We start from the raw sequence: 230,686 nt of genomic DNA, 5'->3' as shown, positions 1-230,686 counted from the left end.
ATGGCGTTCAGGCAAGACGACGCAACGTCTGCTATTTGTGAATTTTTTTGAAGCCTCACATAGCTGCGAATTACGATTCCTAGCAAATACGTCTTGAACTGAACTGACAGTTTTTCACTTACGATAATATCCTCCAGCATTGAGCCAAGTGCTTTGGTGGCTTCTTTTGAGATGTAGTGGCGATCAAAGTGTTCGGCAGAAAGAGTTGAGTGCGGTATTTCCGTATCATCTATTAGTGCACACTGCTCCGCCCAATCTGAGCTGATTTTAACTAGGCGGCAGAGAAGGTAGTGAAAAGGGGTCGGCCATTCTTGGAATGTATCTTCGTCAAATGAGCCTGACATTTGCTTAAGGATTTTGTCGGTGAAATCTCCGAAGTAATGCAACCACATATGGTCTTGTAGTCCCTGATGAATACCTTCATGCACCATAATTTCAAAGAGAGTGATACCTGAGTTGATTGGGCATCGAAACCGTCCCGCCTCCTGGTAGGAGTTCAGCGATTTGTTGAGTTTGTCAGCTAAATTCTTATCTTCGTCCAATCGGCGGAGTACGGAATCACCTATAGCAGCGTCTAGGCCGTTCTTTACTGCTCTACTTGCATCAGTAAAGAAGAAGCGCAGCAGCCGATTGCTATCTGGTAGGTATAGACGGCTTCCACCATTAAGGTTTTGATTGTTTTTCAGCTCGACGTAGAGGCGGCTTCCCGCTGAGTTCAGTAGAGCATCGATGTAATCAGTAATGAAATCGGAGCGTATCGCTTCGTCCGTTTCCAGCAGTTTGAGGCAAAAATGTGGGTGCGCCTGTGCCAAGTGAACAGTCAACTCTGGTGAGGTGACCAGGTTCAACAGAATCTCTCGGGCTTGCTGACTGGCTTGGGTGCGCGCTTCAGATCTAGATTCCAATGCGCGTAGTAAGTGGTGCCACTGTTTGCGCCATGCAGAAAGGGGCTTAGGAGTTTCTCCTCTAAGGAGCGCGGCTAGTTCTTTTTCGATATGGCTTTGGCTTTTGATCCGGCGCAATAACCAAGACTGCTGTTTGGATAGGGAGATGAGTGTGGGCAGTTGGGGCTCAACCATCAGCACTAGCTCGTTGTAGCGCTTCGTGAGGTGCAAGTTTTCGATCAGTTCACGAAAAACGTGTACTCGGCGTCGGGCCAACTGAGGAAAACGTGTTCGCCAAAAGAAGTAGAGTGCTGCGGAGAGCAGCAATAGGTAGACTGCACTGGAGCTGTCAAGTCCCCATTTCCACGGCCCCAGGCTGTAGTACAGTCCAAGGTGGTCTAAGGCCGGCGCAAAGACGAGGTAGTGGACAAGAAGAAACACCGATCCGCCTACGACCCAATCCCATATGGTGATGCAAAACCGGAGTCGGAGTCGGTTGATGGGTGATATGAGCGCCCAAACGGCGGCAATCACGCCCAAAATAGTGAGAAGGCCAGTAGTATCAATATGTGTGGAGGCGGTCATCGGAAATATTTTGCATGTATCAATTGCTGGTTGCGAGCGCACTCAAGTGCAATCCAATTGGTCACTTTGGGGCGATTCTGGATGCTGGACGGAGGTTTCTTACGAGTCATCCACTCTCAGACTTGGCGGATGTGAACCGAGAGGTTGGTCTAGTTATCGCCCGGGAGTGGGTTCAACAGGTGAGCATTTCATAACCTTCTTTACCGTTGAATCGATCTAACGTTGATTGATAAAACCTCATCAGTGTAGCGAGTCAAGATCTGCTTCGCCTATTTATAGCTAAGGTCACTTTTATACATCCAACAACTCCCACCAAAGTTCTCAGGCGGAGCACAACCATTTGAGTAAAAGGTGCAGTGTTAAGATCGGAATTCCGATCTGTAAAGCAGCTTTTACAGTAGTGTGGTGGGAGTGATCGACCGCCGGAGTCAGTTGCCGATAAGCATTCCCATTTAACGCTCCAACCTAACACGCAGTCGGCGTGCACGTTCGCGAAATGCCACTTCTCCACCCTCTAGAATGTCGCAAACCGCTTTGCGGATAGTCGCGTTCTCGAGACCGCCGGACATATATTTTAGTAGAGGCAGCCCACCAGCAGAATGAGGGCCAGCATCCGCAATGATGATCTGATCAGCGTCGGTGTTGATGACGAGATTTGCGTTGTGTGTGACCATGATTACCTGACGTCTGGACTTGGCAGTGATAAACAGCGTTACCAACTCATCAAAAACCGACTTTGGGTCCAAGTTCTCCTCTGGTTGGTCGATTATGAGTGGTCGGTCATCCGCATCGTCGAGCGCCAAATATAGAAGAAGAAGTACGATCCCGCGCGTGCCAGGCGACAGCTTGCGGATGTCGATTCCGTCATAGACGATTTCGTATCGTACCGAGATGTGATCGGTAGCGAAAAGCCAATGTGCCAACTGCCTTAGCCAGCTGCGAAACTCCGTCTGTTGATTCTGGCTATAGGGGGCTTGGATAAGGAGGTCTTCCATATAGCGAGCCAGGAAGTTTGCTATTGCTGCTTGAACATCAGCAGTTGATCCTGTTTCCCAGGCTGGTCGCAAGGTAGTGTTCGCGAGAGCAATTAGTGCACCGCGGCCCTGGAATGGTCCTGACTTTCGCCTGTCGAGAAGGTTCTCTTCTGCAAAAGCTCCCCAGGTGTCGACGTCAACGAGGCGGCGGACTGAGAACCCGAGTTTGCGTAGCGTACCGGTGGATGCAGTTAGGCGCTCCATCAACGGCGCATAGATATCGGCAAGAGAAGTCTGTTCATTAATGATCGCCTGAAACACTCGACCATAGGCTGCGTCGCGCTCGCTTTGCAGTTGCTTACGCCGCTTGGCAGCACCTTGGGCATCAGTTAAGCGTGATTGAAGGCTAAGAAGGGTGGTGTTCTCTTGAGCGATGCGTTTCGACAGGGCTGAGTACTGGCTGCGAATAATGTTGTCAGCGCTGAACAGGGCCTCCAACCGAGTCATTTCCGCGAGGAGCGTATTGAGGGGCAGCTTGGAGATGTCGGCAGTATCTGGAAAGAGCGGAGTGTTAGGATCGCAGTCTGGAGCGGCCGGGCCGGTTAGCGCCGCAATTTGTTGATCAACAGAAGCTATGTAGTTGTCCAAACTGGCGTCAACATCACCTTTATAGATCAGTAGGAAATCCTCCCATTGTTGTTGGGTGAGGCCGCTATGCAGGTGTCGCTCCTTGGCTTGGCGTAGCAGTTCAGGTGCGCTGGTGGTGCGAGTACTTGCGACCTCATCCTGTAGGGCAACGAATGTTCTGCGTTGATTGCTATACGTTTGGATTTTACCGCGCAATGTCTGTACAACTTCGCCGAGTTGATTGTGGCGTGTGGCCTGCGCCTCTGTCCCCTTGACGACAAGCTTGGCAAGATCTTCGTTGTAGCGTTTAATCTGGTCAGTTTTTTGCTTTACTTGTCGAGTTAAGGTTGCCACAGAGGCCTCCTTTTCAAACTCTGTGGCAATGCGGTCAGATAGGTCGGAGATTGCCTTAGTTTCCCGTTCTCGGGCTTGTTGAAAGCGGGCGGTGCGGAAGTCTCTTAGTTCGGCGAAGTCGATTGCGCCATTCCGATCATCCTGCGGATAAGAGTCGAAGATTACACGCTCGATCTCAGTAAGAAGTCCATCAGAGATACCGGTAGATGAACACAGCTCCTCGACGAATTGTTGTGATAAGTAGCGCGCACGGGGAAACGAGAGATGATCGTTTGCGTCGCGGCCATCTAGGAAGCGTGTGGTTGAATGACCTCCACCCCAGGTCAGCGTTGTAGTTGCCGTGCCGAGGAGCGGGCGAGCGCGGACGAGAAATGAAGGACTGATATTTGCGTTTGCGCTCCAAGCGGTTGGGGGGATCGCATCACAACCGGCTGCAATCATGTCGGCAAGAGCCGTTTTTCCTGAACCTCGCGCACCGATGATTGTGACCAATCCTGGATTTAGTGGGATTCCCGGTGTCGTTGCCCAGTTCGCATCTTGAATGGCCACATGAGAGATCACTTGAGAAGGCATGGCCATAGATGGAGGTTCAGTGCCAACATATGCTCGACCTGCTGGATCAATGCAAGCCTGGCGCAGAGTGTCAAATTCGAGACCGCCCTTGACCCAAGAATATCGCTCTTCCACCGGAAGGCCGACAGTTTCTTGCCTGTGAGCATCGCTTCCGTGAAGGCAAGGTTTACAGCCACCATAACGCTCCTTAAGCTGGTCGGGTGTTATTCCTTTGTGTCCAGACCAGAACTGACGTTGTGCAGGACTACTTGAGAAAATGATGTCTGCGAACTTCTCGATTTCCTGGCGTATGGTTGTGTCTGCTGCTTGCCGCAAGCCCGAAGTGCCGTCGCCTGCTGCCCCTGCTACTGCGATAAGTATGTTTTCCTTTGCCCAATCGCTCCCCTGCATCACATGACGGAGTTGACTGAAACTAACTTTAAACTGCGTGGCCCCATGAGAAAGCGCCGCGTTATCATCGAGAATAGTAGTATCTGCTTTCCTTCCCAGTGCGATCAGATCGACACGGGTGCAGTTGAATGTGTCGCCATGCGCATGAAACTGAAGGCGCTGAAGGATACGGTTTAGCTCAGCGACGTGGTTCGGGTCCTCGGGGCTGACTAGGAGGTGTAAGTTGACAAAACCAGACTTGGCTGCAACATCTAGGCGTAGTTCAACATTAGGGAAGATGAGCTGTATATCTGGCAAACGGCCGGTCGTCTTTAGTCTTACCACCTCTTCGTAGGTGTCAGTGAGGTAGTAGTCTGTAACTGCCAGTGCTTCGATTTTCGGCGTTACTGTCTCTAGTTGTTTAAGATAGGAGTCCCAAGGAGAGCTGCCACCGAACTGATTATTGAGAATAGTCCCTGGCGCGTGGATATGCGGTTCCCAGCGACGCCATTCAGAGCCACGACCTATCATTTTCTCATCCTTTTCTATCTTAAACCGGTTTTTATAAACTATTTCTGAGTAATTTACTATGAGTTAATGAAATAAAAACTTTTTAATGCGTTAAAAAATATTCGTGAGTTTTGGGTCAATTGGCAAGCAAAAATAGAAATTGAATTATTCGACAGAAGCGTGGAGGGTTATAGTCTTAAAAGCTTTCATTTTAATTGACTATAGTTTTTCCAAGCTAGTACGGCAGGTTGAATTTACAATAACCACAGAGGGTTATATTTTTTCAATTATGATTTTTTAGAATCTTTACTTTATGTGAATCGAATGCTTTCTAGAAGCCTTGCTAACCTCTAAGGTTTTAGATGGCCTTGGCTACTTAGTGTTAGTGATTAATTAGTTTTACTTCTTCCCACCAAAGATTTTCCCTAATAGCGGGACACGTCCCGAGCTGGCAGCAGTGTTACCCCCATCACTCATCACCCTTTCTATACCACCTGCTACTCTCAAACCAGCCCACGCCATCATCGACGACCAGATGACCGGTAGACCGACATACAACGATAGTAAAATCGTGTTCAGTACCATTCGTTTATAGCCTGCTGGAATCGCTCCTTTGCCGATCATCATGGCTTCTTGAACAAATATATTGCCCAGAGCACCAGGGTACATGGCGTTGATGAGGTGACCGTCGATCCAGGTGGCGATGTACCACATCGATGCCCACATTTTGATGGTTAGAATGGCCATAGCTCCTAAGAACAATACACGGAGACTGAAACCGCTGACCAAAGTGGCCAAGGGAAGAAAAGCGTAGATGCCCATGAGGACCAATGCTTGAATCATGGGTAACGAGGTCACTAATGGCATCCATGCCATGCTGGCCATGAAAGCTGCGCCTCCTACACCAAGCGTGCTACCAGCGCCTGTTATGGTTCGACCTGCGACTGTAGCAGCGTCATAAGGGTTCCCCATCATTTGGTCAAAATCAACAAAGACGGGATTGGCTGCGGTTGATGCTAGCCGAGCCACTTCATCCTTTTGCTTATCGAACGACGTAAAGGTGAGAACGTTCGCCGCTCTGGATGCGAACGCTCGCACACCAGGGCTTCCATCGATCAGCTTTTCTCTCAGCTGATCCTCCCACCATTGCTTGCAGGTTGGGCGTCCAAACTCTGGGTTTACCGCGCCAGTGACTTGTGGATCCACGTCGCTCGATGGGTCGTAGTACTCCGTATCGCGGGAGTAATCGATCGCAAAACCGGTGACCGGAGCACGGCTGCGCATGGAAGCGTAATACCCAGGCTCAGTTCTGAAAAACTGGCTGCCCATCCAATCCACATCGGTAGGCCCATAGTCGGTATTGGATTCTGCCAAGATCGAGGCACCTGATGCACTGATTCTGCTGCGATCGCTGCGCAAATACTGACTGCGTGCCGGGATAAAGCATTCGCTATAGAAGCGTTGCACATCACCGAGCAAGGCGGGGTCTTCGATTGTGGCATTCTTGGCCATATCCTCCAGAACCCGCATATCAGATCCAGAATTATTCATGCCATTGCGAAAGGCATTGTTGATCCCAGAGCTGATGGACATGATGGAATACCACCATAGGGGCACGTTACTCAGCCCGCTGGCCTGGCTCATGCTTCCATCAATAGCATCGCGTAGTGCCGTATCGTAGGTGCTGCCACTGGCTCCAGGCGTTGCCTCTACAGGGTTCGGGTTGTCAATCGAAGGAGGGGGCATGTACGACAAGCGCGCATACGTTAGGCTTGTGATGGGCGATGTGAAAAAGCAAACAGACATCACAAACAGCATGACGATGAGCTGCGTCTGTACGCTTTTGATGACACCCATAACGCCGATGTCTTGCATTCCCCGCTGGCCAGCTTCGCGCCAGGCATTGATGATTACCACCAGAAAAGGGATGACGACCAAGCCGATGCCGGTCACGATCTCGCCAAAGATATTGGCAAACGCCCATCCGTAGAAAGTGGTGAAGAGCTCAAGATAACTGTCTAGTTGCATGGCGTATTCCCCAGCTAAGCCGCAATGAGCGCTGTCACCCAGCGCCAGATGCGGTCAAGGCCAATCGGAATCAAAACTAAGTACAGCGTGGCAAATGCCGCCACCTTCCGGCGGCTGGCCAGCACGGCGTCATATTCGAATCCTTGAACAATATGTCTGGCCTGGAGCCAGCGCACGACGGCTGGCCAGCGCCAAATAATGAGTAGTGCTGCCAGACATTGCGCGATTGCTCCAATATCTCGTACTGACGATGTCCTCTCAAGAAGGCTCAGAAGTCTATGTTCCTGTCCGATAAACGACTGCGCTAGTGCGCCGAGCAGCCCAATGAGCAGGAGAAATCCGGCCAAACCGATGGCGAGCCATATCAGTGCTCGCCACAGCCAGCTGCGTTTTTTGGTGAGAGAGACTTGTGTCATAGTCCAGGCACCCGTCCACCCACTGCTGGGGCAGGATCAACAGGGTTGCCACCCGGTACGTTCAGTGATTGTGTGTCAATGGCGGACTGGGTGTTGATGATCGACAATGCCGTCTGGGACGTCAGATCCTTGCGGATCCGAGCCTCATACATCAAGTCGTCAATGTAGCCACTTAAGCGATCGACCGAAGCCTGGGTGTTTTGGATGGCATCTCCTGCGGCCGTAACCTCCGGTAAGGTCAGACCTGTCATCAACACGCTACGCGCCACCAGTGCTTTATTGATCACCCGGTGCATCGCCATTTCCTGAGCAATGCGGTTCACAGCGATGCTGCGGGTGTCAGGCGGCATTGCTCGTAAGGAGTCAAGCAACTGAGGAGACACGGCAAAGCCAGGAGCTGAGATTTCTGCGAGGTCGGCATAAGTGGCCGAGTTCGATGGGTTGGCCATTGCCTCAAGCTTAGGCTGGACGAAATCGACTTCGGCTTCATATTTGGGCCCCAGGCCGCTGGAGGTCACGACCGTGGTTGGGGCAGGGCAGTGATGTTGCCCGCAGGTATAGACCTTCTGATCCCCAAGGACTTCGGTTGTCCATTGGGCAAGTTCTGCCGGTGATTTAAACGCACGAACCAGGCGAGAGTTTTTCTCGGCAGGTGAGTTACTGTAGTCCGTGGTCTCTGATGCGGTGATTGGTTTGTTGAGGGTAGCGTTATAGCCTGCCACAGAGAGATCTCGCACCGGCTCAATAGGTCGGCCTCCTACACCCCCGGCATTTTGGCCAAAGACCCATGGCACCCCGGCTTTATTGGCCTCTTCATTCTTCTCAATGTCGATTTTTGCCTGGTAAATATCACCTTGCGCGGAGGCCTTGATCTTCCAGCCTTCACCTTTGGCCATCTTGATCCAATCCTCATAGGGGTTCTGCCCCGCTTTGACCATGGCCTCCATCTCTTCGCAGGATTTAAGGCTGGCCCCGAGCAGGAGATCCACCTTTTGCGAATAGTTTTGAAAAATCTGATACAGGCCTGGCTGTGCGCGTTGCAAGACGTACAAGGGGAGGGCAGCGATACCAGATTGAATCGCCCCAGTCACCGTCTGGCCCAGGTTGTTGAGGTTGTTCATGATGTTGGCCCAAGATAGGCCTATATCAAACTTGCCACATGAATAGTTCAGTCGAGCATTTCCTCCAAAGCCTAAGTTGTGAGCGACCTGGCCGCGATAATTTGCAGAGCCGCCGGGCGAGCCGCCTCCCATTCGGTAATACAGCGAAGAGCCGCGTACGGGTTGCGCGTAGGCGTCGGGTATCACGCTCATGGAGGTCAACGCAAGAGCCAGCATCATGGCGGCTGGTTTCAAGCGCAGTGTGAACGGGCATTTTGGTTGTTGCATAGATATTCTCGTCCTTCGCTTAAGGGATGCTGTATAAAAACTCACCACGGATGCGGCAGCAGTCATAGTGGTTCCACATATTCCACATATAGCCATCGGCACCATCGGTTTTGTAATCGCCAAAGCTGGCCAGGCTCATTGAGTCATCTGCACCAAAGGTCATGCAGGACCGCTGAGCGCTCGGATAGATCATCTGCCAGGTAGTGGGCTTGGAGGTGGGGAAGTACTTGTAGCCACTACCGGGTTGCAGACGCTTGTAAATGTGGGGCTGTGCAGATTGCGAGATGATGCTTCCGACACGCGTGGCCAGCACGGCGGAGGCCTTTACTGGGTGTGACTGCACAAGCTCGCCGTTACGTGGGTATATAGGCCCCCAGGTAGTGGAAAGGGGCGAGGTGCTTACTTCCCCTGTACCAGGCACCCATGATTGGGGGTAGAGCATCTCCAGCGGCCAAAACCCTCGCCAGCTCATCGCGTCCATGTCTGACTGAAAATGCAGATTGAACACCGACGCTGAGCCGGGGCAGAACATTTCAGATAGCCCACCGGAGGCACCCAGGCGCTGAGCGATCTGCACCATGTCTCTGATTGGCCCAAGATCTGCACCCACCATATCGACGCCGGACAAGCCAATGGCTTGGGTGCTGACGCTTCCACCAAAGACATTGCCTAAATTTCCAATTGATGAGCTCAGCTCGCCAAGTTTTGCCGGAAATGCAGAGACGGAGGAAATGATGTCTGCTGGTGCATTGGCCATGGCACGGGCTGCTTCGATGAATTCGTTGCCTAGCTGTTGGGGGACTTGCCGCCAAGACTGCGCGATACGAGGCAGTTCTGTGCGAGTAAAGGCCAACAATTCGCTATAGCCCGGAAACTGGAATGAACTGCCAAAGCTGGGGATGTAGCCGCTGGCGATGCTGGCAATCAAGCCTGCGGGGTTGCCAATGGCGTCCGCACTTTTATAGGTAGTCACCTCTGTGCCCTCGCGCAGTGTTCCTGCTGATGCGTCGATCGGGGCGCCGACTACGGCTGATCCCACTGAGGATATAGCTGTCGCCAATGGCTTACCCACCTCAGCCCAAGGGTGAGCCAGAGGATCGTTGTAGGTGCTGATCACGGCATCGGGCACGTAATGTGCAACCCGAACCGACGTCCGGATGAAGCAGCCAATGAGCGGGATGCAAACCAGCCAGACGCAAATGCCTTTGACCTGATAGGACGTGCAACTGGGGAGTGCTGCGACCGTATTGGTGACGACGCCCGCCGTGGTTGTGGCAGCTGTTGCTGGAACAGGCCGCAGTGCGGTTGCCAGCACCAGCAAACTAATCGCAAGCATGTGCCGAAAGCGCAAAGTAGTGATTGACATGAGTGCCTCTTAATTTTGGCTGTCACGCCAGGCCATAAGCGCCTGGTCAACGTCGACATAGCCAAAGACTACATAGCGCTGGTTGATGACCACCGCTGGTAATCGGTCAATCTGATAACGCTGTGCGCGTGCCAGGCCGTTAACGGCACTCGCGACCATGGGTTGGATCATTTGTCGCAAGCGGGCTTCATTGTTGGCAACCCATAGACGTGCTTCTGCTTCGTCTTGTGGCATACCTTCATTCATCTGAGCTTCGAGATTATTCATTGCATCCAAGCGGTAGATGGACAAGGCATAGTGTGGTGAAGTGCTTGGTGTTACCGGCATGGCAGTGTTGGCAAACACCTCTACGGTCATGACGCCTACGTACAGGTCTTGGTCAGGCTGTTGCGCAGTCGCTGGTGTGACGACGGCAAGTAGTGCCGTCAGAACCGCGATGCAAGCCGTGAGATGAGAAACTCCTTTGCTAAGTGAGCGTATCTTGATCATGCGCGACTCCGCGCCAGCTCTTGTGCCACCATTTGAGCAGCCCCCATTTCGTTGATTCCATGCTTTTCCATCAGGCGACGTCGGTGTGCTTTCTCATGGCCCTCAGTCATGGCCAATGCAATCGGGAGAGCTGGAGGGACGTTGCGAAAGAGCATCTGGCCGGTCGCGGAAATCAGAACCCCTTCCGTGTATTTCGGCGGCTCTTTTTGGGCGGATTCCATCATGGCTCGCTGCTCGTTGGTGAGCGACCGAAATCGCACCACTTCTTCAATCTCTGCTTTGTCCATGGTCAGTAGCATCCAGTACTCACACATCGAGAGCACGCGCTCCATAGAGTCGGGAAAGTCTTTCAGGTTTTGTGTGGCAAGCCAGAACCAGGTATTGAATTTGCGCCACATTTTGGTGCCCTTGGCTATCTTGGGGCCAAGCAGCTCATTGGTTGTGATCAAGTGGCCCTCGTCCGTAAGGAACACCATCGGGCGACCAGAGTGTTGGTTCAGCTCGGCACGGGACTGTACTGAGTCGATGAGGCTTGTGTACGCAACAGCCAAGGCATCTTCATAGCCGTCTTGAGTGAGCGTACCCATCTCGACCAGAGTGACGTCTGCATCTGGCCAGTCCTGTCCCTCACGATTGAATAATTTGCCTCGCAGCGCCTGGGTGAAGGTCATCATGGACTGACCCATTTCTTCGGCGCGTGCACGCCGCGCCGGTGACATGGTCTGGTCCTTATTCATGTGCATCAGCTGCAGGGCCACATCTTGTGTCAACGGGTGCTTGGCTCCCCGTTCTTTGCAACTGATCGCGGCCATGATGATGGCGCGTGATACCAAGTACCGGTCGGCTCGACTCATCTGTGCGACTTCGTCCGCTTCACCGCCTGTGATCATCAGGATCGCGGCAATCAGCATCTCGCCCAGCAAGTCTCTTTTATCCAGCTCGTCGTCCTGCTCTTCGTCCTCTTCCCTGGCCTGGAACGTTTCATGAAAAGACACGTCGGCAGTCGACGGCTCATCATCTTGGCCAAGCAGGGCATTGAGCAGTTCGTCATCGGGCAGACCTGCGTTGCTTCGTGCCTGCTGCTCGGCCGCCACAAAACTCTCCATCACTTCACTATCATCTAGTAGTTGGTACGCATGAACGAACGGTGGCAAGGACACTTTTGCACTACTGTTCAGTTCAACTTTGTAGGTCGATAGCCCTCGGTCTTTAAAAAAATCCACCAAAAGACCAAAGGAGTTCCCGGCATCGACAATCACCAGCCGTGGCCGATGAATGGCCATCGTCATCATGGCGATGTAGTTCAAGGTGGCCGATTTACCGGCTCCGGTCGGTCCCAGCACCAGCATATGCGCGTTCTTTTTACGATCGCGTTTGTTGAGCGGATCCACAAACAAGGGTTCCCCGCCGCGATTCCAGAACCACATGCCAGGGTGGGGTGTGCCACGGGCACGGCCATACAGCGGTAAGAGACGCGCAATATGGGAGGCGAAGGTCAGACGGGATCGACGAAGTACCTGGTTATCGAAGGCGGGGTCATAGTTAAACGGCAGAGCACGCATGAATGTGTCCAGCGGGACCAGGTCATGCTGATTGCTGATGAACTTCAGGCCTGATGGGATCAACAGCGCATTAATCGTGTTGATGTTGCTATCGAGTTCATCTGTGCTGGTGGCAGTCGCGTACAGGGTCACCATCATTGGAAACAGGTGGTTGCCCCGAACTATTTCATTCAAAACGTTGGTGCATTCCCGGTAGGTTTCGATGGCCTGCGCCGTCTTAGCGCGTGAGGCATCCCGGATCCGCTCAATTTGTGACTCGACGATGTGTTGAGGCGCAATCGTGATGGAGACCGAGAGCATCGAGCCAGGAGGCAGACGGTCAAACCGTGCAAATCGCTCTTTACCGTTGGCCAGCTCCGCCGTGAAATGACCAATCTCAGGCTGCTTGCGCATATTTTGTAGGGTCAACGCCTTGACGGGTACGCCATCAAACTCAAACAATCCCTGTTCCAGGTTCGAACGGGGCTCATTGATGCTCAATAGCTCTGACAAGTCCCATCCAAAAATGGGCGTATCCTCGTCATCGGTCAACGGGGTGTCGCCGGGATAGGGTAATTCACGCATCATTTGCGTGCCTGGCGCCCAAGGCAGATCACGGTTAAAAAACGGCAGTAGCCACTCATACAGGTCTTTGCCGGTACAGCGGCGAACGGCCACACCGGCCTCGGAAAACGTGGCCATGATGGTGTTGGCCACAGACTCGATTTGCTGCACCGGCGTTTGTGGATCATCGGCTGCGCCGCCAAATCGACGATACAGGCAACAACGAACACGGCGGATTTGCCCGCGCCAGACTTGACCGGTGACAAGCGTATCGGTGAACAGGCCATTGGGTTGCGAGACATTCGACAGGTGAGAGCGCACCTCATCCAATACCGCCTGGGTAAACGGCGAGTTCAGGATCTCCTGGCCCAGGCCATCGTCCTTGTGTTGCTCCAGGATATAGTCGGTAAAAGTGTCATTAAGATGATCCAGGTTACGGTCATCATTGACAAAAAACTGAGCGATCCACGGTGCGCCGTTGACCGATGGCATGGCTTGCAAGGCCTCCTGAATCTTCTGGGCGTGTTCATTCAGAATTTCGATAGGCATGGCCTCGGTCGCAATCGGAGAGAGCTCAAACAGTGCACCGAGCGTATTGCCATCACGCAACACGAAAATGCGCTCATCGGGGGCATAGCTGATATAGGGCAGCATGTCGGTAAACGACGGTGGCCGTAGGGCCATGCGTCGACGATCTGCAACGGTCTGGCCAGGAGACGATGCCTTTGCGGTGACTTGAGGAGCGCGCTTACTGCCTGGTTGCGCTGCACGTTGACGCGTGAATCCGAGCAAGCTGGCCACATTAGCGATCATCTGCGCCTCCCTTTTTCTTGGCGCTGGATTTAGCCTCAAAGTAGTCACCTCGCCACTGCAGCAGATCTTGGGTGACTTCACCAGGTAGCGCATACTGTGTCTGGTCATACATCGGGAAGACGGTCACGTAGCCAGGAACCGGATACTGGCCCTTGGCCAAGTGAGGAAACACCACCATTACCAGGTCAGGGTTGGGCAGCCGAGCGAATCGCTGGTTCATGGAATCAACAGCTGACCAATATCGCTGGGTTAACTCATCACTTGGATTAATCGGTCTAGCCTGAGTGCGCTCACGCATCCGCTCCTGGGGGGTAATGCGCGACTGACGAGTCGCTTCGTTTCGATAATCAGTACCCCGGTAGACGTCCAGCACCGTTGGCGAATCCTTAGTGACCTCATTAAGTGGGGATTCGCGATCCATCATGACGGTGCAACCGCTGAACATGGCGGTGGTGATTAGAGTCAGCGCCAGGCGTTGGACAGTTTTATTCCAGACCATAATGTGCTCCACGAGAAAGCTGCTGCGTCCCTTGCTGGCGGTACACCAGCTTGCGGGCGTTGGGCATCTTGTCAATTTGCAGTTCTTTATCCAGGTGAATAACTATTTGCTTGCCAGCCGGGGTTACAACGGCGTCGAAGCTATTCTTCAAACGGGAGGTCATCCATGCGACGATCTCATTGGTTGCGCCAGAGGCCGCTTGCCCCATGGCGTAGCCACTGCGTGAGCCGGTGATTTGAGAGGTGGTATTGCCCGTGCCCAGATTGTTGGAGACGGTGCGCTGGGCATCGGAGTAAGCTTGTGCGGCGACATCCAGCCCCTTGAGCATGGCCAGGTCGGCCAGATAGGCCGGGGCATTGGTGACGAATTTGCCGGGAATGCAGGGATTGCCGTGTACGTCAGAGATGTAGCCCAGGTCCTGGGTGCTACCGCCGCCATTGACGTTGGCATTCCCCCCGCCTTTGGAGCGCTCAGAGATGGTGCGAACCGTGCCGTCATTAAAGACAAAGGTGACCGAGCGCACTTTTCCTTCTGAGCACGACAGCGCCATATCGCCGATTGCCACACCGGTGACGATCATCCCCTCAATGTCTGCTGGTAATTCAAAGCCATTGGCTGCCAGGTTGTCGCGGCCGACAATCGCTTTAAACTGCATCGGGTCAGTGACACGGCCATCAATGGGCACACGTCCGATGAGACTGGTCATCGATACTGCGCCGACCAGTGTCGAGTTCTCGGGAACAGTAAAGTACGGAATCGGTTCAGGCTTGGCGGCTTGTGGTGCTGACCGTGTTTGTGTGGCGGTGGGCCTGGACACAGGGCCCATGGAGCTATTGGCATAGGCCTGATTGCCACTGGTGCGGACATAGCGCGTAATGGCTGGTCCGTCATTGCCATTGCGGCCCTGCTCGGACTGCGTTACCGCGCTATACCCCATGGGAGGTAAAACACGGTATGGCCCTGATGAGGTAACAGTCGGAGTGGGCGATTCTGTTCCCAGGGAAAATGATTGTTGTGGGACCAGGGGAGTCGTTCGCGTCTGAGCAGCTCGATTGGCTGCTTCGGTCTCAGAGCGGGCCGGTGACAGTTGAAAGGCGCGTGAAAACGTATCGACTGCTTCGGAGCCACGCTTCAAGGTGAGGTTGACTGCGTTTTTGGCGCCCGTCTCGTCGCCGGTTGGGTCGATCGAGTCCGTACGGGGTCCGTCAAGATTGAGCGTGTCGCGTTGCTCTTGTTCGATGCGACGCGAGACCGTGGCATTAGCACCGCCCACGCGCTTATTCTCGGCGATGAGTTGATTGTTCATCTCGATCACGCGTGCCACATCACGCCGCAACTGTTCATTGCTGGCGGTGACGGTGCGTAGGGTTTCGGCGGCGTTGTCGTTGTCCGCTCCTTGCGCGGTAGGCAGTGTGGCACTTTCAGGTGTAGGAATGGAGGTCAATACCGAGTTGGTAGATTCTCCTGAACCCGTAAATTGCCTGTATATCACCACGCTGACTATTAAGACGGCGACACCACCGAGGATGGGGATCAGTTTGTTGCTGGACGTGCTGCTCATGCTGTTGTTCCTTTATTACCGGCAGGCTTCAAATCGGCGCTGGCACACCAGATAAATGGCGGTGGTGTCCGTCTCGGAACCGGCTGGGCCAATTCGACCGTGCTGCGCGGTGGCTGCAATCCATTGGCCGCGCACTTGCTCAAGTGGAATCTCCAAGGGGTTATGTGACCGGTTCTTGATGAGAACGGCTGTCACATAGAGCTGGCCAGAACGCCACTGACCAACGGGGGTGGATACAACATGGACGCCACGTATTAGGTTGGCAATTGGCTCAGCAGTGACTTCGACCTGCTGCACACCTGAGAACGGGGTGGCAAGCCGCTTTGGGGCATAAAGCTGGCGTGCGGCGTAGCGGGTGAGCTGGACCATATCTGTCGGTGCTGATTCCGCCATTTGCTGGCTCAATGTGTGTTCATTGGCCATGCTGGTCGCTTGCGCTGCCGCTTGGGAAGCGGGACCATCACCTCCGATCTCCTCTGAACCAGGCGATGAGGAAGCAACGACAAAAACCTGAAGTTCGCTACGGGCACTGGCTGTTGTGCTGTCGGCAACCAGATCGAAGGGAATTTGCTGCCCAGAGTCAATGAGCTCAGCAATGATTCGCACGGGTGTGAACTGCTGGAGGGCCGTGATGTACATCGTGCGATCAATGACTTCGATTCTGGCAATCTTGGACATATCCGATGGCACATGCAGGGCGGCAGGCGCAGGCAAGGTAATCATGCGTTCGATGCCCACAGGCAGTGGCGCACGTACCGGAGCTCGATTAAACACGGCTCGCTCGACGCCATGCGGTTTGTTTTGTGGCGGTTTGCGGATGGTCGTGCCGCTTTCGTCCTGATTATCCTTGGCCTGTTGAATGGCCGCATCCACAGTGCTCACCACCATAGCTTGGCCACCCATCACATTGACGCCAGGGGTTTGATACTCAGCGTTAGAGGGTGAGGAGCCAAGATTGGGAATCTCTCCCAGATCGGGCGCGTTATTCACTGCTGCGTTTGTTGCAGAACCCACATTGACACTTGAGTTGACGCTGTCAGGGGCTGGAGCAATAAGATCTGCTGGTACGCTCTCCAAGTTTGGCCCCAAGTCTCGCACTTGTGCCTGTGCGTACTGGGCCAGCCCCAAAAGAGCGCAGGCCAGAGCTGTTTTGCGAATGCTAAGAATGGCTTTCATGGATGACAATCTCACTCGCTTTGAGGTTGGACGGGTCGCACCTGGATAGGTGTCGGAGCGGGGTCGGTCACGTTGGTTGCCGGGTCGGTGATCGTGCCGGGCAATGTGGCGGGCACGATTTCTGACTCAGTTGGCAGCTCGGGACTTTGGTTGTTCTTCTGGACTGCGGCGACTTCGTCAGGATTCAGGCGGGCAGGGCGGTTGTTGCCATAGCAGTCAATGGCCAGCTTCCAGGGGTTTTTCTCGGGGTCAACGTCATATCGCACGACACGCATCGGATACCGGATGTAGATGTCTTTGATTTGTTGACCACGAAATGTCTCTTGCAATTGCATGTCGAGCAGTACTGTCCAGGTGTTGGTGCCTTGCGAAATGACTCGTCTGGGTGAAAACCCAAACCCTGGAATCTCCGTCATGATGCGTGTGCGTGAGCGCAACTCACCGGCTCTATCCCGTGTGTTCATGTCGTTCTCTAGCTGAGCGCGGCAAGACGGGGTGATGTAGGCCTGGTAGTAGTAGATTTGCTTGCCGTAGTCCTTGTACCCGTCGGCTTGCCAGCGGTTGACCTGCTGCCAGATGTAGTAGGCAAAGCCATATACATTGACGTCAGGGACCGGCGACTGGCCGTCGGTCACGGTGACGACGTCCCCGCCTTGAATGTTGGGGTGCAGATTGACGTCGATTCGATGCGGTGTGCGGGCAGCAAAGTACATACCCACAGCCCCAAGTGCAGCGACAACTAAAACAAGTGCGCCCAGTCTTTTATTTGTCGCCTGAACAGTGGCCAGGGCGTTTAAATATTTTGAACTCATACGTTGTTGCTCGCTTTATCCGCTATCGGTGTCACACCTTGAGCAGCGCAAGAAGAGGGGATAGCCGTTTCGCCCGTAGAAACAACGTTCTGACGGGACGGTTTAGGGTTGAATGATGTGGACAAGCTAAAGGGCAAGGTCCGGCCCAAGCTCCAATAACCGTTGTGGCGGATGAATTTGGCTTTCACCCACCCACGAGAGGCCATCCAGTGGTGCATAGCCTGGTTGTAATAGCCGTCAGGACGGTTGCGCTTAAGTCCAGCCAGGTATTTAGAGGCAAACCACAAAATGACTAATGGTCCAAATAGCATGATGGCCAAAAGTGTTTGCCAGAAGCCGGTTATGGCCAGCAGTACTAAGCCCAGCAGCAGACACACCACGACGGAGATCAGACCGATGATTTGTGCTTCATCGACCGTCATACCGTTCAGAATGGCTGGTTGAACATTCACGCGATCGGTTATCGGCGTAGCGATGCCCTGGGTAACTTGCTCATCTAGCTGTTCAAGGTGTGGGGCAGAGGGCTTGCGAGCCATATCGACTTTTCCCCTTTACCCGAGCGTGGCGATGGCATACGTGGCCAGTGCGACAAGCGCAATGGCAAGCACACCGCCAGTGATTACGTATTCTTTCAGGTCAGCAATATCAGCCTGGCCACGTGTGTATTGGGTCCACTTTGTGATTGCGCCCATCACGACTTTCAGGAAAAAGTAGCCAACAAAGATCATGGCCAGAATCGTGATGCCCTGTTTCCAGTAAGCACCCATCGCTCCAAGCCAATCGCCGTCAGCAACTTGAGCCCCGTCAATGCCAGATCCCGGTGTGGGCATCGTGGGCAAAGCTGCCATGGCAGGTGACGAAAGTAACGCTACAGCAGGGATCAAAGCGGCTTGCGCGAAGTAACGCTTGGCTTTTTGCCACCCCGCTCGGGGTGCCGCCAACAGAGCGTTCAGTGTGGTCATAGCTAAACTCCGTAAGGTTTGATGTGTTAAGAAGTCCTGTGAGCGTCAAACCAACACCCACAGGATTAAGGACAACAGCACAACTAATTTGACGCAGGCCCAGACCACCTCTTCTTGCTTGAGTTGGTTCTCCCGGTAGTTCTCTAGAGCGGCCATTACCAACCACGCAAAGAACAGAGCCACAGCTGCTACCGTTATGACCGTCAGCACGATCTTCATGGCGTTTGGGTCAACACCCGAGCCCGCTGCAAACGCCTCTCTCATGCTCGAACCCATCTGCGCATTGTTCATGCCCATAAGGAGATCTCCTGAAGCTGCGTCATTGGCGGTAGTCGCCTCGCAGTGGCTCGACCGGACGCGGCTGCATAGGGGCATTAAGGTGTTGTTGAATTCCCCGACGCATCACGTCCAGGTCATTGATCAACCACTCATATCGAAAATTGACTCGTTGAGATGGAGGCGCATCACGAGAGGCCGCGGCCACCATCTGCTGCACGACGGCCAGCTCGTTTTCAATCCGTGCCAGACTTTCGCGCTCACTATCGGCATCTCCAGCCTGAACGGTGGCGCACGCGACGAGCATGAGCGCGGCTACCCAGGCGCGATGAGTCTTACGTTCTGAGAGGCCAGATTGCTGTGGTTTCATTTCTGTCGTTTCTCCAATGTCGTGATGTGAGCGAGAGGCGCTACATATACTTTTTGAGGGAAGCCACTGTGGTGCTGAGCGTTGCAGCGACCAACGCGGTGAAAATCAGAACCATGTAAGCGGGGTTGAAGCCGCCGAAAGGCCAGGTCAAATACAGACCGAAACCTCCAGTCAGTGCCCAGGCGGTGTATCGCTTAGCGTGGTGATAAACGAAGGAGGATTCTCGGCCGCCGCTCCACCGGCGCAAGTCACGCCGTACCAGGCCATCGACCGCACCCACTAGGCACGCAAGAACGAAGGCTGGCAGCGCATAAAGGGCAATCGAAAGTCGAAGAGCTACATCCATGGCGACATACATGGAAAGCACGAGTACCGTGCTGATAAATTGGCTGGCATCAGCGCCAATCGTTTTCAGCCTGGAGGAGAGGCTGTTGCCGTTTGCCTTTATTTCTTGTGCACGACGAAAGGCCTGTTGACGCTGCATGGCGGGGTCATGGCTATTGGCATACCACTGCAAGATTCCGAACTTCTCGTAAGGCCATGAGATATAGCCGAGCATCTTGTTTGAGAAAGCCACTGTATTGGGAATAATCAGGCTCTTCGGGGCAGCCTCGATATAGCTCAGGTCCTGCTCCACGATAGAGCGAGCATGGCCTGTGCCTTGGTCCTTCCAAATCGTATGAATGCCGGCCAGTTCTATGAACAATCCCAGCACACACGCTGAGACAGAGACCATAAGCAAACCCATGACCATCTCAAATGTCATCAAAATGGGGCCGCGAGTGGTGGGCTTAACAGGGCGGCTGGTCGAGTTGGTACTCATCCGTGCCCCCTTGTGATCAGGCCCATCGTGTCAGTGTTTATCGCGCTGTTGCTTTGAGTGTCGTCATCGGGGTCAGGATCCTGCACCGCCAGATCAGTGGCGATCATGCCCGTGCCATCGGCGATTGGCTGGCTATTGAGCCAGTTTTCAGTGAACCAGTCGGTTTCACTGGCCCATTGCTCGGAAGTCCGGTAGCGGGCCTTCATTTGCGCGGCGACGTTTTGCAAAGACTGCGGTACAAATTCGTCGTTTCTTGCATCAGCCAAGGGGATTCGGATCTTGAAGCGTCGATTGCCTTCAAGTAGCGCAAAGGCTTGGCCTTGCGGTAGTTCCAGCACATCGGCTGGTTCAATCATAGGGACCTTGGTTTTGGTCCAGATATCATCGTTGCGACTGATGAAATCGACGCCGGTGCCTTGGGCGGCGGTGTCTGTGACGCCTGACATTGGCGTGAGATGGACCACCTCGACTTCGGGAACCTGGTCCGTCAGCAGCTTGGCCGTAGTGACACTACGCACGCGCAGCATGACCAGGTGATTAAAGTTGTCCAGGATCTGGCCCGCTTTGGCCTTATCTCCGACTTTTGCCTCAATATCAAATGCTGACTGTGTGTACGCGGTGATCCGAAAGCCCGAGCCCCCCAGCTTGTTCACCATGGGCACAAATTCAGGGCCTGCAATCTCATTGACCTCGTCAAAGTGAGCACAAATGGTCGGCAACACGATTTTTCCGTCTGGGGCATGAGGGTCCAGCCCCGTCTTGTAGAGTTTGCCGCCCACGCTGACCAAGTCGGCCAGCATGGAATTACCGACCGCAGAGCTGACCACGGAATCAGAGAGGGCATCTAAGCCTACGTAGACCACGCCTCCCTGCCGGATGACGCTCATCCAGTCGAAGATGGGACGCTTATCGGTTTGGTCGTAATAGTCAGGTGAGATCAGTTTGCCTACTGCGCCGGTGGTCAACTTCTCCAGGAATGGCCCCAAGGACGCGATGATCTTTTCGTAGAAACTACGCTCATAGCTAAAGGCGGCTGCCAGTCCTGCGAGGACCGTATCGTTGATCTTGGCCTCTTTGATGAGCAAAAACATTGCTACAAATTCGGGCTGTCGATCGGCCAAGGCTCTTGGCACCGGCGGCGCGGTTTTGCGATCCTGCAGCGCGAGCTCAAGGCTGGCCAGTCTTACTTCCCAGTCGATCAGACGGCCTTGGCGGGCTTGTTGGCCAAACACCATGCGGGCATAGTCCATGAACAGACCATCAATGCCGGTCACATCTTTGAGCAAGGCTTCATAGGTCGGGACACGACCCAGCGCAACTTGGGCCTGAGCCACAATATTGGTAAAACGCCAGGAGAACTCTTTAAAAGCGGCGGAGTTTCCGCTGCTGGGCAAGGCGTTAGTGGCACGAGTGGCGACTTCGGTGATACGCGAGAAGTTGCCGATGCCGTTGTACCTTGCTGAGATCTCGGGGTAGCCAAGATGGAACATGTAAAACTGGTCCAGGCGGCCTGCACGAGCGCATTCGGCATACATACGCAGCATCAGATCGGCATCCCCCTTGGGATCGATCACGATAGTGACGTGCCCAGCATGAATGTCCTGGGTGGCAAATAACTCCAGCAGCCTGGTCTTGCCCACGCGCGTGGTGCCCATGACCAGCATGTGTCCATTGCGAGAAGATTGGCGAATCTTGACGGGGGCTTCGTCCATGCTGCCCACGCCATGCACGATGGGTGAGCCACCTAAGTCTGGGTGAGGCTGCAATGGGTTGAGCCAATGATCAATGCCCGCAATTCCTGCAATGGCTCGCACAATGGGTTTGACGGGGCCTTTGCCTTGCGCTTGTTCGATGGCTTTTGAACCCAGGCTGCGTAGAGCCAGCTCTTTGCCCGATGGACGCACAAAACGCTTGGCCTGCGGTTGCAAGGCCTCACGTTTACGTTGTGTGTGCGCTTGCGACCACTCGAATCCTTCGCCCAGGTAAAACTCGCCCGGTGCCACGGGAATTTTGGCGGGAGCAATTTTCGTGACTTTGTAGTATTTCAGGTGATGGTGATAACGCTTGATCCGCATCGCCTGCTTAAAGCGGACCCCGCCAAAGTAGCCCGATCCTGCTGCTGCAACGTAGCCCAAAGAAGGGGGCATCATCAGCGCCCAAGGCGCCAGGGCAGCCGTGGCCGTGACGGACCAGGCCGTTGCCGCACTCCAAATTTCGACAGGTGGACGCAGTAACGCTTCCAAGACGGCGTTATTTTTCATGCGCTTCACCTCGTTCAAAACCTTCTGAGAAGATGATCTGTCGCGCTTGACCGTCCAAGCCAATCAGCACGGGATAGACAGTCACATGCGCTGCGGCAAGACGGCTCTGTAACCAGTGGCCGGGATCAGGGACGATTGGCAATGCGTTGGCTTGTCGCTGGATGTCTTTAAAGCGTTTTTCACTGGCTGCGGATACCACAATGACAGTGGCCTGCAGAGAAAGCAGGCGTTCCAAATGGAGCTTGAGCCATTCTTCTGAGCCTTTGTCGTCACCCACAATGGCTAATGTTTGGGTCATCCATTTTGGGTTAAATACTGGAACAGCCGATGGCTTAAGCACGCCAGGTTGTAGCAAGTTCGACGTCAGCGGAAACTGGATGCCGGCACCAACACCAGGTTGGTCTGCACCTGAAATTAAGGCCGAATAATAGGAAACAGCCGGAACCGAATCGTCCAGGACGACCGGTGCAGTCTGAGCGTTGACCGAGCTGGAGATCAGTGTGGTCGCTGCAAAGAAGGCGAGGGCGAGGTTACGGTGCATATCGCCTCCAACCGGTTGAAGTGGCCAGTTCCGACGCATCTAAGCCCAGGTTGGCCAATTTGTTGAATACGCCATGGCTATAGCGATTGCCGCGGCTGATCCGTTCTTGCGTATTTCTGGAGCCTGTGTGATAGAGGGCGACCGCCAGCCGCCAGGAACTGTTGCGGTCAAAGTGTTCACGCAGAATTTGTGCACCTACATCGAGATTGGGGTAGGGATCCAGAGCACGTTCAAAGCTTTGGAGCTTGTCGTTGTGGTAGCCCCAGTTCACCTGCATCGCACCGCAATCCACATTGCGGATACCTCTGACATCTACATACTTGCGCAGGGCCTTGAGGGTGGCCTCATAGGAGCCATAGCGCTTAGCAGCACCTCTGACGCACAGAGTCCAAGGGTAGGGCAGCGTCTGCCGACCAAATTTCATTTGCGACTCTTGCAGTGCCACGCCGTAAAGCAGCCACGGATCAATGTTCCAGCGCTGTCCCGCCCAGTCATAAGCGCGGGGTGGCAATAAGGATGCCGTCACGATCGGCGCACCAGGACGGGTGCGTGTGCGAGGCATCTGACGAACATAGCCGTGGGGGATAGTCGTCTGCTCCTGGGGTGTGATCTTGGGTTCAATGCGCACAGCCGTATCTGACCAATATGGCCACCATTGCGGGTCCAGGCCTTCAGGCTGCGCCAGCTCCGATTGCGCAGGCGCAGCCATTGCCCACGAGCGCGTCATGACGCCACTGGCCGTCAGTGCGGTGAGGGCGCCAAGAAACTGTCGGCGGTGCATGGAGGTCCCCATTACTTCGCAGAGCCCTGTGCTGGCACACTTTGAGTCAGAGGCGTGTAGCCCGGAGCGGGGGTCTCAATGATGGCCGTGCGCGGCACGTTCAAAGTGTCAGCCGCACCTACCGTGGCGGGAACGGGTGGGATTTGACTGAAATTGACAACTGGCTCATTTGGGTAAAGGCGTGCCATCGCTTCGGTGAAAGCACGATTCCATGCCAATGAGCGCTCCACGTCGGCATGAAAGGCTCGGGCGAACATTTCGGCATATTTACGGCGCTCTGCTTCCGAGGTCGCATGAATGCCCAGCGCTTCAATAGGCGAGAGGTTTTCCACCGAGAATGCTTTGCGAGGGCCTTCCAGCAAGGTTTTGGCGCGCAACATTTCTTCGTCGGTTAAGCCCCAAATATTGGCGCGCAGGCGATCTACGGCATCCAGCGCAATCGGATTACGCCCTTGTGCCTGCGTAGCATTGGCGACTTCTTCGGTACGCTGCTGAGCGGTGGCCTGGGTTTGCGAATGCGCCATCGCAGGGAAAAGCAGGGGCAGGCTGATGGCTGCTGCTTTGATTTTCATAAGGCGCGGCATTACTGGCCCTCCACAGTTAATTTGGTGGTTTTTCCGTTTACGAGAAAAGAGGCGCTGCGCTCGGATGCGCTTGCGCTTTGCAGCGTGACGCCGTTGACGGTGTCACCTGGTCGCATTACTAAGGTTTGGTTGTCGCCTGCGCGTGTACTGGCGACGACAACGGAAGGTTTGCCATCCCACATATCGACTGAGACAAGACGAACGCTTGGCTTCGGTGCAGCCTTGGCTCGACGTGTGACCGGCTTTTTAACGGGGGCAGGTTCAACAACTGGCACCACCTCTGGCTCAGGCGCAGGTGTGGACAGAGCTATCAACTGCTCGTTTTGATGCAAGAGCTCATTGAGTAACTGCCTGATTTCGTTGACATCACGTTGCAGGGACGAGATTTGCACCTCGAATGTTGGTGTTTCTTGAGCGGCGTACGAGCCTTGCGATGTTTCAAGGTTCGATGGGAACGTCTCTCCGAGATCAATGGGGATATCTTGGAATTCCGTTGACCCCGCTGTGTTTATCGGTTCCGTTCCCATCGGTATGTCAGATGTTTTCTCTACACTTCCTAATTGACTGCTGGTGGGAGCAGGGGAGGGCTCAGAACCCTTTTCCTCATCCTTAACAGGGGCGACCTGGTCTTCGATTTCAACCAGTGAGGGTTCGGCTGCCGACAAGGCGGCTGTTTGCTCAACCACAGATTGGTTAAACAGGTATTTCCAGCTCAAGAAAAGGACAGCAAAAAGCACCAACGCCAGGATTAGCTTCCACGGATAGCCTGTCTTTTTCTTGAGCGTTGGAGCATCGGTAAGCGCTGCGGATGCCAATGGGGGTGACGTAACGCTGGCCGCTTGCGGTTGATTGTCTTGATCAGCAAAGAAATCGGTGACTGCTTCATTGTTTTGCGTCTCGGTCAGGGGATCCACTACAGACGAAAACACGGGCTCCACGTTCTGTTTTTCAACGCTTGCCGTTGGTTCTTTGCGAGAGAACAAAATTTGCATGAGTGTTCGCAAGACACCTGGCTTGTTTGGGGTAGCGTCCTCCAACTCACGACGGGAGTCATAGTCGTGCTGATCCAGCTTTTCTTGGCGTTCACGCTCAAGCTGCTGGTCTTGCTCCATTCGCTCATGTTCCAAGCGCTCGAGCCGTTCACGCTCTAGCTGCTCGGCTTGCTCCCGGCGGCGAAGATCGTCTTGCTGCTGTTGCCATTGTTGATCTTGTTGGTTCATGGCTGCACCCCGCTGATGCGCTCGGTCAGGGGCAACCACGGCTTTTTAGGGTCTACTGTGACGGGGTAGGTTTGGGCGTGGAGCCAATTCTGTGTCAGTTCGACGCCTGACAGAGTCGGCTGTGCCGCTAGACTGATCCACAGTCTGCGACGGATGGGGTCCTCGTCCCAGCGCCAGGTCTCACCTACGAGTGCATTTAAGACATCACGCACTCGATACGTGCCCAGCGACCGCTGGGACTCTGGAAGGGGTAAGCGAAGAAACTGCGCGGCTTCTAGCGACAGCTTGGAGCGATCAAGCTGCCAGCCAGTCCGTTTGAGGGTGTACTCAATCGCACCATCAATGGTGGCTATGTCTTGACGTGGGTAAGTCAGTGCCACAAACACAGACAGGGGATCAGAAACGCTATGCCCTGGTGTGCTGGCTTGTGTGCTGTATTGTCCTATTCGCACCTGTGTGCCGTTGTCGTAGGTATCCCCGACCTGGGCTTGGGCCTGCAACGCCAAAACAGCCAGTGGCGCGGCAACAGCGAGTCTAGCTGTCCAGCTCATGAAGTACTCCATCCGATTGAGAATGGCGTTCAGTGTTGCAAAGGCCCCCCAAGGTGTCGCTCGTTAACCCTAGGTCACGTAACACGGGGTTTCAGCTTGACGAAAACAGTTATGTGCGTTATCCGCGCGGCCTGCTATATGCGTTTTTGAGCAAGTAAAGAAAGGGTATTCAAGTTAAAATGTTTTGCATTGCACAATACAACTAGAACAAGAATGTGTTGACGGACTGCCGGGGCGTCAATCCGCTACTGGGAAAAGGTTGCTACGGGTCAAGGGCCTTATCCAAAGGGCCGCCGTCCACCTAAAAATCCGGTGGCCGTCGGGAAAGGCTTTACAGGTAGGGGAAAAGGGGGCTTACGGGTTACGCAGCGCTTCACCCAGGGGCTGGGTGAAGCGCTGCAAATGGCCTCGGCCAGCATAGCGGGCTGTGACTTATCAGAACTTAACGTTGCGCGCAAGCGAGAACCCTAGGTTACGTCGCACCCGGTATCGCGTTGAGAGATAGCAAACCGCTTTGTAGAGTGGCCGCTATGACTATCCTCGCCCACACGTACCTAGACGAGCATCCATACCCCGATCCTGGGTTCCCCCATTTTGGGCGTGATGCGCACGACCGTGCTCATGCGATTTATCGCATTGTCGAACACCTGACTGAGCTCGGATTGGCTGAATGGGTCCCCCATTTTTCAGCCTGGCTATCGCGCTATGACGGATTAGAAATTTATGCCGAGGATGAAGATGATCCTCATCTGTGTGTGAGAGAGATTTTGAAGAATCATTGTCAGAACCTGGCGCAAGAAAGCAGCCAGGCCGTAGATCTCGCAGGGCGCAAAGAGAGCATTGTTGACGATATTTTGCAGCAGCCATTTGTCCATTATCGGGCTCACTGGGGCAAAAACATGCTGCCTGATCCTGATTCAATTCAATGGAATCCACTGGAGATGAGCTGGTTCCATTTCCTGCAGCAGGGCGACCCTCAACATCCCACTGAGTCACTGCATATTTTGCTCACATTGCGACATCCTCGTCCGACTCTGGAGACGTTGCGAGCCCATTTGCTTGAACGTTAGAGCATGACTCACCGCCGAACCCCGCCTTGGATCTCGAAGTTCTCCACTTTTATTCCGCGACGCGCCTCCAGTACGACTAAGCCCGCACCGGTTCCGCCACCTCCAAGCCCCCCACCAGTTCCAGTTGCCCAACGTGTAGCAGGGCGGGAGGAAGGGTGGTTGCGTGTTCTTGAGTCTGATGACTTGATCCGTCTACTGAAAGCTCAAAAAGCGGTTCATCAAATGTTCCTGCAGTCTCGCGTAGCAGATCCTGTTTTTAGACGAGATTTCATCCCAGCTATCCGACGATATGCAGAATACGTCCAGCTCATGCCTGCCTCAGAAGCACACCATCACGCCCACGCTGGTGGTTTGTTGGCCCATACGCTGGAGATGGTATTGGCAGCCATGACCTGGCGAAACGCGCATTTTTTACCGACGAATGCTCCCGTTGAGCAGATTGACGCCGAGCGTGATCAGTGGACCTATGTGGTCTTCTACGCGGCACTGCTTCATGACATTGCCAAACCGATGACAGACCTACGGATCTTATGGCGAGGCGGGGCGATGGATGAACCGTTGCGATGGAAACCGCTGGCTGGCTCCTTGTTCGAAGTGGGGCAGGGGCGTCTGGATCTGGAGTATCGGGTCGAGTTTGAGCCAAAAGCCAGCCGGGACTACCAGGCCCATAATCGCCTGGCACTGACCCTGCTTCATCAGATTGCACCAAAATCTGCCTTAACTTTTTTGTCCCAAACGCCTCACGCCTTTGATGCGCTGACTCATTATTTGTCTGGCCACAAGGATGGATTATTGGCTGACATTATCAAACGCGCTGACCAGGCCTCCACCAGCAACGCATTGATGAAGGGCAGTAAGGCTCGTTTTGCGACAGCCAATGCAGTACCGCTGGTGGATTTACTCATGCAAGCGCTCAAAAGCATGTTGCAGTCTGGAACGGAATTGCCGCTCAATCGTACTGGAGCTGCCGGATGGGTGTATGACGGCTCTGTGTGGTTTGTGGCTAAGCGTTTGGCCGATGCCACGCGGGCCTGGATTAAAAAGCATGAGCCTGACGAGTCTGTACCTGGAGAGGCCAAGAACGATAGGCTGTTTGACACATGGCAGGAATATGGAATCTTGCAAGTCAGTCCTCATTCTGGCCAAGCTATTTGGCACGTTGAAATCAACGGGCAAACGCCGGCAACAGAAGAGGGCACAGAAGCCCATCAATATCGACACAGACTAAGTGTGCTGCGCTTTCCACTGTCAAAGCTCTATGATGATCCAAACTTATACCCACCGGCGATGTCCGGAGAGATCCATGTCCGGGCCAAGCGTGGCGATGATGAGTTTGAAACAGAGGCTGATCCAGCTGCGGTTGATTGTGAGCACAGCGCTGACACAACAGTCATTCAAGCCAAAGCTGCTCCAGAACACATTGATGAAGGAATATTGCCGCAAAAGGTGGCCACAACGGCCAAAACTGCTTCAGCTCGTTCCCAAACTGCAGCACCCAAGCGTAATCTCGTACCAGCAATGGAGTTTAGAAAGCCCAAAAATGCGTCAACTGGCGCAGCCAAGCGTCAAACACCGAAAAATGGCGCAACGCAAAGCGGCAACCAGCCCAAACCTGTGCCAGCCTCAAGCAATACTCACCAAACTGCTTCAATTCAGGTATACGACGACGAGACGGTGATTTTGCCAGCCGAACTCGCCGTAGATGGCTTTGATGTTGACGATGATTTTCTGGATGAAGCTGATACAGCATCCAACATTATTCATCGCAGCCCACCGCAAGCGTCGCATAAGCCCACGCCTGTGAACTCAGCGCCGACAGCAACGGTTAGCAGCGCACGCCCAGGCAAAAAATCACATCAACATGAAGCAACAGCCATAGCTGCAGCAAAGGCTAAAAGTGTTGTGCCAGCCTCTGTTGAGCACACACCTGGAGCATTACCAGCCTTACCGACGCCTAAAGCGTCGGTTATTGAGCCAGAGCTTGCTCCAAAGACACAGGCAAAATCTCAACGTATGTTCAGCCAGGCAAGCACCACGCCGGTCGTGTTGACGCCTAGCTTGCCAGAACTGCCGCATGAAGCTCCTGTGAAGGAACCTAGCGAAGCGGCGATGGCGTTTATACAGTGGCTGCAGCAAGGCTTGGCCAGCCGTGAGATTAAGTACAACGAATCTGGGGCCCCCGTGCATTTTGTAGAAGAAGGCATGGCACTGATTTCACCCAAGATTTTCAAGCTCTACGCGGCTCAAACAGGGCCTGAAGAACAGGCCGACGCCATGGGGATGCAGATTCAGCGAGAAGTTATCAAAGCTGGGTGGCATCGGATGCGGCAAATAGAAGGTGGTGGCAAGGTCAACATCTTGCGCTACCAGATCATTGGCAAAGGCAATGTGCCGGTCGCCTCGTTGGCGGCGGTGGTGTTGATGGACCCGGACCGGTTTGTTTTACCCGTGCCGCCCGTCAATCCAGTATTGAAGTTGGATCGTTGAATGAAGGGGATGTTTGACACAGGATAAAGTGCTGTGCTACCGTCCGATCAGTCGTGCAATTCAACGTTTCGACGGGGTTTCGGTTTAGATTACTGTGAGGTGCCTAACTTCACATAATGCAAAAGACTGCTGAACAGGCTCGTTTTCCTCCCTAGAGGACGGCTGGAAAACATCGCATAATGTATATTATGTAAAGTCAATAATAGATAGACTGTAGCCTCATCTCCTTAAGCACCAGTTTTCAGTGCTTTCCAAACCTCTCTCTTCTTCCGGATTATTTTTGCTCTGAAGGTAGTTAAGTCTTCCCTTGCATGGTTATAGTGAGCAGCTATGTAAATCGGAGCAAAGCACCATGGGCCATGTACTACAGTTTGCCGAACGCGATCCCAGCTTGAGTGATGATTTGGCCAAGGCGCAGATTGCAGTTCTGCGTGAAGCCTTGCTGTCCAAGCAGTACGAACGCCTGGATAAGGCAGATCAAACCCTGCTGATTGTGGTCGCAGGTATGGACGGTGTGGGTAAAGGCTCTGCTATCAATACCTTGAACACGTGGCTGGACCCTCGCCATGTGCACACTCTGGCGTTCGGCAAATTAAGTGAAGAAGAAGCCATGCGCCCTTTGATGTGGCGTTATTGGAATAGCTTGCCCGCTCGTGGTCAGACGGGCTTGGTGTTTGGGTCCTGGTATGCGCCTTTAATGAAAGAGCTGGGCCGTAAAGCACCGGATCCGGCCAAGATTGCTTTGTATACCCATCTGATCAATCGTTTTGAAGCGCAGTTGGCCTATCAAGGCGTGCAGGTTCTGAAGCTGTGGTTCCATCTTTCTGCGCAGGCTCAACTGGATCGATGCGCCACCTTGATGTCTGATCCTAGTACTGCCTGGCGTGTCAGCAAGGCTGACCTGAAAGTCCACAAGCAATTCAATCGCTTGCGCAATGCCGCGACGCAAACTATCAATCTGACTCATCGGAATTACGCCCCTTGGGTTGTTATCCCTAGCGCCGATAAAAACCTGCGTGATGTGTCTTTGGCCAAGGTGGTGTTGCAGGCCATGGACAAGCCTATTGTCCCGCGTCAGGTGAAAGAGCCGCATGCCTTCCCGTTTCGCTTGAACGTCCCGACTGCTTCGCTTCATTCCCCTCCTCCTGAAGAATCTGTGCAGGATTACGACGCCGAGCTTTTGCATTGGCAGGGCCGTTTGTCTTGCGCGGCGCGTAGCAAAGCTTTCCGCAAGCACTCTTTGGTGCTGGTGTTTGAGGGGCGGGATGCAGCGGGTAAAGGCGGCACTATTCGCCGTTTGACCGAAGCCCTGGACGTGCGCACTTACGATATCCACCCTATTTCTGCCCCTAATGCTGTGGAACTGGCGCGCCCTTATCTATGGCGTTTCTGGCGCAAACTGCCGCGTCTGGGTGAAATTTCGATTTTTGATCGATCCTGGTATGGCCGTGTGCTGGTGGAGCGAGTGGAAAAATTGATTTCCCGCGCCGCCTGGCATCGTTCTTACGAGGAAATCAACGAATTTGAGGCACAGTTGCTGGCCAACGGTACGGCTGTGATCAAGTTCTGGCTGGATATTGATAAGGACGAGCAGCTCAAACGCTTCAAAGCCCGCGAGGAAACTCCCTTCAAGAATTACAAGATTACGGAAGACGATTGGCGTAACCGGGAGAAATGGACGGCGTATCAACGCGCTGCGGAGGAAATGTTTGCCCAGACCGATACTCACATGGCACCTTGGCATATTGTGCCCAGCAAGGACAAAAAAGCCGCCCGTATTCAGGTTCTGCGTACGGTGGTCCAGACGCTGGAGTCTTTGGATGAGCACATGATCAGCCTGAATGAGCCGGCCTTGTCTGACCAGGTGAGTGAGCAGGTATAAGGATGCAAGTGCTTTGTTACCGACAAGGCTTGACTTCGGTTAGGCGTATTGTCGACTTGCCGTGACGATGAGCCTTATAAATCCTGCCGTGCTGCCAGGCTAAGGATCTTGCGCCAACGTTTGGCTTCTGCAGTATGAGCAGGCTGGATTTCCCAACTTTGCGTTGGGTTACGCAAAGTCAGCGCCAATCCCCTGCCCTGCAGCTCGACCGAATCTATATCCGCAAAAATAAACGCTCGTGTTCCCTGCCCCGTTTGAATCTGACCGCGCTTTTGCAGGGCATCCAGGCGTATTGAACCCTCGGGTAAGGCCAGCTCCAGAATGCGCTGGCCTTGCTGCTTTTTGCCGTGAATGGCCAGATAACGGCGTCGCCATACGAGGAACGGGGCCACCAGAATGGCCGCCGCGATCAGCAGGCTCACGATAGCGGCGATGACCCCGGCACTGGCACTGACCAAGCTAAAGAGCTGCATTCCACCGTACACAAGCGCCGCAATGATCCCCAGGAACAGCAGGACGACGATGATGGGCATGGTGAAAAACTCCTTGTTTTAGCGAGCTTGAACTTTTACGGTAGCCGCGGCTTGGCGGGCGTTTGCACGGGCCGTTTCCAGGTCAAGGTCTGCGGCCAGTGCGACACCCATGCGGCGCTTTTCAAAGCTCTCGGGTTTGCCGAACAGACGGATATCGGTTTGCGGGATGCGCAAGGCTTCGGCCACATTCAGGAAATCCACGTCTTTTGCGTCTACACCGCCGTAGATCACGGCGCTGGCGCCGGGCATACGCAAGGCGGTGTTCACAGGCAGGCCCAAAATGGCGCGCGCATGCAGCTCAAATTCGGACTGCCATTGGGTGGCCATGGTGACCATGCCGGTGTCGTGTGGACGGGGGCTGACTTCACTGAACCAGACCTGATCGCCCTTCACGAACAGCTCGACGCCAAACAAGCCTTGGCCGCCCAGGTTCTGGGTAACGGCTTGGGCAATATCGCGTGCGCTTTGCAGCGCCACGGGACTCATGGGCTGGGGCTGCCAGCTTTCTACGTAGTCGCCATCTACCTGCTTGTGGCCGATGGGATCGCAGAACTGGGTTTCGATCTGGCCGTCTGCGCCTACGGCACGGACAGTCAATAAGGTGATTTCGTAGTCGAAGTCGATAAAGCCTTCAACAATGACGCGGCATTGGCTGACGCGACCACCCGCCATGGCGTAATCCCAGGCTTTGGCAACATCGTCCGGGCCGCTGATCTTGCTTTGACCCTTGCCCGAGCTGCTCATCAAGGGTTTGACTACGCAAGGGTAGCCAATCTTGTCGTCGATAGCGGCTTGCAGTTCTTCCAGTGATTCGCAGAATTGGTAGGGGCTGGTGGGAACACCCAGGGTTTCAGCGGCCAGGCGGCGGATGCCTTCGCGGTCCATGGTCAGGCGAGCGGCACGGGCCGTCGGAATGACGCGTACCTTGCCTTGGGCTTCCAGCTCTTCCAGCACGCCGGTGGCAATGGCTTCAATCTCGGGCACAACCAGGGTAGGCTTTTCTTCTTCGATCAGGGCGCGCAATTGCTCGGCGTCACTCATGGTGATGGTGCGCGAGTGATGGGCGACCTGCTGGCCAGGTGCGTTTTCGTAGCGGTCCACCGCTATGGTTTCTACCCCCAGGCGTTGCAGCGCAATCAGCACTTCTTTGCCCAGCTCTCCCGAGCCCAGGAGCATGATTTTGTCCGACGACGACGATAAAGGGGTGCCCAACAGGCTCATGGCGCGTGCTCCGCTGAAAATGAGAAATTCAAAAGCGGTATTGTAATGCAGGCGACGCCGGGTTTTTTTCAGGCAGGACTGCTTTGTCCGCCCTGCTGGCACACAGGCTTGCAGGGCGGATGTTTTCAAGGCTCTACATCAGTGACCAGGCTACTCCACCATTAGCTGCGCCATCATGCCCAGGTCTTCGTGCTCCAGAATATGGCAGTGGAACATGCGCAGACCCGGCAATTCCTGGCGGAACGCCAAGCGGATTGTTTCATTGGGGCGCAGATTGACCGTATCGCGCCATGCCCGGAACGCCTCCGGTACGGACTGCATCCCGGTTTGGCGTGCCAATACCTGAAACTGTGTTCCGTGCAGATGGAAAGGATGGTCCATATGGGAATCGTTGATCACATCCCAGTACTGCCACTGCCCTGTTGGACAACGCAGGTCGATGCGGTCCATGTCGTAGACCTGATTGTTGATACGGAACATGGAACGCATGGCAGCCATGCCGGGCATCATATCGTTGTCCATGCCTGCCATACCCTGGTGGTTCATCCCGGATGAGTTTGTCATACCAGCGCCGTGCCCAGACTGCATGTCATGGTTCATGGGCATGACTTCGCTGAACACGACTTTTGCGGTACTGGCGGCTGCTGGAATGGCAGGAATTGCGCGTAATTGCTTGGGCAGTTCGATTTCCTGATGGCGGATTGTCAGTGTTCCCAGCGTCAGGGTTTCGGGACTTTCCTGCACCATCATTTTTTGCCGATCGTAATACAGCGCTTGCAAGCTGCTATCCAAATCTTTATCCGCCTGGATAAAGAACTCCACCCGTTCGGCCGGGGCCATCAAAATCGAATCGGTGGCTGCCAAGGGCTGTTCCAATAGGCCCCCATCTGTACCGACTTGAACCAGACGGGCGCCGGGGATATGCAGTTGCAAATAACGGGCAGAACACGAGTTCCACACACGGATGCGTTCTGCCGTGCTGGCCTGGATAAGGGGTTGGCGTTGACCATTCAGCAGCACGAACTGCCCTTCCCTGCCGTTCATCCAGTCTGGACCTGTGTTGGCCGGAATATGGCCATTAATGTCCAGCCGCAGATCGCTAATGGCCCAGTGTTGCTCCGTGTAGTCTTTCAATGGGTCTTTGGGAGAGCGCACAATAATTGTCCCGCCCAACCCGTGGGCAACTTGCTCACCGCTTTTGCCATGAGGGTGTGGGTGATACCAGTACGTACCGGCGCAGCCTTCGGGCAAGGTAAAGCGGTAGTAGCGGCTTTGTCCTGGCATCACCGCGTCTTGTGGGTTGCCGTCCTGATCAGAGGGAACCGGCAAACCGTGCCAGTGGATGGTAGTGGCCTGATCCAGCTGGTTTTCAAACTCGATTTCTACTTGGTCGCCCTCATATAGTTCGATCAGCGGGCCAGGAGCTTGGCCGTTGTAAAGCCAGAGTTCGGTGCTTTTTCCATCTGCCAGAACGCGTTGATGGGCAGCAGCAGTAATTTTGGCCTGGAAAAGTCCGTTTTTCTGACTACTGTTTTTAAGTACAGGTAGAGCTTGCAAATCCTGGCCAGCCGGCATTTTCTCTATGGGCATCAGGCCTTGGCGGGTGCTCATGCCGTGACCGGGCATACCTTCAGACATGGAGCCGTGGTGCCCCATCATGCCCTGCCCCCAGCTTCGCATAGGCAGGCTACTCAAGAGGCTGGCGCCCAAAGTCAGTTTAAAAAAATCGCGTCGTTTCATGGGTTTATCCCTATCAATCATCAATACACACGTACCACCCACGCCTGTTCAGCACAGGCTTCTACAGCTTGGGGCGGCAATTAAGACGAGATGATCAGGACGAGCGCGGAGGTGGCTGGGCGGGGCCAATCAGCCGGGAGACGTAGTTTTGATGCAGGGGAACGGGAGGGAAAACGGGCTGTAATGCCACCGCTTCAGGCGGTGGAGCCTGCGTCGCCAGACAAGCGCAGCAACCACTTTTCATTGGAGTGCTGCAATGGTTGGGAGCACTATGGTGAGATTGCCCCGACGAGGCATGTTGCGCTTGAACAGTGCTGCGATCCGTATTTTGAATCGTAGCGTGTGCGGCAAAGCTGCTACTCACACTCATGCAGGCAAAAAAAACAAGCAGGCCGACTAATAAAAGCCAGCCTATTGTTTTGCGAGATGAAATGGGTGCGCGCAGCATGGGCAAAAGCTTAGCATAAGCCTTCTGGGCATCGTTTGCGCTAAAACAGACCGTTACACGCAGTGGTCTATCCAGGCGATTGAAAGCGCAGCAAATCAGCCTTACGGATGGCTGGCATAGGCAGCTAAATAGATTTTATTATTCAGGATCGTTCTTGATCAGGCGTCGCTTCAACCGTAGGGGGCGTACAGGCTGGCTTTGGGCCTGTGCCAGTTCCTGGCTAAGTCGTTGGGCTGTTTTGCGCGCCTCTTCATTCTCCCGCTCCAGCAAAGCAGCGCGAGTACGCAACATTTGCAATTGCCCCTGCATCTCTTTGGCCAAGCTATGGCTGATATCCATAGCCGCTTGCATCGCGCGGCGCTCGCCCTGCTCTTGCCCCAACTCCTGGCGCAATTTCTGCATTTGATCCTGCTGCTTGTTCAGCTCCTGTTCGTGAGCCTGGCGCTGGGTCTTGTTCGCTTGCTCGGCCTCTTCTATTTGCTGACGCAGTCGCGTTTGAATGGAGCGTTCCTTGTCGATTTCCAATAAAGCACGGCGCTCGTTGGCCTGGGCTCGTTCTTCGGTCAGCTCAATAGCCTTTTGCAGCCGCTCCAAGTCCTGGGTGAATTGCTCACCTTGGCGGCGCAGTTCCTGTTGAACCAATTGTTTTTCGGTTTCCAGCTCGTTTTGACGTTGTTTGGCGTGCAGCAAGTCTTGTTTCAGCGCTGCTTGTACCTGACCGGCTGCCTGTAGTTCTTCTTTCAGCTTTTCTATATGGGCTTGGGCATTTTTCAAGGCGCCCTGTTCTACTTCCAGCGCCTCTTGGGCCTCCAGGGTTTGGGCTTGGACCTGTGCGACGCGTTCATCAGCCTGAGTCTGGTAATGCAGCATCTGCTGCTTCGAGTGCCCCATCGCTTCTTGCCAGATACGGCCCAGCAGCTGCCCCGTCAGGGCTTGTAGCTCTTCGGGCATGTTGGCCACATCCAGCCGAACTCGACTTTTATCCCGCAAATCTTCCCAGAACGTCTGTAGTGCCTGAGCCGGAGCGCTCATGCTGCCTTTGCGCACCAATTGGTACAGCTTGTTGGCCGTAGGTGTGACTCCATAGCGGAAAAACAGGAGCGCAGCCACTTCTTTGTACAAAGTCTGCGTATGGCTGAAGCGATCACGCAATTGGGCAACATCGGCCAGGATTTGCCCTTCGTTTGGCTGGTTTTGCTCCATTTTTCCACCTTTCTCGATAATTTAATTAATAATACAACGTAATATATAAAATTATCAACAATTCGTATTCTGTAATTTGACATTATCTCTATAATGTCAAATATCTAGCCATAAACAGGCTGGATTGCACAGGCACGGGTTTGAAAGCCCTTCCCTGCTCTCTTAACGCCGCCGTTTTTCTGCTTATTCATGGAAATAGCCAACACTTCGCCCTCAACGAATTTGGGATCGGACGATATTGCTCAATTGCTGGCTCGTTTTGACGGGCGGCAAGGGGCCAACCGCTCTATCGGCGGACGTGCACAGATTGAGGCGCAAACAGATATAGAGGCATTGCGAGCCTGGTTGGCGCGCTATGTAGATAGTCCACGCACGTATGCGAACTACCGCAAGGAGGCGGAGCGCCTCTTGTTATGGGCGGTATTGGAGCGTCGCAAGGACTTGTCCTCTCTTAGTCTGGAAGACATCCTGGCCTATCGTTTGTTTCTGGCGGATCCTCAACCCGCTCATCGCTGGGTGGTTCAAGGGCGCTCCCGCCCTGCTCGTCACCATGCGGCATGGCGGCCATTTGCGGGGCCTTTGTCTGAAAGCAGTCGAAATCAGGCGTTATTGATTCTGAACTCTTTATTTGGCTGGCTGGTGCAGGCGGGGTATTTGGCGGGCAATCCTTTGGCCTTGTCTCATCAGGGCCGACGTCAAAAGAAAACCACCGCCCCCCAGCAACGGTACTTGACCCGGTTGCAATGGCGTTGGGTACAGGAGTACATCCAGGCCCTTCCTGAAGATACGCAGAGCGAGTTGCGCTACAAAGCCCGCGTACGTTGGCTCTTTTCTATTCTTTATGGCGGCGCCCTGCGCATTTCCGAACTGGTTCAGGCGCGTATGGCCGATGTTCAGGAACGTGTTGATGCGGGAACGACGGCTCAGTGGTGGCTGCATATCCATGGCAAGGGCGACAAATGGCGTCGTGTGCCTTTAACGCAAGAGCTGTACGGCGAATTGATGCGCTACCGGCAGGCGCATGGGCTGGAAGGACCGCCCCAGGCTTTGGAGCCCTATCCTTTATTAATGTCCGCCGGTGCCAGCGACAAGCATTTGACGCGGGCCATGGCGCATGTTCTGGTCAAACAGGTTTTTCAAGGCAGTGCGGATCGTTTACGGAGTCTGCATCCCGATCAGGAGTCCCAGGCCCGTATTCTGGAGCAGGCCTCGGCTCACTGGCTGCGTCACTCGGCAGGTTCTCACCTGGCTGATCAAGGGGTAGATTTACGTATCATCCGTGACACTTTGGGCCATGAGTCTATCGCTACGACCAATATCTATCTGCATGCGGATGATGATCAGCGTCACCAGGCTCTGGAACAATCCCATAGCCTGGGTTGGAAATAAGGCATCCGCTTCGAGACAAGAAAATCAGACGCAGACAGCCCGCGGCAATGCGGTAGGATACGATTCCTGAGGGGGCTGCGTTCCTGGTGTCAGGTATGCTCCCCGCCCAAGCCTTGCTATAGCTGATTGTTGGAGTACCTATCCCTTATGGACACTTTTAATGTCATGCGCACCTTCCGGCGCATTGTGGAGCTGGGCGGACTTGCCAAAGCCGCGGAGGATCTGGGGATATCCGCAGCGGGTTTGAGCAAGCAACTGCGTACCTTGGAAGCGCATCTGGATACGGTGCTGATCCAGCGCACTACGCGCAGCATGAGCCTGACGGAGACTGGCCGCAGCTACTATGCCGAATGCTGTCGGATACTGGATGAGCTGGACGCTTTGGAGCGCTCGGTCAAACAGCAGTCCCAGCGCGTGACGGGGACCTTGCGCGTGAATGCCCCCTTGTCGTTTGCACTTAGCGTCCTGTCGCCATTGATGACGGATTTTCTGCACAAGTATCCGGAACTGAAGCTGGAACTGGTGATGGAAGACCGGATCGTGGATGCCGTGGCTCATGGTTTTGATGTCTCGGTGCGTTTGCGTAGCAGCCTGGATGATTCCACCCTGATTGCTCGTCGCCTCGCCACCATCGAGCAAAAATTATGCGCCGCCCCCACCTATTTGAAGCAGCATGGGCTGCCTCAGACCTTGCAGGATCTGCGCAATCACAAAATGATCAGCTATAGCCTGGCACATACCCAGGGCCTTGCTTTTGATAGTGATTTCGACAGCAATCCTCAACAGCACACCCCCAGTGGTACGGCTTTGCTGTTTTCAGGTGAGCATAGTCAAGTGAATAACAGCCTGATGCTGCGCGACTTTCTGATTGCGGGTTTGGGTATTGGCGCCCTGCCTTCCTTTCTGGCAGATCCAGCAATTGCTTGCGGGCAGTTGCAACGTGTTTTGCCCGAATTGGTGAATGAGCCCCGCCATATCTACGCCGTATATCCGACCAATCGCCACTTGCAACCCAAGGTCAAAGCCTTCGTGGATTATCTGGCCGACCAACTGCCCCATGCCATGTCCAACGCCCTGTAAACAGACCTTTATGAACTCGAAGTAAAAACTGTCTGCACCGCCACGTGCTTATTCTCCGCTCCGGGGAACGCTATTGTGATGACCATCTTACAAGGACATCACAATGCACGATCAAACACACCCGACCCAGCCGCTTGCCTCCCCCCTGATTATTGATTTCTTCCATGATGCCGTCTGCGGATGGTGTTATGTCATGTCGCCACGCTTGCGGCAAGTTGCCGCCGAACTGGGCATCCAGGTCCGCCACCATACCTTTGTTCTGCAAGACAGCCGCGAGCAGATGCTGCAAGCCTTCGGTTCCATGGAGCGCGCCAAACGTGAAATCCTGGGCCACTGGGCCGGCTGCGCCCAACACGACGATACGCAGTCCATCAATATCGAGGGCATGCGAGCACAGAACTTCAACTATCCCCACGGAATGTTGTCCGCTCGGGCGTGTCAGGCGGCACAGCTACTTTCTGGCGATAACGCCCATTGGGATTACTTCGATGCGGTGCAGCGTGCGCATCTGGCAGAAAGTCGCAATATCGGCGATATGGACACGCTACTGGCGGTCGCCATTGCGCAAGGCTTTGATGGTGAGGCCTTTTTGAATGCTATGGATAGCGATATCGCGCAGCAGCGAGTGCAAGCCGATCGCGCCGAAGCGGTACGGCTAGGGATCCAGTCCATCCCCACTTTATTAGTCTCCTCACGCAAGACTGGCCAAGTGTTGGCCCGTTTGCAGACCCAATCCGTCGAAATGCTCAAAAGCCGTTTGCGCGCTCTGCTGTAAGCGCTGCCCCTCTCTTTCTTATCTACGCTTCATAAAAGGACATCCCATGTCGATTCGTTTTTCTCACCGTCTTCTCGGTTTACTGCTGGTTGGTGCAAGCAGCATGAGCGTCTCTCTGGCTCATTCCACTCACCCAGCGAGCAATCCTTTGCCCCTTAGTGCTCAGGAAGTGGGCATCAGCCCCTGGGGGCCGGACGATGAAATTGGTCGCTTGAACCTGATCACCCCTGCTTCCCGGGCCGCCATCTTGTCCCGTCTGGATGGCAGCAAAGTCTATGATCTGGCAACCGACTACTACCTGGGCATGCCCAGCTGGCAGGACGCGGGAGACCCGCATTATCAGTTCTGGATGACCCATACCCCCCGTGGTACCGCAGTGGATGACCCGATGGGAGTTGGCGATGAGATGAACGCGGTTCGTAGCTACACAGGCACGGCTTTTTCCATGTACAGCCACACGGGCACTCATATCGACGCCCTGAATCATTTCGGGATTCATGGAAAGATCTGGAATGGCTTCAAGGCCGATGAACATCTGGGCGACCGTGGTTGGAAACGGACCGGCATCGAGAAATTCCCGCCCTTGATTGCCCGTGGTGTCTTGATAGATGTGGCCGCCGCCAAAGGCGTAGACATGCTGCCCGACCAATACCGCATCACACGTCAGGACTTGAAGGATGCCCTGGCTCGTCAGAAAACGGTGCTGAAAGAAGGCGATATTGTCCTGATCCGCACGGGCCGCATGAAGCTCTTTAATGATCCCAAAGCCTATATGAACGCGCCACCCGGCATGGGTCTGGATGCTGCTCGCTATCTGGTGGAAGAAGGTGGTGCGATGATTGTGGGTGCGGACAATTTGAGCTTTGAAACCTTCCCGTCCGAGGTGCCTGATGACTATGTCCCCCTGCATACCTATCTATTGGCCCAACAAGGCGCACCGATCATTGAGTTGATTGCCCTGGATGAATTGTCCAAGGACAAGGTCTATGAGTTCGCTTTTATTGGTGGTCCGCTCAAGATCCGGGGCGGTGATGCGGCTCCGCTGCGTCCGGTTGCCATCCCGATTCGCTGATCCACAGGCTTCATAAAGAAACCCGTTTTTTTAGCCCCTGATGCGTTTGCGAATAAGGGCTATCGCGTTTGCCTGCTGTTAGGTGCCGCTCAATATGCTACTGTTGGGTGGGTTTGAATGCGCCGGGCGCCTGTTAAAGAGGCGTCCGGCTTTTCTTTATGGAGTACGTAATGATTTACACCGTTTATCTGTCCGGCGAAATTCACACGGATTGGCGTGAGCAGATTGCTCAAGGTGCAAAGGCCGCTGGATTGGATATTACTTTTACCAGCCCTGTTACCGATCACGATGCCAGCGATGCCGCGGGCGATCACCTGGGACCGGCCAGCGAAGGTTTCTGGCGTGATCACAAATCCTCCAAAATCAATGCCATCCGTACCAGAACCCTGATTGAACAGGCGGATCTGGTCGTGGTGCGTTTTGGAGACAAGTACAAACAGTGGAATGCGGCCTTTGATGCTGGCTTCTGTGCCGCCTTGGGCAAACCGTATGTGACTTTGCATGCCGAAGACATCATCCACCCTTTGAAAGAAGTGGATGCCAGCGCACAAGCCTGGGCGACCACGCCCGAGCAAATTGTCGAGATTCTGCGCTACACGCTGAAAGCCTGACTACCGCTTGCTGCGAACTAAACAGATTGCCCCCGAAGCCTACATGGAATCCAGGCTTCGGGGGCAATGTTTTGCGGATCAAGCAATCGCTATGTGACGGACTGGCATCCGCTCAAATCCGGATGCCAGACTGTCTTACCAGGCGTATCTGATGCCCAGCTGGAAGTTGCTTTCCCGGTACTTCTCGCTACCCATCATGTAGGAAACCCGCCCAAAGGCACTGGTGCTCTTGGACAATTGGGCGTTCAGGCCCAAGGTGGTTGCCATGACATGCTTGGGCATGGGGTCCCCCACGGATTTGTCGTTAAAGGACATATGGGAGATGCGCGGCATGCGCCAGTAGTTCAGCTCCGCAAAAGGAGCCAGCTGCATGCCCTGGCTGCCTTCAATATCTGCCTTGAAGCGCAGACCCACCCGATAAGCCGCCGAGTTCATGTTTTGCTTATGAATCTGCGTCTGGGTTTGTTCATACACATCGCTGGCATTGAAGTTGGACCAGATCACTTGCGCCTGAGGTTGCAGGTAATAGCGGGTTTGACCGGAATCAGACAGCAAGAAACCATAGCCGCCTTCCAAAGAGGCCGACAGGCTGCGCGAGTTGTACTTCTCCTCGGCCAGACCATCGCCCTTGACCTTGTTTCTGAACCAGCCTTGCATCACCCAGCTGTCTACATAGGCCCCGGTTTCCGGCTCGGCGGGCTTTTGTTGCCAGGTGGCGTACAGGCCCAGGTTGTAGCCCTGGACTTTGCCTTCAGCCTTCAAGCGCTCGTTATGAGTCTTGCTCTTGCCATCCGAGTACAAGGCCATCACCCCAAGGCTGAGCTGACTTTGATTGGCATAGGTGTTTTGCCAGACATCCGAACCAAAATGGATCAGGGTATTGTCCATTTTGCGCTGATTGCCGAACTGGTTATCAAAGCGTTCCTGCTTGTGAACCAGACGCGCCCAGGCGGTACGGCCGGGACCACGGGCTTCCTGGCGCTCTTGCCAGCGATGACGCTGGGTAGACAGGGCCATTTGGCGGTTGGAGAAGTAGGCGTCAATTTCAGGGCGATACGCGGTCGGCTCATCCGGTTCCGGGCCAGGACCGGGGCCCGGATCAGGCCCTGGACCTGGATCCGGGTCGGGATCTGGGTCGGGATCAGGATCTGGGTCCGGAATGACCGGGTCACCGGCAATTGAATTCAGATACCAGCTTTCCGCCTCCCCGCCCTTGCCGCCTTTGACCAGATAGTAGTCATACAGACCCGCGACCAGGCTGGGGGTGGAGCTGGCACGATAGCCGGTAGAGCCACTATCCAGGCTGAATGCCGTGGCGGAGGTTGTCGCGGTATTGGTGGCGGTGCCGCTATCTGCCGATACGACCTTGATCCCAACCTTGGTTTGTGCGCCGTCATCCATCTCATCATCAAAGCGCTTGATACGCAGACGAGTGGTGCCAGTGGCTTGGTTGCGCACAATCAGCTGATCCGTGGCCGAGCTATCGTCTTGCAGCTCTGTCCACAGTTCAATCAGGCCGTTATTACCATTCAAGGTATCTACGTTCAGGGTTTGGAAACCCTGTATATCCGCCGGTTTGGCAAAATGCACTTCACTATCATCCAAGCTCAAGGTGTTGACCTGAACATAGTCAGCTGCAGTGGGAACGGTGGCCGGATTGGGATCTTTCTTCAGTTGCCAGATACTGCCCTGGCTAAGCTGCAGATTGGCGATATTGCGTGGATCGCCAGGGTTGGTGGGCGCTGCAATTCTGGCCGCACCCGAGAGCAATGACTGCTTGGCCGTCAGCTCCAGCTCCCCTTGGTTGACCTGATACAGATAATCGCCCTCGATGACGGAACCATTGGAAGCATCAAGCTGCAAATAGGCCTGCTTGCCATAGATTTCCATCCCTACTTGCAGAGCCGTGCCCAAAGGATCTTTGGCTTTTTGCTGTAGTGCCGTGACCTGGCTGTTATTCAAGGTCGCGGTCAGCAAGCTGCTGGCCTTGTCGCCAGTGGTGGACTGGGCATAAATGGCCGAGCGCCCCGCCTGAAGGCTGGAGTCATTCATCTCCAGCGAGGACTTGGCAGTCATCCGCACTGCAAACTGGCCTGCCTCAATGCGAGAGCCTTGATTCAGGGTCAGCGTGGAGTTTTCCTGAATACTGGCGCCTATGCGTATAAAAGGCTCATCTTTCAGGTCTTTCAGCGTAACCGTACTGTCGTTCAAGGTGATGTGGCTGTTGTAGCGGGCATCCAGCCCCAGAACCTTGTCGCTGATCTCCTCGCCCAGCGTTTTCTTGCGGAAGTTCACCATGTCCACGCTGTTCAGGGTGATTTTTCCGCCTAAAAAGGCATTCGCACCTTGAACATCATTGCTGCGAGACGCATTCTTCAGGTTGAAAACTTCAATTTTGCTGCGCTGGGACTGTCCGGTCTGGCCAATTGTGATGGATGCGTCACTGGACGCTGATATCGCCCCGCTATAGTCACTGTTTTGTTCTGACTGGAAGAACATTTCCAGATGATCGACTGTGACTTCGGCATCCCGCCCCGCCATGATGCCGTTCTGGCCGGTGGACTTGGAGTCGGCTGCTTCAATCACCGTGGAGCCGGTGAAATGCACTTTGGACAGGTTCGAGACCCGAACGCCCGAGGTTTTGCTGATGATGGTGGTGTCATTCAAGGAGGCATCCATGCCAGCGCCGCCCAGGAACAGACCAGTACCCGGATCCACGCCCACCTTGACGCCCTTGCTGGTAATTTTCAGCTTGTCAGTGACCAGCTTGGTCTCCGATCCTTGTGAGGAGCTGATCGACATGCCGGTATTGTCAGCGGTAATCGTGACATTGCTTAATTCGATCAGACTTTTACTAGCATAATCACCCCAGAGTATTCCTTCTTGCGCCGTAATTTTGCTGTCTTTCAGCGAAAGTGTGGTTTGTGTGGAACCGCCCTGGCTATTCTGACTACCCTCGCCGTCTATTCCCACACCATTTGTTTGGATGATGTCTAAATACTGACCTTTAAAGACCGTGTCTTTATCTGTAATGACGGCTTGTTGAGACGGCGGCAATTCTCGACCAATCCAGATTGCAGCTGTTTCCGAGCCGGAACCAGTAATTTTCAAGACAGACTTATCGTTTTTTTGCGGTACGCCGTTGGCGTCCGTAATGTCGCTGGTATTGAGCTTGATTTCAGAGCCGCTACGCACGAATACCAGAGGGGCGGTGTCGCCAGCGGTGGTTTTCAAGGTATAGGCTTTGGAGACATAAATTTGAGCTCCTCTTGTTTCTTTATCCAGTTCTATTTTTATTATGCCGGAGTTGTAAATATCGTAAGGATTGCTTCCCGTTAGATCTCCAGAAAGGTGCAACATTGCAGCATTAACGGTGGGTGAAATGGAACTGGCTAATAGCCCCATGGATAGCGCTTGTATCAGTATTGAATAGGTCAATTTGTGCTGAAACCGTGGTTTGCGCATAATCTCTCCCTTTTTTGTTGACAGGTCTTTCTTGCTGGAACTGAAATATGTAAGGCTTGATCGAGATATTTTTTAGAACAATAAAGTTAACATTGAAACTTTTGATAAAAGATCTAATTGTTTTAAATTTAAATAAATGCAACTAAGGGTTTTTGCCTATGGTTGAAAACAGGAATAAAAAGGCTTGCTTTTAAAACAACAGGTTTTAAAGGGCGTCAGTGGCGGTGATCCAGGGGGCGGGGCTGGGTCTGACGCTAGCGGATGAAGAGATTTCTTCCCTGGGGTGAGCCAAGCAAGATGGATTCCTTGCTATCAAGGCTTGAGCCGGAAAATGCACGATACCCATATGCTCGAAATGGTCTGATTTTTAGAATTGGCATAGCCGTGGCTATATTGGTTTGGCCATTGCCCTGGCGGCTGTACCGCTGAACCTGAATGCCGTCTGGATGGGTTTGTTGGGAGCAGCGGCCTTGGCTGGCCTGTTCCTGGGGAGCCTGGTGTCGGGCGTGATTGTGGACCGAGTGGGTCGACGCAAGATTTTTGCATGGGACATGCTGTTTGCCGCCGTGCTCTCGATTGCCCAGTTTTTTGTCACCGAAGCCTGGCAAATGCTCTTGTTGCGCTTTGCGCTGGGGGTGGTGCTGGGCTTTGATTATGTGGTCAGTAAAGCACTGTTGAACGAGCTCTCGCCCGTGCGTTTTCGGGGCCGTTTGTTGAGCATCATGGCCATTGCCTGGGTGGCTGGTTATGCCTGCTCCTATGCGGCCGGATTTTTGCTGCGTGATCTGGGCCCCGATGCCTGGCGCTATATGTTTTCAGCGAGCTTGGCGCATGAAGGAGAGGACTGGAGAAAAATAAGGCCGTGCTTATGATAAGCACGGCCCTGATTTTAGCTCAGCTTCACCCGACGCAAACGCAAGGCATTGCTGACCACAAAGACGCTGGACAAGGCCATGGCGCCTGCGGCAAACATGGGCGAGAGCAAGGTGCCGTTAAAGGGATACAGCACGCCGGCCGCTACCGGAATCAGTGCCACGTTGTAGGCAAAGGCCCAGAACAGGTTTTGACGGATATTGCGCATGGTGGCGTGGGACAAGGCAATCGCGGTGACTACGCCTTGCATATCGCCCGACATCAGGACCACATCGGCGGCTTCAATGGCGATGTCCGTCCCGGTGCCAATCGCAATCCCCACGTCAGCGACGGCCAGAGCGGGGGCGTCGTTAATGCCATCACCGACATAGGCCAGATGCTGATGGCTGTCGCGCAAGGCCTGGACCGCTTGTACCTTGCCTTCAGGCATGACTTCTGCCACCACTTCGTCAATGTTCAGACGGCGGGCAATGGCATTGGCCGTGTGGCGGTTATCACCAGTAATCATGACGACCTTGATGCCACGGGCGTGCAGTTGCTCGATGGCCTGCGGGGTGGTTTCTTTGATGGGGTCAGCTACGGCCAGCAAGGCAATCACTTGCTTGTTACGGGCGGCGTACATGGGGGTTTTGCCGTCCTGGGCCAGGGTCTGGGCTTGCTCGGTAAAGGCAGACAGGTCTGCGCCTAGCTGTGTCATCAAGCGGTCTGCGCCCACATGCCATTGGTCGGCACCAATCTGGGCGGTGACGCCCAAGCCTGTCAGGGATTCAAATTGCTCGGCTTTAGGCAGCGTGATTTGCTTGTCCTTGGCGGCGCTGACGATGGCTTGGGCAATCGGGTGCTCGGAGTAGTTTTCCAGAGCGGCAATGGCAGCCAAAGCCTGATCCTGGTTTTCCCCGGGAGCGCAGACAAAGTCGGTCAGTTCGGGCGCGCCTTTGGTCAGGGTGCCGGTTTTATCCACGGCAACGACTTTCACATCGCGCAGTGCTTGCAGAGAGTCCCCTTTACGGAACAGAACGCCAGCCTGTGCGGCTCGGCCCGTTCCCACCATGATGGAGGTCGGTGTGGCCAGGCCCATGGCGCAGGGGCAAGCAATAATCAGCACAGCGACGGCATTGACCAGTGCAAAGCTCAATGCGGGCGATGGGCCAAAAATCAGCCAGACAATGGCGGTCAAGACAGCCAGTGTCATGACGGCGGGTACAAACCACAGCGTGATTTTGTCGACCACGGCTTGAATAGGCAGCTTGGAGCCTTGGGCCTGCTCAACCATGGAAACAATATTGGCCAGTACGGTGTCCTGCCCCACGGCGGTAGCCTCAAATTCCAGCGAACCTTTTTGGTTCACCGTGCCGCCAATGACTTTATCACCCTGGGATTTGGACACCGCAATGGATTCGCCCGTCACCATGGATTCATCCACATAGCTCTGACCGGCAAGAACATCGCCATCAACCGGGATACGCTCGCCGGGGCGAACCAGCACGACATCGCCCGTATGCAGATCTGCTAAAGGCAGCTCGATTTCCTGACCGTCGCGGCGTACACGAGCGGTAGGTGGCTGCAGGCTGAGCAGGCGTTGAATGGCTTCAGACGTGCGACCTTTGGCGCGCGCTTCCATGACACGGCCCAGCAAAATCAGGGCGACGATGACAGCGGCCGCTTCAAAGTACACATAGACGGATTCGGAAGGCAGCCATTGTGGTGCAAAGGTAGCCACCAGCGAGAAGCTGTAAGCTGCCAGGGTGCCCACAGCGACCAGCGAGTTCATGTCGGGCCCACCACGCAAGAGAACAGGAATCCCTTTGGTGTAGAACTCGCGGCCTGGGAACAGCAAGACCAGCGTGGTCAGTACAAACTGAATCAGCCAGCTGTTTTGTGTACCTATGGTGCTGGCTACCCAATGATGGAAAGCAGGCACCATATGGCCGCCCATTTCCAGAATGAAAACGGGCAAGGCCAGCACCGTCGCCAGCCAGAAACGCTTGCGCAGCGTTTCGTAGGTTTGCTCGGCACGCTCGAACTGGTCATTTGTGACAGCCGCCTCGGCAAGGCTGGCGGGATAGCCGGCTTTGCTTACCGCCTGAATCAGCTCAGGAGCTTTCACACCCTGCGCTACTTGCACATGGGCTTTGGCGGTTGCCAGATTGACCGAGGCTTTTTGTACGCCCGGCACTTTCAGCAAGGCCTTTTCAACCCGGCCCACGCAGGAGGCGCAGGTCATGTCCTGCACGTCCAGCACAATGTCTTGCTGGGAAATTTTGTAACCACCCTTTTCCACTGCCTGCATAATGGCGTCGACCGGGGCGGCACCCTCAAATTCCACGGTGGCCTTGTTGGTGGCCAGATTGACCTGGGCCGACTGCACACCGGGGACTTTGCCAATAATTTTTTCAACCCGACTGACGCAGGAAGCACATGTCATGCCTTCCACATCTAAAGTCAGGCGTGAGCCCTTGTTTGAAGCGCTGCTTGTCATCGAAATCACCCTTCAATGGATCGTCAATGAAGCCACTTTAGGGCTTGACCCGATGGGAAGGTCAACAGCTGATAAAAAAAACGCCTCCGAAGAGGCGTTTCAAGGGGGAACTACGACTAATTAGGGATCAATCAGCAGCTTAGTAAGCAACAAAGGTGCCGTTGTTGTTGTTCCAGTCTTTGGCTTCTGCTGCAACCTGATCACGGCTCAGCTCGGAGCGGGTATCGATACGTGGGTAGTCGCCCATGGAACCCGTGCTAATGTAGCCTTGCTCTTGAGCAGCAGCCAGTTCCTGAACCACTTGCTGACGGCTCAAAGGAGCGTCGGTCGATTCAATTGCTGGGTAGTTCAGGTTTTCGCCGGTAGCGACATTGTTGGTGGCTGCCATGGCAGTGCCGCTCAAAGCGGTAGCACCAAGAATCAGGCTGGCGATAGTTGCGCGTGCGATGTTTTTCATTATTTACTCCAAATCTACGGTGTGTTTTTCGGTGGTTCGCTGTTGTGTTCAGCGAATCGTTAGATGGAGTATGAGCCTTTCTAAGCCTAGTAAAAACCCTTAATATTGCAAACGTATTTCCATTCATGGAACAATTCAAATGAGTACCATTATCGCCGGGCCCCTGCTCAACGACATCGCGATCTTCGTGGAAGTGGCTCGTGCCCGCCACTTTAGCCGTGCTGCCCAAGCCCTGGGAATGCCGGTTTCCACCGTGTCACGCCGTATCCGCGAACTGGAAAAAGAAGTGGGTGTGGCCCTGCTCAAACGCAGCACGCGCAATGTTGATGTGACCGACGCGGGACAAGTGTATTTCGAGCGCTGCCTGGCTGTCGTCGAACAGGCTCGTCTGGCTCATGAACAATTGCTGGATGTGGCTCAGACCCCCAAAGGACGTTTGCGGGTTTCCATGCCTGCCAGTTTCAGCATTGTGCTGATGCCCGCCATTATCCGGGGCTTTAATCAACAGTATCCGGATATTGAGCTGGAGTTTGACCTGACCATACGGCCTATTGATTTGCAGGCCGACAACTACGATTGCGTCATCCGTGTGGGTGCCCAGCCTGACTCCAGCGCGGTGGCCACCATGTTAGGACAGATTCGTCTGGGGCTGTATGCCACCCGCAACTATCTGGACCGCAAGGGGCGACCCAAGCATCCTTCTGAACTGGCAGGTCATACTTGTATTTGTGCCCGCCCCGCCAGCTCGGATCGAGTCTGGTCCTTGCGTGGTCCGAATCAGGAGCGCTATGACGCGATTGTGGAAGGTTCCATTACCGTCAATAACGCCATCATGATGCGCAAACTGGCCGTGCATGACCTGGGTATTACCGCCTCTTCCTTGCTGGAGCGAAAATTGGATCCGGATTGCGCACACCTGGAGCGTGTCTTGCCGGATTGGGAGTTTGCGCCCTTCCCTATTCTGGCTTTGCTCCCCTCGCGTCTGATGCCACAAAAGACGCGCGTGTTCCTTAATTATCTGCGTAGCGAGCTGGATAGATTGATGTCTCAACCCGAACTGGATGTAGCCGCAGCCGGTCAAGCTTATCCGTAAGAAAATAAGCAGTATGCTTATGAATCGGTGTTGCCCAAGGCCTATCTATGCTATTTATAAACGTTTGGTCCTGTGGGGCCAATGCCATGACGGAGGGAAGCGCATGAAAGTAGGACTGCAAAGCTTGCTGGCTGGAATGGTGATGAGCTTGGCCTTGGGGAGTGGCAGTGTGTGGTCACAAACAGTATTGCTGGAAGCGGTAGAGCAAGGCGATAGCGCCAAAGTGCGCGAGATTCTTTCAGAAAAGCGGGCTCGCGCCAGCGTCAGTGTCAGCGACGATCAAGGGCAAAGCCCCTTGTTACGTGCAACGTGGTTGAACCATATTGATATTGCCCGCCAGTTGATACGCGCCGGTGCGGATGTAAATCAGGCCGACTCCATTCACGACAGTCCTTATTTGGTTGCGGGTGCACAAGGTCGTCTGGAAATCCTGCGCATGACTCTGGAAAACGGAGCCGATCTGCGTAGCGTGAACCGTTATGGTGGTACGGCGCTGATTCCAGCGGCTGAGCACGGTTATGTCGATGTCGTGCGCCTTTTACTGGCGGCGGGGGTTGACCCTAACCATGTGAATTACTTGGGCTGGACTGCCTTGCATGAGGCGATTGTGCTCTCTGATGGCGGGCCGGCACACCAGGAAGTGCTGCGTTTGCTGATCAAGGCCGGAGCGGATGTGAACCTGCCGGATCGTCAGGGAGTGCGGCCCTTGAGCCTGGCTCGCCAGCGTAGCCAGACTGAGATGGCCGAGATTCTGGAACAGGCTGGCGCGAATCCTTGAACGTCGCCGACTCGGCGGCTGCATTTTTCTTCTAATCACAACAATAACGATTTTATGTCTTCTACTCAGACTGCCCCGTCGTCGACGGGTGTTCAAGCCAGCCCAGCTTTGTGGCTGGCTTTCGTCATTCTGGTCGGCTTGAACCTGCGCCCTTTTCTGACCTCCAGCGGCACCTTGGCACGACAGGTGGCCCAAGGTTTGAACATGCCCCTGAGCAGCCTGGCCTGGCTGACTTTGCTGCCCATGATGGTGATGGGACTGGGCGCTTTCTGCATGCCCTCCTTGCGGCGCGTTCTGGCACTGCGCCATGTGCTGATTACTTCCCTTCTCTTGCTGTGCCTGGGCTGTGTGCTGCGCTGGTTTGTGCCTAATGGGGCCAGTCTGATTGCAACAGCGCTGATCTGTGGTTTGGGCGTGTCCTTGCTGCAAGCGGGGATGCCCGGTTTGATCAAGGAACAGTTTCCGCGCCATATCGCTCAGGTCACCGGAGTTTACTCCGCGACCTTGATGGGTGGGGGGGCTTTGGGTGCGCAGATTACGCCGTGGGTCAGCTCCTTGACGGATAGCTGGCGTATCGCTCTGGCTTTCTGGGCCTTGCCGATCAGCGTAGCCTTGTGGATTGCCTGGAAAGTGGTGCCGCGTGAAGCTCCGGGTGCGAATTTGTCTCCCCCGTCCCTGTCCTTGCTGGCTCGCCCTCGCACTTGGACCTTGATTGTGTGTTTTGGCCTGATCAATGGCGGCTATGCCTCTTTGGTGACCTGGCTGGCGACGTTCTATCAAGACCGGGGCTGGACGGCTGAAGCCAGCGGTAGCCTGGTGGCGGTCCTGTCGGTGGCACAAGCCATTGCCGCCTTTGGCCTGCCTACCTTGGCGGCCAAGAATAAAGATCGCCGCATGTGGGTATGGCTGGCGTTGGCGTGTCAGGTCGTGGGCTTCCTGGCCTTTGCCTATATTCCCGATATGGCCCCCTATCTCTGGGCGATTATTATCGGCATCGGCTTGGGGGGCTGCTTTTCCTTGCTGCTGTTGGTGGCTCTGGACCACTTTCCGGATGCAGCCCGTGCCGGGACCTTGAGTGCCTTGATGCAAGGCGGTGGCTTTCCGATTGCCGCCCTCTTTCCCATGATCAGCGTGCAGTTGCGTGAAATGAGCAATGGCTTTCAGGCAGGCTGGATGTTGCATGCGGCCATGGCGGTTCTGGTTGCGATTATGGCCTGGAGCTTCCAGCCATTGCAGTACGCTAAAAAGATGAGGCGGGATGACAGTCTTTAAGTTGATCTGATGCTGTAGAAAAAAGCCTGGCTGTTGATGCACCCAGGCTTTTTTATTGCCATGGGATTTCCTAGCTTGGTCGTTGACCCACCAGACACGCATGTCTCCACACATCAAAATGATGGTCGCCGGATTACATGGAAAACCACAGCCCTGGGCAGATGAACAGGCAAGAAAAACGGCCATCCCTGGATGACCGTTTCCCATTGTGTAAACACACTGCTTACTCTTTTGGCGCACCCGCCATGATCCAATCCACCACCGCCTTGATGTCGGCATCAGAAATGGCTGCATTCGCAGGCATGGGCAGCGGTCCATAGACGCCCTTGCTGCCTTGACGGATATGCTGGGCAATGACTTCATCGTTGGCTGGATCGTCCTTGCGCATGTTGGCTATGTCCTTATAGGCGGGACCGACCACTTTTCTGTCTACGGTATGGCAGGACAAACAAGCATTTCTGGTCAGCACATCCTTGACCGAGTCAAAGCTGGCCTCGGCCGCCTGGGCGCTGAAACCGGCACTGAACAGGGCCGTACAGACCAGTATCTGCTTCAAGCTCATGAGGGATATCTCCTAAGAAAAACGGGCTCAAGGAATGATGGGACGAAGGGATGTGGCGCTTGTTTTTTTTCCGCATATAAACGGGGTGATGTGGCATCCACACCGAGATCATACGGTTATGATAGAACAGTCTTTAGCAAATAGCGGTGGGCCTTGATACTGATCAAGCTGGTCTGCGCGCTTATTCTGTAATGTCCTAGTAGAAGTTATTGCTTCATACTTAAACAGTTCACACACTACAAGAGGTCTTCATGCTTAATGTTCTCGTTCCTGTCGATGGGTCTGATGCTTCCACTCGTGCTTTGAAAACCGCCGTGGACATCCTAACGGGCAAACCAGAAGCCACTTTGCACGTGCTGGCTGTTCCTACTCCGATCGTGTCGGGTAACGTCAAACGCTTTTTCTCGGAAGATGTGCTGCAGGCTTACTACCAGGACGAAGGCAGCAATGCGCTCCTGCCTGCCCGTTCCGTGCTGGCCGGTTCTCCCCTGAAAATCAAGGAAAGCATTATTGCCGGTAACGCCGCCCAAACGATTAAAGACTATGTAGAGAAGAACCAGATCGATCACATTGTTATGGGTACGCGCGGCCTGAGCGCCCTGCCCGGCCTGGTTCTGGGTTCGGTCACGACCAAGGTGCTGAGCCTGGTGAATGTGCCAGTAACCTTGATCAAGTAATTGAACTGACTGTTCAGTTTGTGCAGGCCGTCCTTGAGACGGCCTTTTTTATAGTCTTAAACCGAGGATTGGCGTTTTCTTTAGAGCCTGAGGGCATAAGAAAAATCGCCAGTTCGCCACCGGGCAAGATAGGGCTGTGTTTCAATACAGTGATAGTGACTATAAAAGAATTACTTATGTCAGATCCCTCTTTACTCGATCACAATGCCCGCGCCTGGGACAAACAAGCGCAAACAGAAAGCCCCCGGTCCTTACCTGTCAGCAGCGAGCAGGTTGAACAAGCCCGTCGCGGGCAATGGCAAGTGCATTTGCTGCCCTCACCTGTTCCTGCGGATTGGTTAAGTGGTGTTCAAGGCAAATCCGTTCTGTGCCTGGCCAGTGCGGGTGGGCAGCAAGCACCCATTCTGGCCGCTGCCGGTGCCTCGGTAACGGTGTTTGATCTGTCGGCCGGACAACTGGATAAAGACCGTATGGTGGCCGAGCGTGATGGCTTGTCCTTGCAGATCGAACAAGGTGATATGTGCGATTTGTCGCGCTTTGGGCGCCGAGAGTTTTGATCTGATCTTGCACCCGGTCTCTAACCAATACGTGCCTGATATCAGCCTGGTCTGGAAAGAATGCGCTCGTGTTCTGCGTCCGGGTGGGCATTTGCTGTCCAGCTTCTTTAATCCGGCTGTGTTTATTGCAGACCGAGACCCCAGCTACGCTCAGCAAGGCTTGATACGCCCCAAATTCACCGTGCCTTACTCGGATTTGAGCAGCCTGGACACCGAAGCACGGCACGCCAAGCAGGCACGCATGGAGCCTTTGATTTTTGGGCACTCCTTGGCCCAGCAGATTGGCGGGCAGCTGGAAGCGGGTTTGTATCTGGTCGATTACATCGAAGAAATGCACCCCGCCCCACGCTTTGAGATCGAGAAATACCTGCCCAGTTTTATTGCGACGCGCAGTCGCAAACCCGTTTAAAGGTTCAGGACTTGGGCTGAATGCGCAGTAGCTGGCCGTTGCTTTCGTCGGTCAGCACATAAACATCGCCATCCGGCCCGACACGCACATCTCGGATACGCTGCTTCAAGTCTTGCAGCAAGCGCTCTTCACCGACGATGTGGCCATCCTCTTCGTCAAACTCCAGACGAATCAAGGCTCGTTCTTTCAAGGCACCTACAAACAGGCTGTGCTGCCAGTCCGGGACGCGTTCGTTGTTATAGAAAGCCATGCCGCTGATGGCGGGCGAGACTGACCAGTAGTGGAAGGGTTCGGTCAACCCCTCAAGCGGTGTGGAGCTGGCGTTGGGAATGGGTTTGCCGTCATAGCCTTGCCCTTCGGTACGCAAAGGCCAGCCATAGTTGGCACCGGCTTGAATCCGGTTCAGTTCATCGCCGCCTTGCGGGCCATGTTCAGCTACCCACAACTCGTTTGTCCAGGGGTTCCAGGCCATGCCTTGCGGGTTACGGTGGCCGTAGCTCCAGATTTCTGCTCGAGCACCACGTTGACTGCGGAAAGGATTGTCGCGCGGCACAATGCCATCCGGGCGAATACGCACAACTTTACCTTGCAGGTGATCTAGTTGTTGAGCCGTGGCTGGCTGATTGTTCTCGCCCAGGGCGATGTACAGGTCTCGTCCACCCGGATCAAAGGCCATGCGCACACCATAGTGCTGTCCGGTGGACAAGGCGGGTTCCTGACGGAAAATCGGGCGGAAGGCGTCGATACGTTTCAGGTCCGACGACAGCACGCCATAACCGACGGTGGTGGCCGAGTTTTGTTTGTCGCGGCGCTCGGCATAAGCCAGATAAATACGGCGGCTACGGAAAAAATCCGGGGCCAGAGCCACATCCAGCAAACCACCCTGGGATTGCGCATGGATTTTAGGCACACCGGCAATCGGTTCGGATAAACCGTTTTCTTGAGTCCAAACACGCAGGCGGCCTGGCCGTTCGGTAATCAGAATGCCGGCATTATTGGGTAAAAATGCCATGGCCCAAGGGTGTTCCAACCCACTGACCAGGGTCTCGACCGAGATAGCCGGCCCGCTGATGGCAGGAACAGGTTCAGATTGTGCCTGGGCCGATACTGAGGCCGTGGCTACGGCCAGACCCAGCACGGTGGCTGCAAATGCAGAGGACAAACTGAAGGTTTTCTTTATACGCATAAGGCAGTGAAAGGCAGATAGGTGGGATGGAACACTCCCCTACTCTTTCATAGGGACAAATGGCTACGCTGTTTACGTATTCGCCCCATTGAAGGGGCGAATACGCTCAAGCACAAGCGAGGCTGAATTTAGCCTGGGTGGGTCATATCCAGTGGCACAATCCACTGATCGTACTGCTCGTTAGTCAGATAGCCGGATTTCAGGGCGGACTCACGCAGGGTCAGACCTTCCTTGTGGGCTGTCTTGGCGATGTAGGCGGCCTTGTCGTAGCCGATGTGACGGTTCAGGGCGGTGACCAGCATCAGGTTCTGGTCCAGATTGTGCTGGATCTTTTCCATGACAGGCTCCAGACCTTGAGCGCAATGCTCGTCAAAGGCCAGGCATGCGTCGCTGATCAGAGCAATGCTTTCCAGCACATTGTGCACCATCACAGGCTTGTAGACGTTCAGCTGGAAATTGCCTTGGCTGCCAGCAAAGCCCACCGCCGCGTCGTTACCGTAGACCTGTACGGCCACCATGGTCAGCGCCTCGCACTGAGTAGGGTTGACCTTGCCGGGCATGATGGAGGAGCCGGGTTCGTTCTCGGGGATTTGCAGCTCGCCAATCCCGCATCGAGGGCCGCTGGCCAGCCAACGCACGTCGTTGGCCATCTTCATCAAGGCACCGGCCAGGGTACGCAGGGAGGCGGACAGGTTCACCAGCGCGTCGTGAGCCGACAGCGCAAAGAACTTGTTTTCAGCCGCCTGGAATGGCAGGCCTGTGATCTTGGCAATATGGGCTGCTGTGCGTTCGCCAAACTGGGGATGGGCGTTCAGACCCGTACCCACGGCGGTGCCGCCAATCGCCAGTTGGTAGATACCGTCCAGAGCCTTGTCCACGGTTTGCAGGCCGAAATCAATCTGCGCCACCCAGGCACCAATTTCCTGGCCCAGCGTGATGGGCGTGGCATCTTGCAAGTGGGTACGGCCGGTTTTCACAATGCTGTTGAATTGTTTGGCTTTGGCGGCCAGGGTGTCGCGCAACTGGCCTACGTCTTTGCGCAGGCGGCGCTGACATTCCAGACCCACGGCAATGTACATGGCGGTGGGGAAGGTATCGTTGGAGGACTGGCCGCGGTTTACGTGATCATTCGGGTGAACAGGCTTTTTGCTGCCTTTCTCGCCACCAGCCAGTTCAATGGCGCGGTTGGAGATCACCTCGTTCACGTTCATATTGCTTTGTGTGCCAGAACCGGTCTGGAACACCACCAGCGGAAACTCGGTATCCCACTGGCCTGCAATCACTTCATCTGCCGCTTTGACAATCAGCTGGGCCAGTTCATCGGGCAACTCGCCCAGTTCCTGGTTGGCCAGGGCTGTGGATTTTTTCAAGATGCCCAGCGACTCGATCATGCTGCGGCCCCACTGGAAGCGGTCACGGCCAATCGGGAAGTTCTGGATCGAGCGCTGTGTCTGCGCGCCCCAATAGTGGTCGGCGGGAACCTCAATGGTTCCCATGGAATCCTGTTCAATACGTGTCGTACTCATCATGGCTCCTGTAAGAATTCGGAAGACAGTTCAGTTTGAAAATGGGGTGTTCACGGCTGGCGCAAGAAGCGCGCAGCCCACACACAGGCAATATCAAGCATGCGGTTGGAAAACCCCCATTCGTTGTCAAACCAGACCAGCATATTGACCAGCCCGTCCCCATTGGTTCGGGTTTGCGAGCCGTCCACGACTGCAGAGTGTGGATTGTGATTGAAGTCGATCGAGGCATGGGCCTGATCGGAATAGTCCAGAATACCAGGCCATTGCTGCGCCGCTTTCTGGAACAGTTGGTTGATTTCGTCCCGGCTGGTGTCGCGCTCCAGGTTGACCATCAGATCAATGGCGGACACGTTCAAGATAGGAACGCGTATGGATTTGGCCTGAACTTTGCCCTTTAGCTGCGGTAACAAGCGCTCTACGCCGGTCGCCAGCCCCGTGGAGACCGGGATCATGGATTGCAAGGCGGAACGGGTGCGGGCCAGATCGCTGCTGTGGTAGCCGTCGATCATGGGTTGATCGTTCATTACCGAGTGCAGCGTGCTTAAAAAGGCGTGGCGTATGCCGAAAGTCTTATCCAGCTCAGCCAGAACCGGAATGATGGCATTGGTGGTGCAGGAGGCGTTGGAGACAATCCGCTCGTCGCCTTGCAACAGTTCATGGTTAATACCCAGCACAGCGGTGAAATCCACGTCCTGGGCACTATTGCCGGGATTGGACACCAGCACACGCGGGCAACCGGCGTCCAGAAATTGCTGCAGCTGGGCTCGACTGCCAAAGGCACCACTGCATTCGATCAGCATGTCCAGATCCAGCGCCGCCCAGTCTATGGATTTCGGGTCGGTTTCATGCAGCACCCGGATGGCCTTACCCCCCACAATCAGCTCGTGCTCGTTGTGCTCTACCTGTGCCGGAAACACGCCATGGGTCGAATCAAAGCGCGTCAGATACGCCATGGTGGCTATGGTGGCGGGCTCGTTAATGACCACGACATCAAACTCCTGGCCTCGTGGGGGTTCGTAAATGGCACGCAGCAGGCAGCGGCCGATGCGGCCATAGCCATTGATCGCGATGCGGATGGGACGAGGTAGCGGCATGATCAGGAACAATCAGAAAGTAATGGAGAATCCGCCGTCTACAACCACGATATGGCCATTGACATAGGAAGCAGCCGGAGAGGCTAAAAACACAGCAGCAGCGCGGATTTCGTCCGGCTTGGCCCAGCGTCCCAAGGGGTTGCGGCCAACCACTAATGGGCCTTTGACGGGGTCTTGGGCTAATGCCGCATTGCTCTCCGTGGCAAAGGTACCGGGGGCGATGCCATTGCTGGTAATGCCCTGCCCGCCAAATTCTACGGCCAGTGCTCGTACCATGCCGGCCAGACCCTGCTTGGCAACCGGGTAAATGGCATCGCCGGGGCGAGCCAGCGGGCCTGCAATGGAGGTCAGGGTCACAATACGGCCGTGCCGGGTCTGAGCCTTGAGCATGGCTTGGGCCGCGTACTTGGACAGTTTCAGCGTGGCCAGCAGGTCTACATTCAGCAAATGCTCCACATCGTCCCAATCGGCATCCTGCAAGCGGCTACGTAGTCGCACGCCCACATTGTTCACCAGAATATCGGGAGTGCCGACGCGCTGGCACAGGGCTTGATAGGAATCTGGCAAGGAGTCCAGATCGGCCAGATCGTGCTCCCAGGTATCCACCTGGGCACCGCCAGCTTCAAGCTCGTTGGCAAGGGGCAGGAGTTTGCTGGTCTTACGGCCATGCAGAATCACATGGGCGCCATGGGCGGCGTAGGCACGGACGATTTCCAGGCCCAGGCCGGCGGACGAGCCGGTCACTAGAGCACAGCGACCAGCGAGGGAGAAATTGGCTTGGTAGGAGCTTAAATCAGTCATTATTTACAGCGTATGGCGTGCTTGGCCGCGGTGGAAAGCAACAATGTTTTCGATCAACTGGTTTGCCAGAGCCTGCATGGCCTCCTGACTGGCCCAGCCTATATGCGGCGTCAAAATGTAATTGGGTAAGTCTAACAAGCGCATCAGGATATGGTCAGCGGGCGGCGGCTCGGGCGTGCAAACATCAATGCCTGCACCACCCAGCCAGCCCTGGCGCAAGGCGTGCTCCAGTGCCTGATTGTCGATCAACCCGCCACGGGCTGTATTGATCAGCAAGGGACGGCGTGGGGCCATACGCTCAAACTCGGCCATGCCCAGCATGTTCTGTGTTTCAGCAGTCAGGGGGCAATGCAGGGAGAGGACGTCGGCTTGCTCCAGCACTTGCTCAAAGGGCAAGCGGTCATCCGCATTGCTGACGATGGTCTGGCCACGGCGTTGAGCAAAGATGACTTTCATGCCCAGGGCTCGACCCATGGTGGCGACGGCCTGCCCCAAAGAGCCAGAGCCAATCAGTCCTAAGGTGGAGCCTGCCAGATCACGGATGGGATAGTCAAAATAACAGAACTGCTGGGCATCTTGCCAGCGGCCTTCCTTGACGGACTGGCGGTAGACGCAGATATTGCGGCGCAAGGCAAAGATCAGGGCAAAAACGTGCTCCGGAACACTGCGCACGGCGTAGTCGCGGATATTGCTGACAACAATGCCGCGTTCACGGGCGGCATCCAGATCAATATTGTCGCTACCCGTGGCGGCCAATGCGATCATTTTCAAGTTGGGCGCGGCCTGCAAATGCTCGCGGCGTAGAGCCACTTTATTGCTGATGACAATGTCGGCATCGGCAATACGTTCGGCCACTTGATCGGGAGTGGTACGTCCGTAAACTTGCAGTTCATGCTTAAAGGGAACCTGCGGCAGCTCTACGCTGTCTGACAGTGTTTCCCTATCCAGAAAAACGATACGAGTCAAAGAAGTCATGCCTGTCCTTGTCCTTGAGCTGCCCCTGGCATTCTGGCCCTATTTTCAGAGGGTTCTTGCCTTTGCTTGGGACCATCATCCGATATAGTAATGGGATTGATACAGGCTTGTCCCTGGTCTCACCCTCATAACCCTGTTTTATAGGTTATTGCTTATGCTCTTGTCCCTCTTGCTCTCTTTGGGCGCCCACGTCCTGATACCGGATAACGTCGCGAGCACCACCCCCCCACTGTACGACATTCGGGATTTCTTTCAGAATCCCAAGCGTAGCGGTTTCCGGATTTCGGATCAGGGGCGCATGATCGGCTTTATGGAGCCCGTCAAGATCGACGGTCACCCCGCCCGTCAGAATATTTTTGTGCAAGAGTTAAAAGGCAGTGAGCCTGTGGGCGAGGCTCGCCGCGTCACCGCCGAACATCAGCGCGATATTGCCGAGTACTTCTGGAAAGGCGATGAGACCGTTATTTATGCCAAGGACGTGAACGGCGACGAGAACTATCACGTTCTGGCCGTAAACGTGCTGACTGGCAAAGTCACGGACCTGACGCCGCTGGAAGGGGTACGTGCCGGGGTGCAGGACGATTTGCCGGACGACCCGGAGCATATTCTGGTATCGCACAACGGCCGTAATCCGGAAGTGTTCGACGTCTACAAGGTCAATGTCCTGACCGGTGAAAGCACGCTGGCGGCCGAGAACCCCGGTGATGTACTGGGCTGGAGCACAGACCACCAAGGTCGTGTGCGCATGGCGATTTCGATCTCGGGTGTGGATTCCGAACTGCGTTATCGCGACAGCGATTCCGAGCCGTTCCGCAGCATTTTGCAAACGGACTTCCGCACGGAAGTCAGCCCCCTCTTTTTTCATGCCGATAATCAGCGCTTCTACGCCTTGAGCAACCGTGGTCGCGACACCCTGGCCTTGGTCTTGATTGACCCTGCCAAGCCGGATGAAGAAGAAAAAATCTACGAATTACCCGATCACGATCTGATGGGAGCTGGCTATTCTCGCCTGCGTCAGGTGCTGACTTCGGTGGATTACTACACCGACAAACCCGGTCAGCATTTCTTTGACGAGCACAGCGAGAAAATCCACGCCGCCATCGCCCGCCAATTGCCGGGCTACGAGATCAGCATTCAGTCCATCACACGCGATGAAAAGAAAATGATTGTGGCCAGCTACAGCGATCGCAATCCAGGTTCACGCTACCTTTACGATGTGGACAGCAATAGCTTGCACAAACTGGCTGTAATCAACAGCGCCTTGCCTGAAAGCGATATGGCGGTCATGCACCCTATCGAATTTACGGCACGTGACGGCATGAAGATTCACGGCTACCTGAGCCTGCCTTTGGGTGTCCCCAGCCGTAATCTGCCTGTGGTCATCAACCCGCACGGCGGCCCGTGGGCGCGCGATTACTGGGGTTTTAACCCCGAGGTGCAGTTCCTGGCCAACCGTGGCTACGCCGTCTTGCAAATCAACTTCCGTAGTTCGACCGGTTATGGTCGCAAGTTCTGGGAAGCGGGTTTCAAGCAATGGGGCCTGAGCATGCAGGACGACATTACCGATGGCGTTCAGTGGCTGATCGATCAAAAGATTGCTGACCCCAAGCGCATCGCCATTTACGGCGCCAGCTACGGTGGCTATGCGACTTTGGCCGGTATCGTGAAAACCCCGGACTTGTACGCCGCGGCAGTGGACTATGTGGGTGTATCCAACTTGCTGACCTTCATGAATACCATCCCGCCGTACTGGAAGCCCTTGCTGGTGAAAATGCACGCCATGGTAGGTGATCCGGAAAAGGATAAAGAGCTGCTGGAAGCCAACTCCCCCGTTTTGCACGCCGACAAGATCCGTACTCCCTTATTTATCGCCCAGGGCGCACACGACCCACGGGTGAACAAGGCAGAAAGTGACCAGATGGTTGCCGCTTTGAAAGCGCGTGGTGTGGATGTGGAGTACATGGTCAAGGATAACGAAGGCCACGGCTTCCATAACGACGAGAACAAGTTCGAGTTTTACGAGCGTATGGAGCGCTTCCTGGCTCGCCACCTGCAGCCTCGATGATTTTGGAGTGGCGCGACAAGCTCGCGCCATTTTGTTTATCGCACTTTTGGAAAGAGAACTTATGAAACTGTATTACATGACTGGTGCTTGTCCTTTGGTGACCCGCATTGCATTGGAGTGGATAGGCAAGCCGTTTGAATCCCAGCGCGTCAGCCGCGACGAGCTGCAACAAGAAGAATTCCTGAAACTGAACCCCAACGGCGCTGTGCCGGTTCTGGTGGACGGTGATCTGGTCCTGACTCAAAGCATCGCTATTCTGGAGTACCTGAACGAGAAGAACCCGCAAGCCAATTTGATTGGCAGCACCATCGAACAACGCTTTGAAGCCCGCCGTTGGCTGGCCTTCCTGAACGCCGAAATCCACCGCAACGTGGGTGTGGTGTTCGGTACGCATCGCTACGCGGATCAGGAAGCAACCCAGGCTGAAGTCAAAGCCAAGACCGCTGCCCTGCTGACCAAGCAACTGGGAGTGATCGACAAGCACCTGGAAGGCAAAGAAACCTTGTCGGGCTCCTTGTCCGTGGCTGATGCTTACCTGTACGTGGTACTGCGCTGGGCTGCTCTGATGAAGCTGGATCTGTCTGGCATGAAGAACCTGAACGCCTTCTTTGCTCGCATGGAGCAGAACGAAGGTGTGAAGGCGGCACTGCGTGGCGAAGGCTTGTTGAAGGATTAAGTCGTTTCGCAATTAGCGATATAAGCCTTCAGGGGATGTTGTCGTGTTCTACTCCCCTGAAGCGTACGGCAAGCATATCGATAGCTTTTAGTTCTGGTGCGAATGGCCTTGTCCTGATTTGTCACCAGAGTAAAAAAACCTGAATCCAGCAAAAGCTGCGATTCAGGTTTTTTTTCAAGCACGTAAATTAAAGCGGTGTTTTAAATCAATGACGCGCTACCGCTTTAAGGCTGCATTCGCTGGCTGTTTAAGCCCCCAAATAGGCCTTCCGAATATCCGGATTCGCCAGCAGGTTGGCACCGGTATCCTGCATCACGACTTTGCCGGTTTCCAGCACATAGCCACGGTCTGCGACTTGCAGGGCCTTGTTGGCGTTCTGCTCTACAAGAAACACCGTCACGCCTTCATCGCGAATGGTACGGATGATGTCGAAGATCTGCGCGATGATCAGCGGGGCCAGGCCCAGCGTAGGTTCGTCCAGCAGCAGCAAGGACGGTTTGCTCATCAGTGCACGGCCGATGGCCAGCATTTGCTGCTCACCACCTGACATGGTTCCTGCTCGTTGCGCAGAGCGCTCTTTCAGGCGGGGGAACAGTTTGTAGACGTGTTCCTCCCCTTCGTCGATCTCGCTGCGGTTCAGAAAGAAACCACCCATCTTCAGGTTTTCCGATACGGTCAGGTCTGGAAAGACGCGACGGCCTTCGGGAGAGATGGCGATGCCCTTGCGCATGATGCGGTGCGTGTCGGCGTGGGTGATGTCCTCGCCCATGAAGCTGATGCTTCCCGAGCTGGCTCGGGGCGAGCCGCAAACGGTCATGAGCAAGGTGGTTTTGCCAGCGCCGTTCGCGCCAATCAGGGTGACGATCTCGCCCTGATTCACGTCCACGCTAACTTGATCCAGCGCCTGAATAGCGCCGTAATGGGTAGATACGGAGTCCAGCTTCAGCACTTATTCTTCCCCCAGATAGGCTTTGATGACGCGCGGATCATTGCGCACTTCCTCCGGCAGGCCGGTGGCAATGGGTTTGCCATATTCCATAACCAGGATCCGGTCTGATACGCCCATAACCAGGCTCATATCGTGCTCGATCAGCAGGACGGCCACGCCAAATTCGCGGCGCAGTTGGTCGATTAGAGCTTGCAGATCACGTTTCTCTTGGGGATTCAGGCCCGCAGCAGGTTCGTCCAGCATCAGCAAGCGCGGCTGGGTGATCATGCAACGTGCAATTTCCAGGCGGCGCTGGTGGCCGTAGGCCAGGTTGCCCGCTTCACGGTTGGCCAGATCGGTCAGGCCCATGAAGTCCAGCCATGTCACCGCACGCTCTTTAGCTTCCTTTTCGGACTGCTTGTAGCGTGACAGGTTCAGCAGACCGGACAAAAAACCGGCCTTTAGCTGGCTGTGCTGGGCAACCAGCAGGTTCTCCAGTACCGTCAGTTTCTTGAACAGACGCACGTTCTGGAAGGTACGTACCAGGCCTTTTTGTGCCACTTTGTGGCTGGACAGGCCGTGGATGGGCTGGTCTTCCAGGGTGACGGAACCGGAGGTGGGTTTGTAAAAGCCGCCTACGCAGTTAAATACCGTGGTTTTACCGGCACCGTTGGGGCCGATGATGGCAAACACTTCGTCTTTAGCCACATCGAAGCTGACGGAATCCACCGCCAGCAAGCCACCAAAACGCATCGACAGATCTGAGACTCGGAGTAATGGGCTCATGTACGCAACTCCACATGAGGACGTTGCACAGGCAGCAAGCCCTGTGGACGCCAAACCATCATGGCCACCATGACCAGACCAAAAATCAACATCCGATACTCCGCGAACTCTCGGGCCAATTCAGGGACCACTGTTAGCACAATAGCAGCCAGAATGACGCCGATTTGTGAACCCATACCACCCAGCACCACGATGGCCAGGATCAAGGCGGATTCAATAAAGGTGAAGGACTCTGGGTTGACCAGACCCTGACGGGCGGCAAAGAAAGCACCACCAAAACCGGCAAACATGGCGCCCATGGTAAAGGCGGACAGTTTGATGGAAGTGGGGTTCAGACCCAGCGAGCGGCAAGCAATCTCGTCCTCGCGCAGGGCTTCCCAGGCACGGCCAATAGGCATGCGCACCACACGGCTGGAGACCAGCAAGGTGATCAGGGCCAGCGCCAGGGCCATCAAATACAGATACACCACCACGTCCTGGTTGCTGAAGGTCCAGCCCATCAGATCATGGAAGGTGGTCTGCCCTTCTGGCGCACGGCGTGCCATGGGGAAACCGAACACGGTTGGCTTGGGGATACCGGAGATGCCGTCCGGGCCACCGGTCAGGTCATACATATTGATGAGCAAGAGGCGAATGATTTCACCAAAACCCAGGGTGACGATAGCCAGATAGTCGCCACGCAAGCGCAGCACGGGGAAACCCAGCAGGAAGCCGAACAGGGCCGCCATTCCACCCGCTAATGGCAGTGCTTCCCAGAAGCCCCAGCCTGCATAGTGATAGAGCAAGGCGTAAGTGTAGGCACCCACAGCGTAAAAGCCCACAAAACCCAGGTCCAGCAGGCCAGCAAAGCCCACCACGATATTCAGCCCCAGGCCCAGCATGATGTAGATCAGCACCAGGGTGGCAATATCCACCTGGGCACGGCCACCAAAAAAGGGCCAGACCACGGCACAAGCGATCACGATGTACAGCAGGATCTTCTTGTGCTGCATGCTCAGTTTGGGCAGCGTCCAGCGGCTTTCACGTATCTTGGTGCGATTGACGTTAGGACGGATCAGCTGGACCACAAAGACCAGTGCCATACCGATCAGAATGATCTGCCAATCGCTTTCCAGATGGGTGTTCATCCCGGCGCGCACAATTTGCAGGCCAAAGACGGGAGCCACAATAATGCCTGCCAGGACAGCGGCGATAAATGCATTGCTAAAGCGGTTCATCATCAGACTTTCTCCACCTCGGGTTTGCCCAGCAGGCCCGTTGGGCGGAACAGCAGGATAAAGACCAACAGTAAAAAGGCCACGATGTCCTTGTACTGCGACGAAATAAAGGCAGCGGCAAAGGTTTCTGCCAGACCTAGCAGGACACCGCCCAGCATGGCGCCCGGGATGCTGCCAATACCGCCCAGCACGGCTGCCGTAAAGGCCTTGATACCGGCAATAAAGCCGATGAAGGGGTTCAGCTTGCCAATGGCGGTGGCAATCAGCACGCCGCCCACGGCAGCCAGCATGGCGCCGATGACAAAGGTAAAGGAGATGATTTTATTGGTGTCGATACCCAGCAGGTTGGCCATGCGCAAGTCTTGTGAACATGCACGCGAGGCGCGACCCAGACGCGAGTATTTGATGTAGAGGCTGAGCATGATCATCAGCACCACGGTCACGACAATGATCATGACGCGTGAGTAAGGCGCCGTGACGGTAAAGCCGTCTGCGCCCAAGCTGAACTGGAAGGAGCCGGACAGCAAGGTGGGCACTGCCATATCGCGTGCGCCTTGGCCCAGGGCAACCCAGTTCTGCAAGAAAATGGACATACCAATGGCCGAGATCAGCGGGACCAGCCGAGGGCTGCCACGCAGCGGCGCATAGGCAACTTTTTCAATCGCATAGCCGTAAACAGCGGTTACCAGGATGGCAACCAGCAACATGATAAGAATGATCAGCCAGATGGGCAGACCCGAGCCTACGCCAATCGCAGTCAGGGTTACCAGCCCGACATAGGCACCGATCATGTAGATCTCGCCGTGGGCAAAGTTAATCATTCCGATAATGCCATAGACCATTGTGTAGCCGATGGCGATCAGTGCATAAATAGCGCCCAAGGATAATCCATTGAACAGCTGCTGCACGATCTGAGGGAGTAAATCAGACATGCTTGTTTTTTTCCGTTGAGTCCGTCGTTTTGTTCTGAGGCTTTGTGGGCATCCAAAAGCAATGCCCCCGTTCTTCGTAAAGAGCGGGGGCACATAATCCAGTCTTATTTCTCAACTAGATCAAAGTTACCTTCTTTATCCCACTTGAAAACGGCAAATTCGAAATGCTTCAAATCACCCTTGGCGTCGTATTCTACCTTGCCAATGGCGGTATCGAACGCATTTGCGTGCATGTAGTCGGCGCCCTTGGTCGAATCTTCGCCTACCGCGTTGATCGTATCGGCAATAATTTGCACGGCCGCGTAGGCCGGGAAGGTAAAGGCCCCGTTAGGATTGCGCTTGTATTTGCTGAAGTTTTCCATCACATCCTTGTTGGCCGGCATCTTGGTGAAGTCGGTTGGCAAGGTCACCAGCAAACCTTCCACTGCCGGACCGGCAATGGCAACCAGATCGCGGTTGGCAACGCCTTCCGGACCCATGAAGGTGTTGGTCATGCCTTGTTCACGCGCCTGACGCAGCAGCAGGCCCAGCTCGGCATGGTAACCACCGAAATAAATCAGGTCGGGGTTCACGCCCTTGAGCTTGGTGATTACGGCCGAGTAATCACTGTCACCGACGTTAATGCCCTCGTACATGACAATATTCATGTTCTTTTTCTTGAGCGCGTCGCGCACTTGCGTGGCAACGCCGGAGCCGTAAGTCTGCTTGTCGTGCAGGACGGCAATGCTCTTGGGCTTGAGGACGTCAGCAATGTAGTCGGCCGCAAAGGGGCCTTGCTGGTCGTCACGGCCAATGGTGCGGAAAAAGTAATGGGGCTTGATGGTGTCGGTGACCAGAGGCGAGGTCGCACCGGGAGTAATCGCCACAATGCCTTCCTGCTCGTAAATGTTTACGGCAGGCACCGTGGTGCCCGAGCACGCGTGGGCTACGGCGAATTTCGCGCCGGAGTTCACCACACGGTTGGCTGCAGGCACGGCCTGTTTGGGTTCGCACGCATCGTCAATCAGGACGGCTTCCAGCTTTTTGCCTTTGACACCCCCTGCTGCGTTAATCGCGTCAATCGCGGTTAATGCACCGGCCTGGATTTGGTCACCATATTGGGTGGAGGGACCAGTCATGGGTTGAGGGATACCAATTTTGATGGTGTCCGCCGCATAGGCAGTGCCCATGGCCAGTACGGTGGCCAAGGCGGTCAGAGCGGGGGTAAAGCGTCGAGTAAAGGTCATAGCAGCTGTCTCCCGAGGCCGGGGGTTCCCGGCATTGCTTTTTAGAAAGTGCTTATTCTGGGGTCTGGATAGGCATTGTTATGCTCCAGGGGAACCCATTTTGGGGGAGCCGCCTAAAACTTGTCACTTCGTATAAGCCCTAGCGCCCTGCTTATTTATTTTAAAAATAACGACGCATTGTTAACAGGGTGTTTCCAAAACCCGCTCGCATACTAAAAGCCTTATTTATAAAAGAAAAGAGGAGCTCCCTTGAGAACTCCCCTGCTCTTTGTTTTACTGCTTTTTTATTGCGTTATATCAATTTTTGACGATGCTATAGGGAGTAATCCGGGGATCAGGAGAACTCTTGGGCCAGCTCTCCGGCACGCACTTTGGCGGCATTGACTGCTTTTTGGACCAGGGGTGTAAAGCCGCCTTCGTTAAAGATATTCAGGGCGGCTGCCGTAGTACCCCCTTTGGAGGTGACGCGCTCGCGCAAGACCGAGGGTTCTTCCGGCGACAAGGTGGCCAACTGGGTAGCACCGTGCAGCGTTGCCAGGGACAGCTGGCGGGCCTGTTCTGGCGACAAACCTTGCTCGATACCGGCTTTGATCAAAGCTTCGATAAACAAAAACACGTAAGCTGGACCACTGCCTGAAACCGCTGTGACGGCATCAATGGCCGCATCGTTTTCAACCCAGACCACTTCCCCCACGGATTTCAACAATTGCTGCGCAATGGCTTTATCGCTTTCATCCACTTGTTCCAGGGCCATCAGGCCGGTAATGCCACAACCAATAAACGCCGGGGTATTGGGCATACAGCGGATTACACGCTGGTACGGCTGGCCGGGTTCGCCCAGCCATTGGGCCAGAGCGGTTGCCGGAATGCCAGCGGCCACGCTGATCACCAGGGTGTCCTCTTGCAGATAGGGTTTGCAGGCCAGCACGGTTTCTTTCATGACCTGGGGCTTGACGGCAAAAACCCATATACGCTGCTTGGCCAAGGCCGGGCCGGGTTCATGGGTGGTTTGTACTCCCTGCTGGGCCCAGGACTCCAGGGCGGGCGGGTAAATATCAATCGCCAAAACGTCCGAGCCGCCGCAGCGTTTCCCAATTAAACCAGCCGCCAAGGCACTGGCCATATTGCCCGCGCCGATAAACGCCAGCTTAAAAGAGGTATCGTGTGGATTCATCATCGCTCCCATTAAAAATCTGTCCTCTGACACGTTTTCTTAGCGTTTGAGGGTAATTAGTCATTGCTTATATAACGCTGTCATGGATACATTCACGAGAGCGTCATAAACAAGTCATAAGCTTGAGTTTTAAAACCTGCTACACCTTAGCGGCACCTTTTATACAGGAGAAAGCCTGATGCGAACAAAACTATTTGCTCTGTCTCTAGCCGGTCTGATTGCTTCTATCGGCACTGCGCAAGCGGCCACAGAAATTCAGTTCTGGCATTCAATGGAAGGAGCCTTGGGCGAACGGGTTAATGCATTAGTCAAAGACTTTAACGCATCTCAGTCGGACTACCAGGTTAAAGCCTCGTATAAAGGCAACTATGGCGAGTCCATGAACGCCGGTGTCGCCGCTTTCCGTGCTGGTAATGCCCCCGATATTTTGCAAGTATTCGAGGTGGGGACTGCCACCATGATGGCCGCCAAGGGCGCCATTCAGCCAGTGCAGGAAATGTCGGAGAAAGCGGGCAAACCTATCAACCCGGATGACTTTCTGGGTGCGGTTGCCGGATACTACTCCTCCAACGAAGGCAAGCTGATTTCCATGCCCTTTAACAGCTCCACCCCGGTGCTGTACTACAACAAGGACGCTTTCAAGAAAGCTGGCCTGGATGCCGAGAAACCACCCAAGACCTGGCAGGAGCTGCACGAAGCCGCCAAGAAACTGCGTGAGTCCGGCCAAGAGTGTGGCTACACCTCTTCCTGGCCCTCCTGGATCCTGCTGGAGAACTTTGCCGCCTGGCACAACATCCCCTTTGCCAGCGAGAACAACGGCTTTGGTGGCCCCAGCGCTCGTTTGCAACTGGATAACCCGCTGTTCCTGAAGCACATGACTTTCCTGGCAAATATGTCCAAGGATGGTTCCTTCTCCTATGGCGGTCGTGGTGATACGGCCAACGCCCTGTTTACCAGCGGCAAGTGCGGCATGTTTACCGGCTCCAGCGGTAACCGCGCCAACATCATCAAGACCGGCGAATTTGAATTTGGCACCAGCAGCCTGCCCTACTACAGCGATGTACAAGGCGCGCCTCAGAACTCCATTATTGGTGGTGCTTCCCTGTGGGTCTTTGCCAAGAAGTCCGATGATGTCTACAAAGGCGTGACGGAATTCTTCCACTTCATCTCCAGCCCGGAGCAAGCCGCCGCCTGGCACCAGGACACCGGTTATGTACCTGTGACCAAAGCGGGCTTTGAAAAGACCAAGGACTCCGATTTCTACGCCAAGAACGTGGGTGCAGATGTTGCCGTCAAACAGCTGGACGCCAGCACCACCGAGAACTCGCGTGGTATTCGTCTGGGTTCCTTGCCACAGATTCGTGACATCGAAGATGGGGTGATGGAACAGATTTTTGCTGGCAAAGTCACTCCTGAAGAAGGTTTGAAAGCCATGCAAAGCCGTGGCAATGAACTGTTGGAGCGCTTTGAAAAGAGCGTGAAGTAAGCCCGACCCGCCTTGGGCGGGTGGTTTACAATCCAGCGTATGAGTGTGTGCGGACGGTGTCCTGTCTTGGCTTCAAGCCAGCAAGCTGTCACCCTATTGTCCAAGCCACTCATACGCTTTTCGTTTCACTTGAAGTCTGTCCACCCTGATGGTGGCGCTCCCTTCCCATTGCGCTCAAACCTATGGAAAAACGTGTCGTCTTTCGTCATAAGACACTGCCCTATTTGCTACTTGCTCCGCAGCTAGCCATTACTCTGATCTTCTTTTTTCTGCCTGCCGGTCAAGCGCTGTGGCAGGCTTTTCATTTGGAAGATCCCTTTGGCCTGTCTTCGCAGTTTGTAGGCCTGGATAACTTTGCCGAACTGTTCAGTAGTGCGGAATATATGGCCTCGTTCAAGACGACGGCGGTATTTTCGCTTGCCGTGTCGGTGTTGGGGCTGGTCGTGGCTTTGGTGCTGGCCGTGATGGCGAATCGAGTAATACGAGGCGCGCTGCTGTATCGCAGCTTGCTGATCTGGCCTTATGCCGTGGCAACGGCGGTAGCCGGGGTGTTGTGGTTGTTCCTGTTCTCCCCCTCTGTAGGGATTGTGGCCGTGTTCCTGCTGGAGCATGGCATTCAATGGAATCCACGCTTGAATGGCAATGACGCCATGTTGCTGGTGGTGATTGCTTCGGTCTGGAAGCAGATCTCCTACAACTTCCTGTTTTTCCTGGCTGGCCTGCAAGCCATCCCGCGCTCCCTGATTGAAGCGGCAGCCATGGATGGTGCAGGTCCCATGCGCCGTTTCTGGGGCATTGTGTTTCCTTTGCTGGCCCCAACGACCTTCTTCCTGCTGGTCGTGAACATTATTTATGCCTTCTTTGACACCTTCGCCATTATTGACGTGGTCAGTCAGGGCGGGCCGGGTGAAGCCACCTCGATCCTGGTTTACCGGGTCTACAACACGGGTTTCCGTGGCCTGGATATCGGTTCTTCGGCAGCCCAGTCTGTGGTGCTGATGGCGGTGGTTGTGGCGCTGACGGTGATTCAGTTCCGCTATATTGATCGCAAAGTGACGTACAGCTGATGCGCAGCAAGGAACATAGTCATGGTTGAACGACGCCCTATTCTTGATTTTTTCACGCATCTGACCCTGATTCTGGGTGTGATCGTGATTGCCCTGCCCTTGTACATCACCTTTGTAGCTTCCACTCAGACCAGTGCGGAAGTGGCCCGTGCGCCCATGTCGCTCTGGCCGGGCTCGCACATGGTAGAGAACTACATCACCGCTTTGCAGGGTACGGCCACAAACTCCCCACCAGTGGGACGCATGTTGCTGGTCAGCATGGTGATGGCGCTGGGCATCGCGGTTGGCAAGATCATTATTTCCATGCTCTCGGCCTTTGCCGTGGTGTATTTCCGCTTCCCGTTCCGCATGCTGTTTTTCTGGATGATTTTCGTCACCCTGATGCTGCCGGTGGAAGTGCGCATTATGCCCACGTACAAGGTCGTGGCGGACCTGCAGTTGCTGGACAGCTATGGCGGCCTGATCCTGCCCTTGATCGCCTCAGCAACCGCGACCTTCCTGTTTCGTCAGTTCTTTCTGACGGTGCCCGATGAATTGATCGAGGCCGCCCGTATTGATGGTGCCGGCCCGATGCGGTTTTTTAAAGATGTTCTGCTGCCCTTGTCCAAGACCAGCATTGCCGCTTTGTTTGTGATTCAGTTTATCTACGGCTGGAACCAGTATTTGTGGCCGCTGATCATCACCACCAAAGAGGATATGTACCCGATTGTGGTCGGTATCCGGCGCATGATTTCCGGTGGTGACAGCGTGACCGAGTGGAACGTGGTGATGGCAACGGCCCTTTTGGCCATGATCCCGCCTGCCCTGGTGGTGATGCTGATGCAAAAGTGGTTCGTCAAAGGTCTCATCGACTCTGAAAAGTAATTCTCTACAGGCTTTATTGAATGGCTAGCTTACGATTTGAAGGCGTCAAGAAAACCTACCCGAACGGGACCGTCGTTATTCACGGTATTGATGTGGACGTGAAGGATGGCGAGTTCGTGGTGATTGTGGGCCCCTCTGGATGCGGTAAATCGACCTTGATGCGTATGGTGGCGGGTCTGGAATCTGTCACGGCGGGTCAGGTGCTGATTGACGGCAAAGTCGTCAATGATCTGGAACCGGCTGAACGTGACATTGCCATGGTGTTCCAGAACTACGCGCTCTACCCTCATATGTCGGTCTTTGACAATATGGCGTATGGCTTGAAGATCCGTAAGTTTTCCAAGGATGAAATCAAGCAAAGGGTCAATGCCGCCGCTGCGATTTTGGAGTTGGGGGCCCTGCTGGAACGCCGTCCTGGGCAACTTTCGGGTGGCCAGCGCCAGCGTGTTGCGATGGGCCGTGCGATCGTGCGTGAACCCAAGGTGTTCCTGTTTGACGAGCCCCTGTCCAATCTGGATGCCAAGCTGCGAGTGCAGATGCGTCTGGAAATTCAGAAGCTGCATCGCCGCCTGAAAACCACCAGCCTGTATGTGACTCACGATCAAATTGAAGCCATGACCTTGGCCGAGCGCATGATTGTGATGAATCAGGGCATGCCTGAGCAAATCGGGACACCCGCCGAGGTATTCGAAAAACCCGCTTCCGTCTTTGTGGCTACGTTCATTGGCTCACCGCCCATGAACTTGTTGCCAGTAGAGGTGGATGCACAAGGTCAGATCACGCAAGACAATGGCCAGCCTGTGCAGTTTGGCCCGGAAATGGTGCCCGCTGTGGTGCGTGGCCGCAAGATGTTCCTGGGCATACGACCGGAACACATCCAGCTGCATGTGCCCGGTGTGACCACGCAGGTGGAAATGGTGGAAATCCTGGGTTCCGAGCAGTTGCTGCATCTGGGTTGTGGCGACTATCGCATCATCGTGCGCTGCCCGATTGAGCAGACTCGCGAATATCCAATTCAAATTGGCGAGGCGATCCAGATTGGCTACATGCCACCCCACCCTTTGCATTGGTTCGACCGTGATACGGGTTTGCGTATCGAGGCCTGAGCAGCGAGCCTGAAGCAAGGTGCCCCAAGGCGATCCATAATAAAAAACCGGCCCGAAGGCCGGTTTTTTACGAGCAAGAATCAGGATTTACTTGCCGTAAACGGTTTTGGAACCGTCAGCGTGCCAGCTGAAGACGTCAAATTTGAAGTCGTTCAGGTCGCCCTGCTTGTTCCAGCTGATTTGACCGATAGGCGTTTTCACGCTGTTGGCGTGCAGGTAGTCGGCCACTTTGACTGGATCGTCCTCGCCAGCGCCCTTGATGCCTTCGGCAATCGCAATAGTAGCTGCGTATGCGGACAGTTGGAACGCACCGCTAGGATCGCGCTTCTTGTCCTTGAAAGCCTGGACGATGGCCTGGTTGTCCGGATCTTGCGAGAAGTCCGCAGGCAAGGTCAGCAGCATGCCCTCAACGGCCTTGCCGGCAATGGCGTTAATGTCGGGGTTACCCACGCCTTCCGGTCCCATGAAGTGGACTTTTACGCCTTGCTCGGCGGCTTGACGTAGCAACAGGCCCATTTCAGGGTGGTAGCCACCAAAGTACACGAAGTCCACGCCGGTGGATTTCAGCTTGGTGATGACGGCGGAGTAATCGCTGTCGCCCGCGTTAATGCCTTCAAACAGGGCAACTTCGGTACCGGCTTTTTGCAGTTCGGAGCGAACCGAAGCGGCAATACCTTGGCCATAGGATTGTTTGTCGTGCAGGACGGCAACTTTAGTCGGCTTGATCTGTTCCAGGATGAACTTGGCAGCGGCTGGGCCTTGTTGATCGTCGCGACCAATGGTGCGCAGGATCATTTCATAGCCTTTGCCGTCGGTAACAGCAGGTGCTGTTGCCGATGGCGTCACCATCAACACGCCTTCGTTGTTGTAGATATCGGTGGCCGCGATGGTAGCGCCCGAACAAACGTGACCGACAACATAGTGGATCTTGTCATTCACGATACGGTTGGCTGCGACGGGACCTTGCTTGGGTTCGCAGGCATCGTCAACAGTGACCAGTTCGAGCTGTTTGCCCAGAACGCCACCGGCAGCATTGATCTGTTCGATAGCTGTATCGACGCCTTGCTTGACCATATCGCCGTATTGGGTGACCGAGCCTGTGAAAGGACCCGCCAGCGCGATACGGATGTTGTCAGCGTGAGCAGCACCGGACAAGAGCAGACCCGTTGCCAGGCTCATGGCCGCTGCAACAGGAGTGAAACGAATTTTCATAGAAAACACCTCCGTGAATATGCAGGAAAGCATACACCGATAACAGGGCTTTATGCCTGCCTGACGCCTGAATTCAGGGTTTTCTATAGGGGGAATAGGAAAGGCCACCGTTTGGTGGCCTTTTTTTATCGCTATTTGAGGGCGATAAGACCGAAATTACTGCAGCAGGCTACGCAGCATCCATGCATTTTTCTCGTGCACGTCCAGACGCTGGGTCAACAAGTCAGCGGTAGGCTGGTCGTCGGCCGAGTCGGCACGGTCAAAAGCAGTGCGTGCGGTACGAGCCAGGGCTTCGTTACCTTTGACCAGCAGCTCGATCATGGTGGTGGCATCCGGCACGGAAGCGGGCTGGGTGATGGAGGACAGCTTCTGGAATTCGGCATAGGTACCAGGGGCGTAATGACCCAGGGCGCGGATACGCTCGGCGATGTCATCCAGGGCTTGCCACAGTTCGGTGTACTGCGTCATGAACAGCTCATGCAGTGTCTTGAACATGGGGCCGGTGACGTTCCAGTGGAAGTTGTGCGTCATCAGGTACACGGTGTAGGAGTCGGCCAGTACCTTGGACAACTCTTTAACTACAGCAGCACGGTCTGCCGTCGAAATACCGATATCAATTTTCAGAGCGCTGCTGGCGGCGCTGGCAGGAGCAGCGGGTTTGGCGGCGGCAACCGGCTTGGTCGCGGCAGGCTTGCGAGCAGCGGCTGGTTTGGCAGCTGGCTTGGCAGCAGGTTTAGCGGCCGCCTTGGCGGGAGCTTTGGCTGCGGTGGCAGGCTTTTTGGCGACGGCCTTTTTAGCGGTCACTTTTTTGGCGGGGGCCTTGGCGGCTGCCGGTTTTGGTTCAGCCTTTACATCGGCTGCAACTGCGACCTTGGTATCAGTGTTTGGGGCTTCTTCGGCCTTGCTGACCTTGGCGGTTTTACTGACTGCTTTCACGGCTTTTGCCATAGTGGACTCCTGTTGAACAGAGGGCTAAATAGGTACTGAAGCAGAATAACACGCAGTAGGTGTGCGATTTACGCTAGTTCAGGATACGGGAAATTGCTGTTGTATTCGACTTTTAAGTAGTTGACCCCAGCCAAGCCACTTTCCATGATCCCACGGGTCAAGGCGTCAATGGCCGACGTACGTGGAAAACTTTTGCGCCAGACCAAGGCAATGCGACGATCTGGAATGGGTTTTTTGAAGGGGACATAGGCCAGCAGTTCGTTGGCCTGGCCGGGGGCTGTCAGAGAGCTGGCTGGCAGGACAGTCAGACCGATGCCAGTGGCCACCATATGACGGATGGTTTCCAGTGAAGAGCCTTCAAAGGTGCGCTGTATGCCTTCACTGGACGCTGAAAAGCGCGATAGTTCCGGGCAAACATCCAGCACTTGATCGCGGAAACAATGGCCGGCACCCAGCAGCAGCATGGTCTGATCTTTCAGCTGTTCGGGATCAATTTCCTTGCGCTTGGCCCAGGCGTGTTCATGGGGCATGGCCACCACAAAAGGCTCGTCGTACAGCTCGCGGATAACCAAGCCTGTTTCAGGCAAAGGCAGGGCCACAATGGCGCAATCAATCTCACCTTGGCGCAGCAATTCCAGCAGACGCACGGTAAAGTTTTCTTGCAATAAAAGTGGCATTTGCGGGGTCAGCTCGATTTGCTTGGGAACGAGCTTGGGCAGCAGGTACGGCGCCACGGTGTAAATAATGCCAACGCGCAAGGGACCCGCCAAAGGATCGTGGCCCTGGCGGGCAATCTCGCGCAGGTTGGCACCCTCTTCCAGGACTTTCTGTGCCTGGGTGACAATACGCAGCCCGATGGGAGTAATAGCCACTTCGGGCCCGCCACGCTCGAAGATGACCACGCCTAATTCGTCTTCCAACTTCTTGATGGCCACCGACAGCGTCGGTTGGCTCACAAAGCAGGCTTCGGCAGCACGTCCAAAATGACGCTCGCGTGCTACGGCAACGATGTATTTCAGCTCGGTCAATGTCATGACAATTCCTTGTGCAAAACAGCATTAAGACCTTGGGTTAACTACGGAGTAATTCTTCCCGGCCCTTCATCCAGCGCTGTAAATGGTGGTGAGCGTGGTCTGGATAATCACGGCGAAAGGTGCTGGCCAATGTTTGGGCCTGCTCGATCAAATCTTCATCGGACTCCAGGCTGGCAAAACGCAAGCCTGCCTGCCCGGATTGGCGCATGCCCATGAACTCGCCCGGGCCGCGTTGCTCCAGGTCGCGGCGGGCAATTTCAAAGCCATCGGTGGTTTCATACATGGCGCGCAAGCGCAGGCGGGCAATGGCCGACAGCGGTGCCTGATACAGCAAGACGCAGACGGACTGAATCTGCCCCCGCCCTACCCGGCCGCGCAACTGGTGCAGCTGGGCCAGGCCGAAGCGCTCGGCGTGTTCAATAATCATTAAAGAGGCGTTGGGCACGTCAACCCCGACTTCAATGACAGTGGTCGCCACCAGCACGTCCAGATTGCCGCTACGGAACGCTTCCATGACGTCCGCTTTTTCCGTTGAGGACAAGCGGCCATGAATCAGGCCTACTCGCAAGGGGGCCAAGGCTTGTTCCAGAGCCGCATGGGTATCCACGGCGGTTTGCAATTGCAGGGCTTCACTTTCCTCGACCAAGGGGCAGACCCAATAGGCTTGTCTACCTTGGGCAACTTCAGCCCGGACGCGCGCCATGATTTCATCACGACGATTATCGGCGGCCAGCTTTGTAATGATGGGACTGCGACCTGGGGGCAACTCGTCAATCGCGGAGACATCCAGATCCGCGAAAAAAGCCATGGCCAAGGTACGCGGGATAGGTGTGGCACTCATATTGAGCTGATGCGGCAAATAAGCCTGACCTTTCTTGTCTTGCGCATCCCCTTTACGGTTCAGCTCCAGACGCTGGCCAACACCAAAGCGGTGTTGCTCATCCAGAATCACCAATCCTAATTGCTGAAATTGCACATTGTCCTGAATCAGGGCCTGGGTGCCGATGGCCAGTCTGGCCTGTCCGGAGCTGATGGCTTCATAAGCCAAACGTTTGGCCTTGATGCCCAAACTGCCGCTTAACCAGGCCAGCTCGACGCCCAACGGCTCCAGCCAGGCACGCATCTTCAGATAATGCTGCTCGGCCAGAATCTCGGTGGGTGCCATCAGGGCCACCTGAAAACCGCTGGCAATGGCTTGCACGGCGGCAATGGCCGACACAATGGTTTTGCCGCTGCCTACATCTCCCTGCAACAGCCGGTGCATGGGATACGAGCGCTTCATGTCCGCGCTGATTTCCTTGACGCAGCGTTTCTGAGCGGCCGTTAACTTGAAGGGCAACGAAGCCAGCAAGGCTTTAGCCAGATCACTATTACCTTCACGCATAGGCTTGGCACGTTGAGCCTGACGCGCAGCACGAGCCTGTGCCAGGGACAATTGCTGCGCCAGCAATTCATCAAACTTGATGCGGCTCCAGGCCGGATGACCGTGTTCGAACAAATCGTCGTAACTGAGCTCGGGCGGTGGGTAATGCAAAAGCCGGATAGCCTCGTTAAAAGGCATCAGGCCATATTCGCCACGAACTTCTTCAGGTAGGGTGTCGCGCAGGTCTGCATTATCGAGCGCATCGGCAATGGCTTTGCGCAGCTGTACCTGGCTCAAGCCATCGGTAGTGGGATAAACAGGGGTCAAGGCGCGGGCCAGGGGTTGGCCGGCTTTGGTGACTTTGGGGTGCACCATTTCCAGGCCATGAAAGCCCTGGCGCACTTCGCCGCGCACTCGCAGGGGCAAATCCCCTTGCAGCTGCTTGAGCTGGCTGGGATAAAAGTGCAGCCAGCGCAAGGCCAGCTCGCCACTTTCGTCGGCAATACGGGCATGCAGCTGTGAGCGGGGACGAGCCTGGACATCCGTACTAAGAATACGACCTTCAATTTGCGCCATCTTGCCAGGGTAGAGATGGGCGATGGGCTCGACCTGAGTCTCATCCTCGTAGCGCAAAGGAAGATGGACCACGAAGTCGGCAGGCTCTCGTAGGCCGAGCTTTTCAAACTTCTGGTCCAGACTGAGCGCCTTGCGTGGCGCAGCCCGTTTGGCCTGAGGCGCAGGCCGACCTGCGGTCATGGCAATACGTCTTTAGAAATTGAGGATAGCCTCGACCTCGAACTGAGCGCCTTTGGGCAAGCTGGCCACACCGATGGTGGAGCGTGCCGGGAAAGGCTGGGGAATCAGTTCGGCCATGATGGCATTGGCGCTGGCAAAACGGGACAGATCTGTCAAAAACAAAGTCAGTTTGACGATGTCGCTCAGGTTGGCGCCAGCTTCTTTGACCACAGCTTCCAGGTTGGCAAATGCCTGACGTACCTGACCTTCAAAATTTTCAGATACCAGTTCGCCTGTGGCAGGCTCCAGACCGATTTGACCAGACAGAAATACTGTCTTGCCACCCGAAGCAATAATGGCCTGAGAGTATGGGCCTACGGCAGCCGGAGCGGCATCGGTGAAGACAACTTGCTTAGTCATAAGAAACCTCTGATGAGTGTTGTACTATCAGAGTTTAAGCGCCTATAGCTAAAATTAACAGATCTTGGCGTGATTATTTTTCCACGAAGGCGCGTTCAATCACGTAGTCACCGGGTTGGCCTACACCGGGCGACACTTCAAAACCGCGTTTATCGAGCATGGCGCTGATATCGGTCAGCATGGCGGGGCTGCCGCACAACATGGCGCGATCCTGAGCGGGATCCAGTTGAGGAATACCCAAGTCTTCGCACAGCTTGCCGGTCTCGATCAGGTCGGTAATGCGGCCGGTATTGCGGAACTCTTCGCGGGTGACAGTGGGGTAATACAGCAGTTTTTCACGTACCACTTCACCAAAGTATTCGTTCTGCGGCAATTCATTCTGGATGAAATCCGAGTACGCCAGTTCGCTGACAAAACGCACACCGTGAACCAGTACCACCTTTTCAAAACGCTCGTAAGTGTCGGGGTCCTTGATGATGCTCATGAACGGAGCCAGACCGGTGCCAGTGCCAAACAGGAACAGATTGCGGCCTGCGCGCAGGTCGTCAATTACCAGCGTACCAACGGGTTTGCGGCTGACCAGAATGGTGTCGCCTTCTTTCAGATGTTGCAGGCGCGAGGTCAATGGACCGTCCTGTACCTTGATGCTGAGAAATTCCAGATTTTCTTCGTAGTTGGCGCTGGCGATACTGTAAGCGCGCATCAGCGGCTTGCCATCGACTTCCAGACCGATCATTACAAAGTGCCCATTATGAAAACGCAGGGCGGCGTCGCGGGTGGTGGTAAATGAGAACAGGGTGTCGTTCCAGTGGTGGACGCTGAGCACTTGTTCGGTATTGAAAGCTGCCATGTTAGTTGTCGTATAGAGGGGCAACATTGCCCGGATCAGTAAGCAAATATTTGTCCATTGTACCGAGTTCCCCAGGTAAATCCATGCTGATTCACCAATACGATTTGATCGCAATCAGGACTTACCATTAAGTTTCATGAGCCGCCATTCTCCTGCTTTGGCACAGACAGTACGGCGATTTCCAGCCTGGAAACGGGCCCACATTCAAATAGCTCTTGCCTAGTTTCTGCATACGTTTGATAATCATTCACATTTTCTGGCTTACAGCCGGTTATTACGCTATTTACGCCTGTTTTGGAGTGTCGATAATGCGCTTTACTCTTCGTAGCCGTGCCCTGACCCAAGCTTTGCTTCTGTCCGCTATGGGCACTATGTCGATGGCGGCTTTTGCTTCTGGCGAAGTCAACCTCTACACCACTCGCGAACCTGGTCTGATTACTCCCCTGCTTGAAACCTTCAGCAAAGACACAGGCGTGAAGGTCAATACCGTGTTTGTGAAAGATGGCCTGATCGAGCGCGTGAAAACCGAAGGCGACAAGTCCCCTGCCGACATTCTGATGACGGTGGACATCGGTAATCTGCTGGATCTGGTGGAAGCCGGAATTACTCAGCCCGTTGAGTCCGCCACTCTGGACGGCGCCATTCCCGCCAATCTGCGCGGTGCCGACAAACAGTGGTACTCCCTGTCCTTGCGCGATCGCGTGGCCTATGTGGCTAAAGACGTGGATGTGAAGAGCATTCACTACGAAGATTTCGCCGATCCAAAATGGAAAGGCAAGGTGTGTATTCGCTCCGGCCAGCACCCCTACAACACAGCCTTGGTGGCTGCCATGATTGCGCATAACGGTGCAGAAGCGACGGAACAGTGGCTGCGTGGCGTGAAAGACAATCTGGGCCGCAAGGCTGCCGGTGGTGACCGTGACGTAGCGCGCGACATTCTGGGTGGCATTTGTGATGTGGGTATTGCCAACGCCTACTACGTGGGCCGCATGAAAAACTCCGAGCCTGGTAGCGATGCCTACAAATGGGGCGAAGCTATCAATGTGGTGCGTCCAACCTTTGCTGATACCAAGGGCGGTGGCACACACGTGAATATTTCCGGTGCCGCTGTGGCCAAGCACGCTCCTAATAAGGACAACGCTGTCAAACTGCTGGAGTACCTGGTTTCCGAGAAAGCCCAGAGCCTGTATGCCAAGGCCAACTACGAATACCCCGTGCGCGCCGGTGTAGAGCTGGACCCCGTGGTGGCCAGCTTCGGCCCCATGACGATTGATCCTTTGCCATTGACTGAAATCGCCAAACATCGCAAACAAGCCAGCGAGCTGGTAGATAAAGTTGGCTTCGACAACTAAAATCGCCCTACTCTTTTTCTACGACCGCCAGCTTTGAGAAATCAGAGCGGCGGTCGTCGCGCATTTAAGCGCCTGTAATACCTAGCCTTTCATAATGCCCTTTTTTCGTCGTCTGCCCTTTTGGTCCCTGGCTGCTGCTGTGATTGCCCTGATCGTGGCAGCGCCTGTGATTACCCTGCTGACCCACGCCTTAGGCGGCTCGACTGAGCACTGGTCGCATTTATTCCAGTTCGTTCTGCCTCAAGCCATGAGCAATACCTTGCTGCTGCTCCTGGGAGTCGGCGTGTTGGTCAGCTGTCTGGGAGTGGGGTCGGCCTGGCTGATTACGGCCTACGAGTTTCCCGGACGACGGGTCTTGCAATGGGCTTTGTTGCTGCCGCTGGCAGTGCCGACCTATATCGTGGCCTTTGCGTATCTGGATTTGCTGCATCCGATCGGCCCGATTCAGTCTGCCATTCGCTACGTCTTGGGCTATAGCAGCCCGCGTGAATTCCGTTTGCCAGATCTGCGCTCCTTGGGTGGCGCAATTTTTCTGCTGGGTTCGGTGCTCTACCCCTATGTATACCTAAGCACGCGTGCCATGTTTGCTACGCAATCGGCCAGCTTGCTGGAAGCCGCCCGCATTATGGGTGAATCGGGCCGCAGCGTATTTTTCCGGGTCGTGTTGCCTATGGCCCGCCCCGCGATTGCAGTGGGTGTCAGCCTGGCTTTGCTGGAAACCCTGAACGATATTGGTGCTTCCGAGTTTCTGGGCGTGCAGACCCTGACGGTGTCTATTTACACCACCTGGGTGACGCGCTCGGATTTGGCGGGTGCCGCGCAAATTGCTGTTTCCATGCTCTGTCTGGTGGCGGCGCTGATCAGTATCGAGCGTTATGGTCGCCGCCGCCAAGCCTATTCCAGTAATCAGCGTTCCGAACCTATTCGACCTACCCGGTTGAAAGGTTCCGCTGCCTGTATCGCCATTGCTTTGGGTGTGGCGCCCGTGCTGGTGGGCTTTGTGGCCCCATCCCTGTATTTGTTGAATGAGACCATCAAGCATGTGAGCTTGGCAGGTGGTGTCTCGGCGCAATTACTGAGTAGCGCCTGGAACACCTTGTATATCGCAGCTCTGGCCACTATCGCGACCCTATCTTGCGGCTTGGTCGTTGCCTGGGCTGCTCGGGCAGTACGTTCGGGACGCAAACCGCGTCTGGCCCGTTTTCTGGCAGGTGTCAGCAGTCTGGGATACGCCATTCCGGGAACCGTATTGGCGATTGGGCTGTTGACGCCCCTCGTCATGTTTGACTCTTTCTACAATCAAGTCATGTCCTGGTTTGGTGTTTCGGCGACGGGTTTGTTGTTGATGGGTTCAACGCTGGCTTTGGTTTTGGCCTATACCCTGCGCTTTCTGGCGATTTCGGTTGGCGGTATTGAAGCCGGGCTGGCTCGAATCCCGGCATCGCTGGAGCAGGCTTCCCGTTTATTGGGTGAAACCCCGGCGGGGACGCTGAAACGTGTGCACTTGCCCTTGCTGCGCCCCGCCATGGGCGCGGCTGCTTTGCTGATTTTTGTTGATGCCATGAAGGAGCTGCCTGCGACCTTGTTGCTGCGTCCGATGAATTTCGAGACCTTGGCAACCTGGCTGTATGCGGAAGCGGCTCGTGGGACTTATGAGGAAGGCGCGGTTGCCGCCTTGGCCATTGTGCTGGCCGGTTTGATCCCCGTTATTTTATTGGCACGTACTCAATTGATGGCCTCTGGCCCACGCGCATCATGAACGATTTTCTGGATTTGCAGGCGATTACCCTTTCCTACGAAACGTCTGAAGGTTTTCGGCCGGTTGTTGACCAGCTCAGCCTGCATTTGCCCCAAGGGGAAATTGGCTGTCTGCTGGGGGCCTCGGGCTGTGGCAAGACGACGGTTTTGCGGGCCATTGCCGGTTTCGAGCCATTGCGTGCCGGACATATCCTGTTGAATGGTCGTGTCCTGTCGGCAGTGTCTCAGCAAGTGCCGCCGGAAGATCGCCATGTGGGCATGATGTTCCAGGATTACGCCCTCTTTCCTCACCTGACGGTAGAAAAGAACGTGGCCTTTGGTCTGCGCAAATGGGAGAAAGCCCAGCGGCAGGCCCGAGTACTGGAAATGCTGGAACTGGTCGATCTGGCCCGTTTGGCGCAGCGCTATCCGCATGAATTGTCGGGTGGCCAGCAGCAGCGCGTGGCTTTGGCACGCGCCTTGGCTCCCAAGCCATCTCTGCTGTTGCTGGATGAACCGTTTTCCAATCTGGATGTGGATACCCGCGAACGCTTGGCGTTTGAGGTGCGCGACATTCTGAAAAGCGCAGGCATTACCGCGATTCTGGTTACGCACAATCAGGCTGAAGCCTTTGCGATTGCCGATCGTATTGGTGTGATGCAGGCTGGCAAGATCATCCAGTGGGATACGCCTTACAGCCTGCACCATCGTCCGGTGAATGATTTTGTGGCGGATTTCATTCGCCGCGAAGCCATCATGGCGCAACGGGCCCAGGCCTTTTTGCGTGGAGAGCCTGCTGAACTGTAAGCACAGTACCCAGCCATCTCTTGCGGGCTGGGGCTGTACGCGTGTGGCTTCTGGTCTTGTGTACTGCTACGCGCTGATCAGGGATGGCTTGATCAGCATCCATACCGCCATCGCCACCATCATCAGGTTTTCAGTCAGTGAGACAAAGCCCAAGGGCACCTTGCTGTCACCACCTACGCAGGCACATTTCAGTTCGCGCTTGTCGATATAGACAGCCTTGAACACTGACCAGGCACCGATGCCGCCAATAAATAAGGCGATGGGCACAGACAGCCACATCAGGGCACCGGCCAGCATCAACACGCCTGCCAATGCTTCACCAAAGGGGTACAGATAGGCGTAGCGCACCCATCTTTGGGCCAACAGGTCGTAGTTCAGGAACATAGTGGCAAAGCCGTCTACATCTTTGAGCTTCTGCACAGCCAGCAAACACATGGCAATGGCAATAAACCATTCCAGCGCCTGGAGCAGGACAATCTGTCCGAATGCCGCCCAGGAAACAGCTAGCGCCATCAAGCCAGCCATGACAAACAAGGCGATCACGGGCGTGTAGCTGACGGCATCCTTGTCCTTGACCTTCCCACCGAAATACTCGACCAGGTCGTCATAGCCCCCTATGCGCTTCCCATCGAAAAAGGTCTGGGGGGTAGTGCTGACATGATGCTCAGCCTTGAACGCATCGATCTCTTCGCGATTCCTTAGCCAGTGGTCCTCCAGCTCGTAGCCTTTGCGTTTGAGCAGTGCGCGAGCTTTCAGTCCGAAGGGGCAGATATGTTCTGCAGTCACCATGCGGTAAAGCTCGGCGCGTTTGGCGATGTGTGTAGCCATATGCGACTCCTTTGACGTGATGCTGTTTGTCGGAAGCCCTCCCTTGACGCTCATGCAAGCGTTTACCTGACACCCTAAACCAGGTGCCAGGGAGTATGCGTAAGCAGGTGTAGAGATTTAGTAGTGTTAGTGATCAATTGTTCGCATCTGATCGTCTCTCATGCAGGGCTTGGCGGCGGCCCCTCGCATTAAAACGGGCAAGGCAAGCGCGACCAGGGCGGTCAGTAGCAGCAAGACATTCAGGGTTGATAGGGACACGTTCAGCGTACCGAGAAGCAGGGAGGGAACCGCCAAGGCAATAAAGCTGCCTATATGGTTGCTCGTGGTCTGCAAAGCCATGAAACGGCCCCGCCGGGCCTGAGTGGGATAGCTGGCGCTGCAGGCGCTGGCGCATACCAGGCGGCTGTAACTGCCAATCATGAACAAGATCATGAATCCGTAGGCGGTCCCCCACCCCAGGGCCAGCATGATCAAGGACAAGAGCAAGATCAACGTGCCAAGATCAGATATACGGGTCTCGCCCCATTTTTTGATGCCCGTCGCGGACAGGCGGGAGGCGGTCAAGGCGGCGACACCGCCCAACATGAAGATCACAGGCATTTGCTGTGCTTGAGTGTCGTACCGCAGCTCCAAAATGGGGATCAGGACCGGGATCAGTAATAGTGAGCCTGCCTGCGCAATAGCCGGAAGGCTTAGCCAGCGCCAGGCCTCTTTACCCAGAGCCAGTTGTGAGGGTTGCGCTGCAACGAGTTGGTTGGAAGGCAGATAGCGATGAGCAATAGCGGCGGCAAGCAGGCAGAGCACGGCCAGAGTCATCAAGGCGATACGCCAGCCCAGTTCCACGGCGATGAACAAGGTGGCGGGCATTCCAGCGATACTGACCAAGGCAAAGGCGCTGACCACAATGGCAATCGCGTCGGTACGTAGCTCGGCATTCATTCCGTTCAGTAGCAAAGTCATTGCGGCACTCATCAAAAAACCACCTAGCAAACCGGCCCCCAGACGCAGCAAGATAAATAGCCCGAATTCGGAGCTGATGGCCCCCAAAGCGCTTAAGACAGCCAAGAGAATCAGTGCCAGCAGCAGTAAAGGTTTTAGCGCCGCGCGGTGCATCCAGCGTACAGCCAGGACGCCCGATAAAGCGGCGCCGCCCATATAGGCGGAAGCGGCATAACCGGCATAGGTGGCAGGAACATCAAAGTCCACTGCCATCCAGACAAACAAAGGCGTCAAGGCCATGAATTCCAGAGCATGAACAAACTGGATAAAAGACACGGCACGGGCACGTAGCCGGGGACGAAACACTTCAGAATCAGACATGGCGATACGCATAAAGGAAGAGGCCTCTAGCCTAATTCTTCGCGGTTTTGATATGTAGTCTCTATAATTCGAATATTAAATTATCAAAACCGGGATGATTTCATGACTCCCCAGCTGAATTTGAATGCCTTGCGGGTTTTTATCCAGGTAGTTGAAAGTGGCAGTTTTACGGCTGCAGCTCAGGTGCTGGATTTGCCGACCTCCAATGTCAGCCGTTATGTGGCGCAACTGGAGCGGCAGATCGGTCAGCGCTTGCTGGAGCGCAGTTCCCGGCAACTGCGTTTGACCAGTGTGGGCCAGGGCTTGTTTGATACCGTTCAGCCCTGGTGGGGAGCCCTAAAGCAGGCCGAACAGGATTTGCTGGATCAACGCACCCGTTTGTCGGGACGCTTGCGGATTTGTATTCCATCCGAGATGGGTCCGTTTCTACTAGCGGGTGTCCTGGCAGATTTTGCGGCCCAGCATCCGGATCTGGAACTGCATTGTCAAATCAATCTGGAAGGTCCTGGTGTGCTGGCGCAGGATTTTGACCTGGCCTTATTGATGTGTCGGGGTGCTTTGCCAGACAGCAGTCTGGTGGTGCAGGAATTGTGTTCTTTTGATTGCCAGGTCGTGGCGGCACCTGCCTTGATCGAGCAATACGGTATGCCCAGCAGCCTGGAAGAGTTGGAGCAGTTGCCTTGCATTACGACCGATACGGCTTTGGATGGCCAAGCCTGGCAGTTTGTCTTGCCCGATGGTCGCTTTCAAATCTTGAACGTCACCAGTCGCTTTCGTGTGAATAGCGGTTTGTTGGCAGGCGCCGGCGCCGTCAAAGGGCTGGGTTTTGCGATTCTGGGGCGGCAGGGATGTGAGAAAGAGATCGCCCAAGGGCGTCTGATTGCCGTTCCCCTGCCCTTGCCGCCCGCCCCTTTGCGTCTGGTACTGGCGTATACGCATCGACGACATTTGTCGAACTCGGCACGTGCCTTGATCGAGTATCTGAAGGCCCAAGCTGATATCGGCACCTTGCCTGGATTAAACACCCATTAACTTGGGGGCCTTGTAGGGTTTGAGCTTGGGTCGTCGTTGCAGCAACCGATGCTATATCAAGCAATGACGGCTGCTTTGACCATATCAATGTGAGCAATGCCGTCCTCGTCGTAGATCTCGCCCGCAGGCTGAAAACCTAAAGAGCCGTAGAACTTCTGCAAGTGCGCCTGTGCGCCAATGCGTATACCTGCGCCAGGATAGTGGGCTTCCGTAAAGCGGATCGCTTCAGCCACTAGCGCGTAGCCGATTTTCAGGCTACGGAACTTGGCCAAGGTCAGGACACGGCCAATGGAAGGCTCATCATATTTCAGGCCCGGTTCGACAACGCGAGCATAAGCAGCCAGCTCGCCGTCCTTGAGCACGGACAAATGCCAGGAGTCCAGATCCAGGCCGTCCACGTCCTGGTAGGCACACTCCTGCTCCACCACAAATACCGCCTCGCGAGCCTGGATGATTGAGTACATTTCCCGCGTGGACAGATCGTCCAGCCGTTTCCATTGAAAATCCAGGTCCATCTTTGCTTCCATGACGATAAGGTTTGGGTGACTGCGTATGGTAATCGTCCAAGGGCAGAATAAAAAGAGCGGCCCGAAAGCCGCTCTTTTTGATCGTACTGGTCAAAGCCAGTGCCTTCGATCTTACAGGCTGTAGTACATGTCGAATTCGACCGGGTGCGGAACCATACGCAGACGGGTGATTTCGGCTTGTTTCAGCTCGATGAAGGCGTCCAGCATTTCATTGCTGAACACACCGCCACGGGTCAGGAATTCGCGATCTTTGTCCAGGGACTCGATGGCTTGTTCCAGCGACACACAAACGGTTGGGATTTTTGCATCTTCTTCGGGGGGCAGATCGTACAAGTTCTTGTCGGCTGCATCGCCGGGGTGAATCTTGTTCTGCACACCGTCCAGACCGGCCATCATCAAGGCCGAGAAGGCCAGGTATGGGTTGGCCATTGGATCGGGGAAGCGGGCTTCCACACGACGAGCCTTGGGGTTGCTGACGTAAGGAATGCGGATAGAGGCCGAGCGGTTTCGGGCGGAGTACGCCAGTTTCACTGGAGCTTCAAAGTGCGGAACCAGACGCTTGTAGGAGTTGGTCGTGGGGTTGGTGATGGCGTTCAGGGCACGGGCGTGCTTGATGATGCCGCCAATGTAGAACAGCGCGAACTCGGACAGACCGGCGTACTCGTTACCGGCAAACAGGTTCTGGCCGTCTTTCCAGATGGACTGGTGCACGTGCATGCCGGAGCCGTTGTCGCCGACCACGGGCTTGGGCATGAAAGTTGCCGTTTTGCCATAAACGTGAGCCACGTTATGGATGGTGTACTTCATGATCTGGTTCCAGTCTGCGCGCTCGACCAGGGTCGAGAAGCGCGTACCGATTTCCAGCTGACCAGGAGCGGCCACTTCGTGGTGGTGGATTTCAACAGGAACGCCCTGCTGTTCCAGCAGCAAACACATTTCAGCGCGCAGATCGGCAAAGGAGTCTGTAGGCGAAACAGGAACGTAGCCGCCTTTAACGCCAGGACGGTGACCCAGGTTATTGCCATTGAGTTCCAGACCACGCGACCAGGGAGCTTCTTCAGAGCGAATCTTCACGAAGCTGCCCGACATGTCGTCGTTCCAGGTAATACCGTCGAACACGAAGAATTCCGGCTCGGGACCAAAGTACGCGGTATCGCCCAAACCGCTGGAGCGCAGGTAGGCTTCAGCACGCTTGGCCAGCGAACGTGGGTCGCGGTCGTAACCTTTCAGATCGGAAGGCTCGACCACATCGCAGGTCAGAATCAGGGTGGGCTCTTCACGGAACGGGTCCATACGGGCGGTTTTGGCGTCCGGGATGAGCAACATGTCCGAGGCTTCGATTCCTTTCCAGCCAGGCAAGGAAGAGCCGTCAAAGGCGACACCAGACTCAAAGCGATCCTCGTCCACCGCGTGTGCGGGGGTGGTCAAGTGGTGCTCACGGCCCAGGGTATCGGTAAAGCGGAAATCGACAAACGTGATTTCGCGTTCGGCGATGATCTTCAGAACATCTTCGGGGGAGGACATGGTTACTCCAGCGTCAATGACGTTAACAAAAAGTGAGGAGGAGTGGCGCGGATCATTGTGTAACCCACTACGGCAGGTCTTAATTACGTTTATCGGGATTGCCACTGAATCTGATCCAAACAGCGCAATACCGATAAAGTAGTTATGGCATAGGACTTACCAGAAATTAATTGTAGAGCAATTGTGCAGATGCACAATAAAAAATGTCTTAAATAAACAATTAAATGTCAGGAAGCTTCATCAGGAAGGAATGCTTCCTGTAAATCATTTAAGAATCGCCAGCCTAAATCGGTGGTTCGAATACGAACCGGATCGGAAGCCAGCAAACCTTTCTCGATATTGCGCTTGATCACGGGCAGGATGTGCGCAAGGGGCACACCCGTGCGTTCCTGGAAGTACTGGGCAGGTACGCCCTCTTTCAGGCGCAACACGTTCAGCATGAACTCAAAGGGCAGGTCTTTCGGTGTGACACGGGCATTGTGCGCATAGTGGCTACCGTCGCGCTTGATGGCGTTCTGCATCCATTGCGCAGGGCTGCGGGTGGTGGCGGTACGTATAATGCGGTCGTGAAAGGACAGCTTGCCGTGAGCCCCTGGGCCTATGCCGATATAGTCGCCAAATTCCCAGTAATTCAGATTGTGGCGGCTATGGCCACCGCGCTTGCTGTAGGCCGAAATCTCGTACTGGTTCCAGCCGCGGCTGGCGGTCAGCTCGATCAGGCGGTCCTGCATGGCGGCGCTGTCGTCGTCATCCGGCAAGACTGGCGGATACTTGGCAAAGACAGTATTGGGCTCCAGCGTCAGATGGTAGAGCGACAAGTGCTCCGTCTCATAAGACATGGCCTGCAAAATGTCCTGCTCGGATTGTGCTGGGGTCTGGCCTGGCAAGGCATACATGACATCCAGGTTCACGCGATCTACGGCCTTCATGGCGGCTTCAATGGCCTGCCGCGCTTGCTGGCTGTCGTGAATGCGGCCCAGTGCTTTCAGGGCTTCGTCGTTAAAGCTCTGGATACCCAGGGAAATCCGGTTCACGCCACTTTGCGCAAAATCCATGAAGCGCGAGGCTTCCGAGGCTCCGGGATTGGCTTCCAGGGTGATTTCTGCATCAGGCAACAGGTTCAGATGGGAGCGCAGCAAGGCCAGCATGCGGTCCAACGCCTGGGCTGACAGCAGGCTGGGTGTGCCGCCACCGATAAAAACGGAAATTACCTGTCTGCCCCAGACCAGCGGCAGGGTTTGTTCCAGATCGGCCTGCAAGGCGTCCAGATACTCGTTTTCGGGCAGTTCAGCGGGTGCTTCGTGTGAGTTGAAGTCACAGTACGGGCATTTGCGTACGCACCAGGGCACGTGCACGTAGACGGACAAGGGCGGCAGGCTGGGCAGCAGGGTCGCCGGTCCGGAGCCGGGCCGGATGCGCACTTCAGGAGAGAAAACAGTCATGTTTTTACTCGGCGGCCAGACGGGCCAACAAGGCTTGCATGGCTTGTGCCCGGTGGCTGTATTTGTTCTTCAATTCCGGCGAGAGCTGTGCCGCGGTTTGCTTGAATTCGGGCAGATAAAAGTGGGGGTCGTAGCCAAAGCCGTGCTCGCCAGCAGGCTGATCCTGAATTTCCCCTTCCCAGACGCCTTCAATCACGATGGGCCGTGGGTCCTGGGCATGGCGCACATACACCAGAACGGCCACATAACAGGCGCGGCGGTCGCTTTGTCCTTGCAGACGCTGGACCAGCAAGGCGTTATTGGCAGAGTCGGACTTCTCACCGCCCAGTTCGCGGGCGGCAAAGCGCGCGGAGTAGACGCCGGGGGCTTCGTCCAGGGCGCGCACACAGAGGCCGGAGTCATCAGCCAAGGCGGGCAGGCCGCTTAACTGGCTGGCATGACGGGCCTTGGCCAGCGCATTCTCGATAAAAGTGGCAAAGGGTTCCTCGGCCTCGGGAATGTTCAATTGGCCTTGAGGAACCATGCTGATACCGGCCTGGGCCAGGATGGCGGAAAACTCCTTGAGCTTGCCGGCATTGTTGGAGGCCAGCACGACACGCTTGGATTCAGTGTTCATAAGTCGCAGCAGGCGGCAAAGCGCCCTGTTCAGTAAAAATGGCAAGGCGCCGTGCCAGGCAGTGTGTGCTGCATGGGACGGCGTCCCAATAGCGGTTTGTCCCGCTGCCTGGCGGTGTCGCGCAGGGAGCAGGACAGACCCGTTTCATCGTGATCAGCCCTGCAAGGCTTGTTTCTGGGCTTGCATCAGCTCGGCAATGCCCTGCTCGGCCAGATCCAGCAAGCGGTTCAAGGTGGGGCGCGCAAAGGTCTGGCCTTCGGCCGTGCCCTGCACTTCAACCAGATTACCGCTGCCTGTCATGACGATATTCATGTCCACACCGCAGGCAGAGTCTTCCAGATAGTCCAGATCCAGCACAGGGTTGGATTCAAACACACCGACCGAGACGGCCGCCAGTTGATCCAGAATGGGCGAGGCTTGCAGCTTGCCCTGCTCTTGCAGGCTGCGTACGGCCAGGCTGGCTGCAACCCAGGCGCCCGTGATGCTGGCGCAGCGGGTGCCACCGTCGGCTTGCAGAACGTCGCAGTCAATGTGAATGGTGCGCTCACCCAGGGCTTTCAGATCGAAGACGGCGCGCAGGCTGCGGCCGATCAGGCGCTGGATTTCCTGGGTACGGCCATTTTGCTTGCCACGGGCGGCTTCACGGTCCGAGCGCGTGTGCGTGGAACGAGGCAGCATGCCGTATTCCGCCGTGACCCAGCCTTGCTCCTTGCCTTTCAGAAAGGGAGGAACTTTGTCGAGCACGCTGGCATTGCACAGAACATGGGTTTCACCCAGACGGATCAGGACCGAACCCTCGGCGTGACGGGTAAACCCGGTCACCAGTTCGATAGGACGGCATTGTGCAGCAGATCGACCCGAGGGGCGTGCAATCGTAGCGTTTTCAGACAAGGCTGGACTCCGGACAAAATTCAAAACGCCTATTGTACGCCTTGCGGGACGGGCCGTAGCGCAACCCCCATGTCCATCCACTTATCGGCCTGGCAGGTGAAAAGCAGGATCTGATGGCGCTGGGCAGCGTCGTGAATAATGCGCTTCATGGCTCCCAGACGATCGTTGTCACTGTGGACCAGCACGTCATCCAGAATCAGCAAGGTAGGACGGCCTGCCTGTTGCAGCAAATCCGCATAGGCCAGACGGGCAATCAGGCCGATTTGCTCGCGTGCGCCAAAGCTCAGGCCATCAATATCGTCGGCCAGCCCTTGCCCGCTATCGCGCTGCAGCCAGCGTGGGGCCAGATACTCGTCCAGCTCCACCCGTGCCTTGCCCAGAAGCAGGCGCAGATAGTGATTGATGTGCTTTTGTAGAGGCTCGTGCAATTGCTGGGTCAAGGCGTTGCGCTGTTCTCGCAGGACAGACAACAAAAGGCGCAGGGCTGCGACACGGCGCTCGTAAGTGGCACAACGGCGCTGGCAGTCGTGCAGACGTAGCGAGGTCTGGTCGATTTGTTCTTCCAGGCCTTGCGCACCGTGGGTTTCCAGCTTGGTTTGCACCAGCTGGGCGGCCAGACGGGCCTCGTTATAGCTTTGTTCCTGCTGCTGGGCGCTGCGCTCCAGACGTTGCAGGTCCTGCTCCAGAACTGAGACGGGCAAGGCGGCCAGTTCGGCTTCCAACGCCTTCTGATCGGCCAGTTGCTGCTCGCGTTGCAGGCGCAGTTGTCCCCATTGCTGCTCGCGCTCCTGCTGTGCTTGCTGGCGTTGTGGGTCAGCCCATTGTTGTTCCAGGCTATTGGCTTCGGCCTGGGCCTGCTCAAGACGGGCCTGAGTGCGGGCAACAGCTTCGCGGGCATCATGCCAGTCGCTTTCCAGCGCACGGTACTGCTGCTCGGCCATGGTGGCGGCTTGGGCGATACGGCCCAGTTCCGAGGTCTCGATGGCCTCGCCTTGCGGGCGTTGCGGGGCGATGCGTTGTTGAGCCGCCTGAACCAGACCTTGCAAGTGTGCTTTGCCTTGCGGGGCCAGCGCTTTCATGGAGTTGCGTAACAGTCGGTCTTGTTGTTCTTGTTCCCGATATTGCTCGCGGCGACGCTCCAGCTCTTCCAGGCTTTTCCCGCCCAGTTGACCAAGCGTCTGTTCGTATTCTTGCTGGGTTTGCGCCAATTGTTGCTGCACTTTACCCAGATCGCGACCACCGGGAATGATGCGTAGCTGGCCCATTCCGGGTAGCTCAATCAGGGTGCTGGTACTAAGGTGGGCGCGATGCTGACCTTGAATGGATTCGCCATCCAGCAACAGGCTGGCGCCGTCTTGCAGTTCGATCTGCAATTCGGTGGAAATCGTCTCAAGTTGGTGTTGTAAACGCTGAATAAGCTGGTGCTGCTGGCGTAATTGGTCCAGGGCCTCGTCACTGATTTTCAGCTGCACCAAGGCGGCCCCGCATTGCGCCAGTTGGGTTTCCAGCTTGCCCAGTTCTTCCAGTTGCCCTTGCACCTGCTGCAATTGCTGCTGTGTGCCCTCAAAGCTGGCTTGATCCTGAAACCATTGCTGCCAGGTACGGGCGCGTTCTTGCTCCAGCAGATTGGCGTCTTTATAGCTGCGCGCCTGCTCCAGACGCTGGTTCAAGCTGCTGAGCGTGCCCTGCTCTTGCTCCAGCTTGGCACTCAAGGATTTGACCTGCTCGGCGCGCTGGCTGCGTTGGCGAGCCCACTCCAGGTCGCGTTCCCCAGCTTGTTGGTAGAGCTTTTCTCGCTCGGCCAACATGTTCAGCGCCTGTTGAAGTTCCTTGGCCCGTTCCTGCAATTGGCGGGCTTGAAGTAACTGAACCTGCACTTGTTTGGCTTGCTCACGTAGCTGCTCCCAAGGACGCTTAGCCTCGGCATGGGCAATTTGCCTACGGGCCTGCGCCAGTTCGTCCACCCATTGCTGATACTGCTGCAAGGCAGACTGCTGGCTCTGTAACTGCTCTTCCAGCTCCTTGGCTTCTTTCTGCGCTGCCAGCCAGACGCCGCGAGGCTGTCCTTGAGCCTGAGTCACATATTGGTCCAGCTGTTGCTGGGCCTGTTCGATCAGATAATCTCCGTCTGCACTGGTCAGATCAGCAATTTCACTACCCAATGCCTGCTGCAAGGTGCCGCTGGCGTGTTCGACCGAGCTGCGCAGGTCCTGGCCCTGCCCTTGTTCAATCCATAACAGGCCCGGCACGCCCCAGTTACGGGCCTGGCTGCTGCCTTTGGCGGCGTACTCAAAGCCCATTTGCTGGGCCAGATATTGCTCGGCCTCGTCATTGTCCAGATGCTGGTTACCGATGTATAAATCGCAGCGTTTGCGTTTCAGGAAACGCTTGCTCAGGCGCATGTCCTGGCCGTTCAGACTGAAATCCAGCTCGATTTCCGGCGCGGCCGAGGAATCGCCCCACGGCAGGATTTTTGTCAGGCTGCCCGTGCCATAGCGCTCGAAAAACACCGTGCGCAAGGCCTCGGCCAAGGTACTTTTACCGGCCTCGTTCGGGGCACTGATGATGTTCAGGCCCGGTTCCAGCTTGTCCAGTGAGACGGGCTGACGAAAGCGCTTGAATTGCTCTACGCGCAGGGACTTAATGTGCATGACCACCTTCCTTATCGCGCAGCAAACCGGCCAGAATCAACAAGGCATCTTCAGCGGCTTGCTGCTGGCTACCGTGACGCAGCTCCTGCAATTGTTTCAGTGCAGCCTGCAGATAACCATCGGCTTGCAAGGCGTCCAGATCTTCTTCTGAAGGCGCCAGACGCAAGGCCTCGCGCTGGCAATCCCAGGCGCGGCAACGGGCTTGAGACTGACCTAGAATGCTCTCCAGACGCTCAAAACCGCTCAGGCTTAACTGGCCAGATAGCTCCAGCTCCACCACGCTCTGATCGGCCAAGGCGCTCAGTTCCCGCTCCAGCAGGTCCAGATCCGTATCGTCATTCAAATGGTGCTGGATACTGCGCCAAGGGTGTTGAGCAACCGGCAAGACTTGAATCACAGGTGTTGCGCCCGGTTCGCTGATTTCCACCAGCAAGGCCTGGCCGGAATCGTTATCCCGAAAGCGGTCCGGCTCGGGCGTGCCGCTGTAGTAGCAGCGTTCGTTGATTTTGACGGTGCCGTGCCAGTCGCCCAGTGCCAGATAGTCCAGCTTGGCGCGTTGTACGCGCTTTTGATCGATCAGGTTATGGCTGTCCAAATGCTCCAGCACCCCACTGACGCTGCCATGCGCCAAGCCCAGACGCCAGTAACCCGCCGGACTTTCGGCCTGATCGAACCAATCGCTCAAGTCCTGATAAGTCTGGCGTTGTGTCAACGGCGCTGGCAGGACCGCAAGCTTGAGCTCGTCCAGCAAGAAAAGCTCCGGTGTATCAAGCACATGCACGTAATCGGGAATGCAGTTCAAGCGACGCGCGCGTGTCCAGACGCTTTCGCTCAAGGCCGCGTCATGGTTGCCGGGCAGGAGCAGCCAGGGGCCGGTGAAACCCGCCATGGCATTGAAACTGCGGCGCAGATTGCGATCGCTCAGGGTTTGCGAATCAAAGACATCGCCTGCTACCACAAGCAGATCGGCGCGATGTTCGCTAGCCAGCGTTGCCAGCTTCTCAATGGCCTTGAAACGTGCCTCAGCCAGGGCGGCCGCGTCCTCCAGCTCGAAACGCGAGTACTGGCGACCTATTTGCCAATCGGCTGTATGCAGGATTCGTAGCATGACTGCCCTTAGATTTGGTAAAAAAAATCGGCCCTTGGAGGCCTTGAATACCTGAAGTATAGAGCTTTGTAGCGGCGAGAGGAGCGGCCAAAGCCGGGACCTGAGAGTACAATTGGCGGCTTTATTCCATTCTTAAAGTGACCCACCCATGATCCGTAGCATGACCGCGTTTGGCAGCGCCAAGGCCGAGTCCGAAGCAGGCACCATCAATATCGAGATGCGCAGCGTCAACAACCGCTTTCTGGACCTGAATCTGCGTTTGCCCGAGGAACTGCGCTTTGCGGAGAATCTGCTGCGCGAGCTGGCCGCCCAGGGCGTGCAGCGTGGCAAGCTGGAATTGCGGGTCAACTTTGCCCGTAGCGGCACGGATCAGCAACGCAGCCTGGATATGGAGGCGGTGGAACGCACGGCACAGATGCTGCAAGTGGCACGCGTCGCCATTCCCGATCTGCCTGCGCCCGAGCTGCATACCTTGCTGAGCAATCAAAGCGGCAATAATTCGGGCATGGACCCCGAAATCTGGCTGCCCATGATCAGCCAGGCTTTCGAGGCGGCCTTGCAGGATTTTCAGGCGACCCGAGAGCGCGAAGGCCAGCGTCTGGCACAAGCCATGCTGGATATTCGCCAGGACATGAGCGCCATTGTGGACGAGGTCGAGCAGCACTTGCCTTCTATTCTGACGGAGCAGAAGAACAAGATTGCCACTCGCTTGCATGACGCCTTGTTGCAAGCCAGCCCGGACGGTTTTGCCCTGATTTCGGGCGAAGAACTGTCTGCCCGCGTCGCGCAGGAAGCGGCTGTTTTCTCCCTGCGTATTGATGTGGCTGAGGAAATCGCCCGCTTGCGTTCGCATTTGACCGAGCTGGAGCTGATTCTTAACGGTGATACCAGCGTGGCGTCCAACAAGAAAAGTACGCGCCAAGGCAGCACTGGCAAGCGTTTGGACTTCCTGTTCCAGGAGATGAACCGTGAGGCCAATACCTTGGGTTCCAAGGCAGGCAGCATGGACATGACGCGCGCCTCTATCGACTTGAAGCTGTGTATTGAGCAGCTGCGCGAACAGACCCAAAACATCGAGTAAACCAGCCAGCCCCTTATTTTCTGCTTGTCAGCATTTTTTTCAGCAGGTGCTGTCTGCTTAAACCGCGTGAAACCTCAGGTTTTATGCGGTTTTTTCAAGAAAACCGTCTTGCTCAGGCCAGGCGGTTTTTTTGTGGACTTTTCTGATCATCCTCAGACTCCCCAGGGCTATTTTTTCTGAAAGTGGTCTAGTGAAGTCAGGAATAAATACAGACGCTTTATAAGCTGCCTTAATATATAAAAATAAAATAGCGATTTTTAAAATAAAAAAAATAAAACAAAAATAAGAAATGGTTTTTATAAATAATTAATCCGATTTTAAAGTTTTAAAAACGAATCACCTGTTTTAAATAAATTCATGCTTAATTATCTGTCTGCTAATCAGGTGGCTTGCCAGTTTTGTCCTGGGATTTTCTCGACAAAGCCATGTAACACGTCACCTTTTTGACAGTCGTGTTTCTGGTTTTAAAACGGCGGTTTTTTCTGGCCGCTGTCTGAATGCCCTGCTCGGCCCCTTGGGTTTTTCTCCGCTTTTTTCTGCCTCCGTCCTTCCCGTACAATAGCCAGCGCTGTGCTGCTATTAGGCGGCTTATTAAAGGACAGAAAACACATGAATTTCATTTTTCGTGGAAATGAAATATTGGTCAGCAGCCAGGAAGGACAAGCCTTGATTCCCGCCAGACCCGCACTGGATTTAGCGCAGGCGCAATGGCATGCCATTTTTCCAGGTGACGATTGTCAGGATTTTGCCTGCCACGTAGCAGCCGAGACCCCGGCTCCGGATGGCTTTACCTTCCGTCACTTGCGCGGTGTGCTGTCGCAGTTGGGGGATCAAGCCAGTCTTGTGAATCGGGCTTTTCAAGTCTCGGAGTGGGCGCGTAGCCATCGTTACTGTGGTGTGTGCGGTTCGGGCATGGAGCGTGTGAAGCATGAACTGTGCTTTCGCTGCACCTCCTGTGGTTTCTCGGCCTATCCCCGAATCTCCCCGGCCATGATGGTACTGATCCGCGACAAGGACCGTATCTTGTTGGCCAGCCACTCCACTTACGCAACGGCACGCTACACCGCCTTGGCCGGTTTTGTGGAAGCTGGTGAAAACCTGGAAGAAGCCATTCACCGTGAGGTTATGGAGGAAGTGGGGCTGCGCGTGGACAACATTCAGTATTTCGGCAGTCAGTCCTGGCCTTTCCCACATTCTTTAATGGTGGCTTATACCGCCGAATACGCTGGCGGCGAATTGCGCATTCAAGCTGACGAAATCAATGACGCGCGCTGGTTTGGCCCTGGTGATGCCCTGCCCGATCTGCCCCATACCGACTCCATTGCGGGCCGTTTGATTCGAGCCAATTTACCGGGACTGGCCAAGACTTAAAGCGTGACTCAGGTCGCCAGATGGGCGGCGACACTGCGCAGCATACGGCCCAGGTCCTCGCGCTCATTGGGATTGAGTACGGACAGGGCATCATCAATCATTTCTTTGGCGGCGGGCCAGACTTGCGCATAGCGCTCACGGCCCGTTTCGCTCAGGTAGACGCGCATATAGCGGCTGTCGTTTTCGTCCGCGCGGCGCTGCACCAATTCACGTTCTTCCATTTGATCAATTACCCGGCTCAAGACCGGCTGATGCACCACGATGGCCTTGGCAATTTCCCCGATGCTGCGCCCGTCCTTATCCCACAGGTACTGCAAGACCCGGAAGTGCACATAGGTCATATTGTGCTCACGCAGGGTGGTCGATCTTAGGGTTTGGTCCAGCTTGTAGATAATGTTGGCCATCTGAAAGGCCAGATTGGTTTCTACGCTGCTGTCAGGGATGGAGACGGGAGTTTTGCTCATAATGCCTTGGGAGAGTCAATCCTGCGCTTGTCGCTCCATGAAATCGGAGCGACAAGCGGACCGTCAGTATACTAGCAGAGCTCTGCCTGGACGGTTCCCGTAGGCGTATGACTGGCGGCGCGGAAAATCTGCGCGTAACTCCAGGGATTGGCCATGGCGGAACGCACGACCTGCGTACGCACTTCATCGGGCAAGGCGCTGATCTCGCCATATAGACAGGACCACTTCTGGCAGTGCTCCACAATCTCGCGCTCATTGTTTTCCCAGGCTTCCAGGGCTTCGGGAATATCGCGCGCATCCCCCACCTCTTCCAGAAACGTAGCCAAAGCCAGGCCATTTTGCATGGCCATGCCCCCACCCTGCCCCAGGTTCGGCGGTTGAGCGTGGGCGGCGTCACCCAGAATCGCCGTGCGTCCACTGGACCAGGTTTTGCAGCGCGTCACACTGTAACGACCCCAGCTGACCGGGCCATCTGCTCGTTCAATCAGGTGCGCCCAGTGTGGGAACAAGGCAGACCAGTATTCCTTGTCGATCTGGGTATTGCTGCCGCGCACATCGTCGTACGGGCACGTTAAGGCCAGATAGGTTTGGGTTTCGCTGACGGGCGTAATCAGCAAGCGATGCAGACCATTCCAGTTCTCGATGTATTTTTGAGCATCTTGTGCATCGGTGTCGCCTGGCTTGCGCTCGATCATGGTGCGCAAGGCTCCCTCGCGGGTTTGCTCGTGCACCAGTTCCAGACCGAGAGATTGGCGGATACGGGACCAGATGCCATCCGCACCCACGACCAGATCGGCACGTAAACGCTCGCCCGAGGCCAGTTGAACTTCCCCGCGTGCGCTGGCAGCGATGACTTCCACATTCGTGCGTACCTTCACGCCGGCGCGCTTGCCCGCTTGCTCCAGGGATTTCAGCAGTTGCGAGCGCATCACGGTAATCAGACGACGATCGGGCGGTGTGGGGCCGCAATCAATGACCTCGTTATTCAGATCACGCTGCTCAAAGTGACTACCGTAAAAAGCGCCTTCAATGGCTTGCTCGTACGCTCCCAAGGCTTTGAGAACGCGCAGGCCGTTTTCCCAGATATAAATACCGGAGCCATTGGCGCGCAATTCAGACTGGCGCTCCAGTACCGTGACATCCCAGCCGCGTTGAGCCAAAGCGGCGGCGGTTGCCAAACCACCCAGGCCACCGCCTGCGATCAAGGCACTTAGTTTTTTATCGGACATGCTGGTTTCCTTAAACTTGCGCCCACAAAGGCAAAGAGTGATTGCTATCCAGAACACGTTCGCCAGCCAGAGTCACGTACCACTCGCTGAGCAGACCATCCGGGTCACGCAAGAAGAAAGCGCGCTTCCAGGGCAGGTTCACGTTGTGAACGGGGGTAATGTTCCGGGCTTTCAGGCGCTCCAGTGTTTGTTCCAGATCCTGGACGCTGGCCAGCTCGAAACTGCCATGCGAGAAGGAGGCCTCTTCATCACGTACCAGGATCAGGCTGTAATCATAATTGGCCAGACCAGCACGCAAGTAGACAACCTGCTCGTTTTCATAAACCACTTCCAGGCCGCCGACTTCGGTGTAAAAGCGGCGCATGGCGTCCAACTGAGCGGTACGCAGCACGGCATGGGTGACGCGGCGTGGTTGGACCGGGGCGTCGGCGACTGTTTCCAGAACGGGGTCGGAGTCGTAGCGGCCTTCGGTAAAAGGCTCCTGGCCTTCAGGATCCCAGCGACTGGTCAGCAATTCCATGGGGCCACCTAGCACGCTGCGCCAGTCTTTAATGGTGTCGCAGTAGAACTCGTTGTAGTTGCCATCGGGGTCAAACATATAGACGCTATGAGCCACTTGGTGATCCACCGTCATATCAATATCGCGCCCCTGCTCTTTTGCGCGCTTCCAGCCTGCAACCAGTTCCGCTTCATTTTCCAGCTCCCAGGCCAGGTGATTCAGACCGGGCTTCAAGCCAATTGTGCCGGGCAGTTGCAGCAGACCGTCACGGCCATACCGGTTCACGCCTTTGGTGGTTTCCATCATGCCCAAGTCGTGGGGGGTGTGGCCGGTGCCTAAAAAAGTCGCCACCAGATCCGGTTCGGTAAATTCCACTTTCAGGCCGCAGACCTGGCTGTAAAAATCTTCACCGCGTTGCAGCTCGTCAACCCACAGGTTGACGTGGCCCAGACGGCGGGGCTCAAAGCACGCGGTTTGGGTGGAGTGGGAAGTTGCTTGTGTCATAGTCTCTCCTCCTGGGTATGACGATTCATGGTCTGCAACACGGCCAGCGTCAATGCGCTGTCGCTCTGTTCCAGATCCCTCAAGACGTTGAAATGATTACGGTTTGGCACGGCCATGCTCTGCACCAGGCAGCCCGCCAGCTCGCATTGCCGGGCGTAGTGACGGCTTTGTTCCTGCATGACGGCCGGTTCCAGTGCGCCCCAGGCCACCAGCACAGGAACTCCCTGCGCGGGGGGATGCAAGGCCGGGCTGTAACGTTGGGCTTGTTCTTCGTCCAGCTGCAGCCAGTCATTCACGGCGGTCTGCAAGATGGGATGTAAATCCATCACGCCGCTGAGAATGCTGGCGCTGTGGATCAGACGCTGTTCACGTTGGGCATCGGCCGCCAGCAACATGCCGCTTAAATGGCCTCCCGCCGAGCTGCCACTGATATGAATACGCTGCGGGTCGCCATTAAATTGCGCTGCGTGGGCGTGAACCCATTGCAAGGCGCGTTCGCATTGCGCCACGATTTGCGGCAAGCGGTAAGCCGGAGCCAGACCGTAGTCCAGGCAAATCACCGTGGCACCGGCGGCATGCAGGCTTTGCGCCATCATGGCCGAGTCGTCCTTGGACAACATGCGCCAGTAGCCACCATGAATGAAGAGATAAACCGGGGCACCGGCCTGGCTGGCCGCATAGACATCCAGTTTTTCTGCCGGGTCATCGCCGTAGGCGTGGGTGCTGAAACAGGTGCCCAAGGCAGCGCGGGCCCGTTCGCTGGCCTGCTTGTAGGCGGCCATTTCAGCGTCAAAATCAGCCACCGAGGCTTGGAGCCGGTATTGCTCCAGGTCTGCCGGATCGAAAACGAGTTTGTTCATTTCTTTATTCCGCCTGTGCCGATGGCAAGCGGTTCAATAGGAGGAAACCGATGAAAACCAGCACTTCCACAGCCAGGAAGCTGCCAAAGGCCCAGATGTAGGAGCCGGTCAGGCTCAGCAACAGGCCCAGCAAAGATGGTGCGACGAAGGTGGCGAACACGCCGCCCATCTCGGCATAGCCAGCGGCACAAGGGCCCAGGTTCACGCCATAGCGTTCACCCACGTAGCTGAAAATGGCGCCGCCATGAAACACCCCTACGCCGCAAAGAATGGCCACGATCAGCAAGCCGCTGTAGGGCAAGGCCTGCCAGGCAACCAGAACACAGGCGCTGGCCGCCAGAATGGTGAGCCACATGCCCACACGCATCACACCAACTCGGGTGAAGCGATCGCTGACGTAACCACCCAGAATCAGGAAAAAGACTTGGGACAAGCCCATGATGGTGCCGAACAAGGGGGCCTGCTCGGGGGCCATTTTCTGCACATCAATCAAGGCAGGAATCAGCCAGGTAGCCGTTGCGGCAACCGAGAACAAGGCACCAAAAATGGCCAGAATACCCACCCAGATCCAGGGTCGTGCGGCAATGGAGCGCAACACACCGGCATCGGTCTTGATCTTGTCGTGAGGATCTTGATAAGGACCGGCGCGCACTACCAGTTGCGTGATCACACAGGCGCTTAACGTCAGCCCGCCCAGAACCAGAAAGAAAGCGCGCCAGCCATGCGCCATGGCGTAAGGCAGACCCAGGGCAAAATCCAGGGTAATGGCCAACGAATAGGCGGCCAGAATAATGCCCAGCACCAGGCCCTGGCGGCGTGGCGCAAACCATTGCATGACGATTTTCATGGACCCGACCCAGACGGCGGAGTCAAAAAAGCCCACAACCAGACGCAGCAGAAAGAGCAGCGTGAAATCCTGCGCCTGAGTTTGCAACAGCATCAGCAAGCCGCTCCCACCCAAGCCAATCAGGTACAGACGGGCCGAACTCATGGAGCGACCGCGTGGTGCCCAGAACAACATGCCCAGCGCAAACGAAACACCGAAAGCGCCCTGCACCAAGCCGGCTTGCGCGGGGCTTAGTGACAGGTCTGCCGACACAATTTTGATAACAGCTGCAAAGCCATAAAAGTCGGCCGCCAGGCACATTTCGCCCATCACGGCCATCAACAGCATGAGCAAGGCCACTGTGCCGCGTGGCTTGGCCTTGTCGAGCGTACCGCTCATAACCCCCTGTTCCACCATGTCATCCTCTCCTTTTGGATAAATGTTCAAGCTGAGTGTTTGTCAGGCACACTCTTCAATTGCTTTAAGCATGAAGGATTATGGTGATTCGGCTTAATCTATGTCAATACATATGTATTAGTATATACCCTATGGTGAGGTGCCTTACGAATGGCATGTCAGGGTTTTTCTCAAGTCTTTTTCAGAGGTAAAGCCAGGCAAACAGCGGCCAGAACGGCACAAATAAGGGTCACATCAGCCAGATCCCCCCACAAGGCTGACAAGGCCAAGCCCAGACCCAGCAGCAGGCTGTACATCAGGCCAAAGACTGCACCTGCCATACCCGCTACCGAGCGATAGTGCTGCAAGGCGCCGGACAAAAGGTTAGGAATGGCGACCGCGTAGGCCAGCGCAAGCAGCACTGCAGGTAGCAGAAAAATCTGGTGTTTGCCCGCGAACTCCAGGCCAATAGCCGCTACCGCCAACAGCGTGATACCCCGCCAAATCAGCCTGTGGGACGACTGCCCCGCTGCCAGCCAGCGGCGGTTCAAAAATGCACCCATGAGCGTGCCCGCAGCCAGCAGAACACCGGCAACCATCATTGGCCAGTTGTCCGAGCCCAGGCCTTGCAGCAAGAAGGGAGCCCACTGATAAAACGCAAAAATCGTGGTGTTGAACAAAGCTACCAACAAGGCGGATTGCCAGATCGCCGGGTCTTTCAGCAGGCGAAGCAGTACTTGCAACAAGCTGCTGTGCGGGCGTTGATCGGGGCGGGTTTCAGGGAGCTGCAACAGGCTGACGCCCAGCAGAATCAAGGCCAGAACCAGCAGCCCGATAAAAACCGGCATCACTTGAGCACCCGAGGACAAAGCCACACCCATGGCCAAACCCAGCAAAGGACTCAGCGCCAGAGCTGCCCCAATAGTGCCGAAAATCTTGGCCAGTTCTTCGGCCTGATAGCGGTCCCGCAGCATGGTTTGCACGCCAATGGAGCCGACCGCCGCACCAAATGCACTAATCATGCGGGCCAGCAAGAGCACCGTAAAACTCGGGCTGAACAGGGCCAGCAGACAACCCAGGCCATACACCGTCAAACCTGCCAGAACAGCCGGCCTGCGCCCTGCCCGGTCGCATAGCCAACCCCAGAACAGTACACCGAGCGCAAAGGCAATAAAGTAGACGGACAAGGTTTGCCCCGCCTCACTGGCCGATACCGCGTAGCTCTGGGCAATAAGCGGCAAGGCGGGGCTATAGGCGGTTTCCACCACCTGCGGAAACATGATCAGGGCGATCATCAAGAGAAGAAAACGAGTCATGCCAATTCACACATCAATTTGAAAAGAATCAGCGTAGCTCTGGTCAGTTTTTTCTATTACACGTATTCTGATTAAAAACCCATGAAATCGGACAATCATGCCTTGGTTAGAAGCCAGTGACCCCTTTCCCGACCTGACAGGCCGCCATGTGCTGGGTATTGCCGCCCGTTTGGCGCAACATGATTCCGGCCTGCACCAGCATCCCTGGGGTCAGATCCTGTACACGCACAGCGGCTGCATTACTGTCACCCTGGATCAGCAACTGTGCTTGTTGCCGCCAGGGCGCTTGATCTGGATTCCCGCTTTGCTGCCGCATCAGGCGCAAATGAGCGAACAAGTAGATTACCGATCGGTGTATCTGGACCCGACCCACTACCCTGCTTTACCCGTGGAGGTCCAGTTGCTGGCAGCGAACGATTTGCTGACCGCCGCGCTGGACCGTATCGCTCAAGCGGATCTGGATGAAAACTGGGATGAGCCTCCGGGCTTGCATGTCATGCTGGTCTTGCTGGACGAGCTGCAACGCGCACCCGATCAAGCCCTGTTTTTGCCCTTGCCCCAAGATAGCCGCTTACGGCAAATCCCGCTGGATACGCTGCCCCCCGCCCTGAATGAATTGGCAAGTTATTTGGGAGCGAGCGAGAAAACAATCAGCCGATTATTCAAGCGGGATACCGGTCTGAATTACCAGCAGTGGCGACAGCAATGGCGTTTGCTCAAGGCAATTGAGCAACTTTCTACCGGGGGCCAGGTGACCCGCCTGGCTGCGGACCTGGGCTTTGCCAGCGACAGTGCTTTTATTGCCTTTTTCAAGGAGCAGACAGGGCTGACTCCCGGCCATTACGGTCGGCAAAAACGCTATTTTGATTAGCCCTTTATAAGGATAAGCATCGCACTGCACTAGGGGATTCAACTAGTATAAGTGTCAAAGAATTGCTCCGTTTACTGTATATGGCAGTGCTATGATCAGTCGCTATTACGACTAAAAAAGAGAGGGGATCTTATGAAGCATTCATTTCGCCTGAGCCTGTTGGCAGCAACATGTTTAATGGCTGGTACGGCTTTGGCGCAAGCCAGTAATCCCATGATGGATACGGCTTTGAGCAAGGCCGATGCGCTGGAGCAGCAGGTTATTGAATGGCGCCGCCACATTCACCAGAATCCCGAGTTGTCTTACCAAGAGCACAACACAGCCGCCTATATCAAGGCGGCCTTGGAAACGATGCCCGGTTATCAGATTCAGACCGGCATTGCGAAAACTGGCGTCAAGGCCGTATTGAAAGGCGGAAAGCCGGGCCCGGTTGTGGCCCTGCGAGCCGATATGGATGCCCTGCCTGTACAGGAACGCAATGACCTGCCCTTCAAGTCCGTTGCCAAAGGCACCTGGCAAGGCAAGGAAGTGTCGGTATCGCACGCTTGCGGTCATGACACTCACGTGGCCATGTTGTTAGGCGCGGCCAAGGTATTTTCGGACATGCGCGATGAACTGCCCGGCACGATTGTGCTGCTGTTCCAGCCTGCGGAAGAACAAGGCCCTGGCAAACCTTTGAGCGGTGCCAACGCCATGATGGCTGAAGGCGTGCTGGACCAGCCTAAAGTGGATGTGGTGATGGGCCAGCACATTGGACCCTCCTACCCTGCTGGCAGTATCGGCTACCGCCAAGGCAGCCTGATGGCCAGTGGCGATGTGTTCTCCATTTCTTTGGCTGGTAAAGGCGGCCATGGTTCCTCGCCCTGGAATGCCGCCTCGCCCGTGGTTGCTGCGGCTGAAACCGTTGTGGCCTTGAACAACATCATTGCCCAGCGTACCAATCCCCAGGACGGCACCACTGTGGTGACGGTAGGCTCGCTGCAAAGCGGTAACCGCCCCAATGTACTGCCTGAAAGTGCTGACATCAGTGGCACCGTGCGTTCCCTGTCCAAGCAGAACCAGGCAACGGCGCATGAACTGATTCAGCGTTATGCGCAAAACATTGCTGCGAACCATGATTTGAAGGCCACTGTGCGTATCGACACGGGCTACGAAGTTCTGGTCAGCGATCCTAAAGCCACCCAAACCGTGATTCCAGCTCTGGATCTGGCCACTGACGGGATTGGTGCCAAGGAAGTGGCTCCTGGCATGGGCTCCGAGGACTTCGGTGCGTTTGGCAAGAACGTGCCCGTGGTTTTCTGGCGTCTGAACGCCTCGCCCTATTCCGACAAGATGGGAGCACCTAACCATTCGCCTGAATTCATGATTGATGAAAAGGCTTTGCGCATCGGTACTCGTGCTTTAGTGGCCAGCTCTTTGACTTATATGATGGATCACAAAAAACCGTAGCCATCTTGACGGTTTCAGATGGAGAACAAAAAAAACCGCGCCGTAAATGGCGCGGTTTTCAATTCAACAGGCTTGTTTAGCGAATTTCCAGCTTCTTGGCCCCTGTTCCACTCTTTTTCTTGGGCAGAATCAGCTCCAGTACGCCGTTCTCGCATTTGGCACTGGCCCGGGACTCGTCAATATCCTGCGCCAGGCTGAAGCGACGGGTCTGCACCCCGTAATAGCGCTCGCTGCGCAAGACCGTATCCCCGTCTTTCTCTTCCTGAGTACGACGGCTTTCCACGCGGATGGAAACGATATTGCCCTCCACGCTGACGTGGACGTCTTCTTTGTTGATGCCAGGCACTTCTGCGCTGACTTGATAGGCCTCTTCGTTCTCGTTGACATCCAGGCGGATGCTGGGCGGTGTATTTCCGGCCAGAGAGCCAACAACGGGGACGCGACGGAAGATGTCTTCAATATCTCGCCACGTGTCCAGACCTGCCAGATCCCCAAACGGATTAAAACGTGTCAAATTGCTTGCCATGCTTGATCTCCATTTTTCCTTTGCTGAGCCCTGCTGCAATGGAAGGCGTGGGCTCGGTCGCCTACGTAAGAGGAGATGAGGTTAGTCCCTGAGATTTCAAGTGCTTAGATTAAAAAAACCGCCTTGCTCTCTGGAGAGACAAGGCGGCTAAAGGTACGACCTTATGTTCTTTTAGCAGCGTCTTTATGGTTTCAGGTGCTGCTTAAACCCGGTTTTGTGTGCAGCACAGCAGGCTGCTCGGGTGCCGGGTGTTCATCCGCAATAATCGGGATTTCCTTGCCGTCCTTGTCCATGATCTTGCCGTTTTCAACGTAGTCACCCTCGTTCAGGTTTGCCACGTCCGAGACCCGCAGATAGCGGCCCCCACCGGCAGCAAATACAGAGGGCTGATCGGGATTGCCCAAGGTGAAGTGGTTGAACAACAGGTTCAGCACAATCGCCACCAGGGCGGCCGAGCTGATGCCGGAGTGGAAAATCGTCGCAAACCAGACCGGGAAGTGCTCGTAAAACTTGGGAGCCACGATCGGAATCATGCCGGCACCGATAGCGGTGGCGACGATGATCAGGTTCATATTGTTTTCATAGTTCACCTTGGCCAGGGTACGGATACCGCTGGCAGCGACGGTGCCAAACAGGACCATACCCGCGCCACCCAGTACCGATGGTGGGACAGCGGCAACCAGACGGCCCATGATGGGCAGCAAGCCCAGTGCGATCAGAATCAGGCCACCAAAGGCTACGACGTAACGGCTTTTCACGCCGGTGACCGCCACCAGGCCTACGTTCTGGGCAAAGGCACTTTGTGTGAAAGAGCCAAATACAGGGGCGATCAGGCTGGAGAGCATATCGGCACGCAAGCCATCACCCAGACGACGAGCATCCACTTTGGTTTCGATGATGTCGCCCACGGCCAGAATGTCGGCCGAGGTTTCCACCAGCGTCACGATGATCACAATGAACATGGAGATAATCGCGGCTGTCTGGAAAGTGGGCATGCCAAAGTGGAACAGGCTGGGCAAGGCAAAGACCTCGCCTTCGCTGACGGCAGAGAAATCTGCATGGCCCATGGCGACGGCAATGACGGTGCCGATAATAATGGCCAGCAAGATAGACAGGCGGGAGATAGTGGCGCTACCCAGCTTGCTGAGCAAGAGCACGATCAGCAAGGTCATGGCGGCCAGGGAAATATTACCTACGCTGCCAAAGTCCGGTGCGGAAGGATTACCGCCCATGGCCCAGAATGCGGCCACTGGCATCAAGGTCAGACCAATAGTTGTAATCACGCAGCCCGTGACTAAAGGCGGGAAGAACCGGATCACCCGTGAAAAGACCGGCGTAATCAGCAGCCCTAGCAGGGATGCAACAATGACTGCGCCAAATACGGCTGGCAAACCGCCGCCCGTACCCAAAATGGCGATCATGGTGGCTACGCCAGAAAACGACACCCCTTGAACCAGCGGCAGACGGCAGCCAAAAAACGGCACACCCAGTGTTTGCAGCAAGGTCGCCAGGCCGCCCATGAACAAGCAGGCGGTAATCAGCAAGCCGGTTTCATTGGCAGGCAGGCCAGCGGCCTCGCCAATGATCAGGGGTACGGCAATAATGCCGCCATACATGGTCAATACGTGTTGAAAACCGTAGGCAAGATTCGCGCCCAGGCCCAGATTCTCGTCTTCGGGGCGCTGCGCAGTCGCTGCACCCGTCGCCCTTGTAGGTGTTGTCATTGTTTGTCTCCGAAAATAAATAGGCAGGGCTCTAGAGGCCCTGTCACTACTGAACTCAAGCTGTCGCTACGGTATCCAGCACCTTGTCGCGCAAACGACGCGCAGCGGCTTGATGGCGTTGCATCAAGTCTTGCAAATCAATGCCGCAGGCTTGGCCGTCAATCACGCGCCACTGACCGGCGACCATTACGCGGTCGGCCCGGTCTGCGCCGCAGAGCAGCAAGGCCGCCAAGGGGTTCTCAGCGCCGGAAAAGCGCAATTCATCCAGGGTGAACAAGGCCAGGTCGGCCTGCTGCCCGACGTTCAGGCCACCAATGTCCTCGCGGCCCAAACAACGGGCAGAACCCTGTGTGGCCCATCGAATAACGGCTTGATGGGTAACCTGGCCCGGCTCGTAGCGCAGGCGGCCCAGCAAGAGTGCCTGTCGCATCTCTTGAGCCAGATTGGAGTGATCATTGGAGGCCGAGCCATCTACGGCCAGTCCCACGGGTGCGCCAGCGGCTTCCAGCTCGATGGTGCGGCACAGGCCGCTGCCCAAGACCATATTGGACGAGGGACAATGGGCAATACCTGTGCCTGCCCGGCCCAGACGCTGGATTTCTTCGTCGTTGAAGTGAATGCCGTGGGCCAGCCAGGTACGGTTGCTTAACCAGCCCTGCTGATCCAGATAGTCCAGTGGACGCATACCAAAGAGACGCTCGCAGTAGGCAGTTTCGTCGTCTGTTTCAGCCAGATGCGTATGCAGGCGTACGTCCTCGCGTTCGGCCAGCTTGGCGCTTTCGCTCATCAACTCGCGGCTGACAGAGAAAGGCGAACACGGAGCCAGGGCCAACGTGATCATCGCCCCATCCTCGCGTTGGTGATATTGGCGAATCAGGCGCAGGCTGTCGTCCAGAATGGTTTGTTCGTCCTGTACGACGTTTTGCGGGGGCAAGCCTCCCTGATCCCGGCCCACACTCATGGAACCACGGGTCAATGCGGCGCGTACACCCAGGCGTTGAGCGGTTTCAGCCTGGCAATCAATGGCATGTTGCAAGGCGCCCGAAAACACATAGTGGTGGTCGGCCACCGTCGTACAGCCCGACTGCAACAGTTCCACCATGGCCAGCTCGCTGGCCACCTGCATTTGCTCGTCGTCCAGCCCGGCCCACACGTCATACAAGGTGGTCAGCCAGGGGAACAAGGGTTTGTTCAGCGCTGGGGTATAGGCCCGTGTGAGGGTTTGGTAAAAGTGATGATGCGTATTCACCAAGCCGGGCAGTAAAACGTGCCGGGAGGCATCCCAGCTTTGGTCGTAAGCCTGCTTGGGCTGCTGACCGGCGGCCACTTTTTCGATAATGCGGCTATCTTGCACCAGTACGCCACCGGCAGCTTGTGCATCTGAACAGGCCAGTGGATTGCGAATCCACAGGATCGGGGAACGGCTAGTCATTATTGTGTCTCCTGCGTTTTATTGCTTTTTATTGTTGTCAGTTCGACTAGCTGACCTATATACCTGCTGTGATAAGGGTTATTTGGAGCCAGGCCTTAGCCGTGCCCTTTTTCGCTCCAAGCCTTGAGTCCTGCTAGGCCATTCAGGAACTCTTATGCCTTCTATAAGGTTTGTCGTATAGAGAGCAGCTCGTTTTTTTACGGTATTCCGGGACATAAAAAATTTGCTCAAAATCAGGATTTATCCTCTGGACAAAAACCTGGGACTATTGTCCTTTAATCACTTAAAGCCTAAACCATTGACTCGCTTAAGAATTTATTTATTGGCATAAAAAAACATATAAATCCGCTTATCCACACATTTTGACCGTGCCAGTCCAGTCGTGTTAATTGTGTCGCCAAGCGCATTAAAAGCGCCGTTGTGCTGACCTCGCACACATTATTCGGAGAACACATGCAGCATATAAAAATCAAACCCGGCGCACCCCTGGCCGAACAAGCTGAAATCGGGCACAACCGATGGCACCCTGATATTCCAGACCTGACCAGCGTGAAGCCTGGCGAGGAAATGATTCTGGAATGCATGGACTTTCTGGACGCCCAGATCAAAAACACGGACAGCGCCAACGACGTACGCGACGTTGACCTGACCCGCGCCCACCCATTGACGGGCCCCATCCACGTAGAGGGCGCTGAGCCAGGCGATATTCTGGTGGTGGATCTGCTGGATATTCGCGCCATTACTCCTGTAGGCTTCTCGGGCATTTTTGCCAAGGAAAATGGCGGTGGCTTCTTGGCCGAACATTTCCCCGAAGCCGACAAGGCCATCTGGGACCTGCATGGTGTTTACGCCACCTCGCGTCACATCCCTGGCGTACGCATTGCGGCCATGATGCACCCCGGCCTGATCGGCACCCTGCCCTCGCACGAACTGCTGCGCGAGTGGAACCGCCGTGAAGCCCTGCTGGTGCCCAAGGGCCACGCCAATCCGCCTGATGCCAAAACCGCTGTATTGCGCGGCGTTAAAGGGGCCGAGTTTGACCGCATGGCGGCTGAAGCTGCTCGTACCGTGCCTCCACGTGAGCACGGCGGCAATCTGGATATCAAGAACCTGACCATTGGCTCGCGGATTTACTTCCCCGTCTATGTGAAGGGTGCTGGCCTGTCCATGGGCGACTTGCACTTCTCCCAGGGCGATGGCGAAATCTCCTTCTGTGGTGCCATTGAAATGGACGGCGCAGCCCACCTTGGCTTTGATCTGATCAAAGGTGGCATGGCCAAATACAATCTGACCGCGCCTATCTATGTTCCAGGCCGTCATGATCCCAAGTACGATCAGTGGATGCACTTCACCGGTATCAGCGTGGAAGAAGGCGTCAACTACTACCTGGATTCTACGGTTGCATACCGTCAGGCCTGTTTGGCTGCGATCGATTACATCAGCCGCACGACAGACCTGTCGCGTGCGCAAGCCTATATGTTACTGACTGCTGCTCCCGTTGAGGGCCGTTACGGCGGCGTGGTGGATCTGCCTAACAGCTCCGCTTCTCTGGCCTTGCCTACCGGTATTTTTGATACCGATATCCTGCCTAAAGGTGCCTTGAATGACGCGGCCCGTTTTGGCCGTCCAGGCACACGCTGTAACTTGACCTGATCGGTCTCCGGCCCTGGCTTCGTCTTGGAGTCAGGGCTTGCTTTACTCGGATTTGCCATGCCTTTGTACGACTATCTTTGTAATCATTGCCTGCAACGCAGCAGCCATTTGCGCAGCATTGCCACCCGCAACGATCCCCAGACCTGCCCTGCTTGTGAAAAAGGCAGCCTCTTGCTGCAACTGAGCGCGCCACGACGCCTGTTCAGCAAAGCCAGCCCCACGCGCGGTCTGACTCCTCAACAAGCTTTGGCGGGCAATAATGTAACCGGGCCCGGCACTCGTTCCAGCACCCGGAATTCTGTCATCCATACCTGTATGGGCCCTGGCTGCAGCGTTTGCGCCTAAATACAATCAGTTCCCTTGCAGCGCAAGCTGTCAGCCTTGACAGGTCGCAGCTTTAACGTCGGCGGGCGTAGTTCTGGCTGAATTTGCCCAGTCGGATGTGTTGGTTTTACGAGATTCACGCTCGGTAACATGAAACATTCTGTTTATAATCAAGAATCAATCTCATTATTACTGGGTGTTCATTATGTCGGTGTCCTCGTCTCTCGCCGCTAAGCGCCAGGTGCCTAGCGGCGTATCTTTTATGCCTTTAAGCAGTCTGGCAGTGGCTTTATTGTTGGCCTTTCCCTATCAGACGCAAGCGCAAGAGGTTGAGGAGCTGGACCGCATTGTGGTCAAGGCCGAGCAGGAGCTCAAGCAGACCTTGGGCTCTTCCATTATTACCGCCGAAGACATCCAGAAGTCCCCTCCCGCCAACGATATCTCCGAAGTTCTGCGCACCATGCCGGGCGTGAACCTGACAGGTAACTCGGCCAGCGGCCAGCGCGGTAATAATCGCCAGATCGATATTCGCGGCATGGGCCCGGAAAACACCATGATTCTGATTGACGGCAAACCAGTCAGTTCACGTTCTGCTGTGCGTTTCGGCTGGCGTGGCGAGCGCGATTCGCGTGGGGATACCAACTGGGTACCTGCCGAGCAGATCGAACGCGTGGAAGTGCTGCGCGGCCCGGCAGCGGCACGTTACGGCAACGGGGCTGCGGGCGGTGTGGTCAACATCATCACCAAGCCTACGACAGACAAATTCCAGGGCACCTACTCCTTGTATGGCAACTTGCCCGAACATAGCGATGAAGGCGCCACGCGACGCATGAGCTTAGGCTTGAGCGGCCCGATCAGCGAATCCTTGTCCTTCCGTTTGTACGGGAACCTGAACAAGACGGATTCGGACGATCCGGAGATCAATAAAGGACACCAGACCGAGCGTGGTGGTGCCAATGCGAACAGCTTGCCTGCTGGACGTGAAGGCGTACGTAACAAGGACATCAATGGCCTGCTGTCCTGGCGTCCAGATAGCCGTCAAACGGTGGATCTGGAGGCTTCCTATAGCCGCCAAGGCAATATTTATACGGGTGATACTCAAAACACGAATACCAATGACGAGGTCAAGCGCCAGCTGGGCGACGAGACCAACAAGATGTATCGCCAAAGCTACTCGCTGACGCATCGTGGCGACTGGAATGACAAGACGAACTCCCTGGCCTACTTCCAGTACGAAAAGACGCGTAACTATCGTTTGCTGGAAGGCTTGGCCGGAGGGACTGAGGGTGCTTTTAATGATCCATCCCGAGTCAAGGATGGAGGTTTCGGCACGGCGGACCTGACCACCATGACGGCCCACGCCGAGGCCAGCCATCAATTCAAGACCGGCAGCGTCGAGCAATACGCCACTATCGGTATGGAGTGGGTTGGGCAGGAGCTGAACGACAAGTCCTCGGACTTGGCACAACGTAACCCGACCCGTATTCCTGGTGTGCCCAACAAATACAAACCCAAGTCGCGGGCGAATATTTACTCGGTTTTCGCTGAAAACAATATTTATGCCACCGACAAGACCACGGTTACCCCAGGTTTGCGTTTTGACTATCACGACAAGCATGGCAGCAACTGGAGCCCATCGCTTAACCTGACTCATGCCGTGACGGATAACTGGCTCTTGAAAGCCGGTATCGCCCGTGCTTACAAGGCGCCTAACCTGTATCAAAGCAATGACGGCTACACCTTGTACAGCCTGGGTAACGGCTGCTGGGGCAATACCACGGGCAGTAGCACGGGTTGCTTCCTGCAAGGTAATTCAGACTTGAAGGCCGAAACCAGCATCAATAAAGAACTGGGCGTCGAGTACGTGGGTGACAACGGTCTGGGTGCCAGCCTGACCTACTTCCATAACGATTACCGCAACAAAGTAGAAGCGGGCCGTTTTGCAATCGATAGCTTCACGGCCTTGAACAATCAACAATTAATTCTGCAATGGGAAAACATTCCCAAAGCCGTAGTTTCGGGTCTGGAAGGTAACTTGACGCTACCTTTGGCCGAAAACTGGCTGTGGTCCACCAACTTCACCTACATGATCGAATCCAAGAACAAGACCACGGGTGAAGCGCTGTCCACTATCCCTAAATACACGATCAATACAACTCTGGACTGGAATGTAAATGCCGATTGGTCCTTACGTGCCAAGGCAACCTTTTACGGCGAGCAAAAGCCACCAAAATACGACTACTACGGTCAGCCTTTGACGGGTTCTGCAACCGACAAGGTGTCCCCTTACGCCTTGTTTGGTCTGAGCACGCAGTACAAGATCAACAAGCATTTCCGCATCAATGCAGGGGTTGATAACCTCTTTGACAAACGCCTGTTCCGTCGCGGCAATGCTATCGGTGTGAACCTGGGAACACCCAACTACATCTACGGTGCTGGGGCCTACACATTCAACCAACCCGGTCGCACTTTCTTCCTGGGCTTGAGCGGAACGTTCTAAGCGGTTTTATCTACAACTCAGGTATATAGCGCCCCTCCCTTTCATGGAGGGGCGTTCTTTTGTGCCCGAAAAATACAGCCGAGCGTCAATATTTCAACCTTTAAATGTTCTTTTTGACCTTCATCAAGACCGGAACTTTGTATTCTTCATATGCTTATAACTACAAATAATGTAAATGGGTTCAACCCAAGCATAGGAAAGGAAAACACATGATTCCAAGCGCCGAGCCCAAAAAGGGCAAGCGACGTTTTCTTAAGGAATTGCTGGGCCTTAGTGCCGGGGCCACGATTATTCCTATTCAGCCTGTTCAAGCTGCCATGAACAGCCAGCCTCCACGACGTAGCGGTGGGAAAGATGGGGCCCGCTACGGCATGGTGGTTGATCTAAGAAAATGTATCGGTTGCCAGGCCTGTACGGTCAGCTGTTCTATCGAAAATGCACCGCCTATCGGGCAGTTCCGCACCACGGTTCTGCAGTACGAGGTGCTCGATGAACAGCAGCAGGCGGCCATGCTGAGCCTGCCACGTCTCTGTAACCACTGCGACAACCCGCCCTGTGTGCCGGTCTGTCCTGTGCAGGCGACGTTCCAGCGCGAAGACGGGGTGGTGCTGGTCGACAACGAACGATGTGTTGGCTGTGCCTACTGTGTTCAAGCCTGCCCTTACGATGCCCGTTTCATTAACCATGAAACCCAGACCGCCGATAAATGCACCTTCTGCGAGCACCGCCTGGAAGTGGGGCTGCTGCCCGCCTGCGTGGAAAGCTGCGTGGGTGGCGCACGCGTCATTGGCGATATGAACGATGAAACCAGCACGATTTCCCAGCTGCTTAAAGAGCACAAAGAGGAAATCCGCGTACTCAAGCCCGGCATGAATACCAACCCGCATGTGTTCTACATCGGTTTGCCCGATGAGTTCGTTGATGGTGTGGATGGGCAGGCCAGTGTGCGTCTGACCAATCAGTTCTAAGGGGCCGTTATGTCTATTATCGAAATTCTGACCCCCGCCTACGAAGTTGCCTGGTTACCTTGGGCGGTTCAATACTTTTTCCTGGTTGGTATGGCTGCTACCAGCACCGTCTGGGTATGGCGTTGCGCCTGGTCCAGCGACAGCGCTTTGCGTCGTCTGGAACCTGCGCTGATGATTGTGTTGCTGTGCAGCAGCATTGCCGCTCCCGTGTCCTTGCTGGCGGACTTGCACCAACCCGGTCGTTTCTGGCATTTCTACGCCCACTTCACTCCCTGGTCGTGGATGTCGCTGGGTGCTGTGCTGTTGCCGCTGTTCGTCGGCCTGTCTATGGCCAACGTGTTGGCCTGGTGGTTGAACAAACGTACCCTGTGGCGCTGGTTGAGCCTGGCTTTGCTGGTTTCGGCCTTGTCGATTCTGGTTTACAGCGGTTTTGAAGTCATGGTGCTGCGTTCACGCCCCTTGTGGAATACCGAGTTCTTGCCCATCAACTTCGCGTTGACAGCTGCTTTGGCCAGTCTGGGCGCTATTTTGCTGGTTGCTCGCCTCTTGCCCGGTGGCGTGGCCAATTTGCCGCTGGAGTACGTACGCCGTTGGTCTTTGGGCGTGGTGTTGACCTTGATCGTCGTGGCCCTGTTCTGGGTGGGTTCTGGTCTGATGGGCTACAGCCACTCCTTCGGTTCGGCCTGGGAACTGTTTCAGACCTATCCCGTCTGGCGTTTGGGCTTCCTGGGTTCCTCGGCGTTCGGTCTGCTGCTTCTGTACATGCTCAGCCGTCCTGTCCATACCTTGCAAGGCAATCTTTATAGCTTGTTCTGTGCTGCTTTCATGCTCGGCTCTGCCTGGGTGTTTCGCTGGATTATTTTCATGGCGGTACAAGGAGTGCCTAAATACGGTGCCGGTTTGTACCTCTACACCATGCCCTTAGGCAGCGATGGTCTGCTGGGGATGCTGGGTGTGCTGGGCTTGTGTATTGCCTTGCTCGCCGCCAGCACCACCCTGCTCTCTCTGTTCCCGGCCCGCCGTTCGTCTTTGACGGCCTAGGCCCTACAGACTCACTAGCTTTCAGGTACTTATCGTCATGAGCAAGAAAAAAGAAACTCCTAACCTGTCGCGTCGACAGGTATTGACCCGCGGCGGTGCTGCTGTGGGTGGTCTGGCTGCCTTTGCGGCTGGTTATAGCGACACTGTAGTCAAGGCAGTCCAGGGTCTGGGCCAAGGTACAGCCGGTGTACCCACCGCACACGCAACCCGTGGCAACTCCTTGCAGGCAGAGTTCCGTATTGATCCGATTACCGGTTTGCTTGATACACAGCCCGGTCAGATTGTGAGCCCTTCCAGTTGCCTGGGCTGCTGGACGCAGTGTGGTGTGCGCGTACGTATTGATACGGAGAACAACAAGATTCTGCGCATCGCCGGTAATCCTTATCATCCTTTGGCAACCACGCAGTCTGCTCCCATGGAGCAGCCAGTACGCGAGGTTTACGCCATGCTGGGTGGTGAAAACGGCTTGGAAGGCCGTGCCAGCGCCTGTGCCCGCGGCGCTTCCATGCTGGAGCAGCACAGCAGCCCTTACCGGGTTCTGTCGCCTTTGAAGCGCGTCGGTCCGCGTGGTTCAGGCCAATGGGAGCGCATCAGCTTTGAGCAGTTGATTGAAGAGGTCTGTGAAGGCGGCGATCTGTTCAAAGAAGGTCATGTCGACGGTTTGCGTGCAATTTGGGATCATGAAACCCTGATTGACCCGCAAAACCCCGAGTTTGGTCCACTGGCCAACCAATTGTTGTTCACGGATGCCGCGAACGAAGGTCGTACACCGTTGGTCAAACGCTTTGCCGAGCAGGCTTTTGGCACGATCAACGTCAGCAACCACGGCTCGTACTGTGGTCAAAGCTTCCGTGTCGGTACAGGCGCTGCCATGGGCGACATCAAAGGTATGCCTCATGGCAAACCTGACTGGAAAAACGCCCGTTTTGGCCTGTTTATTGGTGCCGCACCGGCTCAATCCGGTAATCCCTTCCAGCGTCAAGGCCGTGAGCTGGCAGAAGCCCGTTCGCGTCCTGAAAACACCTTCAAGTACGTAGTTGTTTCCCCGATCTTGCCAACGTCCTCCAGCCTGGCCTCGGGTAGTGGCAACCGCTGGCAGCCTGTTCTGCCCGGTACTGACTTGTCCCTGGTCATGGGCATGTTGCGCTGGATTCTGGAACAGGAGCGTTTTGATGCTGAACACTTGTCCCTGCCCCACGCTCCTGCCGAGCAGGACGAAAACACCGCTTCCTGGACTAACGCCAGCCATTTACTGATTGCTGATCCTGAGCATCCTGGTTTTGGCCGCTATTTGCGCGGTACAGACCTGGGTTGGGAAGTAGCGGAAGGCACTGAATCGCCCTTTATTGTTCAGGACGAACAAGGCGAGCTGCGCGCCCATACCGATCTGGATCGTGCGACGTTATTTGTCGACCGTACCGTTGAGCTGGAAGGCAAGGATGTACGCGTCTGTACTGCGCTGAACATGCTGCGCGAGCGCAGTCAGGAAAAATCCATTGCCGAATACGCCAAAGGCTGCGGCATGGACGAAGAAACCCTGATCGAGCTGGCCCGTGAATTTACCAGCTACGGTCGCCAAGCCGTGGCTGACGCACACGGCGGCACCATGAACGGTTCCGGTTTCTACACGGCTTACGCGATTGCCATGTTGAATACCTTGGTGGGTAACCTGAACCTGAAAGGCGGCCTGGTGCTGGATGCCGGCCCATTTGGTCCTTTTGGCCCCGGCCCACGCTACAACTTCGCCCAATTTCCCGGAAAAGTGACGGCCAAAGGCGTGTCTTTGTCGCGCCATCGCTTCGCTTACGAAAAATCCAGCGAATTCAAGCGCCGCCAAGCCAATGGTGAAGCTTTGTACCCCGCTCCTGCTCCTTGGTATCCCGCTGTAGGCGCCTTGAGCAGTGAAATGATTGCATCGGGCCTGAACGGCTATCCATACACCAGCAAAGTGTGGATCAACCACATGAGCAACCCGGTCTATGCGATTGCCGGCTTTAAAAATGCCTTGCTGCACAAACTGAAAGACCCTGCGGTTCTGCCCTTGTCGATTTCGGTTAATCCCTTTATCAACGAAACCAATACCTACGCAGACTACATCGTGCCAGACACGGTAACTTACGAAAGCTGGGGTGTTTCGGCACCCTGGGCCGACGTGATCGCCAAGTCCTCGACCCTGCGCTGGCCTGTGGTACAGCCACGAGTAGATCGCACGGCCGATGGTCAGCCTATTAACCTGGAAAGTTTCCTGTTTGCAGTAGCTTTGCGTTTGGGATTGCCAGGTTTTGGTAAAGGCGTCCTGAAAGACAAGGCAGGCAATGCCCACGACTTGCTGCGCGCCGAGGATTTCTATCTGCGGGGCATGGCTAATATCGCCTTTGGTGCTGGCCGCCCGGTGGGCGACGCATCCGACGACGATATGCGCATCACCGGTGTGGATCGTCTCTTCCCTGATCTTCAAGCGCGTTTGCATCCTGAAGAGCAGCGCAAGGTGGCGATGTTGTTGACACGCGGTGGTCGATTCGACCGAATCGAAAACGCCTGGAAAGGAAATCAGCTGAAAAATCGCTACAGCAATGCTTTGCAGATCTGGAATGAAGACCTGGCCAAGATGCGTCACACCATGACGGGCGAACGTCTTAGCGGTTGCCCTACTTGGTACCCCACTCGTTTGGCTGACGGCAGCCCAATGCGCGAGCATTTCTCTGAACAGGAATGGCCCTTGCTGATGAGCTCCTATAAATCCAACCTGATGAGTTCCATGTCCATCGGGATGTCCCGCCTGCGCCAGGTCCACCCGCACAATCCGATTTCCTTGAATCTGGATGATGCGAAGAACCTGGGTATTCGGAATGGCGATCGCATCCGCGTCAGTACACCAGGTGGTGCGGTTGAAGGTGTTGCTTTGGTGCGGGGCGGTATTATGCGCGGAGCCATTGCAATTGAACACGGTTTTGGGCATACCGAACTGGGTGCCCGTTCGCACCAGATTGATGGTGAGGCCATGCCTCACCTGAACGATCTGGCTGCAGGAGTGAACCTGAACGAATTGGGTTTTGCTGATCCAACCCGTGGCGATGGCCAGGACAACGTCTGGATTGACTGGGTTTCTGGCGCGGCTGTGCGACAGGGCTTGCCAGCCAAGGTAGAAAAGTTGTCGGCTTAAAAGCGCCCCCTCTTTCAAGAGGTTTTTGAAAGATAAGAACGCCGATTGTCCTTTGGATGATCGGCGTTTTTCTTTGGCTTGCTTATGGACGTATGCAGGCTTGTTTGTTCAAAGCTCCGATTTGGTTTTGAAGAAAGCCCTTGATGTGAATGCGTGGGTACAAGAGTATGAGAGCAGAAATGCTCCCTATCACAGTACTTCCCTCTGATGTCGCATCAATAAGCAAACCGATGGTAAGTAAATTCGCCCTCTTCTTGTTGAAGACTATCTTTTCAATGAGAAAAACTCTTTTCCGTTAATTGCATTTCACTATTTTCAAGTTGGTCTGGTCACTAACTGATTGGGGTAGAGTATGGGAAATGCAGAGATACGCTAAACTTGCACAATCTTCGCGGGTATCGGCTCCAGACTACCCCACCCTACATTCCTACATTCCTACATTCCTACATTCCTACATTCCTACATTCCTACATTCCTACATTCGGCTTCAGTTTCAGGGCTTGAACACGCCTGTACAAGTCTTCATCTTCTACTTACCTACTCTTATGAACCCTTTTGTTCTTATCTCCGGCTGCTCTGGTGGCGGCAAATCTACTTTGTTATCCGAGCTGCAAAATCGTGGCTATACGGTTATCCAGGAACCTGGGCGACGCATCGTGCAGGAACAGTTGGCCAGCGGTGGCTCTGCCCTTCCCTGGCTGGATATGGAGGCCTTCCTGAATGAAGCGATAAAGACCGCGCAAGATGACTATTCCAGCGCCCCGAGAGATGGTGGATGGGTATTTTTTGATCGAGGCTTGATTGATGCGGCCGCGGCTTTGCAGGAATTAAAGGGAACGCCACTGCTGGATGAACTCAACAAGAACTGCCCTTATCATTCACAGGTGTTTTTAACGCCTCCCTGGCCTGAAATATACGAGGCTGACCCAGAACGTCGTCACGATATGGACGCTGCTTTGCGTGAGTATGAGCGCCTGGAGCGTGTTTATCCCCTGCTGGGTTACCAAGTGAGTCTGCTGCCCAAAACAAGCGTAGAAAAGCGTGCTGATTTTATCTTGAAGGCGCTAACTCAAGTGTGAGTGCAGCTTTATTATGGAAGGTGCCGATCGCTAGAAGGGGCAGGCTCACACGGCTCCACACTCCGCTTTCGGGCTGCGTTTCACTCCAGGCTCTGTCCACAAGCCCCAGAGTATCCAGTACCGCAACAGACACAGTAAAAGCCTCCCATAAAAAAAGAGCCGCCAGTCTTGAAACTGACAGCTCTTTTTACTTCATTTAGGCGTCAATCAGCCTTTCAAACCAGGCATCACACGCGACAAGGTGCCTGCAACCGTACGCTCCAGCACATCGACCAGAACAACCGTCTGCTGATCCACTTCGATATTGAGCTTATCGCCCGCCTTGTAGCGTGAGAACGTCGTCTGGCGCAAGGTTTCGGGAATCAGGTTGATGGTCACAACGCCGTCTTCCACATCCGCTACGGTCAAGCTGCAGCCATTCACGCCCAGAAAACCACGCGGAAACACGTATTTCGCCCAATCTTCCGGCATCTGAAAACGCAGACGGTTACCGGCCTCGGTAATGCTCAGTTCCAGCACTTCAGCCGTCGTTGCGATATGACCAGCCATCACATGGCCGCCAATTTCCTCGTTCAACTTGGCCGATCGTTCGATATTGACCAGATCACCCGTTTTGAGTGTGCCCAGATTTGTGCGCTCCAGCGTGACGGGAATCGCATCAAAGGTGACTTTAGGGCCAGAGATGCTGGTCACGCTCAGGCACGTGCCTTCCACGCTGACACTGGCACCCAGTTGCAGATCCACCAGCAGCTCGTCGGTGAAGTCGATTTCAAACTCGGTACGGCCCAGCTCGGCCTTGACCGCTGTAAGAGGACGAACCGCTTTAACAATTCCGGTATACATCAGCACGCTCCTTCGCAGAATTCATGCAAAAGACCAACGGCTAATGCAGGGAAGATTTTCAGATTTTTCATTTGAACGCATCCTTGATTAAACAATGCGTCCTCCGGGCAGCAATAAAACACGCCGCTGCCTTGATCACAAGGCAGCGATGCTTCATCTTCTTTCATCCGGACTCTGACCGTCGGCCCAGGTTTCTCACCTGATCTGCTGACCTTTCCCTGGCGGAAAGCGCTCGCGGGCTGGGGAATGGCTCCCTTACCGCCGGTGGGGAATTTCACCCCGCCCTGAAGACGTTTGCAGTGTAAGACCGGAGCCCAAGTCTAATCAAGCCAGACCCGCGCCGGTCGCCACGCTTAAGCCTTGCGATGCACGCTCAAGCCGGCAAAGCTTTGCGCCACTGGCATCAACTCGATGTAGTTGACGTTCATATGGGCAGGCGCGTTCATGATCCAGGCAATGGTATTGGCGATATCGTCAGGCGTGAGCGCATCCACGTTCTGGTACAGCGCTGCGGCTTTGTCTTTATCGCCCAGACGCACAGTCGAGAAGTCCGTACCGGAACACAGGCCAGGAGCCACGGTAGAAACACGAACTGCGGTACCCGACAGGTCGGCGCGCAGGTTCAGGCCCAGTTGATGCACAAAAGCCTTGGTAGCACCGTACACATTGCCGCCTGCATAAGCGTATTCGCCCGCAGTCGACCCCAGATTGATGATGTGGCCCTGATTGCGCTTGACCATACCCGGCAGCAAAGCGTGCGTAATGTGCAGCAGCGCGCTGATATTGGTGGCCACCATGGTGTCCCACTGATCCATCTTGGCGTCTTGCGCCTTATCCACGCCCAGTGCCAGACCGGCATTATTGATCAGCACATCAATATTGGGAAAACGAGCTGTCAGATCAGCCAGCACCGCTTCTGCTCGCGCACGATCGGTCAAATCCACGCTGACCGGTACAAAACGCTCGCCCAGCTCGGCGGCCAGTGCATCGAGCTTGTCCTGACGACGCGCCAGACCCAGCACGGTGTGTCCTTCAGATACCAATTTACGGGCAAGCGCAGCCCCAAACCCTGAGGAGGCCCCGGTGACAACGGCGGTTTTCATAGTGCGATCCCTATACAGCTCGCTGCTCGTTAAGCAGGCGACAATTAAAGCATTAAGGATAGCAAACTTCAGGAACTTCGTAGCCCCTTCCCCCTAGGGAAAAAGCGGACAAATCCGTCTATGGAAATGCCCGCTTTTTTCTGATCCGGGCATCAAGCCGCAGGACGCTCCAGACCCAGATGGCCACGCAAGGTGGCGTGCTCGTATTCCTGACGGAACAGGCCGCGTTTTTGCAGAACCGGAATCACCTGCTCAACAAAGTCACGAATGCCATTGGGCAAGGAAGGCGGCATCAGGTTAAATCCATCCGCACCTTCGTTGCGCCACCATTGCTCAATCTGATCCGCAATGGACTCCGGCGTACCGACCATGGTGCAGTGACCGCCGCCAGCAGCGATTCGGCCCAGCAACTGGCGCACTGTCGGTTTTTCCATTTCCACAATGCGCAGCATGGTGGCATAGCGCCCTTTGGGGCCTTTGAAGCTTTCCAATGGCGGCAGTGGTGGCACTGGCGCATCCAGCTCCCAATTCATGCAGTCCTGGCCAACAAACATGCCCAGCTGACGCAAGGATGTCTCGGCGGGTAGCAACTCGTCCAGCTCTTGCTGCTTGCGGCGCGCCTCTTCCATGGTGGAGCCCACATAGGTCACCAAACCCGGCATCACGGGCACATCCACGCCACGGCCCGTTTCACGCACGCGTCGTTTGATATCGCGGTAATAGGATTGGGCCGAGGGCAAGTCATAAGCCACAGCGTAAATAGCCTCCGCTTTGCGCGCGGCCAAATCACGGCCTTGTTCAGAAGCACCTGCCTGAAACAGCACCGGCTGTCCTTGCGGCGAACGTGGCAAGGTCAAGGGTCCATCCACCAGGAAGTGATCGCCCTTATGAAGGATCTGGCGAACCAGATCCACTTTGGCGTAATCGCCCTTTCTGTCCATGACCAAAGCACTGTCGCTCCAGGAGTCGAACAGTTGCAATGCGGTATCGACAAACTCCTCAGCCCGCGCATAGCGCCAGGCATGATCGGGCATGGCTTCGTAGCCGTGGTTACGCGCTTCCGAGTCAAACATGGATGTCACCACATTCCAGCCCATCCGCCCATTGGATACATGATCCAAAGAGCACAACATGCGTGCCGCCACAAACGGCGTGTAGAAGGTACTGGAAACGGTACTGATCAAGCCGATACGTTCGGTGGCTCGCGCCAGCGCAGCCATCATGGTCAAGGGTTCCAGAAACCAGCGCGGACCATCGGACACGTTATCGCTGGACTGACCATCGGCAAAGAAAATGGCGTCCAGCTTGCCGCGCTCGGCAATTTGGGTCAGCTCTTCGTAAAACCGGACATCGCCTAAACGTTCGACCTGCGAATCAGGATGACGCCAGGCTGCTTTGTGGTGCCCGCAGCCCATAATGAACAAATTGAAATGCAGCTGTCTCATCCGTTTTTCACCAATCCACCGTCAACGACCAGATTCTGTCCTGTTACGGCACGCGCCCACGGACCGGCGAAGAACAAGGCCGCATCGGCAAATTCCTCGGGCGTGGTCACGCGGCGCAAGGGTGTGCTGGCCGCAATCAAGTCAAACACCGCTTCGGGTGTGGCCGCGGACGCGTCGGTTGTACGCAGCAAACCACCGGAAATCATGTTCACGGTGATCTGATCCGGCCCCAGATCGTGCGACAAGGTGCGTGTCATGGACAACAAGGCCGCCTTGGCCGCGGTGTAGTCGTGGTAAGGCACCACGGGGTTCTGAAACAGGTTCGTGCCGATATTGATAATGCGACCAAAACCGGCTTGTTTCATGCCGGGCAAGGCGGCCTGTGTGGTGTTCAAGGCCCCGCCCACAATGCCTTCCAGTTGCTGGTTCAGCTGAGCCCACGTCAAGGTATCGGCATGGGGACGGGCATCGCCGTTGAAGGAGAACTCGGGCAAGGCATTATTGACGACGGTGGTGATGGGCTGGCCAAAGTGCGCCTGCGCCTTGGCAAACAAGGCTTGTACCGAAGCCGCATCCGTCACGTCCGCCTGCACGGCCAGACATTGCTGCGGAAATTCGTCCGCCAGCGCCTGAGCGGCTGCCTCACTTTTCAGGTAATTGACCACAACTTTGGCGCCCTGGCCTGCAAAGGCGCGTACCAGGCAAGCCCCCAGGCCGCGTGCGCCGCCGGTGACCAGGACAAGTTGTTGAGAGAGTTCCGAGACGTGTTCCACAGACATGACATTCCTTGCAAAAATTCGGCGAGGATGTCGGCCCAGTTCGGACGCAGGGCTATGGATTCGGACATCCCTTCGCCAGTATGAGCTGGATCAGGTTCGACGGGTTTTATCTCAGCCCTTTCCAAGAAGGACACCCCGTGCCGCAGGCAGACCATAGCATAAATCGGACTCAACCGTATTATTGACATTTGAAAGAAGCTCTCCTACTCTTCTAGCCTGTTCCTGGGGGAGTCCTTAACGGGCTGAGACTCCGCATTCAAGCGGTAACCCTTAGAACCTGATCCGGATCATGCCGGCGAAGGGAAAGGAAACGCGGCCTGGCAGCCTGCCCGCTCTTGTCTGAGCGGCGCATTCACAAGCTCACACGCCCCATTTCAATCCCTCCATTTTTCTGCGCCCTGTACTGGCACCCTGCCAGCCTGGCCGGTTTGTGCCTGTTCAAACAGGCTTTTGGGGAGATCTCATGCTGGACCAAAGTGCCACCCTCCTGTGGCTAATCGTTTTTTCCGCTGCTTTTGCCTTGGCCGGGGTGCTCTACGCCCGCCACTACAACAGCTCCTTGGAAGACTTTGTGGTGGCTCGCAACAGCCAAAGCTCGGTCGCTACCATTCTGACCTTATTGGCCTCTTCATTGGGTGCCTGGATTCTGTTCTCGCCCGCACAGGCAGCCAGCTGGGGCGGTTTAAGCGCTGTCATCGGCTATGCCATTGGCTCCATGTCGCCCCGTCTGGCCATGATTCCACTCGGTAAGCGCATGCGCGAATTGCTGCCTCGCGGCCACAGCCTGAGCGAGTTTGTCATCGCCCGCTACGGTCGCCCCATGTATGCGCTGACTCTGGTCATCATGCTGTTTTACATGTTTATCTCCATGACGGCAGAAATCACCGCCATGTCCAAGATGATCACCCTGATTGCCCCGATTCCTTTGTGGGTCACGGCCAGCATTGTGTTGCTGGCCACGCTGATTTACACCTCTTACGGCGGGCTGCGCGCATCCATCTTCACCGACAAGGTGCAAATGTTTGTGATTCTGCCCATGCTGTTCCTGATCGTGATGTTCGGCTGGCAAGCGGTGGGCGGCCCGGTACAGTTGTTTGACAACGTGAAACTGGAAGCGCCTCGACTGATCGAGCTTAGCGATCCCGTAGGCGTGAAGGCTGGCCTGACGTTCTTTGTCGCCATCTTGCTGACCGGCCTGTTTCACCAAGGTAACTGGCAACGTATCTATGCCGCCAAAGACACCAAGTCCATGCGTCGCGGCTTTTTGTTGGGCGGTTTGTTTGTAGCGCCCTTCATTTTCCTGATGGGCCTGTTTGGCCTGGCCTTCGTCGGTCTGGGCTCGCCCGGTGACAGCTCCGTGGCCTTGTTCAATGTGATTTTGCCGCACGTGCCTGTCTGGTTCCTGGTGCTGCTGATTCCGTTAGGTCTGTCCCTGGTCATGAGCAGTGCCGATACCGCCATCAGCGCTGTCTCCAGCCTGATTGCCGTGGACTTGAGCCGCATCATGCCGCATCGCAACACCGCTCAAATGATGAGCCTGGCGCGTTCCCTGATCTGGATTTGCTCCATTCCCGTACTCTACGCCTCCTCGCAAGGCTTTAGCGTGCTGTACTTGTTCCTGCTGGCGGACTTGCTGTGCTCGGCTGCGGCCTTCCCGGTTTTCTTTGGCCTGTACAGCCGCCGCTACGATGGCTTTACGGCCACCATCAGCACCATCGGTGGTCTGGTCGCCGGTCTGGCCGTATTCCCGCGCCCCAATGGTCCTATGGATTACTTGCTGGAGTCCTTCCTGCTGGCCGCGATTGTGCCGGTAGTGATCAGTGTTCTGATCATGCCCTTGCGTCGTCACCTGCCCAAGTTCGATCTAGGGTCTCTGGCTTCCTCCACGCGCGTACTGGACTAAGTCAGATGCACCGAGTTTCGGCTTGAAACAAAAACCCCGGTTTGTATGCTGCAAACCGGGGTTTTGTTTTAAAGGCTTATGGGACGGGGCTTTCAGGCTGTGCTTGGGGAGTCTGCACAATAATTTCAACCCGTCGATTCGTCGCGCGACCTTGCGAGGTGCCATTATCCCCCAAAGGCCGGGTATCGGCATAACCGACAGCGCTCAGGCGCTGGCTGCCAATTCCGTTGGCTTCCATATAACGCACCACACTACCGGCACGCGCACCTGATAGTTCCCAGTTGGATGGGTAGCGATAACTACGAATCGGCACCGAGTCCGTATGGCCTTCAATCACAATGGGATGAGTGGATTTCTGCAGTACGGCAGCCAGTTGGCGTAATACCGTCAAGCCTTCCAGCCCCAGATCCGCACCGCCCGAGTTAAACAGAATTTCGCTATTGATGCGAAAGCTCACGGATTGGTCGTTCATGACCACATCAATATTGTCACCCAAGCCGTCCAGATCCAGACCGTGATTGCCTTTGCCTTGTCCTTCACCCTGACCGGAGTCCGGGAAAAGGCCTGCCCCAGCAGGCAGCAAACCGGCTCCGTCCTTGCCTGCTTGGGCCACGACCGTAGCTCCTCCCTGCCCTTGCCCCTGCGCCGCCGTTTGTGCCCGCTTGCCCGCAAAGGACAGCATCACAATCATCAAGACCAGCAACAAGGTCATCATGTCCAGATACGTGGTCAGCCAGGCTTCTTCTTCCTCGGGCACCGCCAGCCCTGGATCATTCCAGGGGCGGCTACGACGACGACTGCCCAGATTGCTGGCCAGCTGTTGCTCGATTTTGGCGCCGCGAGCTTGCTCCAGTTCCTTTTGCAAGGCTTTCTGGCGGTCAGCAAGTTCACCCAAAGTCAGGTCCTGCTCCATGTTTCCCATGGGATCAGCCCCGTTCCGGAGCCGGGTCCGCATCATCGTCGCGGCCGCCCCGGTCATTGATCTCGTCCTGATACTGAGCCATGAAGGAGTTCAGCGTCTCACGCATCAAGGCCGGGCCACGGCGCTGGCTCATCATGGACACACCTTGCATGATCATGTTCATCAGGACTACACGCTGTTCGGTACGACGCTCCAGCTTCACCGCCACGGGCTTGAAGACCAGATTGGACAGCAGCACGCCGTAGAACGTCGTCATCAAGGCCAGAGCCATTTGCTGACCAATAGACGTAATGTCGCCATCGCCCAGCAAAAACATCAGGTTGACCAGCCCGATCAGCGTGCCGACCATACCGAAGGCCGGTGCGAAGCTGGCCATCAAACGGAACAATTGCGCTTCTGCATGTTCACGAGCACGAAGACGGCTGATACGCCATTGCAAAAGGTCTTCAATATCTTCCTGGGGTGCCCGATCAATCACCAACTGAACGCCGGTTTTCAGAAAAGGGTTGGCCACTTTTTCCAGCGCCTCTTCCACCGCGCGAATATCTCCCATCATCCACAGACGGGAGATATTGATCAGCTCGTCCATGTCCTGCTGGGTGTACAGGCGTTCGTTGCGCAGCACGGTGCCGATCAGACCAAAAATACGGACAACTTCGCTTAAGGGATAACTGATAAACGTCGCGGCCAAGGTACCTACCAGCACCACGGCCAGACTGGGCAGGTCCACAAACAAGGCGGGGTTTTCTGCCGTAAAAAACAAGATCACGGCAAACAGCAGCACGCTGGCTACGATGCCGATCAGAGTAGAGGGGTTCATGCACAAGTCCTGGTTATGGCCCGATGGGCATCAGGACTACATATCGGCAGTACGGCAGGTTTCTTTAGGCCTGGACTTTGAGGTGGATCAAGTACAAGACCAATTTAATCGTTTATTGGTAAACCGCCTTATTTCAGGCTAGCGCTGGTAATTCACCCGTATCGAGGCCTGCACACGCACAGGCTCCGTGCTGCCCGCCCAGCTCCACACCTCATGCATCAGCACAAAGCCAAGACGTGCATCCTGACCGGCAAAGGCCCTGGTACTTAATACCGAACCATTCATGTCCACACAGGAGCCACCTTGCAAACACAAACGGCTTTTCAGAATGGCGCGCCCATTGTGGTGATAACTGACTTCCACCTTGCCTATGCTTGAAGCCTGTGCTCGCACTGACTCTGCAGGCAGGAAGCTTTGCTGGGTGCTGGGCGAACTGGTGGTGATTGCATTGCTAAGTTGTTCCCCGTCCCAGGCCAGGGAAGCGGCATGACTGGCCAGCGGCATCGAAACCAGGGTCAGTGATATCAAGAATCGATTTAAAAAACTGTTTATAAAAACAGGTTTTTTATTATTTTGGACTTTCAGGAAAAACATAAGCTGTGTTTTTATACAGATAAAAATAAGTTTCTTAATGATACCGCGCAGACATCTTAATTTTTTTTTAACTTTGAGCCGTAAGATACTAATATAAAGAGGATTTTTTCTGGTAGCATAAGCGCATAAATTCACTCCGCCCTTCTGTTTCTCGCCTACCGGGAACTGAAAAATGCCTCAGACCAGAACAAATAAATTCATTCGACGTGCGCTATGTGTTTTATTTTTAGCGCCTTTTTCGATTTCGTCCTTTGCGCAGACACTGGCGCTGGCCGAGCCATCCACACTGGATGAAGCCACAGCCGCCATCAGCTACAACGTGCCGCATCTGGTTTTCGAGAAAAACCTGCAGCCTATCAGCTATAGCGAGAACGATAGCCGCCGCGCGCTTAATGCCCTTAAACACGACGCCCTGATTCAGCACGCGGCCCTGCGTTCAGAAATTGCCTTTGTGCAGGATCTGGAATCGTCCACTGTCCTGTACCAGAAAAACAGCGACGCCGTTCGCCCCATTGCCTCCATCTCCAAGCTGATGACAGCCCTGGTCGTGGCTGAATCCGGCCTGCCCATGGATGAAATGCTGGAGATCATCGACGAAGATGTGGACCGCGTCAAATACTCCAGCTCGCGTCTTAGCGTTGGCTCCAAACTGAGCCGTGCCGACATGATGCACCTGGCGCTGATGTCGTCGGAAAACCGGGCTGCCCACGCATTGGGGCGCAGCTATCCTGGTGGCTTGTCTGCTTTTGTGCGCGCCATGAATGACAAGGCACGTGCCTTGGGTATGCGCAATACGCGTTTTGTCGAGCCTACCGGCTTGTCCAGCGACAACGTGTCCAGCCCGCGTGATCTGGTCAAGTTGCTGACGGCCACCAGCCAGCATGCCCGTATCCAGCAATACACCACGAATGATCAGTACTCCGTGCAGCCTGTTCGTGGTCGCCAACTGGTGTTCAACAATACCAATCGTTTGGTGAAAAACGCCAACTGGGATATTCAGGTCTCCAAAACCGGCTTCATCAACGAAGCGGGCGAATGCCTGGTAATGCTGACCAAAATCGAAGATCGTGAAGTGGCTATTGTGCTGCTGAACTCCTCGGGTCGTTACTCGCGTATTGGTGACGCCGTACGTATTCGCGATCTGGTTGAAAAATCCAACGGCCTGGCCATGCTGTAAGACGCCCTTCGTGCCCCAGCTAAAACTGCTTGAAGACTTTGTAACCCTGGCTCGTGCGGGCAGTTTTGTTCGGGCAGCAGAGCAACGCCACGTCACACACCCGGCATTTGGACGTCGCATTCGGGCCTTGGAAGCATGGGTGGGAACACCCTTGGTGGAGCGCAGCAGCCAGCCCATCACGCTGACACCGGAAGGACAGGTGTTCTACAACACGGCCAATCAAGTGCTGGAGCAACTGAATCGCGTTCGTCGGCAATTGCAGGCTTCGGATCAAGGCGGACAAGGCAGCTTGCGTATTGCCACCGGCCGTAGCCTGGCACGCACCTTGGTCACGGATTGGGTCAGCCGTCTGCAAAAAGGCAGCCACGCCCCTTTGTCGGCCCATATACCTATCGACATCAGCACCGGCATGATGGCCGATATGGCCAAGCTGCTGGCCCAAGGAAAAACCGACTTTCTGTGCTGTTATGAACACCCGGCCTTGTCAATTGAACTGCTGGCCGAGCAAGTGACGTATATGACCATCGCCACTGACAAATTGGTGCCTACCTGTCAGCGCCGCAAGAACGGCACACCTTTATATGAACTCAATGCCGATAGCGGACGCAGCATTCCTTTGATTTCATATTCAGGCGGCTTGGCCATGGCCCGCATTCTGGGTGACAAGCTGCACCACTTCCCCTATCCCCTGGTTAGCACGGTGCGTTGCGATTCTCTGGATACGGCAATGGGCTCGGTATTGAAAGGCATGGGCGTAGCCTGGTTACCCCTGTCCATGATTGCCAATGAATGTCGTCGCGGCACGCTGGTGCAATTGGGCGGCAAAGGCGACGAGATTGCCTTTGAAGTTCGTCTGTATCGCTCCCGAGCTCCGCTCTCGGACCTGGCGGAGTCTGTCTGGGCCTTCACCCAGCAAGGGCGATAAACGCACAAGCAACCGAAAAAGCACGACGATGTGCTGTAACAGCACATCGCAAATAGCCTTAGCAGACACAATACCCTTTCATAACTAAGGATAAACAGGCCCGCAGCGCGCACACTGGCCGCTGCTTGGAAACCTATCCATCGAACGGGGAGCACATCATGTCTTTTTCTTTTCCCAAGCGCAGCTTGGTCCTTGGCATTCTGGGCGCCTGTAGCCTCTTGCAAGCCTCAATCAGCCACGCCGACACCTACCCCTCGCGCAGCCTGACTCTGGTCGTGGGTTATCCCGCCGGGGGCAGCGTGGATCTGACTGCCCGCCTGTTAGCTGAAGAGTTGAGCAGCCGTTTGGGCCAAAGCGTCGTCGTCGAAAACGCAGGCGGTGCTGGTGGCACCATTGGTGCTCAACGCGTACAACGTGCCGCCGCCGATGGCTACACCCTGCTGCTGGGTTCTACCAACGAGATGATCATCGCCGGCATGATCAACAAAGCCGTGCGCTACGACGGGCAAAAAGACTTCACACCTATTGGCATGATTGCCTCCCAGCCCTTGTTGCTGGCAGCCTCCAAAGAGTCCGGTATTCGCTCCGCGGCAGACTATGCGCAAAAGCTGCGGGCGGCCAAACCGGAAGCTTTCAGCTTTGGTTCCTCCGGTGTAGGTACTACCCTGCACCTGGCCGGTGAAATGGTGAACGCCTCGACCGGTACCACCGCCATGCACGTGCCCTACCGTGGTGTCCCCCCCCTGGTTTCGGATTTGATGAGCGGTCAACTGGATACGGCTTACCTTGTGCTGTCCTCGGGCCTGTCGCAAGCTCGCGCAGGCGCCATCGTACCTTTGGGCATTACCGAAACCCATGCCTCTCCTGCTGCCCCGGAGATCCCGCCGCTGGCCGATACGCCCGGCTTTGAAAAGGTCGACATCAACGTCTGGTTTGGTTTGTATGGCCCCAAGGATTTGCCTGAATCCGTCACCAGCACCTTGCGTCAGGCTCTGGACAGCAGCCTGCAATCGGCCAACTTGCAAGAGAAAATGCAATCCAATGGAGCCACGCTTTACGCCCCCGGCATGAACGCGGCAGAGTTCCAGGCCAAAGAGGTCGACAAATACGCCCGTCTGGTCGAACTGGCCAAGCTGCAAGCCGAATAAAACACATGCGCCCCGGTTAGCTGCTGGGGCGCTGGAGTCTTTCCATGCAATTTTCTCTTTCCTTGCCTGACATTCAAGAAGATCGTCAGGGCAATACCGGTGTCCCTGGACTCTGGTGCCTGGACTCGGGCGAAGCGGGCCGTACCGTAATGATCAGCGCCCTGATTCATGGCAACGAACTTTGCGGGGCCTGGGCCTTGAAAGCTGTACTGGCCAGCGGTCTGCAGCCCCGTCGCGGCAAGCTGATTCTGGCCTTCTGCAATCTGGACGCCTTTGATCGCTTTGACCCTGAGCAGCACGATGCCAGCCGCTACGTGGACGAAGACATGAACCGCGTCTGGACCGATCAGAAGCTGTCTCAAACACAGACACAAGAACAGCGTCGCGCACGAGCGATTTTGCCTTGGCTGGAACAAGCCGACTGGTTGCTGGATCTGCACTCCATGCATGAACCCAGCGCCCCCTTGTTATTGACTGGCACCTTGGCGCGCAATATCGAGCTGGCCCGAACCCTGGGCGCACCCGAGCATGTGATTGTGGATAGCGGCCATCAAGACGGCGTACGCATGCGCGATTACGGCCGATTCTCTGATCCTGAGGCACATGAAGCGCGCTCCTTGCTATTGGAATGCGGCTTTCATGGCGACCCTGATACCCCGGCGATCGCGCTGGACCTGATTGCCCGCTTTCTGCTCGCCTCCAAGATTGTAGAAGAGGAGGATTTGCCCGCGGACTGGCGGCTAGCCTCTCCTGACACGCAGCGCGTTCTGCAAGTCACCCATGCGATTGTCGCCCCTTCCATGCAAGTCAGTTTCGATCAGAACTGGCAAGGCCTGGAAACCTTGGCCGATGCAGGCACGCCGATTGGACAAGCCGATGGCCAGGCTTTATTGACGCCCTACGATAACTGCACCTTGGTCATGCCTTCGCTGCGCCAGCTACGTCCGGGTGTCACCGTCGTGCGTCTGGCACAAAACTACGACGCCCTTTCATAAATCGCTTAAATCTGACGTTCAAGCCCTGAATACCAAGCCTAAAGTGGCATTCTCAATACCGAGAAAAAAAGCGGAACTTGGCGGTACTTTGGCTACCAAAGCCTGCATAGCCATCCTACAATCGGCACATGTGCATCGCTTATATCGCCGTCGGAGTTAATGCAGATTGGCCGCTGATTATTGCCGCCAATCGCGACGAATATCATGCTCGCCCCAGCCAAGCGGCTCAACCTTGGCGGGACGAGCCCGATATTCTGGCGGGTCGGGACCTGCAAGCCGGAGGTACCTGGCTGGGCCTGACACAAAGCCGTGGACGGCTAGCCTTGCTGACCAATTACCGCGAAGCCCCCAGCAACAAAAACAGCAAGCAACGCTCACGCGGCGAGCTGATCCCACAGTTTCTAAGAGACAAGCGCAGTCCCGCCGACTATCTGGAACAGCTCGCCCAGGAAGGAGCCGATTACGCAGGCTTCAATCTTTTTGTGCTGGAATGGCCGGACAAGCAACAGCCTTTACGCATGGGCTATTACAGCAACCGTCATCCCAATGGCAGCCCGCATATGCTGGAACCAGGCGTACATGTTCTGAGCAATGCCTGGCTTAATACACCTTGGCCCAAAAGCCTGTTTCTGAAAGAAACCCTGCAGGCACAGCATTTTGATGGCTCGCCACCAGCGGTAGAAGGCTTGTTTCAGGGTTTACGTAATCAGGAAGTCGCAGCCGATGCCGACTTGCCCCAAACCGGCTTGAGTCTTGAGCACGAACGCTTGTTAAGCAGCCCGTTTATTGTCAGCCCCAATTACGGCACCCGCTGCACCACCGTCATCACTATTAATCAGCGCGGACATGGAATGCTGCGTGAACGCAGTTTCAATCCGCAGGCAGAACCGACCCGTCAGCATGACTGGCCTTTGTTGTGGCCCAGCTTTCATCCTGACAGCCAGCCCCACCCCTCTCATAACAGCAACAGGGCCCCTGAGGGCCCGCTTAGCCACCTTACTTCAAGCAAGGAAACCTCATGAGTCCTCGTCTTTCATTGATCGGCATTGCCATGTCGCTGGCCTTATTGAGCAGCCCCATCGTGCACGCCCAGGAACTCCCCCCCAGCCAGTATTACGGTTCAACCGAATACATCAGCGGCGGCATAGGTAGTGATGAAGCCCAACTGTTTCGCATGGTGCGCAACACCTTTCCCTTGTCCGTGAACTTTTCGGCCAACCAGGGTGAGCGCGTCGGCTATATCTCCGATGTGCAGCTGGTTATCCGTAACAGCAACGACCAAACCGTGCTGAACAGCCTGATCGACGGCCCCTACTGCCTGATCCGTCTTGGCCCCGGCAATTACAAGGTATTTGCTACTTACCAGGGCCAGACCCAGGAGCGTCAGGCCACTATTGTTGAAGGCCAGCCCCGCGAACTGAACTTCACCTGGAAGTAGGATAGTTACGCTTATACGTATCCAGACCCATGGCCTGGATTTGTTCTTCAATCAACTGCTCGAAAGGCCGGAGCAAAGGGCTGAAATCCCGCTCCGGCTCCATAATCTGCATCAACCGGACAATTGCTTCCAAGGTCGACACAGCCTGCGGATCAGGCGCTTTACGCAGTCTGTAGCGCGACGCCTGTCCTTCAGGCAACACCCAATACGGCAGGGCTTGCAAAACCGGATTGCTGTGCAAGATCAGGCGTGCCTTGCGCCAGGTGCCATCTGGCACCACGATCAGATCCGGCTTCTCCTCTGGGCCTGTTGAGCCCGCCACCTTGGCTTCTGGTCCCGGAAACAGCAAAACAGGACGATGCGCCTGAGCCAGCCGGGCCTCCAGCTCAGCAAACTGCTCTCCCACCCATAGCTCTGTCCCCTTCAAACCCAAATACGCCAAGCGCGCAGTATTAAGCGCATGCCGGGCTTCGGAATGGTGCTGCAAAATCAGCACAGGACACGCCGCTTCTATCGAAGGGATCAAGGGACACAAGCAACGAGCCAAGGGCCGCTGACACTGTGCACAGCGGCCTGGTCGGGTAGAAGGGGAAGAATTCATGCGAGAGCGCCAAACAGAAGGCCACAGTATATAAAAGTTCTGCTTTGAAACAGGTGCCTGGTTTGCTGGCAAGCAAATTTACTGTATATTTATACAGCAATCAGGAGCACACCCATGGCAAGCGCACTTCGTTCCCTTTTAGATCTTCACCCTTCCCTTTGGACAGGCAAGCATTATGCGCATGCCGCAGGCACTTGCCTGCCCAGCGGGTTTGCCGCCCTGGATGACGAACTGCCAGGAGGCGGCTGGCCTGTGGGCAGCCTGATCGAACTGCATGCACAGCAAGACAGCAGTGCCTTGTCCTTGTTGTTGCCAGCCTTGAATACGCTGCAGGCAGAGCGCTTGCGTGTTTTAGTCGCTCCGCCCTATCAACCCATGCAACAACTGTGGCGTGGCTCTCCTGTTACGAACGGGCACAACAGCTCATCAGAAAACGCCTTGCCCGCCCGCATGCTCTGGATACGCAGCCAGCACCTGAACGATACCTTGTGGGCCAGTGCCCAGGCCTTGCGTCACGGCCACTGTGCGGCTGTGCTGAGCTGGCTGCCTGCCCATGTGCCTTTAGCGGCCTTGCGTCAACTACAGCTATTAGCCAGCCATAGCGACAGCCTGTTTTTTTGTTTGCGTCCGGCGCACAGTCAGACCAACAGCCCCGCCCTGTTGCGTCTTGAACTTCAGACTCGCCAAGACCAGCAGGGGCAGCCTTGGCTGGATGTTCATATCCGCAAACGACGGGGGCCACCGTGCAAGGACAGCATTGCTTTGGCCCCTCACCACACCCTGATGCCGCCAGCGGCCATTCCGTCTCATGTACCTGTGCCTGCGACTGCCCCAGAGCCTGCTTACGCCTGAGGCCAGCCCAAAACAGCAGAACGGTATTCAAGCCGTTCTGCTGCGCTACAGCCCCCAGCTGGCACAGGTTCAAGCCGATTTATGGGTACTGAATATCAGTGCCAGCATCCGGCTGTTTGGTGGTTTGCGCCGTCTGTACCAACAGGTCCGGGCTGACTTGCAAGCTCTTATTCCCGAGCCCTGCCTGGCCCTGGCACCCACTGCCCGTGCGGCCTGCTTGCTGGCTTTATCCGGACGCAAGCAGCGTCGTTGTGCACGACGTTTGCAGGCCTGTCTGAACCCGCTTCCCATCCACTTATTGGCTCCGCCTGCCGACCAGCTGCAATGGTTGCATAGTCTGGGCTGCCATACCCTGGGCCAGTTGCACCAACTCCCCCGCGATGGCCTCTCCCAGCGCGGGCTGCGTGCCCTGCTGTTGCAGCTGGACCAAGCCTACGGCACACAAAGCTGGGCGCTGGAATGGGTGCATGCCGCCCCGCAATTTACAGACAAGCTGGAGATGGATACGCCATCCAATAACAAACCCACCGTCTTGCGGGCCTTAAATCGCCTATTGAACAAGCTGGAGGCCTGGTTGAATCAGTACCAGTTGGCTTGTGGACGCCTGGAGCTGGTACTACGCACGGAAAGATACAAGGACTACCCCACGACCACCCGCCTGGAGTTGCAAATGGCCCGGTCCTGCTGGCGTAGCCAGGACTTTTTGCCCGTATGGCAAGAACAGTTCCAGCAACTGCAATTACATGCGGCCGTACAGAGCATGGTGCTGCAGGCACAGCAACTACACCCGCGCCAAACTCATGCCAGCAGCCTGTTTCCCGATGCGCGTCATTGGCAAGAGCAGGATCAACAACTGTTGGAGCGCTTGCAGACCAGGCTGGGGGCTGAACAGATTTTGACACCTGCCGCCCAAGCCAGCTATTTGCCTGAACAGGCGAATCAATGGCTCCCCTTGTCCCGCAGCCACCCCCCCGATGCGGACCGTCCGGCTTTGCAACGTCCATGCTGGATGCTGGACCCGGCTCAGCCTTTACAACACGATCAGCAATCCCCGCTTCTGGATCAGCAGCGCTTGCGCCTGGTTCAAGGCCCGGAGCGGGTACAGACAGGCTGGTGGAGCGGCACCGGGCATCAGCAGCGGGACTACTTTATTGCCCTGTGTCCGCAGGGACGCTTGTATTGGGTTTATCGGGACTTGAGCCAGGGGCATGCCTGGTATCTGCACGGAGTCTTTGGATGAAACCCCATATAGACCTGCTGTATTCCGAGCTGGACTGCCTGTCCAATTACAGCTTCTTGAATGGCGCGTCCCACCCCGAGGAGCTGATCAGCCGCGCTGCCGAATTGGGCTACAAGGCGCTGGCCTTATGCGATTACGCCTCCATGGCCGGTGTGGTGCGCGCTTATGCGCAGGCCAAGTTGCATCCGGAAATCCGCCTGTTGGTTGGAAGTCGGTTCCGCTTTACGGGGGTTTGGGACAATCAGCGCCCACAAGTCGCCAAGGCTGAGACAAGAACCTGCAACGGCACTCAGACCCATGAGCTTCTGATTCTGCCGCGCAACAAGGAAGGCTACGGCAATCTCTGTCAATTCATCTCACATCTACACCAGTCACTGGACTTGAAGCAGGAAGCCTCGATTGACTGGTCTTTCTTGCAGCAAGCCCGCCAAGGTTCCCAACAACAGGTTCTGCCAAACTGTCTTGTCATCTACAAGCCAGCCTATGGCTTGGATAGCGAACACATTCGTCTTCAAACACAGCATTTGCTGGACCTGTTTGCAGGCCGACTGTTTTTAGGCATCAGTGTGCATAGGCGCGATCAGGACGTGCAGCATTTGCGCGCCGTCAGGCTGGCAGCGCAGGCATGTGGCTTGCGCTGTGCCGCGTTGGGCGGCGTCCATATGCACGTGCGCTCTCGCCAGCCTTTGCACGATACTTTGGCTGCCATACGTCTGAAAACACCTGTGCAAGAATGCGGCTGGTCCCTGGCCAGCAATGCAGAACATCACTTACGCAGCCGTTTCCAACTGGCTAATCTTTACCCGGCCGAACTGCGTGAGACCACCGATCACATCCAGGAGCTATGCCAGTTTTGTTTAAGTGAAATCAAGTACGAGTACCCGGTCGAAATTGTCCCGCCTGGTCTCAGTGGCATTGAATATCTGCGGCTGGAAACCGAGCGTGGCGCGCAAGAACGCTACCCCAAAGGGATTAGCGACAGCTTGCGCAAGCGTCTGGAGGAGGAACTCAGCCTGATTGCAGACCTTCAATACGAGTCCTACTTTCTGACTTTGCATGACATCGTCAGTTACGCGCGCAGTCAGGGGATTTTGTGCCAGGGCCGAGGCTCTGCCGCCAACTCGGCCGTGTGCTACTGCCTGGGCATTACTGAAGTTGATCCTGTCAGCAGCCATACCTTGTTTGCGCGCTTCATTAGCCGCGCACGGGCTGAACCGCCCGATATTGATGTGGACTTCGAGCATCAGCGTCGCGAAGAGGTTATTCAATACATTTACCGCAAATATGGCCGGCAACGAGCAGCATTAACTGCGGTAATCACCACCTATAGACGCCGCAGCGCCTTGCGGGACACCGGCAAGGCGCTAAGCATTCCTCCCGCCTTGATCGAGGCCTTGATTCAATGCGACCGTGCCTGGCTTAAAGACACCCACATTCAGGATGAAGTCCTGGCACGCTTTCCCGAATGCCCGCCTGAGCAAGCGCATCAATGGTTGTCCTTGACCCGCCAGCTGATGGGCTTTCCACGTCACCTGTCCCAGCACCCTGGCGGTTTTGTAATTTCACAAACACCCTTGCACAGGCTGGTGCCGATTCAGAACGCCGCCATGCCAGGGCGCAGCGTTGTGCAATGGGACAAGGATGATCTGGATGTGCTGGGCTTGCTGAAAGTCGATATTCTGGCCTTAGGTATGTTGAGCGCCTTGCGTCGCTGCCTGGACAGTATCAGCCAGCAAAAAGGCAAACCATTCCGCTTGCAGGACATCCCTTTGCAAAGCGCCAAAACCTTTCGGATGATACGGCGCGCTGACACCATAGGCGTGTTCCAGATCGAGTCCCGCGCCCAGATGAGCATGTTGCCGCGCCTGCGTCCCAAATGCTTTTACGACTTGGTGGTGCAAGTGGCCATTGTGCGCCCCGGCCCCATTCAAGGGGGCATGGTGCATCCTTATCTGGAACGCCGTCGCGACCACAGCAAAGTCGACTACCCCGCCCCCGAAATCCGCCATGTGCTGGAACGCACCCAGGGCGTGCCTATTTTTCAGGAGCAGGCCATGGAACTGGCCATGGAGGCGGCGGGTTTTTCGGCTGACAAAGCGGACGCCTTGCGACGGGCCATGGCGGCCTGGCGTCGTCGTGGCGGTTTGGGGCCTTTTGAGCAAGAGCTGCTCGATGGCATGGCTGCCAAAGGTTATGCCCCCGAATTTGCCCAGCGCCTGTTCGATCAAATCAGCGGTTTTGGAGAATACGGTTTTCCGGAAAGTCACTCGGCCAGCTTCGCCAAACTGGCCTGGTTCAGCGCCTATCTGAAAGCACGTTACCCGGAGCACTTTCTGGCGGCCTTGCTGAACTCTCAACCCATGGGTTTTTACGGCCCCAGCCAATTGGTCCAGGATGCACGCCGTCGCGGCGTTCAGGTCTTGCCTGTTGATGTGCAATACAGCCTGTATGACAGCCACGTGTGTTCCGAGCTTGGCGGCCCGCCTCAGGTACGTCTGGGCCTGCACATGGTCAAAGGCTTGAGCGAACAAGGCGCACAAGCCATCGTGAGTTACCGGCAAAGCCACCCGGACCGTACGCTGAATCTGGCCTGCTTGCGCCAGGAACTGGCCCTGTCAGCCCACGATCAGCAAGCGCTGGCCCAGGCCCATGCCTTGCGCAGTGCTTATAGCCAACGCCGCCACAGTGTTTGGGATGCCCGACGCCCCAGTCAGGCAGGATTGCTTAGCCATGCTGAAACGCCGGAGCACACCCCGGATTTGCCGCGAGCCAGTGTGGGGCTGGAAGTGTTAAGTGATTATCAGGCCGTGGGCTTGAGCCTGAATCGTCACCCCCTGTCCTTGCTACGCACACAGTTGTCCCCCTTGCGATTCTCCACCGCAGAACAACTCAACCAAGCTTGCCCGGATAGGCGGCTGGCACGAGCCTGCGGGCTGGTGACCACTCGCCAACGCCCCGGCACCGCCAAAGGCACCGTATTTGTAACGCTGGAAGACGAAACCGGCAGTGTCAATGTCATCGTGCGTGAAGAGTTGGCGCAGGCGCAATCTCAGGCCTTGCTGCAATCTCGCCTGCTGGGTGTCTATGGCGTCTGGCAACGGGATGGCAGCGTTTGCCATTTAATTGCCCGCCGTCTGGTATCCATGAATCACTTGATTGGTGATCTGGTCGCACGCAGCCGGGATTTTCAATAATCGGATTTTTCCCTACCACCGCCCTGCGTTAAACTAGGGCTTTGCCCGTTCAACCAGGAACCACCATGAGTCAAACACTCAAAACCCGTTTAGCTGAAGATATCAAAACGGCGATGCGCGCTCGCGATAGCGGACGCCTGGAGACCTTGCGTTTTCTGCAAGCCGCGATCAAACAACGCGAAGTGGACGAACGTACCGAGCTGGGCGATGCTGAAGTAAGCAGCATCATTGAAAAACAAGTCAAGCAACGCCGCGAATCCATCCAGGCTTTTGAATCTGCTGGCCGTACCGAAAGCGCCGAGAAAGAAAAATCCGAATTGCTGATTCTGCAGGAATACCTGCCACAGCAAGCCGATAGCGCCGAAATTGACGCGACCATTGCCGATGCGATAACCCAGGCTCAGGCTGACGGCGCTCAAGGCCCCGCATTGATGGGCAAGGTCATGGGTCTGGTGAAAGCCAAACTGGCTGGCCGTGCCGATATGTCCCAGGTTTCCGCCCAAGTGAAGCAAAAGCTGAACCCATGAAGCATTTGCAGGCCGAACTGGCGCAGCCCAAACAGGACTTTTTCGGCACACATATCCCCCTGATGCAGCACCTGGGCCTGCAAACCGTTAGCAGCACCGAGCAGGAAGTAATTACTTTTCTGCCCTGGCAAGCCTGTAATGCCAACTCCCGTGCCGATGTGCACGGGGGCACTCTGATGGCGATTCTGGATTTCACCCTTAGCGCCGCCGCACGGGCACAACGTCCTGGCTCAGGGATGGCCACCATAGACATGAACTCGCAGTTTCTACTGCCTGCGCGTGGCGATGTCTGGTTCAAGGCACAATGCCTGTATCTGGAAGGCGATACCGCTTACTGCGAAGGTGGCGGGTATGACGAGAAGGAACGCTTGCTGGTTAAAGCGGCAGCCACTTTTCGAGTGGTACGCGGTAGCTGAACACCGGGTGCAATACACCTTGGAAAATGGCACGCTGCCCCAAGCTGCTACCGATCTACAACAAAGCCCATTAAAAAAGCCCGTATCAAACGGGCTTTTCTATTTCCACCTACTTAATCACAGGCAAGCTTAATGCGCCTGCAAATCCTCACCCACAGGCTGATCCCATTCCGGGTTGGACTTCAAAAATGGATAATCCGTATAGCCTTTAGGCCCCTGGGTGTAAAACGAATCCCGATCCCAGCCATTCAAGGGCGCACGCAACTGCAAACGCAAGGGCAAGTCCGGATTGGACAAAAAAGCCTTACCGAACGACACGGCGTCTGCCATGCCTTTGGATAAAGTGGTCTGTGCTGTAGGCAAATCGAAATGTTCGTTAGCGATAATCGCTCCACCAAACTGGCATTTGATCATGGGCAACAAGCTGTCCGAAGCCGGGCTTTCACGCAGGAACAAAAAGGCAATATCACGGCGATCCAGTTCGCAAGCCACATAAGAGAACAAACGGGCAGGATCGGAATCCTTCATGCCATGCAAACCACCACGTGGGGACAAATGCACACCGACTCGGCCAGCGCCCCAAATGGCGACACAGGCGTCCACAATCTCCAACAGGAAACGAGCCCGGTTTTCAATCGAGCCACCGTAAGCATCCGTGCGGGTATTGGAGCCATCATGCAGGAACTGGTCGATCAGGTAGCCATTGGCACCGTGTATCTCCACCCCATCAAAGCCGGCGCTCAGCGCGTTTTGAGCGGCAACGGCAAAGTCGTCCACAATATCGGCAATTTCTTCACTGCGCAGAGCACGCGGCACTACAAAAGGACGCTCGGGGCTTAAATGGCTAACCATGCCCTCACAGGCAATTGCGCTGGGCGCAACCGGCATTTGGCCATTCAGAAATTCCGGATCAGACACACGCCCCACATGCCACAACTGCAAGACAATACGGCCACCCTTGGCATGGACGGCTTCGGTAATCGTGCGCCACGCATCTACCTGTGCACTACTCCAGATGCCCGGCGTGTGGGCATAGCCCACACCTTGCGGCGATACCGAAGTGGCTTCGGCTACAATCAGCCCCGCGCTGGCCCGCTGGCAATAGTACATACGCATCAAATCATTGGGCATACGGCCCTCCGAGGCGCGTGCGCGTGTCATGGGCGCCATGATGATGCGGTTCATGAGTTCAATATCACCCAGTTTGATTGGATCAAACAAACTAACCATTGTTTTACACTGTCCACTATTGATGTTTCCGCCAGGGCTTGAACGACACGCGCCCAAGGGAATACCCGATAAGGGTTTTTACCAGATATGTCTTTATACCATCAACGCTTAATTTGGCTTGAAATTGTTTCAAGCATCAAACGGATCAAATAAGCTATGGCACAGTTCGCCGTCATAGGATTAGGCCGCTTCGGTTCGGCCTGCGCCCTGGAACTCATGAAAATGGGCCACTCCGTACTGGGAGTGGATACCAATCCGAAACTGGTCAACAAATATGCGGACCAATTAAACCGTGCCGTCATTGCCGATGTCACTGACCGCCAGGCTCTGGAAGAGCTGGGGCTGGACAATTATGACGTAGTTCTGGTTGCGATTGGGGCTGATATTGAATCCTGTCTGGTTTGCGTGGTTCACCTGAAAAGTTTTGGTGTTCCGACAATCTGGGCCAAAGCCATTTCCCATACCCAGCATTTGATTCTGGCCAAAATTGGTGTGAACCGGATTATTCACCCCGAAGAAGAAATGGGCATACGAGTCGCCCAAATGCTCAGCTACCCCATGGTCAACGATTACATTTCCCTGGGTAACGGCGATTATGTTGTGGAAGTCACCGCCAGCGACAATATGAACGGCCAGACCATCAAGGACATATTGCGCGAGCAAATGGCCGACGTGCAGGTCCTGCTGGTCAAACGTCGTGGCCAAACCACCATCCAGCCCGATGCTGATTTTGCCCTGCATGCCAAGGATCTGCTTATCCTGCTTGGACAGCTGCAAGCACTTCGTACCGCTGCCCCCAAATTGGTCTGATGTATGCGCAACTGGCTGCCCAATAGTCTGACTCGCCGTCTTGAGGTCAATCCTCATACCCGCACCCTGAGCGCCAGCCCGCCACTGGTGCTGGCGTTGGGTTTTATGGCCCTGATTATTCTGGGCGCAATTTTGCTGAGCCTGCCACAAGCGGCTACACCCCGGCTGGGGATTTTTCAGGCGCTGTTCATGGCCACCTCGGCTGTCACCGTCACGGGCCTGGCGGTCATTGATCCGGCAACAGACTTGACGCACTTTGGGCAAATTGTGCTGGCGCTGCTCGTGCAAATTGGCGGTATGGGCTTTGTGACTTTTGCCGTGATTGCGGCCATCACCATGCACAAACGCATCAGCGTCAGCCAGCAGGCACTGGCACTGGAGGCTTTTAATCAAACCAGCGTGTCGCGCATCCGCAGTACAGCCTTTCAAGTGTTCAAGATTGCTGCCCTGATTGAGCTGATCGCTGCCGCCATTCTGTTTCTACGCTGGACAATTGATTTACCGTGGACCACAGCCCTTTATCGCGCCTTGTTCCATTCGGTCACGGCTTTCAATAATGCGGGCTTCTCGCTATTTCATGATTCCTTGATCCCTATTTCCGGGGATTTCGTGTCAGTCATGACCTTGTCCGGCCTGATTATTTTGGGCGGGATTGGCTTTACCGTACTGGCCGACGTAGGCCAGAAGAAACGCTGGCAAACACTTTTGCCGTACACAAAGCTGATCCTGATCGGAACACTCATCCTGAACCTGATTGGTTTTTTCAGTCTCTGGGCGCTGGAATTCACGAATCCACACACCTTGGGCATGCTGGGCCTGGGCGATCAGGCGCTGGCTGCCTGGATGCAGAATGCGGCCACGCGCACCGCGGGCTTTACCACCATGGACATTGCCAGCCTGCGCGACAGCACTCAGTTGACCCTGATTGTGCTGATGCTGATCGGTGGCGGTTCGCTCAGTACGGCCAGCGGTATCAAAATCGGCACCTTGATTGTCTTGCTGGCGGCGGTACGCTCCTATATCCGTCAACGTGAAGAAGTGGTCTTGATGGAACGCAGCGTGGCTCCGGAAACGGTACAGAAAGCCCTGGCCCTTTTCCTGATTACCGGCGCACTGTACTTCATCAGTGTCTTGCTGCTGACCTTGTTTGAGGACATGCCCATTACCAGCCTGCTGTTTGAAGCCGCGTCGGCCTTGAGTACCACCGGCATGAGTCACGGCATTACCCACAAGCTGTCCACGCCTAGCCAGATCCTGATCATGGTGCTGATGTTTGCAGGCCGACTCGGGCCTCTAACCCTGATTTACTCGCTGGCCACACGCAAACGCAGCCGTATTCGTTACCCGGAAGGCAACTTCCAAGTGGGCTAGACCTGTCGCTAAACCACAGATATACAAGAAGTTTTAAGAAAAACGACTATTGTCACCGAATTTTGGTATGGTTAATGGATGTAAACATCGAACAACTATTGATCAGGATGCAGGCTTATGGATCACAGGAAGATGGCTACTTTAACCAAGCGCGCTGGCACCGGGCTTAGCGCGCTTTGTCGGGAACTGACCAGCCGTGGGATTAGCTACCACCCACTGGTCGAAATGTATCAAAGTCAAATGGCCGTTATTGGTTTGCTCAGTGACGAAGTTGTCGCCCTGCGCAAAGAGCTGGACGATCTAAAAAAAGTAGTTAAGAAAAACGGCTCATGAGCCGTTTATTTTTTGCCTGCGATTAAGGCCCCCATTCCCCCTGCCTACACCTCTTGAAGCGGCCCTGTTCACATCCATGACTGTCACCCTGCCCCGTTTTTGGCTGTGCGCCGCTTTAGCCTTGTGTTCTGCCACTGCCTACAGTCAAAACGATCGGGTTCTGTCGACACAAAATCATCCTGGCTCCCTTCCCGGCATTGCCCCTATCCCGCCTGCGGCTCCCGTTCTGAACTACGGGACGACCTTGTTCACGCCCGACTATCAGGGTGTGCGCCTGCATACTTACCTGGATGAATGGCAGCGTCAGACTCAGCTGGACTCCGGGGAACTGGCAACTCCGGCGCGTCAGGACAATCTGTTTATCGTCTTGCACTACCGCTACACCAACACCAGCCCTCGTCCACTGAATCCGCAGATCCATCGGCCACGCCTGTTTCTGGTTGACCCTTCAGGCCAGAAAGTAGCGCCCAATCAGCGCGCAACACAGGACTATCGCTACGCTCATGATCTGGACACGGTTGGCCCGGACAAGATCAACCCCCTGGTGAGCGTTTCAGATGTCGCAGTCTTTGAGATCAGCCCAGCCTTGTTTGATGCCAGTCGCTGGCACTTTGTGATCCAGGAGGGCCAGGCTATCCGCATTCCTTTGGCGGTTGTTCCTGAAAAACCGTCTAAAAACGCCGAATAAACATAATAGACGCCCCCTCCATACCAATAAATCATTAAACTCTGCGCTCAGACAAACCCGTCTTATAAACAGGCATGGAATAATACGGGGCCATATAAGCGAAATTAATCGACAACGCTCTCAGCCCACATGCGGTGAGAGCAAGGAAACAAGATTGCGTCATACCCCCTTTCGGATCAGCGCCACCCTCATCGTTGCCAGCGTCTTGCTCCTGCTGGTGCTGAGATCACTACCCACGCGCCCCGAACCCGGTCCAGAACTGATCCAGGTAGAAGGCGGCTCTTTTATGGCCGGCAATTTTCAGGTTCCCATGCGTAACTCCGACGGTGAATTGTCCGTGCAATGGGTGGCACAGCCGGATCAGGGAGCTCTGGAGCCCTACCCGGTAGAGGTCAACGCCTTTTCCATCATGAAAAAAGAGGCAAATAACGCCTTGTACGATCGCTTCTTGAAGCAAACCAAGCGCCCTGCGCGCTGGCAGCCGGTAAAAGGCGATGGCGAACAAGTCGCCAATATGCCCTACGACGAAGCGGAAGCCTTTTGCGCCTGGTTAGGAAAAAACAACGGCCTGGATATGCGCCTGCCTACAGAGGCTGAATGGGAATACGCGGCCCGCAGCCGTGGCCAGCCCTTTCCCTGGGCAACCGACAACGGCCAGTGGCAGGCAGGCCGCAACGTGCCTGAGCAAGGCAATGAAGCAGACAAAAACAAGACGGGCGCCTTCCCACCCAATCCGCTGGGCATTCAGGATATGGCCAATGGCCTGCATGAATGGGTGATCTCAGACCCGACCCGTGATCCAGCCCACGTACGGATTTTCAAAGGTGGCAGCAATGAGGGAGCCAGCTCACGCCACACCATCCCCACACGCGGCATTGTCTTTCCCTTGTCGGAAGCGGCTATTGACGCCAAGCCCGAACTGGCTCGTCTGAAAGGCCGCGCACTAGGAACGGTGTATTTCCAGCACGCCACCGCGCGTTGTGTGGCTCCCTTGAAAACGAACGGCACGCCACCCACATCGGTTACGCAAAACACCATCCTGCCAACGATTTTTGATGATGTGACGGACAAGCGCAAACCAAGCGACGAACCTTAAACAATCCCCGGTGGCAATCCACTGGTACAGACAGCCACAACCTTGGCGTCGTCTTCGCTGGTGGATAAATAGATATGTCCGATACCGCTGTCAAAATACGCTGACTCGTGGGCTTCCAGAAACAGGGTTTCGCCAGTTTCAAACTGAATGGCAATAGAGCCTGACAGCACGACCACAAACTCCTGCCCAGCGTGACGGATATAGTCCTCAAACTCGCTGGCATCGCGTGAATCAATCACGGCCAGAATCGGATTCATGTGCTTGCCGCTGAGCTCGCCAAACAACAGGCCGTATTCATAGTTACGGGTGGCATAGCCAGGGGTAGCCGTAGATTTATGGCTGGAAATGCCCACTTCGGTGGTGGGCAATGGCTGCGCCGTTTCATGATCGGGAACGGCAAACAAAGAGCCGACTTCAATATTCAGGGCACGGGCCAGGACCACAAACTTTTCATAGCTTAACGTGACCTGCCCCAATTCTGCTTTGGAAATGGTAGATAGCGCCAAGCCTGTTTTTTCAGACAACTGCTTGAGTGTCTGTTTTTGATTATGTCGGGCTTGGCGCAGGCGGGTTCCTACCTGTTCCTTGCTGAGCAGTTCATTACGTAGCATTCCTGGATTGTAAGCGGCGCAAACGGAACCAGGCAATCAGAATCCAGGCCATCAAAACAAAGCCCAGGTAGCCGAAAAACGGGTATACCGTACCCACCAGATTGATGAAACCGATCTTGGCGCCCACCAGTCCCAGCACCCCGGCGATAGCCGTACCGATATTGAATCTACGGGTATTGGGCGTAAAAATCCGGGCCGAGAAGGAATACAGCACGCCCACCGAGGTTGTCAGAATCATGGCAAAAATCACCACGGACATAATGGTTCCCAGCAGTTTGGACTGTTCAGTAGCCAGCATCAGCATAGGCAAGGCCGCCGAGCCAATCGTATCGATACGGCCAAACACACCGGCGCTGATCAGCACGATCAAAAAGCCCAGCAACAAGCCACCTACCAGTCCACCGAGCAAGGCATTGCGCCGAGAAGTCGCTTGCGCACCGGCAATCATCAGGAACGGCGCCCCCACCACCATGTTGTAGGACACGTACAGCAAAGAGCCAACCAGCCAATGCCCCGCACCTTGTGGTTTAGTCTGCGCAATCACATCCAGTTCTTCCAATGGCAATTCCCGCGTATTCCAGCTGTAAATACACAGGAAAATCATCATCAGAACCAGGATGGGCGTGATGCTGCCAATAAAGGCCATCACCCGATCCACGCGCAAGAACACAATCAGCACGGTAATCAGCATGACGGCGATACTGCCGTATTGCGCCGGCACGCCCCATTGCTGCTCCATCAGCGAGCCGCCACCAGCAAACATCACCACGGCAATGGCATACATGAAGAAGGTAATCATGATGTCGACCACCACGCCCAGACGCGGCCCACAAATCAGATACAAACCCTCTTTGAAGGAATGCGATACCGAAACCTGGCTAAGCTCCCCTACCGCCATGCCCAGTATCGTAAAGCACAGACCACTGACCACCCCTCCCAGCAGCCCCCAATACCCAAAGCTGCTGAAAAACTGCAATATCTCTTGTCCTGATGCAAAGCCGGCCCCCACCACCACACCGACAAAGGCCATCGCAATGCCCAGGATATTTTTTATATTCGACATGCTTTCTCCTCCGGGAGATCAAAGTGCTGCTGTTTTTATGTTCTGAAACGAGCGGGTGACACCACAGCCGGATCAATATGCAAGGCCTTCAAAGAATCGGGCAAATCCTGCTTTTGCAACAAACTGGCCGCCAGCAAGGACGCGCCGGCGGCGGTTTGAATCCCATAGCCACCTTGACCGGCCAGCCAGAAAAAGCCGGGGCAGAGTGCATCCTGACCAATCACCAGCTCGCCATCAGGAGCAAAACTGCGCAGCCCCGCCCAAGTGTGGCTAGGACGACGGATACGGAGCTGAGTGCGCTCTTCAATACGGTAAATGCCGGTCGCCACATCCAGCTCTTCAGCCACGACATCATGGGCGTCCACGTCGTCAGCATTGGCAGGCGACCCCAGCAACATGCCAGCATCGGGCTTGAAGTAAAACTCTTCGCCAATATCAATAACGGCGGGCCACTCACGATGATCCACACCTTCAGGCGGCGAAAACAGGAAGGCGGAACGGCGTTTGGGTTGAATGCCCAAGGCCTGCACGCCACAGCGTTCTGCCAAGGTATCAGCCCAGGCCCCCGCCGCATTGACTAGCACACGAGTGCGCACACTTGCAGGCTCGGCGTTGAGCTGAACTTCCCAACATTCGCCATCCCACTTGGCTGACAGCACTTCGGTATCCAGACGCAGCTTCACGCCCTTGGCTTGTGCACCTTTCAGAAAACCTTGGTGCAAGGCATGGACATCCATGTCCTGACCCTGACCGTCATACAAGGCACCGGCCAATTGCGCAGGGTCCAGACAGGGCACCATGGCCAAGGCTTCTTCGGCACTCAAGCGGCTAACATCCAGACCTTGTTCATGCCAATCCTGATACTGGCTGTCCAGTAAATCCTGCTGATCGGCGGTCCCCACATACAGCACACCGCGTGGCAGCAAAATCGGCTGATCGCTAAAGCCCGCAGGTGGATGGCTGAAAAAATCGTTCCCCGCAACGGTCAATGCACGAATCGTTTCTGTACCGTAGGTTTCAACAAACATCGCGGCCGAGCGTCCCGTGGAGTGATACGCAGCATGGGACTCTCTTTCCAGAACCAGCACTTGGGCACTTTCGGGCAAACGGTAGGCCAAAGACACGCCTGCCATCCCGGCCCCAACAATTACGTAGTCGTACACCATAAAATTCTCATATCCGATAATTGAGGGCTAATAGTAGGTCTTTCCAAGAAAAACATCCAAGAGGGTTTTTACTAGGCGGACACTTCGGGCTTCCTTGCAAGCCTTGTGGGGCGCCAGATCCGAAGTCGTTTCAGTTTAGATACAGGCACTTGCACCTGGTCCCGTTGTTGCTGCTCCGGAAAACCAGAAGAGCCTCACAGCTGTCGGCTGAGCATCGCAGGCCTGTCCAAGTCTCTCATTCTTTTTAGTTCTCCATCTGCCACTTAGCCGCCATATAAGTGGCACTTTAAGTTTGCATTCGCAACTCGCTATAAGTCTTTATACATAACGATTGAGTTAGATCAATTCTGCTCCGAACAACGGTTTCTCGCCTCCTGGGCTCTCTATACCATGCGTGCTGAGTGTGACTCGAAGTTATTTGACTCATTTATTTAATAATTATGGGTAATGTCTATGAATGTCTTATCTAAGACCTTGATCCTTGCACTAGTGGGGTTGGGGGCCGCTTATGGTGGATCTCAGCTTATTTTGTCGCAACGCAGCATCGTCTCCCCCTTGGCAAGCACTATCAAGCTGGATGATGACGCCCTGATCAAGCAGGGAGCCTACGTCTCCCGCACCGGCGACTGCGTGGCCTGTCATACCGTTCCTGGCGGTCAAAAGTATGCAGGCGGCCTGGCCATGCAAACCCCGCTGGGAGCGATCTACTCCACCAACATCACGCCTGACAAGGGAACGGGCATAGGCAACTACACCCTGGACGAGTTCAAAACCGCCGTCCAGCACGGAGTACGCAAGGACGGCGCTGCACTCTACCCCGCCATGCCCTACCCCTCCTACTCGGTCATGAGCGACGAGGACATGAATGCCTTGTACGCCTATTTCATGAAGGGCGTTCCGGCGGTCAAACAGCAAAATGCCGAGCCCACTTTGCCCAAGCTCTTCCAGATGCGCTGGACCATTGCTTTCTGGCAATGGTTGTTTGCGCCCACTGATCAGACATTTGTGGCTGATGAAGGCCTGGATGATCTGAAAAACCGGGGGGCTTATCTGGTGCAGGGCCCCGGCCACTGCGGTGCCTGTCACACACCGCGCGGCGTGGCATATCAAGAACTGGCCTTGCGCCTGAAAGACGGCGACGACTATCTGTCGGGTGCCGTGATTGATGGCTGGCGCGCAAAGAGCCTGCGCGGCGAAGGTCGTGGCCTGGCCAGCTGGTCTGAAGACGAGCTGCTGGATTTCTTTGCCACCGGCCGTACCGATAAAGTAGCGGCCTTTGGCGCCATGACGGATGTGGTCGAACACAGTACCCAGTACATGAGCCAGCAGGACCAGAAGGCCATGGCGCAGTATCTGAAATCCCTGCCACCCGTCAAAGGTCGCAACCCCGAGATCCCGCATCAAGCGGATACCACCACGCAAAAACAGCTGGATGGTCAGTACACCTCGCCCGGTGCCTGGTTGTATGCCGCCCACTGTGTGACCTGTCACCGGGCCGACGGCAAGGGCGTACCCCGTGTTTTCCCGGCACTGGCCGGCAACTCGGCTGTTTTTGCCAACAACCCGCAATCGGTCATTCAAGTGACCCTGGAAGGTGGACGCATGCCTGAAAACAGCGTCGACACAATGAGCTTCACCATGCCTGCCTTCCGCCATTTGGGCGACCAGGAAATCGCCGATCTTGTTAACTACATTCGCACCAGCTGGACCAATCAGGCCCCCACCGTGCAGGCGGTCGACGTTGCCCACATCCGCCAGTTTGTAGCCAATAAATCGCCCAATATCCTGCCTCAAGGAGCCAGCCATGAGTAAAGCCAAAACCCTGTCCGTTCTGGCTGTGGCCATTGCCGGTGTCGCAGTGGCAAGCTGGTATGCCTTTGCGGCCAGCCCCGCCCTGACCGGTCCGACTCCCGCCACTTATCCCATTATTAATGTGGAAAGCAAAGAGGTGGTGGGTCAATACACCATTCCTTCGGACCTGCTGATCGAGAAAGAACCAAACGCCTACGCCATTTTGTACGGCAAACGCCTCCTGAACGAAACTCGCCGTCTGCTGCCCGACAATGTAGGCGCCGCCATGAACTGCAATAGCTGCCACATCGATCAGGGCAAGGCCCCGCGTGGCGCGCACTACATCAACAGCTTTGTCAGCTACCCCAAAGTCATGCCCCGCTCGGGCAAGATGGTGGACCTGGCAGGCCGCATCAACGGCTGTTTCATGCGCTCCATGAATGGCAAGGCCTTACCCGTGGACTCGCCCGAAATGCAAGGCATGCTGGCGTATATGAAGTGGTTGGCGCAAGGGGTTCAGGTCGGTCAGAAAGTCCAGGTCCCTATCGATGGCCCGCTGGATCATGAGCTGATTCCCAATCCTGAACGCGGTAAAGCGCTCTATGCGGTTCAATGTGCCAGTTGTCACGGCGAGGAAGGCCAGGGCCTGAAAGACGAACGCGGCAATATCGTGTTCCCGCCATTGTGGGGTGAGGAATCCTTCAATATCGGCGCGGGCATGGCGCGTACTTTCAAGGCCGCGGTGTTCATCAAGTACAACATGCCCATGAGCGTAGCTTCCCACGGAGGCTGGGGCCAAGGAGGTGTGTTGAACGATCAGGACGCCGTGGACATTGCCGAGTACTTTACGCATATGCCACGGCCTGATTTTGCGGGCAAAGTGAACGACTGGCCGAATGGTAAAAAACCCAAGGATGCACGGTATTAACATCCGCGCTTCCTGATTTGATTAAAGCGTGCCAGACGCTTTTTTCCAGAAGGTCTGACCCCCAAGACAGACACCCTTAAAGCCATTAACACTGCCCTCTTGATAAGGGCAGTGTTTTCCTGTTTCGCGGAGCACCGGCCCTAAATTGCAGACTGTTTCCACCATTTTGTCTGTACTTCCAAGCATGGCAAGCAGACTGCGATAGTCATCACTTTCCGCCTCGCCCTCTCCTGCTCCTGACTGCTCCATTCGAGCTCTTTGCCATCCCTATCATTAAGCACAATCGTGTAGCATCGTTCCTCTCTCTACCCTTGAAACCCAGCTACTCATCAGGTGAACGCATGATCCATGGAAAAACCCTGGCGGCCTGGCAAGACAGCCATCCCCTTATCCGCGATCTGATCGCCCTTAAAGAAAGTACCTGGTTCAATCCAGCCATCGCCCCCGCCGCCCAAGCCTTGGCAGATGTGGGACTGGACGCCAAGGATGTACAGGCTGCCAGCGTACGTCTACAACGCTTTGCGCCGTATCTGAAAGCTGTCTTTCCTGATACCGCAGCCAGCAAGGGCATCATCGAATCCCCTCTCAAACCCTTGCATCAGCTACGCCAAACACTGATTCAAGAAAACGCATTGGAGCATGTGGGTGCCTTATGGCTGAAGGCGGATAGCGAACTTCCCATTTCCGGTTCCATCAAAGCCCGTGGCGGCATCCATGAAGTCTTGAAGCATGCAGAGGATCTGGCACTGGAAGCCGGTCTGATCACGTTGACGGACGACTACAGCCACCTGGACAGCGAACAGGCCCGCGCCTTTTTCAGCCAATACTCCATCGCCGTCGGTTCCACTGGCAATCTGGGTTTGTCGATTGGCATCATGAGTGCCAAGCTGGGCTTTAAAGTCAGCGTCCACATGTCGGCCGATGCCCGCCAATGGAAAAAAGACAAGCTGCGAGCCAATGGCGTCAACGTGGTCGAGCACCAATCCGATTACAGCGTGGCGGTGGAACAAGGCCGCGAACAAGCCTCCCAGGACCCGCGCTGCTACTTTGTGGATGATGAAAATTCCCCGGATCTTTTTCTGGGCTATGCAGTGGCTGCCGAACGACTGGCAGCACAGTGTCAGCTAGCAGGCATCGTTGTCGACGTGGACCACCCCTTGTTTGTCTACCTGCCCTGCGGCGTTGGTGGTGGCCCTGGTGGCGTAGCCTTTGGCCTGAAACTGATTTTTGGCGATGCCGTGCATTGTCTCTTTGCGGAACCGACCCACTCGCCTTGCATGCTAATGGGCGTCTATACCGGTTTGCATGATGAGATCAGCGTACAAGACTTCGGAATTGATAACGTTACCGCCGCTGATGGCTTGGCCGTAGGACGCCCTTCGGGCTTCGTGGGCAAAGCCATGCAGCGTCTGATCGACGGCTATTACACCGTCACGGACGAAGAGTTATACCGTTTGATGGTCATTGCCTATGAGCAGGACAAGGTCAAACTGGAACCCTCCGCCCTGGCTGGCGTGCCCGGCATGGCGCGGGTATTGAACTCGCCGGAATATCTGCAGCGTATGGATTTTACGCATGTTCAGCTGGAGAACGCTACCCACCTGGTTTGGGGAACGGGCGGCAGCATGGTGCCGGAGGCGGAGTTTCAAACCTATCTGGATAAGGGGCGCAGCCTGTAAGCGGAAACAGACAGAACAGGCTCTCAGGCAAGGCTGGGCCTGTTCAATCTCCTGACGTAGGGCCGGGCATCAAGCTCCGGCTCTTTGCCTCTGCCGCCACACACCGGGCGAGACTCCTTCCAAACGGCTAAAAGCACGGCTCAGGCTGGACTCATTGTCATACCCCACCTGCGCGGCAATTTGCCCTATCGTCAGCGAACCGGCTGCCAACAAAAGCTTGGCTTTATAGATACGCCAAACCGTCAAATACGCCAGAGGTGCTTGCCCGACAGCCGCCTTGAACAGAGCGGAAAAGGTGGACCGAGACAGCCCGATCAGTGCGCCCATTTCCTCCACCGACCACGGATGCGCAATCTGCTGATGCACAGCTTGCAAGACCGGGGCCATCCTGGGGTCTCGAATACCCGCCAACAGCCCTGCTCCCAGGGAGGCACAGCGCGATAAAGCCCGCAGCACCTGAATGAACATCACATCAAGCAAGCGGGCGTTAATCAGCTGAGTTCCATAATCCCGGCTTTGTGCTTCGGTTTGCAGCATATGCAGGATATTTTTTATGGCGTCAGCATCTTCCGCCCTCAAGCGAGTGTGTAACAAGGGGCCAAGCGCACTGAACAGGGGTTCGGCAGCCAATTTGTTGAACGCAAAGCGAGCCGTCACGATTTCAGTCAAAGCCCCGTCGCCACCATGGATGATCGGCTCGGCATGCGGATACCGAGCCAAAGTGTCACAGGAAACCAGCGGATTTTCCTTGCCGTCACACAGCGAGAATTGCACCCCTGGTTGAATAAGCATGCAGGTATCCGCTTCCAGCAGCACGGGATCGGCCCGCTGCTCTCCCTTCAAATAACAAGCCCCTTTGCTGACAATCAACAGCCGCGCATACTCGCCGGTGTCAAAGCTGACGCCCCAAGGCGCACGCAGTTGGAAGCACGCATACAAAGCATGCTGCAAACGCATGCCATCCAGAATTTCATCAAAGGGGTTCATGAGTATCAGACGATAAGACAGGAAAATCGGATTTTTAACTATAGGTCGTCCGACGCCTCAGGCCTAGCATACTCCTTGCAAGTATCAACAGGAGCAAGCATGGACACCTACCGTTTTACGCAATATGGCAGTTTGGACTATCTGGAACGACGTCAGGAACCGGTTCCTGAACCGGGGCCAGGACAAGTGCGGGTTCAAGTCATGGCCTCATCCTTGAACTTCAGAGACCTGTTGGTCATGAAAGGCACATTGCGCTATCACACTACGCCAGGGGCTGTACCACTGTCAGATGCAGCAGGAATCATTGATGCCCTTGGCCCCGGCGTGCAGCGCTTCAAGTTGGGCGACCGTGTCATCAACAGCTTTTTCCCGAACTGGTTCGGTGGCCCAGCCTACGCAGGCCGGGAACAATATGGTGTTGAGCATGACGGCTGGCTCACTCAATACAAAGTCGTGTCAGCAGAGGCCTTGTCGCCTATGCCCGCCCATCTGAGTTTTGAAGAGGCGGCAACCCTGCCTTGCGCAGCCTTGACGGCCTGGTCCGCACTGGCAGGCATTAATGCAGGCGATACAGTGCTGACACAAGGAGCAGGCGGCGTGTCCATTTTTGCCATTCAATTGGCCAAGGCAATGGGAGCCTACGTCATCTCCAGCACTTCTTCAGACAATAAGTTCGACAAGCTGCTGCAGTTAGGGGCTGACAAGGTTTTCAACTACAAAGACACGCCAGAATGGTCCCAGCTTTTAAGAGACTACACGCATGGCGAAGGCGTTAATCGTATTGTTGATGTTGGTGGCCCGGTGACAATTGCACAATCCATCAAAGCGATTGCTGTAGGTGGGCAAGTGTCCTTGATCGGCTCCTTGGGACAATCCGTGCAATCGCTGGATGTAATGGATCTGGTCTTTAGCCAGGCCAGCTATAAAGCCATTGGTGTGGGTAGCCGCAGTGATCTGGAAGCCATGAATCGAGTCATTAGCCAGCACCAGATCCACCCAGTGATCGACCGGGTCTTCGATTTTAAAAACGCTCACGAAGCCTACCGCTATCTGCAACAGCGCAATCGCTTTGGAAAAATCGTGCTCCATCACTAATGACGGAGTCCGGGCATAAGATAAATCAAAGCTAATTGAGAAGCAGTTGTAATACAATCCCGCCATGTCTATCCAACGGCACTGCTCTCTCGTTAAGAATGGCATAGCCTGGCAAGTTCTATTTTGCCTGGCGATCCTGTCATTTCTGAGCCGTTCGCTGGTCCCTGCGGGATACATGCCGGATAGCTCGGGTGAACAGGATGGCTTCTTTTCCGTCACGCTTTGTGCCCCCGGAGGAACACCCAGCACGATCTGGATGAGCCTGACAGGACAGGCCGATCCGCCGCAATCCAATGAACACGCGGATATGCAGAAGTGCCCTTACGCACTGGTCCTGTCCCAAGTAGCCCTGCCCAGCGCTGATATGGCAAGCCTGGATATCCCAGCGCTTCATCAGCCTTTGTTGCTAGTACACCGTAATCAGAGCTTGCCGCCCCTGCCTGCCTTGGGGCCACCGCTAGGGTCACGCGCTCCCCCTGCCAACCTTGTTTGATCTCTCGTCGTCGACTGCCGTATGTGCAGTCGCTTTTCAGCGAAGTCATTCAAGGTTTTTTTTTATGTCCATTTTTTGTGTTTCTGCACAGGCATGCGCCGTGCAGACCGCCCCCTTTCCGCCCTTTCTCCACTCGGCACAAACATCACTACGCACACGAATCAGCGTCCTGGCTCTGACCTTGCTGTTTTCCAGCTCCTGGACCAGCCTGGCTCATGCACAGACGCCAACACTGGCTCCTGTCATCGTCACTCCAGAGCGTGGTAAAAGTCTGACCGTTCCAGACCTGCAAACCGCTCAAAAAACCATTGAACAAACCGCGGGCGGCGTGGCTTTGGTGCCCGAGAGCGCCTGGCGTGATACCAAAGCCGCCACCATCAAAGACATGCTGGACTACACACCGGGGGTGTTTGCACAGCCCAAATGGGGGGACGATGCACGCCTGTCCATCCGTGGCTCGGGTCTGTCGCGGTATTACCATCTGCGTGGCATCAGCTTGTACCAGGATGGCATTCCATTAAATGACCCGGACGGCAGCAGCAATTTTCATCGTATCGACCCTACGGCCTATCGCTATACCGAGGTCTATAAAGGTGCCAATGCCCTGCGATACGGAGCTGCCACCTTGGGTGGCGCCATTAACTTCCTTACCCCTACTGGCCACGATGCCGACGCCTTTCAAGGGCGCTTGGATGTTGGCAGCTTTGGCTGGCGGCGCGTGCAACTTGGCAGCGGTTTTGCGGGCGAAAAACTGGATGGCGTGATTTCCGGCTCCTGGCAAACCCAGGATGGGTATAGAGAACAAAGTGCCGGCCATTCCTCGCGAGCCAGCGCGAACCTGGGTTGGCAGCTTTCAGATCAGGCAGAAACCCGTTTTTACTTAAGCGGATATCAAATTCACCAGGATATTCCCGGCTCGGTCAGCCGCGATCAAGCTCTGAATAATCCACGGCAAGCTGCCAAAGCAAATAAAGAACACGATTGGCAGCTCAACCTGGACGGAGGCCGCATTGCCAACCGCACAGTGCTGGTCATGGGAGAGACTCAGTACGAACTGGGTGGCTGGTTCGAGCAAAGCTCACTACGGCACCCTATTTATCAGTTTGTTGATAGAGACACGAGCAGCTACGGCGCTTACGGCAGGCTGGTCAACACCAGCCCGCTTGCAGGCAGAGACAACCGCTTCACGCTAGGCTTGACTTGGTCGGCAGGCAAGATTGATGCTCAAAACTCTGTAAACGCAGGAGGCAAACGGCGGGAGAAGCTGTCTGCCAGCAAAGACAGGGCCAACAACCTGATCGCCTATGCCGAGAACGCCTGGAGTCTTGGTTCGGACTTATCTCTGATTACCGGCCTGCAATACGTGCACGCCCAACGCAAGCGTCAGGATCTGTATAACAGCGGCCTGCCCGCCACCCGATCCGGGGACAAGAGCTACAACTTCTTCAATCCCAAATTAGGCCTGTTGTGGGATGCGGGGCCGCAGTGGCAAATCTACGGCAATATTTCCCGTAGCGCGGAGCCGCCGACTTTTGACGACATGACGTTCTCGACCCGCAATGATCTGGATCGTCTACAAGCTCAACGTGCCACCACCTTCGAAATAGGCACCCGAGGAGAAAGCGGGGACGTGGCCTGGGACGTCTCCCTGTACCATGCACGCGTCAAAAACGAGCTGCAATGCATCAGCGCACCCTGGAACATTTGCGACAAAACCGTCAACGCAGATCGCACCACCCATCAAGGTATAGAACTGGGCGTGCAGTGGACGGTCGCTCGTGGCTTGTTGGTACAAGGTCTGCAAAGTGACAGCCTGAACATCAAAGGCACCTACACCTACAGCAACTTCAAGTTCGACAATGATCGGGACTGGAACAACAATCAAATGCCCGGCGTACCCAAGCACTATCTTCGGGCAGAGATTATCTACAAACACCCGTCGGGCTTTCACATTGGTCCCAATGTGGAATGGGTGCCCCAGGCCTATTACGTCGACAACGCCAATACCACCAAGACCAGCTCCTATGCCTTGCTTGGCTTGCGAGCCGGATGGGAACGCGGCCCCTACTCCTTCTATATAGATGGCCGCAATCTGACAGATCGTCGATACATCGCCAGCGCCAGCATTACCGACTATGCCACAGCCTTCTCGCCCTTGTTCGAGCCGGGCGCAGGGCGATCTGTCTTTGCCGGTGTGCAGATCCAGTATTGATCCCGCTTTTTTTTCATCTTGTTAAGAGATTTGTCATGCCCGTCAAATCGCAGCTATCGCGCTTTACATGCCGGATCACTGCCTCTTGGCTGCCCACAAGTCAGCTAAGCACTCTGCTCGGGGCGAAAGCCCCGCCCTGTCTTTTATTAGCTTGAGAAACAAGGAGTCCTTATGAAAACCGCTTCACAACATCGCCAGACCTTCAAAGTGGCACTCCACGGCCTTTTCTTTGCCATGGCTTTATTCATCTTGTTCGCTATGTTCACGGGCATGGCTCACGCTGCGCCTTCAGAGGCCGATCGCATCTCCCAGGCCATGAAGGCGATTTGGGACAGCCCCGAAGCGCCTCTTGTGGTCGAGCCTATCGTGATCGAGGGTGACTACGCCCTGGCGGGTTGGACACAACTGACACGTGGTGGCCGTGCGCTATTAAAGAGTCGTCATGGCGAGTGGAGCGTCCATATGTGCGGTGGCGATGGCTTGAACGATGTCGAGACTCTAACCATGGCAAGCATGAGCGCTGAAGCGGCAGAACGTCTGGTAAAAAACACCAGCGAGGCAGAAGCCAAACTGCCCGCAGAAGTGACCGCCAAATTCTCCACCTTTGGAGACAATATGGTGGTGGATCACAACCATCACCCGGACTAATCCGGGAAGGAGAACCCGCTGTGCAAGGACTGGGTTAACAAGGAATCACTGCACCGGATCGCCGGATCGCCGGATCGCCGGATCGCCGGATCGCCGGATCGCCGGATCGCAACTTATCCTACTCAGTCTGAGTGTGGTCATGCCCGCACTGGCCACACTTCTTGCGCGGAAAAGGCGAATAACTGGTGAACAAGCTCTGGCTACCCATGAACGGCGACAAGCCGCACTTTGGGCAAGTAAAAACGGTCATGGCTACCAAGCCCTGGCCCAGAATGTAGAAGCCAAAGACCCAAAACCCGAAGGTCCCCAACACACGGTCGAACACAGGAAGCCCAAAATACAAGGCGACCAGGAGCAAGATATTGAACAAGGTGAACAGCCAGGCTTTTTTGTAGAGCGACATCAATGACCTTTTTAAAACCAGCTTCCACAGCCAGGAAGTGATTTAGCGATTTAATTCAAGCGTGGACAGTTTACGGGATTCAGTCCGCATGGGAGAGGACAGAGCAAGCTGGTGACAATTTCGCCAGGCCGTGACCAGCAGCCAGCTATCCGGCACAAGCGATGAATGTTTCTGAATGCAATGTTCCGGCAATACCCATCCCTCATGATCTAGGATCTTCCAACAAAATCCCCTTACGGACCATGAACCTCGCTTCCTTGCCCTCTCTTGTCCCAGCTCGACAACAGCTCCTGCGTGCCTTGGGTATCGCCCTGCTGCCCTTGGCCTTGGCTGCCTGCGACAGCGGCTCCAGCACAGGCGGCAATCACTCTACCGAAGCCCCCGTCGTCACGCCACCGGCCCCTGAGGAGCCGGAACCACCTCGCAACACCGCCTATCTGGACAGCAAGGCAGGCGATGTCATCAAGGTCCGCATCGAAGAACTGCATCCCACCCAAGCGGCCATTGGCTACGATCAGGTTTACTACAAGCTGGGACGCTGGCAAGGCGATCTGGATCGGCCCACCTGGGCTAAGGACCCCAAACAGCAACTGGACTACCTGAATCGCACCATCGGCAAGAAGTTTGACGACTACTGCGAGGATATGGGCGGAACCGAACGTGCTCAAAAATTTCTGACCATCGCTGAAGTTCAAGCTGCCCGCCTGGACCAGCCCACCACCTATCTGTGCAAAGACCCTCTGGGCTCGCAAACAGAAAACCTGAAAACCGTGGTCGTAGGCTGGGACGGCAATCTTTATCTGACCGATGGCCACCACACCTTCTCCTCCCTGCGCGAAATCCCCGACGGCGGCCCCAAACTGCCCGTCTGGGTAAAAGTCAGCGCCAACTATAGCGACATCCACGAAGCGTCCGCCTTCTGGGAGCGCATGAGCAAAGAGAAACTAGTCTGGCTGCGTGATGGTGAAAACCAGGCTATTACTGTCGAGCAACTGCCCACCCGCGTTGGGCTGGCCAACGAAAAAGAAGCCGGTGGCATGCAGGAAGATCGCTATCGCTCCCTGGTGTATTTCACCCGCGACCTTGCCTATAAAAACGGCAACCTGCCTGAATACGCAGAGTTTCTGTGGGGCGACTGGCTGCGCCGCCAAGCTTCTGAGGGTCAATTGGCCAAACTGGACGAATACTTGATGGCTCCACCCGCCACACCGGCCCAGATTCTGGCGGTAAGCACCTTGAACAAGGCCTTGAAACCCGGTGGTTCAGACGACAGCTACGCGGCTGCCGTGCGCGACGCAGCTCTGAAAATGACGGCTCTGAAAGACACGGATCTGGTCTTTGAAGACCGTGATGCAGCAGCTTTGGGTCGTATCGTCCTGGAACCGGACGCTGCCAGTGACTCCGACACAAAAACAGCGCGCGACACCCTGGAAGAACTGCCACGCAACGACGTCAAATCTGACGGTAGCCCACGGGGTGCAGGAAAGCTGTGGTTTGCAGTGAACTACCGCAATTGCGGCAAGCCTGCGGCGGGGACTTGCTGGGGTTGGTAAGAGAACCAGCCAACACAATCATTAAACAAAAGCCTGTCTCCCAGACTTTTGTCCCGGCGCAGTTCCACCCTGAAACTCACATTCATTCCAAGATATCAATTCAGAATCCAATCAGTAACTATGCTAGTTGCACGAACTGGTAGCGTTGCTATATTTCGCCAATACCAACAGATAGGAGCGCTTAGCGCGGGAGGCGGCAGAATGAAAAAAACGATATTGGCCATTTGTCTTTTTACAGGCATTACAACGGCAAATGCGCAAGGCGTCGGACAAGGCATCGGACAAGGTCTGGGCGCTCATTACAAATGCAAATCCATGGCTGAAGCTTTAGACATGCGCGCGCACAATGCCATGTGGAAAGATCCCTCCGATGGAGAAGTTTTTGCCACAATGAGCTTGGCCTACATGTCTTGGGTCCAAGGCTTCATTTCTGCGACAAACCTTCATAGGCCACAAAATGGTCAAATCCGACTGAGCCCCGAGCGAGTCGCTGAATGGATGCAGAACTACTGCACACGGAACCCGGACCAAGAGATCTATATGGGCGCGAAGAACATTGTTGAATCCTTGCCCGAGGGATACCACTAGCAAGCAAATCCCATACTTCGTTCAGTAGGTGGGCGCACAGACACAAGATAGAGGCATAGGGAAAATGACTGAAGCCATCAAATCGCTATTCGTACGAGACACACACTGAACAAGAAAAGACAAGGAGCCATTCGGCTCCTTATTTTTTACATATCAATAGTTACCGGAGGGGTAATGAAGAAAACTGCCATCGTCATTGGAATCACAGCACTTAGTGTCATGTCCATCGCTCAGGCTGCTGAACTACCGCGATACGACCCGAACAAATACTGCGAAAGAATCTCTTCTCTATCGGGAGGGTCTGCAACGCTCGCGAACGAGTGCATCAAAATGGAGCAAAGCTCGTATAACAAGCTCAAAAACATGTGGGATTCCATACCCGAGAAAACTGTCTCCTATTGCGACCGACTCGCCAGCACTACAGGAGGCAGCTACACGCTTCTTGAAAGCTGCATTGATATGGAAATGACGGAATCGAACTCTCCACAAAAGTTCGAGTTTTAAGCACGCAACCCCTGCCACAAACTTAACAACGCGTGATTGAAAGCGCCCAGGTAGAGAGCTTGCGAATGACAAACACATCAAGCTAGCCGGGTACGTGGGCGAGTGTCGGCCGACAGGACTCAGCTATACGCAATTCGTGTAAAGCTAATGCATCGCATTGCAGCATTCGTTCCTCTGTGGAGTTTTGACAAGGCGTAGGAAACAATGAAAATGAATCCCCACAAAACTCCCGCAGCAATGAAAAAAGGCCTACAGCAAAAATGCTATAGGCCTTTTTAAATTTGGTCGGAACGGAAGGATTTGAACCTTCGACCCCTTGCACCCCATGCAAGTGCGCTACCAGGCTGCGCTACGCCCCGAAAGAATTAAACTATAACCCTGTTCTTCCTTTCTTGCAAGTGTTTTTAGATTTTTTCTTTCGATTCGAGATTATTGATAGTTAATCTCGGTGCCGATTGAAGTTCACACTTGTCTGAACAGGCGGTCTGACTTTCAAAGCTCGTTTTACCGAGCTAATCCGCATCAAAACCGTGAAGGCAGGAGTATACCTACTTAGGTAAAAAATGCAAAGCTATTGTGAACAGGCCCGCCCTTCTGATTGCATGACTCGCCATTGGGACAGGCTGGGACCACCGGGATACAGCAGGCGCTCTGCCGGTAAACGCTCCCATGGCAAGTCTGTTGTGCGCATGGAAACGCCTCCCGGGGCGGCTCCGACAATGATGCGGTCACTGATACTGCCAAAGTCCGCCCTGAAGTGCACAGCGCTTTTCAGGACCAGTATCTTCATCTGCTCCGGCTCTATACCTACAAAACGGAACATGCTTTGATCGGCCATCTGCGACTTATAAGAAGCCAGGACGATACGCACGCCCTCTATGCGCAAACAGGCGCTAGGACCCAGGTTCATGGCACAGCCGGCGTAGTACGGGCCGGTGGCGCAGAACCGGCCATCGGATACGGACTCGATATAGAAGCGTGCATGCAAGGGCATATCACCGGGGACACCGGATTTACCGCCCAGAGACAGTTCGATGGTTTTACCGGCACCTGCCTGATGCACCAGCGCAGCGCTTTCCGGGTCCACGATCAAGCCTAAAGCGGCATCGGATACCTTGGCTTTCAGCAAGGCGCGCAAGAGGCCACAGGTATCGGAGCTGGCGCCGCCACCGGGGTTGTCGTGAGCATCGGCAATGATCACCGGGCCCTTACCGGGGTGACTCAGCGCCCATTGCACGGCTTCGTCCGGTTCATAAAGCTTGCCTTGGAAGCCTTGGGCTTTATCAAGCACCTCGTCCAGAAAGTCTGCCAAACGGCTATCGGCTTCTTCCTGTGTCTGGGCGTAGGCCCACAAGACCGCTCCGCATTCCGGCACGTCCGCGGCAGGAAAGCCCATGGCGAACGACACGCTCCCCTCGCCTTCTATTTCTTCCAGCGATGACAAATGACGGTACAGGCTGGCCGCCGGCTCCATCTCGGTGCTTTGCCAGATCGCCGGGATCAAGAAAGGCAATCGATGCCAGGCCAGTTTGGGGCGACGACCGCTTTGCAGACAGCGCATCAGCGCCTGAAAAGTACGCTCGCCCGTTTGCCCCATATCCACATGCGGGTAGGTTTTGTAAGCCACCAGCATATCGGCCTGCGCCAGCATGGTGTCGCTGACATTGGCGTGCAAGTCCAGACTGGCGACCACCGGCACATCCGACCCCACCATCTCGCGCACCAGAACCAGCAAATGCCCTTCCCCATCATCGCGATGCTCGGCCACCATGGCGCCATGTAAATCCAGATACACCGCATCCACGGGCAGAACTTGCTCCAGGCGGTACAGAATCTCCGCCACGATCGCCTCGTAAGTCATTGCCTCGACGGGCGCGGAAGGACTGGCGGCAGCCCACAGTAGCGGGACGCACTCGACCCCGGCTTGTGCGGCGGCCGCCATAAACCCGGCTGCCGGAATATTAGCCCCACGCAAGGCAGGCTCGATGGCCTCGGCCCGGCACATACCTGGCCAGCCGCCCCCATGCTCAAAGTCCGCCATTGTTGCCATGGCCGGGCCAAAGGTATTGGTCTCGTGCTGAAAACCCGCTACTGCAATACGCATCACTTGTCTCCGATTGCTCTTACGCTTGTCCCGCCAGTTTGATACACAGCTGTTCGTAAATGTCCTTGGCCCCCAGAACATCGTCGATCGCTACCGACTCATCAGCCGTATGTGCCTGTGCTTCCTCGCCCGGTCCCAGACCGATGGTGGGAATGCCACGTCGTCCGGCGGACTCGGAACCATTGGTGCAAAACCACCAGGTATCCATTTCCACCACACGCCCGGCTTGCTGAACCGCTTGCACCATGGCTTGAGCCAACGGTGCCGACTCATCCAGCCGCCAGGCGGGCAAGTCCCGCTCCGGGCTGGCCTGCTGACCTGTATAGGTTTGTACCTGACTGTCCACCAGTTCCAGCGAAAAGCCCTCCACACCGGCACCCTGCAAGCATTGCTCCATTTCTTTCAGCACCGATTCGCTGCTTTCTCCGACCAAAGTGCGGCGATCAAAACGTACCGTAACGGACGAAGGAATCAGGGAAATGGAAGGATGCGGGTCGGAAATAATGTCAGTGGGCACCAGCAAGGCTTGGCCCACTTGCGCATCCCTGGGCAAATCCAGCGTTTGCAAAGTAGAAATCGCCTTGGCAGCCGCCTGAATGGGATTCACCCCCAGATGAGGCAAGGCCGCATGGGCTGGACGGCCTTGCAAGCGCAACAGAATCTCCTGTCGCCCTTTCTGGCCCACCATGATGCGCAAACGCGATGGCTCACAAATCACCACAGCAGCCGGCGTGCATTGCTCCAGAGCGTGGGACAAGGCATAGCCTTCAATCACTTCCTCCATCACGCTGGCAGACACGGCAATACGCTGTTTCAAGGCACCACTACGAGCCGCTGCCGCCGCGCCACACAGAGCGGCGGCCAAGCCTGCTTTCATATCACTGGTGCCGCGCCCATACATGCGGCCATCCTTGATCTGCGCCCCAAAAGGCTCAACCGTCCAGGTTCCGGCGATAGGCACCACATCCATATGAGCATCAAACAGCAGGGCCAGCGGAGCCTGGGCCGGACCGACAAAGCCCAGCACCGACCCCTTGTCGTCCACGCTGATCTGGTCAAAGCCCAGCTCCCGCATGACTTGCTGCACAAAGTCCGCCATGGCCTGCTCTTGCCCGGACAGGCTGGGGATACGCACAAAGGCTTGCGTCAGGCTGACCACATCCCAGGCCAGGTCCATTTTTGTATGTTCGTTCACGCCCATGGCACCACCGCTCCACGTTGCGAGCTGATCAGGCCATACGCTTCTGGCCGACGATGACGCTCAAAGTTGAAGGTCGTACTCTTGTAGGAATGGCACAGATCCAGATCGCAACGGGCAATCGCCAGCTCGTCCCCCTTGGTCGAGCAAGCCGCGACAATCTCCCCAGACGGCGCAATGATGGCGCTGCCGCCAATCATCTCGATGCCCTCTTCGCTACCCGCCTTGGCCACCCCCACCACCCAGGTGCCGTTCTGATAAGCCCCGGCCTGCATCACCAGATGGTTATGGAACATGGACAGATCATCGTGCTCCGGCGCGGGCGGGTTGTGAACCGGCGTGTTATAGCCCAGCATGACCATTTCCACGCCCTTCAAACCCATGACGCGGTAGGTTTCCGACCAGCGGCGGTCGTTGCACAAGGCCATGCCCATCACGCCCCCGAAGGCCGACCACACACCAAACTCGTGTCCGGGCTCGAAGTAGTATTTCTCCAGATGCTGGAAAGCACGCCAGGGCTCGTCCTGGCCGTGACCGGGCAAATGCACCTTGCGGTACTTGCCCACAATCGTGCCGGTTTTATCGACCAGAATAGACACGTTGAAGCGACGCTTTACGCCGTTTTCAATGACCAGCTCGGCATAGCCCAGGTAGAAACCAATCTGCAATTTGGCAGCGGCATCAAACAAGGGCTGAGTGTCCGGCCCCGGCATCCGGGTTTCATAAAAACAATCAAAATCGGAAATATCCTCACTGAACCAGCGCGGGAAAAACGTGGTCAGTGCCAACTCGGGAAACACCACCACATCAACATCCATTTTCTTGGCCTGATGCAAATGGGCCAGCAAGCGGTCAACCACCTGTTTTTTAGTTTCGTTGCGTGCGATAGGGCCCAACTGAGCCGCTGCTACATTGACAAACCTGGACATGAGATTTGAACTCCATCAACAATTAAGATCCGCCTTGGGCGGGATTCGATACGTCCTGCCGCACTCCAGCAGCAGGATTTAGCTCTGCACAATCAACACAGCCCCAACAGCCGTCTTAATCAGGCATAAGCACAAAAATTCTGAAAATCCCAATGCACACCGGGTGCGGATTCCACCAGTTCACGGGTGTAAGCCTGACTAGGCTGGCTAATGACACGGCCTGGGTCCCCGGCCTCCACAATCCGGCCTTTTTGCATCACCACAATGCGATCGGAAATCTGGGCCGCCACCCTTAAATCGTGCGTAATAAACAGGATGGCCACACCAGTTTTGCGCTTGATATCGACCAGCAACTTGAGCACTTGCTCTTGCACCAGCACATCCAGCGCGGACACGGATTCGTCCGCGATCAGCACATCCGGCTCCATCACAATGGCGCGGGCCAGACAAAGCCGTTGCCGCTGACCACCCGAAAATTGATGCGGATAACGCTCCAGCACATCCGCATCCAGCCCCACAATGGACAAGACCTCGGTCACGCGCTCGATAGCGACTTTGGGATCGACGCCGATGTTGTGCATGCCCTCTGTCAAAGACTGGCCTATCGTCACGCGAGGATTCAGCGAGCGATACGGGTCCTGAAACACGATCTGCACTTTGCGCCGCTGCGCCAGGCTGCGGTCCTTGCAGGCGGCGGGCAAGGTTTCACCGTTCAGGGTGATCTGCCCGGAGCTGGCCTCGACCAGACCAATAATGCAGCGCGCCAAAGTGGATTTGCCCGAGCCGGACTCCCCCACGACACCCAGCACTTCATCACGACGTATATCCAGATTGATGTCGCTGAGCGCGTGCATCTTGCGTCCCTTGGAGAACCAGCAGTCCGAGCCATAGACCTTGCCCAAACCACGGGCGCTCAGCACGACCTCGTTTTGCACCTCCTCTTTTGCGGGCGGATGCACATTGGGAACAGAAGCAATCAGGGAGCGGGTATAGGCTTCTTTGGGGTTGGACAGAATCTGCTGGCACGTACCCATTTCCACACTATCGCCACGCTTCATGACCAGAATCCGGTCGGCAATATCCGCCACCACACCAAAGTCGTGCGTCACAAAAATCACCGAGGTGCCGCATTCGCTTTGCAGTTCCTTGATCAGACTCAGAATCTGCTTTTGCGTGGTCACATCCAGTGCCGTGGTGGGTTCATCCGCAATCAACAAACGTGGCTGCAGGATCAAGGCCATGGCAATCATGATGCGCTGGCGCTGACCGCCAGACAGCTCATGCGGATAGGCCATGAAGAGCTTTTCCGGCTCCGGCAAGCGCACGCGCTCCAGCATATTGATCACACGTTGGCGACGCTCCTGCCGGGAGCTGTTCTTCTCGTGGATACGGATCACTTCATCGATTTGTTCACCCACCCGCTGCACCGGATTCAGGGCTGTCATGGGCTCCTGAAACACCATGGACATGGCCGAAGCCCGCAAGGACAGCAAATGCTCCTTGTTCATGGTCAGCAGATTCTCGCCCATCAGCTCGATACTGCCCTGGCTGACACGCAAGGTATCGGGCGGCAGCAAGCCCATGATGGCAAAGGAACTCAAGGATTTGCCCGAGCCGGACTCGCCCACAATACACAGGGTCTCGCCTGCATACACGTCGAAGCTGAGCTTGTTCACCAGTTGGCGGGGATTGGCCGCTTTGGTTTCAATGCACAAGTCCTTCACCGACAAAACACATTGGGGCTTGGTCGTAGAGGTATTCATTGTTATGTCTCCTGCCCTCGTCACTTACAGCCGTGTGACCAGCTTGGGATCCAGAGCATCGCGCAAGGCGTCGCCCAGGACGTTGATACTGAGAATGGTGATGGACAGCACAATGCCGGGGTACAGCACGATGCCGGGAATCAGCTGAAAGTACAGGCGACCTTCAGCGATGATGTTGCCCCAGGAGGCCATCTCGGGAGGGATGCCCGCCCCCAGGAAACTCAAGATCGCTTCCAGCAGCACCGCCGAGGCAAATACATAAGTGCCCTGCACAATCAAGGGTGCAAAGGTGTTGGGGAACATATGGCGCGACAAGATCACGTAGGCCGAAGTCCCCACCGTCATGGCCGCTTCCACATACGGCTCGGAACGTACGCTAAGAATCACGCCCCGTACCAGCCGCGTCATGCGAGGGATCTCCGGGATGGCTATGGCGATCAGTACCGTGGTCAGGCTGGCACCGGACACCGACACCAGCGCAATGGCCAGCAAGATGCCAGGGATAGCCATCACCCCATCCATCACTCGCATGATGACCGCGTCCAGACGACGGAAATAACCCGCCAGCGAACCCAGAATCACGCCAAAGAACACGCTGATGGCCAGGACACCGAAACCCACCATGAAGGACACTTGCGCCCCGTACACCACACGGGAATACAGATCCCGGCCCAGTGCATCCGTCCCCAGCCAGAATTGCTCGGAAGGCGGTTGCAGACGAACGCTGGGGTCCAGTTGAGTGGGATCTTGCGTGCCCAGAAAGGGAGCAAAAATCGCCATGGCGGCCATCAGGATCAGGAACAGCAAGGCGGCACGGGCCGAATTGCTGGCGACCACTTTCTTCAATTTGTTGAGCTTTTGCATATTGTTCTACCTGTAAAAAGCGAGGGCTCAATAATCGATACGGGGATCAACCAGCATGTAGGAGATATCAATCAGCAGATTCACCCCTACATACACCAGCGAAAACAGCACGATCAGGCTCTGAATCACCGTAAAGTCGCGGGACAGCACCGCATCCAGCACCAAACGTCCCAGCCCTGGAATGTTGAAGACCGATTCCGTTACCACCACTCCGCCGATCAGCATGGTGATGCTGATGCCGATAATCGTCAGGATGGGAACTGCCGCATTGCCCAGGGCATGACGTGTCAGGACACGACGCTCGTTAAGGCCTTTGGCACGGGCGGTACGGATGTAATCCTCGTTCAAGGTATCGATCACACTGGTGCGCACAATGCGGGTAATCAGGGCGATGTACACCGTGCCCAGGGACACCGCAGGCAGAATCAAATGCCGCAGGTGTTCCCACAGGCCATCGCTCAAGGGCTTGTAGCCCTGTACCGGCAACCAGCGCAGCTCCAGCGAGAACAGCAGAATCAACAAATAAGCCACGATGAATACCGGCACGGAAAAGCCCGCCACCGACCCTGCCATCACAAAGCGATCCAGAGACTTGCCCCGATACCAGGCCGAGCACACCCCCAACGGAATGGAAATGGCCAGGGTGTAGGCCAGGGTCAACAAGGTCAGCGAAACCGTCGGCCCTAGACGATCCAGCACCAGATCCTTGACCGGGCGGCTGGAGATCAGGGACGTGCCAAAGTCCCCTTGCACCATGCTGCCCAGCCACTGCACGAACTGCACCGGCACTGGCTGGTCCAGCCCCATCTGGTGACGGATTTCCGCAATCTGCGCATCCGTCGCGTTATCCCCCGCCACCAGCACCGCGGCATCGCCATGTGTCATGCGCAGGACCACAAAGATCACCAGCGCCACAATCAGCAATACCGGGATGGTGGCCAGTACGCGCTTGAAAATAAGCCCAATCATCGCTTCTCCACATTCCAGAAGACCGGAACCGGGGTTTGCAAAAAGCCATTCAGGTTCTTGCGCATGGCGCTAACCATCTTGAACTCACCAAGGGGGACGATCACACCTTCATCCATGATGTGTTTTTGCAGGTCCGTAGCCAAACGCCCCAGCTCGGACTCACCGCTGGCGCGGGCAAATCCCATGCGTGTCTTTTCAATGGCAGGAACATCCGGCCAGCCAAACCAGGCCTTATCGCCGTTGGAGGCCACTGCCATGAAACTCAACGGATTGCTTACGTCCACCAGCCCCGAATAGGTGGTGATGATGCTCCAGCCGCCCTCTTGCACGGGACGCTTGGACGTGCGGCGGGTCTGCACGGTTTGCCAGTCCATCGCTTCCACGTTGACGGTGAACCCGGCATTGCGCAGTTGCTGGGCTATCACCGGCACCACGGGCGAAGTCAGGAAGTCGGTGGGATGCAGCAAGACCACGGGCTCGCCCTTATAACCGGCCTGCTCCAGCAGTTTTTTCGCACCGGCGGCATCACCCCTGAAGTAGGCTTCAGAACCGGCTTGTGACGGGAATACGCTGTGGCAGCCAAACACCGCCCCACACGTTTCAAAGTATTCCGGGTTGCCGACTTGCGCCTGCATCAAGGGCTTCTGGTTCAGCGCCATCATGGCGGCCTGACGTACTTGCTTGTTGTTGAATGGCGGCTGCAGGAAGTTAAAGCGCATCTCGGTCTGCGCACCCCGAGCCGTGGACGCATTCAGAACAATATCCGACTCGTTTTGCAGCAAGGGCAAGAGGTCCAGCTGAACCTGATCGATCACATCAATCTCGCCACTACGCAGCGCGTTCACCCCGGTCATGGCATCCGGCATGGCGACCCAGCGCACACGATCTACCTTGACCTGCTTGCCACCGGCCAAACCGCTGGCAGGCTCATTGCGGGGCACGTAGTCCGGGTTTTTCTCGAACACGGCCTGCACACCTGGGCGATATTCCTTCTCCACAAAGCGGAATGGTCCAGAACCCACGGTAGAAGTAATTGCCTGGCTGACCGGCGTGCGTGCCACCTCCTTGGGCATGACGAACAAGGGCAAGGAGCTGGGCTTGCCCATGGCGCGCAGCGCGATGTCGGTCGGGAAGGAGAACTGCATCACAAAGGAGCGATCATCCATGACCTCCATCTTGGTCAGAAACTCCGTCATGATCTGGCCCATCTTGTCCAATTGAATCCAGCGCTTGATGGACTCAACCGCATCTTCAGCCGTTACGGGCGAGCCGTCATGCCAACGCAGGTTCTCACGCAAGGTCATGGTATAGGTCTGGCCGTCCTCGGACACTTTCCAGCCTTCCAGCATCTGGGGTTTGACCTGCCCCTGCGCATCTTCTGCCAGCAAGGTGTCGTACACCATATAGCCGTAGTTGCGCACGATGTAGGAGGTGGTAATGACCGGATCCAGGGAGCGCAACGGCGCTTCCATCACGGCGGTCAGCGTGGTTTGCGCACTGACGGCCGCAGGGGCAATCGCGGTGATGGCAAGGGCAGCCCAGACGGCGGCTAACGATTTGGCAGGACGCAAGCGGTCCTCAAGCAGGTTGCTCATGTTTTGTCTCTCCAGGTAGTTAAAAGCGGTCCGCCTTTGCTCTTGTGGCGGCGGTCCCGTCATCAGGGGGGTTACTGCTTATTCACGGGCCAACTCCACCAAGGTCGATAACAGAATCGAACATCCCGCTATCAGGTCTTTATCGTGGGTAAACTCTGCCGGGTTGTGGCTCAAACCTCGTACACTTGGTACAAAAATCATGCCTGTGGGGCAGGAACGCGCCAGCATCTGCGCATCGTGCCCGGCCCCGCTGGGCATGCGCTTGACCGAGCAGCCCAGATCCTTGGCGTGTTGCTCGACCTTGCTGATCAAGCGCTCATCAAACTGCACAGGATCAAAGCGGGCCAAATGGCGATGCTTGATCTGCACACCCTCACGCTCGGCCGCCTGCCGGGCAAAATCCAGCACTTCCTGTTCAGCCTGATCCAGACTGGCCTTGTCCACATTGCGCAAATCCACGGTAAACACGGCTTTGCTGGGGATCACATTGACCAGATTCGGAAACAGCTCGCAGCGCCCTACTGTGCCCAGTTGCGGCGGGCCGTAACGCTCAGTCAACTGGCGCACAAAACTACCAATTTGCTGCGCCACGACACCGGCATCATGACGCAGGTGCATGGGCGTGGTGCCCGCATGGTTGGAGACACCATGCACCTCGAACTCCAGCCAGCAAATCCCTTGCACGCCAGTCACGGCACCAATATCAATGCTTTCGTGTTCCAGAACCGGACCTTGCTCAATATGCAGTTCCATATAGGCATGCACATCAGGTTGGCCGCAAGGCATAGAACCGGCGTAGCCAATACGCTCCAGGTTCTCGCGCACGGTCGTGCCATCAATGCCCACGGTGTCCAGCGCCTCTTGCAAGGACAAGCCACCTTGAAACACCAGACTGCCCATCATGTCCGGAGCAAAGCGCGCTCCTTCCTCATTGGTAAAGGCCACCACCTGCAAGGGACGATCCAACTGCACATCGGCATCATTCAAGCTGGCCACCACTTCCAGTCCAGCCAGCACACCCAGATTGCCGTCGTAGCGTCCGCCAGTACGCACGGTATCAATGTGCGAACCCGTCATGACCGGCGCTACATCCAGACGACCAGCGCGTGTCCCGATAATGTTGCCGATCTGATCGATCTCTACACGCATGCCCAGATCACGCATCCAGCTGACCACCTGATCGCGGCCCGCCTTGTCCTCATCCGTCAGGGCCAGGCGGCAGACGCCGCCCCCGTCGATTGCACCAATCTGCGCCAACTGCGCAATACGCTGCAGCAGGCGTTCGCCATTAATGGCTAGGCAAGTGCTGGCTGGGCTGTTCATATCTGCTCCTGAGCCAGCACTTCTTTAGCACTCATACCGACAATGCGCTGATACAGCTCTGCATCGGTATCGCCTTCGCTGGCAAAAAACATAATTTGACTGTGTTCATCAATACCCAAGGCCTGACGCCAGTCCGCTTGTTCGCACGCAGCCATGCAAGCCGCCACACCGGCCACAGCAGACTCACCCGCCACAATCGGCGCATCACCTTTATCGGCACGGGCCAGACGGCGCATGGTTTGCAAGGCGGCATCGTCTTCCAGCGTCATATAGGCATAGGTGCCAGGATCCAGAATTTCCCAGGCCAGCAAGGAGATTTCACCGCAAGCCAGACCGGCCATCACCGTATTCAAATCGCCGGTGACCGTAACGGGCTTACCTTGCACAGCACTTTGGAACAGGCAATCAGCCTTGTTGGGCTCGACCACAATCAGACGAGGACGCTGGGCACCCAGACGCTCCCACATATGAGCGCACACCGCTGCGGCCAAACCACCCACACCGCCTTGAATAAAGACATGGCTGACAGGTTTGCCCGAACCGATCTGGTCCAGGGCTTCCTGCACCATGACGGTGTAGCCCTGCATCACATCCTTGGGCACATCCATATAGCCAGGGTAGGACGTATCGGACACTACAAAATAACCATGCTCTTTGGCATCTTCAGCCGCCTGGCGAACCGAGTCATCGTAGTTGCCGGGCACGCGTACCACCTTGGCCCCGTAAGAGGCAATGGCCTGCTCACGACCGGTACTGACGTGTTCATGGATATAGATCACGCACTGGCAACCGGCATTCTTCGCCCCCCAGGCCACCGAACGGCCATGATTGCCATCGGTCGCGCAGGTCACGGTCAAGCCAGCAATGAAATCCTTGTAGGCAGGGTTTTTCAGATCATCCAGCGTCAAGTTTGGATTGCCGGTATGAGCTTGCAGCTGGCGCAGTAGTAAACGGTTGACTGCATAAGCACCGCCCAAGGCCTTGAAGCTACCCAAACCAAAACGACCGGCCTCATCCTTGTAGTACACCCCGCCCACCTTCATCTGCGCGGCCAGACCGGGCAAATGACGCAAAGGGGTAGGCGCGTAACCGGGCCACTGCACAATGCTGGCCTGAGCCTGCTCGTAGGCGGCTACCGACAAAATCGATTGCAAGGAGGCGCCGTATTCCTGGCTGTCCTGAACGCAACGAGGGTTCAGATACAGTTGCACCGCGCCTTGCTCCCGAACGGCATGTTTGTTCATGTCTGCTCCACTTTTATGGGTTTAATTATTGGACTTCAAGTCCTGAAAACTGCGATGGATGGATTCAATCTTCTGCAACTTGCGCGCCACCTGCGTCTCGGCCTGCAGGGCTACCCGGCTGACCAGGTAATTGATCAAGCTGAGCGTGCCGGTATGCGAGTCAAACAAGTACTCCCCGCGTGTCGCCACCGTGAACGCGATGTCTTGCGAACGCAGCAAGGAGCTTTCCAGACCATCCGTCAAAAAAGCCATCTGTACCGACTCGCCCCGCAGATGCTCCACCAGGGAAGGCAAGAGCACCGAGCGACGACGAAAATCCATCACCAATGCCAGATCCCCTGCTTCCACATCAGCCAGCTGTTCGGTCAGATGGGCCACCGTGCCCACCGCCAGATGCACATCCGGGCGCAGCTGCTGCAACAAAGAGTGGGCGTAGCATGCCAGGATCTGGCCATTGCGAAAACCAAACACCCAGATGCGTCGTGCTTTCAGAGCGGCTTGGGTGAAGTTGTCCAGATGCTGCTCGGTGATGTTCTGAAAGGTGGTGGAAATATTCTGTACGTCTGCATTGATAAACGGCGTCATATCGGCCTGAATACCGCTGCTGGACATGGAGTGCAGACGCTTGAAAGGAGCGCCATCACCCATTTGCTCGCGAGCCGTAACCCGGAACTCGTTAAAACCGTTAAAACCCAAACGCCGGAAAAAGCGCACCGCGGTAGCCGCCGATACACCTGCTTTCTCGGCCAGTTCCTGGGCGGAGTAAGTCGCCAGCTGCCCCATATGAGACAGAACCACATCGGCCAAACGCCGCTCCGCACTGGGCAGGACATCGAGAATATCCAGGATCGAATCTTTGATGACCATGACACAACCTAAAATTGAAATTTGTTTTTCATATAATACTTAATAAAATTTTAATTTCAATTATGGATGCGATGATTTGGCTCCGTATTTACCCTTGGGGATGGAGAAAAAGGAAGAATTAGGCGAGCTAGACTTGACTAAGAATGGCTTTAAATAAGGCCTTCAAAGAGAAACAAGGGATAAACCCTTGCTTGAATAAATTTCTGTACCCTAGCGATGAAAGCATAAAGCCCATGATGAAATTTAAATTTCATCATGGGCTTTGGTAAGAGAAATTTCAGCACTAAGGCCGCCCGCAGAAGCCAGAAAAAGCCCAACAAGTGGGCCTATTGCACTGGCAACAAAAACAAACGGCGCGTAATCAGAATATCGGCCATGGACAGATTCTTGGCCACACTTCGAGACCAGAGCGCATAAATCTGGCAAGCTGGATGGCGTCCTCAATATCAAGCGCCAACAGTTCACGTCGATATGCGGACGCCTCTTGCAAGGCTTGTCGCACCACGGCAGGCGATGTTGCTGACGAAAACCGCGCGTGCACACTCAATTCCAGCAACTCATGGCCTGTGCATCAACGCAAAGAGCAGTAACTGGCAGTGAGGCAATGCGTGGCCACGAGGGACTAACGCTTAAGAGAAGCGGTAATCCCCCCATTTTTAACGTTCGTTAAAAATGGGGGGATTACCCGATGACAAGTACTGAGACAGCTCACGCCACTCCTTGGCAAAGTAATAGCGCAGCAAACGCTGTTGGGCATGCCAGCGCACCCGTCTGAACAGGCCGGCACTGGCACGAGCCTGGCGATGCACCACAATATCGCGCCAGAGTTGGTTGGGTTCAAACCCGGTCCAGATTGAAGGGATGGGAGCAAGCGCGTTGGAATAGCAAACTGGCGCCACCCACTCGAACAAAGCCCTTTCTACATGGTGGACCGAAAAGTACTTGGCCACGTTCGCAATAGCCTGGTAATTAACCGGCCTGTCTACAAACAATTCCGACAAGGCTTCACACAACGCCTTATCGCTTGGCTGATCACTCAAGATGTAACCCCTTCTCTCCAGCCATTTCCCCCTTTGATAATGAAGGGAACTACCATGGCGTCCAGGTCCTTTTCCACGATAGCAGCGCCTTATCAGAAATCAGCCAATATCGTCATGGTAAGCGTCATGGCACACAATGGAACTACCTGTTCAGCGCCCCCTATCGCCTGGAGAAATGTCAAGACGGAAAACGCCTGCAGACCTGCGACCAAAGCGAGTTTGAGCACACCGAATTTCCCTGGGCGCCTACCTTTACATCCAGCGACGCACCGTCCCGTGGCCCGGACTGTACTGGGCAGCTAAGGATCACGCCCCTATCTGCGTTGATCAATACGTCTGTGCAACTTCTAGCTTGAATGCTTCCGTATGCTTCGCCATATAAAACACCCCAAAGCTTGGATGGGTATCAAACTTTTGGGGTGCAGTTCAATTTTTCAACAGGCGGGCATTTTTGCGTGTGGAAATGCTTAACTCTTCCAGCATCCGCCGTTGAAGCCTTGCCATGTACCAAGCTGTCTCCAGAAATTAACCCGAATGTGCACGCTTGCCGGGATTTTTCTTGCTGCGGGTATGCGCACCGCGCTCCTGGCTAACACGTTGCCCCCGGAATTTCGTGCTGAGGTTCACGCCCTTGGGGGGGGCAGGAGGGGGAGTACGCTTACGGTCGGCTTCAGTAACAATTTTGGTGCCCATGGAAATCTCTCCGGTTTGGTTAAATTTACTCTTGCTTCACATTCGCTCGGTTCATCTTGGCAGCAGGAACTAGGCAAACGTATGCCCGACAATGCCTAAATGTACATAGGCACGCCTGACAGATCGAATCACCACGGATAACCTGTCAGCCACGCTAGCATAGCAGGCATTGGCCCAACCGGCCCCATAACCATGAACGCTCTCGCAAGACACGATGTATGGACGTACACGCTCTTTGGCATGGTTGCAGCAATAGGCCCTACCCTTTCAAGGCACGAGGCGCATGTATTTTTCCATACAAGGGTGAACCAATAGCGAAATGAACGCCTCTTGTGGGCTGCCAAGTGACGAGCGGCCCAAACGTGAGAGGGTTTGTATCCGTGTCCGGCCAATGCCGATTTCAGCGCAGTGCGAGTACATGACTTACAGCACACATTTGGGCGACGGCTGCGTGCTGCGGGAACGCATTTGGCAAACAGGCAAGTTCAGCTAGATCCCACGAATGGGACAATCACAACCGACTATTCAGCCGCTGATTTTTTCAAACTGCTGAGCGAAGTTGAGAAGCTTGCCCACAATCCCGAAGAAGCGCCAGCGGTTACGCTTCTGAGAAGACGGGGTGATCGGTGAAAAACGAGTCCCCACACCCCCCCACAGCAATGAGCAAGGGCTTACAGCAACAATGCTGTAAGCCCTTGATAAATATGGTCGGAACGGAAGGATTAGAACCTTCGATCCATTGCACCTCATGCAAGTGCGCTACGCCCCGAAAGAATAAAGCCCCACCCCTGTTTATTCTGTTGTGCAAGCTTCTTCTTAAGAAGCATCTAGCTTAGGCCGAGTGGCTTACTACAAAAAACCAGGTGGTTTACATCAAAAGGCCAATTACCGCCAGAGGCCCAGACTCCTAGGATACCCCTTAAGACCCTTCTGTTCGCTCAGTAACGAACAGTGGCAGGAAGTACACACAAACAACAAGGGGAAGAGAAGTGTCCAGGCGATCAATAAAAAGACAAGCTCTGCAAAACGTCGGTCTCTTCCCAGCCAGAACCTCGTTCCTGCGCCGGTTCTGGCTGGATTCCTTGACCCTGCTGGTACTGACCGCATGTAGCACCAGCCTGCATGCCGCCTCCTACGAGGATTGGATCAAACAGGCACGCCAAGGCCAATACCAGTCCGCCATTGCCGGCTTGCAGCAGTACCGGCAACAACATCCGCAAGAGACACGTGTCCAGCTTGATCTGATGCGCATTCATGCCTGGGCAGGCCAGCCGCAAGAGGTCATCCACCTGTACCAAAGCTGGCCGACCAACCTGCCCTTGCCGGCCGATGTATTGCTGCTGACAGCACGCGCCCACAAAGATGCGCGCCAATGGACACCGGCCCAAACCCTGTATCGGGAAGGAATGCGGCGCTTTCCACAGCAAGCCGCCTTCACCATGGGCCTGTGCATGAGCCTGGCCGATGCCGGACTGACTGCCCAGGCCTTGAGCTGCGCCCAGCAACTGCAGCCGGCCACACGCCAAAACACCATTTACCTGCTGACGCGCAGCTACATCTACCGCGCTGCCGGCCAGAACTACGAAGCCCTGCGCGTCAGCCAGGATGCTCTGGCTGTCCAGCCAGACAAAACCGATGTTATCCGGGATTATGACCAGTCCCTGCATGCCGCCGGACTGCACCGCCAGGCGATGGAATGGCAAACACAGCATCCCGACATCTTCTCGACCGCAGACCTGGCTGACCGTCAAGCCGACTATGCCGCTGAATTGACCCGGCTGTCGCCCCAGCCCACACGCACACTACCCGAACGTTTTCTGGTCGCCAACCGAGCCATCGCGTTGCAAGACAAACTGGCTGACAGCGCCAGCTTTCTGGGTAACCCCGCTTTCGCCCGCCGCATCCGTGGTGACCGTCTGATTGCGATGGACACACGCGAAGACGCGCCCTCTACAGTAGACATTGCTCCCGAACGGGCGGCCCAATATCCTGGCTATGCCTACGCCTCGCTAGGAGCCCTGCAACTGCGCGCCCGTCACCCCGAACAAGCCGTATCCAGCTACGAGCGGGCGTTGGCCGAACCCTCGCTGGACGCAAAAACACGCACACGCTATCAAACCGGATTGGCCTTTTCCTTACTGGAGTCTGGCCGCGAAGATCAGGCTCTGGCATTGGCCGAGCACATGGAAAAAGACATGCCCGCCACTCGCTGGCTACGCGGGAATCCAATTCCCCAGCCCAATCCAGGCTATACCGACACCCTGATTTTGAAAAACTCGCTCTATACCTATACGGGTTTGCTCAAGCAGGCACGCGAAAATCTGGCCAAGGCCAGCGCACAGGCACCGAGTAATGTCAACCTACGCGTGCCGCTGGCCGATGCCCAGCGCATGTCGGGCATGCCACGGGCGGCGGAACGCAATCTGAAGATCGCCGAAAACTACGCGCCGCGCCAAGAAGACGTCATCATCAGCCAGGCCCAGACCGCCCTGGACCTGCACGAATACCGCCAGGCCGAAGAACTATTGGCGTATGCCAAAGCGCACTACCCCACCAATATGCGGGTCGCGGAACTGGAAAAAGACTGGCAGTCCTACCGCAAGAATGAATTGATCCTGCGCAGCGGTTTTGAAACCAGCAACGGCGGCGATATCTCGGGCAATGACGGCATTCGCACCGAGGCGCAATGGTACAGCGCCCCCATCAACTACAACTGGCGCGCCACCGCCCTGGCCGGTCACCTTGATACCAGCGACGAGCTTGGTCACAACGTGAGCTGGCAGGGAGCCGGCCTGGAGTACCGCGGCCGCGACTGGCAATCACAGTTGACAATCGACAACCAGAACTGGGGTCAGGGCAACAAGATGGGAGCCAGCCTGCAGCTTGATCACGAGCTGAGCGATCACTGGAGCATCGGCGGCACCCTGGACTATCGCACCCTGGATATTCCGAATCGCGCCCTGGCCGCAGGCATCACGGCCAACCAGGGACAAGTGCGGCTACGCTGGCAAAACGGCCCCGAGCAATGGGTGCAAGCAGCCTACACCGGGACAAAATTCTCTGACAACAACGTACGTCAGAGCCTGCAGATCACAGGTAACCAACGCATCTACACCAGCCCGCGCATCAAGGCCGACGCCCAGCTGGAACTATGGGCTTCCGGCAACAAAGACGAAGACAGACCCTACTACAGCCCACGGCGCGAATACATGGCTGTGCCTGCCCTACGTCTGGAGCACCTGATTTACCAACACTATGACGAGCGCCTGACCCAAGCTCTGACACTGGGTGTGGGCCTACATCACCAAAGCGGCTATGGCAATGGCGCCGTAGGTTCCGTCGCCTACGAACTGAACTACCAGCACGACCGCAATCTGGAAGTCGGCCTGCGCCTGCAGGCCCTGTCCCGCCCCTATGACGGTCAGCGCGAACAGCAGTACAGCGGCATGGTTGAACTCAAGATCAAATTCTAAGCGGCCACGACAATGAGCACACGAATCCTGACCCTTCTGATAGTGGCCTTCAGCGCCCTCTTATCCGCCTGCAGCACCAGCCCGCCGGCCCTGTATGTGCCGCCCGAGCAGCGTCGCCTCGAACAACAAGAGCAGCCCTGGCGCAATGACGAGCTACTCATCATCGCCTACCACGACGTGGAGGACCACGATCCTAACCAGGCGTACCTGAGCGTCAGTACCGAGCACCTGCGCCAGCAGTTTTCCTGGCTACAGGAAAACAACTATGTGCCCGTCAGCGTAGAGCAGATTATGCGCGCCCGCCAAGGTGTGGAGCCTCTGCCTGAAAAGGCAGTGCTGCTGTCATTTGACGACGGGTATCAAAGTTTCTATACCCGCGTGTTCCCGCTGCTCAAAGCCTATCACTGGCCTGCGCTGCTGGCCCCGGTCGGCAAATGGTTGGACACCCCCGACAATGAAAAAGTGGACTTTGGCGGTCTTCCCACCGAACGTTCGCGCTTTTTGCACTGGGCGCAAGTCGACGAAATGGCCAAATCCGGCTTGGTGGAAATCGGCGCGCACACCCAAAACATGCATTACGGTGCCATCGCCAACCCACAAGGCAATATCCAGCCGGTGGCTGCCGCACATCGCTACCTGACCGATCAGAAACGCTACGAGACCGATGCCGAGTACACCGCCCGCTTTCGCGAGGATGTGCGCGCCATCAGTGCCCGCGTCAAACAGCACGCCGGTAAGCCGCCGCGCGTCTGGGTCTGGCCCTATGGCCGGATCAGCGGTCTGGGCCTGCAAATTCTGGAGCAAGAAGGCTATCAGATGGCCCTGACGCTGACCGACGGCGTGGCCAACGTCCACGACCTGATGAATATGCCCCGCTATCTGGTGGATAACGACCCGGACATCAGCACCTTTGCAGGCTTTATCACCTCCCGTGAGGACCGTCAGGCCGAACGAGTGGTGCATGTGGATCTGGATTATGTGTACGACCCCGATCCGGCGCAGATGGAACGCAACTTGAGCGCCCTGGTGCAACGCATCGCAGACCTGAAACCACGTAGTGTCTATCTGCAAGCCTTCGCCGACCCCACTGGCGATGGCCTGGTGCGCGCGGTCTACTTCCCCAACCGCCACCTGCCCATGCGCGCCGACCTGTTCAACCGCACGGCCTGGCAATTAAGTTCGCGCGCCCACGTCAATGTCTTTGCATGGATGCCCGTGCTGGCCATCGAGACGTCCGAGCCGGTGCAACGCGTGCTGCAATGGCATGCCGACGGCAGCCCACCTTCCCTGCCCACACAAGGCTACCGCCGCCTGTCCCCCTTTGACCCTCGCACTCGCCAGATCATGGGCGATCTGTACGAAGACCTGGGACGCAGCGCCCTCTTCTTTGGTGTTGTATTCCATGACGATGCCACGCTGACCGACTTTGAAGATGCCTCGCCCGCCGCCCTGGACGCCTACGAAAACGCCGGCTTTGGCAGGGACATCAGGACGATACGAGCCAATCCCGAGCGGTTTGAGCGCTGGACGCGCTTTAAATCACAAGCCCTGATCGACTTGACCCGGGAACTAGCTGATCGGGTACGCAAGCAGCGCGGCCCGCAGATCAGTACGGCCCGCAATATGTACGCCCTACCGGTTCTGCAGCCCCAGAGCGAACAGTGGTTTGCCCAGAACCTGAACGATTTTCTGCAAGCCTATGACTGGACTGCCGTGATGGCCATGCCCCGCATGGAAGACATCCTCGATCAGCATGCCGTGACCTGGCTGAACGAGCTGGTCGATAAGGTGGCCAGCCACCCAGAAGGCCTGCGCCGCACCGTGTTCGAAGTGCAATCGGTCGATTGGCCCGGCCAAGGTCAACCATCCCGTCCGCTGGACTCCCATCTAGTGGCCGGCTGGCTCAATGCACTGACGGCAAGAGGGGCGCGACATGTCGGCTATTACCCCGACGACTTTGTCAACAATCAGCCCAAGATGAACGTGATTCGTCCGGAAATCACGATTGAATGGTATCCAACAAAAAATGATTGAACGACTGATCGCCCTATTGGCCCTGTGCCTGATCGTCGGAATTCCCCTGGGAATCACCGTCGCCCTGACCAGCCACCTACTGCTCTACTTCATCTTCATGTACCCGCTGTTCATGTCGGGCATATGGATAGGCGGCGGCTTGATCTTCTGGTTCCAGCATGAACGCCGCTGGACCTATAAACCACACGCCCCACCCGAACTGGAAGGCATGCCGCTGGTCAGCATCTTGATCCCCTGCTTTAACGAACAGGCCAACGCCCGCTCTACCATCCTGTCCGCGCTGAACCAGGTCTATCCCAACATCGAAGTCATCGCCATCAACGACGGCTCCAGCGACCGCACCGCCCAAGTGCTCAATGATCTGAGCGAGGAGTACGACAAGCTGCGCGTCATCCACCTGGCCCAGAACCAGGGCAAGGCACTGGCCCTGCGCATGGGAGCCCTGAGCGCCAGCGGCGATTACTTCGTGTGTATAGACGGGGATGCTTACCTGGACCCGGAAGGCGTCAATTACCTGGTCGCCCCCATGCTGCGTAACCCGGAAGTCGGTGCCACCACCGGTAATCCGCGCATCCGCACGCGCTCCACCCTGATCGGCCGCATCCAGGTTGGCGAGTTCTCCTCGATCATCGGGCTAATCAAGCGCACGCAGCGCGTCTACGGAAAAATCTTCACGATTTCCGGCGTGATCGCAGGCTTTCGTCGCCAGGCCTTGGACCAAGTGGACTACTGGAGTCTGGACATGATCACCGAAGACATCGATGTTACCTGGAAGTTGCAGCTGGTCGGCTGGCAGGTGTTCTATGAGCCGCGCGCCCTGTGCTGGGTGCTGATGCCCGAAACACTGAAAGGCCTGTTCAAGCAGCGTTTGCGCTGGGCTCAGGGCGGTGCGGAAACCTTCCTGAAATACACCCCGCAGGTGCTGCGCTGGGAAAACCGCGGCATGTGGCCCCTGACTCTGGAATACCTGTGTTCGACCTTATGGAGTTTCGCCCTGGGCGTAGCGATGCTGATCTGGTTGCTTGGACAAATGCTCCACTTGCCTGCCGCCACCCAGATCGACGGCCTGTTCCCGCCCTCGTTCACCGGTATGGTGCTGGCCGGCATGTGCCTGCTGCAGTTCGCCGTCAGTATCTGGATCGACCGTCGCTACGAGCCCGATCTGCCCCTGACGATGTTCTGGATCATCTGGTACCCATTTGTCTACTGGTTGATCAATTTTTTAACCACGCTGTGGAGTTTCCCCATGGTCATGCTGCGCCTGCGTCGCAAACGCGCCCGCTGGAGCAGTCCCGACCGGGGTATCAAGGAGCTGTCATGATCATCACGACCCAACGCCATCCCATCACTCGCTGGATAGACCGTCTACTGACCATCGCCGGCTGGTTCGTCTTCAGTTACCTGATCGCCAAAGGCTTGCTCCTATTGATCGGTCACACCATGGACAAAGCTGGCTACGAACAGATAGATCCGATCTTCCCAACCCTGACCACCTTTCTGTTCTACGGGGCGGTTCTGCTGACCAACGGCCTGCTACTGTTGGCCTGGTCACGCTGGCGACGCCAGCAGCGCCAGCAGCGCCACCTGCGCCAGGCTCTGTACCGCCAACGCAGCCGCTCGCATCGCGTCACGCAGCCCCCCCTGCCGCACTTTGATCACGAACAGATCGATACCGTGCGCCACAGTCGCATCGTCGTGCTCTACAACGCCCAGGACGGCGCGGTACAGCATGTAGAAGCAGCCAATCCGCTACCCATGCAGCAGGCAACCGGCCCACACGACGGAGAACCACTGACACCGCTGATCTTTCGTCCGCGCGCCTACCCCAAACAGCCTACGCCGAAGCAGTAGCACCGACGCAAAAACAGCCCTGTGCAAGGGCAAACAGCCTAGGAAATGCGGCTCATGTAATTGCAGATGGCCGTCTCTACCATAGTCAGTAACGCCGATGTATCAAGCCGTAAGGCGAAGGAACAACAGGTGCTGCAATGACAAAACCCTACCAACAAGGGGTCGTGCTGCTGGCAATGCTGTGTGTCATGAGCAGCGCCGCTTCACAACCAGGCAGAGATACCAGCAAGCCCAAACCGGCCAACTTCATGGAAGCCATCCGGCAGGCTGAAGTAGTTCGCAAGAACCTGTTTGACGATCCGCTCGCGGGCATCGTCATCAACCGCACCGTAACGGTGCAAGGACAAGACTTTTACCGCTACTTCAGCAATCGCTGGCGCGAGCTGACCGGGGCCAGTCCCTTCACCCTGACGGTGGTGGAGCGCCCGTCGGCCCGCTGGGGCAGCGAAATCTGGATCGAATACCGTCGCCAGCGCATGTATCACGCTTTTCTCACGCCCGCGCGTTCCGGCACAAAGAAGGCCAGTGAGCGGGCTGTGGATCTTGTTCTGGAAAACGTCAATAAAAGCGAGATCGAACGCGTACTCACCAACAACCCGGACCTTGCTCCGGACGAACTTTAATAAGAGAGACATAACGTGAAGACCTTCCTGCCCCTTGCCTCTATTGTGCTGACCGGTGCGCTATTTGCTCCCGTCCATGCAACCGAACTGATATATACCCCCGTCAATCCCAATTTCGGCGGCAGCCCGCTCAATGGGCAATGGCTACTGAACTCGGCCCAGGTCACCAACAAGCACACGGACCCCGACGCCGAAGACCTGGGCTCATCCTTTGAGCAGCGCACGCCCTTCCAGGACTTCAACGATCAGTTGGAGCGCTCGGTACTCAGTCGCCTGGCCTCGGCCGCGTCCTCGCAGTTTGTGGACAGCAACGGCAAATTTGTGCCCGGGACCTTCGAGACCGGCAGCTTTACTGTCAGCGTCGTCGATATCGGCGGCGGAGCACTGACGATCACCACTACGGACCGGATCACCGGCGCTTCCACTACTTTCCGAGTGATGCAACCATGATGAGCACAGTGACCGTCCTGACCGCGCGCCCAACGCGCCTGTTAAGCGTGCTGGCCCTGACCTGGGCCCTGGCTGCCTGCGCCGTCCCCTCCACCCCGGCCGAAGTCAAAGGCTCTGCCTACCTGACGCCCGCCTCGCCAGCCACGCACGATCTGCTGGAGCTGCCCGCGCCCGCCCAGCGCCTGACCGTGGCCGTCTACGGGTTTCGTGACCAGACTGGCCAATACAAGCCCAATCCGGACAGCTCCTTTTCCACCTCAGTCACCCAGGGAGCCGCCGCCCTGCTGGTCAAAGCCCTGCGTGACTCGCGCTGGTTCACTCCGGTCGAGCGCGAAAGCCTGCAGGAACTGCTGACCGAGCGGCGCATCGTGCGCGCCCTGGACGGATCGCAGGAAAACGGCCAGCGCACCGCCATCAACATCCCGCCACTAGCCCCGGCCGAAATCATGATGGATGGAGGCATCATCTCCTATGAAAGCAATGTGCGCACGGGCGGCGCGGGCGCACGTTTCCTGGGCGTAGGCCTGTCTACCCAGTATCGGGTTGACCAAGTCACGGTCAACCTGCGGGCCATCGACGTGCGCACCGGCAACATTTTGCAAAGCGTGTCCACCACCAAGACCATCTTTTCCTACGAAGTCCGGCCCAGCGTCTACAAGTTCGTGAACTTCAAAGACCTGCTGGAAATCGAGGCTGGCGTAACCAACAACGAACCGGCCCAGCTCTCGGTCAAAGAGGCCATTGAATCGGCGGTGGTGCATCTGATCGTGCAAGGCATGAAGGAAGGCCAATGGCGACTGCGAAACGAGTCCGACCGTAACAACCCCATCGTGCAGAACTACATGAAGCAAAACGAAACCTATCGCAGCATGCGCACCCAGACCGCTGTGGCCGATCCTGAGGCCACGCAAGCTAATGAAGCCACAAGCAATGAGGTGCAGACCGCTCCAGTCACCGGCAGTTGAACACGAGCAGACAGCGCGGTGGTTCCGAGAAGACCGGCCACCGCTCTCTTTCCTAACAACGGTCTTCGACATGCACTGAGGAGAAGTATATGAACGGCAAACTGTCCACATTAGCTATTGCCCTGGGCACCGCGCTGGCCCTGCCCACACTGGCGCTGGCTGACAACGCCACCGTGACGCAGACCGGCAATTTCAACAAAGGCGTAGTTCTTCAAAACCACAATGCCAACGCCAACGCGACCATCGACGTGAAGGGAGACCGCAACGACGATTACATCAACCAGTGGGATAACGGTACGGTTCGCACCACCGTGAAGGTCATCAACGGCAACGACAACAAGGCCGTGGTGGAACAAAGCCGCAGCGGCGGCAACTCCACGATCACCATCACCCAGTCACGCAACCGCAACGACGCCTTTGCCAGCCAATGGCAGGCCAACGGATCGCAAATCGGCATCAAGCAATTACGCTCGGACAACAAGGCGGTTGTGGAACAAGTCCGCAGCACTGGTGACCAGGCCTGGGTAAACCAAACGGGACAAATGGGCGATGCCTATGTCAATCAATACCGAACCCGTGACGCACTGGCTGTCATCAACGACAGCGGCGCGCGCAACGACTCAGTCATTGAGCAAGACAACAGCAGCCATGTCAACGCCTTCATTACCCAATCGGGGTACAAAGGAGATGCGTACATCAATCAATACAAAAGCATGAGCTCGACCGCCAGCATCACCGACAGCGGCAAGTACGACAAAGGCGTGATCGATCAGTGGAATGTCTCCAACTCGAACGCCTCCATCGTCCAGGGCGGTGGCCACAAAAATGATGCCACTATCAGCCAAACCGGCACGTGGTGGGGCAATTCGGATCGCCTGCATGCCAGTATTGTCCAGATCGGCTCGCATAACAAAGCCGTTACTGAACAGACCGGCTACAGCAACGACAGCAACATCATCCAAAGTGGCCTGGGTAATGACGCCTACAACTCCCAAGCAGGCATCGGCAACGATTCCTACATCAGCCAGAGCGGCGGCTATAACAAGGCCGTGGTTACCCAGGTCGGTTTCAACCTGGATTCGTCGGTTATGCAGAACGGTTGGGGCAACCGCGCCCAAGTGGTGCAAAGCGGCCTGAACCACAACAGTACCGTCACCCAGACGGGTAATTTCAACAATGCGTATGTAAACCAACATTAACCGGCTGATGTAAGCCAAATGTCAGCGGCAATATGTTATATAGTAGGCGCCGCTGACAACACTCAAGCTATTGATATGTAAGCGGTTTAGGGATTATGGAGCATAGGAGTAACCCGAGTTTATAAGGCTTTCCAGATACCTGATCCGAACTTTTGGGCACGGTATGACGTTTAAAACATCAAAATTTAACCAAAACAAACAATGATTAACAGTTTCACATGATTCGTCCGTTCTGAATGCGTCTAGCCATCTGAAAATTAGGCTGCCAACAGGAATGAAGAAAAGAAAATACCCATAACTACCAAAGACAATGACACATGCAATCCAACCCACAAAAGGCTTATTCAACGTAATGACATAGAGCCCATGACGCAGCGAGGGAGACATAAAATGACAACAATTATCATCGTAGAACCACACACCTTATACAGGTTGGGTATCGTACGGCTGCTGGCAGACACCCTGCCCAGCGCGGAACTGCTCAGCATGGACTACGAATCTATGGAAACCGGTCTGCAGACACGATGTTGTGAGCTGCTGCTATTGTCGGTGCCATCGGCCAAGGCCTGTTTGAAGCTGCTGGCTGATGCGCACCGCAGCCTGCAACCCAGCGCCGTACTCCTGATAGCCGAGTCCCACTACGCCTTGCCTGCGCTTCAAGACATGCCTGCCGGCGTTATGGGACATTTGCTCAAGACCGCCACACCGGAATTAATGGCGGCTTCGATCAATCTGGTGTTGGCCGGCGGCTCCTGTTTTCCATCGCCTGCGCCCCAGCGTCAAACGACGGCAATGGCCGCGCCTGTAACCCAGCCATCAAGTCCATCGCCGTTCCAAGCTCATTCCGACAAGCTGATTACGTCCTACGAGCCCATACGCTGGCCACCCGCCGATCCTGAAACAGACCATCTTGACGAAGCACGGCTGTTGGGCCTGACACCGCGCCAGTATGAAGTGCTGGTGTTATTGGCACGCGGCATGACCATCAAGGGCGTGGCCCGGCAGTTGAATATTTCATCGGCTACAGCCAAGGCGCATGCTGAAACCCTGTATATGCGGATGAACGTACACAACCGTAACGAGGCCGTCTATCACGCGGTCTCCAAAGGAGCCAGGCTAGGGATGCCCCACACTCACATCGAAAAAGCCTGCTAATCGCAGGCTTTCTCTATTACAGCATCCCTAGTTGCAAGCGGGCTGATTCACTCATACGTTCCCGGCTCCACGGTGGATCCCAAACCAGATCCACTACGGCCTTCTCTACGCCCTGGATAGTCTCCAGCTTGTAGCGGGCCTCATCAGCAATCATGGTGCCCATACCGCAACCAGGAGCCGTCAGCGTCATTTCCATGGTGATGGAGAACGCTTCCGGACCAGTCTGGTTCACATGACAAGCGTACACCAAGCCCAGATTAACGATATCGACCGGAATTTCCGGATCATAAACGCTAGCCAGCACAATCCAGGCAGCATCTTCAATGGTTTTTTCGCTCAGGGGCAGCTCGGGTACAAACACTTCGGGCTTGTCCTGGGACTCAAAACCCAGCGCATCGGCATCGACACCTTCAATCCGGTACAGGTTGCCCTCTACCATCACGGTATAGCTGCCACCCAGCTTCTGGGTAATCGTTGCTGTACAACCCGCCTCGATCGTAACGGGAGCACCGTAAGGGATACTGACAGCCGGACAATCCCGGCTGACCAGCACATCATGTCGTTCAAAATAGCTCATGGCTTGTTTGCGCCTTTATTCGGTTTGCGCGGTTTCTTTGGCCTGATTGATGGCGTTATGCAGGGTATGCCAGGCCAAAGTGGCACATTTAACCCGTGCGGGGAATTCACGCACACCAGATAACACTTCCAGCTTGCCCAGATCTCGATCGGGATGGGCCTCTGTCAACATGGCGTGCATATCTTGAAATAGAGACTCAAACTCGGCCAGACTCAGGCCCTTTACGGCTTCGGTCATCAAGGATGCCGAAGCCTTGGAAATAGCGCAGCCATGCCCCACAAAGCTGACTTTCTGCACAATGCCGTCTTCAACCACGGCGTACACAGCCAGTTGATCCCCGCACAGAGGATTGTGGCCATTGGCAAAATGGCTGGCGTTTTCTATTACTTCAAAGTTACGCGGGCTACGGTTATGGTCAAAAATGACCTCTTGGTAGAGCTCGCGCAGCCCGTTGAAATCCTGGCTCATTTAGCCAACTCCAAATAGTTTTTGAGCTTTGCGCAGGCTGCCCAGCAAAGCATCAATATCAGCGTAATCGTTGTACAAGGCAAAGGAGGCACGAGCGGTACCTGGAATACCAAAGCGCGTCATCAAGGGCATGGCACAGTGGTGACCGGCACGCACAGCAACGCCGTCCATGTCCAGAATCGTGCCCAGATCGTGCGGGTGAATACCGTCGACCAGGAAAGACACAATGCCTGCCTTATGTGCCGCCGTACCAATAATGCGAATACCGGGCATGGCTAGCAAGGCTTCGGTGGCGTAGTCCAGCAGCAGCGCTTCATGGTCGGCAATACGCTGCATGCCTATACCCATCACATAATCGATGGCGGCAGCCATGGTAATGGCACCCGCGATATTGGGTGTACCTGCCTCAAAACGCTGTGGTACAGGCGCGTAATTGCTTTGCTCGAAACTGACGGTGGTGATCATGTCACCGCCGCCCATCCAGGGCGACATGCTGTCCAGAATCTCATAACGCACGTACAGAGCACCCATACCGGTGGGGCCGTACAGCTTGTGCGCCGAAAACGTGTAGAAGTCAGCATCCAGAGCCTGCACGTCCACCACACCGTGGGGAACGGATTGGGCCCCGTCTACCAACACCTTGGCGCCGACGGCATGAGCCTGACGGGTCATTTCAGCAACGGGGTTGATCGTGCCCAGGGCATTGGATACATGGACCAAGCCCAGCAAGCGGGTTTTCTCGTTAAGCAGCTGCTTGAACGCTTCCTGATCCAGCTCGCCGTTGTCCAGCACAGGCACCACGCGGATGACCGCGCCTGTGCGTTGAGCCACAAGCTGCCAAGGCACGATGTTGGAGTGATGCTCCAGGCCTGTCAGCAGGATTTCATCACCCGCCTTCAAGTTGTCCATGCCCCAGCTATAGGCCACCAGGTTGATGGATTCTGTGGTGCCACGCGTAAATACAATTTCTTCATCGCGCGCGGCATTCAGAAATGCCCGCACTGTACTTCTGGCCTGATCGTACAGCTCAGTAGCATGCTGAGACAGCCAATGCACACCACGGTGGATGTTGGCATTGGACTGCTCATAGAATCGCGCCTCGGCTTCAATGACCGAGCGCGGCTTTTGCGTCGTCGCGCCATTGTCCAGATAGGACAGGCGTTGGCCCCGGATGGGGCGAGCCAGGATAGGAAAATCCTCGCGGTGATTCAGCAAACCAGCAGCAGTTACGGGCATAGGCGCATTCATGCAAGATCTCCAAGGGCAAGACCGCCAGGCAACAAAGCATTAATACCGACTGTGGCACGGCTACGCAGGCTCTCGGACGCGATGCGCTCCAGAGACTGAGCGGCAAATGCGTAAATCAGCATATTGCGTGCATCTTCCATGGTCATGCCACGCGAGCGCAGGTAGAACAGGCTATCTGCATCCAGCTGACCCACAGTGGCACCGTGTGCACACTTGACGTCGTCGGCGTAGATTTCCAACTCAGGGCGGGAGTCTGCACGTGCCATCTTGGACAAGAGCAAGCTGTCCGAACGCTGTACCGAATCCGTACCATCCGCGCCCTTGCCTACCAATACACGACCACTGAAGACACCACGGGCGGTGTCGGCCAAAATGCCACGGTAGAACTCACGGCTTTGGCAGTTAGGCTGAGCGTGATCAATGATGGTGTTGTGGTCCACGTGACGGCGGCCGTCCACAAAATACAAACCATTGAACAAGGTTTCGCAGCGCTCGCCGTTGAAAACAGTAGCAATATCGTTACGGGCTATACGAGCACCGAAAGACAGGGAGTGCGAATTGAATACCGAACCACGACCTTGCTGCACATCGATTGCGGCCAAGTGGAAGTCTTGCAAGGCTTCTTGCTGCAGCTTCATGTGTGTCAGGTTGGCATCAGGAGCCACGTTCAGGCGAGTCACGGCGCTGCTCAAGGAAGCATCCGTTCCTTCCTGACCCACGTAGTGCTCAACCACCGTTGCACTGGCACCAGATTCCAAAGAAATCAGGTTGCGCGTGAAGCTGGCACTGCCACCTTGAGTGCGTACAAAAACCAGATGAACAGGCTGTTCCAGATGCTTGCCAGCGGCAATATGCAAGGCAGCGCCATCCTGGGCCAAAGCCAGGTTCAAGGCAGCCGTCGAGGCGCCCAGGGACTCGTCCCCGTAAGCCTGCTGCAGCCAGTCTGCATCCTGTTCCAGACAGGTACTGAGTGCGGACAAACGCACGCCTGCTGGCAACTCATTCAGGTGCGACAAGGCCGCATCGTAGTGACCATCCACAAAGACCAGGAAATACCCGTCTTCTTGCTGGCGCACCGACGCCACCAGTTCTGCGGCCGAAGCCGACTTCTGAGGCGCAAAGCTTTGTTGTTCCAGCAAAGCCAAAGAGGTGTGATGCCAGGCTTCAATACGCGTAGTTGGCCAGCCTTCTTGTGCGAAACGATCCAGCGCGCGCTGACGCACGGCGCTTAGCCAAGGCAGGCCGGCTCCAGGTGCTTGTGCAGCCTGAGCGGCAAAGCTGTTGACCCAATCCGGCAGACTCATACCGCAGCTCCCTTGGCTTTTTGTTCGGCGGCTGCTTGTTCCAGCACCCAACCGTAGCCACGCTCTTCCAGTTCCAGAGCCAATTCACGGCCACCGGAACGAATGATCTTGCCACCGGCCAACACGTGCACAAAGTCAGGCACGATGTAGTCCAGCAGACGTTGGTAGTGAGTGATCACCAGCAAGGAACGCTCGGGGGAACGCAGACGGTTCACGCCGTCAGCCACCACACGCAAAGCGTCAATATCCAGACCGGAGTCGGTTTCGTCCAGGATGGCCAGCTTGGGTTCCAGCAGGCTCATTTGCAGAACTTCGTTGCGTTTCTTTTCGCCGCCGGAAAAGCCTTCGTTCACGGAGCGATACAGAAACTCTTCGCGCATGCCAACCGTCTTCATTTCCTCTTTGACACGCTTGAGGAAGTCCATGGCATCCAGCTCAGGCAAGCCCTGATGACGGCGCACGGCGTTCACGGAAGCGCGCAGGAAGTAGGCGTTGGACACACCGGGAATTTCGATGGGGTACTGGAAGGCCAGGAACAGACCGGAACGGGCACGGTCTTCAATCTTCATTTCCAGCAGGTCTTGACCCAGCCAATCAACCGAACCGCCTTCCACGGTGTAGTCTTCACGACCGGCCAGAACCTGGGACAAGGTGCTCTTGCCCGAGCCGTTCGGGCCCATGATGGCGTGGACTTCACCGGGTTTGATTTCCAGGTTCAGACCTTTAAGGATAGGTTTATCTTCAACCGAAGCGCGCAAATCTTTAATCGTCAGCATTTCATTATTCTCCTTAACCTACACTGCCTTCCAAGCTGACGCCGAGCAAATTCTGTGCTTCGACCGCAAACTCCATGGGCAATTCTTTAATCACTTCTTTACAAAAGCCGTTCACGATCATGGAGACGGCATCTTCAGCAGTCAGGCCGCGCTGCATGGCATAAAAGAGCTGGTCCTCGCCAATGCGCGAAGCGGTTGCTTCGTGTTCCACACTGGCGCTGGGATTCTGCACTTCCATGGTTGGGAAGGTGTGTGCAGCGCAGCGCTTGCCGATCAGCAGCGAATCACACTGGGTGTAATTGCGGGCGTTTTCTGCCTTGGGGGTAATACGAACCAGGCCGCGATAGGTATTGATACCTTGGCCAGCCGAAATCCCCTTGGAGATAATCGTGCTGCGGGTATTGCGACCCATATGAATCATTTTGGTGCCGGTATCGGCTTGCTGGCGGTGGTTGCTCAGGGCGACCGAGTAGAACTCGCCTTGGGAATCATCACCGCGCAGCACCACGCTGGGGTACTTCCAGGTGATGGCCGAGCCAGTTTCAACCTGCGTCCAGGAGATGTGCGAACGTGCGCCACGGCATTCGCCACGCTTGGTGACGAAGTTGTAAATACCACCCACGCCGTCCTTATCACCGGGATACCAGTTTTGTACGGTGGAGTACTTGATCTTGGCGTCGTCCAAGGCGACCAGTTCCACGACCGCTGCGTGCAATTGGTTTTCATCGCGCATCGGCGCCGTACAGCCTTCCAGATAGCTGACCGAAGCGCCCTCTTCTGCAATGATCAAGGTACGCTCGAACTGGCCGGTGTCGCGGGCATTGATACGGAAGTAGGTGGACAGCTCCATCGGGCAGCGTACGCCTTTGGGGATGAACACAAAGGAGCCATCGGAGAACACGGCCGAGTTCAGGGCGGCGTAGAAGTTGTCGCTAGGAGGGACAACCGTACCCAGGTACTTTTTCACCAGTTCCGGATATTCACGCACGGCCTCGGAAAAGGAACAGAAGATCACGCCCACTTCTTCCAGCTCTTTGCGGAAGGTGGTGGCAACCGAGACCGAGTCAAACACGGCGTCAACAGCCACACCGGCCAGACGAGCGCGTTCGTGCAAGGGCACACCCAGTTTTTCATAGGTGCGCAGCAATTCAGGGTCCACCTCGTCCAGGCTCTTGGGGCCGTCGGCCTTGCTCTTGGGCGCAGAGTAGTAGCTGATGTCCTGGAAGTCGATAGGTGGATATTCCACAATCGACCACTTGGGATACTTCATGGTCAGCCACTGGCGATAAGCAGCCAGGCGCCATTCCAGCATGAACTCCGGTTCGCGTTTTTTCGCGGACAGGAAACGGATGACGTCTTCGTTCAGACCTTTCGGTATGGTTTCAGACTCGATGTCGGTGACAAAGCCTGCCTCGTAATCACGATCGAGGAAGGTGTCCAGATGTTCGTTGACGGTACTCATTCGGTTAACTCCACGTTGGAGGTGTTCGCCTTGTTTCTGTTTTTCAATTCGGGACCCGGCTTGTGTGTCAGGGGAAATTCGTTAACAGGCACGCGTATCATGTCTGCAACACTGACCTCTTCGAGGGTGCGCCGGACAATATCGTTGATACGCTGCCAATTACTGCGTATATGACAATCTGACTCCACGGAACAGGCTCCAGGAGTAGCTACACATTCAGTCAAGCCAAAGGGCTGATCTTCCAGTGCATCAATAATCTGCGCTACACTTATCTGTTTGGCGGGGCGGCCCAACACATACCCTCCGCGTGCGCCTCGGCTGCTGATGACCAGCTCGTGCTGGCCCAGCAGTTTAAGCACCTTGCTGACAGTCGGTTGGCCCAAACCCAGGATGGCGGCCAAGTCAGACGCACTGAACACACGGTCTGGATCGCCAGCCATGTGTGTCAGCACCAAAGTGCCGTAATCAATGATTTTACTGATTCGCAGCATTCCTTCTCTCTGAACAGGTCGTAGAGCCATATAGTACCGCTTTGGTACTATATGGTCAAATTATCCCTCCAGACTTTGCTGGATATTCCACATGCGGGCATAGGCGCCATCCAGGGCTAAAAGCTCGCTGTGCGTGCCCTGCTCCACGATCTGTCCGCGCTCCAGAACAAGAATCAAATCCGCGTCCGTAATCGTGGAAAGACGGTGAGCAATGATCAAGGTGGTTCGGTCGCGAGCAATCTCGTTCAACTCCGCCTGAATCGCCCGTTCCGTACGCGTGTCCAGCGCACTGGTGGCTTCATCCAGAATCAGCACCGGCGGATTCTTCAGCAAGGTACGGGCAATGGCCACGCGCTGCTTTTCGCCTCCGGACAACTTCAAGCCACGTTCGCCCACGATGGTCTCGTAACCATCGGGCAGGCTTTCGATGAAGTCGTGGATACTGGCGGCCCGTGCTGCTGCCACGATCTGCTCTTTGCTGGCATCAGGGCGGCCATAGGCAATATTGTGCAAAATCGTATCGTTGAACAGGACCGTGTCCTGGGGAACGATACCGATATGACGACGCAAGCTCTCTTGCGTCCATTCGCGCAGCTCGCGATTGTTGAACAGGATGCGGCCTTCAGTCACATCGTAGAAACGGAACAAAAGACGCGACAAGGTGGATTTACCTGCGCCCGAAGAACCCACTACCGCTACGGTCTTGCCTGCGGGAATCTCGAAACTCAGGTTCTGGATGACTTTGCGGCGGCTGTCGTAGGCAAAGCTGACGTTCTCGAAACGCACACCCGCCTGCTCACAGGACAAGACCTGGGCATTCGGCGCATCTTTCACCTCTTGCTTGCGACGCAGCAAGGAGAACAGGCGCTCCATATCAGCCAGGGAGTTCTTGATTTCGCGGTAAACAAAACCCAGAAAGTTCAAAGGCGCATACAGCTGGGTCAGGAAGGCAGACACCAGCACAACATCCCCCACCGTCATGGTTCCGGCCAGCACACCTTGCGCCGACATGAACAGCAAGGCCGTCACCCCAACACTGATAATCGAGGCCTGACCAATATTGAGCAGATTCAGCGACACCTGATTACGCACGGCAGCCTGGACCCACTGGCCCATATTCTGATCGTAGCGATTGATCTCGTAATCCTCGTTACCGAAGTATTTGACTGTCTCGTAATTGAGCAAGGCATCAATGGCGCGTGAGTTGGCACGACTGTCCAAGTCGTTCATGGCTCGCCGATAACGCATGCGCCGTTCAGTCACCAGCAAGGTGAACACAATATAGGCAGCAATCGTCCCCAAGGTCACCGCCGCGAAGGCCCAGTCGTATCGCCAGAGCAAGATGCCACAAACCAGAGCAATTTCCAGCAAGGTAGGCAGGATATTGAAAACCAGGAAATTCAGTAGAAAACTGACGCCTTTGGTGCCCCGCTCAATATCACGGCTCAAGCCACCTGTCTGGCGTTCGGTATGAAAGCGCAAGGACAGATCCAGCAGGTGTCGAAAGACGTGGTTCGCAATCAGCCGCACCGACCCTTGCGTGACTCGCGCAAACAAGGCATCCCGTATTTCACCAAAAGCGCTGGAGGCCAGACGTACAGCGCCATATCCCAACAAGGCGGCCACCGGCAGCATCAAAGCCGTAGCGGGCAGGCTCAGCGCATCGATCACCTGCTTCAGGTAGATCGGCATCATCACGGTGGCGACTTTTGCCAGCAGCAAACAGGACAAGGCCAGGACCACGCGAGTCTTGAATCGCCAAACGTAAGGAAATAAGGATTTCAGGGTGCTCAGACCACCGGAGACACCATCAAGCACTTCAGGACGAGGAGGCACACGCAATAGGTCCGAGTCCAACAGCACAAAGCCGAAGAACCGCGGACAGCTTAAAAATAAGTTGCAGCACAACGCTGAAATCAAGGCAGGACAAGCAGACTACGCTTTCCACTGGCAGGCAGGCCCTGCCATGTCCTTGATACGAATACAGAAATGAGGTTCTACGCCTGGGAAATTATCAAAACAGCCAGGCAGCACATAACAAATAAGTATAGCCTTTTGAGTCGCTTATCCCTGCCAAGACCCTGCCGTCGGCGTGCTTGTTTGGCAGATTATTGGCCTGCAAACCACAGTCACGAAAACAATGGACCAGAGCAGCAAGCATACCGTGCTGAAAATCGGGAAATTCAAGGCTTGTCACTGCAAAGAAAATGCTGGCAATCCAGCACTTTGTTACCTTCAAGCCTTCAACGAAAGGCATACAATACCTGCTTGTCTGAAACTGGCGCAGACACAGTAAAAATAGCGCCCGATACCAGACATCTGGCTCATGAATCCCTTTACCGTGCAAAATCCATCCATGCCGTCTTCTTCTTTTTCGTATTCTTCTTCCCTGGACCAGTTAGCCGCACAGGACAGCCAGGCGCTGGATGTGCTGTACGACCAGGAAGCCCCCTTGATGCTGGCTTTGGGCCAGGCCGTATTGGGCCGCCGCATTGATGCCGAAGAGGTTCTGCGCGATAGCTTTGTCTTGCTATGGAAGAACGCCGCCGGCTATGACCCCGATTTAGGCGAAGGGCGCGCCTGGATTTACAGCATTCTGCGGTTCAGGCTACTGGCTCGCCTGCGTCAACGCGCGCAAAGCGGCGATAGCAATTACGCCCTGCCTGCCATCAAGCCGCAAGCCGGCCAACGTTTCATCCCTGCCATGGGCAAGCTGGATGGCACCAGCCAACGCGCCATGATCCATGCCTATCTGCACGGCAATAGTTACGAGCAGCTGGGCCCTCAGCTGAACCGTTCCCCCGCACAATTGCGCGCTGTGGTCCAGCATGGCTTGCAACAGCTCACTCCCCTGATCAATGAAGGCAACGCCAACGATCCGCGCCATGCAGTGATGATTGGCGAATACACCTTGGGTTTGCTTAGCCAGCATGAACTGGCCCAAGCCCATACCCTGATGCAGCAAAATGATCAGGCAGCGCGCCTGGCATTGGCTTGGGAGCAAGCGTGGCTGGAGCTTGTGGACTGCTTGACCCCCACAGTGCCCGCCCCCACCAGCCTGGCTCACATTCACCATACCCTGGGCTTGCCACCGCCTGCTGCACGTCGTCAGGCTGGGAACACAAGCAGTCCGGCTGCTGAAGCCCCCAAATCGGAACGCACTGACAAAGCCAGCACAAGCGCTCCCGTTAGCAAAGCGGAGCGCCAGGAACCCAGTATCAAGATCAGTACTCCGGCAGACCAGGGCACCAAAGCGGAAGCTGCCACTCGCACTGAGCCTCGCTGGTCCGCCAACAGTTCGAACGACAAGGTTGACGATCACACACCGCCCTTCCCCACCTTACTGCGTGCAGACTCCGACCCAGCCACCAAAGCAGTTGCTGTCACAGCCGAAGCAGCGCCGACAGCACCAGCCAAGGTCGCAGACAAGAAAAAGCCCGCCAAAAGCGAGCCTGAGTCAGTCCCGGTAGAGAATAAACGCAAACCCGAACCTGTTGATGGCGAACGCAAGTCTCGTGGCTTTGCCATGCCCATGCCTGTTTTGTGGGGCGGCTTGGCGGCGGTCGTGATTCTGGGCCTGGTGATTGCCCTGCTCATGAACATGAACTCGGAGCCACCTGTCAACGTCATTGAGATGAAGCCACGTCAGGCGGCCATCCTGCAGGCCCCTGGCCAATCCTCTACTCCGGCCTGGATTGCAACAGTAGACCCACAAGGCAATGTCCTGCTGGTACCCAAGGTCAGCACTGAAGTCAAAGCAACGCAGTCGGTACAGCTATGGACACACACCCCACGCGGCACACAAATTCGTTCATTGGGTTTGATTGACCCCAATCGCCCCATCACCGTTCCTGCGGCCTTGATTGGCACCGTAGAAGATGAGCAGATTTTTGAGATGACACTGGAAACCGAAGGCGGTTCCAATAGTGGCGCACCGGAAGGCCCCGTTCTGTATATTGGTCGCATCGTAAGCTTCGGGCAGTTGGATAACCTGCCCAAGCCCAACACGGAAGCTAGCTCGTCGGCAACCCGCTCTTGAAAGCGGCATCCAGCCGTTCCAGCTCGTCGATTTCCTCGACAGTGAAGCCCGCCTCCAGGCGGGCTTCGCGATTAAAGGGGCCGCGCAAACGCGGTGCGCGATAGCGCTGCGCCAACTCGCCATACGTAGCAAAATCAGGCAAGCCTTGTTCCTGGCAGACTTTGCGATACCAGTAATTTCCCAACGCTACGTGCCCGACCTCATCCCGCAAGATGATGGCAATAATCGCGGCGGCTTTTTCATCGCCAGCATCCAGCAACTTCTTATGCACCAGGGGGCAGGCATCCAGCCCCCGTGCTTCCAGAGTACGCGGCACCAAAGCCATACGCGCCAGCAGATCAAAGCGTGTTCGCTCTGCCATCTCCCACAAGCCATCATGGACAGGCAAATCCCCATAGCTGACCCCCAGCGTTTGAAGATGATCGCTCAGCAGCTCAAAATGCAAAGCCTCCTCTACCGCCACCTGTAACCAACCCGCATAGAATGCGTCGGGCAAACCGGGATAACGCCACAAGACATCCAAAGCCAGATTGATGGCATTGAACTCAATATGCGCCAAGGAATGCAATAAGGCTGCTCGCCCCTGGGTCGTACGCACGGACCGCTTGGGAACATGCTGAGGGCTCACAAAACGCAAACCCTCGGGCCGTCCCGGTACGCCGGGCGGCTCTTCCAAATGTTCATCTGCCCCTACGGGCAAGCCATGGGCAATCGCTCGTACTGCTGCCAGCTTGGCTGCCGGCTCTTGTACTAACAACGCCTGCAGAGCCTGACTACGTAAGTTCACTGCTAATCCCTTCCATGAAAAAAGGCCGGCACCAAGGCCGACCTTCGTTCCTGCTTAACAATCCCGGATTACTGAGCCGAGCCCGGATCCGTCATTGCCAAAGCTTGATCCAGCATTGCCTGGATCTGACCCAAGTTGGTGCGCAGGGCCTGCATCTCCTGACCGGTCAGGCGCACAGCGGCTTCCTGGTCAAAAGGCATATCCGGACCATCGCCCAGACGATTGCGCGCACCACTGATCGTAAAGCCTTCGTCGTACAGCAAACCGCGAATCCGGCGTATCAGCAGCACCTCATGGTGCTGGTAATAACGTCGGTTACCGCGTCGCTTGACGGGCTTTAACTGCGTAAACTCCTGCTCCCAATAACGCAGGACGTGGGGCTTGACCAAGCAAAGCTCGCTGACTTCACCGATGGTGAAATACCGCTTGGCAGGGATAGGTGGCAAGGTCGCCGTCTTTTCGTTTGTGCTCATAGCCACTGATGCTCATCGACAATAGGAGTGATTTTACACGTTCAGTCAGGCAAAACTGTACGCAAACGTACCAGGGCTCAGTCCTGGTCATCCTCGGGCGCCACTGGCGCCCCTTCGACTACACTTTTGAGCTTCTGACTGGCGTGGAATGTCACCACGCGTCGCGCCGAAATCGGGATGACCTCGCCCGTTTTGGGGTTGCGACCAGGACGCGGGGGTTTGTCCCGGACCTGGAAATTACCAAAACCGGACAACTTGACCTCGACACCGTCAGCCAGGGAGTCGCGGATCTCGGCAAAGAAAGTATCCACAATATCTTTGGCTTCGCGTTTATTCAAGCCAACACGTTCAAACAAGAGTTCAGCCAGATCTGCCTTGGTCAGAGTACGCTCTACGTTCATTGTGTCTCCTTATGCTCGTGCCCGTGCGCCATGCGCAGACACCAGTGCCGCCAACAATGCTTCCAGGCATTGCTCGACGCGTTCATCGTCCAGCGTGCTTGCGCTGTCTTGCAGCCAGAAACGAATCGCCAGACTCTTTTCCGATGCATCGTTCTTGTCGCGCCAGACGTCAAATAACTGAATATCCTTGACGATAGCCGCTTGCGCTGCCGTGCTGCGCACCTGGTTCAGTGTATCCAGCACAGCTTGATAGGATACGTCCTTATCCAGCCAAACCGCTAGATCTCGTTGCACAACGGGTTGCTTGGATACTTCCTGAGCGTGCACCACTTCGTCGTGAGAGATGGCATCAACATCCACCTCAAAGACGACTGGCGCTTGATTCAAGCCAAATTCGCTCAACCACTGAGGATGAATTTCACCGATCCAGCCTATGGTTTTACCATCCAGTTTCACACTGGCGCTACGACCTGGGTGCAAGGCCGGGTGAGCTTCAGGCTCGAAACGGACTTGAGCAGCACGTTGGCCCAGCAAAGTTTCCAGATCGCGCTTGACGTCAAAGAAGTCGACAAGACGATCGGGCTGTCCCCACTGCTCGGTCACAACAGGGCCCCAGGCAGCGGCCGCAATGCGGTTGGGCTGATGGATCCCGGCCACGGTCAACGGACCATTTTCTTGAGAGGCATCGCGCATGAAGACGCGGCCAAACTCGAACACACGCACGCGCGACTGACGGCGGTTGGCGTTGCGTTCAATATTTGCCAGCAAACCAGGGATCAGACTGGTACGCATCACCGCCAACTGGCTGGCAATGGGGTTCAGCAAACGGATAGGGTCAGCCTGTCCGTTAATGTCTTTTTCCCAGGATTCCTGCACAAAGGAGAAGTTGATCACTTCCTGGTAGTCCTGGGCGGCCAATACAGCGCGCAAGGCGTGCGGACCACGCAAGGACTCAACTGGCACACGCATTTGTGCGGCAGCAACCGGAGGCAGGTCAGGAATATTTTCAAAACCGTAGATACGGGCAACTTCCTCGATCAGGTCTTCTTCAATCGTCAAATCGAAACGGAAGCTGGGAGGATTGACCGTAAAGACACCGTCAGCCACCGAGAAGTCCAGGCCCAGCAAGGTGAAGATGCCCTCAACCTGCTTTTGATCCAGAGGAATACCCAGAACACGGCGGCAACGATCCAGGCGCATGGCAACGGGCTTGCGCTCGGGCAAGGCCACCACTTGGTCATCCATAGGTCCCGCTTGGCCGCCGCAGATTTCCAGGATCAGCGCTGTGGTGCGTTCCAGATGCTGGGTAATGGAGTCGAAGTCCACGCCACGCTCGAAACGGTGGCTGGCGTCGGAAGAAAACTTGTAGCGACGGGCACGGCCCATGATGGCTTCTGGCCACCAGAAAGCGCCTTCCAGATACACATCTGTCGTGTCCAGCGTGACGGCACTTTGTTCACCACCCATGATACCGGCCATGCTTTGCGGCACATCGTTAACCGCAATCACACCCACATCGGTATCCAGCTCGACATTCAAACCGCTCAGCAGCTCCAGCGTCTCGCCTTTACGTGCCCAACGCACTTCCAGGCCAGCCTGTACGTGCTGCAAATCGAACACGTGCGTAGGACGGCCCAATTCCAGCATGACGTAGTTGGAGATGTCTACCAATGCGGAGATCGAACGCTGGCCACTGCGCTCCAGACGGGTTTTCATCCAGTCCGGGGTTTTGGCACGCGCATTGACGCCACGAATCACACGGCCGGCAAAACGGCCGCACAAATCAGCGTCTTTCACGGTAACGGAAACGCGATCTTCAATCGTGACAGGAACAGGAGTGAAGTCTGGCAGTGTCAGTGGCTCGCCAGTCAGGGCGGCTACTTCGCGTGCCACACCCAGCACGGACAGGCAGTCCGCACGGTTAGGCGTCAATTTCAATTCGATAATCTGATCATCCAGATCCAGCAGTTCGCGCAGGCTTTGGCCCACTGGCGCGTCAGCATCCAGTACCAGCAAACCATCGTGATCTTGCGACAGACCCAGTTCGCGACCCGAGCACAGCATGCCGGCGGACTCCACGCCACGCATTTTAACCGGGCCAATTTTCATGCCACCGGGCAGCTCTGCACCAACACGGGCGACCGGGATCTTGATGCCTTGAGCCGCATTGGGCGCACCGCACACAATCTGCAGCAGCTTGCCCGAGCCGTCATCAACCTGGCAAACGCGCAGGCGGTCAGCGTCGGGATGGGGGGCAATTTCAGCGATGAAGCCAACGACAACATGCTCAAAAGCAGGCGCAGCAGCTTGAATTTCTTCAACCTCCAAGCCAGCCATCGTCAGTTGATGACCCAGTTCTTCAGTTCCCAGTTTGGGATTCACAAAGCGGCGCAGCCACGATTCGGAAAATAACATGATGCAAAGATGGAGACGTAAAACGGCGTATACCGGAACCGACCGGGCCTAAAAGGCCCAGCGGCGCGAAGTAGGAATCAACGATTGAACTGCTTCAGAAAGCGCAGATCGCCTTCAAAGAACTGGCGCAAATCGTTAACACCATAGCGCAACATAGTCAGGCGCTCCAGTCCGGAACCAAAGGCGAAACCGATGTAACGCTCTGGGTCCAAACCGAAATTGCGCACCACTTGCGGGTGAACCTGCCCGGAGCCGGAGATCTCCAGCCAACGGCCCTTGTTGGGGCCGGAGGAGAACATCATGTCGATCTCGGCGGATGGCTCGGTAAAGGGGAAGAAAGAAGGTCGAAAGCGCACGACCAGATCGTCGCTTTCAAAGAAGGCGCGCAGAAAGTTCGTGTAAACGCCTTTCAGATCGGCAAAGGAAATATCCTCGGCAATCCATAGCCCTTCCACCTGGTGGAACATGGGCGAGTGGGTAGCATCACTATCGACACGATAGGTGCGGCCGGGAGCAATAACCTTGATAGGGGTCTTATTCATGCGCGCATAACGCACCTGCATGGGGCTGGTGTGCGTGCGCAGCAAATAGGGCAAACCCTGCTCGTCGTTCATATCGATATAGAACGTGTCTTGCATCGAACGAGCTGGGTGATTCTCTGGATTATTCAGAGCAGTAAAATTTGTCCAGTCATTTTCGATTTCAGGGCCGTCAGCCACATCGAAACCGATAGAGCGGAAAATGGCTTCAACACGCTGCCAGGTCTGGATCACCGGGTGGATACCACCGGTGCCACGACCACGGCCGGGCAAAGTCACATCAATTTGTTCTTGAGCCAGTCGCTGGTTCAATTGTTCTGCCGCCAGGGCAGCACGACGATCGTTCAGCAGATCTTCAATTTCGCGCTTGAGCACGTTGATGCTGGCACCGGCTGTTTTTTTCTGCTCCGGCTCCATCTGGGCAAGGCCTTTCATCAAGGCAGTGATGGCACCTTGTTTGCCCAAAAATCGAGCTTTAGCGTTTTCCAGCGAAGCGGCGTCCTGAGACTGCTCAAATAAGGCCCGAGCCTGGGCAATCAGATCGTCGTGGGAGGAAGTCATGGCGTGTTACTTTCCAAAAACAAACGGAGCCCCAAAGGCCCCGTTTGTGAACTATACAGTCAGATACCGCTTAAGCAGCCAGAGCGTTCTTAGCCTGTGCAACAACAGCAGCAAAACCTGCCTTGTCTTTAACAGCCAAGTCAGCCAGAACCTTACGGTCCAAAGCGATGGAGGCTTTGTTCAGGCCGGCGATAAACTGGCTGTAGCTCATATCCAGTTCGCGGCAAGCTGCGTTGATACGGGTAATCCACAGCGAGCGGAATACGCGTTTCTTGTTACGGCGGTCACGGTAGGCGTACTGACCTGCCTTCATGACAGCCTGTTTGGCTATACGGAATACATTACCGCGACGGCCGCGAAAACCTTTGGCCTGGGCAATTACTTTCTTGTGGCGTGCGCGTGCGTTAACACCGCGTTTTACTCGTGACATGTTCGATTCTCCCTAATCAAGCGAAAGGCATCATTGCTTTTACGGAAGCGACGTCGGCTTTATGAACCTCGACGGCACCGCGCAACTGACGTTTGTTCTTGGTCGTCTTCTTGGTCAGAATGTGACGCTTGAACGCTTGGCCCCGCTTGATGGAACCGCTACCACGAACCACAAAGCGCTTGGAGGCGCTTTTTTTGGTTTTCATTTTAGGCATGAAATTACTCGACTAATTTGTGTCTGCGGGTGGTCGCCTAGGAAGCTGGCTGACACTTGTATGACCCAAAACAGGCACTTATTTTTTTCTTTGCCCGCTGCCAGAACAGATCCAAACAGGGGAAAAGCTCTTGATTATAGGGTGATCCCTGAAGGATTGTCCAGATATCAAAGGGATTTTTTGTAGTAGGGCCGTTGTCGGCAGGCCATAAAGGAAAACAAGAAACAATGACCCAGCCGGATGCGCGTCAGCAGACGCGATCCGCTCAATCCTTGCGGAAGACTCCACCCGCCTCTAAGCATTTCACAAGCCCTCATTACTACGGGTGATCCCAAGGCATGGATCAGCCCACGCTTTACAACACCTTGTTGTCAGTGCTTCCCCACCACCGTTCGACCTTTGATTAAACAGTCGCTGCGCAGCTGTTTATTTCATGCATCGCATGCATGGTATCTATTTTCCAAACATCCATTCCACACCTAACAACGAACTTTAAATATAAATAAATAGCGAACAGACCGTTAAAAAACAAAATCAAAACACAACCAAAAAATAATAAAAAAACAACCATCGATTAAATAAAAAATCAATTAACTTGAAAACCAAAGCAGCCAGCACACCATAGGCAGCCAAAGCAATTCAAGTAAGAGCACATATTGCAAGCCAACTCATAACTGGCAACGACTGTAAGATTTTCATATATTTCAGAAACGTCTTTGACAATAATTTCGCAATCAACTTAACTAATAAACAACCAACAACAAAACCAAATTAAAAGTTAAGGTCTTTTAAAAAATCGATTATCTCAAAAGGAAAATCGAAAAAGACTTTTTGATGCAGCAAAAACCCTTTTTAATTTCGGAGTATTACCATGAGCACGATTACTGACCACAAGCAGGTATTGGCATGGATTAACGCCCTGGACATTCCCGACGCCCCGGCCGGCGGCAACCGTGTAGCCGCACGAGCGACCAGCAGTGCCGACGAAGATGGTGCCGTCGTTGCCAAAGCCAGCATCCCTTGCTTTGTCAGCGGACTGACCGAACAATCCCGCGCCGACGTGCAAAACAGCACCTTGTTGATGCAACTGGCCGCTGACAAGAAATACCCCAACGAAAATGATCGCGAAAAATGGTTCAAGTTTTACTCCGATGGGCTGACCAACCTGGGCTGGGGTAGCAGCAGCAGCTTCTTTGAACGCTTCCAACCCAAGAATACGGACGTCACCATGGACCAGGTCGTACTGGAGGTGATACTGACAGTGGTTAACAACGTCAATAATCCGCTATACAAAATCGCCCAGGAAACATTCGGCGCCTTGAACAAGCCTGCCAATCAAAAGCCCATGAAGCTGTTTGACCACAGCAGCACCAAAGAAGACCGCGGCAAATTCCAGATTCTGCCTGCTGGCCAGGACCAGCACGGCACCGTCAGCATGGTGCTGACCGCCATCAATGCACGGACCGACATCCAATCCGGCAGCTTCCTGTTCTGGAAATGGAGCAAATCCACCGCTTGGCTCTACCGCGCAGCCAACCTGATTGTGCTCAATGAATCGGTGTACTCGAAGGTACGCCAGGCAGTCATCGACAAGCTCGGCGATAACGCTGTGAACTTTGTGCTGGATCTGGATATTTAAGCACTGAATCAAGCCCGGCCTGTAAAGCCGGGCAGTGCGCTTGCAGACACTGGATTCAACAAAGGAGAATCAAGATGGCTTTTTCTACTGAGCAAACCTATGTGGTGTCAGGCAATCTGATTTCTGCCACCACAGAAGACACCAATACGCTGAGCTATGAAGACTTTATCCATTCCAACCTTTTGGCCCAGATGGGCGCCGACAAAAAACTGGGCTCCCGCTTTGTTGACCCCGCAGGCTGGCTGAGTTTTTTCAAGAATACAGTAGGCAATCTGTTCTGGAACCTGAGCGAGCAGGGAACCAGCACGTTGAAAATCTCAGCCGGTACCGCAAGCATCACCGTGCAGCAAATACTGGAGCAGAGTTTTTTCAAACGGCTCAACCAAGCGCAAATCGATAGCGCCACGGCAAGTGTTGATCTGTTTAGTCAACTCTCTGAAGATGATCCTGCCTTCATCCTCTATAACGCGAAATCACATGCCCAGATCTCTACGGCTACCAAGGTGATCAAGCCACCCCAAAAAGAGACTTATAGCGTCAACTTGCAAATCAGCATTGCCCATACAGGGTCGGAAATCGCACTGTGCAATATTTTCTTCCAAACCAGCCAGGCAGTCAGCGACGAATTATTCACACAGAAATTCGCAATCAAAGATCTGATTGGAAACATTAATGTGTTTTATTTAAAGGCTCTACTCTCCGAGACCAATTACGGCCACATCAGGCAACAGGTTATCGAAAAGCTGGGTGAGAACATCAACACCAATATTGTGCTGGTAGCCGATAACAGCGATAAGCCCTCCCCCCCTTCTCCCACAGAGGCGCGCAGTTTCATACGCAGCCTGAAAATCTAATCCAGCAACGCACAGGCCCACCATGAAAGCCATGGCGCCTGTCGCCCTCAGCCTACAGTCAGCCCAATCCTGCCACACCTAGCGACACCCGCCTTCTTCTTACCTCGATTCAAGGCAATTCAGGCCGGAACTGCAATGCTTCCGCGATATGAGGTCTGGCAATCTGCTTTACTCCGGCCAGGTCCGCAATTGTCCGCGCTACCCGCAAGACTCTACCCTGCACTCGCTCTGACCAATGCCAGCGCTTGCGTGCACTGGCCAGTAGCTGCAAGGCCTCCGCAGACAAGCCCCCATGCTCTTTCAAACCAGCCACTGACAGACGAGCATTTCGTACCGCCTGACGTGCCAACTGCCTCTCGATCGCCTCCTGTACCCGCAGCCTGACCTGGCTGGACGCCTGTGCTGCTTGATCACGCTCCGGTTCGGACTCGCTTAAGGTCACCAAAAGATCAATCCTGTCCAGCATCGGCCCCGACAGGCGCTGCCGATACAACTCCCGTTGAGCAGGAGAACACCGACACGCCCGATGACGGCTCGCCGCCCAGCCACAGGGGCATGGGTTCATGGCAGCCACAAATTGAAATTGCGCCGGAAAGACCGCTTGCTTCTGGGCACGAGAAATATGCACGCAGCCCTGCTCCAGCGGTTCGCGCAACGCCTCCAATGAACGCCGACTGAACTCAGGCAACTCATCCAGAAACAGTACGCCATGATGAGCCAGCGAAACCTCCCCCGGTCTTGGGCGGCTACCGCCTCCAATCAAGGCAGGAGTAGACACACTATGATGTGGAGCACGAAAAGGGGGTCGCCTGCTGAAAAAATCCTGTTCCTGCACAAAGGAATACAAGGCGGCTACTTCCAGCTGAGCGTATCGCTCCAGGTCTGGCAATAGACCCAGCAGACGTTGAGCCAACATGGTCTTGCCCACACCCGGCGAGCCATTTAACAAAAGGCTATGGCCACCCGCAGCGGCCACTTCCAAAGCACGGCAAGCCAAAGGCTGCCCCAGCACGTCCGACAAGCAAAGTTGTTGGCCATCATTCCACTCTTCTGGCCACGGCCTGGCCAATGCGGGTTCCAGCTCCTTGTCCCCTCGCAGATACCCCGCCGCCTCTGCCAAACTGGCAACCCCGTAGACCTGCAGGTCAGGAACATGGGCCGCCATTTCTGCGCTCTGCGCAGGCAAAAGCAAACAAAGCTCCGGATGCCGACGCGCCATACCCAGGGCAATCGTTAGCGCACTCTGCACAGGAACCACGGCCCCCGTCAAAGACAACTCCCCGGCCATGACATAGCGCTCCAGACCGATAATCGCTTGCTCGCGCTGCTTATCATCTGGGCGGCTCAACTGCCCGCTGGCCAATAAAATCGCCAGAGCCACAGGCAAATCAAAACGCCCCGAATCTTTGGGCAAATCAGCAGGAGCCAGATTGATAGTCAGTCGGGCAGCGGGAAAGTCAAAACCACTGGCTTGCAAGGCAGCCCGTATACGCTCCCGGCTTTCGCGAATACCGGCATCAGGCAAACCAACAATATTAAAGGCGGGCAATCCCGGGGCGACATGCGCCTCGACACGTACGTCTATAAAATCCAGGCCCGACAAGGCACAACTGTTCAACACGGCCAAGGACATATGCCCTTCTCCCTTTCCAAGGCAAACATTCAGTCTGCCCGCCAAGAGAAATAGTCTCCAGATGCCTGTCTTAAAACATCACTGCGTACTTGTACGGCCCCAGGGTCTTACTGAACCTGCACACCCATGGAGCTGACCAGCTGGACGGCCTGCTCTACGGACAAACATGCGCCTTGGAAAGAGTTATTCAATTCGTACAAGGTGATGCTGCCCAGTTCCACACTGCGAAGGTCTGCTCCCTTGAAGTTCACCCCTCTCAAGCTGGCGCCCCTCAAACTGCCGCCTTCAAATACGGCATCCTGAAAATTGCAGCCGCCCAAGTCCGCATCGGAGAAATCCAGTTGCACCAGATTTTGCTTACGGAAATTAATGGCGCGCAAAGTAGCACCCACCAGCTTGCACTCGCGCAGGCTCAGGTCCAAACCACGGGTTTCGTTGAAAACAGCACCGCTTAGCTTGGAACCCTCGATCTGCAAGGAAGCGATTTGGGTGCGCACCCACTTGCTCAAGTGCAGATCACAAACCCTAAAACACGCCGAACTGAGATCAGCCAAGCTGAAATCCGCTTGACCCAGCTTGCAACGCTGCCAGACCGTGTCTTGCAAATGCGCCCGTGTAAAGCGGGTATTCAAAAAACTGCAGCCCGAAAACTGCAAACCATCCAGCTCCAGACCCGACAGATCCTCATCATCAAAACTGCAGTTCTCGAAACTCAAAGACTCATGGGAGGCGGCCAAAAGATCAACCAGTTCATCTCTTGTGATCTGGACATTACTGACGAGCATGCTGCTTTTCCTTCAAAAAAAACTGAGCCAGCTTTATTGAGCTGGCTCTTTCATGATCTGTTTCGTCTAATCCGGCACTGATCTGAACAAGGCCTAACGGCCATTAGGCAAACCCAAATGCGACAAGCGCCATGCAATGATCAAACCCAATACGGCAAAACTAACCGTCGCGACCCAAGCCCATTGCCATCCACCCAAAGCATGTACAACCGACGCCACAACAGGGGGGCCCACAAACTGACCCAGAGAAGAACATTGCTGTACCCAGCCCACCGAGGTCGAAGTGGTCTCCGGCGAAGGTGCTGCCGTGACCGACAGGAAGAACAAGGTAGCTGGAATCAAGCCGCCCACAATCGAAAACAGCAGGATGGCGACAAACTGAACCGCCAAGCTTTGTGTCAGCCCAAACGCAAGAACCGCACATGCGATCATGCCCAAGTAGCCTGCCTGCAGCAGCCTATGAGGTGGGATACCTGCATGCAAACAGCGCCCTGCCCCCAGATTACCCACGACATTCCCGGCAGCAATCGAGGCTGTCAGCAAACCGGCGGTGCCGACTGCTATCTGCGCCTGATTGTAAATAGTGGGCATGAAACCCACGACCGCTGCCCATTGCGCCGCGTACACACCAAAGGCCAAAGCCAGCAACCAAACCCGGCCGGAGCTTAAAGTCGTGCGTAGCAGACTGGACCAGCGGTGAGCAGAGGTGTGCTGCGCCGCACTCCTGGTTTGAGTCTGAGAATCCGGTGGCACCAGAAGGAAGGTCAAAATCATGAAGATGGCTGTCAAGATACCCAGAACCACCCACAAGGTACGCCAGGAGCCAACTGCCAACCAGGCCGCGCCAGCCCACAGCATCAAGACTGCCCCGGCGGGCATATAACAGCCCCACAGCCCCATGACTCGGCTCAAACGCGCCGCATCAGTAATACGTTTGATCAAGGCGGGAATAGGTAGCACCACCATCAGAAAGCCGCAGCCTTCTATCATGCGGCCCAGCAACACCAGCGTGCTATGTTCAAACAAGGAGCCGATTAACGAGGCCAGACTCAAAATACCCAGCCCCGTCAAAATGCAGCGACGCAGACCAATTTTCTCGGAGATCAGGCCTATGCATAGCCCCAGCAACATCCCGGCCATTTGCACACTGGCCAGCAGAAAACCTGACTGCACCAGGTCCATGCCCAGTTCGCGCTGCATAAAAGGCAAAGCCGGGGGTACTTTCCACACATGCAGTGCAGCGCACACCCCGGTCAAGACAAGAAAGACAGCAATAAAAAAGGGGCTGGCCGATTGTTTGCCCCCAGGCCTGGTGACTGTATTCAAATGAAGTGATCAGCCTTGGCTGCCCTCTTGAGCAGAGGTGTCACCATCTTGAGGAACAGGAGTTTGACGCCCTTCCAGGGCTTGCAAACGTGTTTCCAGAGCCGCCACACGAGCCAATGCGCGTTCCAGCATCAGCTTGTAGGTATCAAACTCTTCACGAGTAACCAGGTCCATACGGTTGAAGGCCTGACCCATAAAGGCTTTTACATTGCGCTCAATATCGGCAGCCGGACTTTTGGCGATCAGCTCCGAGACGTTTTTTTGCAGATCTTCCAGCCATTCGCTACGATTAATCATGGTCCTCTCCTGAAAATATTGACACTACCAGCAGTATAGAAAAAGCGGGTGCCAAAGGCACCCGCTTTTTGCATTTGGCCTGACAATCAGCCGAATTATTCAAGCCTTAAGGTTTGGCTTGTTCCGAAGGCACGGAAGATGGCGAGGAATCAACACCATTACCCAGCTTGTCCTGGATGGCTTTGTCAGCCTTGGCAGCACCATCTTTAATGGCATCACCCGTACGGCTGGCAGCATCGGCTACTGCATCCTTGGCTTCACCAGCTTTTTCAGCGACTTTATCGCCAGCAGCCTTGGCATCTTCCTTCAAGGAGTTGGTATTTTCCTTGGCGTTTTCTTTCTGTTCCTCTGCTTCTTTTTTGACGTCGTCAGCAACTTTAGCGGCGTCCTGCTTCAGTTCTTCCGTTTTTTGCTCCAGGGACTTGTCAGCCTCTGGTGCGGGTGGAGTGGCAGGTGCTGTCGATTGTGGAGCAGCGACAGGAGCAGGTGGCGCGCTCGTAGCGGCTTTGTCGTCCTCTTTGGAACACGCAGCCAAAAGAGTCATCGAAGCAGCAGCGGCCATGACAGCAAAATGAGCACGAGTCAGTTTCATAAGATTTCCTTCCTACTATTCCAAGGTCGCTAGATAGAATGGGCCGATGCCTGGTGCGACTTCCGGCTCGGCCTTGGGTCTGTTACAACTCCCCTAGAAGCCATTCTATCGGTGCTGAGCACACAGACCAATCTATTAGTGTAAATCCTGATTTCAATTATTCTGACGATATAGCTCAAGCTTCATGACAAACCCTTTAACAACAAGCACCTAGCAAGCGACCAGGTTCCTATACGCTGTTACAAATGGAATCCCTCATGGGGCTACAGCCGGGGTTTGTTACATATTTGCCAATTAAATTGGCCTGTTTTCAATTACTTAGGCGGCTAAGGTAGCCAGATCGATGCGCTCGGCACGGTTCAAGGCACTGGCAACTTTCACGCGCAAGGCATTGGAATGCGATAGGCGCACTTCCTTTTTCACATCCAGCAGTTGCTGCGGATGCATGGAGAATTCTTTCAGGCCCAGCCCCAGCAACATGCGAGTCACCGACGCATCCCCCGCCATTTCCCCACAGACCGCCACCGGTTTGCCGGCACGGTCGGCCGCGTTGATCGTGTGTGCAATCAAACGCAAGACGGCGGGGTGCATGGGGTCGTACAGGCTGGCAACCTCAGCATCGCCCCGGTCTACAGCCAGAACATATTGAATCAAGTCATTGGTGCCGATGGACAGGAAATCCAGTTCCTGTACAAAGGGCTCAATGGCAATGGCGATGGCGGGCACTTCCACCATGGCCCCCAATAAATAGTTCCGTGCGAATGGGGTACCGGATTTTTCCAGTTCCCGAGCTGCCGACTCAATAGCCTGACGACTGGCATGCACCTCGTTCATGGAGGAAATCATGGGGATCAAAATACGGATTTGTCCATGCAAGCTGGCACGCAATAAAGCACGTAGCTGGGTGGCAAACATCTCGGGCTTGTCCAGACAGTAGCGAATTGCACGCAAGCCCAAGGCCGGGTTAGTCGCTACCGTGGCGTCTCCATCCAGAGTTTTATCAGCCCCAATATCCAGTGTACGGATAGTGACGACCTTGCCCTTCATGGCTTTCACCACGCGGGAGTACGCTTCGTACTGTTCCTGCTCGGAAGGCAAATCCGTGCGTCCCATGAACAAAAACTCGCTGCGGAACAAGCCAATGCCATCGGCGCCGGCTTTCAAAGCCAGCTCCGCCTCCTCGGGAAGCTCGATATTGGCTTCCAGGCGGACGTTGATCCCATCCAATGTCATCGCTGGAGCATCCAGCAATTCTTCCAGTTCGGCCCGTTCGCGACGATAGGCTTCCTGCCGCTCCCGGTATTCAGCCAGCACTTGCTCCGACGGGTTCACAATTACCGCACCCGAGAAGCCGTCCACAATCAGAAAGTCGCCATCGCGAATCAGACTGCGGAAGCTGCCCAAACCCACTACTGCAGGAACACTCAAGCTGCGAGCCACAATCGCTGTATGCGAGGTGGGCCCACCCAAATCCGTCAGAAAACCGGCGAAATGACCACCGCGCAAGCGCAGCATGTCTGCCGGGGAAATGTCGCGTGCTACCACAATCAGCGGCTCTTCCTGAACGGCTGAAAAACCAGGCAGCAAAGCAGGCTTGCCTGCCAGAACGCGCAATACGCGCTCGATAACCTGGCGTACATCAGCACCACGCTCGCGCAGGTATTCGTCTTCCATTTGAGAGAACTGCTCAACCAGCATCTGACCTTGTGAGGTCAGCGCCCACTCCGCGTTGTAGTGACGCTCGGCAATGATGGCGCAGGTTTGCTGCGTCAGCATGGGATCGTCCAGAAGCAGACTGTGCACTGTCAGGATAGGTGCAAGCTCGCGTGGAGCATCTACAGGTAGCTGGTCAACCATGGCACGAAGTTCGTCACGAGTACTGGCCATGGCGCTAAGCAGGCGCTGGCTTTCAGAATCGACGTCTTCGGCCGCAATCCGGTAATGAGGGACTTCCAGTGCTGCTGCGCTCATTACCACGGCTTTGGCAATGGCATACCCCTTACCGACTGCTTGGCCTTGAGCGGTAAACATCGCGGACAAATCAGACGCCGGGGTTCGAGCTGCAGCACTATTCATGACCAGATTTCTTCCTTATTCGTTTTCACCAAACTTGGCGTCAAACAACGCCTGAATATCATTGAGGGCCTGATCGGCATCGTCACCCTGGGCATCGACAACCACAGTGACCCCCATTCCGGCGGCCAGCATCATGACACCCATAATACTTTTTGCATTCACGCGCTGAGAACCACGCGCGATAAAAATCTCACTGCTATAACGGCCGGCCAACTGGGTAAGCTTGGCTGCTGCCCGTGCATGAAGACCTAATTTATTACTGATCGTGATGGATACGCTAGGCATAAGGGCAACTGGAAAAATGAAAGTGAAAATTCAAATTAGCAATGGCAGTCGGCGTGGACAATGCCACGCAATGCACCTGCCATGACATCCTGAGCGAACTGCTCGGGATTGTCACGTCGCTCGGTCAAGGCTTTCAACACCATGCACATATTGGTGCCGGTCAATAAATAAGCGCCCTGCCCTTGATCTTGCAAAGCTTGCTGGACTCGACGTGCCACATTAAAGGGGGTGGCGCCGTAAAGGTCACACAGTATCAGTGTGGCGGGCGAGTCCGGCGCTTGCGTTTGCAGCTGCCCCAGCAAGCGGTCTACCGCCGTATCCGTGCATTCGTCGGCCTGAATGTCAAAGACAAACAGATCAGGCTTTTCACCCAGGACGTGCTCGGCACAGCTGGCAAACGCACTGGCCAGGGGCTCGTGCATGATCAAGGCAAGGCGTATCACGCGCGTCCCGTCGCTTGTTCGACGGCCTCGGCAAAACGCTGTGCAACGTCAAAACCTGTCTGCTCAGTAATTTCAACGAAACAGGTGGGGCTGGTCACATTGATTTCCGTGACATAGTCACCAATCACATCCAGACCAATCAGCAGCAAGCCACGTGCGGCCAGCACAGGGCCCAGGGTACGGGCAATGTGCCAGTCGTGTTCGGACAATGGCTGGGCGACCCCGCGACCACCTGCGGCCAGATTGCCGCGTGTCTCGCCCGCCAGGGGAATACGAGCCAGGGCGTAAGGTACAGGTTCGCCGTCGATGATCAGGATGCGCTTGTCACCCTTGACGATTTCAGGGATGTAGCGCTGCGCCATAATGGTTTGCGTACCATTGGCTGTCAGCGTTTCCAGGATCGCACCCAGATTGGGCTCGGGATCTTGCAGACGGAAAATACCCATGCCGCCCATGCCATCCAGCGGCTTGACGATCACATCCTTGTGTTCCTGGTGAAAGGCGCGCAAACGGGCCATGTCACGGGTGACCAAGGTGGGTGGGGTAAATTCCGGAAATTCGGTAATAGCGAGTTTTTCGGGGTGATTGCGAATGGCCGCGCCCGAATTGAATACCTTGGCCCCCTGCTCCTGCGCAAAGCTGAGCAAGTGCGTGGAATAGGAGTACTCCATATCGAAAGGCGGGTCTTTGCGCATGATGACTGCGTCAAAGGCATTCAATTCCTGCTCGGTGGCAGGTTCGGGATGTGTCCACCACGAAGGCGCACGCAAATCGGCATCTGCAGCAATGCTGACAGCCTGACTGCGCGTACGAACCCGGCTTTGGGAAATGTACAAATCAGACTGCAAGGTTACGCTGACGCGATGACCACGCGCCAGGAATGCACGCATCATGGCAACGGAGGAATCCTTGTAAGCCGACAGGCTGGGCAAGGGATCAATGATGAATAAAACGTGCATATGACACCTAGAGAAAAACGCCTTTGCAGCCGGGCTGCAAAGGCGATTGTGCCCGACCCGCTACTTGGGAGCGAGTCGAGCGACGCATAATGCTCCTGGGCGGATCCAGGCAGTATCGTGCAAGAGTATCAGGACGCTTTCTTGCGAGGCGCCAAGACCATGACCATTTGACGGCCTTCCAGCTTGGGCATGGCTTCTACCTGACAGATTTCGCTGACTTCGTCGCGAATCCGTTCCAGTACGCGCATACCCAGTTCCTGGTGAGCCATTTCACGACCACGGAAACGCAAGGTCACTTTAACCTTGTCGCCATCATCAATAAAACGCTTCACATTACGCAGCTTGACCTGGTAGTCGCCTTCATCCGTACCGGGACGGAATTTGACTTCCTTGATCTGAATGATTTTCTGCTTGGCCTTGGCTTCTTGTTGACGTTTCTGTTCCTGATAGCGGAATTTGCCGTAGTCCATCAAACGGCACACCGGTGGTACAGCCGCAGGGGCGATTTCCACCAGATCCACATCATGCTGTTCTGCCATTGCCAAGGCGTCAGGCACCTTGACGATACCTAGCTGCTCACCCTCGACTCCAATGAGTCGCACCTCTGGAATACGAATTTCACCATTGATGCGATGTTTTTTCTCGGTTGCGATGTCGAAAACTCCTAAAAATGTCGATAAAAACGATAGCGTTCCTGTTTTACTGACGGCTATCGATCTCTTGCTTCAATCGTGCTGAAAAATCGGCTATTGGCATGACGCCCAAGTCCACGCCACCACGCGCACGCACGGCGACTGCGCCGTTTTCACGCTCTTTTTCACCCACGACCAGAATATAGGGCACTTTTTGCATACTGTGCTCACGGATTTTACGAGTGATTTTTTCACCACGCAAATCAGAGGAGGCACGGAATCCCATTTTCTTCAGGTTTTGCGCCACGGATTGAGCATAATCGGCTGAACTTTCGGAAATGCAGCATACCACCACATGCTCCGGGGCCAACCAGGCAGGCAAGGCACCGGCGTGGTTTTCAATCAGCATGCCGATAAAGCGCTCGAAGGAACCCAAAATAGCACGATGCAACATGACAGGCACACGGCGCTGATCCTGGGCATCCACATACTCGGCACCCAAGCGGGCCGGCATGGAGAAGTCCACCTGGATGGTGCCGCACTGCCAATGACGACCAATGGCGTCTTTCAGCGTGTACTCAATCTTCGGACCGTAGAAAGCGCCCTCGCCTTCCGAGATCTCGAACTCGCAGCCGGTACGGCGCAAGCTTTCGATCAGGGCTTGTTCAGCCTTGTCCCAAACCGCATCGTCACCGATACGCTTTTCCGGGCGAGTAGCCACTTTGTACAGAATTTCGGTAAAGCCAAAGTCCGCGTAGACGGCTTGCAGCTGAGCGGTAAAGGCGGCGCACTCGTCTTGCAGTTGGTCTTCGGTACAGAAAATGTGGCCGTCGTCTTGGGTAAAGCCGCGTACACGCATCATGCCGTGCAAGGCACCCGAGGGTTCGTTGCGATGACACTGACCGAACTCGCCGTAGCGGATAGGCAGTTCACGGTAGGAATGCAGACCGGAATTGAAGATCTGCACGTGACCGGGGCAGTTCATGGGCTTCAAGCCGTAAACACGATTCTCCGACTCGGTCGTGAACATGTTTTCAGCGTAGTTGTCCCAGTGACCGGTTTTCTTCCACAGCGACAAATCCAGAATTTGCGGTGCTTTCACTTCCTGGTAGCCATTATCCTGATAGACACGGCGAATATATTGCTCGACCTGCTGCCAGATCACCCAGCCTTTGGGGTGCCAGAAAATCAGACCGGGGGCCTCTTCCTGGAAGTGGAACAAATCCAGCTCACGGCCCAGTTTGCGGTGGTCGCGGCGCTCGGCCTCTTCCAGCATGGTCAGATAAGCTTGTTGATCTTCCTTGGTCGCCCAGGCAGTCCCGTAAATGCGTTGCAGCATTTCGTTATTGCTGTCGCCACGCCAATAAGCCCCGGCTACTTTCATCAGCTTGAATACTTTCAGCTTGCCTGTAGATGGCACGTGAGGGCCACGGCACAAGTCAATGAAATCGCCTTCGCGGTACAGGCTGATCGGTTCGTTGGACGGAATGGAGGCAATGATCTCTGCCTTGTAGTCCTCGCCAATGCTCTTGAAGAACTCGACGGCATCGTCACGCAACCACTCTTCGCGGGTAACCACTTCGTCTTTCTTGGCCAGTTCCGCCATTTTCTTTTCAATGGCTTCCAGATCCTCGGGCGTAAAGGCACGCTTGTAGGAAAAGTCGTAATAAAAGCCGTTGTCAATCACCGGGCCAATGGTGACTTGGGCATCCGGAAACAAGCTCTTGACCGCGTAAGCCAGCAAGTGGGCGGTGGAGTGACGAATCAAATCCAGACCGTCAGCGTCCTTGGCGGTGATGATGGCCAAATTGCTGTCCTGGTCGATCACATACGAGGTATCCACCAGACGCGACTCGGTGCCGGGCGTGCCGACACGGCCAGCCAGGGCTGCGCGGCCCAGGCCAGTACCAATCGAGTTCGCCACTTCGCTGACGGAAACCGGGCCCTCAAACTCTCGCTGGGAGCCATCGGGCAGTGTGATTCGGACCATAACACTTCCTGAAATAAAAAACGCGGCCTTGAAAAAGCCGCGCTTTTGAATTGAACGTTCTTGGAAAGCAAACGAAACGCTACGCGGCCACGGCTAGATTTGCCGACGGGTAGTTCGCGTTGAGTTCATAAGATTCTGCTTCCCAAATAACACATTTGATTGGATAAGTTTATCACCTTCGCCCGCTATCGCGGCGTTGTATCGCCACAAAAACCACATTTGACAAAGAATTCAGTCCATCCGGGGATACCAGCTACGGTAAAAGGCCCATTCTTCGGACTCCGAACCATCTTTCATCAAGCAGGTTCCATAGGCACCACGCCCACTTTCATGAACAATGGTTTGTCCGCCCATGCGCTGACAAAAAGTGGAAGCCAGGTTGGCCTGCCCGACTGGTTTGGTGGCCGTTTGGGTGGAGCTGGCGCATGCCGACAACATCAAAGAACCTGCGCAGGCAGAAACTAAGCGGAAAAACATGATTTCCTTCTCCTTGACCTGATGTTTGCTGATGCCTGACAAGTCATTCGAGATGAAGACTGCCCAGGCCGCGTCTGCTGTTAGCGCAGGGTTAAAACCATCAAGCGCTGGTCGCGAAACAGATCGTGGAAGTAGCTTACTACACTTGTTTGATATGAAAAGTGTGCGAAGGCGAGCGTGCAGCAAAAGCAACACGTCAAGTAAAAGAAGCTACTGAAATCAAGCGTAAATATCAGTGCTTTATTGCAAAGCACGACAAGGCTGGGTGTAGATCAAGAGCGATGCAGCCAAAAAGACAACAAAATAAAGCCCAAAATACCGCAGCCAGCCAGCATTAATACCATAGGTACATAATCGATCAGATTCGAGGCATTAATCATGGCGTACATCCCAAAGTCCCAACTAAAACAAGCTTGAGAGTATGGTAGCGGGCCACCTTCAGAACATGAAGTCAACGATTGTCAAGATCCGACACAGAGACAACACAAAGACTAGGATTAGGCTACATAAGCTTACTTTTGCGGCAAAAATCTTCGCAAAAGTGCATAACATGCAACAAAAGGCCAGGAAAAGACGTTTTGTGCCCGCCACCTATCCATTGAGCATTGTAAAAATGGCGTAAACCACAGGGACAGCCAAGGGGGTAATCATTAATAAAGCCGTATCACGCTTCCATGTCCTGGGACGGGTATAACAGAGTGTGACTCCCAGCAGGACTGTCACCAGCAGATACAAGCCAATAATAATGATAGTGGCTGCCATATCCTCTCCCCTTTGTGATTTGTTTTGCTGTGCTTTTGGTATTTACAAAGTCAGAGCTTGTGCTGCGTCTTGTCCGAACATGGGCGGAAAGGTATTGGCCGCCCACTGCCCTAATCGTGCCGCCGCTGCCTGGCTAGCCAACTTTAGGGCTTCTGATGGCTCCAGCCCCCTTTTCCAGGCCAGGGCAAAGCTGGATAAAAAGGCGTCTCCTGCCCCCACCGTTGAGCACACCGCCACCTTGCACGCAGGTTCCACATACTGCTGACCATTAACAGCCAACACCGCCCCCTGGACACCCAAGGTGATCAGCAAGGCTTGTTGAGAATGGTGTTGCAGACGCGTAGCCAGCTCGCACGCTTCCTGAATCGATAGCTCCAGCTGAATATCGGCACCCTGAACGCCTGCCAGCATTTGGGCCTCTACCGCATTCAAGCCCAGCACATCTGCTCGTGCGTAGACCTGCTTGAACCCCTGATCTTGATGCTGCAAACACGCCACACTGGGATTCACTACCAGGCAGGCCGAAGTATCATTTCTGTCTGCCAAGGCCTGCGCCAAACTTTCCATAGGCTGCAAGGCCAAGGGAGCCACATAAATCAGGTCCGCTTGCAGATCTTGAGCCTGAACACGCAGGCAGGCATTTGCCCCACGTCGCGCCAGCACCGAAGCACTCCCGGACGGCTCAACCAGAACGATGGCTTTACCTGTGGGCTCATCAGAACAGACCTGCATGCTGCTGACATCAATCCCCAACTGCTCGATATGTGCACGCAAACGATCACCCAGGCCGTCTCGACCCAGTGCCCCAAGCAGCCGAACCGATTCTCCTTGCTCCATGAAGCTGGCTGTCGCATTAAGCGCCCCACCACCTGGATACAAGTCGATCGAGCCCACTTCCTGTTTGTCGCCACGCGCCAGCTCGGCTGGCATGCCTGAGACCACAATATCAACGGTAATACTGCCAATCGCTACAAGCTGCACCCTGAACCTCGGCCATGAAAAAGAGAGCATGAATCTGCTTGGAGCAGTATACCCACGGGCGCAAGCAGATAGTCTATGGTGGAAAATCAGGGCTGGGGGAGCCGTGCAAAGCCGAACAAGCGCACACATCTTTTCAACCTGTCTGTGGGCTCAGAAGAAGCCGACTAATAGTTGATGCAACAGACATCACAAAAATCTGGCTCAAGATAAAAAGACGTGCTAAATTACTGTTCATCCATACAGCAAAAAAGAAGCATCATGTCCTATACCATCACTTTGCACGACGCTCCTTCCGATATCACCGAACGCGGCCGCCGCGAGGCTGAGGAGCGTTTTCGCCGCAGCTTAGAAAAAGTCATGCAAGGCCCGGAGGCCGTGGTCCAGGCCTATCGAGCGTGGCAACTGGCCGAAGAAACGGCGGAGACGGAATTGTCCGGGGAAGACATTGCCCTGGCCAAAAAATGGATTGCCGCCGCCACGCGCGCCATGAGTGATGGCTTTCGTGATCTGGGCGAGTCCGAAGCGTACTTTGAGGTCCGTATCGAACGCTAATATAAAAGCCAGCAAATAGCTGGCTTTTATGATCTGGCATCAGGACTTTGCCGAAGGGTGGTCACGGCGCATCAGCTCCCACTCCTCGATCACCGTGCCATCCGGCAAGGTGCACATGCCCACTTGCCCTGTTGGTGTGTTGACGATATCCAAACGCCCGCCCTTCTCCACGCAATAAGCCGAGGCCGGATTGGCAATACCCACGGGTGGCTGTGTCGAGGCTTGATTGGCGCAAGCAGACAAGACGCCGACCAGTCCCAGGATTCACCATTTCTTCATCGTGTTCTCCGGATAAATTCTGTACTGCAGTGTACTGTGTGCGGACTAATTTTCAGGCTGATCTTTTGGTGCTGTCAAAGGATTGGAAATATTTTCCCAGTGCTGGCAGTGAACTGAACGGTGTTCACCGTGTGGAATGAGCTTGCAATCCATGCCGACCTTGGCTTTGCCATCTACAAAGGGAGAGGCGAAATCATAACGGGCCGGAGTCCAGATTTGCAGTGACTGTTCGTGAAAGCCCATCTTCCCCTTGGCGACGAAACGGGCCAGACCTTCTTCAAAATAATCAGGGCCATTGTCGTAAATAAAGGGGCGCAGAACTGCTGCGCCCTTCTCATTCACATAAACCCAGCCTTGTTCATCCTGTATCAGGCTTTGCCCTTGAGCGACGGGGACAAATGCAGGCAGTAGCGCCAACATCAAAACGGGCAGGGTTGAAACAACCCTACGCCCGGATCCCAGTCCAGCAGCTTGCAACCCTGCAATTACCGTTGCTGTTGCTGTTGCTGTTGCTGTTGCTGTTGCCGTTGCCGTTGCCGTTGCCGTTGCCGTTGCCGTACCAGTATCCACGAATGAACCTATGCCATTGCTCATATCGCGTACAGTTTCCACCTTGGCCACCACACTAATACGATTACTGGCACCAGTCCCAGTCCCAGTCCCAGTCCCAGTCTTACAGCTTGCGCGCTTCAAACGAAATAATCCCGTCAGTATCCTGAGGCGTCTTGCCATACTGATACCCGCCAGAAATGACGATCTCGCCAAATCCCAACTGCTCCAGCGCCATGCGCAGCTCCTGAACACCCCACCACCGCAGCGAGAACTGTTCCAGCTGGGTTTCCAGCAAGACACCATGCTCCCACAGCTCGTAACGATGCATTTCGCGAGTCACCTGAGCGCAGTAGTCTTTTTCCAGGGCTGTGGCATTCAGGGTAATCAGCCCATGCGGAGGAGCTGACCAGGTCCGCATACCAGACTGCACACTCACAATCGCCGCCACCGGGTCCAGATCCAGCAACAGCCGTCCACCTGGCTTCAGGCTGGCATGAAAACGGCTTAGCGCGGCCATGCCTTGCTCAAACGAATCCAGAAGCTGAAAAGAGCCAGCCGGCACCACAATCGCCTCCAAAGGACGATGTGCCGTAAAGTCCGTAAAGCCCGCCAATTGAAGCTTCGTATTCAAAGACCGCAGTCCCAATTCACGCTGGCAATAATCCAGCATTTCCTGCGACAGATCGAAGCCGCTGATATCCAGCCCCGCCTGCAACAAGGGAATCAGAATGCGCCCTGTTCCTACTGCGGGTTCCAGAATGGGCCCGCTTGTGCCCTGCAAGCGCTCCAGGTAGTACTCCACATCCCCGAAAGAGCGTCCTACCGGCTTATCCAGGTGATACACCAAAGAAGCCAGCTTGCCATAGCGATTGTTCATCATTGTTCTACATCCTGCTATTTGTCTTACTCAACAGCCTGAACACGCATTTCGGCGCCTTCCACCGCCAAGACCACAACCGCAGCGCCCTGCTCCAGATTTTGGGTCGCTGTGGCACTGTAATAACTATCGTTGAGCCGAATACGTCCCCGGCCGTTCACAAAGCTTTCGCTGACCTGCGCGCGAGCCCCCACATAGGCGCTCAAGCCGGTATTCAAAATATCAGGCTGATTGGCCCGGCTGCGTCGTTGCCAACGCACACCAACGACCACCCACCCCAACATCGCCACGGCCAGAATCAACCATTGCAACCAGGAGGGAGCATCCGGCCAGGCGGCGGCAAACAAGCCCACCGTCAAAGCCCCCAAACCCAGCCACAGCAGATAAACGCCAGAGATGACGACCTCGGCAGCGATCAGCACGACGCCAGACACCAGCCAGTACCAAAAGGAATCAAAAATGAATGACAAGATCAGCACCTCCAGCTATCCGCTTAGCCTTGTCCCAACTTGCTGCCGGTGGTCTTGAGCAGCTCGGTCACACCTGCCACCGCACCGGTAATGCCGCTGGCCTCCAAAGGCATCAGCACCAGCTTGCTATTGGGGCCCGTGCCCACATCACGCAAGGCTTCCACATACTTCAGGCCCACAAAGTATTGCAGGGCTTGTACATCACCGCTCTTGATGGCTTCGGACACTTCGCGGGTTGCACGGGCTTCGGCCTCGGCTTCACGCTCACGCGCTTCGGCACGCAAGATAGCGGATTGCTTTTCACCCTCGGCACGCAACACAGCCGCTTGCTTCTCGCCTTCGGCCTGCAGCACTTCGGCTTCTTTCTGGCCGCTGGCCTTGGTCACGGCAGCACGACGATGACGCTCAGCCGTCATCTGCAGGTTCATGGCTTCCTGCAACTCGGGAGCCATATTCAAATCACGGATTTCCACACGGGTAACTTTCACCCCCCAAGGTGTCGTCGCTGCATCCACCGCTGCCAGCAGGCGATCGTTAATCACTTCGCGATTGGACAGCATGTGATCCAGTTCCATCGAACCCAGGACCGAACGCAAGTTGGTGGTGGTCAGGTTCACAATCGCCATTTCCAGGTGATCAATTTCATAGGCAGCCTGGGCGGCATTGTCGATGCGATAAAACACGACACCGTCAGCCGTCACGGCCACGTTGTCGCGGGAAATCACATTTTGCGAGGGAACATCCAGCACGGATTCCATCATTTTGAGCTTGCGGCCCACGCGGTCCATAAAAGGGACCAGCAAGGACAAGCCCGGCGTCAGGGTGCGGGTGTAGCGACCAAAGCGCTCGACCGTCCATTGCTGGCCCTGAGGCACAACTTTGACCCCAGCCATCACCACGACCACAGCCAAGAACGCCAACATCACCACAAAAGTAAAGGAGCCACTCATGTCGTCACCATCTCCAAGAACACAACTAAAAAAGCGATTCTAGCCCAGCCTTAATGACAGATCTGCTAAAGCGGATGTTTGACCGCCCTATAGCCTATTCATGCCCCATTTGACCGGGCAGGAGCTAAAGAGAAATGCGGACAAGCTAGACGAAAGGGGCGCAGCCGGAGAAAACCGTTGCGCCTTTAAGGACAGACAGAACCAAAAAACGAGCGGCTGACTCAATTCAAAATATCGTACAAACGGAAAATCCACAGCCCTTTATAGACTATCGTCAGCACCACCAAGGCCGCCTGATAGCGCTTGCTGGGCACCACCATGGCGATCAGACCCATGACAATGAACACGGCTTGCTGCAAGGGGTATTCCACACCCAGCGACAAGAAATACTCTTTTCCTTTAATAGCTGTATCGACCAGATCCATGACCTGAATCAGCACAAAAAAGCCGTAAAGCGAGCGCCGCCGGGTCTGGAAATAATCCTCGAACCCCCGGTATTCCTCCATATTGGACGGAAACAGCAAGGACGCCATGATGGCAAAAACACAGGTATACAGAATCAGGAAAAAATACAGCTGAAAAGACCAGACCTGCACTTTCACCAGACTGAACTCATACCACCAAAAATGGATAATCGTCAGGAACAGATACAGCACCCACCCCAGATGAATGGGATAAATACGCTTGGCTTTGGGGTGTTGGATGAATTCAGAGACGCCTACGATCAGTCTGGAAATGCTGATACCCAGCACCATGCCAATGATGATACGTACGTGGACAAAATGCTCTGGATGGATCAACTCTGGCGACACGCGCTGTCCTTGCAAAGTGGCTAATCCTGGCACACCTTAACAGAGTCATTGCAGGGCTCCAAGCGCGTAATTTCCCGCTAAGAGCCCTGATATTTGCGTGATTATCTTTCGTCCCTTCGTCAAAATCAGACTGCTCTTTTGCCGAAGGAAACGGTCAAGCCTTAATAACGCGGCGCAGGCGCGTATTGCCCATTGCCTTTGTCAGCAGGAAAAGGATTGGGCGACTGCCCGGCAGTTGGAGCCGGAGTCACCGGACGCACTTCGTAAAGCACCGTACCGATCACACCGATATTGCGTTTGTCACCCGCCAAGGTGTTCGCTGCATAGGCTCTATCCTTGCCGGAGAAGCGGAAAGCGGCCACTTCGTCAGCACTTTTACGAAAGCCCTCGATGCGCAAGACGGCCCCGGCCTGCAAGAGATAGCCGTTATAGCTGCGGCTGCCCGGCTTGCCCGACAAGACATCCAGACCATCTACCGTAGTGATGATTTCATAAGACGTAGCGCTGCGATTGGTATAGACCAGAACGTAACGTTCCCCTGCCTTGCCTGCCAGCTGATGGTTTTTCTGCCCGATGCTGCTGAAAATCGTCAAAGGCGTGTCGCGCCCATCATGCACAGACAATTCCACCTTGCCTTGATCCAGCAAAATACTGCGCTGGGCATCCAGGTTTTGGCCCAAAGCCTGGCGAATACTGCGTTCATCAGAATAGGCTAATTGCAGCTCATCACGCAGAGGCTCGACGCGCTGAGCCTGGACCGAATAAGCTCGTGACTCACGCCCTTCTCCCCATTGCGTACCCAAAGTCGAGGCCGTCTGTGGGGCTGCCGCAGAGACCGCCTCACGCTGTGCCGATTGTTGAGGCAAACTGCTGCAAGCCGATAGCAACAAAGCAGCCGCCAGCACGCTCCACCGCCCACGATGACGTGCGAATAATGTTGATTGAGACAGACTCATGCGCTTCCCCTTTTTGTCAGTACAAGTGCCATGACAAGCCCCTGTTGAGCGCGAGTATTCCTGATCTCTCTGCGTTTGTGACGTCAGCAAATTTCTAAATTGAAATCGCCTGTATCAGGAAAAATCAGTAAGGCAGCAAACCAAGCCTCACAAACCGGCCTACTATGAACATCATTCCTTCTCACGAGACGCAAGTATGGATATTCAGAACCTACCCTTTTGCACCGTTAACTGGTCCGACATTACTCCTACAGAACACAAAGGCGAAACAGGCATGGCTCTGTGGCGCACCCAGCAATTTGGCCCCATTCGCGTACGCATGGTGGAATACAGCCCCGGTTATCTAGCCGACCACTGGTGTGTAAAAGGCCATATGTTGCTGTGTCTGGAAGGCCGGCTGGACACCGAACTGGAAGACGGACGCCGCTTCACCCTGGAGCCGGGACAGTCTTACCATGTGGCTGACAATGCCGAGCCGCACCGTTCTTCCACCCAGACGGGCGCCAAACTCTACATCGTGGATTAAAGCCTGTTACGTAAAAACACCCTTTAGATGGTCGGAACTGGCTATCTAAAGGGTAAACAATCCCTCTGTGCTGACGTTCATTTTTGTCATCTACGCCTCATAATTTGCCCCTCCCGCTTTTTAAAACGGCGATCGCCTCACTCCCCGTAACGGTGGCCCTCACCATGCCGCGTCCTGCATCTGCATAAGATCGCCAGGCAAGCTGCCCAATGCCCCGCTCTGCATCTGCCTCTGCCTCTGCCTCTGCCTCTGCCTCTGCCTCTGCCTCTGCCTCCAACAGGCTAGTTCAGCCTGCAGAAATAATCCTTATTTGATTTGCGCATCGACTTTTCAGCCAAGCACAAATACACTACCAAAACGTTTTGGTTAAGCATAAAATCAAAACCAAATCGTTTTACTCATAAATTCGATAAAAACCTAAAGGACTGCAACAGGCTCTTTAGCACCTGACAATGCAGCACAGGAGACACTGATGAAAGACACCCCCACTGCGCAAGTGGATGAGCTGTATTCCCTTCAGCGCATGATTGCCTTCGGGCTGCAACACGTACTGGTCATGGCCGCTTCCCCTATCGCCGCCGTGTTCTTGATGAGCAAGGCCCTGGGCTTTGATGCTGCCCTGACCACTCAACTGCTGAGCGCCACCTTTCTGGTCTGTGGCATAGGCACCTTGATTCAATCCTTTGGCCCAGCCGGCATAGGCGCCAAGCTGCCGTTTGTGATGTTGCCCGGTGGTGCGCCCATCATCCTGTTCATTCTGATCGCGCAACAAACCGATCTGCCCACCGCCTCCGGGGCGGTGATTCTGTCCGCCCTGCTGTACTTTCTGATCGTCCCCATCTTCAAACGCTTCTTGCGTTACTTCCCCTCGCTGGTGATCGGCGTCATGCTGCTGCTGGTTGCCATCAACCTGGCGCAGATCTCCGGCAAGCTGATTGCCGGCACACCCGGCTCGGCCAATTTCGGTAACACCGACAATTTGCTGCTGGCCCTGATCACCATTGTGTCTACCGTGCTGTTTGCCCGTTTGCTCAAGGGCATGTGCCGCCAGTTGGCCATCTTGCTGGGCTTGATTGTGGGCGCCTTGTCCGCTGCCTTGATGGGCGACATCAGCTTGAGCGGCGTGGACAGTGGCCCGCTGCTGGCCCTGCCATCGCCTTTCCCCTTTGGCCCGCCCAACTTTGATCTGATCGCCGCTTTGCCACTGCTGTTGTTCAGCTTGATTTCCATGGTGGAAGCCACTGGCCAGACCATTGCCTTGAATGAGGTCCTGGGCAAGGAAAACGAGGCGGAACAACAGGCACAAGTGCCTAATACGATCCGTGGCGACGGGCTGGCTTCTTTGCTGGGTGGTATTTTCGGGACCTCGCTGATCATTACCAGTGGTGAAAACATTGGCATCATTCGCGCGACCCAAGTGCGCTCCCGCTATGTCACGGCCGTCGGTGGACTGTTCCTGATTCTGTTTGGTGTGTTCTCGCCGCTATCCGCGCTGATCAGCGTCATTCCTGCCTCTGTCATTGGCGCAACCGGGCTGGTGGTCTTTGCCATTGTCGGCACCATGGGCATAGACATGTTGCGCAAGGTAGACCTGCGCGGCCATGCCGCCATGTATGTGGTTGCCACGGCCCTGGCGGTCGGTTTGCTGCCCATCGTCGTTCCCGGCATTTACGACCAACTTCCCTCCCAAGTGCGATTGCTCTTGTCCAACGGCGTTGCCATGGGTGCTCTGACGGCGGCTGTTTTGAACTACCTGTTCATTCACGTCGGCCAGCGCTCGCCCAAAACCGCCCCCCTTCAACATTCTTGATGAGCTGTGCCATGAATCACGCTTCTTTATTCCAATCCCACGACCTGGCTCAGGCCCGCATTCTGGAACCCGAACACCTCTTGCTGCCGCAAGGACCTGTCAGCGGACACGCTGTACTGATTGAAGAAGGTCGCTTCAGCGATATTGGCACGGTAGAAGAGATAGCCGTCCGTCACCCTGGACTGCCACGTCTGAGCTTGCCCGGCCATTTGCTGATGCCCGGTTTTGTCGATGCACATCATCACGTCACCCAGTCATATGGAAAGTCGTTGGTATATGGCGAACCCTCGGAAATTTTCCGCCGGGTCTGGGTGCCGCTGGAAAGCACCTTGAATGCACGCCATCTGTATGCCTCCAGCAAGCTGTCGGCACTGGAAGCCTTGCGGGGCGGTTTCACGACGGTTTGCGACGCTGGCACGCGATCGACCGAGGATCTGGACGCGATTGTGCAAGCCACCACAGACGTAGGTATACGCTGCGTTCTGGGCCTGATCTGCAACGACAGGCACGGCGCGGTACTATTGGACGCGGAGCCTATTGTGGCTCGCGCCCAGGCCCATCTTCAGCAATGGGAGCACCATGCTTTGATCAGCCCTTCACTGGCTATCTCTATTCCCGAAGCCGCCAGTGATGCGATGTTGCATCGTATCTATTCCATGAGCGAAGAAGCTGGCCGTGTATTCCAGACCCATGCCAACGAGCATTTGGTCGCGGTGGAGCGTTCCCTGAATGCCCATGGTCGTCGCCCGATCGAGCATCTTGCCCATATTGGTGCCCTGGGTTCGGCCTCCTTGCTGGCCCATGCCACCTTGGTTACCCCCAGCGAAATCCGGCTGCTGGCTGATTTGAACGCTGCCGTTTCCTACAACCCGGTTGCCAGCGCCTGGAAGGGCAATGCCGTCGCTCCTGCCGAAGCCATGCGCGTTCAAGGCATACGTCTGGGCATGGGGACGGACGGCACTCGCAGCGATGCCTTCCGCATGATTGACTATGGCGAAGCTGCACAACGCTTTGCCTTCGGCATGATGGTGGGTGACTCTTCTTGCGGCGCGGGTTGGACCTGGTTGGATATGGCAACCCGAGGTGGCGCTGAAGTGATAGGTCTGGGCGCGCAAACCGGGCAGATTCGGGTGGGTGCTCAAGCCGACTTCCTGGTGGTCGACCTGCAAGTACCTGAGATGACACCCTCCTGGGATCTTCCTTGGGAACTGGTTCGGGTTGCTGCTCGCGATCAGATTCGGGCTGTCGTTGTCCAAGGCAAGCTGCGTCTGTGGGAAGGTCAGCCTGTGGATTGGGATCCCCTGCCCTTGCTGGAAGAAGTGCGTGAGCTGGCTCGCCATGCGGTTGCGCAATCGGATATCCGCAAGCTGCATGCCCCATCCACCGAGCATCTGGCTCGTCACGCCGAGCAAGAAAAGGCCTTGGCATGACAGTTGGTTTGCTGATTGCTTTTGCCTCCGTGCTGGCGGGTGCCTTTATTCAAGGCGCCAGCGGTATGGGTTTTGCCCTGATCGTAGTCCCGGTACTGGCTTTGGTTCATCCCGAGGCCATACCAGGAGCGCTCCTGTTCCTGATGCTGCCGTTAAACGCCTATGTTGCCTGGCGTGAACGCGGAGCGATCGACCGCAGCGGCGCGGGCTGGATCACCGTCGGACGTTTTGCA

At 55.5% G+C, this 230,686-nt stretch carries 211 protein-coding genes, 1 tRNA gene and 3 riboswitches (2 of these 215 only partly in view); of the genes, 81 read left to right on the top strand and 131 right to left on the bottom strand.

All coding sequences use genetic code 11. The features are described 5' to 3' along the window. The 23 genes from U2949_RS10915 to pilL2 all read right to left on the bottom strand — a co-directional run. Positions 1–1,469 carry the 5' portion of a hypothetical protein gene (locus U2949_RS10915; RefSeq protein ID WP_321287692.1) on the bottom strand. Its footprint begins 133 nt before the window's first position, so 1,469 of the gene's 1,602 nt are visible here — the first part of the coding sequence; its start codon is at positions 1,467–1,469; its stop codon lies off the left edge, out of view. Positions 1,470–1,921: 452 nt separating this feature from the next. Next, positions 1,922–4,897, bottom strand: coding sequence for a TrlF family AAA-like ATPase (locus U2949_RS10910; RefSeq protein ID WP_321287690.1), 2,976 nt, complete (start codon positions 4,895–4,897; stop codon positions 1,922–1,924). A gap of 378 nt (positions 4,898–5,275) precedes the next feature. Continuing rightward, positions 5,276–6,904 (bottom strand): conjugal transfer protein TraG N-terminal domain-containing protein, encoded by a 1,629-nt coding sequence (locus U2949_RS10905; RefSeq protein WP_321287688.1) that lies wholly within the window; start codon positions 6,902–6,904, stop codon positions 5,276–5,278. A gap of 14 nt (positions 6,905–6,918) precedes the next feature. Beyond that, positions 6,919–7,320, bottom strand: a complete 402-nt coding sequence (locus tag U2949_RS10900) for a hypothetical protein (RefSeq protein WP_222668020.1) — start codon at positions 7,318–7,320, stop codon at positions 6,919–6,921. Next, the gene (locus U2949_RS10895) at positions 7,317–8,708 is read right to left on the bottom strand and encodes an integrating conjugative element protein (RefSeq protein ID WP_321287684.1); all 1,392 of its coding nucleotides are present in this window, start codon (positions 8,706–8,708) and stop codon (positions 7,317–7,319) included. The genes U2949_RS10900 and U2949_RS10895 overlap by 4 nt, the downstream gene beginning before the upstream one ends. A 19-nt stretch (positions 8,709–8,727) precedes the next feature. Next, positions 8,728–10,074: a TraU family protein gene (locus tag U2949_RS10890; RefSeq protein ID WP_321287682.1), complete on the bottom strand. Its 1,347-nt coding sequence runs from the start codon at positions 10,072–10,074 to the stop codon at positions 8,728–8,730. A gap of 9 nt (positions 10,075–10,083) precedes the next feature. Beyond that, on the bottom strand, positions 10,084–10,563 hold the full coding sequence (locus tag U2949_RS10885; RefSeq protein WP_026482546.1) for a TIGR03757 family integrating conjugative element protein: 480 nt from the start codon (positions 10,561–10,563) through the stop codon (positions 10,084–10,086). After that, positions 10,560–13,481, bottom strand: a complete 2,922-nt coding sequence (locus tag U2949_RS10880; RefSeq protein ID WP_026482547.1) for a conjugative transfer ATPase — start codon at positions 13,479–13,481, stop codon at positions 10,560–10,562. The genes U2949_RS10885 and U2949_RS10880 overlap by 4 nt, the downstream gene beginning before the upstream one ends. Beyond that, the gene (locus U2949_RS10875; RefSeq protein ID WP_321287677.1) at positions 13,471–13,980 is read right to left on the bottom strand and encodes a TIGR03751 family conjugal transfer lipoprotein; all 510 of its coding nucleotides are present in this window, start codon (positions 13,978–13,980) and stop codon (positions 13,471–13,473) included. The genes U2949_RS10880 and U2949_RS10875 overlap by 11 nt, the downstream gene beginning before the upstream one ends. After that, entirely contained in the window at positions 13,967–15,541 is a 1,575-nt protein-coding gene (locus tag U2949_RS10870; RefSeq protein WP_321287675.1) for a TIGR03752 family integrating conjugative element protein, read from the bottom strand. The genes U2949_RS10875 and U2949_RS10870 overlap by 14 nt, the downstream gene beginning before the upstream one ends. Before the next feature lie 15 nt (positions 15,542–15,556). Beyond that, a complete protein-coding gene (locus tag U2949_RS10865) occupies positions 15,557–16,717 on the bottom strand; it encodes a TIGR03749 family integrating conjugative element protein (RefSeq protein ID WP_321287810.1) in 1,161 nt (386 codons plus the stop codon). Positions 16,718–16,728: 11 nt separating this feature from the next. Next, positions 16,729–17,529, bottom strand: coding sequence for a PFL_4703 family integrating conjugative element protein (locus U2949_RS10860; RefSeq protein ID WP_080584946.1), 801 nt, complete (start codon positions 17,527–17,529; stop codon positions 16,729–16,731). Then, positions 17,526–18,065, bottom strand: coding sequence for a TIGR03750 family conjugal transfer protein (locus tag U2949_RS10855; RefSeq protein ID WP_009454033.1), 540 nt, complete (start codon positions 18,063–18,065; stop codon positions 17,526–17,528). Before U2949_RS10855 ends, U2949_RS10860 begins: the two co-directional genes overlap by 4 nt. Before the next feature lie 15 nt (positions 18,066–18,080). Then, the gene (locus U2949_RS10850) at positions 18,081–18,491 is read right to left on the bottom strand and encodes a DUF2976 domain-containing protein (protein WP_009454031.1); all 411 of its coding nucleotides are present in this window, start codon (positions 18,489–18,491) and stop codon (positions 18,081–18,083) included. A 45-nt stretch (positions 18,492–18,536) separates the two neighbouring features. Beyond that, the gene (locus U2949_RS10845) at positions 18,537–18,788 is read right to left on the bottom strand and encodes a DUF3262 family protein (RefSeq protein ID WP_021446579.1); all 252 of its coding nucleotides are present in this window, start codon (positions 18,786–18,788) and stop codon (positions 18,537–18,539) included. Positions 18,789–18,810: 22 nt separating this feature from the next. After that, positions 18,811–19,074 (bottom strand): integrative conjugative element protein, RAQPRD family, encoded by a 264-nt coding sequence (locus U2949_RS10840; protein ID WP_131071821.1) that lies wholly within the window; start codon positions 19,072–19,074, stop codon positions 18,811–18,813. 103 nt (positions 19,075–19,177) lie between these two features. Continuing rightward, complete coding sequence (locus U2949_RS10835; RefSeq protein ID WP_009454027.1) at positions 19,178–19,960, bottom strand: TIGR03747 family integrating conjugative element membrane protein; 783 nt, start codon at positions 19,958–19,960, stop codon at positions 19,178–19,180. Continuing rightward, on the bottom strand, positions 19,957–22,221 hold the full coding sequence (gene traD / locus U2949_RS10830) for a type IV conjugative transfer system coupling protein TraD (RefSeq protein WP_021446580.1): 2,265 nt from the start codon (positions 22,219–22,221) through the stop codon (positions 19,957–19,959). The genes U2949_RS10835 and traD overlap by 4 nt, the downstream gene beginning before the upstream one ends. Next, a complete protein-coding gene (locus U2949_RS10825) occupies positions 22,211–22,762 on the bottom strand; it encodes a PFL_4695 family integrating conjugative element protein (RefSeq protein WP_045931319.1) in 552 nt (183 codons plus the stop codon). The genes traD and U2949_RS10825 overlap by 11 nt, the downstream gene beginning before the upstream one ends. Further along, positions 22,752–23,543, bottom strand: a complete 792-nt coding sequence (locus tag U2949_RS10820; protein ID WP_321287669.1) for a transglycosylase SLT domain-containing protein — start codon at positions 23,541–23,543, stop codon at positions 22,752–22,754. Before U2949_RS10820 ends, U2949_RS10825 begins: the two co-directional genes overlap by 11 nt. An 11-nt stretch (positions 23,544–23,554) precedes the next feature. Beyond that, a complete protein-coding gene (locus tag U2949_RS10815) occupies positions 23,555–24,127 on the bottom strand; it encodes a hypothetical protein (RefSeq protein ID WP_009454018.1) in 573 nt (190 codons plus the stop codon). Beyond that, entirely contained in the window at positions 24,127–25,347 is a 1,221-nt protein-coding gene (locus tag U2949_RS10810) for a hypothetical protein (RefSeq protein WP_321287666.1), read from the bottom strand. The genes U2949_RS10815 and U2949_RS10810 overlap by 1 nt, the downstream gene beginning before the upstream one ends. Further along, positions 25,344–25,898 (bottom strand): PFGI-1 class ICE element type IV pilus protein PilL2, encoded by a 555-nt coding sequence (gene pilL2 / locus U2949_RS10805; protein ID WP_003799968.1) that lies wholly within the window; start codon positions 25,896–25,898, stop codon positions 25,344–25,346. Before pilL2 ends, U2949_RS10810 begins: the two co-directional genes overlap by 4 nt. 530 nt (positions 25,899–26,428) lie before the next feature. On the opposite strand from pilL2, the gene U2949_RS10800 reads away from it, so the two are divergent. From U2949_RS10800 to pap, 3 genes are all read left to right on the top strand, one after another. Continuing rightward, entirely contained in the window at positions 26,429–26,968 is a 540-nt protein-coding gene (locus tag U2949_RS10800; RefSeq protein WP_003799970.1) for a hypothetical protein, read from the top strand. A 159-nt stretch (positions 26,969–27,127) separates the two neighbouring features. Then, positions 27,128–29,455 (top strand): MobH family relaxase, encoded by a 2,328-nt coding sequence (gene mobH / locus U2949_RS10795; protein WP_039942973.1) that lies wholly within the window; start codon positions 27,128–27,130, stop codon positions 29,453–29,455. A 352-nt stretch (positions 29,456–29,807) separates the two neighbouring features. Continuing rightward, on the top strand, positions 29,808–31,337 hold the full coding sequence (gene pap, locus U2949_RS10790; RefSeq protein WP_026482549.1) for a polyphosphate:AMP phosphotransferase: 1,530 nt from the start codon (positions 29,808–29,810) through the stop codon (positions 31,335–31,337). A gap of 74 nt (positions 31,338–31,411) precedes the next feature. Here the strand turns inward: pap and U2949_RS10785 are convergent, their stop codons facing one another. The 4 genes from U2949_RS10785 to U2949_RS10770 all read right to left on the bottom strand — a co-directional run bounded on the left by U2949_RS10785 (position 31,412) and on the right by U2949_RS10770 (position 36,482). After that, positions 31,412–31,870: a hypothetical protein gene (locus U2949_RS10785; protein ID WP_026482550.1), complete on the bottom strand. Its 459-nt coding sequence runs from the start codon at positions 31,868–31,870 to the stop codon at positions 31,412–31,414. Positions 31,871–31,888: 18 nt separating this feature from the next. Then, positions 31,889–33,091 carry a formate-dependent phosphoribosylglycinamide formyltransferase gene (gene purT / locus U2949_RS10780; RefSeq protein ID WP_026482551.1) on the bottom strand — a complete coding sequence of 401 codons (1,203 nt, stop codon included), beginning with the start codon at positions 33,089–33,091 and terminating at the stop codon, positions 31,889–31,891. Between the two features lie 150 nt (positions 33,092–33,241). Beyond that, complete coding sequence (locus U2949_RS10775; protein WP_257724044.1) at positions 33,242–34,831, bottom strand: multicopper oxidase family protein; 1,590 nt, start codon at positions 34,829–34,831, stop codon at positions 33,242–33,244. A gap of 586 nt (positions 34,832–35,417) precedes the next feature. Continuing rightward, positions 35,418–36,482, bottom strand: coding sequence for a DNA-binding protein (locus U2949_RS10770; RefSeq protein WP_257724043.1), 1,065 nt, complete (start codon positions 36,480–36,482; stop codon positions 35,418–35,420). Positions 36,483–36,671: 189 nt separating this feature from the next. Here U2949_RS10770 and U2949_RS10765 point away from each other — a divergent pair, with 189 nt between their 5' ends. The 5 genes from U2949_RS10765 (at position 36,672) to U2949_RS10745 (ending at position 41,409) form a co-directional block, all read left to right on the top strand. After that, complete coding sequence (locus U2949_RS10765) at positions 36,672–37,871, top strand: tyrosine-type recombinase/integrase (RefSeq protein WP_321287659.1); 1,200 nt, start codon at positions 36,672–36,674, stop codon at positions 37,869–37,871. 147 nt (positions 37,872–38,018) lie between these two features. Next, the gene (locus tag U2949_RS10760) at positions 38,019–38,951 is read left to right on the top strand and encodes a LysR family transcriptional regulator (RefSeq protein WP_051316187.1); all 933 of its coding nucleotides are present in this window, start codon (positions 38,019–38,021) and stop codon (positions 38,949–38,951) included. A 103-nt stretch (positions 38,952–39,054) separates the two neighbouring features. Next, a complete protein-coding gene (locus U2949_RS10755; RefSeq protein ID WP_321287656.1) occupies positions 39,055–39,726 on the top strand; it encodes a DsbA family oxidoreductase in 672 nt (223 codons plus the stop codon). Positions 39,727–39,829: 103 nt separating this feature from the next. Continuing rightward, on the top strand, positions 39,830–40,798 hold the full coding sequence (locus tag U2949_RS10750) for a cyclase family protein (RefSeq protein ID WP_407654183.1): 969 nt from the start codon (positions 39,830–39,832) through the stop codon (positions 40,796–40,798). Positions 40,799–40,968: 170 nt separating this feature from the next. Further along, positions 40,969–41,409: a YtoQ family protein gene (locus U2949_RS10745; protein ID WP_321287653.1), complete on the top strand. Its 441-nt coding sequence runs from the start codon at positions 40,969–40,971 to the stop codon at positions 41,407–41,409. Positions 41,410–41,544: 135 nt separating this feature from the next. Here the strand turns inward: U2949_RS10745 and U2949_RS10740 are convergent, their stop codons facing one another. Continuing rightward, positions 41,545–44,643 (bottom strand): autotransporter family protein, encoded by a 3,099-nt coding sequence (locus U2949_RS10740; RefSeq protein WP_321287650.1) that lies wholly within the window; start codon positions 44,641–44,643, stop codon positions 41,545–41,547. A gap of 629 nt (positions 44,644–45,272) precedes the next feature. Between U2949_RS10740 and U2949_RS10735 the strand changes: the two genes are divergently transcribed. Then, positions 45,273–45,746 (top strand): MFS transporter, encoded by a 474-nt coding sequence (locus U2949_RS10735; protein WP_026482560.1) that lies wholly within the window; start codon positions 45,273–45,275, stop codon positions 45,744–45,746. 17 nt (positions 45,747–45,763) lie between these two features. On the opposite strand, the gene U2949_RS10730 is transcribed toward U2949_RS10735, so the two are convergent. Continuing rightward, on the bottom strand, positions 45,764–48,172 hold the full coding sequence (locus U2949_RS10730) for a heavy metal translocating P-type ATPase (protein WP_431310824.1): 2,409 nt from the start codon (positions 48,170–48,172) through the stop codon (positions 45,764–45,766). Between U2949_RS10730 and U2949_RS10725 the strand changes: the two genes are divergently transcribed. Then, on the top strand, positions 48,171–48,350 hold the full coding sequence (locus tag U2949_RS10725) for a hypothetical protein (RefSeq protein ID WP_021446589.1): 180 nt from the start codon (positions 48,171–48,173) through the stop codon (positions 48,348–48,350). The genes U2949_RS10730 and U2949_RS10725 overlap by 2 nt on opposite strands. Before the next feature lie 15 nt (positions 48,351–48,365). On the opposite strand, the gene U2949_RS10720 is transcribed toward U2949_RS10725, so the two are convergent. Beyond that, on the bottom strand, positions 48,366–48,683 hold the full coding sequence (locus U2949_RS10720) for a DUF4148 domain-containing protein (RefSeq protein WP_026482562.1): 318 nt from the start codon (positions 48,681–48,683) through the stop codon (positions 48,366–48,368). Between the two features lie 139 nt (positions 48,684–48,822). Between U2949_RS10720 and U2949_RS10715 the strand changes: the two genes are divergently transcribed. The 3 genes from U2949_RS10715 to U2949_RS10705 all read left to right on the top strand — a co-directional run bounded on the left by U2949_RS10715 (position 48,823) and on the right by U2949_RS10705 (position 51,826). Continuing rightward, complete coding sequence (locus U2949_RS10715) at positions 48,823–49,776, top strand: LysR family transcriptional regulator (RefSeq protein WP_026482563.1); 954 nt, start codon at positions 48,823–48,825, stop codon at positions 49,774–49,776. A gap of 103 nt (positions 49,777–49,879) precedes the next feature. Beyond that, on the top strand, positions 49,880–50,554 hold the full coding sequence (locus U2949_RS10710; protein WP_080655453.1) for an ankyrin repeat domain-containing protein: 675 nt from the start codon (positions 49,880–49,882) through the stop codon (positions 50,552–50,554). A 54-nt stretch (positions 50,555–50,608) separates the two neighbouring features. Next, the gene (locus U2949_RS10705; protein WP_026482565.1) at positions 50,609–51,826 is read left to right on the top strand and encodes a cyanate transporter; all 1,218 of its coding nucleotides are present in this window, start codon (positions 50,609–50,611) and stop codon (positions 51,824–51,826) included. A 223-nt stretch (positions 51,827–52,049) separates the two neighbouring features. Here the strand turns inward: U2949_RS10705 and U2949_RS10700 are convergent, their stop codons facing one another. Next, a complete protein-coding gene (locus tag U2949_RS10700) occupies positions 52,050–52,388 on the bottom strand; it encodes a c-type cytochrome (RefSeq protein WP_321287645.1) in 339 nt (112 codons plus the stop codon). Between the two features lie 251 nt (positions 52,389–52,639). Between U2949_RS10700 and U2949_RS10695 the strand changes: the two genes are divergently transcribed. The 3 genes from U2949_RS10695 to U2949_RS10685 all read left to right on the top strand — a co-directional run bounded on the left by U2949_RS10695 (position 52,640) and on the right by U2949_RS10685 (position 54,031). Then, positions 52,640–53,065, top strand: coding sequence for a universal stress protein (locus tag U2949_RS10695; protein WP_026482567.1), 426 nt, complete (start codon positions 52,640–52,642; stop codon positions 53,063–53,065). A 176-nt stretch (positions 53,066–53,241) separates the two neighbouring features. Further along, entirely contained in the window at positions 53,242–53,622 is a 381-nt protein-coding gene (locus U2949_RS10690) for a class I SAM-dependent methyltransferase (RefSeq protein WP_321287642.1), read from the top strand. A 7-nt stretch (positions 53,623–53,629) separates the two neighbouring features. Beyond that, complete coding sequence (locus U2949_RS10685) at positions 53,630–54,031, top strand: class I SAM-dependent methyltransferase (protein ID WP_321287640.1); 402 nt, start codon at positions 53,630–53,632, stop codon at positions 54,029–54,031. 4 nt (positions 54,032–54,035) lie between these two features. Here U2949_RS10685 and U2949_RS10680 read toward each other — a convergent pair whose 3' ends face one another. The 5 genes from U2949_RS10680 to U2949_RS10660 form a co-directional block, all read right to left on the bottom strand. Next, on the bottom strand, positions 54,036–55,217 hold the full coding sequence (locus U2949_RS10680) for a PQQ-dependent sugar dehydrogenase (RefSeq protein WP_257724036.1): 1,182 nt from the start codon (positions 55,215–55,217) through the stop codon (positions 54,036–54,038). A gap of 128 nt (positions 55,218–55,345) precedes the next feature. Beyond that, complete coding sequence (gene fumC, locus U2949_RS10675) at positions 55,346–56,743, bottom strand: class II fumarate hydratase (protein WP_026482570.1); 1,398 nt, start codon at positions 56,741–56,743, stop codon at positions 55,346–55,348. A gap of 50 nt (positions 56,744–56,793) precedes the next feature. Continuing rightward, positions 56,794–57,837, bottom strand: a complete 1,044-nt coding sequence (locus U2949_RS10670; RefSeq protein WP_321287637.1) for a type I glyceraldehyde-3-phosphate dehydrogenase — start codon at positions 57,835–57,837, stop codon at positions 56,794–56,796. Between the two features lie 12 nt (positions 57,838–57,849). Beyond that, positions 57,850–58,638 (bottom strand): SDR family oxidoreductase, encoded by a 789-nt coding sequence (locus tag U2949_RS10665; RefSeq protein WP_257724034.1) that lies wholly within the window; start codon positions 58,636–58,638, stop codon positions 57,850–57,852. Positions 58,639–58,641: 3 nt separating this feature from the next. Beyond that, positions 58,642–59,613 carry a D-2-hydroxyacid dehydrogenase gene (locus U2949_RS10660; protein ID WP_257724033.1) on the bottom strand — a complete coding sequence of 324 codons (972 nt, stop codon included), beginning with the start codon at positions 59,611–59,613 and terminating at the stop codon, positions 58,642–58,644. Positions 59,614–59,767: 154 nt separating this feature from the next. On the opposite strand from U2949_RS10660, the gene U2949_RS10655 reads away from it, so the two are divergent. After that, positions 59,768–61,678 (top strand): S9 family peptidase, encoded by a 1,911-nt coding sequence (locus tag U2949_RS10655; protein WP_321287634.1) that lies wholly within the window; start codon positions 59,768–59,770, stop codon positions 61,676–61,678. Between the two features lie 61 nt (positions 61,679–61,739). After that, positions 61,740–62,354, top strand: a complete 615-nt coding sequence (locus U2949_RS10650) for a glutathione S-transferase family protein (protein WP_060185070.1) — start codon at positions 61,740–61,742, stop codon at positions 62,352–62,354. A gap of 247 nt (positions 62,355–62,601) precedes the next feature. Here the strand turns inward: U2949_RS10650 and U2949_RS10645 are convergent, their stop codons facing one another. From U2949_RS10645 to proC, 6 genes are all read right to left on the bottom strand, one after another. Next, the gene (locus U2949_RS10645) at positions 62,602–63,303 is read right to left on the bottom strand and encodes an ABC transporter ATP-binding protein (protein WP_026482576.1); all 702 of its coding nucleotides are present in this window, start codon (positions 63,301–63,303) and stop codon (positions 62,602–62,604) included. After that, on the bottom strand, positions 63,304–64,068 hold the full coding sequence (livG, locus tag U2949_RS10640) for a high-affinity branched-chain amino acid ABC transporter ATP-binding protein LivG (RefSeq protein ID WP_009453965.1): 765 nt from the start codon (positions 64,066–64,068) through the stop codon (positions 63,304–63,306). It lies immediately after the preceding gene. Continuing rightward, the gene (locus tag U2949_RS10635) at positions 64,065–65,288 is read right to left on the bottom strand and encodes a high-affinity branched-chain amino acid ABC transporter permease LivM (RefSeq protein WP_021446595.1); all 1,224 of its coding nucleotides are present in this window, start codon (positions 65,286–65,288) and stop codon (positions 64,065–64,067) included. Before U2949_RS10635 ends, livG begins: the two co-directional genes overlap by 4 nt. Next, positions 65,288–66,217 (bottom strand): high-affinity branched-chain amino acid ABC transporter permease LivH, encoded by a 930-nt coding sequence (livH, locus tag U2949_RS10630; protein ID WP_009453959.1) that lies wholly within the window; start codon positions 66,215–66,217, stop codon positions 65,288–65,290. Before livH ends, U2949_RS10635 begins: the two co-directional genes overlap by 1 nt. Before the next feature lie 104 nt (positions 66,218–66,321). Continuing rightward, complete coding sequence (locus U2949_RS10625; protein ID WP_321287630.1) at positions 66,322–67,443, bottom strand: high-affinity branched-chain amino acid ABC transporter substrate-binding protein; 1,122 nt, start codon at positions 67,441–67,443, stop codon at positions 66,322–66,324. 334 nt (positions 67,444–67,777) lie between these two features. Next, positions 67,778–68,617, bottom strand: a complete 840-nt coding sequence (gene proC, locus U2949_RS10620; protein WP_321287628.1) for a pyrroline-5-carboxylate reductase — start codon at positions 68,615–68,617, stop codon at positions 67,778–67,780. Positions 68,618–68,795: 178 nt separating this feature from the next. Between proC and ugpB the strand changes: the two genes are divergently transcribed. From ugpB to U2949_RS10600, 4 genes are all read left to right on the top strand, one after another. After that, the gene (gene ugpB, locus U2949_RS10615; protein WP_009453953.1) at positions 68,796–70,103 is read left to right on the top strand and encodes a sn-glycerol-3-phosphate ABC transporter substrate-binding protein UgpB; all 1,308 of its coding nucleotides are present in this window, start codon (positions 68,796–68,798) and stop codon (positions 70,101–70,103) included. 182 nt (positions 70,104–70,285) lie between these two features. Beyond that, positions 70,286–71,170: a sn-glycerol-3-phosphate ABC transporter permease UgpA gene (gene ugpA / locus U2949_RS10610; RefSeq protein WP_026482581.1), complete on the top strand. Its 885-nt coding sequence runs from the start codon at positions 70,286–70,288 to the stop codon at positions 71,168–71,170. Between the two features lie 21 nt (positions 71,171–71,191). Next, on the top strand, positions 71,192–72,034 hold the full coding sequence (gene ugpE / locus U2949_RS10605) for a sn-glycerol-3-phosphate ABC transporter permease UgpE (RefSeq protein WP_021446597.1): 843 nt from the start codon (positions 71,192–71,194) through the stop codon (positions 72,032–72,034). A 20-nt stretch (positions 72,035–72,054) separates the two neighbouring features. Further along, entirely contained in the window at positions 72,055–73,140 is a 1,086-nt protein-coding gene (locus U2949_RS10600; RefSeq protein WP_321287624.1) for a sn-glycerol-3-phosphate import ATP-binding protein UgpC, read from the top strand. An 87-nt stretch (positions 73,141–73,227) separates the two neighbouring features. Here the strand turns inward: U2949_RS10600 and U2949_RS10595 are convergent, their stop codons facing one another. From U2949_RS10595 to U2949_RS10570, 6 genes are all read right to left on the bottom strand, one after another. Continuing rightward, positions 73,228–74,352 carry a branched-chain amino acid ABC transporter substrate-binding protein gene (locus U2949_RS10595; protein ID WP_026482583.1) on the bottom strand — a complete coding sequence of 375 codons (1,125 nt, stop codon included), beginning with the start codon at positions 74,350–74,352 and terminating at the stop codon, positions 73,228–73,230. A 156-nt stretch (positions 74,353–74,508) separates the two neighbouring features. After that, positions 74,509–74,976 carry a Dps family protein gene (locus tag U2949_RS10590; protein WP_026482584.1) on the bottom strand — a complete coding sequence of 156 codons (468 nt, stop codon included), beginning with the start codon at positions 74,974–74,976 and terminating at the stop codon, positions 74,509–74,511. A 392-nt stretch (positions 74,977–75,368) separates the two neighbouring features. Then, positions 75,369–76,334 (bottom strand): LysR substrate-binding domain-containing protein, encoded by a 966-nt coding sequence (locus U2949_RS10585; RefSeq protein WP_009453943.1) that lies wholly within the window; start codon positions 76,332–76,334, stop codon positions 75,369–75,371. A 37-nt stretch (positions 76,335–76,371) separates the two neighbouring features. Continuing rightward, positions 76,372–78,453, bottom strand: coding sequence for an ATP-dependent DNA helicase RecG (recG, locus tag U2949_RS10580; protein ID WP_321287623.1), 2,082 nt, complete (start codon positions 78,451–78,453; stop codon positions 76,372–76,374). Between the two features lie 12 nt (positions 78,454–78,465). Then, a complete protein-coding gene (locus U2949_RS10575; RefSeq protein WP_026482586.1) occupies positions 78,466–78,852 on the bottom strand; it encodes a Rid family detoxifying hydrolase in 387 nt (128 codons plus the stop codon). 73 nt (positions 78,853–78,925) lie between these two features. Further along, positions 78,926–79,702 carry a ferredoxin--NADP reductase gene (locus tag U2949_RS10570; RefSeq protein WP_009453939.1) on the bottom strand — a complete coding sequence of 259 codons (777 nt, stop codon included), beginning with the start codon at positions 79,700–79,702 and terminating at the stop codon, positions 78,926–78,928. A 308-nt stretch (positions 79,703–80,010) separates the two neighbouring features. On the opposite strand from U2949_RS10570, the gene U2949_RS10565 reads away from it, so the two are divergent. The 3 genes from U2949_RS10565 (at position 80,011) to U2949_RS10555 (ending at position 83,598) form a co-directional block, all read left to right on the top strand. Next, complete coding sequence (locus tag U2949_RS10565) at positions 80,011–81,054, top strand: Fe(3+) ABC transporter substrate-binding protein (protein ID WP_026482587.1); 1,044 nt, start codon at positions 80,011–80,013, stop codon at positions 81,052–81,054. A gap of 94 nt (positions 81,055–81,148) precedes the next feature. Next, positions 81,149–82,813, top strand: coding sequence for an ABC transporter permease (locus U2949_RS10560; protein WP_026482588.1), 1,665 nt, complete (start codon positions 81,149–81,151; stop codon positions 82,811–82,813). Next, entirely contained in the window at positions 82,810–83,598 is a 789-nt protein-coding gene (locus U2949_RS10555; RefSeq protein WP_026482589.1) for an ABC transporter ATP-binding protein, read from the top strand. Before U2949_RS10560 ends, U2949_RS10555 begins: the two co-directional genes overlap by 4 nt. Positions 83,599–83,664: 66 nt before the next feature. Here U2949_RS10555 and U2949_RS10550 read toward each other — a convergent pair whose 3' ends face one another. Then, positions 83,665–84,426, bottom strand: coding sequence for a glutaredoxin (locus tag U2949_RS10550; RefSeq protein ID WP_321287618.1), 762 nt, complete (start codon positions 84,424–84,426; stop codon positions 83,665–83,667). Positions 84,427–84,552: 126 nt separating this feature from the next. Then, entirely contained in the window at positions 84,553–85,746 is a 1,194-nt protein-coding gene (locus tag U2949_RS10545) for an MFS transporter (protein WP_321287616.1), read from the bottom strand. A 102-nt stretch (positions 85,747–85,848) separates the two neighbouring features. Here U2949_RS10545 and U2949_RS10540 point away from each other — a divergent pair, with 102 nt between their 5' ends. Then, entirely contained in the window at positions 85,849–86,778 is a 930-nt protein-coding gene (locus U2949_RS10540; RefSeq protein ID WP_321287614.1) for a LysR family transcriptional regulator, read from the top strand. 56 nt (positions 86,779–86,834) lie between these two features. On the opposite strand, the gene U2949_RS10535 is transcribed toward U2949_RS10540, so the two are convergent. The 7 genes from U2949_RS10535 to U2949_RS10505 all read right to left on the bottom strand — a co-directional run bounded on the left by U2949_RS10535 (position 86,835) and on the right by U2949_RS10505 (position 95,537). Continuing rightward, the gene (locus U2949_RS10535; protein ID WP_257724026.1) at positions 86,835–87,293 is read right to left on the bottom strand and encodes a GNAT family N-acetyltransferase; all 459 of its coding nucleotides are present in this window, start codon (positions 87,291–87,293) and stop codon (positions 86,835–86,837) included. A 123-nt stretch (positions 87,294–87,416) separates the two neighbouring features. Then, positions 87,417–88,829 (bottom strand): type I glutamate--ammonia ligase, encoded by a 1,413-nt coding sequence (gene glnA / locus U2949_RS10530; protein WP_021446603.1) that lies wholly within the window; start codon positions 88,827–88,829, stop codon positions 87,417–87,419. A gap of 227 nt (positions 88,830–89,056) precedes the next feature. Next, positions 89,057–90,271, bottom strand: coding sequence for a radical SAM family heme chaperone HemW (gene hemW / locus U2949_RS10525; protein WP_321287610.1), 1,215 nt, complete (start codon positions 90,269–90,271; stop codon positions 89,057–89,059). 4 nt (positions 90,272–90,275) lie between these two features. Further along, complete coding sequence (gene rdgB / locus U2949_RS10520; protein WP_026482595.1) at positions 90,276–90,887, bottom strand: RdgB/HAM1 family non-canonical purine NTP pyrophosphatase; 612 nt, start codon at positions 90,885–90,887, stop codon at positions 90,276–90,278. A 153-nt stretch (positions 90,888–91,040) separates the two neighbouring features. Continuing rightward, positions 91,041–91,778, bottom strand: coding sequence for a ribonuclease PH (gene rph / locus U2949_RS10515; RefSeq protein ID WP_026482596.1), 738 nt, complete (start codon positions 91,776–91,778; stop codon positions 91,041–91,043). Positions 91,779–91,807: 29 nt separating this feature from the next. Beyond that, on the bottom strand, positions 91,808–94,429 hold the full coding sequence (locus U2949_RS10510; protein ID WP_321287608.1) for an AAA family ATPase: 2,622 nt from the start codon (positions 94,427–94,429) through the stop codon (positions 91,808–91,810). Further along, positions 94,419–95,537: a metallophosphoesterase family protein gene (locus tag U2949_RS10505; protein WP_321287606.1), complete on the bottom strand. Its 1,119-nt coding sequence runs from the start codon at positions 95,535–95,537 to the stop codon at positions 94,419–94,421. Before U2949_RS10505 ends, U2949_RS10510 begins: the two co-directional genes overlap by 11 nt. Positions 95,538–95,685: 148 nt before the next feature. Here U2949_RS10505 and U2949_RS10500 point away from each other — a divergent pair, with 148 nt between their 5' ends. Beyond that, entirely contained in the window at positions 95,686–96,618 is a 933-nt protein-coding gene (locus U2949_RS10500) for a YicC/YloC family endoribonuclease (protein ID WP_026482599.1), read from the top strand. A 609-nt stretch (positions 96,619–97,227) separates the two neighbouring features. Further along, positions 97,228–97,989, top strand: coding sequence for an NAD(+) diphosphatase (gene nudC / locus U2949_RS10495; RefSeq protein WP_026482600.1), 762 nt, complete (start codon positions 97,228–97,230; stop codon positions 97,987–97,989). Between the two features lie 8 nt (positions 97,990–97,997). Here nudC and U2949_RS10490 read toward each other — a convergent pair whose 3' ends face one another. The 6 genes from U2949_RS10490 to U2949_RS10465 form a co-directional block, all read right to left on the bottom strand. Further along, positions 97,998–98,453 carry a MarR family winged helix-turn-helix transcriptional regulator gene (locus U2949_RS10490; RefSeq protein ID WP_321287604.1) on the bottom strand — a complete coding sequence of 152 codons (456 nt, stop codon included), beginning with the start codon at positions 98,451–98,453 and terminating at the stop codon, positions 97,998–98,000. Between the two features lie 71 nt (positions 98,454–98,524). Then, positions 98,525–99,682, bottom strand: coding sequence for an FAD-dependent monooxygenase (locus U2949_RS10485; protein WP_257724020.1), 1,158 nt, complete (start codon positions 99,680–99,682; stop codon positions 98,525–98,527). Positions 99,683–99,692: 10 nt separating this feature from the next. Next, a complete protein-coding gene (locus tag U2949_RS10480) occupies positions 99,693–100,685 on the bottom strand; it encodes a VOC family protein (protein WP_321287601.1) in 993 nt (330 codons plus the stop codon). Then, positions 100,682–101,545, bottom strand: coding sequence for an alpha/beta hydrolase (locus tag U2949_RS10475; protein ID WP_321287599.1), 864 nt, complete (start codon positions 101,543–101,545; stop codon positions 100,682–100,684). The genes U2949_RS10480 and U2949_RS10475 overlap by 4 nt, the downstream gene beginning before the upstream one ends. A 4-nt stretch (positions 101,546–101,549) precedes the next feature. Further along, positions 101,550–102,770: an MFS transporter gene (locus U2949_RS10470; protein WP_321287597.1), complete on the bottom strand. Its 1,221-nt coding sequence runs from the start codon at positions 102,768–102,770 to the stop codon at positions 101,550–101,552. 188 nt (positions 102,771–102,958) lie between these two features. After that, complete coding sequence (locus U2949_RS10465) at positions 102,959–104,083, bottom strand: MFS transporter (protein ID WP_321287595.1); 1,125 nt, start codon at positions 104,081–104,083, stop codon at positions 102,959–102,961. 97 nt (positions 104,084–104,180) lie between these two features. Here U2949_RS10465 and U2949_RS10460 point away from each other — a divergent pair, with 97 nt between their 5' ends. Further along, a complete protein-coding gene (locus U2949_RS10460; protein ID WP_257724016.1) occupies positions 104,181–104,954 on the top strand; it encodes an AraC family transcriptional regulator in 774 nt (257 codons plus the stop codon). Between the two features lie 132 nt (positions 104,955–105,086). Further along, positions 105,087–106,403: a M20 metallopeptidase family protein gene (locus U2949_RS10455; RefSeq protein WP_321287593.1), complete on the top strand. Its 1,317-nt coding sequence runs from the start codon at positions 105,087–105,089 to the stop codon at positions 106,401–106,403. A gap of 76 nt (positions 106,404–106,479) precedes the next feature. Here the strand turns inward: U2949_RS10455 and U2949_RS10450 are convergent, their stop codons facing one another. The 3 genes from U2949_RS10450 to U2949_RS10440 form a co-directional block, all read right to left on the bottom strand. Then, entirely contained in the window at positions 106,480–106,929 is a 450-nt protein-coding gene (locus tag U2949_RS10450) for an Hsp20/alpha crystallin family protein (RefSeq protein WP_026482609.1), read from the bottom strand. A 191-nt stretch (positions 106,930–107,120) separates the two neighbouring features. Continuing rightward, complete coding sequence (locus U2949_RS10445) at positions 107,121–108,653, bottom strand: nucleobase:cation symporter-2 family protein (RefSeq protein WP_026482610.1); 1,533 nt, start codon at positions 108,651–108,653, stop codon at positions 107,121–107,123. A 55-nt stretch (positions 108,654–108,708) separates the two neighbouring features. Continuing rightward, positions 108,709–110,085, bottom strand: coding sequence for an 8-oxoguanine deaminase (locus U2949_RS10440; protein WP_009453885.1), 1,377 nt, complete (start codon positions 110,083–110,085; stop codon positions 108,709–108,711). Positions 110,086–110,538: 453 nt separating this feature from the next. Between U2949_RS10440 and fmdA the strand changes: the two genes are divergently transcribed. The 7 genes from fmdA to U2949_RS10405 all read left to right on the top strand — a co-directional run bounded on the left by fmdA (position 110,539) and on the right by U2949_RS10405 (position 120,813). Then, positions 110,539–111,738: a formamidase gene (fmdA, locus tag U2949_RS10435; protein WP_021446607.1), complete on the top strand. Its 1,200-nt coding sequence runs from the start codon at positions 110,539–110,541 to the stop codon at positions 111,736–111,738. 57 nt (positions 111,739–111,795) lie between these two features. Next, complete coding sequence (locus tag U2949_RS10430) at positions 111,796–112,083, top strand: FmdB family zinc ribbon protein (protein WP_009453884.1); 288 nt, start codon at positions 111,796–111,798, stop codon at positions 112,081–112,083. A gap of 241 nt (positions 112,084–112,324) precedes the next feature. Then, entirely contained in the window at positions 112,325–114,562 is a 2,238-nt protein-coding gene (locus U2949_RS10425) for a TonB-dependent siderophore receptor (RefSeq protein WP_276539646.1), read from the top strand. 209 nt (positions 114,563–114,771) lie between these two features. Continuing rightward, on the top strand, positions 114,772–115,530 hold the full coding sequence (gene dsrO / locus U2949_RS10420; RefSeq protein ID WP_035273177.1) for a sulfate reduction electron transfer complex DsrMKJOP subunit DsrO: 759 nt from the start codon (positions 114,772–114,774) through the stop codon (positions 115,528–115,530). Positions 115,531–115,539: 9 nt separating this feature from the next. Further along, a complete protein-coding gene (gene nrfD, locus U2949_RS10415; RefSeq protein ID WP_321287588.1) occupies positions 115,540–116,571 on the top strand; it encodes an NrfD/PsrC family molybdoenzyme membrane anchor subunit in 1,032 nt (343 codons plus the stop codon). 37 nt (positions 116,572–116,608) lie between these two features. After that, the gene (locus tag U2949_RS10410) at positions 116,609–119,734 is read left to right on the top strand and encodes a tetrathionate reductase subunit A (RefSeq protein ID WP_321287586.1); all 3,126 of its coding nucleotides are present in this window, start codon (positions 116,609–116,611) and stop codon (positions 119,732–119,734) included. A gap of 500 nt (positions 119,735–120,234) precedes the next feature. Continuing rightward, positions 120,235–120,813 carry an AAA family ATPase gene (locus U2949_RS10405; RefSeq protein ID WP_462675659.1) on the top strand — a complete coding sequence of 193 codons (579 nt, stop codon included), beginning with the start codon at positions 120,235–120,237 and terminating at the stop codon, positions 120,811–120,813. Positions 120,814–121,020: 207 nt separating this feature from the next. Here the strand turns inward: U2949_RS10405 and U2949_RS10400 are convergent, their stop codons facing one another. The 5 genes from U2949_RS10400 to U2949_RS10380 form a co-directional block, all read right to left on the bottom strand. Continuing rightward, positions 121,021–121,656: a riboflavin synthase gene (locus U2949_RS10400; RefSeq protein ID WP_026482619.1), complete on the bottom strand. Its 636-nt coding sequence runs from the start codon at positions 121,654–121,656 to the stop codon at positions 121,021–121,023. Continuing rightward, a complete protein-coding gene (locus U2949_RS10395) occupies positions 121,656–121,823 on the bottom strand; it encodes a hypothetical protein (RefSeq protein WP_257724010.1) in 168 nt (55 codons plus the stop codon). Before U2949_RS10395 ends, U2949_RS10400 begins: the two co-directional genes overlap by 1 nt. Beyond that, a riboswitch (FMN riboswitch) is annotated at positions 121,808–121,952 on the bottom strand. (Overlaps the previous gene by 16 nt.) A gap of 57 nt (positions 121,953–122,009) precedes the next feature. Further along, positions 122,010–122,759: an SDR family NAD(P)-dependent oxidoreductase gene (locus U2949_RS10390; protein ID WP_009458283.1), complete on the bottom strand. Its 750-nt coding sequence runs from the start codon at positions 122,757–122,759 to the stop codon at positions 122,010–122,012. 152 nt (positions 122,760–122,911) lie between these two features. Beyond that, a complete protein-coding gene (locus U2949_RS10385) occupies positions 122,912–124,204 on the bottom strand; it encodes an LLM class flavin-dependent oxidoreductase (RefSeq protein ID WP_321287581.1) in 1,293 nt (430 codons plus the stop codon). Next, entirely contained in the window at positions 124,201–124,983 is a 783-nt protein-coding gene (locus tag U2949_RS10380) for a 3-oxoacyl-ACP reductase (protein ID WP_026482621.1), read from the bottom strand. Before U2949_RS10380 ends, U2949_RS10385 begins: the two co-directional genes overlap by 4 nt. A 50-nt stretch (positions 124,984–125,033) precedes the next feature. Beyond that, a riboswitch (TPP riboswitch) is annotated at positions 125,034–125,131 on the bottom strand. 66 nt (positions 125,132–125,197) lie between these two features. After that, positions 125,198–125,305, top strand: a riboswitch (TPP riboswitch). 141 nt (positions 125,306–125,446) lie between these two features. Here U2949_RS10380 and U2949_RS10375 point away from each other — a divergent pair. Beyond that, positions 125,447–126,886, top strand: coding sequence for a sodium:solute symporter family protein (locus tag U2949_RS10375; RefSeq protein WP_026482622.1), 1,440 nt, complete (start codon positions 125,447–125,449; stop codon positions 126,884–126,886). Between the two features lie 76 nt (positions 126,887–126,962). Here U2949_RS10375 and U2949_RS10370 read toward each other — a convergent pair whose 3' ends face one another. From U2949_RS10370 to U2949_RS10360, 3 genes are all read right to left on the bottom strand, one after another. Next, on the bottom strand, positions 126,963–127,808 hold the full coding sequence (locus U2949_RS10370; RefSeq protein WP_115633629.1) for an OmpA/MotB family protein: 846 nt from the start codon (positions 127,806–127,808) through the stop codon (positions 126,963–126,965). Positions 127,809–127,812: 4 nt separating this feature from the next. Then, positions 127,813–128,628: a motility protein A gene (locus U2949_RS10365; protein WP_009454185.1), complete on the bottom strand. Its 816-nt coding sequence runs from the start codon at positions 128,626–128,628 to the stop codon at positions 127,813–127,815. A 138-nt stretch (positions 128,629–128,766) separates the two neighbouring features. Next, positions 128,767–129,156, bottom strand: coding sequence for a flagellar protein FlhE (locus tag U2949_RS10360; RefSeq protein WP_257724007.1), 390 nt, complete (start codon positions 129,154–129,156; stop codon positions 128,767–128,769). 238 nt (positions 129,157–129,394) lie between these two features. Between U2949_RS10360 and pbpG the strand changes: the two genes are divergently transcribed. From pbpG to U2949_RS10330, 6 genes are all read left to right on the top strand, one after another. Continuing rightward, positions 129,395–130,399 (top strand): D-alanyl-D-alanine endopeptidase, encoded by a 1,005-nt coding sequence (gene pbpG, locus U2949_RS10355; protein WP_088452837.1) that lies wholly within the window; start codon positions 129,395–129,397, stop codon positions 130,397–130,399. Between the two features lie 10 nt (positions 130,400–130,409). Then, positions 130,410–131,324 carry a LysR family transcriptional regulator gene (locus tag U2949_RS10350; protein ID WP_321287576.1) on the top strand — a complete coding sequence of 305 codons (915 nt, stop codon included), beginning with the start codon at positions 130,410–130,412 and terminating at the stop codon, positions 131,322–131,324. 158 nt (positions 131,325–131,482) lie between these two features. Continuing rightward, positions 131,483–132,472: a Bug family tripartite tricarboxylate transporter substrate binding protein gene (locus U2949_RS10345; protein ID WP_021446611.1), complete on the top strand. Its 990-nt coding sequence runs from the start codon at positions 131,483–131,485 to the stop codon at positions 132,470–132,472. Positions 132,473–132,516: 44 nt separating this feature from the next. Continuing rightward, complete coding sequence (locus U2949_RS10340) at positions 132,517–133,467, top strand: M14 family metallopeptidase (protein WP_321287573.1); 951 nt, start codon at positions 132,517–132,519, stop codon at positions 133,465–133,467. 128 nt (positions 133,468–133,595) lie between these two features. Continuing rightward, positions 133,596–134,489 (top strand): NRDE family protein, encoded by an 894-nt coding sequence (locus U2949_RS10335; protein ID WP_321287571.1) that lies wholly within the window; start codon positions 133,596–133,598, stop codon positions 134,487–134,489. Then, on the top strand, positions 134,486–134,905 hold the full coding sequence (locus U2949_RS10330) for a carboxypeptidase-like regulatory domain-containing protein (protein WP_009454198.1): 420 nt from the start codon (positions 134,486–134,488) through the stop codon (positions 134,903–134,905). The genes U2949_RS10335 and U2949_RS10330 overlap by 4 nt, the downstream gene beginning before the upstream one ends. On the opposite strand, the gene U2949_RS10325 is transcribed toward U2949_RS10330, so the two are convergent. Continuing rightward, on the bottom strand, positions 134,892–135,506 hold the full coding sequence (locus tag U2949_RS10325; RefSeq protein WP_035274295.1) for a tRNA-uridine aminocarboxypropyltransferase: 615 nt from the start codon (positions 135,504–135,506) through the stop codon (positions 134,892–134,894). The genes U2949_RS10330 and U2949_RS10325 overlap by 14 nt on opposite strands. Before the next feature lie 114 nt (positions 135,507–135,620). Between U2949_RS10325 and imuA the strand changes: the two genes are divergently transcribed. From imuA to U2949_RS10300, 5 genes are all read left to right on the top strand, one after another. Continuing rightward, complete coding sequence (gene imuA, locus U2949_RS10320) at positions 135,621–136,358, top strand: translesion DNA synthesis-associated protein ImuA (protein WP_321287568.1); 738 nt, start codon at positions 135,621–135,623, stop codon at positions 136,356–136,358. Beyond that, positions 136,315–137,598: a Y-family DNA polymerase gene (locus U2949_RS10315; RefSeq protein WP_321287566.1), complete on the top strand. Its 1,284-nt coding sequence runs from the start codon at positions 136,315–136,317 to the stop codon at positions 137,596–137,598. The genes imuA and U2949_RS10315 overlap by 44 nt, the downstream gene beginning before the upstream one ends. Continuing rightward, positions 137,595–140,792, top strand: a complete 3,198-nt coding sequence (locus U2949_RS10310; RefSeq protein WP_321287564.1) for an error-prone DNA polymerase — start codon at positions 137,595–137,597, stop codon at positions 140,790–140,792. The genes U2949_RS10315 and U2949_RS10310 overlap by 4 nt, the downstream gene beginning before the upstream one ends. Before the next feature lie 65 nt (positions 140,793–140,857). Continuing rightward, a complete protein-coding gene (locus U2949_RS10305; protein WP_009454206.1) occupies positions 140,858–141,319 on the top strand; it encodes a GatB/YqeY domain-containing protein in 462 nt (153 codons plus the stop codon). Next, positions 141,316–141,735, top strand: coding sequence for a PaaI family thioesterase (locus U2949_RS10300; protein WP_009454207.1), 420 nt, complete (start codon positions 141,316–141,318; stop codon positions 141,733–141,735). Before U2949_RS10305 ends, U2949_RS10300 begins: the two co-directional genes overlap by 4 nt. A gap of 129 nt (positions 141,736–141,864) precedes the next feature. Here U2949_RS10300 and U2949_RS10295 read toward each other — a convergent pair whose 3' ends face one another. Beyond that, positions 141,865–142,965, bottom strand: a complete 1,101-nt coding sequence (locus U2949_RS10295; protein WP_009454209.1) for an alkene reductase — start codon at positions 142,963–142,965, stop codon at positions 141,865–141,867. 156 nt (positions 142,966–143,121) lie between these two features. On the opposite strand from U2949_RS10295, the gene U2949_RS10290 reads away from it, so the two are divergent. From U2949_RS10290 to U2949_RS10270, 5 genes are all read left to right on the top strand, one after another. After that, positions 143,122–143,775, top strand: coding sequence for a potassium channel family protein (locus U2949_RS10290; RefSeq protein ID WP_009454211.1), 654 nt, complete (start codon positions 143,122–143,124; stop codon positions 143,773–143,775). A 3-nt stretch (positions 143,776–143,778) separates the two neighbouring features. Continuing rightward, positions 143,779–145,146, top strand: a complete 1,368-nt coding sequence (locus U2949_RS10285; RefSeq protein WP_321287558.1) for a TrkH family potassium uptake protein — start codon at positions 143,779–143,781, stop codon at positions 145,144–145,146. 132 nt (positions 145,147–145,278) lie between these two features. Further along, positions 145,279–145,479, top strand: a complete 201-nt coding sequence (locus U2949_RS10280) for a hypothetical protein (protein WP_223254031.1) — start codon at positions 145,279–145,281, stop codon at positions 145,477–145,479. 76 nt (positions 145,480–145,555) lie between these two features. Continuing rightward, on the top strand, positions 145,556–146,167 hold the full coding sequence (locus U2949_RS10275; protein WP_257724004.1) for a hypothetical protein: 612 nt from the start codon (positions 145,556–145,558) through the stop codon (positions 146,165–146,167). 154 nt (positions 146,168–146,321) lie between these two features. Next, positions 146,322–147,263 carry a formylglycine-generating enzyme family protein gene (locus tag U2949_RS10270; RefSeq protein WP_321287556.1) on the top strand — a complete coding sequence of 314 codons (942 nt, stop codon included), beginning with the start codon at positions 146,322–146,324 and terminating at the stop codon, positions 147,261–147,263. Here the strand turns inward: U2949_RS10270 and U2949_RS10265 are convergent. The 3 genes from U2949_RS10265 to U2949_RS10255 are packed head-to-tail and all read right to left on the bottom strand — an operon-like array spanning position 147,260 to position 150,103. Further along, positions 147,260–147,874, bottom strand: coding sequence for a helix-turn-helix domain-containing protein (locus U2949_RS10265; RefSeq protein ID WP_321287550.1), 615 nt, complete (start codon positions 147,872–147,874; stop codon positions 147,260–147,262). The genes U2949_RS10270 and U2949_RS10265 overlap by 4 nt on opposite strands. Next, a complete protein-coding gene (locus tag U2949_RS10260) occupies positions 147,864–148,937 on the bottom strand; it encodes a YkvI family membrane protein (RefSeq protein WP_035274304.1) in 1,074 nt (357 codons plus the stop codon). The genes U2949_RS10265 and U2949_RS10260 overlap by 11 nt, the downstream gene beginning before the upstream one ends. A gap of 35 nt (positions 148,938–148,972) precedes the next feature. Then, entirely contained in the window at positions 148,973–150,103 is a 1,131-nt protein-coding gene (locus tag U2949_RS10255; RefSeq protein WP_026482640.1) for an NAD(P)/FAD-dependent oxidoreductase, read from the bottom strand. A 453-nt stretch (positions 150,104–150,556) separates the two neighbouring features. On the opposite strand from U2949_RS10255, the gene U2949_RS10250 reads away from it, so the two are divergent. Together U2949_RS10250 and U2949_RS10245 are read left to right on the top strand one after the other, a co-directional pair. Beyond that, positions 150,557–151,915, top strand: a complete 1,359-nt coding sequence (locus U2949_RS10250; RefSeq protein ID WP_321287544.1) for a cytochrome c — start codon at positions 150,557–150,559, stop codon at positions 151,913–151,915. Continuing rightward, on the top strand, positions 151,908–152,822 hold the full coding sequence (locus tag U2949_RS10245) for a c-type cytochrome (protein WP_321287542.1): 915 nt from the start codon (positions 151,908–151,910) through the stop codon (positions 152,820–152,822). The genes U2949_RS10250 and U2949_RS10245 overlap by 8 nt, the downstream gene beginning before the upstream one ends. A gap of 21 nt (positions 152,823–152,843) precedes the next feature. On the opposite strand, the gene U2949_RS10240 is transcribed toward U2949_RS10245, so the two are convergent. Then, positions 152,844–153,071 carry a hypothetical protein gene (locus U2949_RS10240; RefSeq protein ID WP_321287541.1) on the bottom strand — a complete coding sequence of 76 codons (228 nt, stop codon included), beginning with the start codon at positions 153,069–153,071 and terminating at the stop codon, positions 152,844–152,846. Positions 153,072–153,163: 92 nt separating this feature from the next. Between U2949_RS10240 and U2949_RS10235 the strand changes: the two genes are divergently transcribed. After that, on the top strand, positions 153,164–154,501 hold the full coding sequence (locus tag U2949_RS10235) for a D-serine ammonia-lyase (protein WP_321287539.1): 1,338 nt from the start codon (positions 153,164–153,166) through the stop codon (positions 154,499–154,501). Positions 154,502–154,570: 69 nt separating this feature from the next. On the opposite strand, the gene U2949_RS10230 is transcribed toward U2949_RS10235, so the two are convergent. Continuing rightward, entirely contained in the window at positions 154,571–155,488 is a 918-nt protein-coding gene (locus U2949_RS10230; RefSeq protein WP_321287537.1) for an AraC family transcriptional regulator, read from the bottom strand. Positions 155,489–155,587: 99 nt separating this feature from the next. Here U2949_RS10230 and U2949_RS10225 point away from each other — a divergent pair, with 99 nt between their 5' ends. The 4 genes from U2949_RS10225 (at position 155,588) to U2949_RS10210 (ending at position 159,936) form a co-directional block, all read left to right on the top strand. After that, on the top strand, positions 155,588–156,583 hold the full coding sequence (locus tag U2949_RS10225; RefSeq protein WP_321287535.1) for a zinc-dependent alcohol dehydrogenase family protein: 996 nt from the start codon (positions 155,588–155,590) through the stop codon (positions 156,581–156,583). Positions 156,584–156,647: 64 nt separating this feature from the next. Beyond that, positions 156,648–157,076 carry a DUF2946 family protein gene (locus U2949_RS10220; protein ID WP_321287533.1) on the top strand — a complete coding sequence of 143 codons (429 nt, stop codon included), beginning with the start codon at positions 156,648–156,650 and terminating at the stop codon, positions 157,074–157,076. A 64-nt stretch (positions 157,077–157,140) separates the two neighbouring features. Continuing rightward, positions 157,141–159,288 (top strand): TonB-dependent receptor family protein, encoded by a 2,148-nt coding sequence (locus tag U2949_RS10215; RefSeq protein ID WP_321287531.1) that lies wholly within the window; start codon positions 157,141–157,143, stop codon positions 159,286–159,288. Between the two features lie 171 nt (positions 159,289–159,459). After that, the gene (locus U2949_RS10210) at positions 159,460–159,936 is read left to right on the top strand and encodes a copper uptake system-associated protein (RefSeq protein WP_321287529.1); all 477 of its coding nucleotides are present in this window, start codon (positions 159,460–159,462) and stop codon (positions 159,934–159,936) included. A 118-nt stretch (positions 159,937–160,054) separates the two neighbouring features. Here U2949_RS10210 and U2949_RS10205 read toward each other — a convergent pair whose 3' ends face one another. Continuing rightward, positions 160,055–160,339, bottom strand: a complete 285-nt coding sequence (locus U2949_RS10205) for a hypothetical protein (RefSeq protein ID WP_321287526.1) — start codon at positions 160,337–160,339, stop codon at positions 160,055–160,057. Positions 160,340–160,581: 242 nt separating this feature from the next. On the opposite strand from U2949_RS10205, the gene U2949_RS10200 reads away from it, so the two are divergent. The 3 genes from U2949_RS10200 (at position 160,582) to U2949_RS10190 (ending at position 162,984) form a co-directional block, all read left to right on the top strand. Continuing rightward, the gene (locus U2949_RS10200; protein WP_321287524.1) at positions 160,582–161,892 is read left to right on the top strand and encodes a ParB/Srx family N-terminal domain-containing protein; all 1,311 of its coding nucleotides are present in this window, start codon (positions 160,582–160,584) and stop codon (positions 161,890–161,892) included. Positions 161,893–162,093: 201 nt separating this feature from the next. After that, the gene (locus U2949_RS10195) at positions 162,094–162,480 is read left to right on the top strand and encodes a hypothetical protein (protein WP_035274306.1); all 387 of its coding nucleotides are present in this window, start codon (positions 162,094–162,096) and stop codon (positions 162,478–162,480) included. A 174-nt stretch (positions 162,481–162,654) separates the two neighbouring features. After that, positions 162,655–162,984: a hypothetical protein gene (locus U2949_RS10190; protein WP_035274307.1), complete on the top strand. Its 330-nt coding sequence runs from the start codon at positions 162,655–162,657 to the stop codon at positions 162,982–162,984. Positions 162,985–163,266: 282 nt separating this feature from the next. Here the strand turns inward: U2949_RS10190 and U2949_RS10185 are convergent. From U2949_RS10185 to U2949_RS10125, 13 genes are all read right to left on the bottom strand, one after another. Beyond that, positions 163,267–163,343 (bottom strand) — tRNA-Pro (locus U2949_RS10185). 212 nt (positions 163,344–163,555) lie between these two features. After that, complete coding sequence (locus U2949_RS10180; RefSeq protein ID WP_321287521.1) at positions 163,556–165,088, bottom strand: M81 family metallopeptidase; 1,533 nt, start codon at positions 165,086–165,088, stop codon at positions 163,556–163,558. Between the two features lie 19 nt (positions 165,089–165,107). Further along, positions 165,108–166,289: a YgeY family selenium metabolism-linked hydrolase gene (locus U2949_RS10175; RefSeq protein ID WP_321287519.1), complete on the bottom strand. Its 1,182-nt coding sequence runs from the start codon at positions 166,287–166,289 to the stop codon at positions 165,108–165,110. Then, a complete protein-coding gene (locus U2949_RS10170) occupies positions 166,280–167,215 on the bottom strand; it encodes an N-carbamoyl-D-amino-acid hydrolase (protein ID WP_321287517.1) in 936 nt (311 codons plus the stop codon). The genes U2949_RS10175 and U2949_RS10170 overlap by 10 nt, the downstream gene beginning before the upstream one ends. 119 nt (positions 167,216–167,334) lie before the next feature. Continuing rightward, on the bottom strand, positions 167,335–168,978 hold the full coding sequence (locus U2949_RS10165) for a dipeptide ABC transporter ATP-binding protein (protein WP_153230101.1): 1,644 nt from the start codon (positions 168,976–168,978) through the stop codon (positions 167,335–167,337). Positions 168,979–169,002: 24 nt separating this feature from the next. Further along, positions 169,003–169,842 carry an ABC transporter permease gene (locus U2949_RS10160; RefSeq protein ID WP_009454332.1) on the bottom strand — a complete coding sequence of 280 codons (840 nt, stop codon included), beginning with the start codon at positions 169,840–169,842 and terminating at the stop codon, positions 169,003–169,005. Positions 169,843–169,869: 27 nt separating this feature from the next. Continuing rightward, a complete protein-coding gene (locus tag U2949_RS10155; protein WP_026482654.1) occupies positions 169,870–170,811 on the bottom strand; it encodes an ABC transporter permease in 942 nt (313 codons plus the stop codon). Then, positions 170,808–172,406, bottom strand: coding sequence for an ABC transporter substrate-binding protein (locus tag U2949_RS10150; RefSeq protein WP_321287514.1), 1,599 nt, complete (start codon positions 172,404–172,406; stop codon positions 170,808–170,810). The genes U2949_RS10155 and U2949_RS10150 overlap by 4 nt, the downstream gene beginning before the upstream one ends. Positions 172,407–172,484: 78 nt before the next feature. Continuing rightward, positions 172,485–173,729 (bottom strand): Zn-dependent hydrolase, encoded by a 1,245-nt coding sequence (locus tag U2949_RS10145; RefSeq protein WP_321287513.1) that lies wholly within the window; start codon positions 173,727–173,729, stop codon positions 172,485–172,487. Further along, positions 173,726–174,973 (bottom strand): diaminopropionate ammonia-lyase, encoded by a 1,248-nt coding sequence (locus U2949_RS10140; protein WP_321287511.1) that lies wholly within the window; start codon positions 174,971–174,973, stop codon positions 173,726–173,728. The genes U2949_RS10145 and U2949_RS10140 overlap by 4 nt, the downstream gene beginning before the upstream one ends. A 21-nt stretch (positions 174,974–174,994) precedes the next feature. Next, positions 174,995–175,840, bottom strand: coding sequence for a MurR/RpiR family transcriptional regulator (locus U2949_RS10135; RefSeq protein ID WP_009454338.1), 846 nt, complete (start codon positions 175,838–175,840; stop codon positions 174,995–174,997). Positions 175,841–176,496: 656 nt separating this feature from the next. Further along, positions 176,497–176,880, bottom strand: a complete 384-nt coding sequence (locus U2949_RS10130) for a DUF7079 family protein (protein WP_321287509.1) — start codon at positions 176,878–176,880, stop codon at positions 176,497–176,499. A 525-nt stretch (positions 176,881–177,405) separates the two neighbouring features. Further along, complete coding sequence (locus U2949_RS10125; RefSeq protein ID WP_254499300.1) at positions 177,406–177,573, bottom strand: hypothetical protein; 168 nt, start codon at positions 177,571–177,573, stop codon at positions 177,406–177,408. A 1,082-nt stretch (positions 177,574–178,655) separates the two neighbouring features. Between U2949_RS10125 and pgaA the strand changes: the two genes are divergently transcribed. The 9 genes from pgaA to U2949_RS10080 all read left to right on the top strand — a co-directional run bounded on the left by pgaA (position 178,656) and on the right by U2949_RS10080 (position 189,323). Next, positions 178,656–181,046 (top strand): poly-beta-1,6 N-acetyl-D-glucosamine export porin PgaA, encoded by a 2,391-nt coding sequence (gene pgaA / locus U2949_RS10120; protein WP_321287505.1) that lies wholly within the window; start codon positions 178,656–178,658, stop codon positions 181,044–181,046. Positions 181,047–181,058: 12 nt separating this feature from the next. Then, positions 181,059–183,080 (top strand): poly-beta-1,6-N-acetyl-D-glucosamine N-deacetylase PgaB, encoded by a 2,022-nt coding sequence (gene pgaB / locus U2949_RS10115; protein ID WP_321287503.1) that lies wholly within the window; start codon positions 181,059–181,061, stop codon positions 183,078–183,080. Next, positions 183,073–184,401: a poly-beta-1,6-N-acetyl-D-glucosamine synthase gene (gene pgaC, locus U2949_RS10110; protein ID WP_321287501.1), complete on the top strand. Its 1,329-nt coding sequence runs from the start codon at positions 183,073–183,075 to the stop codon at positions 184,399–184,401. The genes pgaB and pgaC overlap by 8 nt, the downstream gene beginning before the upstream one ends. Further along, positions 184,398–184,931: a poly-beta-1,6-N-acetyl-D-glucosamine biosynthesis protein PgaD gene (gene pgaD / locus U2949_RS10105; RefSeq protein WP_321287499.1), complete on the top strand. Its 534-nt coding sequence runs from the start codon at positions 184,398–184,400 to the stop codon at positions 184,929–184,931. Before pgaC ends, pgaD begins: the two co-directional genes overlap by 4 nt. 137 nt (positions 184,932–185,068) lie before the next feature. Then, entirely contained in the window at positions 185,069–185,554 is a 486-nt protein-coding gene (locus U2949_RS10100) for a curli production assembly/transport protein CsgE (RefSeq protein ID WP_321287497.1), read from the top strand. A 15-nt stretch (positions 185,555–185,569) separates the two neighbouring features. Beyond that, a complete protein-coding gene (locus U2949_RS10095) occupies positions 185,570–186,004 on the top strand; it encodes a curli assembly protein CsgF (protein WP_321287496.1) in 435 nt (144 codons plus the stop codon). Beyond that, on the top strand, positions 186,001–186,969 hold the full coding sequence (locus U2949_RS10090) for a CsgG/HfaB family protein (protein WP_407654177.1): 969 nt from the start codon (positions 186,001–186,003) through the stop codon (positions 186,967–186,969). Before U2949_RS10095 ends, U2949_RS10090 begins: the two co-directional genes overlap by 4 nt. Before the next feature lie 89 nt (positions 186,970–187,058). After that, the gene (locus U2949_RS10085; protein ID WP_321287489.1) at positions 187,059–188,168 is read left to right on the top strand and encodes a curlin-associated protein; all 1,110 of its coding nucleotides are present in this window, start codon (positions 187,059–187,061) and stop codon (positions 188,166–188,168) included. A gap of 390 nt (positions 188,169–188,558) precedes the next feature. Continuing rightward, positions 188,559–189,323, top strand: a complete 765-nt coding sequence (locus U2949_RS10080) for a response regulator transcription factor (RefSeq protein WP_321287487.1) — start codon at positions 188,559–188,561, stop codon at positions 189,321–189,323. Between the two features lie 16 nt (positions 189,324–189,339). On the opposite strand, the gene sufT is transcribed toward U2949_RS10080, so the two are convergent. The 9 genes from sufT to U2949_RS10035 all read right to left on the bottom strand — a co-directional run bounded on the left by sufT (position 189,340) and on the right by U2949_RS10035 (position 197,906). Next, entirely contained in the window at positions 189,340–189,900 is a 561-nt protein-coding gene (sufT, locus tag U2949_RS10075) for a putative Fe-S cluster assembly protein SufT (protein ID WP_026482664.1), read from the bottom strand. A 15-nt stretch (positions 189,901–189,915) separates the two neighbouring features. Then, positions 189,916–190,368, bottom strand: a complete 453-nt coding sequence (gene sufU / locus U2949_RS10070) for a Fe-S cluster assembly sulfur transfer protein SufU (protein ID WP_009454366.1) — start codon at positions 190,366–190,368, stop codon at positions 189,916–189,918. Beyond that, positions 190,369–191,616, bottom strand: coding sequence for a cysteine desulfurase (locus tag U2949_RS10065; RefSeq protein WP_063692786.1), 1,248 nt, complete (start codon positions 191,614–191,616; stop codon positions 190,369–190,371). Next, the gene (gene sufD, locus U2949_RS10060) at positions 191,613–192,920 is read right to left on the bottom strand and encodes a Fe-S cluster assembly protein SufD (RefSeq protein WP_026482666.1); all 1,308 of its coding nucleotides are present in this window, start codon (positions 192,918–192,920) and stop codon (positions 191,613–191,615) included. Before sufD ends, U2949_RS10065 begins: the two co-directional genes overlap by 4 nt. Continuing rightward, complete coding sequence (sufC, locus tag U2949_RS10055) at positions 192,917–193,696, bottom strand: Fe-S cluster assembly ATPase SufC (RefSeq protein WP_009454372.1); 780 nt, start codon at positions 193,694–193,696, stop codon at positions 192,917–192,919. The genes sufD and sufC overlap by 4 nt, the downstream gene beginning before the upstream one ends. A 13-nt stretch (positions 193,697–193,709) precedes the next feature. Further along, positions 193,710–195,158, bottom strand: a complete 1,449-nt coding sequence (gene sufB, locus U2949_RS10050; protein ID WP_009454374.1) for a Fe-S cluster assembly protein SufB — start codon at positions 195,156–195,158, stop codon at positions 193,710–193,712. After that, positions 195,155–195,649, bottom strand: a complete 495-nt coding sequence (locus tag U2949_RS10045; protein WP_003800349.1) for an SUF system Fe-S cluster assembly regulator — start codon at positions 195,647–195,649, stop codon at positions 195,155–195,157. The genes sufB and U2949_RS10045 overlap by 4 nt, the downstream gene beginning before the upstream one ends. A 60-nt stretch (positions 195,650–195,709) precedes the next feature. Then, the gene (locus U2949_RS10040; RefSeq protein WP_321287483.1) at positions 195,710–197,491 is read right to left on the bottom strand and encodes an ABCB family ABC transporter ATP-binding protein/permease; all 1,782 of its coding nucleotides are present in this window, start codon (positions 197,489–197,491) and stop codon (positions 195,710–195,712) included. A gap of 172 nt (positions 197,492–197,663) precedes the next feature. Further along, the gene (locus U2949_RS10035) at positions 197,664–197,906 is read right to left on the bottom strand and encodes a hypothetical protein (RefSeq protein ID WP_321287481.1); all 243 of its coding nucleotides are present in this window, start codon (positions 197,904–197,906) and stop codon (positions 197,664–197,666) included. A gap of 69 nt (positions 197,907–197,975) precedes the next feature. On the opposite strand from U2949_RS10035, the gene U2949_RS10030 reads away from it, so the two are divergent. After that, entirely contained in the window at positions 197,976–199,688 is a 1,713-nt protein-coding gene (locus U2949_RS10030; protein ID WP_321287479.1) for an anti-sigma factor domain-containing protein, read from the top strand. Here the strand turns inward: U2949_RS10030 and U2949_RS10025 are convergent. The 7 genes from U2949_RS10025 to rpmI all read right to left on the bottom strand — a co-directional run bounded on the left by U2949_RS10025 (position 199,663) and on the right by rpmI (position 205,508). Beyond that, the gene (locus U2949_RS10025; RefSeq protein ID WP_321287477.1) at positions 199,663–200,475 is read right to left on the bottom strand and encodes a ferritin-like domain-containing protein; all 813 of its coding nucleotides are present in this window, start codon (positions 200,473–200,475) and stop codon (positions 199,663–199,665) included. The two genes, U2949_RS10030 and U2949_RS10025, sit on opposite strands and share 26 nt — an antisense overlap. Positions 200,476–200,543: 68 nt before the next feature. After that, on the bottom strand, positions 200,544–200,948 hold the full coding sequence (locus U2949_RS10020; protein ID WP_003800357.1) for a MerR family transcriptional regulator: 405 nt from the start codon (positions 200,946–200,948) through the stop codon (positions 200,544–200,546). A gap of 77 nt (positions 200,949–201,025) precedes the next feature. Next, positions 201,026–201,349 (bottom strand): integration host factor subunit alpha, encoded by a 324-nt coding sequence (locus tag U2949_RS10015; RefSeq protein WP_009454385.1) that lies wholly within the window; start codon positions 201,347–201,349, stop codon positions 201,026–201,028. Between the two features lie 9 nt (positions 201,350–201,358). Continuing rightward, positions 201,359–203,764, bottom strand: a complete 2,406-nt coding sequence (pheT, locus tag U2949_RS10010) for a phenylalanine--tRNA ligase subunit beta (RefSeq protein ID WP_321287475.1) — start codon at positions 203,762–203,764, stop codon at positions 201,359–201,361. 77 nt (positions 203,765–203,841) lie between these two features. Next, complete coding sequence (pheS, locus tag U2949_RS10005; RefSeq protein WP_321287473.1) at positions 203,842–204,864, bottom strand: phenylalanine--tRNA ligase subunit alpha; 1,023 nt, start codon at positions 204,862–204,864, stop codon at positions 203,842–203,844. A 70-nt stretch (positions 204,865–204,934) separates the two neighbouring features. Continuing rightward, entirely contained in the window at positions 204,935–205,294 is a 360-nt protein-coding gene (gene rplT / locus U2949_RS10000; RefSeq protein ID WP_009454390.1) for a 50S ribosomal protein L20, read from the bottom strand. A gap of 16 nt (positions 205,295–205,310) precedes the next feature. After that, a complete protein-coding gene (gene rpmI / locus U2949_RS09995) occupies positions 205,311–205,508 on the bottom strand; it encodes a 50S ribosomal protein L35 (protein ID WP_003800367.1) in 198 nt (65 codons plus the stop codon). Positions 205,509–206,379: 871 nt separating this feature from the next. On the opposite strand from rpmI, the gene U2949_RS09990 reads away from it, so the two are divergent. Both U2949_RS09990 and U2949_RS09985 read left to right on the top strand, forming a co-directional pair. Further along, complete coding sequence (locus U2949_RS09990) at positions 206,380–207,147, top strand: hypothetical protein (RefSeq protein ID WP_026482673.1); 768 nt, start codon at positions 206,380–206,382, stop codon at positions 207,145–207,147. 74 nt (positions 207,148–207,221) lie between these two features. Continuing rightward, positions 207,222–208,001 carry a hypothetical protein gene (locus U2949_RS09985; RefSeq protein ID WP_321287470.1) on the top strand — a complete coding sequence of 260 codons (780 nt, stop codon included), beginning with the start codon at positions 207,222–207,224 and terminating at the stop codon, positions 207,999–208,001. 109 nt (positions 208,002–208,110) lie between these two features. Here U2949_RS09985 and U2949_RS09980 read toward each other — a convergent pair whose 3' ends face one another. From U2949_RS09980 to U2949_RS09920, 13 genes are all read right to left on the bottom strand, one after another. After that, entirely contained in the window at positions 208,111–209,634 is a 1,524-nt protein-coding gene (locus U2949_RS09980; protein ID WP_321287468.1) for a YifB family Mg chelatase-like AAA ATPase, read from the bottom strand. 107 nt (positions 209,635–209,741) lie between these two features. Continuing rightward, positions 209,742–210,419, bottom strand: a complete 678-nt coding sequence (locus U2949_RS09975; protein ID WP_321287466.1) for a pentapeptide repeat-containing protein — start codon at positions 210,417–210,419, stop codon at positions 209,742–209,744. A 93-nt stretch (positions 210,420–210,512) separates the two neighbouring features. After that, complete coding sequence (locus U2949_RS09970) at positions 210,513–211,667, bottom strand: MFS transporter (protein ID WP_321287802.1); 1,155 nt, start codon at positions 211,665–211,667, stop codon at positions 210,513–210,515. 87 nt (positions 211,668–211,754) lie between these two features. Continuing rightward, on the bottom strand, positions 211,755–212,042 hold the full coding sequence (locus tag U2949_RS09965) for an accessory factor UbiK family protein (RefSeq protein ID WP_009454398.1): 288 nt from the start codon (positions 212,040–212,042) through the stop codon (positions 211,755–211,757). A 106-nt stretch (positions 212,043–212,148) separates the two neighbouring features. After that, entirely contained in the window at positions 212,149–212,634 is a 486-nt protein-coding gene (locus U2949_RS09960; protein WP_026482678.1) for a hypothetical protein, read from the bottom strand. A 318-nt stretch (positions 212,635–212,952) separates the two neighbouring features. Further along, on the bottom strand, positions 212,953–214,665 hold the full coding sequence (ptsP, locus tag U2949_RS09955) for a phosphoenolpyruvate--protein phosphotransferase (protein ID WP_321287801.1): 1,713 nt from the start codon (positions 214,663–214,665) through the stop codon (positions 212,953–212,955). 60 nt (positions 214,666–214,725) lie between these two features. Further along, on the bottom strand, positions 214,726–214,995 hold the full coding sequence (locus U2949_RS09950) for an HPr family phosphocarrier protein (RefSeq protein WP_003800381.1): 270 nt from the start codon (positions 214,993–214,995) through the stop codon (positions 214,726–214,728). Between the two features lie 35 nt (positions 214,996–215,030). Further along, positions 215,031–215,438: a PTS sugar transporter subunit IIA gene (locus U2949_RS09945; RefSeq protein ID WP_009454402.1), complete on the bottom strand. Its 408-nt coding sequence runs from the start codon at positions 215,436–215,438 to the stop codon at positions 215,031–215,033. Beyond that, on the bottom strand, positions 215,435–216,397 hold the full coding sequence (gene gshB / locus U2949_RS09940) for a glutathione synthase (protein ID WP_026482680.1): 963 nt from the start codon (positions 216,395–216,397) through the stop codon (positions 215,435–215,437). The genes U2949_RS09945 and gshB overlap by 4 nt, the downstream gene beginning before the upstream one ends. 128 nt (positions 216,398–216,525) lie before the next feature. Continuing rightward, positions 216,526–217,050 carry a translation initiation factor IF-3 gene (gene infC, locus U2949_RS09935; protein ID WP_080584954.1) on the bottom strand — a complete coding sequence of 175 codons (525 nt, stop codon included), beginning with the start codon at positions 217,048–217,050 and terminating at the stop codon, positions 216,526–216,528. Between the two features lie 46 nt (positions 217,051–217,096). Next, entirely contained in the window at positions 217,097–219,019 is a 1,923-nt protein-coding gene (gene thrS, locus U2949_RS09930; protein ID WP_026482682.1) for a threonine--tRNA ligase, read from the bottom strand. 231 nt (positions 219,020–219,250) lie between these two features. Then, positions 219,251–219,496 carry a putative hemolysin gene (locus tag U2949_RS09925; protein WP_026482683.1) on the bottom strand — a complete coding sequence of 82 codons (246 nt, stop codon included), beginning with the start codon at positions 219,494–219,496 and terminating at the stop codon, positions 219,251–219,253. 804 nt (positions 219,497–220,300) lie between these two features. Continuing rightward, entirely contained in the window at positions 220,301–221,239 is a 939-nt protein-coding gene (locus tag U2949_RS09920) for a carbohydrate kinase family protein (protein WP_321287463.1), read from the bottom strand. 258 nt (positions 221,240–221,497) lie between these two features. On the opposite strand from U2949_RS09920, the gene U2949_RS09915 reads away from it, so the two are divergent. Beyond that, positions 221,498–221,791, top strand: coding sequence for a hypothetical protein (locus U2949_RS09915; RefSeq protein WP_003800394.1), 294 nt, complete (start codon positions 221,498–221,500; stop codon positions 221,789–221,791). A gap of 39 nt (positions 221,792–221,830) precedes the next feature. Here the strand turns inward: U2949_RS09915 and U2949_RS09910 are convergent, their stop codons facing one another. The 7 genes from U2949_RS09910 to U2949_RS09880 all read right to left on the bottom strand — a co-directional run bounded on the left by U2949_RS09910 (position 221,831) and on the right by U2949_RS09880 (position 226,687). After that, a complete protein-coding gene (locus U2949_RS09910; RefSeq protein ID WP_321287461.1) occupies positions 221,831–222,034 on the bottom strand; it encodes a putative hemolysin in 204 nt (67 codons plus the stop codon). A gap of 81 nt (positions 222,035–222,115) precedes the next feature. Further along, positions 222,116–222,682 carry a WG repeat-containing protein gene (locus U2949_RS09905; protein WP_321287459.1) on the bottom strand — a complete coding sequence of 189 codons (567 nt, stop codon included), beginning with the start codon at positions 222,680–222,682 and terminating at the stop codon, positions 222,116–222,118. A 61-nt stretch (positions 222,683–222,743) separates the two neighbouring features. Beyond that, entirely contained in the window at positions 222,744–223,502 is a 759-nt protein-coding gene (locus U2949_RS09900; protein WP_080655459.1) for a class I SAM-dependent methyltransferase, read from the bottom strand. A gap of 23 nt (positions 223,503–223,525) precedes the next feature. Next, positions 223,526–223,978 (bottom strand): NfeD family protein, encoded by a 453-nt coding sequence (locus tag U2949_RS09895; RefSeq protein WP_026482689.1) that lies wholly within the window; start codon positions 223,976–223,978, stop codon positions 223,526–223,528. 14 nt (positions 223,979–223,992) lie between these two features. Further along, positions 223,993–224,919 carry an SPFH domain-containing protein gene (locus U2949_RS09890; RefSeq protein ID WP_009454414.1) on the bottom strand — a complete coding sequence of 309 codons (927 nt, stop codon included), beginning with the start codon at positions 224,917–224,919 and terminating at the stop codon, positions 223,993–223,995. Between the two features lie 221 nt (positions 224,920–225,140). After that, positions 225,141–225,746 (bottom strand): hypothetical protein, encoded by a 606-nt coding sequence (locus tag U2949_RS09885; RefSeq protein WP_051316196.1) that lies wholly within the window; start codon positions 225,744–225,746, stop codon positions 225,141–225,143. A 146-nt stretch (positions 225,747–225,892) separates the two neighbouring features. Next, positions 225,893–226,687 carry a hypothetical protein gene (locus U2949_RS09880; protein WP_321287456.1) on the bottom strand — a complete coding sequence of 265 codons (795 nt, stop codon included), beginning with the start codon at positions 226,685–226,687 and terminating at the stop codon, positions 225,893–225,895. Between the two features lie 196 nt (positions 226,688–226,883). On the opposite strand from U2949_RS09880, the gene U2949_RS09875 reads away from it, so the two are divergent. The 4 genes from U2949_RS09875 to U2949_RS09860 form a co-directional block, all read left to right on the top strand. Next, positions 226,884–227,213 (top strand): DHCW motif cupin fold protein, encoded by a 330-nt coding sequence (locus tag U2949_RS09875; protein WP_026482692.1) that lies wholly within the window; start codon positions 226,884–226,886, stop codon positions 227,211–227,213. 472 nt (positions 227,214–227,685) lie between these two features. Then, complete coding sequence (locus tag U2949_RS09870; protein WP_321287453.1) at positions 227,686–229,023, top strand: uracil-xanthine permease family protein; 1,338 nt, start codon at positions 227,686–227,688, stop codon at positions 229,021–229,023. Positions 229,024–229,034: 11 nt separating this feature from the next. Next, positions 229,035–230,453: an amidohydrolase family protein gene (locus U2949_RS09865; protein ID WP_321287451.1), complete on the top strand. Its 1,419-nt coding sequence runs from the start codon at positions 229,035–229,037 to the stop codon at positions 230,451–230,453. Beyond that, positions 230,450–230,686 carry the 5' portion of a sulfite exporter TauE/SafE family protein gene (locus U2949_RS09860; RefSeq protein WP_321287449.1) on the top strand. It continues 468 nt past the right edge of the window, so 237 of the gene's 705 nt are visible here — the first part of the coding sequence; its start codon is at positions 230,450–230,452; its stop codon lies off the right edge, out of view. Before U2949_RS09865 ends, U2949_RS09860 begins: the two co-directional genes overlap by 4 nt.

It is taken from the genome of Alcaligenes phenolicus, assembly GCF_032063905.1.
Taxonomy (GTDB): Bacteria; Pseudomonadota; Gammaproteobacteria; order Burkholderiales; family Burkholderiaceae_B; genus Alcaligenes; species Alcaligenes phenolicus.
The sequence above is the reverse complement of the archived record's forward strand: the minus strand, read 5'-3'. Positions and strand labels throughout refer to the sequence as shown.

Bases quoted from the DNA above. Each gene is read 5' to 3' on its own strand.
- U2949_RS10910 (WP_321287690.1), bottom strand. From the start codon at position 4,897: ATGATAGGTCGTGGCTCTGAATGGCGTCGCTGGGAACCGCATATCCAC.
- U2949_RS10905 (WP_321287688.1), bottom strand. From the start codon at position 6,904: ATGCAACTAGACAGTTATCTTGAGCTCTTCACCACTTTCTACGGATGG.
- U2949_RS10900 (WP_222668020.1), bottom strand. From the start codon at position 7,320: ATGACACAAGTCTCTCTCACCAAAAAACGCAGCTGGCTGTGGCGAGCA.
- U2949_RS10895 (WP_321287684.1), bottom strand. From the start codon at position 8,708: ATGCAACAACCAAAATGCCCGTTCACACTGCGCTTGAAACCAGCCGCC.
- U2949_RS10890 (WP_321287682.1), bottom strand. From the start codon at position 10,074: ATGTCAATCACTACTTTGCGCTTTCGGCACATGCTTGCGATTAGTTTG.
- U2949_RS10885 (WP_026482546.1), bottom strand. From the start codon at position 10,563: ATGATCAAGATACGCTCACTTAGCAAAGGAGTTTCTCATCTCACGGCT.
- U2949_RS10880 (WP_026482547.1), bottom strand. From the start codon at position 13,481: ATGATCGCTAATGTGGCCAGCTTGCTCGGATTCACGCGTCAACGTGCA.
- U2949_RS10875 (WP_321287677.1), bottom strand. From the start codon at position 13,980: ATGGTCTGGAATAAAACTGTCCAACGCCTGGCGCTGACTCTAATCACC.
- U2949_RS10870 (WP_321287675.1), bottom strand. From the start codon at position 15,541: ATGAGCAGCACGTCCAGCAACAAACTGATCCCCATCCTCGGTGGTGTC.
- U2949_RS10865 (WP_321287810.1), bottom strand. From the start codon at position 16,717: ATGAAAGCCATTCTTAGCATTCGCAAAACAGCTCTGGCCTGCGCTCTT.
- U2949_RS10860 (WP_080584946.1), bottom strand. From the start codon at position 17,529: ATGAGTTCAAAATATTTAAACGCCCTGGCCACTGTTCAGGCGACAAAT.
- U2949_RS10855 (WP_009454033.1), bottom strand. From the start codon at position 18,065: ATGGCTCGCAAGCCCTCTGCCCCACACCTTGAACAGCTAGATGAGCAA.
- U2949_RS10850 (WP_009454031.1), bottom strand. From the start codon at position 18,491: ATGACCACACTGAACGCTCTGTTGGCGGCACCCCGAGCGGGGTGGCAA.
- U2949_RS10845 (WP_021446579.1), bottom strand. From the start codon at position 18,788: ATGGGCATGAACAATGCGCAGATGGGTTCGAGCATGAGAGAGGCGTTT.
- U2949_RS10840 (WP_131071821.1), bottom strand. From the start codon at position 19,074: ATGCTCGTCGCGTGCGCCACCGTTCAGGCTGGAGATGCCGATAGTGAG.
- U2949_RS10835 (WP_009454027.1), bottom strand. From the start codon at position 19,960: ATGAGTACCAACTCGACCAGCCGCCCTGTTAAGCCCACCACTCGCGGC.
- traD (WP_021446580.1), bottom strand. From the start codon at position 22,221: ATGAAAAATAACGCCGTCTTGGAAGCGTTACTGCGTCCACCTGTCGAA.
- U2949_RS10825 (WP_045931319.1), bottom strand. From the start codon at position 22,762: ATGCACCGTAACCTCGCCCTCGCCTTCTTTGCAGCGACCACACTGATC.
- U2949_RS10820 (WP_321287669.1), bottom strand. From the start codon at position 23,543: ATGCACCGCCGACAGTTTCTTGGCGCCCTCACCGCACTGACGGCCAGT.
- U2949_RS10815 (WP_009454018.1), bottom strand. From the start codon at position 24,127: ATGCCGCGCCTTATGAAAATCAAAGCAGCAGCCATCAGCCTGCCCCTG.
- U2949_RS10810 (WP_321287666.1), bottom strand. From the start codon at position 25,347: ATGAACCAACAAGATCAACAATGGCAACAGCAGCAAGACGATCTTCGC.
- pilL2 (WP_003799968.1), bottom strand. From the start codon at position 25,898: ATGAGCTGGACAGCTAGACTCGCTGTTGCCGCGCCACTGGCTGTTTTG.
- U2949_RS10800 (WP_003799970.1), top strand. From the start codon at position 26,429: ATGACTATCCTCGCCCACACGTACCTAGACGAGCATCCATACCCCGAT.
- pap (WP_026482549.1), top strand. From the start codon at position 29,808: ATGGGCCATGTACTACAGTTTGCCGAACGCGATCCCAGCTTGAGTGAT.
- U2949_RS10785 (WP_026482550.1), bottom strand. From the start codon at position 31,870: ATGCCCATCATCGTCGTCCTGCTGTTCCTGGGGATCATTGCGGCGCTT.
- purT (WP_026482551.1), bottom strand. From the start codon at position 33,091: ATGAGCCTGTTGGGCACCCCTTTATCGTCGTCGTCGGACAAAATCATG.
- U2949_RS10775 (WP_257724044.1), bottom strand. From the start codon at position 34,831: ATGAAACGACGCGATTTTTTTAAACTGACTTTGGGCGCCAGCCTCTTG.
- U2949_RS10770 (WP_257724043.1), bottom strand. From the start codon at position 36,482: ATGGAGCAAAACCAGCCAAACGAAGGGCAAATCCTGGCCGATGTTGCC.
- U2949_RS10765 (WP_321287659.1), top strand. From the start codon at position 36,672: ATGGAAATAGCCAACACTTCGCCCTCAACGAATTTGGGATCGGACGAT.
- U2949_RS10760 (WP_051316187.1), top strand. From the start codon at position 38,019: ATGGACACTTTTAATGTCATGCGCACCTTCCGGCGCATTGTGGAGCTG.
- U2949_RS10755 (WP_321287656.1), top strand. From the start codon at position 39,055: ATGCACGATCAAACACACCCGACCCAGCCGCTTGCCTCCCCCCTGATT.
- U2949_RS10750 (WP_407654183.1), top strand. From the start codon at position 39,830: ATGAGCGTCTCTCTGGCTCATTCCACTCACCCAGCGAGCAATCCTTTG.
- U2949_RS10745 (WP_321287653.1), top strand. From the start codon at position 40,969: ATGATTTACACCGTTTATCTGTCCGGCGAAATTCACACGGATTGGCGT.
- U2949_RS10725 (WP_021446589.1), top strand. From the start codon at position 48,171: ATGCCTTCCACATCTAAAGTCAGGCGTGAGCCCTTGTTTGAAGCGCTG.
- U2949_RS10730 (WP_431310824.1), bottom strand. From the start codon at position 48,172: ATGACATGTGCTTCCTGCGTCAGTCGGGTTGAAAAAATTATTGGCAAA.
- U2949_RS10720 (WP_026482562.1), bottom strand. From the start codon at position 48,683: ATGAAAAACATCGCACGCGCAACTATCGCCAGCCTGATTCTTGGTGCT.
- U2949_RS10715 (WP_026482563.1), top strand. From the start codon at position 48,823: ATGAGTACCATTATCGCCGGGCCCCTGCTCAACGACATCGCGATCTTC.
- U2949_RS10710 (WP_080655453.1), top strand. From the start codon at position 49,880: ATGAAAGTAGGACTGCAAAGCTTGCTGGCTGGAATGGTGATGAGCTTG.
- U2949_RS10705 (WP_026482565.1), top strand. From the start codon at position 50,609: ATGTCTTCTACTCAGACTGCCCCGTCGTCGACGGGTGTTCAAGCCAGC.
- U2949_RS10700 (WP_321287645.1), bottom strand. From the start codon at position 52,388: ATGAGCTTGAAGCAGATACTGGTCTGTACGGCCCTGTTCAGTGCCGGT.
- U2949_RS10695 (WP_026482567.1), top strand. From the start codon at position 52,640: ATGCTTAATGTTCTCGTTCCTGTCGATGGGTCTGATGCTTCCACTCGT.
- U2949_RS10690 (WP_321287642.1), top strand. From the start codon at position 53,242: ATGTCAGATCCCTCTTTACTCGATCACAATGCCCGCGCCTGGGACAAA.
- U2949_RS10680 (WP_257724036.1), bottom strand. From the start codon at position 55,217: ATGCGTATAAAGAAAACCTTCAGTTTGTCCTCTGCATTTGCAGCCACC.
- fumC (WP_026482570.1), bottom strand. From the start codon at position 56,743: ATGAGTACGACACGTATTGAACAGGATTCCATGGGAACCATTGAGGTT.
- U2949_RS10670 (WP_321287637.1), bottom strand. From the start codon at position 57,837: ATGCCGCTACCTCGTCCCATCCGCATCGCGATCAATGGCTATGGCCGC.
- U2949_RS10665 (WP_257724034.1), bottom strand. From the start codon at position 58,638: ATGACTGATTTAAGCTCCTACCAAGCCAATTTCTCCCTCGCTGGTCGC.
- U2949_RS10660 (WP_257724033.1), bottom strand. From the start codon at position 59,613: ATGACTTCTTTGACTCGTATCGTTTTTCTGGATAGGGAAACACTGTCA.
- U2949_RS10655 (WP_321287634.1), top strand. From the start codon at position 59,768: ATGCTCTTGTCCCTCTTGCTCTCTTTGGGCGCCCACGTCCTGATACCG.
- U2949_RS10650 (WP_060185070.1), top strand. From the start codon at position 61,740: ATGAAACTGTATTACATGACTGGTGCTTGTCCTTTGGTGACCCGCATT.
- livG (WP_009453965.1), bottom strand. From the start codon at position 64,068: ATGAGCCCATTACTCCGAGTCTCAGATCTGTCGATGCGTTTTGGTGGC.
- U2949_RS10635 (WP_021446595.1), bottom strand. From the start codon at position 65,288: ATGATGAACCGCTTTAGCAATGCATTTATCGCCGCTGTCCTGGCAGGC.
- livH (WP_009453959.1), bottom strand. From the start codon at position 66,217: ATGTCTGATTTACTCCCTCAGATCGTGCAGCAGCTGTTCAATGGATTA.
- U2949_RS10625 (WP_321287630.1), bottom strand. From the start codon at position 67,443: ATGACCTTTACTCGACGCTTTACCCCCGCTCTGACCGCCTTGGCCACC.
- proC (WP_321287628.1), bottom strand. From the start codon at position 68,617: ATGAATCCACACGATACCTCTTTTAAGCTGGCGTTTATCGGCGCGGGC.
- ugpB (WP_009453953.1), top strand. From the start codon at position 68,796: ATGCGAACAAAACTATTTGCTCTGTCTCTAGCCGGTCTGATTGCTTCT.
- ugpA (WP_026482581.1), top strand. From the start codon at position 70,286: ATGGAAAAACGTGTCGTCTTTCGTCATAAGACACTGCCCTATTTGCTA.
- ugpE (WP_021446597.1), top strand. From the start codon at position 71,192: ATGGTTGAACGACGCCCTATTCTTGATTTTTTCACGCATCTGACCCTG.
- U2949_RS10600 (WP_321287624.1), top strand. From the start codon at position 72,055: ATGGCTAGCTTACGATTTGAAGGCGTCAAGAAAACCTACCCGAACGGG.
- U2949_RS10595 (WP_026482583.1), bottom strand. From the start codon at position 74,352: ATGAAAATTCGTTTCACTCCTGTTGCAGCGGCCATGAGCCTGGCAACG.
- U2949_RS10585 (WP_009453943.1), bottom strand. From the start codon at position 76,334: ATGACATTGACCGAGCTGAAATACATCGTTGCCGTAGCACGCGAGCGT.
- recG (WP_321287623.1), bottom strand. From the start codon at position 78,453: ATGACCGCAGGTCGGCCTGCGCCTCAGGCCAAACGGGCTGCGCCACGC.
- U2949_RS10575 (WP_026482586.1), bottom strand. From the start codon at position 78,852: ATGACTAAGCAAGTTGTCTTCACCGATGCCGCTCCGGCTGCCGTAGGC.
- U2949_RS10570 (WP_009453939.1), bottom strand. From the start codon at position 79,702: ATGGCAGCTTTCAATACCGAACAAGTGCTCAGCGTCCACCACTGGAAC.
- U2949_RS10565 (WP_026482587.1), top strand. From the start codon at position 80,011: ATGCGCTTTACTCTTCGTAGCCGTGCCCTGACCCAAGCTTTGCTTCTG.
- U2949_RS10560 (WP_026482588.1), top strand. From the start codon at position 81,149: ATGCCCTTTTTTCGTCGTCTGCCCTTTTGGTCCCTGGCTGCTGCTGTG.
- U2949_RS10555 (WP_026482589.1), top strand. From the start codon at position 82,810: ATGAACGATTTTCTGGATTTGCAGGCGATTACCCTTTCCTACGAAACG.
- U2949_RS10550 (WP_321287618.1), bottom strand. From the start codon at position 84,426: ATGGCTACACACATCGCCAAACGCGCCGAGCTTTACCGCATGGTGACT.
- U2949_RS10545 (WP_321287616.1), bottom strand. From the start codon at position 85,746: ATGTCTGATTCTGAAGTGTTTCGTCCCCGGCTACGTGCCCGTGCCGTG.
- U2949_RS10540 (WP_321287614.1), top strand. From the start codon at position 85,849: ATGACTCCCCAGCTGAATTTGAATGCCTTGCGGGTTTTTATCCAGGTA.
- U2949_RS10535 (WP_257724026.1), bottom strand. From the start codon at position 87,293: ATGGACCTGGATTTTCAATGGAAACGGCTGGACGATCTGTCCACGCGG.
- glnA (WP_021446603.1), bottom strand. From the start codon at position 88,829: ATGTCCTCCCCCGAAGATGTTCTGAAGATCATCGCCGAACGCGAAATC.
- hemW (WP_321287610.1), bottom strand. From the start codon at position 90,271: ATGACTGTTTTCTCTCCTGAAGTGCGCATCCGGCCCGGCTCCGGACCG.
- rdgB (WP_026482595.1), bottom strand. From the start codon at position 90,887: ATGAACACTGAATCCAAGCGTGTCGTGCTGGCCTCCAACAATGCCGGC.
- U2949_RS10510 (WP_321287608.1), bottom strand. From the start codon at position 94,429: ATGCACATTAAGTCCCTGCGCGTAGAGCAATTCAAGCGCTTTCGTCAG.
- U2949_RS10505 (WP_321287606.1), bottom strand. From the start codon at position 95,537: ATGCTACGAATCCTGCATACAGCCGATTGGCAAATAGGTCGCCAGTAC.
- U2949_RS10500 (WP_026482599.1), top strand. From the start codon at position 95,686: ATGATCCGTAGCATGACCGCGTTTGGCAGCGCCAAGGCCGAGTCCGAA.
- nudC (WP_026482600.1), top strand. From the start codon at position 97,228: ATGAATTTCATTTTTCGTGGAAATGAAATATTGGTCAGCAGCCAGGAA.
- U2949_RS10490 (WP_321287604.1), bottom strand. From the start codon at position 98,453: ATGAGCAAAACTCCCGTCTCCATCCCTGACAGCAGCGTAGAAACCAAT.
- U2949_RS10485 (WP_257724020.1), bottom strand. From the start codon at position 99,682: ATGTCCGATAAAAAACTAAGTGCCTTGATCGCAGGCGGTGGCCTGGGT.
- U2949_RS10480 (WP_321287601.1), bottom strand. From the start codon at position 100,685: ATGACACAAGCAACTTCCCACTCCACCCAAACCGCGTGCTTTGAGCCC.
- U2949_RS10475 (WP_321287599.1), bottom strand. From the start codon at position 101,545: ATGAACAAACTCGTTTTCGATCCGGCAGACCTGGAGCAATACCGGCTC.
- U2949_RS10470 (WP_321287597.1), bottom strand. From the start codon at position 102,770: ATGAGCGGTACGCTCGACAAGGCCAAGCCACGCGGCACAGTGGCCTTG.
- U2949_RS10465 (WP_321287595.1), bottom strand. From the start codon at position 104,083: ATGACTCGTTTTCTTCTCTTGATGATCGCCCTGATCATGTTTCCGCAG.
- U2949_RS10460 (WP_257724016.1), top strand. From the start codon at position 104,181: ATGCCTTGGTTAGAAGCCAGTGACCCCTTTCCCGACCTGACAGGCCGC.
- U2949_RS10455 (WP_321287593.1), top strand. From the start codon at position 105,087: ATGAAGCATTCATTTCGCCTGAGCCTGTTGGCAGCAACATGTTTAATG.
- U2949_RS10450 (WP_026482609.1), bottom strand. From the start codon at position 106,929: ATGGCAAGCAATTTGACACGTTTTAATCCGTTTGGGGATCTGGCAGGT.
- U2949_RS10445 (WP_026482610.1), bottom strand. From the start codon at position 108,653: ATGACAACACCTACAAGGGCGACGGGTGCAGCGACTGCGCAGCGCCCC.
- U2949_RS10440 (WP_009453885.1), bottom strand. From the start codon at position 110,085: ATGACTAGCCGTTCCCCGATCCTGTGGATTCGCAATCCACTGGCCTGT.
- fmdA (WP_021446607.1), top strand. From the start codon at position 110,539: ATGCAGCATATAAAAATCAAACCCGGCGCACCCCTGGCCGAACAAGCT.
- U2949_RS10430 (WP_009453884.1), top strand. From the start codon at position 111,796: ATGCCTTTGTACGACTATCTTTGTAATCATTGCCTGCAACGCAGCAGC.
- U2949_RS10425 (WP_276539646.1), top strand. From the start codon at position 112,325: ATGCCTTTAAGCAGTCTGGCAGTGGCTTTATTGTTGGCCTTTCCCTAT.
- dsrO (WP_035273177.1), top strand. From the start codon at position 114,772: ATGATTCCAAGCGCCGAGCCCAAAAAGGGCAAGCGACGTTTTCTTAAG.
- nrfD (WP_321287588.1), top strand. From the start codon at position 115,540: ATGTCTATTATCGAAATTCTGACCCCCGCCTACGAAGTTGCCTGGTTA.
- U2949_RS10410 (WP_321287586.1), top strand. From the start codon at position 116,609: ATGAGCAAGAAAAAAGAAACTCCTAACCTGTCGCGTCGACAGGTATTG.
- U2949_RS10400 (WP_026482619.1), bottom strand. From the start codon at position 121,656: ATGTATACCGGAATTGTTAAAGCGGTTCGTCCTCTTACAGCGGTCAAG.
- U2949_RS10395 (WP_257724010.1), bottom strand. From the start codon at position 121,823: ATGAAAGAAGATGAAGCATCGCTGCCTTGTGATCAAGGCAGCGGCGTG.
- U2949_RS10390 (WP_009458283.1), bottom strand. From the start codon at position 122,759: ATGAAAACCGCCGTTGTCACCGGGGCCTCCTCAGGGTTTGGGGCTGCG.
- U2949_RS10385 (WP_321287581.1), bottom strand. From the start codon at position 124,204: ATGAGACAGCTGCATTTCAATTTGTTCATTATGGGCTGCGGGCACCAC.
- U2949_RS10380 (WP_026482621.1), bottom strand. From the start codon at position 124,983: ATGTCTGTGGAACACGTCTCGGAACTCTCTCAACAACTTGTCCTGGTC.
- U2949_RS10375 (WP_026482622.1), top strand. From the start codon at position 125,447: ATGCTGGACCAAAGTGCCACCCTCCTGTGGCTAATCGTTTTTTCCGCT.
- U2949_RS10370 (WP_115633629.1), bottom strand. From the start codon at position 127,808: ATGGGAAACATGGAGCAGGACCTGACTTTGGGTGAACTTGCTGACCGC.
- U2949_RS10365 (WP_009454185.1), bottom strand. From the start codon at position 128,628: ATGAACCCCTCTACTCTGATCGGCATCGTAGCCAGCGTGCTGCTGTTT.
- pbpG (WP_088452837.1), top strand. From the start codon at position 129,395: ATGCCTCAGACCAGAACAAATAAATTCATTCGACGTGCGCTATGTGTT.
- U2949_RS10345 (WP_021446611.1), top strand. From the start codon at position 131,483: ATGTCTTTTTCTTTTCCCAAGCGCAGCTTGGTCCTTGGCATTCTGGGC.
- U2949_RS10340 (WP_321287573.1), top strand. From the start codon at position 132,517: ATGCAATTTTCTCTTTCCTTGCCTGACATTCAAGAAGATCGTCAGGGC.
- U2949_RS10335 (WP_321287571.1), top strand. From the start codon at position 133,596: ATGTGCATCGCTTATATCGCCGTCGGAGTTAATGCAGATTGGCCGCTG.
- U2949_RS10330 (WP_009454198.1), top strand. From the start codon at position 134,486: ATGAGTCCTCGTCTTTCATTGATCGGCATTGCCATGTCGCTGGCCTTA.
- U2949_RS10325 (WP_035274295.1), bottom strand. From the start codon at position 135,506: ATGAATTCTTCCCCTTCTACCCGACCAGGCCGCTGTGCACAGTGTCAG.
- imuA (WP_321287568.1), top strand. From the start codon at position 135,621: ATGGCAAGCGCACTTCGTTCCCTTTTAGATCTTCACCCTTCCCTTTGG.
- U2949_RS10315 (WP_321287566.1), top strand. From the start codon at position 136,315: ATGTACCTGTGCCTGCGACTGCCCCAGAGCCTGCTTACGCCTGAGGCC.
- U2949_RS10310 (WP_321287564.1), top strand. From the start codon at position 137,595: ATGAAACCCCATATAGACCTGCTGTATTCCGAGCTGGACTGCCTGTCC.
- U2949_RS10305 (WP_009454206.1), top strand. From the start codon at position 140,858: ATGAGTCAAACACTCAAAACCCGTTTAGCTGAAGATATCAAAACGGCG.
- U2949_RS10300 (WP_009454207.1), top strand. From the start codon at position 141,316: ATGAAGCATTTGCAGGCCGAACTGGCGCAGCCCAAACAGGACTTTTTC.
- U2949_RS10295 (WP_009454209.1), bottom strand. From the start codon at position 142,965: ATGGTTAGTTTGTTTGATCCAATCAAACTGGGTGATATTGAACTCATG.
- U2949_RS10290 (WP_009454211.1), top strand. From the start codon at position 143,122: ATGGCACAGTTCGCCGTCATAGGATTAGGCCGCTTCGGTTCGGCCTGC.
- U2949_RS10285 (WP_321287558.1), top strand. From the start codon at position 143,779: ATGCGCAACTGGCTGCCCAATAGTCTGACTCGCCGTCTTGAGGTCAAT.
- U2949_RS10280 (WP_223254031.1), top strand. From the start codon at position 145,279: ATGGCTACTTTAACCAAGCGCGCTGGCACCGGGCTTAGCGCGCTTTGT.
- U2949_RS10275 (WP_257724004.1), top strand. From the start codon at position 145,556: ATGACTGTCACCCTGCCCCGTTTTTGGCTGTGCGCCGCTTTAGCCTTG.
- U2949_RS10265 (WP_321287550.1), bottom strand. From the start codon at position 147,874: ATGCTACGTAATGAACTGCTCAGCAAGGAACAGGTAGGAACCCGCCTG.
- U2949_RS10260 (WP_035274304.1), bottom strand. From the start codon at position 148,937: ATGTCGAATATAAAAAATATCCTGGGCATTGCGATGGCCTTTGTCGGT.
- U2949_RS10255 (WP_026482640.1), bottom strand. From the start codon at position 150,103: ATGGTGTACGACTACGTAATTGTTGGGGCCGGGATGGCAGGCGTGTCT.
- U2949_RS10250 (WP_321287544.1), top strand. From the start codon at position 150,557: ATGAATGTCTTATCTAAGACCTTGATCCTTGCACTAGTGGGGTTGGGG.
- U2949_RS10245 (WP_321287542.1), top strand. From the start codon at position 151,908: ATGAGTAAAGCCAAAACCCTGTCCGTTCTGGCTGTGGCCATTGCCGGT.
- U2949_RS10240 (WP_321287541.1), bottom strand. From the start codon at position 153,071: ATGGAGCAGTCAGGAGCAGGAGAGGGCGAGGCGGAAAGTGATGACTAT.
- U2949_RS10235 (WP_321287539.1), top strand. From the start codon at position 153,164: ATGATCCATGGAAAAACCCTGGCGGCCTGGCAAGACAGCCATCCCCTT.
- U2949_RS10230 (WP_321287537.1), bottom strand. From the start codon at position 155,488: ATGAACCCCTTTGATGAAATTCTGGATGGCATGCGTTTGCAGCATGCT.
- U2949_RS10225 (WP_321287535.1), top strand. From the start codon at position 155,588: ATGGACACCTACCGTTTTACGCAATATGGCAGTTTGGACTATCTGGAA.
- U2949_RS10220 (WP_321287533.1), top strand. From the start codon at position 156,648: ATGTCTATCCAACGGCACTGCTCTCTCGTTAAGAATGGCATAGCCTGG.
- U2949_RS10215 (WP_321287531.1), top strand. From the start codon at position 157,141: ATGTCCATTTTTTGTGTTTCTGCACAGGCATGCGCCGTGCAGACCGCC.
- U2949_RS10210 (WP_321287529.1), top strand. From the start codon at position 159,460: ATGAAAACCGCTTCACAACATCGCCAGACCTTCAAAGTGGCACTCCAC.
- U2949_RS10205 (WP_321287526.1), bottom strand. From the start codon at position 160,339: ATGTCGCTCTACAAAAAAGCCTGGCTGTTCACCTTGTTCAATATCTTG.
- U2949_RS10200 (WP_321287524.1), top strand. From the start codon at position 160,582: ATGAACCTCGCTTCCTTGCCCTCTCTTGTCCCAGCTCGACAACAGCTC.
- U2949_RS10195 (WP_035274306.1), top strand. From the start codon at position 162,094: ATGAAAAAAACGATATTGGCCATTTGTCTTTTTACAGGCATTACAACG.
- U2949_RS10190 (WP_035274307.1), top strand. From the start codon at position 162,655: ATGAAGAAAACTGCCATCGTCATTGGAATCACAGCACTTAGTGTCATG.
- U2949_RS10180 (WP_321287521.1), bottom strand. From the start codon at position 165,088: ATGCGTATTGCAGTAGCGGGTTTTCAGCACGAGACCAATACCTTTGGC.
- U2949_RS10175 (WP_321287519.1), bottom strand. From the start codon at position 166,289: ATGGGCGTGAACGAACATACAAAAATGGACCTGGCCTGGGATGTGGTC.
- U2949_RS10170 (WP_321287517.1), bottom strand. From the start codon at position 167,215: ATGTCCAGGTTTGTCAATGTAGCAGCGGCTCAGTTGGGCCCTATCGCA.
- U2949_RS10165 (WP_153230101.1), bottom strand. From the start codon at position 168,978: ATGAATACCTCTACGACCAAGCCCCAATGTGTTTTGTCGGTGAAGGAC.
- U2949_RS10160 (WP_009454332.1), bottom strand. From the start codon at position 169,842: ATGCAAAAGCTCAACAAATTGAAGAAAGTGGTCGCCAGCAATTCGGCC.
- U2949_RS10155 (WP_026482654.1), bottom strand. From the start codon at position 170,811: ATGATTGGGCTTATTTTCAAGCGCGTACTGGCCACCATCCCGGTATTG.
- U2949_RS10150 (WP_321287514.1), bottom strand. From the start codon at position 172,406: ATGAGCAACCTGCTTGAGGACCGCTTGCGTCCTGCCAAATCGTTAGCC.
- U2949_RS10145 (WP_321287513.1), bottom strand. From the start codon at position 173,729: ATGAACAGCCCAGCCAGCACTTGCCTAGCCATTAATGGCGAACGCCTG.
- U2949_RS10140 (WP_321287511.1), bottom strand. From the start codon at position 174,973: ATGAACAAACATGCCGTTCGGGAGCAAGGCGCGGTGCAACTGTATCTG.
- U2949_RS10135 (WP_009454338.1), bottom strand. From the start codon at position 175,840: ATGGTCATCAAAGATTCGATCCTGGATATTCTCGATGTCCTGCCCAGT.
- U2949_RS10125 (WP_254499300.1), bottom strand. From the start codon at position 177,573: ATGGGCACCAAAATTGTTACTGAAGCCGACCGTAAGCGTACTCCCCCT.
- pgaB (WP_321287503.1), top strand. From the start codon at position 181,059: ATGAGCACACGAATCCTGACCCTTCTGATAGTGGCCTTCAGCGCCCTC.
- pgaC (WP_321287501.1), top strand. From the start codon at position 183,073: ATGATTGAACGACTGATCGCCCTATTGGCCCTGTGCCTGATCGTCGGA.
- pgaD (WP_321287499.1), top strand. From the start codon at position 184,398: ATGATCATCACGACCCAACGCCATCCCATCACTCGCTGGATAGACCGT.
- U2949_RS10100 (WP_321287497.1), top strand. From the start codon at position 185,069: ATGACAAAACCCTACCAACAAGGGGTCGTGCTGCTGGCAATGCTGTGT.
- U2949_RS10090 (WP_407654177.1), top strand. From the start codon at position 186,001: ATGATGAGCACAGTGACCGTCCTGACCGCGCGCCCAACGCGCCTGTTA.
- U2949_RS10085 (WP_321287489.1), top strand. From the start codon at position 187,059: ATGAACGGCAAACTGTCCACATTAGCTATTGCCCTGGGCACCGCGCTG.
- U2949_RS10080 (WP_321287487.1), top strand. From the start codon at position 188,559: ATGACAACAATTATCATCGTAGAACCACACACCTTATACAGGTTGGGT.
- sufT (WP_026482664.1), bottom strand. From the start codon at position 189,900: ATGAGCTATTTTGAACGACATGATGTGCTGGTCAGCCGGGATTGTCCG.
- sufU (WP_009454366.1), bottom strand. From the start codon at position 190,368: ATGAGCCAGGATTTCAACGGGCTGCGCGAGCTCTACCAAGAGGTCATT.
- U2949_RS10065 (WP_063692786.1), bottom strand. From the start codon at position 191,616: ATGAATGCGCCTATGCCCGTAACTGCTGCTGGTTTGCTGAATCACCGC.
- sufD (WP_026482666.1), bottom strand. From the start codon at position 192,920: ATGAGTCTGCCGGATTGGGTCAACAGCTTTGCCGCTCAGGCTGCACAA.
- sufC (WP_009454372.1), bottom strand. From the start codon at position 193,696: ATGCTGACGATTAAAGATTTGCGCGCTTCGGTTGAAGATAAACCTATC.
- sufB (WP_009454374.1), bottom strand. From the start codon at position 195,158: ATGAGTACCGTCAACGAACATCTGGACACCTTCCTCGATCGTGATTAC.
- U2949_RS10045 (WP_003800349.1), bottom strand. From the start codon at position 195,649: ATGCTGCGAATCAGTAAAATCATTGATTACGGCACTTTGGTGCTGACA.
- U2949_RS10035 (WP_321287481.1), bottom strand. From the start codon at position 197,906: ATGCCTTTCGTTGAAGGCTTGAAGGTAACAAAGTGCTGGATTGCCAGC.
- U2949_RS10030 (WP_321287479.1), top strand. From the start codon at position 197,976: ATGAATCCCTTTACCGTGCAAAATCCATCCATGCCGTCTTCTTCTTTT.
- U2949_RS10020 (WP_003800357.1), bottom strand. From the start codon at position 200,948: ATGAGCACAAACGAAAAGACGGCGACCTTGCCACCTATCCCTGCCAAG.
- U2949_RS10015 (WP_009454385.1), bottom strand. From the start codon at position 201,349: ATGAACGTAGAGCGTACTCTGACCAAGGCAGATCTGGCTGAACTCTTG.
- pheT (WP_321287475.1), bottom strand. From the start codon at position 203,764: ATGTTATTTTCCGAATCGTGGCTGCGCCGCTTTGTGAATCCCAAACTG.
- pheS (WP_321287473.1), bottom strand. From the start codon at position 204,864: ATGACTTCCTCCCACGACGATCTGATTGCCCAGGCTCGGGCCTTATTT.
- rplT (WP_009454390.1), bottom strand. From the start codon at position 205,294: ATGTCACGAGTAAAACGCGGTGTTAACGCACGCGCACGCCACAAGAAA.
- rpmI (WP_003800367.1), bottom strand. From the start codon at position 205,508: ATGCCTAAAATGAAAACCAAAAAAAGCGCCTCCAAGCGCTTTGTGGTT.
- U2949_RS09990 (WP_026482673.1), top strand. From the start codon at position 206,380: ATGAGCACGATTACTGACCACAAGCAGGTATTGGCATGGATTAACGCC.
- U2949_RS09985 (WP_321287470.1), top strand. From the start codon at position 207,222: ATGGCTTTTTCTACTGAGCAAACCTATGTGGTGTCAGGCAATCTGATT.
- U2949_RS09980 (WP_321287468.1), bottom strand. From the start codon at position 209,634: ATGTCCTTGGCCGTGTTGAACAGTTGTGCCTTGTCGGGCCTGGATTTT.
- U2949_RS09975 (WP_321287466.1), bottom strand. From the start codon at position 210,419: ATGCTCGTCAGTAATGTCCAGATCACAAGAGATGAACTGGTTGATCTT.
- U2949_RS09965 (WP_009454398.1), bottom strand. From the start codon at position 212,042: ATGATTAATCGTAGCGAATGGCTGGAAGATCTGCAAAAAAACGTCTCG.
- U2949_RS09960 (WP_026482678.1), bottom strand. From the start codon at position 212,634: ATGAAACTGACTCGTGCTCATTTTGCTGTCATGGCCGCTGCTGCTTCG.
- ptsP (WP_321287801.1), bottom strand. From the start codon at position 214,665: ATGTTTACCGCTCAAGGCCAAGCAGTCGGTAAGGGGTATGCCATTGCC.
- U2949_RS09950 (WP_003800381.1), bottom strand. From the start codon at position 214,995: ATGCCTAGCGTATCCATCACGATCAGTAATAAATTAGGTCTTCATGCA.
- gshB (WP_026482680.1), bottom strand. From the start codon at position 216,397: ATGCACGTTTTATTCATCATTGATCCCTTGCCCAGCCTGTCGGCTTAC.
- thrS (WP_026482682.1), bottom strand. From the start codon at position 219,019: ATGGTCCGAATCACACTGCCCGATGGCTCCCAGCGAGAGTTTGAGGGC.
- U2949_RS09925 (WP_026482683.1), bottom strand. From the start codon at position 219,496: ATGTTTTTCCGCTTAGTTTCTGCCTGCGCAGGTTCTTTGATGTTGTCG.
- U2949_RS09915 (WP_003800394.1), top strand. From the start codon at position 221,498: ATGTCCTATACCATCACTTTGCACGACGCTCCTTCCGATATCACCGAA.
- U2949_RS09900 (WP_080655459.1), bottom strand. From the start codon at position 223,502: ATGATGAACAATCGCTATGGCAAGCTGGCTTCTTTGGTGTATCACCTG.
- U2949_RS09890 (WP_009454414.1), bottom strand. From the start codon at position 224,919: ATGAGTGGCTCCTTTACTTTTGTGGTGATGTTGGCGTTCTTGGCTGTG.
- U2949_RS09880 (WP_321287456.1), bottom strand. From the start codon at position 226,687: ATGAGTCTGTCTCAATCAACATTATTCGCACGTCATCGTGGGCGGTGG.
- U2949_RS09875 (WP_026482692.1), top strand. From the start codon at position 226,884: ATGGATATTCAGAACCTACCCTTTTGCACCGTTAACTGGTCCGACATT.
- U2949_RS09870 (WP_321287453.1), top strand. From the start codon at position 227,686: ATGAAAGACACCCCCACTGCGCAAGTGGATGAGCTGTATTCCCTTCAG.
- U2949_RS09865 (WP_321287451.1), top strand. From the start codon at position 229,035: ATGAATCACGCTTCTTTATTCCAATCCCACGACCTGGCTCAGGCCCGC.